General features: G+C 65.1%; 205 protein-coding genes, 3 tRNA genes and 1 pseudogene (1 of these 209 only partly in view). 94 read left to right on the top strand and 115 right to left on the bottom strand.

The genetic code is table 11. The annotated features are described in order from the left end of the window. Window positions 1-959 carry the 5' portion of an RICIN domain-containing protein gene (locus NKH51_RS05790; RefSeq protein ID WP_254764299.1) on the bottom strand. 751 nt of this gene lie to the left of the window's left edge, so only the first 959 of its 1,710 coding nucleotides appear in the window; its start codon is at window positions 957-959; the stop codon falls past the left edge of the window. Between the two features lie 202 nt (window positions 960-1,161). Between NKH51_RS05790 and NKH51_RS05785 the strand changes: the two genes are divergently transcribed. The 3 genes from NKH51_RS05785 to NKH51_RS05775 all read left to right on the top strand — a co-directional run bounded on the left by NKH51_RS05785 (window position 1,162) and on the right by NKH51_RS05775 (window position 4,441). Further along, entirely contained in the window at window positions 1,162-1,893 is a 732-nt protein-coding gene (locus NKH51_RS05785; RefSeq protein WP_254764298.1) for a GNAT family N-acetyltransferase, read from the top strand. A 43-nt stretch (window positions 1,894-1,936) separates the two neighbouring features. Next, the gene (locus NKH51_RS05780) at window positions 1,937-3,169 is read left to right on the top strand and encodes a DUF7344 domain-containing protein (RefSeq protein WP_254764297.1); all 1,233 of its coding nucleotides are present in this window, start codon (window positions 1,937-1,939) and stop codon (window positions 3,167-3,169) included. A 93-nt stretch (window positions 3,170-3,262) separates the two neighbouring features. Continuing rightward, complete coding sequence (locus NKH51_RS05775; RefSeq protein ID WP_254764296.1) at window positions 3,263-4,441, top strand: redox-regulated ATPase YchF; 1,179 nt, start codon at window positions 3,263-3,265, stop codon at window positions 4,439-4,441. Window positions 4,442-4,618: 177 nt separating this feature from the next. Here NKH51_RS05775 and NKH51_RS05770 read toward each other — a convergent pair whose 3' ends face one another. Further along, complete coding sequence (locus NKH51_RS05770) at window positions 4,619-4,957, bottom strand: zinc metalloprotease (protein WP_254764295.1); 339 nt, start codon at window positions 4,955-4,957, stop codon at window positions 4,619-4,621. Between the two features lie 384 nt (window positions 4,958-5,341). Between NKH51_RS05770 and NKH51_RS05765 the strand changes: the two genes are divergently transcribed. Both NKH51_RS05765 and NKH51_RS05760 read left to right on the top strand, forming a co-directional pair. After that, window positions 5,342-5,599 (top strand): amphi-Trp domain-containing protein, encoded by a 258-nt coding sequence (locus NKH51_RS05765; protein ID WP_254764294.1) that lies wholly within the window; start codon window positions 5,342-5,344, stop codon window positions 5,597-5,599. A gap of 130 nt (window positions 5,600-5,729) precedes the next feature. Beyond that, window positions 5,730-5,981 (top strand): hypothetical protein, encoded by a 252-nt coding sequence (locus NKH51_RS05760; protein WP_254764293.1) that lies wholly within the window; start codon window positions 5,730-5,732, stop codon window positions 5,979-5,981. 37 nt (window positions 5,982-6,018) lie between these two features. On the opposite strand, the gene NKH51_RS05755 is transcribed toward NKH51_RS05760, so the two are convergent. Then, a complete protein-coding gene (locus NKH51_RS05755) occupies window positions 6,019-6,879 on the bottom strand; it encodes a UbiA family prenyltransferase (protein ID WP_254764292.1) in 861 nt (286 codons plus the stop codon). A gap of 109 nt (window positions 6,880-6,988) precedes the next feature. Between NKH51_RS05755 and NKH51_RS05750 the strand changes: the two genes are divergently transcribed. Continuing rightward, entirely contained in the window at window positions 6,989-8,677 is a 1,689-nt protein-coding gene (locus tag NKH51_RS05750; RefSeq protein ID WP_254764291.1) for a thiamine pyrophosphate-binding protein, read from the top strand. 87 nt (window positions 8,678-8,764) lie between these two features. Next, window positions 8,765-10,624: a histidine kinase N-terminal 7TM domain-containing protein gene (locus tag NKH51_RS05745; RefSeq protein ID WP_254764290.1), complete on the top strand. Its 1,860-nt coding sequence runs from the start codon at window positions 8,765-8,767 to the stop codon at window positions 10,622-10,624. A gap of 5 nt (window positions 10,625-10,629) precedes the next feature. On the opposite strand, the gene NKH51_RS05740 is transcribed toward NKH51_RS05745, so the two are convergent. The 3 genes from NKH51_RS05740 to NKH51_RS05730 all read right to left on the bottom strand — a co-directional run bounded on the left by NKH51_RS05740 (window position 10,630) and on the right by NKH51_RS05730 (window position 14,757). Next, a complete protein-coding gene (locus tag NKH51_RS05740; RefSeq protein WP_254764289.1) occupies window positions 10,630-12,177 on the bottom strand; it encodes a TrkH family potassium uptake protein in 1,548 nt (515 codons plus the stop codon). A 187-nt stretch (window positions 12,178-12,364) separates the two neighbouring features. Continuing rightward, window positions 12,365-13,231: a hypothetical protein gene (locus NKH51_RS05735; RefSeq protein WP_254764288.1), complete on the bottom strand. Its 867-nt coding sequence runs from the start codon at window positions 13,229-13,231 to the stop codon at window positions 12,365-12,367. Between the two features lie 98 nt (window positions 13,232-13,329). Beyond that, entirely contained in the window at window positions 13,330-14,757 is a 1,428-nt protein-coding gene (locus NKH51_RS05730) for an FAD-binding oxidoreductase (protein ID WP_254764287.1), read from the bottom strand. Between the two features lie 123 nt (window positions 14,758-14,880). Between NKH51_RS05730 and NKH51_RS05725 the strand changes: the two genes are divergently transcribed. The 3 genes from NKH51_RS05725 to NKH51_RS05715 all read left to right on the top strand — a co-directional run bounded on the left by NKH51_RS05725 (window position 14,881) and on the right by NKH51_RS05715 (window position 16,854). Further along, window positions 14,881-15,180: a DUF8152 family protein gene (locus tag NKH51_RS05725; protein WP_254764286.1), complete on the top strand. Its 300-nt coding sequence runs from the start codon at window positions 14,881-14,883 to the stop codon at window positions 15,178-15,180. Window positions 15,181-15,333: 153 nt separating this feature from the next. After that, on the top strand, window positions 15,334-16,341 hold the full coding sequence (locus NKH51_RS05720; protein WP_254765122.1) for a TIGR04024 family LLM class F420-dependent oxidoreductase: 1,008 nt from the start codon (window positions 15,334-15,336) through the stop codon (window positions 16,339-16,341). A gap of 132 nt (window positions 16,342-16,473) precedes the next feature. Beyond that, window positions 16,474-16,854 carry a DUF7344 domain-containing protein gene (locus NKH51_RS05715; protein WP_254764285.1) on the top strand — a complete coding sequence of 127 codons (381 nt, stop codon included), beginning with the start codon at window positions 16,474-16,476 and terminating at the stop codon, window positions 16,852-16,854. A 47-nt stretch (window positions 16,855-16,901) separates the two neighbouring features. Here the strand turns inward: NKH51_RS05715 and NKH51_RS05710 are convergent, their stop codons facing one another. After that, the gene (locus NKH51_RS05710) at window positions 16,902-17,867 is read right to left on the bottom strand and encodes an NADPH:quinone reductase (RefSeq protein ID WP_254764284.1); all 966 of its coding nucleotides are present in this window, start codon (window positions 17,865-17,867) and stop codon (window positions 16,902-16,904) included. Window positions 17,868-18,088: 221 nt separating this feature from the next. On the opposite strand from NKH51_RS05710, the gene NKH51_RS05705 reads away from it, so the two are divergent. Both NKH51_RS05705 and NKH51_RS05700 read left to right on the top strand, forming a co-directional pair. Continuing rightward, window positions 18,089-20,257 (top strand): PAS domain-containing protein, encoded by a 2,169-nt coding sequence (locus NKH51_RS05705; RefSeq protein ID WP_254764283.1) that lies wholly within the window; start codon window positions 18,089-18,091, stop codon window positions 20,255-20,257. Between the two features lie 120 nt (window positions 20,258-20,377). After that, complete coding sequence (locus NKH51_RS05700) at window positions 20,378-20,944, top strand: type 1 glutamine amidotransferase domain-containing protein (protein WP_254764282.1); 567 nt, start codon at window positions 20,378-20,380, stop codon at window positions 20,942-20,944. 21 nt (window positions 20,945-20,965) lie between these two features. Here NKH51_RS05700 and NKH51_RS05695 read toward each other — a convergent pair whose 3' ends face one another. From NKH51_RS05695 to NKH51_RS05685, 3 genes are all read right to left on the bottom strand, one after another. Beyond that, a complete protein-coding gene (locus NKH51_RS05695; RefSeq protein WP_254764281.1) occupies window positions 20,966-22,087 on the bottom strand; it encodes a pyridoxal phosphate-dependent aminotransferase in 1,122 nt (373 codons plus the stop codon). Window positions 22,088-22,172: 85 nt separating this feature from the next. Then, window positions 22,173-23,753, bottom strand: a complete 1,581-nt coding sequence (locus NKH51_RS05690; protein ID WP_254764280.1) for an aldehyde dehydrogenase family protein — start codon at window positions 23,751-23,753, stop codon at window positions 22,173-22,175. A 379-nt stretch (window positions 23,754-24,132) separates the two neighbouring features. Then, the gene (locus tag NKH51_RS05685; protein ID WP_254764279.1) at window positions 24,133-24,942 is read right to left on the bottom strand and encodes an RIO1 family regulatory kinase/ATPase domain-containing protein; all 810 of its coding nucleotides are present in this window, start codon (window positions 24,940-24,942) and stop codon (window positions 24,133-24,135) included. Window positions 24,943-25,101: 159 nt separating this feature from the next. Between NKH51_RS05685 and NKH51_RS05680 the strand changes: the two genes are divergently transcribed. Together NKH51_RS05680 and NKH51_RS05675 are read left to right on the top strand one after the other, a co-directional pair. Beyond that, window positions 25,102-26,295, top strand: coding sequence for a DUF7544 domain-containing protein (locus tag NKH51_RS05680; protein WP_254764278.1), 1,194 nt, complete (start codon window positions 25,102-25,104; stop codon window positions 26,293-26,295). 62 nt (window positions 26,296-26,357) lie between these two features. Beyond that, complete coding sequence (locus NKH51_RS05675) at window positions 26,358-27,500, top strand: acyl-CoA dehydrogenase family protein (protein ID WP_254764277.1); 1,143 nt, start codon at window positions 26,358-26,360, stop codon at window positions 27,498-27,500. A gap of 99 nt (window positions 27,501-27,599) precedes the next feature. Here NKH51_RS05675 and NKH51_RS05670 read toward each other — a convergent pair whose 3' ends face one another. The 4 genes from NKH51_RS05670 to NKH51_RS05655 all read right to left on the bottom strand — a co-directional run bounded on the left by NKH51_RS05670 (window position 27,600) and on the right by NKH51_RS05655 (window position 31,004). Beyond that, the gene (locus NKH51_RS05670; protein WP_254764276.1) at window positions 27,600-28,373 is read right to left on the bottom strand and encodes a DUF6517 family protein; all 774 of its coding nucleotides are present in this window, start codon (window positions 28,371-28,373) and stop codon (window positions 27,600-27,602) included. A 124-nt stretch (window positions 28,374-28,497) separates the two neighbouring features. Beyond that, the gene (locus NKH51_RS05665) at window positions 28,498-29,754 is read right to left on the bottom strand and encodes a Glu/Leu/Phe/Val family dehydrogenase (RefSeq protein WP_254764275.1); all 1,257 of its coding nucleotides are present in this window, start codon (window positions 29,752-29,754) and stop codon (window positions 28,498-28,500) included. A 107-nt stretch (window positions 29,755-29,861) separates the two neighbouring features. After that, the gene (locus tag NKH51_RS05660) at window positions 29,862-30,722 is read right to left on the bottom strand and encodes an HpcH/HpaI aldolase/citrate lyase family protein (protein WP_254764274.1); all 861 of its coding nucleotides are present in this window, start codon (window positions 30,720-30,722) and stop codon (window positions 29,862-29,864) included. 48 nt (window positions 30,723-30,770) lie between these two features. Next, the gene (locus NKH51_RS05655) at window positions 30,771-31,004 is read right to left on the bottom strand and encodes a DUF8106 domain-containing protein (RefSeq protein WP_254764273.1); all 234 of its coding nucleotides are present in this window, start codon (window positions 31,002-31,004) and stop codon (window positions 30,771-30,773) included. A gap of 121 nt (window positions 31,005-31,125) precedes the next feature. Here NKH51_RS05655 and NKH51_RS05650 point away from each other — a divergent pair, with 121 nt between their 5' ends. Next, window positions 31,126-32,526: an NAD-dependent succinate-semialdehyde dehydrogenase gene (locus NKH51_RS05650; protein ID WP_254764272.1), complete on the top strand. Its 1,401-nt coding sequence runs from the start codon at window positions 31,126-31,128 to the stop codon at window positions 32,524-32,526. 66 nt (window positions 32,527-32,592) lie between these two features. Here NKH51_RS05650 and NKH51_RS05645 read toward each other — a convergent pair whose 3' ends face one another. Further along, window positions 32,593-32,985 (bottom strand): hypothetical protein, encoded by a 393-nt coding sequence (locus tag NKH51_RS05645; RefSeq protein WP_254764271.1) that lies wholly within the window; start codon window positions 32,983-32,985, stop codon window positions 32,593-32,595. A gap of 159 nt (window positions 32,986-33,144) precedes the next feature. On the opposite strand from NKH51_RS05645, the gene NKH51_RS05640 reads away from it, so the two are divergent. Genes NKH51_RS05640 through NKH51_RS05630 form a run of 3 tightly spaced genes read left to right on the top strand, consistent with a single transcriptional unit; the run spans window position 33,145 to window position 34,840 of the window. Then, window positions 33,145-33,666, top strand: coding sequence for a MaoC family dehydratase (locus NKH51_RS05640; RefSeq protein ID WP_254764270.1), 522 nt, complete (start codon window positions 33,145-33,147; stop codon window positions 33,664-33,666). Between the two features lie 6 nt (window positions 33,667-33,672). Continuing rightward, window positions 33,673-34,278, top strand: a complete 606-nt coding sequence (locus tag NKH51_RS05635; protein ID WP_254764269.1) for a PH domain-containing protein — start codon at window positions 33,673-33,675, stop codon at window positions 34,276-34,278. After that, entirely contained in the window at window positions 34,256-34,840 is a 585-nt protein-coding gene (locus NKH51_RS05630) for a PH domain-containing protein (protein ID WP_254764268.1), read from the top strand. The genes NKH51_RS05635 and NKH51_RS05630 overlap by 23 nt, the downstream gene beginning before the upstream one ends. 16 nt (window positions 34,841-34,856) lie before the next feature. Here the strand turns inward: NKH51_RS05630 and NKH51_RS05625 are convergent, their stop codons facing one another. From NKH51_RS05625 to NKH51_RS05615, 3 genes are all read right to left on the bottom strand, one after another. Next, complete coding sequence (locus NKH51_RS05625; RefSeq protein WP_254764267.1) at window positions 34,857-35,984, bottom strand: hypothetical protein; 1,128 nt, start codon at window positions 35,982-35,984, stop codon at window positions 34,857-34,859. A gap of 85 nt (window positions 35,985-36,069) precedes the next feature. After that, window positions 36,070-36,420: a DUF5658 family protein gene (locus NKH51_RS05620; RefSeq protein WP_254764266.1), complete on the bottom strand. Its 351-nt coding sequence runs from the start codon at window positions 36,418-36,420 to the stop codon at window positions 36,070-36,072. Between the two features lie 160 nt (window positions 36,421-36,580). After that, window positions 36,581-38,380, bottom strand: coding sequence for an acyl-CoA carboxylase subunit beta (locus NKH51_RS05615; protein WP_254764265.1), 1,800 nt, complete (start codon window positions 38,378-38,380; stop codon window positions 36,581-36,583). Window positions 38,381-38,924: 544 nt separating this feature from the next. Between NKH51_RS05615 and NKH51_RS05610 the strand changes: the two genes are divergently transcribed. Next, window positions 38,925-40,100 (top strand): hypothetical protein, encoded by a 1,176-nt coding sequence (locus NKH51_RS05610; RefSeq protein ID WP_254764264.1) that lies wholly within the window; start codon window positions 38,925-38,927, stop codon window positions 40,098-40,100. Window positions 40,101-40,157: 57 nt separating this feature from the next. Then, the gene (locus NKH51_RS05605; RefSeq protein ID WP_254764263.1) at window positions 40,158-40,394 is read left to right on the top strand and encodes a DUF8119 family protein; all 237 of its coding nucleotides are present in this window, start codon (window positions 40,158-40,160) and stop codon (window positions 40,392-40,394) included. Between the two features lie 48 nt (window positions 40,395-40,442). On the opposite strand, the gene NKH51_RS05600 is transcribed toward NKH51_RS05605, so the two are convergent. The 4 genes from NKH51_RS05600 to NKH51_RS05585 all read right to left on the bottom strand — a co-directional run bounded on the left by NKH51_RS05600 (window position 40,443) and on the right by NKH51_RS05585 (window position 43,526). After that, window positions 40,443-41,312, bottom strand: a complete 870-nt coding sequence (locus NKH51_RS05600; protein ID WP_254764262.1) for a class 1 fructose-bisphosphatase — start codon at window positions 41,310-41,312, stop codon at window positions 40,443-40,445. A 2-nt stretch (window positions 41,313-41,314) separates the two neighbouring features. Then, on the bottom strand, window positions 41,315-42,109 hold the full coding sequence (locus NKH51_RS05595) for a class I fructose-bisphosphate aldolase (protein WP_254764261.1): 795 nt from the start codon (window positions 42,107-42,109) through the stop codon (window positions 41,315-41,317). 141 nt (window positions 42,110-42,250) lie between these two features. Continuing rightward, window positions 42,251-43,000: a hypothetical protein gene (locus tag NKH51_RS05590; protein ID WP_254764260.1), complete on the bottom strand. Its 750-nt coding sequence runs from the start codon at window positions 42,998-43,000 to the stop codon at window positions 42,251-42,253. Between the two features lie 322 nt (window positions 43,001-43,322). Further along, window positions 43,323-43,526 carry a hypothetical protein gene (locus tag NKH51_RS05585; protein ID WP_254764259.1) on the bottom strand — a complete coding sequence of 68 codons (204 nt, stop codon included), beginning with the start codon at window positions 43,524-43,526 and terminating at the stop codon, window positions 43,323-43,325. Between the two features lie 596 nt (window positions 43,527-44,122). Here NKH51_RS05585 and NKH51_RS05580 point away from each other — a divergent pair. The 8 genes from NKH51_RS05580 to NKH51_RS05545 all read left to right on the top strand — a co-directional run bounded on the left by NKH51_RS05580 (window position 44,123) and on the right by NKH51_RS05545 (window position 73,901). Next, window positions 44,123-47,737, top strand: a complete 3,615-nt coding sequence (locus NKH51_RS05580) for a PKD domain-containing protein (protein ID WP_254764258.1) — start codon at window positions 44,123-44,125, stop codon at window positions 47,735-47,737. Next, on the top strand, window positions 47,737-51,168 hold the full coding sequence (locus tag NKH51_RS05575; protein ID WP_254764257.1) for a hypothetical protein: 3,432 nt from the start codon (window positions 47,737-47,739) through the stop codon (window positions 51,166-51,168). The genes NKH51_RS05580 and NKH51_RS05575 overlap by 1 nt, the downstream gene beginning before the upstream one ends. A 2-nt stretch (window positions 51,169-51,170) precedes the next feature. Continuing rightward, window positions 51,171-54,956, top strand: coding sequence for a DUF6603 domain-containing protein (locus NKH51_RS05570; protein WP_254764256.1), 3,786 nt, complete (start codon window positions 51,171-51,173; stop codon window positions 54,954-54,956). Next, a complete protein-coding gene (locus NKH51_RS05565; RefSeq protein WP_254764255.1) occupies window positions 54,953-58,753 on the top strand; it encodes a hypothetical protein in 3,801 nt (1,266 codons plus the stop codon). Before NKH51_RS05570 ends, NKH51_RS05565 begins: the two co-directional genes overlap by 4 nt. Continuing rightward, on the top strand, window positions 58,750-69,180 hold the full coding sequence (locus NKH51_RS05560; protein WP_254764254.1) for a hypothetical protein: 10,431 nt from the start codon (window positions 58,750-58,752) through the stop codon (window positions 69,178-69,180). The genes NKH51_RS05565 and NKH51_RS05560 overlap by 4 nt, the downstream gene beginning before the upstream one ends. After that, window positions 69,177-71,348: a lamin tail domain-containing protein gene (locus tag NKH51_RS05555; RefSeq protein ID WP_254764253.1), complete on the top strand. Its 2,172-nt coding sequence runs from the start codon at window positions 69,177-69,179 to the stop codon at window positions 71,346-71,348. Before NKH51_RS05560 ends, NKH51_RS05555 begins: the two co-directional genes overlap by 4 nt. 334 nt (window positions 71,349-71,682) lie before the next feature. Continuing rightward, window positions 71,683-72,537, top strand: a complete 855-nt coding sequence (locus NKH51_RS05550; RefSeq protein WP_254764252.1) for a 3-hydroxyacyl-CoA dehydrogenase family protein — start codon at window positions 71,683-71,685, stop codon at window positions 72,535-72,537. Between the two features lie 59 nt (window positions 72,538-72,596). After that, entirely contained in the window at window positions 72,597-73,901 is a 1,305-nt protein-coding gene (locus NKH51_RS05545; protein WP_254764251.1) for a hypothetical protein, read from the top strand. Window positions 73,902-73,927: 26 nt separating this feature from the next. Here NKH51_RS05545 and NKH51_RS05540 read toward each other — a convergent pair whose 3' ends face one another. The 3 genes from NKH51_RS05540 to NKH51_RS05530 all read right to left on the bottom strand — a co-directional run bounded on the left by NKH51_RS05540 (window position 73,928) and on the right by NKH51_RS05530 (window position 77,377). Further along, entirely contained in the window at window positions 73,928-74,350 is a 423-nt protein-coding gene (locus tag NKH51_RS05540) for a thiol-disulfide oxidoreductase DCC family protein (protein WP_254764250.1), read from the bottom strand. Between the two features lie 82 nt (window positions 74,351-74,432). Beyond that, complete coding sequence (locus NKH51_RS05535) at window positions 74,433-75,479, bottom strand: phytoene/squalene synthase family protein (protein WP_254764249.1); 1,047 nt, start codon at window positions 75,477-75,479, stop codon at window positions 74,433-74,435. Between the two features lie 140 nt (window positions 75,480-75,619). Then, window positions 75,620-77,377, bottom strand: a complete 1,758-nt coding sequence (locus tag NKH51_RS05530; RefSeq protein WP_254764248.1) for an alkaline phosphatase D family protein — start codon at window positions 77,375-77,377, stop codon at window positions 75,620-75,622. A gap of 194 nt (window positions 77,378-77,571) precedes the next feature. Between NKH51_RS05530 and NKH51_RS05525 the strand changes: the two genes are divergently transcribed. Then, window positions 77,572-78,717 carry an acyl-CoA dehydrogenase gene (locus NKH51_RS05525; protein WP_254764247.1) on the top strand — a complete coding sequence of 382 codons (1,146 nt, stop codon included), beginning with the start codon at window positions 77,572-77,574 and terminating at the stop codon, window positions 78,715-78,717. 30 nt (window positions 78,718-78,747) lie between these two features. Here the strand turns inward: NKH51_RS05525 and NKH51_RS05520 are convergent, their stop codons facing one another. Continuing rightward, window positions 78,748-79,032: a helix-turn-helix transcriptional regulator gene (locus NKH51_RS05520; protein WP_254764246.1), complete on the bottom strand. Its 285-nt coding sequence runs from the start codon at window positions 79,030-79,032 to the stop codon at window positions 78,748-78,750. Between the two features lie 61 nt (window positions 79,033-79,093). Then, entirely contained in the window at window positions 79,094-80,002 is a 909-nt protein-coding gene (locus NKH51_RS05515) for a DUF3267 domain-containing protein (RefSeq protein WP_254764245.1), read from the bottom strand. A gap of 138 nt (window positions 80,003-80,140) precedes the next feature. Between NKH51_RS05515 and NKH51_RS05510 the strand changes: the two genes are divergently transcribed. Beyond that, on the top strand, window positions 80,141-80,440 hold the full coding sequence (locus NKH51_RS05510; RefSeq protein ID WP_254764244.1) for a DUF7111 family protein: 300 nt from the start codon (window positions 80,141-80,143) through the stop codon (window positions 80,438-80,440). Between the two features lie 16 nt (window positions 80,441-80,456). On the opposite strand, the gene NKH51_RS05505 is transcribed toward NKH51_RS05510, so the two are convergent. Beyond that, window positions 80,457-80,789, bottom strand: a complete 333-nt coding sequence (locus NKH51_RS05505; RefSeq protein WP_254764243.1) for a DUF7410 domain-containing protein — start codon at window positions 80,787-80,789, stop codon at window positions 80,457-80,459. A 191-nt stretch (window positions 80,790-80,980) separates the two neighbouring features. On the opposite strand from NKH51_RS05505, the gene NKH51_RS05500 reads away from it, so the two are divergent. Continuing rightward, window positions 80,981-82,408 carry a heme o synthase gene (locus NKH51_RS05500; RefSeq protein WP_254764242.1) on the top strand — a complete coding sequence of 476 codons (1,428 nt, stop codon included), beginning with the start codon at window positions 80,981-80,983 and terminating at the stop codon, window positions 82,406-82,408. 95 nt (window positions 82,409-82,503) lie between these two features. On the opposite strand, the gene NKH51_RS05495 is transcribed toward NKH51_RS05500, so the two are convergent. After that, window positions 82,504-83,571 (bottom strand): M42 family metallopeptidase, encoded by a 1,068-nt coding sequence (locus NKH51_RS05495; RefSeq protein ID WP_254764241.1) that lies wholly within the window; start codon window positions 83,569-83,571, stop codon window positions 82,504-82,506. 170 nt (window positions 83,572-83,741) lie between these two features. Between NKH51_RS05495 and NKH51_RS05490 the strand changes: the two genes are divergently transcribed. The 3 genes from NKH51_RS05490 to NKH51_RS05480 all read left to right on the top strand — a co-directional run bounded on the left by NKH51_RS05490 (window position 83,742) and on the right by NKH51_RS05480 (window position 86,025). Continuing rightward, window positions 83,742-84,908 (top strand): thiolase C-terminal domain-containing protein, encoded by a 1,167-nt coding sequence (locus NKH51_RS05490; RefSeq protein ID WP_254764240.1) that lies wholly within the window; start codon window positions 83,742-83,744, stop codon window positions 84,906-84,908. After that, complete coding sequence (locus NKH51_RS05485) at window positions 84,908-85,300, top strand: Zn-ribbon domain-containing OB-fold protein (protein ID WP_254764239.1); 393 nt, start codon at window positions 84,908-84,910, stop codon at window positions 85,298-85,300. Before NKH51_RS05490 ends, NKH51_RS05485 begins: the two co-directional genes overlap by 1 nt. Window positions 85,301-85,368: 68 nt before the next feature. Continuing rightward, on the top strand, window positions 85,369-86,025 hold the full coding sequence (locus NKH51_RS05480; RefSeq protein WP_254764238.1) for a DUF502 domain-containing protein: 657 nt from the start codon (window positions 85,369-85,371) through the stop codon (window positions 86,023-86,025). A gap of 1 nt (window position 86,026) precedes the next feature. Here NKH51_RS05480 and NKH51_RS05475 read toward each other — a convergent pair whose 3' ends face one another. From NKH51_RS05475 to NKH51_RS05465, 3 genes are all read right to left on the bottom strand, one after another. Continuing rightward, the gene (locus tag NKH51_RS05475) at window positions 86,027-86,965 is read right to left on the bottom strand and encodes an alpha/beta fold hydrolase (RefSeq protein ID WP_254764237.1); all 939 of its coding nucleotides are present in this window, start codon (window positions 86,963-86,965) and stop codon (window positions 86,027-86,029) included. A gap of 75 nt (window positions 86,966-87,040) precedes the next feature. Next, a complete protein-coding gene (meaB, locus tag NKH51_RS05470; RefSeq protein WP_254764236.1) occupies window positions 87,041-88,141 on the bottom strand; it encodes a methylmalonyl Co-A mutase-associated GTPase MeaB in 1,101 nt (366 codons plus the stop codon). After that, window positions 88,138-88,554 carry a cobalamin B12-binding domain-containing protein gene (locus tag NKH51_RS05465; RefSeq protein ID WP_254764235.1) on the bottom strand — a complete coding sequence of 139 codons (417 nt, stop codon included), beginning with the start codon at window positions 88,552-88,554 and terminating at the stop codon, window positions 88,138-88,140. Before NKH51_RS05465 ends, meaB begins: the two co-directional genes overlap by 4 nt. A gap of 238 nt (window positions 88,555-88,792) precedes the next feature. Between NKH51_RS05465 and NKH51_RS05460 the strand changes: the two genes are divergently transcribed. Continuing rightward, on the top strand, window positions 88,793-89,467 hold the full coding sequence (locus tag NKH51_RS05460; protein WP_254764234.1) for an HD domain-containing protein: 675 nt from the start codon (window positions 88,793-88,795) through the stop codon (window positions 89,465-89,467). 155 nt (window positions 89,468-89,622) lie between these two features. Then, window positions 89,623-90,198 (top strand): DUF7332 family protein, encoded by a 576-nt coding sequence (locus tag NKH51_RS05455; RefSeq protein ID WP_254764233.1) that lies wholly within the window; start codon window positions 89,623-89,625, stop codon window positions 90,196-90,198. A gap of 22 nt (window positions 90,199-90,220) precedes the next feature. Here the strand turns inward: NKH51_RS05455 and NKH51_RS05450 are convergent, their stop codons facing one another. After that, the gene (locus tag NKH51_RS05450; protein WP_254764232.1) at window positions 90,221-90,901 is read right to left on the bottom strand and encodes a LysE family translocator; all 681 of its coding nucleotides are present in this window, start codon (window positions 90,899-90,901) and stop codon (window positions 90,221-90,223) included. 160 nt (window positions 90,902-91,061) lie between these two features. Here NKH51_RS05450 and NKH51_RS05445 point away from each other — a divergent pair, with 160 nt between their 5' ends. Beyond that, a complete protein-coding gene (locus NKH51_RS05445) occupies window positions 91,062-94,046 on the top strand; it encodes an Eco57I restriction-modification methylase domain-containing protein (RefSeq protein ID WP_254764231.1) in 2,985 nt (994 codons plus the stop codon). Between the two features lie 60 nt (window positions 94,047-94,106). Here the strand turns inward: NKH51_RS05445 and NKH51_RS05440 are convergent, their stop codons facing one another. Further along, window positions 94,107-94,268: a hypothetical protein gene (locus NKH51_RS05440; protein WP_254764230.1), complete on the bottom strand. Its 162-nt coding sequence runs from the start codon at window positions 94,266-94,268 to the stop codon at window positions 94,107-94,109. A 530-nt stretch (window positions 94,269-94,798) separates the two neighbouring features. Between NKH51_RS05440 and NKH51_RS05435 the strand changes: the two genes are divergently transcribed. Continuing rightward, window positions 94,799-95,416, top strand: a complete 618-nt coding sequence (locus tag NKH51_RS05435; RefSeq protein WP_254764229.1) for a TlpA family protein disulfide reductase — start codon at window positions 94,799-94,801, stop codon at window positions 95,414-95,416. Between the two features lie 16 nt (window positions 95,417-95,432). Here the strand turns inward: NKH51_RS05435 and NKH51_RS05430 are convergent, their stop codons facing one another. Next, window positions 95,433-96,056, bottom strand: coding sequence for a class I SAM-dependent methyltransferase (locus NKH51_RS05430; RefSeq protein ID WP_254764228.1), 624 nt, complete (start codon window positions 96,054-96,056; stop codon window positions 95,433-95,435). Between the two features lie 219 nt (window positions 96,057-96,275). Between NKH51_RS05430 and NKH51_RS05425 the strand changes: the two genes are divergently transcribed. Further along, complete coding sequence (locus NKH51_RS05425; RefSeq protein WP_254764227.1) at window positions 96,276-96,911, top strand: TlpA family protein disulfide reductase; 636 nt, start codon at window positions 96,276-96,278, stop codon at window positions 96,909-96,911. A 33-nt stretch (window positions 96,912-96,944) separates the two neighbouring features. On the opposite strand, the gene NKH51_RS05420 is transcribed toward NKH51_RS05425, so the two are convergent. Beyond that, entirely contained in the window at window positions 96,945-97,268 is a 324-nt protein-coding gene (locus NKH51_RS05420) for a DUF7344 domain-containing protein (RefSeq protein WP_254764226.1), read from the bottom strand. A 212-nt stretch (window positions 97,269-97,480) separates the two neighbouring features. Between NKH51_RS05420 and NKH51_RS05415 the strand changes: the two genes are divergently transcribed. Then, entirely contained in the window at window positions 97,481-98,149 is a 669-nt protein-coding gene (locus tag NKH51_RS05415; RefSeq protein WP_254764225.1) for a DUF6517 family protein, read from the top strand. A 134-nt stretch (window positions 98,150-98,283) separates the two neighbouring features. Here the strand turns inward: NKH51_RS05415 and NKH51_RS05410 are convergent, their stop codons facing one another. Together NKH51_RS05410 and NKH51_RS05405 are read right to left on the bottom strand one after the other, a co-directional pair. Continuing rightward, on the bottom strand, window positions 98,284-99,147 hold the full coding sequence (locus tag NKH51_RS05410) for a 2-oxoacid:ferredoxin oxidoreductase subunit beta (RefSeq protein ID WP_254764224.1): 864 nt from the start codon (window positions 99,145-99,147) through the stop codon (window positions 98,284-98,286). After that, complete coding sequence (locus NKH51_RS05405) at window positions 99,147-100,901, bottom strand: 2-oxoacid:acceptor oxidoreductase subunit alpha (protein ID WP_254764223.1); 1,755 nt, start codon at window positions 100,899-100,901, stop codon at window positions 99,147-99,149. The genes NKH51_RS05410 and NKH51_RS05405 overlap by 1 nt, the downstream gene beginning before the upstream one ends. 275 nt (window positions 100,902-101,176) lie before the next feature. On the opposite strand from NKH51_RS05405, the gene NKH51_RS05400 reads away from it, so the two are divergent. Continuing rightward, window positions 101,177-101,815 (top strand): FAD-dependent oxidoreductase, encoded by a 639-nt coding sequence (locus tag NKH51_RS05400; protein ID WP_254764222.1) that lies wholly within the window; start codon window positions 101,177-101,179, stop codon window positions 101,813-101,815. Window positions 101,816-102,173: 358 nt separating this feature from the next. After that, the gene (locus tag NKH51_RS05395) at window positions 102,174-103,079 is read left to right on the top strand and encodes a hypothetical protein (RefSeq protein WP_254764221.1); all 906 of its coding nucleotides are present in this window, start codon (window positions 102,174-102,176) and stop codon (window positions 103,077-103,079) included. Window positions 103,080-103,095: 16 nt separating this feature from the next. On the opposite strand, the gene mce is transcribed toward NKH51_RS05395, so the two are convergent. From mce to NKH51_RS05375, 4 genes are all read right to left on the bottom strand, one after another. Then, window positions 103,096-103,482 (bottom strand): methylmalonyl-CoA epimerase, encoded by a 387-nt coding sequence (gene mce / locus NKH51_RS05390; protein ID WP_254764220.1) that lies wholly within the window; start codon window positions 103,480-103,482, stop codon window positions 103,096-103,098. An 83-nt stretch (window positions 103,483-103,565) separates the two neighbouring features. After that, on the bottom strand, window positions 103,566-104,396 hold the full coding sequence (locus NKH51_RS05385) for an aldo/keto reductase (protein WP_254764219.1): 831 nt from the start codon (window positions 104,394-104,396) through the stop codon (window positions 103,566-103,568). 132 nt (window positions 104,397-104,528) lie between these two features. Further along, window positions 104,529-106,211 (bottom strand): acyl-CoA mutase large subunit family protein, encoded by a 1,683-nt coding sequence (locus tag NKH51_RS05380; protein ID WP_254764218.1) that lies wholly within the window; start codon window positions 106,209-106,211, stop codon window positions 104,529-104,531. 78 nt (window positions 106,212-106,289) lie between these two features. Continuing rightward, a complete protein-coding gene (locus NKH51_RS05375; protein ID WP_254764217.1) occupies window positions 106,290-106,637 on the bottom strand; it encodes a DUF7967 family protein in 348 nt (115 codons plus the stop codon). A 56-nt stretch (window positions 106,638-106,693) separates the two neighbouring features. Here NKH51_RS05375 and NKH51_RS05370 point away from each other — a divergent pair, with 56 nt between their 5' ends. Beyond that, window positions 106,694-106,939, top strand: coding sequence for a DUF8142 family protein (locus NKH51_RS05370; protein ID WP_254764216.1), 246 nt, complete (start codon window positions 106,694-106,696; stop codon window positions 106,937-106,939). Window positions 106,940-106,962: 23 nt separating this feature from the next. On the opposite strand, the gene NKH51_RS05365 is transcribed toward NKH51_RS05370, so the two are convergent. Next, on the bottom strand, window positions 106,963-107,547 hold the full coding sequence (locus tag NKH51_RS05365) for a GNAT family N-acetyltransferase (protein ID WP_254764215.1): 585 nt from the start codon (window positions 107,545-107,547) through the stop codon (window positions 106,963-106,965). Window positions 107,548-108,137: 590 nt separating this feature from the next. On the opposite strand from NKH51_RS05365, the gene NKH51_RS05360 reads away from it, so the two are divergent. Next, entirely contained in the window at window positions 108,138-108,860 is a 723-nt protein-coding gene (locus NKH51_RS05360; protein WP_254764214.1) for a DICT sensory domain-containing protein, read from the top strand. A gap of 39 nt (window positions 108,861-108,899) precedes the next feature. On the opposite strand, the gene NKH51_RS05355 is transcribed toward NKH51_RS05360, so the two are convergent. The 4 genes from NKH51_RS05355 to NKH51_RS05340 form a co-directional block, all read right to left on the bottom strand. Beyond that, window positions 108,900-109,856 (bottom strand): M48 family metallopeptidase, encoded by a 957-nt coding sequence (locus NKH51_RS05355; RefSeq protein ID WP_254764213.1) that lies wholly within the window; start codon window positions 109,854-109,856, stop codon window positions 108,900-108,902. A gap of 142 nt (window positions 109,857-109,998) precedes the next feature. Next, window positions 109,999-110,217, bottom strand: a complete 219-nt coding sequence (locus tag NKH51_RS05350) for a hypothetical protein (protein ID WP_254764212.1) — start codon at window positions 110,215-110,217, stop codon at window positions 109,999-110,001. 88 nt (window positions 110,218-110,305) lie between these two features. Continuing rightward, entirely contained in the window at window positions 110,306-111,232 is a 927-nt protein-coding gene (locus NKH51_RS05345; protein WP_254764211.1) for a DUF7983 family protein, read from the bottom strand. Between the two features lie 53 nt (window positions 111,233-111,285). Continuing rightward, on the bottom strand, window positions 111,286-111,936 hold the full coding sequence (locus NKH51_RS05340; RefSeq protein ID WP_254764210.1) for an HAD family hydrolase: 651 nt from the start codon (window positions 111,934-111,936) through the stop codon (window positions 111,286-111,288). A 109-nt stretch (window positions 111,937-112,045) separates the two neighbouring features. Here NKH51_RS05340 and NKH51_RS05335 point away from each other — a divergent pair, with 109 nt between their 5' ends. After that, window positions 112,046-113,725: an aldehyde ferredoxin oxidoreductase C-terminal domain-containing protein gene (locus NKH51_RS05335; RefSeq protein WP_254764209.1), complete on the top strand. Its 1,680-nt coding sequence runs from the start codon at window positions 112,046-112,048 to the stop codon at window positions 113,723-113,725. Between the two features lie 5 nt (window positions 113,726-113,730). Here NKH51_RS05335 and NKH51_RS05330 read toward each other — a convergent pair whose 3' ends face one another. The 7 genes from NKH51_RS05330 to NKH51_RS05300 form a co-directional block, all read right to left on the bottom strand. Further along, window positions 113,731-114,114 carry a MoaD/ThiS family protein gene (locus NKH51_RS05330; RefSeq protein WP_340674298.1) on the bottom strand — a complete coding sequence of 128 codons (384 nt, stop codon included), beginning with the start codon at window positions 114,112-114,114 and terminating at the stop codon, window positions 113,731-113,733. Continuing rightward, window positions 114,090-114,593 (bottom strand): YciE/YciF ferroxidase family protein, encoded by a 504-nt coding sequence (locus tag NKH51_RS05325; protein ID WP_254765120.1) that lies wholly within the window; start codon window positions 114,591-114,593, stop codon window positions 114,090-114,092. Before NKH51_RS05325 ends, NKH51_RS05330 begins: the two co-directional genes overlap by 25 nt. A gap of 155 nt (window positions 114,594-114,748) precedes the next feature. Beyond that, window positions 114,749-115,495: a hypothetical protein gene (locus NKH51_RS05320; RefSeq protein WP_254764208.1), complete on the bottom strand. Its 747-nt coding sequence runs from the start codon at window positions 115,493-115,495 to the stop codon at window positions 114,749-114,751. Window positions 115,496-115,605: 110 nt separating this feature from the next. Then, complete coding sequence (locus NKH51_RS05315) at window positions 115,606-116,199, bottom strand: DJ-1/PfpI family protein (RefSeq protein WP_254764207.1); 594 nt, start codon at window positions 116,197-116,199, stop codon at window positions 115,606-115,608. 171 nt (window positions 116,200-116,370) lie between these two features. Beyond that, window positions 116,371-117,540: a molecular chaperone DnaJ gene (dnaJ, locus tag NKH51_RS05310; RefSeq protein WP_254765119.1), complete on the bottom strand. Its 1,170-nt coding sequence runs from the start codon at window positions 117,538-117,540 to the stop codon at window positions 116,371-116,373. Between the two features lie 309 nt (window positions 117,541-117,849). Next, on the bottom strand, window positions 117,850-119,790 hold the full coding sequence (dnaK, locus tag NKH51_RS05305) for a molecular chaperone DnaK (RefSeq protein ID WP_254764206.1): 1,941 nt from the start codon (window positions 119,788-119,790) through the stop codon (window positions 117,850-117,852). A gap of 187 nt (window positions 119,791-119,977) precedes the next feature. Next, window positions 119,978-121,075, bottom strand: coding sequence for a nucleotide exchange factor GrpE (locus NKH51_RS05300; RefSeq protein WP_254764205.1), 1,098 nt, complete (start codon window positions 121,073-121,075; stop codon window positions 119,978-119,980). Window positions 121,076-121,278: 203 nt separating this feature from the next. On the opposite strand from NKH51_RS05300, the gene NKH51_RS05295 reads away from it, so the two are divergent. From NKH51_RS05295 to NKH51_RS05260, 8 genes are all read left to right on the top strand, one after another. Further along, window positions 121,279-122,256 carry a sulfurtransferase gene (locus NKH51_RS05295; protein WP_254764204.1) on the top strand — a complete coding sequence of 326 codons (978 nt, stop codon included), beginning with the start codon at window positions 121,279-121,281 and terminating at the stop codon, window positions 122,254-122,256. A 116-nt stretch (window positions 122,257-122,372) separates the two neighbouring features. Then, complete coding sequence (locus tag NKH51_RS05290; RefSeq protein ID WP_254764203.1) at window positions 122,373-123,911, top strand: DEAD/DEAH box helicase; 1,539 nt, start codon at window positions 122,373-122,375, stop codon at window positions 123,909-123,911. Between the two features lie 90 nt (window positions 123,912-124,001). Continuing rightward, the gene (locus NKH51_RS05285; RefSeq protein WP_254764202.1) at window positions 124,002-124,922 is read left to right on the top strand and encodes a hypothetical protein; all 921 of its coding nucleotides are present in this window, start codon (window positions 124,002-124,004) and stop codon (window positions 124,920-124,922) included. 174 nt (window positions 124,923-125,096) lie between these two features. Further along, on the top strand, window positions 125,097-126,629 hold the full coding sequence (locus tag NKH51_RS05280) for a DUF790 family protein (RefSeq protein ID WP_254764201.1): 1,533 nt from the start codon (window positions 125,097-125,099) through the stop codon (window positions 126,627-126,629). 45 nt (window positions 126,630-126,674) lie between these two features. Further along, the gene (locus NKH51_RS05275; protein ID WP_254764200.1) at window positions 126,675-127,646 is read left to right on the top strand and encodes a malate dehydrogenase; all 972 of its coding nucleotides are present in this window, start codon (window positions 126,675-126,677) and stop codon (window positions 127,644-127,646) included. 83 nt (window positions 127,647-127,729) lie between these two features. Continuing rightward, window positions 127,730-128,182, top strand: coding sequence for a response regulator (locus NKH51_RS05270; RefSeq protein WP_254764199.1), 453 nt, complete (start codon window positions 127,730-127,732; stop codon window positions 128,180-128,182). Window positions 128,183-128,299: 117 nt separating this feature from the next. Continuing rightward, window positions 128,300-128,977: a DUF4396 domain-containing protein gene (locus NKH51_RS05265; RefSeq protein WP_254764198.1), complete on the top strand. Its 678-nt coding sequence runs from the start codon at window positions 128,300-128,302 to the stop codon at window positions 128,975-128,977. A 73-nt stretch (window positions 128,978-129,050) separates the two neighbouring features. Further along, entirely contained in the window at window positions 129,051-129,389 is a 339-nt protein-coding gene (locus NKH51_RS05260) for a four-helix bundle copper-binding protein (RefSeq protein WP_254764197.1), read from the top strand. A gap of 63 nt (window positions 129,390-129,452) precedes the next feature. Here the strand turns inward: NKH51_RS05260 and NKH51_RS05255 are convergent, their stop codons facing one another. Then, a complete protein-coding gene (locus NKH51_RS05255; protein ID WP_254764196.1) occupies window positions 129,453-130,010 on the bottom strand; it encodes a DUF7122 family protein in 558 nt (185 codons plus the stop codon). Beyond that, window positions 130,007-130,918 carry an RsmB/NOP family class I SAM-dependent RNA methyltransferase gene (locus tag NKH51_RS05250; protein ID WP_254764195.1) on the bottom strand — a complete coding sequence of 304 codons (912 nt, stop codon included), beginning with the start codon at window positions 130,916-130,918 and terminating at the stop codon, window positions 130,007-130,009. Before NKH51_RS05250 ends, NKH51_RS05255 begins: the two co-directional genes overlap by 4 nt. A gap of 400 nt (window positions 130,919-131,318) precedes the next feature. Here NKH51_RS05250 and NKH51_RS05245 point away from each other — a divergent pair, with 400 nt between their 5' ends. Continuing rightward, window positions 131,319-132,062, top strand: coding sequence for a proteasome assembly chaperone family protein (locus NKH51_RS05245; RefSeq protein ID WP_254764194.1), 744 nt, complete (start codon window positions 131,319-131,321; stop codon window positions 132,060-132,062). A gap of 203 nt (window positions 132,063-132,265) precedes the next feature. Here the strand turns inward: NKH51_RS05245 and NKH51_RS05240 are convergent, their stop codons facing one another. Next, on the bottom strand, window positions 132,266-132,919 hold the full coding sequence (locus NKH51_RS05240; protein WP_254765118.1) for a ribonuclease HI family protein: 654 nt from the start codon (window positions 132,917-132,919) through the stop codon (window positions 132,266-132,268). Between the two features lie 305 nt (window positions 132,920-133,224). On the opposite strand from NKH51_RS05240, the gene NKH51_RS05235 reads away from it, so the two are divergent. The 4 genes from NKH51_RS05235 (at window position 133,225) to NKH51_RS05220 (ending at window position 136,777) form a co-directional block, all read left to right on the top strand. Beyond that, window positions 133,225-134,649, top strand: a complete 1,425-nt coding sequence (locus NKH51_RS05235) for an amidase (RefSeq protein ID WP_254764193.1) — start codon at window positions 133,225-133,227, stop codon at window positions 134,647-134,649. A gap of 125 nt (window positions 134,650-134,774) precedes the next feature. After that, window positions 134,775-135,617 carry an aldo/keto reductase gene (locus tag NKH51_RS05230; RefSeq protein ID WP_254764192.1) on the top strand — a complete coding sequence of 281 codons (843 nt, stop codon included), beginning with the start codon at window positions 134,775-134,777 and terminating at the stop codon, window positions 135,615-135,617. A 112-nt stretch (window positions 135,618-135,729) separates the two neighbouring features. After that, entirely contained in the window at window positions 135,730-136,500 is a 771-nt protein-coding gene (locus tag NKH51_RS05225; RefSeq protein ID WP_254764191.1) for a hypothetical protein, read from the top strand. Between the two features lie 82 nt (window positions 136,501-136,582). Beyond that, the gene (locus NKH51_RS05220) at window positions 136,583-136,777 is read left to right on the top strand and encodes a DUF7333 family protein (RefSeq protein ID WP_254764190.1); all 195 of its coding nucleotides are present in this window, start codon (window positions 136,583-136,585) and stop codon (window positions 136,775-136,777) included. A gap of 135 nt (window positions 136,778-136,912) precedes the next feature. On the opposite strand, the gene NKH51_RS05215 is transcribed toward NKH51_RS05220, so the two are convergent. Then, entirely contained in the window at window positions 136,913-137,884 is a 972-nt protein-coding gene (locus NKH51_RS05215) for a phosphoadenosine phosphosulfate reductase family protein (RefSeq protein WP_254764189.1), read from the bottom strand. A 64-nt stretch (window positions 137,885-137,948) separates the two neighbouring features. Here NKH51_RS05215 and NKH51_RS05210 point away from each other — a divergent pair, with 64 nt between their 5' ends. Beyond that, window positions 137,949-139,178, top strand: a complete 1,230-nt coding sequence (locus NKH51_RS05210; RefSeq protein WP_254764188.1) for a CARDB domain-containing protein — start codon at window positions 137,949-137,951, stop codon at window positions 139,176-139,178. Window positions 139,179-139,281: 103 nt separating this feature from the next. After that, window positions 139,282-140,022, top strand: a complete 741-nt coding sequence (locus NKH51_RS05205) for an SDR family NAD(P)-dependent oxidoreductase (RefSeq protein WP_254764187.1) — start codon at window positions 139,282-139,284, stop codon at window positions 140,020-140,022. A 39-nt stretch (window positions 140,023-140,061) separates the two neighbouring features. On the opposite strand, the gene NKH51_RS05200 is transcribed toward NKH51_RS05205, so the two are convergent. Together NKH51_RS05200 and NKH51_RS05195 are read right to left on the bottom strand one after the other, a co-directional pair. Next, window positions 140,062-140,385 carry a DUF7577 domain-containing protein gene (locus NKH51_RS05200; protein ID WP_254764186.1) on the bottom strand — a complete coding sequence of 108 codons (324 nt, stop codon included), beginning with the start codon at window positions 140,383-140,385 and terminating at the stop codon, window positions 140,062-140,064. Between the two features lie 146 nt (window positions 140,386-140,531). Further along, on the bottom strand, window positions 140,532-141,806 hold the full coding sequence (locus tag NKH51_RS05195; RefSeq protein ID WP_254764185.1) for a PQQ-dependent sugar dehydrogenase: 1,275 nt from the start codon (window positions 141,804-141,806) through the stop codon (window positions 140,532-140,534). 47 nt (window positions 141,807-141,853) lie between these two features. On the opposite strand from NKH51_RS05195, the gene NKH51_RS05190 reads away from it, so the two are divergent. Beyond that, entirely contained in the window at window positions 141,854-142,180 is a 327-nt protein-coding gene (locus tag NKH51_RS05190; RefSeq protein ID WP_254764184.1) for a hypothetical protein, read from the top strand. 18 nt (window positions 142,181-142,198) lie between these two features. Here NKH51_RS05190 and NKH51_RS05185 read toward each other — a convergent pair whose 3' ends face one another. The 5 genes from NKH51_RS05185 to NKH51_RS05165 all read right to left on the bottom strand — a co-directional run bounded on the left by NKH51_RS05185 (window position 142,199) and on the right by NKH51_RS05165 (window position 145,937). Beyond that, window positions 142,199-143,188, bottom strand: a complete 990-nt coding sequence (locus NKH51_RS05185) for a patatin-like phospholipase family protein (protein ID WP_254764183.1) — start codon at window positions 143,186-143,188, stop codon at window positions 142,199-142,201. Between the two features lie 112 nt (window positions 143,189-143,300). After that, a complete protein-coding gene (locus NKH51_RS05180) occupies window positions 143,301-143,885 on the bottom strand; it encodes a DUF7110 family protein (protein ID WP_254764182.1) in 585 nt (194 codons plus the stop codon). 153 nt (window positions 143,886-144,038) lie between these two features. Further along, window positions 144,039-144,383, bottom strand: coding sequence for a glutaredoxin family protein (locus NKH51_RS05175; protein WP_254764181.1), 345 nt, complete (start codon window positions 144,381-144,383; stop codon window positions 144,039-144,041). 124 nt (window positions 144,384-144,507) lie between these two features. Beyond that, on the bottom strand, window positions 144,508-145,305 hold the full coding sequence (locus tag NKH51_RS05170) for a M14 family metallopeptidase (RefSeq protein ID WP_254764180.1): 798 nt from the start codon (window positions 145,303-145,305) through the stop codon (window positions 144,508-144,510). A 137-nt stretch (window positions 145,306-145,442) separates the two neighbouring features. Further along, the gene (locus tag NKH51_RS05165; RefSeq protein WP_254764179.1) at window positions 145,443-145,937 is read right to left on the bottom strand and encodes a DUF309 domain-containing protein; all 495 of its coding nucleotides are present in this window, start codon (window positions 145,935-145,937) and stop codon (window positions 145,443-145,445) included. 159 nt (window positions 145,938-146,096) lie between these two features. Between NKH51_RS05165 and NKH51_RS18800 the strand changes: the two genes are divergently transcribed. Beyond that, on the top strand, window positions 146,097-146,225 hold the full coding sequence (locus NKH51_RS18800; RefSeq protein WP_256527506.1) for a hypothetical protein: 129 nt from the start codon (window positions 146,097-146,099) through the stop codon (window positions 146,223-146,225). A 165-nt stretch (window positions 146,226-146,390) separates the two neighbouring features. After that, window positions 146,391-146,473 (top strand) — tRNA-Leu (locus NKH51_RS05160). Window positions 146,474-146,619: 146 nt separating this feature from the next. On the opposite strand, the gene NKH51_RS05155 is transcribed toward NKH51_RS05160, so the two are convergent. Next, window positions 146,620-151,779 carry a S8 family serine peptidase gene (locus NKH51_RS05155; protein ID WP_254764178.1) on the bottom strand — a complete coding sequence of 1,720 codons (5,160 nt, stop codon included), beginning with the start codon at window positions 151,777-151,779 and terminating at the stop codon, window positions 146,620-146,622. A 173-nt stretch (window positions 151,780-151,952) separates the two neighbouring features. On the opposite strand from NKH51_RS05155, the gene NKH51_RS05150 reads away from it, so the two are divergent. The 6 genes from NKH51_RS05150 (at window position 151,953) to NKH51_RS18840 (ending at window position 156,720) form a co-directional block, all read left to right on the top strand. Then, on the top strand, window positions 151,953-152,756 hold the full coding sequence (locus NKH51_RS05150) for an inositol monophosphatase family protein (protein ID WP_254764177.1): 804 nt from the start codon (window positions 151,953-151,955) through the stop codon (window positions 152,754-152,756). Window positions 152,757-152,840: 84 nt separating this feature from the next. After that, window positions 152,841-153,968, top strand: coding sequence for a DUF63 family protein (locus NKH51_RS05145; protein ID WP_254764176.1), 1,128 nt, complete (start codon window positions 152,841-152,843; stop codon window positions 153,966-153,968). 85 nt (window positions 153,969-154,053) lie between these two features. Beyond that, complete coding sequence (locus tag NKH51_RS05140) at window positions 154,054-154,941, top strand: NOP5/NOP56 family protein (protein WP_254764175.1); 888 nt, start codon at window positions 154,054-154,056, stop codon at window positions 154,939-154,941. Then, a complete protein-coding gene (locus tag NKH51_RS05135; RefSeq protein ID WP_254764174.1) occupies window positions 154,934-155,566 on the top strand; it encodes a fibrillarin-like rRNA/tRNA 2'-O-methyltransferase in 633 nt (210 codons plus the stop codon). The genes NKH51_RS05140 and NKH51_RS05135 overlap by 8 nt, the downstream gene beginning before the upstream one ends. 129 nt (window positions 155,567-155,695) lie before the next feature. Then, window positions 155,696-156,076, top strand: a complete 381-nt coding sequence (locus tag NKH51_RS05130; RefSeq protein WP_254764173.1) for an outer membrane protein assembly factor BamB family protein — start codon at window positions 155,696-155,698, stop codon at window positions 156,074-156,076. Continuing rightward, a complete protein-coding gene (locus NKH51_RS18840; RefSeq protein ID WP_340674306.1) occupies window positions 156,022-156,720 on the top strand; it encodes an outer membrane protein assembly factor BamB family protein in 699 nt (232 codons plus the stop codon). Before NKH51_RS05130 ends, NKH51_RS18840 begins: the two co-directional genes overlap by 55 nt. Window positions 156,721-156,749: 29 nt before the next feature. Here NKH51_RS18840 and NKH51_RS05120 read toward each other — a convergent pair whose 3' ends face one another. After that, entirely contained in the window at window positions 156,750-157,733 is a 984-nt protein-coding gene (locus NKH51_RS05120; protein ID WP_254764171.1) for a S1C family serine protease, read from the bottom strand. A gap of 553 nt (window positions 157,734-158,286) precedes the next feature. Between NKH51_RS05120 and NKH51_RS05115 the strand changes: the two genes are divergently transcribed. The 3 genes from NKH51_RS05115 (at window position 158,287) to NKH51_RS05105 (ending at window position 161,849) form a co-directional block, all read left to right on the top strand. Next, on the top strand, window positions 158,287-159,879 hold the full coding sequence (locus NKH51_RS05115; RefSeq protein WP_254764170.1) for a fatty acid--CoA ligase: 1,593 nt from the start codon (window positions 158,287-158,289) through the stop codon (window positions 159,877-159,879). Window positions 159,880-159,985: 106 nt separating this feature from the next. Next, entirely contained in the window at window positions 159,986-161,068 is a 1,083-nt protein-coding gene (locus tag NKH51_RS05110) for a glutamate--cysteine ligase (RefSeq protein WP_254764169.1), read from the top strand. Between the two features lie 52 nt (window positions 161,069-161,120). Continuing rightward, a complete protein-coding gene (locus tag NKH51_RS05105; RefSeq protein ID WP_254764168.1) occupies window positions 161,121-161,849 on the top strand; it encodes a helix-turn-helix domain-containing protein in 729 nt (242 codons plus the stop codon). A 7-nt stretch (window positions 161,850-161,856) separates the two neighbouring features. Here NKH51_RS05105 and NKH51_RS05100 read toward each other — a convergent pair whose 3' ends face one another. Beyond that, the gene (locus NKH51_RS05100) at window positions 161,857-162,972 is read right to left on the bottom strand and encodes a M24 family metallopeptidase (RefSeq protein WP_254764167.1); all 1,116 of its coding nucleotides are present in this window, start codon (window positions 162,970-162,972) and stop codon (window positions 161,857-161,859) included. A gap of 306 nt (window positions 162,973-163,278) precedes the next feature. On the opposite strand from NKH51_RS05100, the gene NKH51_RS05095 reads away from it, so the two are divergent. Beyond that, a complete protein-coding gene (locus NKH51_RS05095) occupies window positions 163,279-164,157 on the top strand; it encodes a COX15/CtaA family protein (RefSeq protein WP_254764166.1) in 879 nt (292 codons plus the stop codon). A 27-nt stretch (window positions 164,158-164,184) separates the two neighbouring features. Here NKH51_RS05095 and NKH51_RS05090 read toward each other — a convergent pair whose 3' ends face one another. Further along, entirely contained in the window at window positions 164,185-164,676 is a 492-nt protein-coding gene (locus NKH51_RS05090) for a metal-dependent hydrolase (protein ID WP_254764165.1), read from the bottom strand. A gap of 212 nt (window positions 164,677-164,888) precedes the next feature. Here NKH51_RS05090 and NKH51_RS05085 point away from each other — a divergent pair, with 212 nt between their 5' ends. Beyond that, a complete protein-coding gene (locus tag NKH51_RS05085) occupies window positions 164,889-165,521 on the top strand; it encodes a uracil-DNA glycosylase family protein (RefSeq protein WP_425606692.1) in 633 nt (210 codons plus the stop codon). Here the strand turns inward: NKH51_RS05085 and NKH51_RS05080 are convergent. Continuing rightward, a complete protein-coding gene (locus NKH51_RS05080; RefSeq protein ID WP_254764163.1) occupies window positions 165,518-165,823 on the bottom strand; it encodes a cupin domain-containing protein in 306 nt (101 codons plus the stop codon). The two genes, NKH51_RS05085 and NKH51_RS05080, sit on opposite strands and share 4 nt — an antisense overlap. A 159-nt stretch (window positions 165,824-165,982) precedes the next feature. On the opposite strand from NKH51_RS05080, the pseudogene NKH51_RS05075 reads away from it, so the two are divergent. Both NKH51_RS05075 and NKH51_RS05070 read left to right on the top strand, forming a co-directional pair. After that, window positions 165,983-166,159 (top strand): annotated as a pseudogene (locus tag NKH51_RS05075) (aldehyde dehydrogenase family protein); the annotation flags it as partial. Between the two features lie 268 nt (window positions 166,160-166,427). Continuing rightward, the gene (locus tag NKH51_RS05070; protein WP_254764162.1) at window positions 166,428-167,576 is read left to right on the top strand and encodes a multicopper oxidase domain-containing protein; all 1,149 of its coding nucleotides are present in this window, start codon (window positions 166,428-166,430) and stop codon (window positions 167,574-167,576) included. A gap of 82 nt (window positions 167,577-167,658) precedes the next feature. Here the strand turns inward: NKH51_RS05070 and NKH51_RS05065 are convergent, their stop codons facing one another. Together NKH51_RS05065 and NKH51_RS05060 are read right to left on the bottom strand one after the other, a co-directional pair. Further along, a complete protein-coding gene (locus tag NKH51_RS05065; RefSeq protein ID WP_254764161.1) occupies window positions 167,659-167,925 on the bottom strand; it encodes a MarR family transcriptional regulator in 267 nt (88 codons plus the stop codon). Beyond that, the gene (locus NKH51_RS05060) at window positions 167,922-168,902 is read right to left on the bottom strand and encodes a transcription initiation factor IIB (RefSeq protein ID WP_254764160.1); all 981 of its coding nucleotides are present in this window, start codon (window positions 168,900-168,902) and stop codon (window positions 167,922-167,924) included. The genes NKH51_RS05065 and NKH51_RS05060 overlap by 4 nt, the downstream gene beginning before the upstream one ends. A 185-nt stretch (window positions 168,903-169,087) precedes the next feature. Between NKH51_RS05060 and NKH51_RS05055 the strand changes: the two genes are divergently transcribed. After that, window positions 169,088-169,516 (top strand): DUF5830 family protein, encoded by a 429-nt coding sequence (locus NKH51_RS05055; protein ID WP_254764159.1) that lies wholly within the window; start codon window positions 169,088-169,090, stop codon window positions 169,514-169,516. Here NKH51_RS05055 and NKH51_RS05050 read toward each other — a convergent pair. Further along, window positions 169,513-170,667: a DUF7115 domain-containing protein gene (locus tag NKH51_RS05050; RefSeq protein ID WP_254764158.1), complete on the bottom strand. Its 1,155-nt coding sequence runs from the start codon at window positions 170,665-170,667 to the stop codon at window positions 169,513-169,515. The two genes, NKH51_RS05055 and NKH51_RS05050, sit on opposite strands and share 4 nt — an antisense overlap. A 102-nt stretch (window positions 170,668-170,769) precedes the next feature. On the opposite strand from NKH51_RS05050, the gene NKH51_RS05045 reads away from it, so the two are divergent. Further along, window positions 170,770-170,923, top strand: a tRNA-Met gene (locus NKH51_RS05045). Between the two features lie 581 nt (window positions 170,924-171,504). Here the strand turns inward: NKH51_RS05045 and NKH51_RS05040 are convergent. From NKH51_RS05040 to NKH51_RS05025, 4 genes are all read right to left on the bottom strand, one after another. After that, window positions 171,505-171,738: a hypothetical protein gene (locus NKH51_RS05040; protein ID WP_254764157.1), complete on the bottom strand. Its 234-nt coding sequence runs from the start codon at window positions 171,736-171,738 to the stop codon at window positions 171,505-171,507. Window positions 171,739-171,780: 42 nt separating this feature from the next. Further along, window positions 171,781-172,155, bottom strand: coding sequence for a hypothetical protein (locus NKH51_RS05035; RefSeq protein WP_254764156.1), 375 nt, complete (start codon window positions 172,153-172,155; stop codon window positions 171,781-171,783). Between the two features lie 204 nt (window positions 172,156-172,359). Further along, window positions 172,360-172,881, bottom strand: coding sequence for a hypothetical protein (locus tag NKH51_RS05030; protein WP_254764155.1), 522 nt, complete (start codon window positions 172,879-172,881; stop codon window positions 172,360-172,362). A gap of 198 nt (window positions 172,882-173,079) precedes the next feature. Continuing rightward, window positions 173,080-173,661: a helix-turn-helix transcriptional regulator gene (locus NKH51_RS05025; protein WP_425606691.1), complete on the bottom strand. Its 582-nt coding sequence runs from the start codon at window positions 173,659-173,661 to the stop codon at window positions 173,080-173,082. Window positions 173,662-173,807: 146 nt separating this feature from the next. Here NKH51_RS05025 and NKH51_RS05020 point away from each other — a divergent pair, with 146 nt between their 5' ends. Together NKH51_RS05020 and NKH51_RS05015 are read left to right on the top strand one after the other, a co-directional pair. After that, window positions 173,808-174,527: a hypothetical protein gene (locus NKH51_RS05020; RefSeq protein WP_254764153.1), complete on the top strand. Its 720-nt coding sequence runs from the start codon at window positions 173,808-173,810 to the stop codon at window positions 174,525-174,527. A gap of 356 nt (window positions 174,528-174,883) precedes the next feature. Next, window positions 174,884-175,966 (top strand): sensor histidine kinase, encoded by a 1,083-nt coding sequence (locus NKH51_RS05015; RefSeq protein WP_254764152.1) that lies wholly within the window; start codon window positions 174,884-174,886, stop codon window positions 175,964-175,966. A gap of 166 nt (window positions 175,967-176,132) precedes the next feature. On the opposite strand, the gene NKH51_RS05010 is transcribed toward NKH51_RS05015, so the two are convergent. Together NKH51_RS05010 and NKH51_RS05005 are read right to left on the bottom strand one after the other, a co-directional pair. Next, window positions 176,133-176,438 carry a hypothetical protein gene (locus NKH51_RS05010; protein ID WP_254764151.1) on the bottom strand — a complete coding sequence of 102 codons (306 nt, stop codon included), beginning with the start codon at window positions 176,436-176,438 and terminating at the stop codon, window positions 176,133-176,135. A gap of 58 nt (window positions 176,439-176,496) precedes the next feature. Beyond that, window positions 176,497-176,871 (bottom strand): winged helix-turn-helix transcriptional regulator, encoded by a 375-nt coding sequence (locus NKH51_RS05005; protein WP_254764150.1) that lies wholly within the window; start codon window positions 176,869-176,871, stop codon window positions 176,497-176,499. A gap of 171 nt (window positions 176,872-177,042) precedes the next feature. Between NKH51_RS05005 and NKH51_RS05000 the strand changes: the two genes are divergently transcribed. Continuing rightward, window positions 177,043-178,089, top strand: coding sequence for an NAD(P)/FAD-dependent oxidoreductase (locus tag NKH51_RS05000; RefSeq protein WP_254764149.1), 1,047 nt, complete (start codon window positions 177,043-177,045; stop codon window positions 178,087-178,089). A gap of 81 nt (window positions 178,090-178,170) precedes the next feature. Here the strand turns inward: NKH51_RS05000 and NKH51_RS04995 are convergent, their stop codons facing one another. The 6 genes from NKH51_RS04995 to NKH51_RS04970 form a co-directional block, all read right to left on the bottom strand. Further along, window positions 178,171-178,596 carry a DUF8159 domain-containing protein gene (locus NKH51_RS04995; protein ID WP_254764148.1) on the bottom strand — a complete coding sequence of 142 codons (426 nt, stop codon included), beginning with the start codon at window positions 178,594-178,596 and terminating at the stop codon, window positions 178,171-178,173. A gap of 295 nt (window positions 178,597-178,891) precedes the next feature. Next, on the bottom strand, window positions 178,892-180,304 hold the full coding sequence (locus tag NKH51_RS04990; protein WP_254764147.1) for an FAD-dependent oxidoreductase: 1,413 nt from the start codon (window positions 180,302-180,304) through the stop codon (window positions 178,892-178,894). A gap of 104 nt (window positions 180,305-180,408) precedes the next feature. Further along, on the bottom strand, window positions 180,409-181,506 hold the full coding sequence (locus NKH51_RS04985; protein WP_254764146.1) for a glycosyltransferase: 1,098 nt from the start codon (window positions 181,504-181,506) through the stop codon (window positions 180,409-180,411). Then, window positions 181,507-182,490, bottom strand: a complete 984-nt coding sequence (locus NKH51_RS04980; RefSeq protein ID WP_254764145.1) for a glycosyltransferase family 4 protein — start codon at window positions 182,488-182,490, stop codon at window positions 181,507-181,509. Window positions 182,491-182,605: 115 nt separating this feature from the next. After that, entirely contained in the window at window positions 182,606-183,463 is an 858-nt protein-coding gene (locus NKH51_RS04975) for a hypothetical protein (protein WP_254764144.1), read from the bottom strand. Window positions 183,464-183,591: 128 nt separating this feature from the next. Then, window positions 183,592-185,187, bottom strand: a complete 1,596-nt coding sequence (locus tag NKH51_RS04970) for a sulfatase (protein ID WP_254764143.1) — start codon at window positions 185,185-185,187, stop codon at window positions 183,592-183,594. Between the two features lie 124 nt (window positions 185,188-185,311). On the opposite strand from NKH51_RS04970, the gene NKH51_RS04965 reads away from it, so the two are divergent. Further along, window positions 185,312-186,331 (top strand): lysylphosphatidylglycerol synthase transmembrane domain-containing protein, encoded by a 1,020-nt coding sequence (locus NKH51_RS04965; protein WP_254764142.1) that lies wholly within the window; start codon window positions 185,312-185,314, stop codon window positions 186,329-186,331. A 73-nt stretch (window positions 186,332-186,404) separates the two neighbouring features. Continuing rightward, window positions 186,405-186,893 (top strand): metal-dependent hydrolase, encoded by a 489-nt coding sequence (locus tag NKH51_RS04960; RefSeq protein WP_254764141.1) that lies wholly within the window; start codon window positions 186,405-186,407, stop codon window positions 186,891-186,893. 11 nt (window positions 186,894-186,904) lie between these two features. Here the strand turns inward: NKH51_RS04960 and NKH51_RS04955 are convergent, their stop codons facing one another. Then, window positions 186,905-187,357, bottom strand: a complete 453-nt coding sequence (locus NKH51_RS04955) for a metal-dependent hydrolase (protein ID WP_254764140.1) — start codon at window positions 187,355-187,357, stop codon at window positions 186,905-186,907. Between the two features lie 166 nt (window positions 187,358-187,523). Between NKH51_RS04955 and NKH51_RS04950 the strand changes: the two genes are divergently transcribed. Beyond that, entirely contained in the window at window positions 187,524-188,045 is a 522-nt protein-coding gene (locus NKH51_RS04950) for a DedA family protein (protein ID WP_254764139.1), read from the top strand. 48 nt (window positions 188,046-188,093) lie between these two features. Here NKH51_RS04950 and NKH51_RS04945 read toward each other — a convergent pair whose 3' ends face one another. From NKH51_RS04945 to NKH51_RS04920, 6 genes are all read right to left on the bottom strand, one after another. Continuing rightward, window positions 188,094-189,509: an aryl-sulfate sulfotransferase gene (locus tag NKH51_RS04945; RefSeq protein ID WP_254764138.1), complete on the bottom strand. Its 1,416-nt coding sequence runs from the start codon at window positions 189,507-189,509 to the stop codon at window positions 188,094-188,096. 132 nt (window positions 189,510-189,641) lie between these two features. Beyond that, on the bottom strand, window positions 189,642-190,523 hold the full coding sequence (locus NKH51_RS04940; RefSeq protein WP_254764137.1) for a universal stress protein: 882 nt from the start codon (window positions 190,521-190,523) through the stop codon (window positions 189,642-189,644). A 127-nt stretch (window positions 190,524-190,650) separates the two neighbouring features. Next, window positions 190,651-190,950 (bottom strand): HalOD1 output domain-containing protein, encoded by a 300-nt coding sequence (locus NKH51_RS04935; protein WP_254765117.1) that lies wholly within the window; start codon window positions 190,948-190,950, stop codon window positions 190,651-190,653. 110 nt (window positions 190,951-191,060) lie between these two features. Next, on the bottom strand, window positions 191,061-194,219 hold the full coding sequence (locus NKH51_RS04930; RefSeq protein WP_254764136.1) for a PAS domain S-box protein: 3,159 nt from the start codon (window positions 194,217-194,219) through the stop codon (window positions 191,061-191,063). A 131-nt stretch (window positions 194,220-194,350) separates the two neighbouring features. Beyond that, window positions 194,351-195,403 carry a DNA-methyltransferase gene (locus NKH51_RS04925; RefSeq protein ID WP_254764135.1) on the bottom strand — a complete coding sequence of 351 codons (1,053 nt, stop codon included), beginning with the start codon at window positions 195,401-195,403 and terminating at the stop codon, window positions 194,351-194,353. A gap of 139 nt (window positions 195,404-195,542) precedes the next feature. Further along, window positions 195,543-196,097: a hypothetical protein gene (locus NKH51_RS04920; RefSeq protein ID WP_254764134.1), complete on the bottom strand. Its 555-nt coding sequence runs from the start codon at window positions 196,095-196,097 to the stop codon at window positions 195,543-195,545. A gap of 439 nt (window positions 196,098-196,536) precedes the next feature. Between NKH51_RS04920 and NKH51_RS04915 the strand changes: the two genes are divergently transcribed. After that, window positions 196,537-197,181, top strand: coding sequence for a hypothetical protein (locus NKH51_RS04915; protein ID WP_254764133.1), 645 nt, complete (start codon window positions 196,537-196,539; stop codon window positions 197,179-197,181). Window positions 197,182-197,208: 27 nt separating this feature from the next. Here the strand turns inward: NKH51_RS04915 and NKH51_RS04910 are convergent, their stop codons facing one another. Further along, window positions 197,209-197,802: an NADPH-dependent FMN reductase gene (locus tag NKH51_RS04910; RefSeq protein ID WP_254764132.1), complete on the bottom strand. Its 594-nt coding sequence runs from the start codon at window positions 197,800-197,802 to the stop codon at window positions 197,209-197,211. A 129-nt stretch (window positions 197,803-197,931) separates the two neighbouring features. Between NKH51_RS04910 and NKH51_RS04905 the strand changes: the two genes are divergently transcribed. Next, on the top strand, window positions 197,932-198,921 hold the full coding sequence (locus NKH51_RS04905; protein ID WP_254764131.1) for a nucleoside recognition protein: 990 nt from the start codon (window positions 197,932-197,934) through the stop codon (window positions 198,919-198,921). A gap of 160 nt (window positions 198,922-199,081) precedes the next feature. On the opposite strand, the gene NKH51_RS04900 is transcribed toward NKH51_RS04905, so the two are convergent. Beyond that, a complete protein-coding gene (locus tag NKH51_RS04900) occupies window positions 199,082-199,477 on the bottom strand; it encodes an SPW repeat domain-containing protein (protein WP_254764130.1) in 396 nt (131 codons plus the stop codon). Window positions 199,478-199,691: 214 nt separating this feature from the next. Here NKH51_RS04900 and NKH51_RS04895 point away from each other — a divergent pair, with 214 nt between their 5' ends. The 3 genes from NKH51_RS04895 to NKH51_RS04885 all read left to right on the top strand — a co-directional run bounded on the left by NKH51_RS04895 (window position 199,692) and on the right by NKH51_RS04885 (window position 201,201). Beyond that, window positions 199,692-199,901, top strand: coding sequence for a hypothetical protein (locus NKH51_RS04895; RefSeq protein ID WP_254764129.1), 210 nt, complete (start codon window positions 199,692-199,694; stop codon window positions 199,899-199,901). Window positions 199,902-200,195: 294 nt separating this feature from the next. After that, a complete protein-coding gene (locus NKH51_RS04890) occupies window positions 200,196-200,891 on the top strand; it encodes a TMEM165/GDT1 family protein (protein WP_254764128.1) in 696 nt (231 codons plus the stop codon). Window positions 200,892-200,994: 103 nt separating this feature from the next. Next, a complete protein-coding gene (locus tag NKH51_RS04885) occupies window positions 200,995-201,201 on the top strand; it encodes a hypothetical protein (protein WP_254764127.1) in 207 nt (68 codons plus the stop codon). A gap of 411 nt (window positions 201,202-201,612) precedes the next feature. On the opposite strand, the gene NKH51_RS04880 is transcribed toward NKH51_RS04885, so the two are convergent. Next, the gene (locus tag NKH51_RS04880) at window positions 201,613-202,701 is read right to left on the bottom strand and encodes a tyrosine-type recombinase/integrase (RefSeq protein WP_254764126.1); all 1,089 of its coding nucleotides are present in this window, start codon (window positions 202,699-202,701) and stop codon (window positions 201,613-201,615) included. Between the two features lie 822 nt (window positions 202,702-203,523). On the opposite strand from NKH51_RS04880, the gene NKH51_RS04875 reads away from it, so the two are divergent. Both NKH51_RS04875 and NKH51_RS04870 read left to right on the top strand, forming a co-directional pair. Continuing rightward, window positions 203,524-204,549: a DUF7961 domain-containing protein gene (locus tag NKH51_RS04875; protein WP_254764125.1), complete on the top strand. Its 1,026-nt coding sequence runs from the start codon at window positions 203,524-203,526 to the stop codon at window positions 204,547-204,549. A 78-nt stretch (window positions 204,550-204,627) separates the two neighbouring features. Then, window positions 204,628-205,302 (top strand): hypothetical protein, encoded by a 675-nt coding sequence (locus tag NKH51_RS04870; RefSeq protein WP_254764124.1) that lies wholly within the window; start codon window positions 204,628-204,630, stop codon window positions 205,300-205,302. Between the two features lie 346 nt (window positions 205,303-205,648). On the opposite strand, the gene NKH51_RS04865 is transcribed toward NKH51_RS04870, so the two are convergent. The 11 genes from NKH51_RS04865 to NKH51_RS04815 form a co-directional block, all read right to left on the bottom strand. Then, a complete protein-coding gene (locus NKH51_RS04865) occupies window positions 205,649-206,569 on the bottom strand; it encodes a DUF7550 family protein (RefSeq protein ID WP_254764123.1) in 921 nt (306 codons plus the stop codon). A 137-nt stretch (window positions 206,570-206,706) separates the two neighbouring features. Beyond that, on the bottom strand, window positions 206,707-207,705 hold the full coding sequence (locus NKH51_RS04860; RefSeq protein ID WP_254764122.1) for a hypothetical protein: 999 nt from the start codon (window positions 207,703-207,705) through the stop codon (window positions 206,707-206,709). Continuing rightward, window positions 207,698-208,573, bottom strand: coding sequence for a DUF8125 domain-containing protein (locus NKH51_RS04855; RefSeq protein WP_254764121.1), 876 nt, complete (start codon window positions 208,571-208,573; stop codon window positions 207,698-207,700). The genes NKH51_RS04860 and NKH51_RS04855 overlap by 8 nt, the downstream gene beginning before the upstream one ends. Beyond that, window positions 208,570-209,133, bottom strand: coding sequence for a DUF8063 family protein (locus NKH51_RS04850; RefSeq protein ID WP_486633610.1), 564 nt, complete (start codon window positions 209,131-209,133; stop codon window positions 208,570-208,572). Before NKH51_RS04850 ends, NKH51_RS04855 begins: the two co-directional genes overlap by 4 nt. Window positions 209,134-209,140: 7 nt before the next feature. Next, a complete protein-coding gene (locus NKH51_RS04845) occupies window positions 209,141-210,661 on the bottom strand; it encodes an Env/VP5 family phage fusion protein (RefSeq protein ID WP_254764119.1) in 1,521 nt (506 codons plus the stop codon). Between the two features lie 79 nt (window positions 210,662-210,740). Further along, the gene (locus NKH51_RS04840; RefSeq protein WP_254764118.1) at window positions 210,741-211,250 is read right to left on the bottom strand and encodes a PGF-CTERM sorting domain-containing protein; all 510 of its coding nucleotides are present in this window, start codon (window positions 211,248-211,250) and stop codon (window positions 210,741-210,743) included. Window positions 211,251-211,255: 5 nt separating this feature from the next. Then, entirely contained in the window at window positions 211,256-211,618 is a 363-nt protein-coding gene (locus tag NKH51_RS04835) for a DUF8023 family protein (protein WP_254764117.1), read from the bottom strand. A 66-nt stretch (window positions 211,619-211,684) separates the two neighbouring features. Beyond that, complete coding sequence (locus tag NKH51_RS04830) at window positions 211,685-212,050, bottom strand: hypothetical protein (RefSeq protein WP_254764116.1); 366 nt, start codon at window positions 212,048-212,050, stop codon at window positions 211,685-211,687. Between the two features lie 781 nt (window positions 212,051-212,831). Beyond that, on the bottom strand, window positions 212,832-214,694 hold the full coding sequence (locus tag NKH51_RS04825) for a DUF8148 domain-containing protein (RefSeq protein WP_254764115.1): 1,863 nt from the start codon (window positions 214,692-214,694) through the stop codon (window positions 212,832-212,834). A 944-nt stretch (window positions 214,695-215,638) separates the two neighbouring features. Beyond that, a tRNA-Trp gene (locus NKH51_RS04820) sits at window positions 215,639-215,813 on the bottom strand. 57 nt (window positions 215,814-215,870) lie between these two features. Then, the gene (locus tag NKH51_RS04815) at window positions 215,871-216,779 is read right to left on the bottom strand and encodes a DUF5794 domain-containing protein (protein ID WP_254764114.1); all 909 of its coding nucleotides are present in this window, start codon (window positions 216,777-216,779) and stop codon (window positions 215,871-215,873) included. A gap of 518 nt (window positions 216,780-217,297) precedes the next feature. Here NKH51_RS04815 and guaB point away from each other — a divergent pair. Next, the gene (gene guaB / locus NKH51_RS04810; protein ID WP_254764113.1) at window positions 217,298-218,800 is read left to right on the top strand and encodes an IMP dehydrogenase; all 1,503 of its coding nucleotides are present in this window, start codon (window positions 217,298-217,300) and stop codon (window positions 218,798-218,800) included. 99 nt (window positions 218,801-218,899) lie between these two features. Here the strand turns inward: guaB and cmk are convergent, their stop codons facing one another. Together cmk and NKH51_RS04800 are read right to left on the bottom strand one after the other, a co-directional pair. Further along, window positions 218,900-219,511 carry a (d)CMP kinase gene (gene cmk / locus NKH51_RS04805; RefSeq protein ID WP_254764112.1) on the bottom strand — a complete coding sequence of 204 codons (612 nt, stop codon included), beginning with the start codon at window positions 219,509-219,511 and terminating at the stop codon, window positions 218,900-218,902. A 106-nt stretch (window positions 219,512-219,617) separates the two neighbouring features. Continuing rightward, window positions 219,618-220,094, bottom strand: a complete 477-nt coding sequence (locus NKH51_RS04800; protein WP_254764111.1) for a cupin domain-containing protein — start codon at window positions 220,092-220,094, stop codon at window positions 219,618-219,620. 107 nt (window positions 220,095-220,201) lie between these two features. Between NKH51_RS04800 and NKH51_RS04795 the strand changes: the two genes are divergently transcribed. After that, complete coding sequence (locus NKH51_RS04795; RefSeq protein ID WP_254764110.1) at window positions 220,202-220,633, top strand: hypothetical protein; 432 nt, start codon at window positions 220,202-220,204, stop codon at window positions 220,631-220,633. 26 nt (window positions 220,634-220,659) lie between these two features. Here NKH51_RS04795 and NKH51_RS04790 read toward each other — a convergent pair whose 3' ends face one another. From NKH51_RS04790 to NKH51_RS04765, 6 genes are all read right to left on the bottom strand, one after another. Beyond that, window positions 220,660-222,417: a YcaO-like family protein gene (locus NKH51_RS04790; RefSeq protein ID WP_254764109.1), complete on the bottom strand. Its 1,758-nt coding sequence runs from the start codon at window positions 222,415-222,417 to the stop codon at window positions 220,660-220,662. Window positions 222,418-222,500: 83 nt separating this feature from the next. Beyond that, a complete protein-coding gene (locus tag NKH51_RS04785) occupies window positions 222,501-223,940 on the bottom strand; it encodes an MATE family efflux transporter (protein ID WP_254764108.1) in 1,440 nt (479 codons plus the stop codon). Further along, window positions 223,937-224,569 carry a TetR/AcrR family transcriptional regulator gene (locus NKH51_RS04780; RefSeq protein ID WP_254764107.1) on the bottom strand — a complete coding sequence of 211 codons (633 nt, stop codon included), beginning with the start codon at window positions 224,567-224,569 and terminating at the stop codon, window positions 223,937-223,939. Before NKH51_RS04780 ends, NKH51_RS04785 begins: the two co-directional genes overlap by 4 nt. 116 nt (window positions 224,570-224,685) lie before the next feature. Further along, window positions 224,686-225,135 carry an RNA-binding protein gene (locus NKH51_RS04775; protein WP_254764106.1) on the bottom strand — a complete coding sequence of 150 codons (450 nt, stop codon included), beginning with the start codon at window positions 225,133-225,135 and terminating at the stop codon, window positions 224,686-224,688. An 81-nt stretch (window positions 225,136-225,216) separates the two neighbouring features. After that, complete coding sequence (locus NKH51_RS04770; protein ID WP_254764105.1) at window positions 225,217-225,408, bottom strand: DUF1918 domain-containing protein; 192 nt, start codon at window positions 225,406-225,408, stop codon at window positions 225,217-225,219. A 103-nt stretch (window positions 225,409-225,511) separates the two neighbouring features. Beyond that, window positions 225,512-226,201, bottom strand: coding sequence for a type 1 glutamine amidotransferase domain-containing protein (locus NKH51_RS04765; RefSeq protein ID WP_254764104.1), 690 nt, complete (start codon window positions 226,199-226,201; stop codon window positions 225,512-225,514). A gap of 151 nt (window positions 226,202-226,352) precedes the next feature. Here NKH51_RS04765 and NKH51_RS04760 point away from each other — a divergent pair, with 151 nt between their 5' ends. Further along, complete coding sequence (locus NKH51_RS04760; protein ID WP_254764103.1) at window positions 226,353-226,817, top strand: Hsp20/alpha crystallin family protein; 465 nt, start codon at window positions 226,353-226,355, stop codon at window positions 226,815-226,817. A 36-nt stretch (window positions 226,818-226,853) separates the two neighbouring features. On the opposite strand, the gene NKH51_RS04755 is transcribed toward NKH51_RS04760, so the two are convergent. Next, a complete protein-coding gene (locus NKH51_RS04755; protein WP_254764102.1) occupies window positions 226,854-227,852 on the bottom strand; it encodes a DHH family phosphoesterase in 999 nt (332 codons plus the stop codon). Window positions 227,853-227,973 lie beyond the last annotated feature (121 nt).

Here is a 227,973-nt window from a genome sequence, read left to right as displayed (position 1 = left end):
AGGCCGCTCGGCCACAGCGGCGGCGACCCCGTACTCGAGACCTCGGCGAACGACTGGCCGGAAAGCGCCGGATCGGCCGTCACGTTGTCACTGTGATAGGCCGTGGGCGTCCCCTCGAGAATCGGGTCGCCGGTGTCGGTCAGGCCGGTATAGACGTTACCGACGAAGCTCGTGGTGGCGGAGCTGTCGGCGTTGGCCGACTCGTCGAAGAAGTAGGTGAGGTTGTTGACGACGACCGTCTCGGTGTCGGCTTTGAGCCGCGGGAGACGACCGCGACACTTCGCCCAGACGTTGCCGGCCAGCGTCACGTTCGACGCGCCGTCGCCGATGAGCGAACCGTAGTTGTGGTCGGCCTCGTTACCGTAGGGGTTCCACAGCCCCTCGTAGATCAGCGAGTTGATGACCGTCGTGTTCTGCGTGTCGTAACCAACGGAGAGACACTCATCGACTCCCCACGAGGCCGTCACGTGGTCGACGACGTTGTTCTGCGTGCCGTCTTGCGTGTTGAACGCGTCGTTGCCCTGGATCGAGCCGTCGCCGGGGCCGATTCGCGATCGGATGTGCTGGACAACGCAGTCGTTGGCACTGATCTGAACGGCGCCCTTGATGAACGTGATCCCTGGCGAGGGTGCCGTCTGTCCGGCTACCCAGCACTTGTCCTCCGTAATCGCCAGATTCTCGTTTCCGAGGTCGATCGTGCCGCTGGTCTCGAAGACGACCAGGCGCGGACCGCTCGCTTGAAACGCGTTCGCGACCGCGCTCCGCGTCGGCTCCGTGACCCTGATCACCTGCACGTTCTCGCTTTCGAGCCACGAGGTGTCCGCGAACCCGTCGTCGAGTCCGTAGTGGGCGCCGCCGGATTGGGCCGCCACCGAGCCGAGGAACGAACTCGTCGATCCCGCGCCGATCATCGCCGATGCCGCTGCCGCTTTGAGATAGCTCCGCCGTGAGTGGTTCATGGAAATACACCAATCACAATGTCACAGAACTAAATATATATTTTTACAATATTAATTATACTCAGATATGATGTATATAATAAGCGGTCGTGAAACCTGCCGCTTCGGTAGCTCTCGCGACCCTGTGTAGCGGTCCGCTCGGGCCGCCTGCTACTCGAGCGGCCGGCCAAAGGTTAAGTAGTGGTTTGTGGTACCGCAATCCATGGCAACTACTGACACGCTCGAGTTCGGCCACGAGGACCGAAAGCAGATCTACGAGTACGTCGAGCGCCACGGGACCGCCGATCCGGACGAGACGCGCGAACGGCTCGGATTGGATCCCGGCGGCTTCCGCCACCACGTCGCGATCCTGAAGCGGGACGGCCGAATCGACGAAGCAGACGGAACGCTACGGGTAACGATCGACGCTGGGGCCGAAGAGGAGTACGTCTCCGAGGACCTCGAGTTCCACATCCGGCCGGCGCGCCAGGAAGACCTGACGGGGATCGTCGGCGCGATCCGGCAAGTCGCCGAGGAGAAGACCTACATCGAGGCCGAGAGCGTCGCCGACGAGATCGACCACGAGAACGCCCTGCTCCGGCACAACGAACTCGAGTCGCGGATGTTCTTCGTCGCGACCGTCGAGGACGACGTGGTCGGCTGGGTCCACCTCTACGCGCCGGAACTCGAGAAGCTCGGCCACACCGCCGAGCTCACCGTCGGCGTCTTGGAGGAGTACCGCGGCCACGGCGTCGGCTCACATCTCCTCTCGCGGGGCCTCGAGTGGGCCGGCTCGAACGGCTACGAGAAGGTCTACCAGAGCGTCCCCTCGACAAACGAGGAAGCCATCGCGTTCCTCGAGGCCCACGACTGGCAGACCGAGGCGGTCCGGGAAGACCACTACAAACTCAACGGCCGCTACGTCGACGAGGTGATGATGGCCGTCGAACTCTGAGTTGACAATTTGATTTATGTGACCGTCCCTGAAACGGGACGGTATGCGCTCTGCTACCCCCGCGTGGATCGAGTGGGAGGATTGGGGGGAATCGAGCGCCACGATCGTCGGTATGGGACTCGTGCTCGCGGTGACTGGTATCGTCCGAGCGCTCGGGACGCCGGCCTCGCAGCCGGTTGTCGCGTTCGAACTGTTCGTCTCGTTGCTCGTTCCGACCGGGCTGGCCACTGGCGGTTACTGGCTGGTCAGCCGAAACGCCTCCTCAGACGTGCGCTGGCGAGCCGTGACACAGGTGTCCGTTGGGATCGTCGTCGCCTGCGCGCTCGTCGTCTGGCTGACGGGGTACGTCACCCTCGAGGGCGGCACGATTCGCGATCCTCTGTCGCTGACGACGACGCTGGCTCCCGTCGGCGGTGCGGCCGGTTTCGTCACCGCCGTCCGGGAGGGATCGGATGTCGTTCCCATCGGATCGGTCGACGCGAACGGGGCGTCTCGAGCGGCCGATACAGAGTTGCCCGTCGCACTCGAGTCGTCCGACCCGATCGCGCGCTCGTCGACTGTCGCCGATACGGTAACTGAATCGACGATGGAACGACCGACGGCGGCCGCTGCCGCTTCTGTGGCCGCGATCGAAGCGACGCCGGACGACGTGCCGGCGCTGCCCGAGGGACCGGCCACAACCGCGGCGGCGGACTCCGGTGCGACGAGCGGGACGGAAACTACCGGACTGCCGATTGGATCGACCGCCGTCTGGAACGACTCCGATTCCGTGGGTCGGACGGCCCCTCCCGCGCGCCCACTGCAACCGTCCGACGGGGTCGGGACTGACGACCCCGTTCCCGACGCGTTCGAAGCGTCCGTCCGTGACGCGGTCTCGGATAGCGTCGACTCGCGCGACCCTCTCGACTCGCCGACGCCGAGACGAGACCCCGGCGTCGCTACCGTCGCAGCCGTTCCGTCGACGGCCGAGACGGTCCTCGACGTACTCCGGAACGAACGCGCTCGACTGGCACTCGCCGTGCTCTACCACGAGTGGAACGGCGACGCGCGCTCGGTCGACGACCTCGCTCGCGCCGTCTCGCGTCATACCGACGAGTCCGCCGACGCCGTCGCGGTCGGCCTGCGACACGCCACACTCCCCGAACTGCGCGAAATTCGGGCCGTCGACTGGGACCCGCATACCGATCGCGTCTCGGCGTCCGACCACGCGGTCTTCGAGGAGGGCGTCCGCGAGGCGTCGGTCGTCCTCGAGGCGTTCGAACCGGGTACCAGATAACGCCCGACGATACCCCGATCCGGGACTGCACCTCGTCGGAAACCGGGTTGCGGAATCGAAAGGTAGTTTTCCCGGACCCTGCTACGCTGAGCCATGCTTTCGATCGCACTTGCCGGGAAACCCAACGCCGGCAAGTCCACTTTTTACACCGCGGCGACGATGGCGGAGGTCGACGTCGCCAACTACCCGTTCACCACGATCGACGCCAACCGCGGGGTGAGCTACGTCCGGACCGAGTGTCCCTGCCTCGAGCGCGACGAGCGCTGTAACGCCGACGACTGCGAGGACGGCAAGCGCTACGTCCCGATCGAACTCATCGACGTGGCAGGACTGGTGCCGGGCGCCCACGAGGGGAAGGGACTGGGTAACCAGTTTCTGGACGAACTGACGAACGCGGACGTGATCGTCAGCGTGGTCGACGCCTCCGGCGGAACCAACGAGAAGGGCGAACCCGTCGATATCGGCGAACACGACCCGCTCGCGGACATCGACTTCATCGAAGAGGAGATGGACCTCTGGCTGGCCGGCATCGTCGAGCGCAACTGGGAGTCCGTCGAGCGAAAGTCCCGCTCGCCCGACTTCGACATCGACGACGCCCTCTCGGAGATGCTCTCGGGCTTTGGCGCCTCGCCGAAACAGATCGCGATCGTCCTTCGCGATCTGGACTACCCCGCCGACCCCATCCAGTGGGAGGACGAGCACCGCGAGGCGCTCGCCCGCGACGTTCGCCGGCGGACCAAACCGATCGTCGTCGCCGCGAACAAGATCGATATCGCGCCCGAGGAAAACGTCGAACGCCTCCTCGAACTCGACAAACCCGTGATCCCCACCACCGCGGAGGGCGAACTCGCGCTCCGCCGGGCGGCCGACAACGGCCTCGTCGACTACGATCCCGGCGACGAGACGATCGCCATCGGCGACGGCGTCAACGACGCCCAGCGAGACGCGCTCGAGGGACTCGCCGAGACCATGGCCGACTGGGGAGGGACCGGCGTGCAGGCGGCCCTCGATCACGCGGTCTACGACCTGCTCGACCACCTCACCGCCTACCCCGTCGAGGACGCCGCCAAGTGGTCCGACGGCAGCGGCAACGTGTTGCCCGACGCCTTCCTGCTCCCGCGGGGGTCGACGCCGGTCGATCTGGCCTACAGTGTCCACTCAGACATCGGTGACGGCTACCTCCACGCCGTCAACGCCAAGACGAACCGCGAGGTCGGCGAGGGCTACGAACTCGAGGAAGGCGACGTGATCAAGATCGTCAGCACGAACTGACCACCACGAACTGACCACCACGAACTCGAGTTTCACCCCGTCGTTCGTCCGACTTCCTACGTCGATCAGTGCAGGAAGTGTCTCGTCCGAACCGATCAGCGTCCGTCTACTCGGCGAGACAGTCGTTCCGCGAGGGTGTATCGCCAGCGACGCTCACATCAGACCGGTTCGCGCTCATCAGAACGAGGACATGATCTCGTCCGGTTCGTCGTCGTGAGTGAGGCCGAGGGTGTGTCCGAGTTCGTGTTTCAGTAGTTCCACGCTATCCCTCCGTATGAAACCCGTTTCGACGGTGACCGAAACGGTATCCGGAGCATCCCGTCTGACGATATCCGCACACCCGACGAGATGTGAATTCCGAGAGCGATCACACCGCTTTATTTCCGTCACCCACTCGACCCGTACGTCTGGGTCGGTCGCGTTCGGCTGCAGGTCGTATTCGATGGGGTAGCCGGCGTACACGTCGCTGTGTTCGCTCCAGTACTCGAGGGCGACAGCGACCTCTCCCGTCCGCATCTGGCCCGTCCCCGAGCCGTCTATGCCAACGACCAGGGTCCGCTTTCCGTATGGATTTACTGGGTCGGAAGACGTTTCGGTCTGGTCCGGTCCCAGATGCAGAGAACGGTGATGAACGGCACCGATGCTGAGGAGCGCGCCAGAGAGGAGCAGGACGGAGACAGCGACGACCAGATACCGGCCGCGATCGGAGTGCAACGGTCTCAAAGTCAGTAGTAACGTTCCAATTTTATTAGACATAAATACTTTATTTTTTGCTAATCTGTTCCGACTCTCTATAGATGGCGGATTTCGCGACCGGGACTTCTAGCGGTACGCTTCAGTCACTCGAGCCGACACCGTCAGGCAGGCAGCTTATGCCGCGGACTCGATGAAAGGCGATCTATGGTGGAGAAAACACTGTCCGAGGACGAGTTCACGCGAACCGAGGCCGCCGACCGGCTCCGCGAACTGGCCGACGAACTCGAGGGCGACGGCTCGTCGTCGGTTCGAACGGGGAACAAGACGGTCGATCTGCATCCGTCGGAAACCATCGCGTACGAAGTCGGCGTCCGCGAGCGGTCGTCGATCCTGCGCGGGGACCGCGAGACGGTGACGATCAAGCTGGACTGGAAGCCGCCGACCGGGGAAGAAACCGAGTAGGGACTCGCTCGAGGACCCGACCGAATCGACGATGCGAACGATTGAGGGGCGAAACAGTCCTGTTCACCGCAGTGTCTCGGCCGGTGGCGGGTGGAGATATCCTTTTCGCTCGTGGCGCCCTACGCGGCACATGATCCCACGTTCGCCGGCTAGTTCCGAATCGAAACGCGACCGGGCGCTCAGGGCGCAACTGGCCGCGATAAGTGAGCGCCTCGAGGCGACCGAGCGCCAACAGCAGCAACTGAAAAACACGATCACCGCACTCGGACGGGAGGTCGGCGTCTCGGTCGGCTGCCCGTGTGGCCGTTGCAACGAGAGTTACATGCTCATCAAACAGGGGAGTATGTACTGTCCGCGGTGTGGCCACCGCGGCGCAGTATAGCGATCGCTCGAGCCAGCGATTCGCGAGCCGCGTCGCCTCACACGAGGCCGGCGACCGGATCGAATCGCACCGCGGCCACGAGCACGGCGAGGAAGACGTACGAGCCGCGGATGAGGAGCATGGTCGCGAGTTCGGGGTCGGCCCGGCGCGCGACGAGCGCGACGGCGGCAAAAGCGAGGGCCGCGAGCAGCGACGTGACGGGAAAGACGCGGACGAGCGCGAACGCGACGACGGCGACCAGGGCGAGGGCCATCAGACCGTAGGCGACGCCGTAGGCGCGATCTGGACCGACGGCCACGGCGACGGTTCGTTTTTCGATCGACCGGTCGTACGCGTAGTCCTGCGCGTCGTCGATCACCTTGATACCAGAGAGGAGGATCAGAAAGACGAGCGCGAAGGCGATCGGGACCGCGGTGAGCGTCGCCGCCTGCACGTAGTAACCGCCGAGCACCGAGAGGGCGATCCCGAGCGGGTAGCCGGTCGTCGCCGTCACGGGATTCATGTCGAGTTGCGGCGCGTGGTGGTAGGCGATCAACCACGTCGGGAGGACCAGCGCGACCGCGGCCGGGCCGACGAGAACGGCGAGCGCGAGACAGCACACCGCGAACGTCGCCGTCGACAGCGCGAGCGCGACGCGACAGCCGATCGCGGTCAGCGGGTGATCGTCGTCCTCGCCGCGGACGTGGAAATCGACGTAGCCGTCCTTGACGTGGGCTGTGTAGACTGCCGCGAACATCGCGACGACGTGAATCACCGCGAGCTGCGGCTCGACGTTCCCGGCGAGGATCGCGCCGAACAGCGATGCAGCCAGCGGCGGCGTCATGAAGACGGGATGGACCTGCGACCAGAACGCTCGAGCCGTCGCGCCGACACCGGTCTCGTCTCTCGCGAGGGCCATATCCGAGCGACAACGAACTGATGTATAATACCCGGGCCAGCGTCACAGACGCTGGTTCCGGGATTCCGAAACACACAGTTTGATGGTCGGTGACGTGCCACGGGGGAGCATGACGGACAGCTACACTGGTGCGGATCTCTTCACTGATGCTCTGGAATCCTACGGCGTCGATTACGTCTTCGGTAATCCCGGAACGACCGAACTGCCGATCATGGACGCCATCGGGGAGAGCGACCTCGAGTACCGGCTCGCGCTCCACGAGGATATCGCGGTGGGGATGGCCGGCGGCTACGCCCAACGCCGGCGGTATCACTCCCATCACGACGACTCGGTCACCCCGGTCGGCGTGGCGAACCTCCACATCGCACCCGGCCTGGCCCACGGGCTGGGCAACCTTTACGCGGCCAAGATCGCCGGCGCGCCGCTGGTCGTGACCGCGGGCAACCACAGCACCGACTTCCGCCACGAGGAGCCGATCCTCTCGGGCCGGCTCGCGGAGATGGCCCGCGAGTTCTGCAAGTGGTCCGACGAGGTCCTCGACGTCTCGGCGCTGCCGACGATGCTCCGCCGGGCGTTCCGCGTCGCGATGACGCCCCCGACGGGGCCGGTCTTCCTCGGCTTGCCGCTGGACGTGACGATGGCTGAGACCGACGCCGAACCAGTGCGACTCGGCGCGATTCCCAACGCCGGGAGCGGCGATCCGGTGCAACTCGAGCGCGCCGCCGACCTGCTGGCCGAGGCCGAGAGCCCGGTGATGGTCGTCGGCGATCACATCGCCCGCTCGGGCGCGGACGCCGTCGCCGCGGCGGTCGACCTCGCGGAGGCAACGGGCGCTCGCGTTCACGGCGAGATCCTCTCCTGCGAGGTGGACTTCCCGACGGACCACGAGCAGTGGGTCTCCTATCTGCCGACGAACGAGGACTTGGCCTCGATGCTGATGGACACCGACACGCTGCTGTTTGTGGGCTGTTCGACGAACACGACGCTGACTCGCCACGAGGAGGCGCTGGTCGAGACCGACACGACCTGCATCCATATCAGCGACGACGCCTGGCAGGTCGGCAAGAACCAGCCCGCCGACGCGGCCGTCGTCGGCGACCCCGGCCTCGTGCTGCAGGGACTCTCCGAGCGCGTCCAAGAACGCCTCTCCGACGACGTGGTCGCCGACCGACTCGAGGAGGTCGCCGACGTGAAAGCGATGGTCGACGAGAAGATGGCCGGCTACGGCGAGAGCGACGGAAGCGATCCCGGCTCCTCGAAGGCCCAACTCGTCGACGCCATGGAGCGCGTCGCCGGCGACGCGGCCATCGTCGACGAGGGCGTCACCTCGAAGTACGCCATGTTGACCCGGTGGGACCTCGGCCCCGAACAGTACATGTCGAACAAGGGCGGCGGCCTCGGCTACGGGCTGCCGGCCGCGGTCGGTGCCGCCGTCGCCGAAGAGCAACGCGAGGAGCCCCGCGACGTGATCGGTTTCATCGGCGACGGCTCCTACCAGTACTACCCGCACTCGATCTACAGCGCCGCCCGCTACGATCTCGACCTGACGGTCGTCATCTCCGATAACCGCAACTACCGCATCCTGAAGGACAACACGCTCCACCTCATGGGCGGCGACGAGGAGGACTACGACTTCGTCGGCATGGACTTCGAGCCCGCGGTCGATCTCGTGAAAAACGCCGAGAGCCACGGCGCCCGTGCCGAACTCATCGAGACGCCCGACGAGATCGAGGGCGCGCTCGAGGACGCGCTCGCCAGCGAGGGGCCGGACGTGCTCGACGTGCTGGTCCACGACTGAGTGTTTTCATGCGGTTTCCGGCGTATCCGAAGGGTTCTCGGCCGGTAGACACTTGCGTCTCGTTGGTGCAGAAGGAGCTAGTCACGGATGGGTTGGGTCATCACTCCGTACAGCATCGTCCTCGCGCTTTCGCTCGTCGTCGCCGCCGGGACGGCCCTCTCGGCGTGGCGGACGCGCCCAGCCGCCGGTGCGACCGCCCTCACAGCGCTCATGGCGACCGTCGTCGTCTGGCTCGGGACCCACATCCTCGAGATCGAATCGACGACGCTGGCGTGGAAGCTGCGCTGGGCCGACGTGCAGTGGGCGTGTGCCGCGGTCATCCCGACGCTGTTTCTCGTCTTCGCGCTCGAATACACGGGCAAAGATCGGTGGCTCACTCGGCGTCGGGTCGGCCTGCTGGCGATAGAGCCGCTGATTATGATCGGCCTACTGACGATCAACGGCCGCACGCACGTGCTGTGGGGTCCGCCACACGAGAAGCCGATCGCTCTCGGCAGTTGGTGGACGTCGTCCGCGACGGTTGCGACCTCGGAGCCGAGCATCGGATTGTTCGCCCACCTCGGCTACGCGACGCTCTGTCTCGCGATCACTTCGGTGCTTGTCGTCGCCGTGATCGCGCGGAGCCAACGGCTCTACCGCTGGCAGGGCGTCGCCGTGTTCGTCGCGATCGCGGTCCCTTGGGCGACGGCCGTCCTCTCGGCCTCGTCGCTCGAGATCGTCGGGACGACGCCGATCGGGTTTACGATCACCGGCCTCGCGATCACGTTCGGCCTCTACCGGTATCGTCTCCTCGAGCTCACCCCGATCGCTCGCAGCGAGGTCGTCGCGAACCTCGAGGACGGGGTGCTCGTCATCGACGCCGACCGTCGAGTCGTCGACTGCAATCCGGTCGCACGGGAACTCTTCGCGAGCGACCGGCTCGTCGGCGAACCGGTCGATACCGTCGTCCCGATCGATGTCGACACGGTGATCGACGCACCGACCGATCGGAACGCCCGTGATGAGCGGTCCGACCCCGATACCGAGGACTGCATCGACCAGTTCTCCCTCGAAGACGGCACCGACCGCCGGCACTACGAGCTGTCGACCTCGCCGATCGACGACGGCCGCGGGCAGCCGATCGGTTGGACGGTCGTCGTCCACGATGTCACCGACCGCGTCCGACGAGCGCGCGAACTCGAGCGCAAGAACCGCAGGTTAGACGAGTTCGCGGATGTCGTCAGTCACGACCTCCGGAACCCGCTGTCGGTCTCGAAGGGCTATCTCGAGTTGCTCGAGGAGGAGTACGACCCCGAGTACGTCCGGACCGTCGCCGACTCTCACGAGCGCATGGAGCAACTGATCGACGACGTGTTAGCGCTCGCCCGACAGGGGCGGGCCGCCCTAGACCTGCGACCGGTATCGCTGGCCGACGTGGCGACTGAAGCCTGGTCGACGGTCGAGACGGATGACGCGACGCTTTCGATCGCCAGCGACGGGGTGTGCACCGCGGACCGGACCCAGCTTCGCCAGTTGCTCGAGAATCTCTTTCGAAACGCCGTCGATCACGGATCGACGAGCCCTGCATCGCAGGCTCGGCAGGACGCCGTCGACCACGGACGGGCGGAGCCGCGTTCAGACCGAGTCGACGCGGGCCACGGCGACGACCACACCCTGGTTGTGACCGTCGAAACGCTGGACGACGGGTTCGCGGTGACGGACTCGGGCACGGGGTTCGGAGCCGAGCCGGCGCGACTCTTCGAATCGGGGTACACGACCAGCGATCGCGGGACGGGCCTCGGGCTCTCGATCGTCGCCGATATCTGCGAGGCACACGGCTGGTCGGTGACGGCCGCCGAAGACGCTTGCGGCGGCGCACGCTTCGAGATCACGGGCGTCGACTTCCTCGAGGCGGCGACGAACGCGGCGGCTGGCGAATCGCTCTCTCGCGTCGGCGAAGAGGAGTGAACGCGCTACGACCGCCAGTACGCCGGCGTCAGGATGACCAGCACGGAGAGGATCTCGAGCCGGCCGATCCACATCAGGAAGACCATGTAGAGCTTCGCGGCGTTCGAAAAGGGCTCGTAGCTGTTCATCGGGCCGACGACGCCGACGCCCGGACCGACGTTGCCAAGCGTCGCGATCACCGCGCTCGCCGCCTCGATCGCCGACAGCGAGAGCCCCGGCGTGCGATGGGCGTCGACGAGGAGGAGCACGGTCGAGACGACGAACAGCGTCAGGAAGATCGCCACGAAGACGAAGATCCCGTGCGTCGTGTCCTCGTCGATGACGTCACCGGTCCCGCCCATACGGATCGGGCGCACCGCCTGGGGGTGGACGAGCCGAAAGAGTTCGCGCCCCATCGACTTCCGGATGACGTACCAGCGAACGATCTTGATCGAGCCGGCCGCCGACCCCGCCGAGCCGCCTAGGAACATCGCGAAAATCAGGATCACCTGGGTCGAATCACTCCACGTGTTGAAGTCCATACTCGCGTACCCGGTCGTCGTCACGATCGCGAGCGACTGGAAGAGCCCGTGACGCAGCGAGCGCTCGAGGCTGCCCGGAATCGGTGCGACGGCCTCGGGGTCGGTCGCGAGGCCGGCTCCGAGGAACAGCAGGGCCGAGAGCAGCGCGCCGACGGCGCCCATCGCGAGGAGGTACGCCCGGAACTCGGCGTTCTCGGTCAGTCGCTTCGGGCCGCCGCGCCAGGCGTACCAGTAGAGCGCGAAGTTCGTCCCGGCGACGATCATGAAGACCATGACCGCCCACTGGACGATCGGGCTGAAGGCCTCGACGCTGCGCCCCTCCGGGGAGAAGCCGCCGGTCGGCAGCGACGTGAGCGCGTGGGCGACGGCGTTGTAGAACGTCATCTCCGGAGCTAGACCGGCGAGGTGAAGGCCGTAGTAGACGACCACAGCGGCGAGCGTAAACCAGGCATAGATCAACCAGAGCGCGCGAGCCGTCTCCCGGATCCGCGGCGTCAACTTCTCGACCTGCAGGCCGGGCGATTCCTCCCGAATGATCTGCGTTCCGCCGACGGAGAGCTCCGAGAGGATCGCGACCATCAGGACGAGAATGCCCATCCCGCCCAGCCACTGGGTGAGCTGTCGCCACATCATGATCGACCGCGAGTGGGTCTCGACGGAGATATTGCCCATGACCGTCGCGCCGGTCGTCGTAAAGCCGCTCATGCTCTCGAAGAAGGCGTTGACTGGATCCGCGATCGTCCCGGTCCCGGCGAGGAGATAGGGGAGCATCCCAACCAGCGGGAGGACGAGCCACGTCAGCGAAACGAGCAGAAATGCCTCGCGGTGTTCGAGTTCGGGCTCGGCCTCGAGGCGCTCGAGACCCGCGCCGACCACGACGGCGACGACCAGGGTGGCGAGGAACGGAATCGGGCTCTCCCGGTAGTACAGCGCGACCACCGTCGGAAACAGTAGCGTCAACGAGAGATACTTCAGCACCGTACCGAGGAGGCTACAACTGGCTCGAACGTCGACGTAAATCCTGCTTTGCATGTCTCCCTCGATCGTCGGAGCGAGGTACTCACCCGCTCCCCGAACTGTTCCTATCTCAGATAGGTTTCGTGTTAAACACTGCGCTTGCTCCGACACTCCATCGGCTGCCTGACCGATATCGGGACACGCCAGCGGCCGGCCAAGCATCGGCGCTGCGGGGAGTAGCGACGGAGCGGCCTTGCGGGGATTACGAGAAGAACTGCCGGTAGTGTGCAGCCATCGCCGCTCGAGCCGTCCCCGAGAACTGCGGAACGTACGCCATGTTGAAGTACGACCACGATTCGTCGACCGGCTCTGCGGTCGCTCCGGGTTTCCCTCGCACCGTCGCGAATCGGTGCTCTCGGGGCGTGTTTCGACTCTCCCGGGCAGAGTATCCCGTCGCCATCGGCGTGATCCCGTGGCGGACGAACAGCCCGCTCGCCGCGGGGTGGTCCTGTGCGCCACAGCTATGGGCGCGCAGTCCGGGCGACGGGTCGTTGTGCGTCTCGTCGGCCGGATAGTGCGGAAAGTCCGCCCAGCCGAGCACCGCGTGGGCGCACTCGTGGGCGGCGAAGTTTCGTGTCAGACTGGGCGGCATCCCGACGCGCAGTCCGAGCAGGCCGCCGAGCCCGGTGTTGACGTAGCCGTACGCGCCCGATTTCCCCGCTCCGATCCCGTCGTCGCCGGCGTACGACCGCATCGCGCCCGCAGTCGTCGGACCGTCGACGATACACAGCGTCACGGTCTCGGGCGTCCGCTCGGCTCCGAGGGCGTCGTCGGCCTCGAGCGCGTCGAGGGTGTCCCGGTAGGACGGAACGATATCGAAGTCGGCGATCCTCGTCGGCTCGGGTCTCACCTCGGCCGAACCGGGGGTCGCGTCCGTCCACGTCTGGGCGAACAGTCGCGCGCCCTCCAGGACGGGCCCGATCGCGCCGTCAGTCGGCCCGACGGACGCGTGAGGGAGGACTTCGATCGTGAGGGTACCCCCACCGTCGCCGGCAGCGACGGAGCCGACCGTCGCGACGGCCCCGGCTGTAGCGGCGCAGGTCCCTGCGAGAAAGGCCCGCCGTTGCATGGGCAACGTGATTCGACGGGAGAGTGATAACGGTTGCGTACATACCGGATTCGGTATGTCTGTCGCCGGCCAAAGCGCGACCTCGAGAGGAGAGCCGGTTAGCGCTCCGAACCGTGCACTCGCCCGCCGTCGGCCGTCTCGGGGAAGATCTTCCCCGGGTTGAGAGTATCGGTCGGGTCAAGCGCCCGCTTGATCGTCCGCATCGCCTCGACCGCGCCGGCCCCGTGCTCGGGCTCGAGGTACTTCTGTTTCCCCTCGCCGATGCCGTGCTCGCCGGTGGCGGTGCCGCCCCGGTCGATCGCCAGTTCGACGATCTCCCGATAGAGGCGCTCGCCGCGCTCGAGTTGGTCGGGATCGCTCGGATCGACCATGACGCTGTAATGGAGGTTGCCGTCGCCGGCGTGGCCGAAACAAGGGACGAGGAGGTCGTGTTCGTCGGCCAGTCGCTTCGCCTCGCGGACGACTTCGGGGTAGGAACTGATCGGCACCGTCACGTCGCCGGGGTGGAGCGGCTGGAGGTCGGGGTCGTACGTCGAGACGGCGTAGGCCAGTTCCCGTCGAGCCTTCCAGAGCGCGTCCATCTCGGCGTCGTCGTCGCTCATCTCGAAGCGGACGACGCCGTGGTCCTCGAAGATCGCCCGACAGAGGTCTATCTCCTCCTCGACGCCGTGGTTCGCGTGGAACTCGAGGAAGACCATCGGTGCGTCCGGCAGGTCGCTGCCTAGATAGTCGTTTGCCATCGTCGCGCTCAGGCCGTCGACGAGTTCGATTCGTGCCACGGCGACGTCCGTCCGGACTGCGTCGAAGACGGCTTCGGCCGCGTCGTCTAACGTCTCGAAGATCGCCCGGCCGCCGCGGATCTGTTCAGGGCGGCCCGCGAGTTCCAGCGTGGCCTCGGTGACGACGGCCAGCGTCCCCTCGCTGCCTACGATGAGGTCGGTCAGGTTGTAGCCGCTCGAGGTCTTGATCGCCCGCGAGCCCGTCTCGATGACGGTGCCGTCGGCGAGCACCGCCTCGAGGCCGAGCACCCAGTCGGCGATTTCGCCGTAGCGGACCGTCTGCATCCCGCTCGCGTCGGTCGCGATCATCCCGCCGATCGTCGAGATGTCGCCCGACGACGGCAGCGGCGGGAAGAAGAGGCCGTCCGGCGCGACGTGCTCGTCGACGGCCGAGCCGATGATCCCCGGCCCCACGTCGATCTGGAAGTCGTCGGGTCGGTAGTCGACCACGTCGTCCATGCGCGTGAGGTCGAGACTGATTCCGCCGTGGGCCGGGACGGCGTTGCCCTCGAGGCCCGTCCCCGCGGCATACGGCGTCACGGGGACGCCGCGGTCGGTCGCCGCGGAAAGCACCGCCGAGACGTCGTCGGTGGTCTCGGGCCAGACGACCGCATCGGGCAGCACGCCGTCCTCGTCGTTCCGTTCCGAGCCGTAGTCGGTCGCGTGCGATTCTCGGCGGCCGTCCGCGAAGGAGAGCTGGTCGTCCGCGAGGTCGAGTTCCTCGAGGAACGAGCAGTCGTGTGTCATACGACCACGTTAGTCACAACCGGTATCAACGTTTCCCACCGGCTCGAGCGACGGAACCGGAGACCGCTGGCCGCCCCGATTCGAGGGCGAACAGTCAGGGCGTCTGCGGCCGTCCGTTCGACCGTGACGGATCCGTACGGGGACGACGAACCGGATTCGCTCGAGGCCCTGTCCCGCGCGCTCTACCGCCGGCTGGCGGCGACCGCCGAGCGCCCGATCGACCGGCGGACGAACCGCTGGCTGGGCGAGGCCGAAGCGGTAGCCGAAGACGTCGCGAGAAGCGACCTCGAGCCAGCGGTCGTCCGCGAGCGCGTCGAGACGGTCCGCTCGCTCCTCTCGGAAGCCGACACACCGGCCGACGACGACGCGCGCGAGCACCTCGAGGCCGCACGACGGCTCTGTGACGAGATTCTCTCGGACTGAACCGTCTCGATTTCGGTCTCAGCCGGCGCTCGAACGGTCATTGTCCGCGTCGTGACCGAACGGAAACGCTACAGTTTTATGTGATTGCGTACCGCGATGCATGGTGATGACACTGCGACGCGCGACTCGAGCGATGACGCGGAGGGACGAGCGATGAACGCCGAACTGGACCTGCTGCTTCGTCTTGGCGACTACGATCGGCCACAGGATGTCGGCGATCGGGCTGCGCAGGCGGAGGACCTGGGCTTCGACCGGATCACGGTCGGCGAGACGACCGGCTGGAACATCGTGCCGGCGCTGACGCTGGCCGCCGACCGCACCGAGGAACTCGGCATTTCGACCGACGTGATCTCGCCGTACGGACGGACGCCGGCGATGCTCGCTCAGACGGCGCTGTCGCTGCAGGCGGCCGCCGACGGCCGGTACCGATTCGGAATCGGGCCCAGTTCGCCCGCGATCACCGAGCGGTGGCACGGCATGGAGTTCGACCGCCCGCTGCGCCGGACCCGCGAAGTGATCGAGATCATGCGCGCGGTCTTCGAGGAAGGCAACCCCGCCTACGAGGGCGAGATCTTCGATATCCCTGGGCTGGGCTACGAGCGCGGCCCGACCGAGAATCCGCCGCCGATCGACCTCGGAACCCTCGGCCCCAAAGCCACCGAGATGGCCGGTCGCTTCGGCGACGGCTGGGCCCCGCAGATGTTCACCGCCGACGGCCTGCGCGACCGACTCGAGGACCTCGAGCGCGGTGCCAAACTGGCCGACAAGGAGCTCTCGGATCTGCGGGTGGCCCCGATCGTCCGCTGTATCGCGTCCGAGGACCGCGAGGCGGCCCGCGCGCGAGCACGAGGTTCGATCGCGTTCATGCTCGGCGCTTACGGCCCCTACTACGGGAACTCGGTCGCCGAACAGGGCTATCCCGACATCGTCGAGGAGATCCGGGCGGCCTGGGACGACCGCGACACCGACGCGATGGCCGCGGCCCTGCCCGACGAACTGCTCGACGAACTGGCACCCGCGGGCACCCCCGAGGAGGTCCGCGAGTGGCTCGAAGAGTACAGCGAAATCGACGGTGTCGACGCCGTTCGGATCGGCTTCGTCGACGGAATGAGCGAGGAAGACAAGCTGACGACGATGGAAGCGGTCGCCGACCTCGCGTAACGCGAGTCGCGAGATCGGCGGGCCGCGAAACGCGCGGAGGACCGCTTACGGCGGCGAATTTTCGGTGAACCGGGGTAGTGTTTCGATCGGACTCACACGCCGCATATATACCGTTCGGGCGCTATCGGTGGCATGATCCCGCTACTCGGGTCGCCCGACAGCTACACCGCGTTCGACGATTCGGACTCGGCAATAGACCTGTTAGCAGACCGTAGACGCCGCGAGCTGCTGCAGTACCTCGAGAGCGTCGGCGGCTCGGCCCTGCTCGCGGAGGCGGCCGTCGAAATCGCGACACGGGAGACGACCTCGGTGCCGAACGCGATCTCGGACCACGGAGACGTGTCGTCGCGGGACCGCCGCGCCGCACGGATCTCGCTGCATCACGCCCACGTGCCGAAACTGGCCGCAGCGGGCGCAGTCGAGTTCGAGTCCGAGACGGAGACGGTCCGGCTCACCGATCGGGGTCGAACACTACTCTCGCGCGCAAAGGCCGTCTGCGACGCGCCCCGGTAGCCCCGATTTGCCGGATTGCTCTCCCGCTGGAAGTCGGGTTTCCGCTGTTACGGTTCGACCACCAGTTTCCCGAGGAAGCTGTCTTCCATGACGGCGCGCTGGGCGGCGGCGGCTTCCTCGAGGTCGTACGTCCGCGCCACGTCGATGGAGAGCCCGCCGGCGTTCATGAGGTGGCCGACGCCGCGCAGCGGCACGCGCAGATCGGGCGTGTTGAACATGCTCATGAACTGGTAGGCGACATCCTTCGATCGAGCCGCGCCGTCGTTCGTAAAGCCCGGATCGGGGCTGTTCTCGCCGATGCCGACGACGCGTGCGCCCGTCGCCGCGACCTCGGCGTCGAACTGCAAGTAGTCGTCCAGCCGGTGGTCCAACACGGCGTCGACGCCGCCGTTCGAGGCCTCGAGCACGGCGTCGGCGAGATCGTCGCGATCGTAATCGAGGACCGTTTCGGCCCCGAAGTCGGACAGCGCGTCGTGGTACTCCTCGGACGCGGTGGTGATCACCCGCGCGCTGACGGCGGCCGCGATCTGGACGGCCGCGTGGCCGACGCCGCCGGAACCGCCGTGGATCAGGCAGTACTCTGCGGGCTCGAGGTCGGCGTGATCGATCAGCGCGCGCCAGGCCGTGACGGCCGCGACGCCCGCGGCACCCGCTTCGGTGATGTCGGCATCGCCAGGGAGGTGGACGACGCGGTCCGTGGGGACCGTCGCGTACTCGGCGTACGACCCCTGGAAGCCACCGTTGCCGATCCCGGTCCCGAAGACGCGGTCGCCCTCGTCGAACCCCTCGACGGCGTCGCCCGCTTCGGCGACGACGCCCGCGAAGTCGACGCCGGGGGAGAAGGGGACGTCGACCGGGGTATACGAGCCGTCCCGAAAGTAGGTGTCGACGGGGTTGACGCCCGCGGCGGCGATCTCGACCAGTAGCTCGTCCGCGTCGGGTTCGGGTCGGTCGATCTCGTCGACCTGCAGTACGTCCGCGTCACCGTGTTCGTGAAGGCGTACAGCGCGCATGACGGTCGAACGAACGTTCCGCCCCGGTATAACAGTGGTCGTCGCTCGAGTCCGTTCGACGGGACGGTGTGCAGAAACTCGGATCCCGGTTCGGTGGGGAAGCCACAGCCGACCGGGTCGGTGGGGAAAACTGCTACCACGGCGCCGAAGGTGTGACCGCACGAGTCGTCGGCCACGAGACTTAAACCAACGCGTTCGATTTGGTAGAACGAGACCAGAATGTGACCGACAGTAATTTCCCCGATGAACCCGGTCTGATACTGGATCGATTGTTCGAGAACCTTCCCGGCCTGGCCTACTGGTGTGAGCCCGAACCGCCATGGGAGAGGATGGTTCTGAAGGGACAGGTCGAAGTCCTCACCGGCTATTCAGCGGCCGCATTCACGCAGGGCGACGTGACGTATGGCAGCCTCGTCATCGACGGCGATCGGGACTCCCTCGAACGGAAAATCCGAGCGAGTGTCGATGCTCGCCGCCGATTTACCGAAACCTATCGCATCCGAACGCGTTCCGGCGATATCAAGCACGTCATGGAGCGCGGGACGCCGATCGTTACCGACGGAACCGTGCAGGCTCTCGAGGGAATCGCTGTCGACATCACGGAACGGAAGGCGTACGAACGGCGTCTGGAACGACAAAACGATCTCTTCGCGTACACCCAACAGATGGCCGCGGTCGGCGGCTGGGAGCTCGACCCCGATACGGGCGACCTACGATGGACCGATCAGGTCAATCGAATCCACGGTCTTCCCCTCGATGCCTCCCCGTCCATCGAAGCGGCGATCGACTTCTACCATCCCGAGGACCGACTCGTGATACGACGGGCAATTGACGCTGCGATTCGTGAGGGAACGTCTTTCGATCACGAACTCCGAATCGTCACCCAGCACGGCGAGCAGCGATGGGTTCGTGCAAAAGGCGTCCCGCAGCTAATGGACGGAGAGGTCGTCCGACTCCGAGGCGCCGTGCAGGACATCACTGACCGCCGAGAGCGAGAACAGTCGATTCGGGACGAGCAGGCGTTCACGAAGAGCGTCTTCGAAGCCCTGCCGGATTTGCTCTACGCCTTCGACACCGACGGGACGTTCACGCGGTGGAACGACCACTTCCGGCGCGCCACCGGCTACACCGACGAGGAGATCGCCGCGATGGAACCGCTCGAGTTCATCGCCGAACAGGACCGCGGCCGCGTTCGAGCGGACATCGAGAGAGTCTTCGATACGGGAGAGACGACCACGGTCGACGCCCACCTCAAAACGAAGGCCGGTGAGCTCGTTCCGTACGAGTTTACCGGTGCACCGATGGTGAACAAACGCGGGACACCGGCGGAGCTGATCGGTATCGGACGTGACGTGTCGCGCCGCATGGAACGACAGCGTCGGTTCGAGGCGGTGTTCAACAACACCTACCAGTTTACGGGGTTACTGGACACGGACGGGACCGTCATTGAAGCAAACGGCGCGGGGTTTTCGTTCGCTGATTCGGACTGGCAATCGATTATCGGGGCCAGACTCTGGGAGACGATCGAGTTCTCCGATGCTGCGGACCGAGAGGCGGTCCGAAGGGGGTTCGAACGGGCGAAATCGGGGAATTCGTACCGGGACGAACTCAGGGTTCAGGGTGCCGACGGAGAAGCCGTCATTGATTTCTCGATCCGGCCGATAACCGACGACGACGGAACGGTCGTCCTCCTAGTCTCCGAGGGGCGCGACATCACGGCGTTCAAAGACCGAGAGCGTCTCCTGCAGGTGCTCCACCGGCTGCTTCGTCACAATATCCGGAACGACCTCGCCGTAATACGAGGGTACGTCGACACGCTCAAAGAGACGGTCCCGAACGGGGAGCAGGCGGCGTATGCGGACCACATCGACGCCGCCGCCAGGAACCTGCTCACGACCAGCGAGAAGGCAAAGGAGATGGTGAACTTGATTCTCCACAGCCCCGGAGAGACGAACCGACTCGACGTGGGTGACCTCGTCGAAACTGTATCCGAACGGATTCGTGCGCGCTATCCGGAGGCATCGATCGACGTGTCGGTCGAAGCGCCAGCGGCCGCCGCGTGCACCGAGCGGATCGGGGTCGCCATCGAACAGCTGATCGAGAACGGTATCGAACACAATTCCGCGTCCGCTCCACACGTGGCGGTTCGTGTGGTCGAACGGGCCGAAGAGGTACGTATCGAAATCGCTGACAACGGACCGGGGATATCCGCCGACGAGTGGTCGATGGTGGACGAAGAGGTGCGAGACGAGCCGTCTCAGTTGCGCCACGGGAACGGAATCGGATTGTTGCTCGCGCGATGGACCGTCGACGAACTCGGTGGAACGCTCCAGTGTTCGACCGAAGACGGTATGGGGAGTGTCGTTACCATTCGCCTTCCGACCGCATAGTACACCCGAGGCAGACCGACGAGCGCATTCTTCGACGGGACGCTGGAAGAGGCTTCGACGCCCGGCACTGTTGCACGAGCAAGTCGAATCCTTGTCCGCACGCCGCCCGTCCCTCGTAGCGTGAACGAATCCAACAGCCAGCCGCTCGAGGGCGCGACGGTCGGCGTCTTCCTCGCACCCGAAGGGACCGAAGAGATCGAGTTCACCGAATCGAGAGACGCCGTCGCCGACGCCGGCGCGACGGTCGACGTGCTCGGTAGCGAGCCGGGCGAGGGCCGGACGGTCAACGACGACCTCGAGGAGAGCGAGTCCTACGCGGTGGACGAAACGTTCGACGAGGTCGCCGCGGACGACTACGACGCGCTGATCGTCCCGGGCGGCACCGTCGGCGCGGACACACTCCGGACCGACGAGGACGGCGTCGAACTGCTCGAAGCGCACCTCGCGGACGGCAAGCCGGCGGGCGTAATCTGTCACGGCCCGTGGACGCTGCTCGAAGCCGACGCCGTCGAGGGACGGACCCTGACCTCGTATCACAGCCTCGAGTCGGACCTCCGAAACGCGGGCGGCGAGTGGGTCGACGAGGAAGTCGTCACCGACGACGGACTGGTGACGAGCCGAAACCCGGACGATCTCGAGGCCTTTTGCGAGACGATCGTCGAGGAGTTCGCGGCACGGAGTGACTGATTCCGCCCAAAACGAGACCCGCTATCGAACGGCTCGAGTCGCGTCGTCGATGATCTCGAGCGCTTCTTTTAGCTCCTCGGTGCCGGTTGCGTACGAGAGTCGCGCGTAGCCCTCGCCGTTCGAGCCGAACGCGTCGCCGGGGACGACGACGACGCCGCGGTCGATCACTTCGTCGCACCAGCCCTCGGGGACCTTCGGCATCGCGTAGAAGGCTCCCTGGGGGGTGGGCACCTCGAGGCCGGCGTCCGTGAGCCCGTCGAGTACGAGATCCCGCCGTTCCTCGAAGGTCTCGACCATCTCCTGGACCGGCTCCTGCGGACCGGTCAGGGCGGCCTCGGCGGCGAACTGCGCGGGCGCGGAGGCACAAGCCTGCCCGTACTGGTGGACCCGGAGCATGCGCTCGATCCGGCGATTCGAGGCGACGACCCAGCCGAGCCGCCAGCCGGTCATCGAATAAGTCTTCGAGCAGGCGCTTATGACGACCACGTTGTCCGTCTCGGCGAACTCGAGCGGCGAGTGGTGTTCGCCCTCGAAGACGATGTGCTCGTACACCTCGTCGGAGAGACAGAGCACGTCGTGTTCGTCCGCGATGCGGGCGAACTCGCGCATATCGTCCTCGCTTTGAACCGCGCCCGTCGGGTTGGCGGGGCTGTTGACGACGAACGCCGCCGTCTCCTCCGTGATGGCGTCCTCGACCGTCGCGGGGTCGAGGGTGAGGTCCTCGCGCAGCGGAACGGGTTTGGGCCTCCCGTCGGCGATCCGGGTCAACGCGTCGTAGGAGACGAAGCCGGGATCCGGGAAGATCACTTCCTCGCCGGGGTCGACGTGGGCCTCGAGCGCGATGTGTAAGGCCTCGCTGCCGCCCGAGGTGGCGATCACGTCGGCGGGGTCGACCTCGAGGCCGTAGTCGCGGTCGTACTTCGCCGAGATCGCCTCCCGAAGCTGCGGCGTTCCCTTGTTGGAAGTGTAGGCGTCGACCTGGCCGGACTCGATGGCCTCGATCGCCCCGCGGCGGGCGTGGGCCGGCGTCGGGAAGTCGGGCTGGCCGAGCCCGAGGTTGATCGCGTCGTCGCCGGCGGCCTCGAACACCTTGCGGATGCCGCTGATCGACACCTGCTCGACTCGGTCTGCGAACTCGGTCATGGCTATACGGGTGGCGTCGACCCCGATAACTCTTGATGGTCCGGCGAGTCGCGCCGCGGTCGACGGCGGGGCCGCTCGAGCGTGGTCAGTCTTCGGAGGTCTTGATATCCGCCGAGAGGCCCTGTGCCATCTCGATCTCGTCGGCGTTGTTCATCGTCCAGGCGGTGCGCTCGGTGACGGCCTCGATGGCCTCGCGGGCGCTTGGATAGCCGTTGCCGGACTTTTTGACGCCGCCGAAGGGGAGCTGGACCTCCGCGCCGATACACGGGAGGTTCGCGTACGCGAGCCCTACCTCGGCGTGATCCCGGAAGTAGTTGAGCTGACGGTAGTCTTCCGAGATGATCGCCCCCGCCAGCCCGTAGGGGGTATCGTTGTGGATTTCGACCGCGTCCTCGACGTCGCCGGCGTACTCGAGCAACGCGACGTGCGGGCCGAAACACTCCTCGTTCAGACAGCGCAGGTCGGGCTCGTAGTCGATCTCGTAGACGAACGGGCCGACCCAGTGGCCGTTCGCGTAGCTGCCGCTACGCTCACCATCGGCGGCAGTAGCCGCCCCGTCCTCGTGCCCCTCGGGGATCTCCTGGTCCTCGAGTTCGAACCGGTCGACGAGCACGGTCGCACCCTCCTCGCGTGCGAGGTCGTTGTGCCGGCGGATCTTCTCGACGTGGTCGGCCTCGATCGCCGGGCCCATGAAGGTGTCTTCCTCGAGCGGATCGCCGACCGAAATATCCTCGGCGACGTCGACGAACCGGTCTTTGAACTCGTCGTAGACGTCTTCGTGGACGATCAGGCGCTCGCTCGAGACGCAGCGCTGGCCAGTCGTCTTGAAGCTCGACATGATCGCCGCGTGGACCGCGGTGTCCATGTCCGCTTTCTCGGTGACGACGATCCCGTTCTTGCCGCCCATCTCACAGGCCGCCAGCTTGCCGGGCTCGCCGCCGACCTTCCCCGCGATCTCGTGGCCGACCGCCGCGGAGCCGGTAAAGAGTACGGTGTCGACGCGTTCGTCGTCCGTGATCGCCTCGCCGGCGTCGCCGAAGCCCTGGATCATGTTGAAGACGCCCTCGGGAACGCCGGCGTCGTCCATCATCTCGGCGATGACGTGGCCACACCACGGCGTCTGCTCGGCGGGTTTCCAGACGACGGTGTTGCCCTCGACCAGTGCGATGGCCATGTGCCAGAACGGGATCGCGACCGGGAAGTTCCACGGCGTGATACAGCCGACCACGCCCCGCGGCTTGCGCCGCATATAGGAGTCCTTGCCCGCGACTTCGGAGGGGACCACGTCGCCGTGAGGATGGCGCGCGTTGCCCGCCGCCCACTCGACCATGTGCCAGGCCTCGGTCACGTCCGCCTTTCCTTCGGAGATCTCCTTCCCGCACTCCTTCGAGACGATCTCGCCGAGTTCCTCGTGGCGGTCCCGTAGCTCGTGGTAGATGTCCCAGAGGTACTCCGCGCGGTCGATGTACGACAGGTCGCGCCACTCCTCGAAGGCCTCCTCGGCGGCCTCGAGCGCCGCGTCCACGTCCGCCTCCGTCCCGCGTTCGAACGTCGCCAGCGTCTCTCCGGTCGCGGGGTTCTCGCTCTCGAACGTCTCGCCGCCCCCGTCCGTCCACTCGCCGCCGATGTAGTGACCGCGTACCTGTTCGGTGACTTGCTGGCTCATACTCGGAGGGAGGACGGGCGCGGTGAAAATCCTGCTGGTAGTTCACATGTGACGAATGAGTCGCGGGAACGGCGTCCGGAAACGGTCTCGATCGGCCCCTTTCGGACCGATCGGCCGAGACGCGATACTGACGGTCGGCCGCCGAGACTCGAGACCGTCGGTTATCCGCCGCGGCCCCCGGCACGTCCGTCGTGATCTCCGATTCGAGCCGAGGCCGGAGTCGGACTCGAGGATCGCCTGAATCGCACTCTCCGTCCTCGTTGGCGTCGACGTAGGTGGTCTCCGCTTCGGGCATCGTAACGGAGCCGATCGGCTCGCCGTTCGCGGTTTCGACCCGCTTGCCGACGTCGTCGGTGAGACGGCGACGGGCCGCCGATGCTCACCGCTCGTTCAGGTCGGCCGCTTTCTCGAGTTCGCTGCGCAGTGTCGTCGAGTCGAACTCGTGATCGGGCCGAAGCCGGACGAAATCGAGGAACCCCCGCGCCGAGAGCAGCGTGTCGCCGTCGTAGGCAGTCGCGGCCGCGTCGACGGCCTCGCGCGGGCCGATCCGTGGCTCGAGGAGCGCCAGCGCGCAGGCCAGGTCGTAGGCGGTCGTCTCGTCGACCCGGTCGTCGTGGACGCTGGTTGCGTCGATGAAGTAGAACTCGTCGTCACAGAGCAGGATGTTTTCGGCCCGCAGGTCGCCGTGAGCGAGGCCGTGGTCGTGCAGCGTCGCGAGCATCTCGAACAGCTCCGGGGCACGTTCCGCGACCACGTCGTCGGAGACGTCGTCGAGCGATTCGAAATCGGGGAGATACTCGAGGACGAGGACGCCGAGCCCGTTCACCTCGAAGGCATCGATGGGCCGGGGCGCGTTGACGCCGATCTCGCGCATCCGCTCGGTCGCCTCGTACTCGTGTTCGACCATCTCGCGGGGCGTGTCGAACCGGTCGAAAAAGCCCTCCGTGCCCGAGGAGAACGCGCCGACGTTCCGGCCGGTCGTCAGGACGGCGTGGACCAGCGCGTTCTGCCGGGAGACGACCTTGACGAACCACTGATCGTCGATAACGCAGGGCGTCGAGAGCCAGTTGTCTGCCTCGAGGAACTCCACGCGGACCGTCTCGCGGTCGTACCGTTCCGCCAGCGTGCGAGCGACGCGCTCGAGGCGGCTCCACTCGACGGTCCCGCGTGCGAGCCGGCGGATGTCCATATCTCGGTGTCACGGCCGGCCGCGTTAAATGCGTCTCGAAGTGACACCGGCAGAACGTGAGTGATCGGCGATGTATTTCTCCGAGTGATACACCGCGATCCGGGTATTTCAGAGGAAAATGCAGAACTACTATCACTGTCAACATGGTATCAGAGAGATATGTTCGCTATAGATGATCTCAGTGACGCGATCGACGTCACTCGGGAGTTTTTCACGCCAATCGATCGGGGACAGTGGCTTCGGCTCGCAGTCGTCGTGCTGTTCGTGAGCTCGTTCGGAGCCGGCGGACCGGCGTTCGGCGGCGGGGGCGGAAACGCCGGCGTGGTGACCGACGATCCGGTTCAAGACGATGCCCCGACGGGGATCGAGAGCGACGTGCCGACCTCGCAACTCCTGTTGTGGGGACTCATCGCACTCGGGATCTTCCTCGTGCTCTGGCTCGGCTACGAATTCCTCTCGGCCGTCATGACGTTCGTCTTCCTCGAGTCGCTTCGGTCGGGCGAGGTCCACATTAGACGCTACTTCGGGGCCAACACCGGCCGCGGCCTGTGGCTGTTTCTGTTCCGAATCGGACTCGGGCTGCTGGTGCTACTCCTCCTCGGCGTACCGATTCTGCTCATCGTCCTCCTGGCGACGGGCGGGCAGGGCGCGCTCACGGTCGGCTCCGTGCTGGCGTTCATCCCGTACGCGATCGTCGTCGGATTGCTCTACGGGATCTCGATGCAGTTCACCGCGGCGTTCGTCGCACCGATCATGCTGCTCGAGGACCGAGGCGTTCTCGACGCCTGGGGTCGGTTCTGGGCGACGTTCCGGTCGAACTGGACCGAGTACGTCGTCTATCTCCTGTTGGTCTGGATCCTGCAACTCGTGATCGCCTCCGCCGTCTGGATCGTCGCCGGAATTGCGGCGATCGTCCTCGCGATCCCGTTCGTCCTCGTCATCGCACTCCTCGTCATCGCGCTGGGCCCGCTCGGCGTCCTCCTCTCGATTCCTGTCGGGCTGCTCGGCGCAGTGTTCGGCCTGCTCTTGCTGGGCGCGGTCTGGGCCCCGATCGCGTCGTACTTCCAGTACTACGCGCTGTTGGTGCTCGGCGACACCGACGACGAACTGGACCTGATCCCCGACCAGCGTGTGGCGGCCCGCGAGGGCACGGCGGAGTGGCGCGACCGACCGGACGAAGACGACCCGACGACCCGGCCCGACGAGTTCGACGACGAGACCGGCTGGGACGAGGACCGCAGTCAGGACGATCCGGACGACGAACGCGACTGGGGTAGCTCGAGCGGCTGGGACGACGAAACCGACAACGGCGACGAAACCGACAACGGCGACGAAGACGGCAGCTGGCGGTAGTCCCGCGTTCGGAGACCGAGTTTCGGCAGTGGGCTTATCCCGAGTGCCACCGAGTATCACGTATGGCCGTCGATCTGCCCGACGAGTATCGGATGGTCCGGGAGACCGTCAGGGACTTCTGCGAGACGGAGATCGAGCCGATCGCCCAGGAGATCGAAGACGAGCACCGGTTCCCCGCGGAGATCTTCGATCAACTGGCCGAACTGGATATGATGGGCGTCCCGATCGCCGAGGAGTACGGCGGCCTCGGCGGCGATACGCTGATGTACGCGCTGGTCGCCGAGGAACTCGGGCGCGTTTCGGGCGCGATCGGGCTCTCCTACGTCGCACACACCTCGCTGGCGTCGAAACCGATCGAACTGTTCGGCACCGACGCCCAGAAGGAACGCTGGCTGCGCCCGCTCGCCGAGGGCGAGTACGTCGGCGGCTGGGCGCTGACCGAACCCGACAGCGGCTCCGACGCCTCCGACATGGACACTCGAGCCGAACGAGCGGGCGACGAGTGGGTCCTCAACGGGACCAAACAGTTCATCACGAACGCCTCCGAGGCGGGCTCGATCCTCGTCAAAGCGGTGACCGACCCCGATGCGGGCTATGACGGCATCTCGACGTTCATCGTCGACCCCCGCGAAGACGACGGTTTCGAGGTGACGACGGTCTGGGAGAAGATGGGGCTCAACGCCTCGCCGACCTGTGAGATCACGCTCGAGGACGTGCGCCTGCCGGAAGAGCGCCTGCTCGGCGACGAGGGCGACGGCTGGGAGCAGACGAAAAAGACCTTGGACGGCGGTCGGATCTCGATCGCCGCGCTCTCGACGGGGCTCGCACAGGGGGCCTACGAACACGCGAAAACCTACAGTAAGGAACGGGAACAGTTCGGCCAGCCGATCAGCGAGTTCGACGCGATCCGGGATACGGTCGTCGACATGTACCGCAAGACGGAGCGTGCACGATTGCTCACCCGGCAGGCCGCCCGGAAATACGATCGAGGCGAGCCCGTGACCAAGGAATCGGCGCTCGCGAAACTCGACGCGAGCGAAGCAGCCCGCGAGGTCGCCGAAGACGCCGTTCAGGTGCTCGGCGGCTACGGCTACACTACCGATTTCGCCCCGCAACGCTTCTATCGCGACGCGAAACTCATGGAGATCGGCGAAGGGACGAGCGAGATCCAACACCTCGTCATCGGTCGCGAACTCGGCCTCTGATCGGCTCTCGGTCGCACGCGGATCGGCTGCGAACCCGGCGTAGACCTGACACGGATCGGCCGCCGGCTCGAGTCGGAGATGCGTGCCAGCGCTCGCCGCTCAGCCGAGCACGCCGCCGTCGTCTCCGTCGCTCTGATTGCCGTCTTTGCTCTTCTCGTCCGTACTATTGGAATCACCGCTGTTCTCGTTACCTCCGTCTTCGGAGCTCGAGCCGCCGCTCGAGGCGCCCTCATCGACATCGGTCGTCACCGCCTCGGCGAGCGCAGCGACGTTGGGGTCTTCCTGGATCCGAAGCTCCTCGGGATAGACGCCGATCGTCACGAGCAGGTCGCCGTTGGCTTCGACGGCCTTGGTGACGTGGAGGTCGACCGAAACGCTCTGCCCGTCAAATTTCGCGTCGGCGGTGAACCGCGACTGCGTCGTCGTCTCCCCGAGGACCGAGAGTTCGTCGTCCTCGTCGTGCGAGATGTTCTCGATACCGTTGTAGTTGTTCGCGACGAGTTCGACGAGTTCCTTGGTCGACATCTCCTCGACGGGGTTGAACTGTTTGCCGAGGAGTGTGACCTTCGGCGTCGTCAGGACGTTGAACACGGCTCCGCGCCGGCTTCCCAGCGGGCCCATGTCGACGGACTTCTCGTGGGTCGTCATGTGGTTCGTGACCGAGACGGTCCCGGTAAGCCCGCCGCCGGGAACCTCTTTCTCGACGCCGATCTCCTCGACGGCGGTCTGTTCGTACCCCGTTTCCTCGCGAACACCGGCCTCGACCCCCGCAGGAACGGACTCGTGGTTGGCCATGCCGATCACTCCCAGACAGCCGGACAGGCCGGCGAGACCGGTGGTTCCGATCCCGGCCAGCATGCGTCGTCGATTCATCTCCCTGCAACTGATGGTTGAGTTGGTAAGTGTTTATTGGAACGACGACTGTGTATCAAAGCAGAACTAATAGGTCGACGAAGCCGGAACGGGCTACGGTTCGACCCGATAGCCGACCGGCCGGTCAGGGCCAGCTGCCGGCTTCTTCGAAGGCGTCGGCGACGCGCTGGATCGCGACGACGTAGGCAGCGGTGCGGGGATTCTCGAGGTCGTTCTCCTCGTAGGCCTCGACGAGGGCGTCGAAGGCGTCGACGATGACCGTCTCGAGTTCGTCGTTGACGCGCTCTTCGGACCAGTAGAAGCGCTGGCGGTTCTGGACCCACTCGAAGTACGAGACGGTGACACCGCCCGCGTTCGCGAGGATGTCCGGGACGATGAAGACGTCCTTCTCCTCGAGCACATCGTCGGCCGCGGGGGTCAGCGGCCCGTTTGCGGCCTCCACGACGACATCGGCGTTCACGTCTTTGGCAAGGTCCTCGTCGATCGCGTTCTCGAGTGCGGCGGGGATCAGCAGGTCGACGTCGAGGGTGAGCACCTCGTCGTTGGTGAGTTCCTCCTCGCTCTCGTCGTAGCCGACGACGCTGCCGGTCTCGTTTTTGTGCTGCTTGGCCCCGACCGGATCGAAGCCGTCGGGGTTGTGGATGCCGCCACTCGAGTCGCTGGCGGCGACGACGGTCGCGCCCATTTCGTCGATCAGTTTCGCGGCGATCCAGCCGGCGTTGCCGTACCCCTGGACGGCGACGGTCGCCCCCTGGAGGTCCTTATCGAGGTAGTCGAACGCCTCGCGCGCGGCGAGAACCGTCGAGCGGCCGGTGGCCTCGACGCGGCCCTCGCTGCCGCCCGAATCGAGCGCCTTGCCCGTGATGACGCCGGGCTCGGTCGTGTTCTCTAAGGTCTCGTAGGTGTCCTTGATCCAGTTCATCTCCCGCTGGCCCGTGTTCACGTCTGGCGCTGGCACGTCGCGGTCCGCGCCGATCATGGGGCGAATCTCCTTGGCGAACGAGCGGGTGAGGCGCTCGAGTTCCGCTTCGGAGTAGTCGTCGGGATCGACGACGATACCGCCTTTCCCTCCGCCGAGCGGGATGTCGACGATCGCGGTCTTGTAGGTCATCCAGCCCGACAGCGCCTTGACCTCGTCGCGGGATACCTGCGGGTGGTATCGAATGCCGCCCTTGTACGGCCCGCGGTCGCCGTTGAACTGCGAGCGGAAGGCCTTGAACCGCTCGAGGGTGCCGTCGTCGCGCTCGATCGTGAGATTCGTCTCGAGGACTCGCTCGGGGTGTTTGAGCCGCTCGATCACGTCGTCACCGACATCGAGGTAGGCCGCAGCGTCGTCGATCTGTGATTGCAGGCTCTCGAACGGATTGGCTTCCTCGCTCATAAGAGGAAGTTCCAGAGAGCGCGGGATAAGCGTAGCGAATATCTATCATGGAATGAGATAGGGGCACACATAGGATGGCGTAACGTCCTTTTATATTGACCGTTCAGTCACTTTTCGTCCGCGGCGGCCGCGGCCCGGTCTCTGATCCGCTCGGCTCGAGCGATCAGCGGCGCGTCGATCATCTCGCCGTCGACCGCGAAGACGCCCCGTCCCTCGGCGTCCGCTTCGCGCTTGGCCTCGAGGACGCGCTCGGCCCACTCTCGTTCAGCGGGCGCGGGCGTGAACGCCTCGTTGATCGGCCCGACCTGTGCAGGGTGGATCGCGAGTTTGCCGTCGTAGCCGAGCCCCACCGCGAAGTCGGCGTCCGCGCGGAGCGCGGCCTCGTCCTCGAAGTCTGAGACGATCGTGTCGATCGCCGCGCAGTCGGCGGCCGCCGCCGCGATCACGACGCGTTCCCGCGCATAGAGCACCTCCGTCCCTTCGGCCGTCCGGGTCGCACCGATATCCGCTGCCAGGTCCTCCGCGCCGAAGACCAGCGCGTCGGTGGCGGGAACCGCTGCGATCTCCGGCGCTGCGAGGATTCCGGCGGCGCTCTCGAGCAACGCGAAGATCGGCAGCGACGCGCCGCCGGCCTCGAGAGCCTCGGCGAGTCCCCGAACGTCGTCGGCCGAGCCGACCTTCGGGAGCATGAGACTCTCGAGCGCGTCAGGGACCCCGGTTTCGAGCAGGGCCTCGAGATCGTCCGCCCGAACGTCGTCGGCTGCGTTCACGCGAACGCAGACCTCGCAGTCGGGATCGAAGTCGGGGTCGGTCAGTATGTCGCGGACGGCTCTGCGGGCTTCGCCTTTGGACTGCGGGGCGACGGCGTCCTCGAGGTCGAAGATGATTACGTCCGCTCCCGCTTCGGGAGCTTTGTGGCACATCTCGGGCCGATCACCGGGTGTGAATAACGCGCTTCTTCGGACCATACCGTTCGCTCGTCCGTCCACGAATAAAGCCGTAGGGCTCGAACGCGATTAAGAAGGGGGTCGTTCGGAGTACGCCGCTTCGAGCGGATCGCACTTCGTCTCCGACCGTCGGTCGACGACCGTTTCACAGATGGGACAGACGAGCAATCGATCGCCCCGTTCCGTCGTCGTGTTCCAGTCGTCGGTCAGCCGGGCCTCGTGGCCACACTCGGGGCAGAAGAGGACGGCCTTTCGCCGCTCTGGGGGCGGCTGCGAATCGTCGTGGTACGTGTAGGTAGACATGATCATCAGTAGGGGCTCGAGGCGAATAGGGGTTGTGTGGGACGAACGATCGTGACGGACAGTGCGCGGCCTTTGGTTGGCAGCCCCGCGTACTAAGCCGCTCGTCGTGGTCGGTCACCGCGTGTCCATCGAGAGTACGAATCCGGCGACGGGAGACGTAATCGACCGCTTCGAGGAGACATCGAGCGAGGAGCGCGACGAGCGCATCGCACGGGCGGCCGAGACCTTCGAGGAGTGGTCCGAGACGCCGATCGAGACCCGTCAGCGATTGGTCGCGAGAGCGGGCGAGGTGCTCCGGGAGAACGCCGACGAGTACGCGGAACTGATGACCGAGGAGATGGGCAAGCCCATCGCACAAGCCCACAGCGAGGTCGAGAAGTGCGCCTGGCTCTGTGACTACTACGCGGAAACCGCCGCGGAACACCTACAAGACGAGGTGATCGCGAGCGACGAAGACGCGAAGACGGTCGTCGCCTACCAGCCGCTCGGGCCGGTCCTCGCAATCATGCCCTGGAACTTCCCGTTCTGGCAGGTGTTTCGGTTTGCCGTCCCCAACCTCGCGGCGGGCAACGTCGGCCTGCTGAAACACGCCTCGAACGTCCCCGGCTGCGCGCAGGCCATTCAGGATATCTTCGAGGAGGCCGGCTTCCCCGAAGGCGCGTTCACCACGCTGCTGATCGACTCGGGCGAGATCGAAGCGGTGATCGAAGACGACCGCATCGCGGGCGTCACCCTCACGGGCAGCGACGGCGCGGGCCGGGCGGTCGCCGAAACGGCCGGCAGCCAGCTGAAAAAGACAGTCCTCGAGCTGGGCGGGAGCGATCCCTTCGTCGTGCTCGAGGACGCGCCGATGGAGGAAACGGTCGAGACGGCGGTTCAGGCCCGCCTGATCAACAACGGCCAGTCCTGTATCGCGGCGAAACGATTTATCGTGGTCGACGAGGTCTACGACGAGTTCGTCGATCGGTTCGTCGAGGAGATGAACGAGCAGGTCGTCGGCGACCCGATGGACGAGGAAACCGACATCGGCCCGCAGGCCCGCGAAGACCTCATGGAGGACCTCCACGAGCAGGTCGAGGAAACCGTCGAGAAAGGCGGCGAGGTCGCACTCGGCGGCGAGCCGATGGACCGCGACGGCGCGTACTACCCGCCGACGGTACTGACCGACGTACCCGAAGGCGCGCCCGCGGACCGGGAGGAACTGTTCGGCCCCGTCGCGACCGTCTTCCGCGTGCCCGACGAGGCGGCCGCGATCGAGAAAGCCAACGACACCCGCTTCGGACTGGGGGCGAGCGTCTGGACCGCGGATCTCGAGCGCGGCGAGCGCGTCGCCCGCGAGTTCGAGTCCGGGCTGGCGTTCGTCAACGAACTCGTCAAGTCCGATCCCCGGCTGCCATTCGGCGGCGTGAAGGACTCGGGCTACGGCCGGGAACTCTCCGAACACGGGATCCGGGAGTTCGTCAACACGAAGACGATCTGGGTGCAACAAGACGCGGGCGACGAGACGGAGTCGGTCGAGTAACTCGAGGTAAATAGGACCGCGGAGACTATTCAAATCTAATCGAAGACGAGCGTGGAGATGGCGTCGCTATCCGTTACTTCGAAGTGTATCGCGGTAACTGGCGATCGTTTCGGTGACGAGATAGCTGCCGACCGCGAGCGCCATCACCGCGAACCCGACCGTCCTGAGTGGGACGGTCGCGAACGTCCCATCGCTGACGGCGACGAGCGCTCCCCCACCGGGTAGTCCACAGAGCATCGCCACGTACCGCCATTGTGCCTCGACCGGAATCATCCCATCGTCGCCCCGAAGCGCGAGATAGAGGTGTGCACCCCCGAAAACGATGCCGTTGAAGAGTATGGCGACCGCAATCGCGGCCGGTCCCGTACCGACTCCGATGTCGAAGAACGCGGCGACCAACAGGACGAGGACCGCGAGGGATACGGCACCGAGCTGGGCGAACAGTTCGCGAGAGACCATGGTATCCAACTCTCACAACTAACATCATAATGGTGTCTGTATGAAACGAATAGGTCCGTCGAGTCGCTGAAAACAGGTGCAGGGGATGTGGCGTAGCAAAAGACCGCTCGAGCGAGAGCGCCCGACGCGTTTTTATGGGCACTGTGTGACAGGACAGCCATGACGGGACTGTATTACGAGGAGTTCGCGGTCGGCGAAACGATCGAACACGAGCGCCGGCGGACGATCTCCGAGAGCGACAACCAACGGTTTTGTGACATGACGATGAATCAGCAGCCACTGCACCTCGACCACGAGTTTGCGGCCGATACCGAGTTCGGCCAGCGGCTGGTCAACGGCCTCTACACGATGAGTCTGGCCGTGGGGGTTTCGATCCCCGAAACCACCGACGGGACGATCGTCGCGAACCTCTCGTACGACGATGTCGAGCATCCGACACCGGTCTTCCACGGCGATACGATCCGCGCGCAGTCGACGGTCACCGACAAGCGCGAGACCAGCGACGGCGATCGCGGCGTTGTCACGATGCACGTCGAGGCGTTCAAGACGAACGACTGTCCCGTGAGCGACGCGAACGGGACCTCGTCGGACTCGTCCGAAGGCGCGGACGAACCGCTCGTCTGCGAATTCGACCGAACCGTCCTTTCGCTGAAACGCGAGCACGCTGCGGAGGCGGAGTGATCAACCATGAGTGCTGACCCAATCGACGCCGACGCGGACCTCGAGTGGCTGTCACTCGAAAACGGCGAGGAGATCCTCTGGGCCGGCGGTCCGGACCGACGCACGCTCATTCCGACGCTGGTCATCGGGATCCCGCTCTCGCTCGTCCTGATCGGGTTGGTCATCATCGCGAGCGAGTACCTCCGGGTTACGAACACCCACTACGTCGTGACGAACCGGGCGCTGTACAAGAAGACCGGCGTCCTCTCGCGGGACGTCAAACGGATCGAACACGAGAAGGTGCAAGACATCTCCTACAGCCAGAGCGCTCTGGGAACCCACTTCGGATATGGGAACGTCGAGGTCAGCACCGCCGGCGGCTCCGGCGTCGAGATGTCGTTCGGCGCGGTCCCCGATCCGAAGGGCGTCCAGCAGCGGATCAGCGAACGGATCGACCGCAAGCGCGGCGGCTCCGCAGAGGGCGAGTCGAGCGAGGACGTGCTCGCTGAGATCCTCACCGAGCTGCGGGGCATTCGCGCGGCACTCGAGGACGACGACACCGTTGGAGCGTACGCCGGAGACGGTACCGATGGCGGCTCCCCCTACGAGTATGACGAAGACCGATCGGACTGACTCGGCGGCCGTCGACCCGGGTCCGGAGTGGCTCCCGCTCGAGGACGACGAGGAGATCCGCTGGCAGGGCGGACCGCGGGTTCAGACCGTGCTGCCGTCGGCCGCCTTTGCCGTCGCCGGGACGATCGCACTGCTCGCCGCGGTGGGCCTCGAGTTCCTGCCGGCCGTCGCCGTCCTCGGCGTGCCACTCGCCGTCGCGCCGGCGTTGTGGCAGTACGCCCGCGTCTCGAAGACGGCGTTTGTCGTCACCGACGCGGTGGCAGCGACCCGCCACGGCGTGCTCGGGCGAACGGTCCGGACCGTTTCCCTCGAGCGGATTCAGAACACGACCGTCGAGCAGGACCCGATCGGGCGGTTCGTCGGCTACGGGACCGTCACGATCGAGACGGCCGGTGGCACCGAGATCGCGTTCTGGAACGTCGAAGAGCCCGCGGCGATTCGAGACCGGCTCGAGGCGGAACGCGAGCGCCTGTCAGGCGGCGAGGTGCCCGGTTCCCGCGAGCAGTGGACGGCCGTCCTCGAGGAGGTTCGAGCGTGGCGACACCTTCTCGAGCGGCGCTGATCCCGCCTGCGACCCGTTATCGAACCTCGATATCGCCGTTCATGAGCGGTGCGTGTGGCTCGCAGGCGTAGCTCGCCAGTTCGTCACTCGCGACGAACTCGAGGCGCTGCTCTCCCGCGGGATCGGTGGTGACCTCGGTCTCGAGCCCGTTGACGACATCGCCGTTCTCGTCTCTGAGCTGGAGGTTGTGCGCAGCGCCGTCACCCTCTGACCACCCGATCGTGTAGGATTCGCCCGATTCGAGGGCGAGCGGCGGATTCTCGAGGCCGGCGATCGGTTCCGGAGCGAGTCCGACCCAGGCGGGAATCTCTGCGGACAGATCGATCGCCGTCCCTGGCTCTAACTCGATGGCCGTGATGCCGGCGGGCTCGAGTTCGTCGGCCCACTCGGGACGGACGACGGTCGTTTCGCCGAGATCGTCGCAATCGAACTCGACGCTGAAATCGGAACTCCCGTCTGCGGTCTCCGCCTGTCGCAGCCGGACGCTTCGAATTCGACCCGTTCCGTCGACGAGAACTGTTCCTCCGGCGGTGAACTCATCGTCGAACTCGTTCTTGCCGTCGATCCCGGTCACGCTGATGCGGTGGACTCGCTCCGTTCCGATCGTCGCCGTCCCATCGTACTCGCCCTCGATGCGTCGAACCCAGTTCCCGATCGGCTCGAGCGCCGCTTCGATCACCGAGTCGGCGCTGCGTTGCGTGACGGAATCGAGGCCGGTCGTCGCACCGCGGTCGCCGTCGATGTAGACGGCACTGTCTCGCTCGCGCTCGCCTCGGCTGTCGTACTCGTAGGTAACCTTCTCGACGCGTTCGGCCTCCGGTTCGGCCCAGATATCGAGCGCTTCCTGTACCCACGCCGTTTCACTGCCGCCTCGGTACGTACGGGGGCGGTGCGCGGTATAGATGGCGGTAAACGATGTCTTCGTCACCGCGTCCCTGTGGGCTTCGAGCAGCGCCGCCGGATCGGTGAGACCGTCGGCAGTCAGCCCCGGTGGGAACGCGAGGGCTGGCGGTTCGGAATCGTCGTCACCGTCCGTTTCGGGGTCGTCGATGGAATCGCTGAGACAGCCGGCCAATCCGAGGGCACCGACCGAGCCAGCGTAGCGGAGCAATCGTCGTCTCGTCCCGTTTTGGTAACTCCTCATACATCTACCGACAGAAAATATGTTGATATATCTACTGGTATGCGGAGAGAGCGATGCTATCAGAACCAGCGAAATTGAGAGCGAATCAGAGGACCAGCGAGATCGTATAGAGGTTCAACAGTGCGGCGGCCAGCCACGGCACCGCGAGTCCGGCCGGGACGATGGGGCGGTAGGCCTGTTCGAGAAGGGGCCGACAGAGAAGCCCGACGCCGATCGCGAACGCCTTCAGGCCGAGCATTCCTGCCACACCGTAGCCCTCGATCGCCCCGCGAGCGGCCGGGTTCGACTCCGCCAGCCCTAACTCGAGACCGACGAACGTTGTCAGGACGTCGGCAATCAGGGCGACCCCGACGACTGCCCAGAGCAGTCGCTCGAGGTGGACGGGCGTCATATCGCCGGGCAGTCGACGGCGCAGGAACGCGCCCTCGGAACTCATAGCCTCCCCGCCGGAGTCGAACCGGATCGCCGTACCGCTGGGAGCAGGCGCTGGTTCCACCACCGCGTGTATTGTTATGGGAGTCGTAGGGACCGTTCCGCGGCCAGTAAGGTGTCGTAACCGCCCGAAACGGTCACTCGAGGCGACCGTCAGGAGGCGTCTATAGAACCGTGCCGTGTTTTTTGTCGGGCAGGTCTTTCTCGATGTCGGCGTAGAAGTCGAACCGAGCGGCCAGTTCCTCGCGCAGGGAACTCGGCGGGACGAGTTCGTCGATGACCACCTCGCTCGCCATTCGGTGGACGTCGATGTCCTCGCGGTAGGCCTCGCGGAGTTCGCGCTCGACGCGCTCTCGCTCCTCGGGGTCGTCGATCTCGGCGAGCTTGCGGGCGTAGACCGCGTTGATCGCCGCCTCCGGACCCATAATAGCGATCTCGCCTGACGGAAGGCCGATGACGCTCTCCGGATCGTAGGCCGGGCCGCCCATCGCGTAGATGCCTGCGCCGTAGGCTTTCCGGACGACGACGGTCTGTTTCGGCACCGTCGCTGAGGAAGTCGCGTAGATCAGCTTCTTGCCCTGTTCCAGGATACCGTCCTTCTCGACCTGCGAGCCGGCCATGAACCCTGGCGTGTCACAGAGGTAGAGTAGGGGGATGTTAAACGCATCAGATTTCCAGACGAATTCCGCGGCCTTCTCGGCCGCGTCGGGGAAGATCGCCCCGGCGCGGTGGGCCGGCTGGTTGGCGACGATGCCGACCGGCCGACCGTCGAGACGGGCGTAGGCGGTGAGTATCTCCGGCCCGTAGTCGGGTCGTAACTCGAAGTACGACCCCTCGTCGACGAGCCGATCGATGACATCGGTCATGTCGTAGCCCTTGTTTGGCTCCTGTGGAACGACCGCGTCGATACCGTCCGGCGACTTCGCGGGCGCGTTCGGCTCGCGTTTCGGCGGTTTCTCGTCGGCGTTGTCCGGGAGGTAAGTGATCAACTGAGCCACGAGTTCGCGGGCGTGTTCTTCGTCGCGAGCGACGAGGTCCGCCGAGCCGGATTCCCGCGCGTGGACCTGCGGGCCGCCGAGTTCCTGGAGGTCGATCTCTTCGCCGGTAACCATCTGTACCATCCGCGGCGAAGCGATTGCCATCGCGGACATTCCCTCGACCATGATCGTGAAGTCCGCGAAGACGGGCGTGTACGCCGCGCCGGCGATACAGGGGCCGTAAAGGACGCAGATCTGCGGAACGCGACCGGAGAGCATCGAGTGGTTGTAGTAGTACTTCCCGATGCCCTCGCGGTTCGCGAAGAAGCCGGTCTGCTGGTCGATCCGGCCGCCGGATGAGTCCATCAGATACAGCACGGGGTTGCCCGTCTTGAGCGCACGCTGTTGCATCCGCAGGAACTTCTCGACGCCTTTCGCGGCCATGCTCCCGCGCTTGACCGTGTAGTCGTTGGCCATGACGTGAACGTCCCGCCCCTCGAACGTCGCCGCGGCCGTGATCAGTCCGTCTGCCGGCAGGCGATCGTCGGTCTCCTCGTCGGCGTTCGCACCGCCCGGATGCCAGTCGTCGAACGCCGCGAAGGTGCCGTCCTCGAACTGGAGTTCGCTGTCCGGGCCGGAAAACCACAGCTCGAGCCGATCGCGAACGAACAGCTTCCCCTCCTCGGAGAGCTGGTCGCGGTACTTCTTCGGCCCACCCTCGAGGATGTCCGCGATTTCTTCTCGGAGCGCCCGTTCGCGGTCGGTCGGCTCGAGATCGGTCCGGTCGCCTCGATTCGCTGTCGTGCCGTCGGCTGTCGCGTCAGTGCCGGTCGATCGGTCAGGCGCGCTCTCGCGTTGGTGAGTCGCCGTCGGCCCGGTTTCGTCGCCGACGAACACTTCGACCGTGTCGCCGACGTAATCGGCGAGGGCGGCCGCGATCGCTGCGGCCTCCTCGTCGGCGGCACTCGCCGGGATACGTACTCGCATACTACCGTTTCTGTCGGGTGATCGGATACCGTTTTCCCCGGTTCGGGCTCTCTCGAGCGAAGCTCGGAGGGGGTCCTGGAGACACAGAGGGAAAGAGGAGAGATCGGCACGCGCCGGGTCGATCGTCACTGATCGTCGGAGCTCGCCGCGAGGGATGAGGAGGCCGGGGTTTCGCGGTCGCGGCGCGGGCCGATCGAGAGTGCGTTTTGCCCCCGTGGTCACCAACACGGAGACAGCTATCAGTGGACAGCCGCGGGCCACGAACGCTCGCGTTCAGTCGTGCAGCCTTTATACCGGGCTGGTATCAGGGAGTGGTCGTCACCGAAACGGGAGCGGCTGGTTCGTCCGGATACTCGGCCGCGGATCCCCGCTCGCGGACCGGGTCCGGCGTCGATAGCGGCTGGGTACCGATGCCCGGCGGCAACTGCAGGCAGAATCCCTTTGATCGATTTCGTCGTCCCATTCGACGGTAACCGATCCTGTGTCCGTGAACAGATGCGTTGGCGGAACGGGGAGACGAGCGGCCGAACACCGATATCGCAGCATGTCAGACGAGTCAGATATCGATCATCTCGTCCAGCGGCTCGCAACGCTTGGCGACCGGATCGAGACGGGGATGGATCGACGACAGTTTGTCAGAACGCTGGCCAGTGGCGGCTTCGCCATCGGCATGGCGCAGTGGCTCGGCGTCGACGACTTCCTCGCCGCCGACGACGGCACGGTCCCCATCGTCACCGCACTGGTCAGGGACGACCCCGACGACCCGTGGTCGATCCGCGAACGGACTCGAGACGTGCCTGCCGAGTGGTACGCCGCCGTAAAGAAGGCCTTCGAGGTCAACGAACGCCTCGCCCAGATCGCCTTCACCGGCTATCTCGGCAGCGCGGTCGTCCCCGGCGACTACGACAGCGGGACCGCAACCGTCTCCGTCGGCGTCTCGAGCGAGGGCCACTCCGTCGGCGAGATGCTCGCGGACGTTGCGTCTGGGATCGATATCGACGTCAAGACGATCATCGAGGTCGAGGACTTTCAGGACGATGCCGAGTCCGTGGAGCCGCGGTTCGCGGACGCCGTCACCGACGGCCGCGTCCCCAGCGGCGTCGCCTGCGAGACGCCGACGAGTCTGGCGACGCTCGCGCCCGCGCTGTACCACCCGGCCAGCGAACGGCGGTTCTTCGTGACGGCCGAACACGCCTTCGCGGAGGACCGCGACGTGACCGACGGGACGCTGATCCTCCCGAGAGACGACGATGACGCCGTCGAACTGGGAACCGTGACGAACTACCATCCCGTCTTGGACATCGCGGCGGTCGAGCCCAAGGGTTGGCTCGAGCCCGCAAGCCGGATCGACGCCCCATCGCGACCACGCGTTCGCGGCCAGTTCACCAGATTCGGCCTCGCCGACCTCGTCGCCCGAGACCGCGAACTCGAGAAAGTCGGTGCCCTGAGCGGCTACACGACCGGAAAGGTTCAGGGGATCGACGCGGTCACCTGCTTCACCGACGAGTTCTGTCGCCGCGGCCAGATCCGCTGGGGCGGCGAAATGGATCTCATCGACGGCGACAGCGGCTCCGTGAGCTACCACCGCGATCCGCAGGGCGAGGACGGCGAGGTCCTCATCGCCGGCTTCAACAACGCCCGTACCTGGTGGCCCGGACAGAGCTACGTCTGGGGCGTCGGCGCGTACCGACTGACCGAAGAACATGGCTACCACTTCTGACCGACGGCCGACCGACCGCACTGATCCCGCTCGACTATCGACCGGGGAGCGATCCACATGAGCAACGATTCCGCCCGCCGTTCGCGATCCGACGCCGAGTCCGACCGTAGCGTCTTCGCCGCCCTCACGAACGGCAGCCTCCGGCTCCTCGGCGACCTGCTCGTCGTCTCGCTGTGGGTCCTATTCCTGACGCTGCTCTTCCTCGAGACCGCCTGGCCGCAGTGGGCATTTTACGTCCTGCTGCTGGTCGGTGTCGGCGTCTACGTCAGCGTGACCGTAGACTGGCTGGACTGATGCGAGAAGGGAGAACGTCGATAGTCGATACCGGCGACGGGTCGTCGATTACTCGAGAGCCGCCTCGAGACGGTCGATCAGTTCGTCGTTCCCGACGTGGACCGGCGTCCGGTCGTGGAGGTCGTCGGGCTGGACGGACAGCAGCGATCGGTCGCCGTTCGATGAGCGGCCGCCGGCCCGTTCGACGACGTAGCCGATCGGATTGCCCTCGAACTGGAGCCTGAGCTTGCCCTCGGGGCGAGACTGGAGACCGGGGTAGCCGAACGTGCCGCCGTAGGTGAGCACCTGATTGACGTCGCCGATCAGCGCGCCGCCATAGCGGAGTTTGAGCTCGTCTTCGATCTCGCGGGCGTACTCGCGGAAGTCGTCTGGCCAGTCGGGGACGCGACCGCCGAAGCCGAAGACGACCGGCTCGTCAGGCAGGGTCACGTCGTCGTCGACGACGGTGCGCTCGCCGCCGGAGAGTTCGTACTCGGCGACGGTCTCCTCGGTAGCGATCATCATCGTCGTGATCGGTCCGTAGAGGACGTAGCCGGCGGCGACGAGCGCCTCGCCGCGAGCCGGCAAGGCGTCGTCGTAGACGCCGAAGATCGTCCCCATCGCGTTGTTGGACTTGAGGTTCGACGAGCCGTCGAGCGGGTCGACCGCAACGGCGTAGGCGTCCGAGGCGGCGGGGTCGTCGCCACAGTCGATCACGTCAGCGCGCTCCTCGCTCGCGTACTCGCCGACGCCGTCGATCTCGCCGAGCCGATCGGCGAGCAGGTCGTCGGCCCAAACGTCGGCCTCGGCCTGGGTCTCGCCGCTGGGATTCTCCTCGTCGACCGTTCCCCGACGACCGATCAGTCCCTGTCGGATCTCGGTCGCCGAGCGGCCGATCGTCGATACGACCTCCTCGACGACTGGGTCCGAAACCGTCATCCCTATTCGGTCGCCTCGAGCGCGGCGTCGGCCGTCGCCTCCTCGTAGATGACCTTCTCGAGGGCGTCTAAGAGCTGGGTCGGGTTCTCGCGCTGCCAGACGTTGCGGCCGACGGCCAGCCCCTTCGCGCCGGCGTCGATGACGGCCTCGACCTGCGAGAGGAACTCGTAGTCAGACGTTTTGGAGCCGCCGGACATGACGACCTTCATGTCGCCGGCGCACTTGACGGCGTGAGCCATGGCGTCCTTGCTACCGGGGTATTTGACCTTCGCGATGTCGGCACCAAGCTCGAGGGCGAGTCGGGTCGCATAAGAGATCGTGCCCGGCTTCGTGTCGTTTTTCAGGCCCTGTCCGCGCGGATACGACCACATGACCATGGGGAGATCGTACTCGCGGCCCTTCTCCTGGGCGTCGCGGAACTCCTCGACCATCTCGATCTCGTGGTTCGAGCCGCCGTAGACGGTAAATCCGAGAGCGTCGGCACCGATCTCGGCTGCGTAGTCGACCGAGCAGTTGACCGCCGAGTCGGGCTCGCCCATCCAGAGGTTCGAGGTCCCGTTGAGCTTCAACAGGAGGTTCACGTCGTCCTCGTAGCTGGGGTAGTAGCCCTCCGCAATCCCCTTCTGGACGGCCATCGCGGTGACGGCGTCGTGGGTCGCCGTCTCGAAGACCGTCGACGGATCGAGTTTCTCCGGAACCTCCTCGAAGTCGACCGGGCCGTGCTCGAGCCCGTGGTCCATCGCCAGAATCAGTGACTTGCCGTCGCGAACGATCGGAGAGTCGTCGATCGGAATCATCTGTTAGACGGTCCAACGGGTCGCTATAAATCTCTGATGGTCCGGATTATCGAAATTACGTACAAGTGTAGTAATCTCGTCGAGTGACCGATGAGCGCCGCGGCGTTCTGCCGGCGCTCGAGTGCGATTACGGGTTTCGTCTCACTCGAGCAGTTCGCGAGCGTTGTGTCGCCACATCCGGACGTGCAAGACGTTCAACTCGAGTAGGTCGGCGACGGTCATCGCGTCGATCGTCGCCAGCCGTTCGGCCGATTGCACCCCCGCGTCGGCCAGCGCGTCCGCGTCGTCGGGGCCGACGCCCGTCACTGCCGTCACCGGCGTCGGTTTCGGATACGGTCGTTCCGACGGCCGTTCGCGCGCGGTCGAGACCGGCTCGGTGTGTTCGTACTCGAAGGACTGCCAGTCTTCGTCCCCGCTGACCGCGATCCACTCGCGTTCGGCGTTGCCGAGGCCGCGCACCTCGCTCGAGCGTCGGTCGAGATCGCCGGAGGAGTCGAACGACCACGGCAGCGAGAACCGTCTGCGAAGGGTGTCAGCGGTGTCTTCGTCGAGACCTTCGTCTAGCAACAGCCGGTAGGAATACTCCTTTTCAGGGATGTCGTCTGGATCGATGTCCGCTCGCTCGAGCGCCGTTCGTTCCTCGGCGCGGAGTTCGTTCCGGTCGATCCGTGATCCGTTGCCATCGGATGGTGACTCGTCGGTCGATTCGGGGACGGTGTCTTCGTCGAACTCGAGTTCGACGTGTTCGGCGTCCTCGTCGACGGCGTCGATGTCGATATCGACCGGAATCCCGATTCCGAGATCGACGGGCCCCGTCGACTCGCCCCGTTCGCTCTCGGACTCGCTTCCCCCGCGCGTTCCCGGTTCGCTGAGAGCGTCGTTCTTGCTCACACGATTCACCAGTTACACGTAGCTCTCACTGTCGCTCCTTGAAGGTTACCCTTAGCTGATAAACAGGGGTCAGAGACGGATTGAACGGAGAGGCGTCGCGTTTTCTGTGTGTGTATGCCCGAAACCACGTATCGCAGTGGAATCTCGGCCAGTCAAACGTGGATGCGGTGGCGAAAGAAGCGCTATCGCGACTGTTGGTGATGTTGTGTACTCACCACCATCTGACTGGAATCTCGCTTCCGAATACGGTCTCTGCGATGGGAATTCTGGCTTTGTTGAAACCCTTAGCCGTTGATACAACTAGCCTGCTGAATACAGAGGATCACTCGGGTGTGCCTTCCGAATATCTGAGATACGAGTAGGCGCTGATCACCACGACCAATACGACGGTCGCAAGGGCAAGCACCCCCGTTACTGTATCGAATGCCATCAGGACGAAACTTCCGAGTACGAGCGTTAGAACGATCCAGAGAGCCAGAAGGGCGAGCAGGATATCGATCCGTCGCAATAGTCGCGGATCAACCATAGACAATCGTGACTGCCTGCCATAAAATAAGTTCGTGAAGATCCCAGCCGATAGATACGGCCGTGCTGTATACGCGCTGTATATTCAGCACGACCGCTGAAACATATCACTAGTTGATAGTTTCAACAGAGCCGGAATTCTGTATCAAACGTGCCCGCATGACCACGGTCGATTGGGTCACATGGCCGATCTCCAGTCGACGAATAACCCCGAATCCTGCAGCGCCACATGGAGACTCGCTTATTTGAGCGACGCCGACGAACTATGACAAACGTTTATATATTAGTAATGTGTTGGATCGGTCAATTTGATGTCGGTACTGGCGGTATCGGATCGAGAGCTATATGAGGCCGGCTAGTTGGATCAACCAAACTGCGGAATCCAACAGCAGGCGGAGCGGTTGGTCCGTGTCTCGAGTCGGGTTGCTCGGCGGACTTCTCATTGTGTGTGCTCTGTCCGTGGCGTTCGCTGGTGGCCCAGTGGGCGCTGACCCGGGACCCGGTTTCGACGACAACGTCCCATCGGTTAGCACAGCCCAGAGTGGTGTGGTAGCTGCGTGTTCGGTTTCGGATACCGAGATCGTCCAAGGGGAAGTCGTGGAGTTCGACGCAACCGATTCACAGAACGCGATACGGGTCGGCTACGACTTCGACGGTGATGAACGGATCGACGAGAACACGACTGACGGCGAAGCGCACATCGCGTCGACGCGCTACACCGACACCGGCGTGTACTATCCACTCGTCGTGGCCGAAGACGAGCAGGGGTCTGTAGACTGGACGGGCTGTGAGGCGATCAACGTCACCGAAAACGGAATTCCAACAGCAACGTTCGAGCACGATCCTGGGAGCCCGGAAACTGGCGAGCCAGTGACGTTCGATGCGAGTGCCTCGAGCGACCCAGATGGCGCGATCGTCGAGTACCGCTGGGACTTCGACGGCGATGGCACGGTCGACAATACGACGACGAACCCGACGATCACTCATACCTATTCGACCGACGGGACCCGGCTGGTGACGTTGACTGTGATCGACGACGCTGGGGCTCAGGCCAGTGCGGAGAACTACGTTGCTGCGTATCCACCCGGACCGACCGCAGTGTGTTCGGTTTCGCCGACGACGGCGAGAATCGGAGAACCGGTGACGATCGACGCCCGAAATTCGACGAACGCCGCATGGGTCGACTTCGACTACGAAGGCGACGGCACGTGGAATACCACCACCTACGAAGCGCCACACGTGGCGACGACCACGTACGACGAGGTGGGCGAGTACACGCCTCGCATTCGCGTCTGGGATCGGTATGAACGAGACGACGAGACCGCCTGTTCGGCTGTGACAGTCACGGACAACGCCGCGCCGACGGCTACGTTCGAGTACACGCCCGACAATCCCGGTATCGACGAGGAAGTGACGTTCGACGCGAGCGCCTCGAGCGATCCGGATGGCTCGATCGTCGAGTACCGCTGGGACATCGACGGCGACGGCACGGTCGACAATACGACGACGAATCCGACGGTCACGTACACCTACACGGATCCGGGGACGAAGACGGTCTCCGTGACGGTCGTGGACGACGACGGAACGACCGACGACGCGGAGCGATCGGTCTTCGTCTCCGCGCCTGGGCCGGTTGCAGTGTGTTCGGTCTCGCGGACATCGATCGCGCCCGGTGAGTCGGTGACGATCGACGCGTCGGCGTCGGAAAACGCTACCTGGGCCGACATCGACTATTACGGTGACGGGACGTGGAACGAACGGTTCTCCGAGCAGTTCGGTTTCGAAAAGCAATACGACGAGCCGGGCGAGTACGAGCCGCGCGTCCGCGTCTGGAACCAGATGGAAGCGTCCGACGAGACACCCTGCGGATCGATCATCGTCCAGGAGAACCAGCCGCCATCGGCATCGCTTGCGTCCGACCCCGCACAGCCGGACGCAGGTGACAGCGTGACCTTCGACGCGAGCGCCTCGAGCGATCCGGATGGCTCGATCGTCGAGTATCGATGGGACATCGATGGCGACGGCACGGTCGACAATACGACGACCGGGCCGGAACTGACCACCAGCTACGACGCCGCCGGCGGAGTGGTCGCGGTGGTGACGGTCGTTGACGACGACGGGGCAACGGCCAGCGCGAGCGCGGATGTGTCCGTCGCCACGCCGCCGCCGCTTGCGACCTGCACGCTGTCAGCCAGCACGGTCGGACCGAACGAGACGATCGTCGTCGATGCCGGCGGCTCCGACGCGGCGTTCGTCCGCTTCGATCTCGATGGTGACGGCGAGTACGACGTGACGGACGAGACCGACTTCCGCACCGAAATCAGCTACGAGGAGTCGGGAACGTATCAACCGCGCGTCCTTGCAGTCCGCGGCGATCGAACGGACGAGACCACCTGCGGGAACGTGACCATCGCCGGTAGCGGCCCGATCTCGGAGGTCCCCATCCTTCCAGTCGCCGGTGGAATCGGCGCACTCGGTATCGCTGGGCTGCTCTGGTGGCTGTGGCCCATCGGCGGAACGCCAGCGCCAGCACCGACACCGGGCGGTGGCGGCAGTGGTGGTGACGGCAGTTCGGGATCGCCGAAGCCGAAACCAAAACCGAAGCCGAAACCGACACCCCCGAAGACGCGAGCGTACGACGCTGGTGTCGTTACTGTCCCGTCGACATCCGGCCCCGTCTCGGTTACCGATGTCGGCTTCGAACCCGACTTGCTCGTGTTTTCGGCGACGAACGCTGCCCGCGAGGACGGTGCAACCGACCGTACGGCCGGCTGGACGACCGGCGTGGCCGTGCGGACGGCTGACGGATTCGACCAGCAGGCGGTCACCGTCGCCGATGACGCCGCAGCGATCGACGGGGCGACGTGCGCGACGACGACGGACGACGCGTTCGCGCTCGTGCGACACGACGACCGCCTGCCCGGTCGCGTGCGCGGACGGGTAATCGAGACGACTGACTCCGGATTCGACCTCGAGGTCGCAGTCCCGGCACGGGATCCGGCCGCTGCCGGCATCCGCGTCGTCTATCGCGCGTTCCGGTTCGACGACGACGTGTCCGCGTCCGTCGGCCACTTCCTGACGCCGACTGAACCGGGCATCCAGACGGTCGATCTCGGGATCGACGCCGACCACGTCATGCTGGCAGGGACGTCAGCTGTCGGCGACGCCGACCGGACGTTCACGACCGACCGTGCAGTCGGGCTCTCTGTCGGCACGGCGACCGGCCGAGACAACCCGACGCAGACCTGCTGGAGCGGCGCTGCGTGGCCCGGTCCCGAGGCGACTCTTGCCAGCGGTGGCTCACGTGACCACGCCCTCGAGATAGCCTACCTCGAGGGCGACCGACTCGCCGGCACGACGACGGCGGCTGCGGTCGGACTGGGCGAGCGCCTCCAGTTGCGCTACGACCGGGTCTACAGCGGCCCGAACAAGCTGGGGTCGGTCGCCCGTCACGTCGTCACCTACGTCGCACTCGAGACGGGCGACGAGATGACGCCGGTGACCGGTGCGGTCCGCCTCCCCGAACCCGGCGAGTCGATTTCGATCGGGTGTGGGTTCGAACCCGGACTCGTCGAGGTGGACGTTGCAGGCGCGACTGCCCTCGACGGCCCATCACCGACGAGCGCGGCGACGATGCCGTTTGGCTGGTCGACCGGCGCAGCCGTCGTGCGAGACGGGCAACTCGAGCAGTACGCGCTGCATGCTGCCATCGGCGGGAGAACACCGCTATCGGCTGCTGGTGCTGGCGGTGTGCGCGCCGCCACCGACGGTGGGATATCGACCGGCCGTACCGCGGTTGCCGCTGCGGAGACGGCCAGTCACAGTGCGTCCGTTCCTGCGGGCGAACTCGAGATTGGCAATGCGCGTGCCGACGGCACCGATGCACTCGGACAGGACGGCGTCGTCGGGGCGTGGCTGTCTCCTGACGACGGTGGCGCCGTCGCGGGTCGAGACGAACTGGCCGTCGCGATCACCGAGACGGGCTTCGACATCGACGTGGCGGGAGTTCGCGTTCACGACCACGACTCGAGCGGGGGGCCACGACCGTACGTCTGGTATCGAGCGTGGCCGGCCGCCGAATCGGCCGGAAACGAGGAGACGGAGACGAACGCGGAGACAGACATGAGCGAGCACGAAACAGACACTGACCCCAGAACGAACGCAGCGAGCGACCAAACGACCGCGGACGGCAGCCGTCGAGGTGACCGATAGTGGCCGCCGATGGGGAGAACTCCGCGTTCGGGCCGAAATACATCAGTCGAGTGCTGGCGATCCACGACGATTACGTCGACTTGCTCGATGAGTGGAACGAGTGGAGTGCTGACCATCGAGGTGAGATTCAAGTGTGGTCGACCACCCGGAATCTCCTCATCGAAGCGAAAGAGCAAGCGGAAAACGACGAAGATGGAGAACTCCCTGACGTCGGGGAGCTGTTGATGCACTTAAACGTGCTCACGGGACCGTTAGACGATCTTCCAAAAGACGAGCAGGACGACCTCTGGGCGACGGTGCTGGCCGCGGATATTGATCCCGAGAGCGACAACTTCGACGCGATTCGGGATCACTGGGTGTCGGGAACCGGCCTGATAGACGAGATGACCAAAAGCGACGCCGAGCGGGCACTGGACGATGCCTCGAGCGGCTCGGCTCAGGACGGTCCGAACTACGATGCACCGTTTATCCGGGTCACGAAAGCCATTGTGACCCGGCTGACGCTCCTCGAGTATCAGGCCCAGCAGCTTCGCCTCCACCTCCGGGAGAACGTCCCACTCGAGAAAGACGCGTCGCCCTACGTCACGTTCGACACGCTCTCGAAACGCGCACTCGCGAACACCGACGACGAGGGCGGGCTCGGTTTCAAGAAGTTATTCGAAGGGGAGGATATCTACGACGGCGACTGCCCGTTCTGGTCGGAGTACGGAAAACTGAGTTACCAGCAACAGCTCGCGGTACTGCAAGCGCTCACCGCCCGATTGAACGAGACGGATGTCGGTCGGCGGATTCTTTCCGAACTCGCCCTCGGCGAGTATCACGACGAGTTCAAAGCGGGGGATCTCTACCAACCCGCGCCGGCGGGCCGGAGCACTCTGATCAACCACCCGGCATCCGGAACGCATCCGTTACTCGATGGCGAGCAGAAAATGAAGGAGCTGTCCACGGAAACGGGTCGTGCGGCGATACTGGCCTGCTCGCTCGGACCGGGGCTCTCCATGGCGGCCGTCGACGAACAGACGAACGCAACCGCCCTCCGTCAGGAGATCGGGCGAATACTCGTCCCGTTTTGCTCGGAACCCGCTGACTCAGGTACCGATTCTGTTCCCAAGCGACTGCAAACCCAGCAGTCGGTGACCGAAGACGAGATCAAGACGTTCGTCAAAGATTTCACCACCAGAAAGTTAGGTGGCGTTGCGGGCGGCATCGTCGACAATTGGTTGCAGAAAGCGGGGCTCTCACAGCTCGACGCCGACAGCATCCCGGAGGAGAAGCTAAACGTCCTCATAGACGACGAGTTCCTCAGGCGGTTCGATTCGATGGACGACGCGATCGGGAAGATCGACGAAATGTTCGACGGTCCCAGCCTGCGGGATTCCCTCGCCGACGTTCCGGACAAATCGACCGTGATCGAGTCCGGCCAGAAACTCCAGCGGGCGGTGGCGGTATTCAACTCGTTCGTGAGCGTCTACTCGTTCGTCACCCTGTTTACGAAATCGGACGACTCCGATTCGTTCGAGCAGGTCATGCAGACGACCAAGGCAACGCTCAATCTCAAGAACATCGGCGAGTTGATCGGGCACCTCCGGAACACACCCCTCGAGGCATCCGACTTCGACATCGACACCGGCGGGAAATCCGGCGCAAACACCCTCCCGGAAGCGAGTGAAAAGGCTGCCAGAGCGAATCCGACCAAGTCGCTCCAAGAGCCGAACAAGCAGCTCATAACGCAGCTGCTGTCCGATTTCGAGTCGAAGATCAACCGGGCGAAAACCCTTCGAACGAATATTTTCAATGAGGTCGATAGCCTCGGAAAGTCGGATGAACTGACGTTTTACACACACCGGAAACAGTCGAGCGGGCTGGCGTTTTTCAAAAGCGAACAAGCACTCGAGAGGTTTCGCGTGCGGTTCTCCGCGTCCGGGTTGACGTACAAGAACGCAGACGAACTGCGACAGATGGTTAGTGAACTCGAGCGCGGTTCGAGACACCTCCAAGAGCTCATCGAGGAGACGAAGGCACAATTCGACGGTCTCGATTCCGCGACGAAACAGTCACTCACGCGGCACTGGATGGACGTGCAAGATGACGTGGTGAAACCGATCGAGGGGTTCAAAGACGACGTTCGAAAGCTTGCGAGCCTCGATGTCACTGATACGCTGACCGATGTCCGGAAGGCCAGACGGATCGCGGAGGCACGTATCTCGGCGGACGCCCGCAAGGCGGTGACGAAACAACTCGATGACACCGAACGGCACCTCGTTCGCGCTCGCGCTGAGGGGAAAGCCGTCCGAAAGTTCGTCAGAATGACGGCGCTCCAAGTGGCCGGGGCGCTGGCGGACGTCATCGACATCGCCCTGAGTTTCAAGTACGCTGGTGACAGCTACGCGAACAGAGATTACTCGGTCGCGGTCGGCCACGCACTCACTGGCCTCGGGACAGCGGGGATGCTGGCAGCGGCGCTGGCGTCGGGGCCGGCCGGCTGGATCTTCGCGGCCGGTGCCTTGCTCGTCATCGGCGGGATGGGGCTCGTCGCGTTTACCGCAGACGGCCCGCTGGAAAACTGGGTGAAATACTCGTATTACGGCGTGTTGCGTACGTCGAGTCCCGACTCCCCCGAGAACGTACACTGGGGGTACAACGCCGCGTACAATTCGGCACTTCACGGCCTCGGATCGATCGATGAGTACTGGTACCGCCAGATGGCGGGCTATTTCACGATGTCGAGTCCGTTCACCGTCTTGGGTGCCGGGTTACAGGAGGACGACAACGGGTTGCCCAAGTTGTCGGTGACGCTTACCAACGTCGACGAGATTGGCTATGGCTCTGTCTTTCTGATTCGGCTGCTAGCCGGCGACCCGAAGGCCGCAGAAGAGTCCGACGTGTCGGTCGACGAACTCTGGAGCTACCACCACCCGTTGACCGATGTCTTCACCAAGGATCGAGGGGTGGTCAAAACGTGGGAGGAGATCGGCGGCCCCTCGCAGTGGTCGAAAACCCAGGCGTCGATCGATACCGCTAGTAAAACCGTTCAGGAATCGAAGTTACACGAGTTTCTCATCCCAATCAAGAACGCGCGGGTGAAGATCCAGGAGAACCAGTACCAGGATATCGGCGAAGACGAAGCAGAGCGAAACAGCGTCACGATCGAGGCCGAACTCGTCGAGGACAAATCCGACGAACAGGGGTGGAGCCCGATCGAGAATCTGCTTGGAGTGGCCGAAGAGAAGTTTACTCGAGACGGCCAGTACGAGCTACAAAAGTACGTCGAGGTCGTCCACGTCCCGCCGGATCTCCACAAGGGGATCGCGGCGATGACGAACGATACCGTCGCGACGCCCACACAGGTCGCACAACTCGTGGCGGACAATCCGATCGCGCCACGCAAACGAAAGCAGCTATCGGTGAGCTACTCGCCGGGAGGGAACTGAGCATGGCTGATGATGAATCCCAATCGACTGATGGCGGTGCTGGCACGGAAGACGTACTGATTCGAGAACTGTCACGCGTCTTCGAGCCGGTCGAAGCCGCAGTCGAGGAGGGACCAGCCGGCATCATCTCCCTGTTGATCCAGGCCGACGTGCCACTCGAGGGGGTCACACAGGCTTACGAGACGATCGAGGAGGTGGTCAGCGACGTTGCATCTGTGTACCAGACCGTCCAGGAATCCATTCAGAACGAATCGCTTCCGTCGCCCGAGGAAATCAAAGACGTCTTCGACACGATTCAGGGGCTCGACGACATCGAACTCCCCGAGCTCGAGGATCTCGAGGATGTCGACGTTCCGGGACTCGGAACGAAACTACTCGATTACCTGTTTGTCAGGTATCTCCAGACCTATCAGCAATCCGGCTACCGGCTCCTTCGGATGGGGAACGTCATTGTCATCGAGGACGTCGAGTCCGACGGCGAAATCGGACAGTTCGTCCCACAAAACATTCCGAAGCTGGTACAGGATCCCGGCGCGGCTGTTGCCGCAGCGTTGCAGTGGGGGACGTCGGACTTTCGAGCGTCGCTTACGATGTCGTACCTCTACTGGCTCTTTCGGACGTTCGGGCTCTTTCCGCGGATCGAAGATCCGTTCACGAAAGAGCAAGCGGATCTGATCGCCGGCGAGGACTCGTCGGACAGTAATTCGTCCGGGCCGCTCGCGGAACGTGACCTCCCGAGCCAGCTGGCGGTTCCGGTGGTAGCCGGCCCCAACGGAGAGTACGGTTTCAAGGTCGTTCCCGTCCCGGAGACCCCCGACCACTATCCCGGCGTCGCGCTGGTCCCCTACACACCCTTCGACGCGTTCGAGGGCAGTACGGAACTGGATCTCGGCGACGACTGGACGTTCAGCTCGGAGTTCTCCGTCGAGCGGACCGACTGGGGGCTGGTGGTCAGACCGCCGAAGGAGGGCGACGGCACGGCGGTCGATTTCCGCCCGCTCGACCCCGATGCGGGTGACCTTCCTGCCGAGGTCCACGGCGAGGCATCGCTCACCTACGATGGCACGACCGAGGACGGGGAGTTTACCCCCTTGCTCGGGACCGCCGGGGGCTCGCGACTCGCACTGGGATCGATCGCAGGGAAGACCTCGTTCGACTATGACGACGACTTCTCGCTCGCGGTCGAACTCCCCGCCGAAGGCGAAATCGGCGTCAGTCCGTCGGACTTCGACGGGTTCCTCAAGAAAGTCCTCCCAAACGACGGGCTGTTCTACAACTTCGACGTCACCGTCGGCTGGTCGTCGACAGACGGCCTCTACTTCGAACGCGGCGGCACCCTCGAGGCGTCGATCCCACAGAGCGTCGATCTGGGACCAGTGTCGATGCGCGAGATCTACCTCGCGACGCTTCAGCCCGGCGGTGAAGACGAGGGTGGCAGCGACGACGCGTCGCTCTCGCTGGCCGGGGCCGCGACGGGCGAGATCGAACTCGGTCCGCTCGTGGGGACGATCAAGCGAATGGGCGTCTCGGCGGACGTTGCCTTCCCCGAAAATCAGGACGGGAACCTCGGGGTCGTCGATGTCGACCTCGGATTCAAACCGCCAGAGGGGATCGGACTGTCGATCGATGGCGGCGTCGTCACCGGCGGTGGCTACCTCGAGTTCGACTACGAGAACGACCGCTACGCCGGCGTCTTGCAGCTTCAGGCCGGGAGCCTCTCGATCAACGCGATCGGGTTGCTGACGACGCAGCTCCCCAACGGTCGGGACGGCTTTTCGCTGCTGATTCTCATCGCCGGCGAGTTCGACGCCGTCCAACTCGGCTTCGGCTTCACACTCGAGGGTGTCGGCGGCCTGCTCGGGATCAACCGCTCGGTGAAAGCGAAGCCGCTTGGAACGGCAGTGCGGAGCGGAAATCTGGACTCCGTGTTGTTCCCGACGAACCCGGTCGCCAACGCCCAGCGGATTATCTCCGATCTGCGCAGTATCTTCCCACCGACGGCCGGCAAACACGTGTTCGGTCCGATGGCGAAACTCGGCTGGGGGACGCCGACGCTCGTTTCGGCCGACTTGGGGCTCGTCCTCGAGTTGCCTACCGGAAAGTTCGTCCTGTTGGGGGCGTTGCACACGAACCTGCCGGACGAAGATCTGGCGCTCATCGCGTTGAATATGGGCGTCTCGGGGGTGCTCGACCCGCCGAACAAGCGGGCGTCGATCGACGCGAGCCTGTATGACTCGCGGGTGGTTCAGTGGACGATCTCCGGCGACATGGCGATGCGCTCTCGCTGGGGCGAGAATCCCCGGTTCGTCCTCGCTGTCGGTGGGTTCAACCCGCGGTTCGATCCGCCCGACGACTTCCCACAACTCGATCGGGTGAAAGCGAGTATGGGCGTCCCCGGCGGGAATCCGAAACTCGAGTTTGCGGGCTACTTCGCGCTGACCTCGAACACCGTGCAGGCCGGTGCCGGACTGCACTTTCTCGCCGAGGCGGGTCCCGCGAAAGTCGAGGGCAAATTCACGTTCGACGCGCTGATTCAGTTCGACCCCTTCAAGTTTATCGTCGATTTCCTCGCGAAACTCGCGGTGACGATCAAGGGCAAGGGACTGACGCTCAAACTCGACGGGACGCTCTCCGGGCCGTCGCCGTTCCGCGTGACGGGAACGCTCCACATCGAGATTCTCTGTTTCGATATTACGGTCGATATCAACGTCACCATCGGTTCCTCGAAAAACCGCGAGAAACTCCCACGGGCACGTCTTTTCCCGAAACTGCTGGCCGAACTCGAAACGCCCGGCAACTGGACGGCCCAGTTGCCAGCAGACGGCGACGCAATCGCGACGTTCCGCGAGACGGACGACGACGAGGACACGGTGCTCGCACACCCAACCGGGACTATCGGCGTCCGACAGACCGTCACACCGCTGGAGCGCGAAATCGAGAAGTTCGGCAACGCGAGTCCGACGGGGTACACGAAGTTCGCGATCGAAGCAGTCGGTGGCGACGTCGACCTTTCGGATGATCTCTTCGAGCAGTTCGCCCCGGCGCAGTACCTCGAGTTGACCGATTCACAGAAGATGGAGAGCCCAGCGTTCGAGTCCATGCGGGCGGGTCGTGAGATGCGCCATCCCGGACTCTATCCCGGCTATCGCAGCCGGGGGCAGCGAGCCGCCAACGTCGTCTCGACCGAACTCGGCTACGAGTGTACCGTCGTCGACCGACCGAGGGGAAACTGGGGAACGCCGCTGCAGGACCTGGGCAAGTTCCGGAGCCAGGGACTCGATCATCTGTCTGGTCTGTCGCCGGCGGTCGCCGACGCGCTTTCGAACGTCGGTGCCGTGGCGAACGGCGACCTTCGGACTGCGGGAACGAACCGATTCCGGCTGTCTGACGACGGCTTACGCCAACTCGTCTCCGAGACGGGCGGCCTCGCAAAAGAGTTCGCGACGGGCACCGCGTCGTCCCCCAGCGAGGACGAACTCTCGGAGTCGGTGTCCGTCTCGGAGCCGACGTACACCGTCGTTCGCGCCGACGACATGTCCGAGGCGGGCATCGTCGACGGCGAGGTGAACAAATCCGAAGCACAACGAGCGCTCACGAAACGCGTCGAAGACGACCCTGGCGCGGCGGGTGCGTTCCAAGTTGTCGAATCGTACAAGGCCCGAACTGCCAGTGTCGCTGCCGAGACTGCGGTCGCTGACGGCGGCGAAGACCTCGCGGATGAAGACACGCACAGGGATGTCGAGACTGCTCCCTGTGGCACCGACCGCGGTCCAGAGGTGTATCTATGAGTCAGAATACGGAAGTCACGTTCTACCCATCGGTCAGACAGGGGTACCGACCGGACGCAGCCTTTTCCGCAGACGCGACGAGCGTCTCGAATGCGGGAAAGACGTCCGTAACGCTCGATATCAGTGGTACGGGGGAGGCGGGGACAGACACTCGACAGGCGTCGATGGATCTCCGACTGTACGGGCCAGGAGATATCACGAACGTCGACCATCGTCAAATCGTCCGGACGGAGCCCGAACCCGACACGACGGAGTTTCCGCCCAACTACTTCCCGCTCGTCGAATTCGACCGCCCCGACCTGCCGTGGCTGTTCAGCCCGACGACGGCAGACGATGCGGGCCGCAATCGTCCGTGGCTCTGTCTGGTCTGCGTGCCGATCGACGACGGGTCGGTATCGTACAAACCAGCCGGAACCGGGCCGTGTCCGGTTCTTCAGGCACCAGCGACGATGCTGCCCGATCCCACGGAATCGTGGGCGTGGGCGCACGCACAGCTTCTCGGCGAAACCACCACCGAGAGCGCCGAACTCGAGAGTCGATCGACGAAGACGCTGTCGCGGCTCGTCTGTCCGATCAACCTCGCAGCAAACACGCGGTATCGGGCCTGTGTCGTGCCCACCTACGAGCCGGGTCGGCGCGCCGGACTCGGTCTCGACCCGTATCCAGACGGGCGGTCGTCGGTGTCGCTCGCGTGGGAGGGTGACGCGTCCATCCGGCTGCCAGTGTACTTCTCCTGGCAGTTTACGACCTCTGCTGCGGGTGACTTCGAGTCGCTGGCGCGCGAGCTCGAACCCCGACAGCTCGGTCCGAACGTCGGCTACCGAACGGTCGACGTGAGCAATCCCGGGCCGGAGGAGCTGAAACTGGCCTACGAGGAGTCGACCCAGACCGGAACCGTCGGCATGGGCGGGGCGCTTCGATCGGTCGGGGCCGAGCCGGACCCGTACGATGGCGCGATGGTGGATGCCCTCCGCGACCTGTTGAACAGTCCCGGCACCGTCCTCGAGGAAACCGACTTCGGTGCCCTCGGTCCGCCGCTGTACGGCCAGTGGCACGCCGGCATCCCGAACCTCGAGGCCGAACCCGAGCGTTACGATCCGGAGCGGTACTACTATCCGACGTGGTTCAACGAGTTGAACGTCGATCCACGCCATCGCCTCGCGGCGGGCTTTGGGACGCTCGTCGTCCAGGAGAATCAGGACGCGCTGATGAGCAGCGCGTGGGACCAGTTCGGCGACGTTCGTGAGGCAAATCGCCTGCTTCGACGAGCCAAACTTGCGAGCGCCGTCCTCGAACCGGTCCACGAGAAGCTGTCGTCGTACACGACGACGCGACTGCTCGGCATGACCGCGCCGGTCCGTGCGACGCTGTTCGACGAAGCCGAAGCACAAACGGTGTTCGGGACGCTCGCGAAGAGCGATGTCTCCGAGTCGGTCGCCTCCACGGCATTTCAGCGAACCCTGCGCTCGACCGGACCACTCGCCCGTCGGTCCGGGGTCTCGCTCGATCACGGAACGCTCGCATCGGCCGTCGAGTCGAACGCGTTGCCGACGCTCGGCAACGGTCTCGCGTTCGACTCGACGACCCCAACTACCAGCGCCGACGCCGATCTCGCTGGCTCACCGACGAGCGCAGGCGGGCAACCGTCGATGATCGAGGACGGGACAGCGCTCGACGAGGGGATGGGTGACGATTCGGCGGTTCCCGGCGCGTTCTCCCCGACCGACGCCGACGGACCGGCTGAAGGGGCACAGACACCGTTTTCGGCCAACGCCGTCGGAAATCGCCCGATGCAACCGCCGGCCCCTGGAACCGATCGCGTCCGGACTGCACTCTCGAGTCTCGAGTCACACTGTCTGTCCGCGGAAGCGGACGTGACTGCACTCGCGACTGCGGTCGGTCGTGACGACGCCGACGCCATCGACCGACTGCTCTCGCGGCCGCCGACGGTCGACGAGCGCGTCGTCGCTATCTCGGCGAACACGTTCGAGCCGCTCTCGCGAGCCCTCGCGAAGTTCGTCGCGACCGGCGAGCGCGGTGATGACGTCCCGCTCGAGGCGGCCGAGCGGCAACTGGCGATGCGTGACCTCCACCGCGAGAGTCGACGCGTAGAGCGCAACGTCGGCGAGGCGACGACGGCAGTTCGCTCGGGCACGTACGAGCCGCCGGCAGTCGAGCAGCGCCTCGAGCAGGCGACCGCGGCCATCGACGCGATGCTCGGTGTCGTTTCGCGCCTGCGGTCGACGGTAGAGCAGCCGTCGAGACTGCCAGCAGCGACGTCGACATCCATGCACGCCATGTCCGCGGACGCCGACGGGACGGCACTCGATATCGAGACGGCGACCGACATGCTCGTCGCGCCCGACGACCGGTCACTCGAGGCCGTCGACTTCGATTCGCTTCGGACCACGGTGATGGACGAACTCGAGCCCGTTCCAGCCCTCGCAGAACATCTCGGGTCGCGGTTGCGTCTTCCGCTGCTCGGTCGCGACGATCCGGTCGAGGAAGTGCTTGCTGCACCGCTGTTCGATCGGCCGCTATCCACACGACTCGCTGCCATGAATCAGGAGTGTTTCCTGCCAGGTGCGGGCCAGATCCCGAAGAACACGGTCGGCGTCCTCGAGACGAACCCCGAGTTTGTCGAGGCGTTCATGGTCGGTGCGAATCACGAGATGGCACGAGAACTCCGCTGGCGGAAGTATCCAACCGACCGGAAGGGGACGTACTTCCGGCGGTTCTGGGACCGGCGTGGCGATCCGGAGGCGAAGACGGCGTTCGAATCTGGCGAGACAGACGCCTACGACGACATCACGCAGATCCACACGTGGGACGAAAACGAACTGGGTGTGAACAGTCCGGAGGGGACTGGCGCGACCGTCGTGTTACTCGTAAAAGGCGAACTCCTCCGGCGCTATCCGAACACGGACGTGTTCGCGGCGAAAGCCGTCGCCGACGATCCCGAAGACGGGAGCGAGGCCGACCGCGTTCCCGCGCTTCCGAACACCCATGTCACCCGTGACGACGGGGACGAGGACGTGAAATTCCCGGTCTTCCGCGGTACGCTCGGCTCCGACATCACGTTCTTCGGATTCGACTTGACCGTCGAAGAGGCGCTGTACGCTCCCTACCACGAGACCGGCGAGAAAGCCGACGAAGGGCCCGACGACCACCCGGACGAGGGCTGGTTTTTCTGTCTCCAAGAGCCGCCCGCCGAAACGCGGTTCGGCCTCGACGTGGGCTCGAACGAGGATCGGGCGGTCCCAGCCGGCGTGACGCACGCGTCGTCCAGCGGTGGCCGAACGACCGAGACGGTCGCGCGAGCGACGGCAGAGCAAAACGACGATTTCGAACACGGCTGGGGTGCGCTCTCGTGGTGGCACCTCGTCTCGGACGGAACGAAACCCGCGACGGTGACGCATGTCGACGTCGACGGCTCGCCACCGGGTGCAGGCGACTGGGCGATCGAACCGGAGACGACGTGGGTGAACGGCCTCGACGCGACGAATCCCGGATCCCACGATGAGGACGTCTACGGAGCGAACGACGCGGCCAACTGGGGGAGAAATGCCGCTCACATGGCCCGAATCACCTGGCAGCGACCGGTTCGCGTGAGCATCCACGCCGACGACATGCTGCCCGAGGGCAGCCGCGCCGGCGGGACGACCGTCGTCGATCAACTGCAACCGGGCGTCGGTCCCGGCCTCGAGACGGCAGTCGAGGGGCTGGCGACGAGCGGCGGTGACGGCGAGCTGCCACGCGTTGATATCGACCCGGACAGCGAAGGGGTGAGCCGATGAGCGCTGATCCCTGGACCGAGGTCCGAGCGGCACGGACGGCTTACCACGAAGTCACCGAGCGCCACGCGGCTGCCCGATCGGTCCACGCCGCACTCTCGTCGCTGTCGGATCGCATCACGCGTGGCGCAGTCACGAGCGCGGATGTCGCGTCGGTCACCGACGCACTCGAGCGCTTTGGCGGCCCGGATGACGATCGCCGTCGCGCGCTTTCGTTCGTGACCGCGCCGGTACTCGAGGGTGACCGCGACGTAATCACGCGATTCCGCAGCGACCACGCGGTGAGCACCCCAGTCGACACGCTCGCCACGTCGCTGTCGTCGTACGTCGACGGTGGTGACTGGAGTGCGGTCACGGCTGCGATGGCTGCCGTCGTGGACCCGAACGGCGACGGTGCGAACTCGGCGAGTTCCGACGACGTGACGATGGCCACGAGGCTATTCGGTCTCGTCGTCGAGGCGGCCACGGCCTCCCGACAGGCACAGGTGGATCGACTGCAGGACGCACTCGCACGTGCGTACGACGAGAGTGGGGATACGGACCCGCTGTCGCGGCTGGACGAACAGCCCGTTGCCCTTCTGCCGGTTCGGCTCGAGACACGATTCGTGGATTCGGCGTTCGACACCGACGACGTGCCGGATCAGTTGCTGGTTCGAGTGTTCCCCGACCAGCTTCACATGAACTCCCACGAGCCGGAACTGACCGACGAGGAGGTCACGTGGGGGGAGAACTTCTGGGCGACGGTGTGGTATGCACGCCATCCAGATCCGTCAGCGGTCAACCTCGATCCCGACGGCCCGTACCTCACCGAGCGGCTGCCATCACAACGCCTGCGCGAACACGTCTCGAGCCTCGATCCGGCACTCGCTGGCGACGACAGCGACGAACCCCGGAAGTTCTCGCGCAACCACGCCCGCCGCTACGACGAACTCAAAGAGCGCGCCTGGCGCCAACTCGTCGAGCGATTCGGCCGCGAACGCGGCTCCTACATCGTCCACGCGCTGTCTCCGAAGGACGACGACCTCGCACAGGACCTCCTGACGAAGCCACCGACGGGCGTTCTGGGACTGTTCGACTCCCCAATCGCGACCGACGGAGGCGACGAGGGTGAGGAGGACACGGTCGACGGCGACTCGGCAGCGACCGACGACACAGTCGGTCCCGCGAGCACCGCCAGCGACACGACCGTCGATGCGTCGGCGCTCTCGGATGCCGCCGGCGTCGATTTCTCTCCGCTCGCAGAGGACGGAACCATCGATCTCTCGTCGTACGTCGACGAGGGCGTCCCAAACGAGGATGTCATCGACACGGGCGCCGTTGCGGAGGCGGTCTCCGGAACCACGCTCGACGAACGGACGGCACAGGAGGCACTCGAGGAAGCGGCCGGTATCGGCCGGTTCGGCCGGCAGCAGTTGCCGACTGCAGTACCCGAAGTCACGTTCCCCGACGTAGCGCGACGGCCGGAGTCTTGGACGAAACCGCCGACGGCAGAACTGTTACCCGACCGATTTGTCGTTGTCGCGTCGTGGGAAGACGACGCCGGTGAGGACCACCGAATCGCGATCGCGGGCGATCCAATTCGTGATCCGCTTCCGACGGGGCCGAGTCCCGAAGCCGTCGGCGAAGACCACGTCGAGGCCGACGAGGACACCCCTGCGCCGCCGGGAACGGAGTGGATGGTGGACTTTCGCGAGGCCGAACGCGTCGGGATGGGCCTTCGTCTCGATCTCGAGGCGCTGTCCGGGTTCGATCCGTCCCGCGGATTCGACCGGGTGACCGTCGTCGGTGCGAAGGCATCGATGGACGCAGCCGAGAGCGCAGCGGCGCTCGAAGAGCTCCTCGATGCCCACCACTATACGGATGGACTGGCCTTTCTCGAACAGGGGACACCGACGAACAACTTCGACGGCGCGTCGGGGTACACGCGGAGTGATGAGCCGGCAACGAGCGTAGACGTAGCGTGTGCGCCCGCACTTGTCGAGTCCGGCGATCGTAGCGACGGTGACTTACTGGCCCGTGCGCTGTCGATCGATCCCGACGACGGCGAGCGACACGTGTTTGCCAACGTCGAGGGTGCAGATCGGACAGAACAGCGCAACGCTCGCCACGCGAACTCGGCGCTTTGGCCGGCGACACTTGGATACTCCCTGACCCACATCTTCGTAGGGAACCGCTGGCTCGGAAACGAGAGCGTCCAGGGGACGCAGACAGAGCCCGTGGCGCCCGGCGAACGCGTTTCCGAACTCGACGAGCCGCTGCTGTGGCTCGACGCCTGTCGCCGCCACTTCGTGCGGTACGTACGTGGCCGCGGACCGTTTCCGACGCTTCGGGTCGGCAAACAGCCCTACGGCGTGCTCCCCGCGCGGGCGATCGAGACCGATCTCGACGTGACGATCGTCGAGCAGGACATCGTCGAGGGTATCGTCACCGGCGAGATGACGATCGCAGACGCCGAACTGCGCGGCACGCCACTCGAGTCGCTCGTCGGGAGCGGCGTCCGCCCCAAACACTTGCTGTCTGCCGGCGCGACACCGGACGACCTGCTCGAAGCCGGTGTGAAGCCCCGACAGCTCGTCGCCGACGGGGCGGCTCCGGCCGAGTTGCTCGAAGCCGGTGCGCCGCCGGACGCCTTCCTCAGTCGCGGCGTGTCACCGATCGATCGGACGAAACTCACTCACGATACCCTCGAGCAGGCGGGGGTGCTACCAGCAAGCCTCGAGCGAGCAGGGCTAACGCCCGCGACGCTCGCCAGCGGACGGGCCACCGAGGCCCAACTCGAGGAGGCAGGCATCACGCCCGCCGCAGTTGCCCAAGCGGCTCTGCCCACTGAACTCCGGGAAGCCGGTGTCAGCCCGCGGGCGGTCGCTGAGGCAGACGTGACGGCGAAGCAACTCCTCGACGGCGAGGTCTCCGCGAGCGACCTCGAGGCGATCGGCGTCACGACTGACGCACTCGCCGACGCGTTGCTTCCGGCGGAACTACAGCAGGCGGGGCTCACCGGCGAGTCGCTGTCCGAGGCCGGAGTTACGGTCGAGGCGCTGATGTCGGGTGAGGTGGACGCGGACGACCTCATCGCGGCCGGCCTCACGCCGGAGACGCTCGCGGAATCCGGGCTCCTCCCCGAGCAAATGGCGAAGGTGGCACACGTGGCGAGTGACTTGCTCGAGGCGGGCTTGAAACCCACCGCGTTGCTCACCGGTGACATCGACATCGAGACGCTTCGGATCGCGGGGGTCACACCGGACCTACTGGTCGAGGCGGGAATCGCACCGAAGAAACTCGTCGACGCGGGCATGGACGTCGTCGACGTCGCGCTCCACGCCGAGAGCCGATTCGAAGACCTCGTCGATGCGGGTGCAACGCCTGCCCAACTCGCGCGTGCGGGCGTCGCCGTCGCCGACGTGGCGGGGCTGAACGTGCCTGCAGACGAGTTGGTGCGAGCGGGCTACACCGCGCAGTCGCTGCTCCAGTTTGGCTTCAGCGCGATGGACGTGGCCCAAGGTGGCGTTCGACCGAGCGAACTCCGCGACCTCGGTGTGGCCGCGAGCGAACTCCATGGCGTCGGCAAGGCCGCGGGATCGTTGCGGACGGCAGGCTACACCGCAGGCGAACTGCTCGAGGCCGGATACGCAGCCGAGGAACTGGTAAACGGCGGCTTCTCGCCCGCCGAACTCTCGGCTGCGGGGCTCGATCCGGAGACAGTCCGAGATGTCGGCCGTTCGGTCGCCGACCTCGCGGCGGCGGGATACACCCCAGAGCAGTTACACGGCCTCGGCTACTCGCCCCAGCAGTTACTCGATGCGAGCTACGATGCGGCGGTCCTGCTCGAGGCGGGCTACACTGCCGGCGAACTGCTCGACGCCGGCGTCCCGCCGTCGCGGCTGGTCGAGTGTGGCGTCGATGTCGGTGCGCTTCGTGCCGCCGATGTCGGTCCCGAAACGCTCGCGACGGCCGGCGCCGACCCGACCGACCTCAAGGAAGCCGGCGTCAGTGCCGACCGACTGCTCGACGCCGGGCTCGACCCCGACACGCTCGCCGGAGCCGGCTTCTCGATGATCGAACTCGAGGTAGCAGGCGTCGACGTGGACGACCTCGCAGCGGACATCGTGACCGGCGACGCGACGGCTAACGATGTCGGCTCCGCCGTGCTCGAGGGACTGCGGTACGCCGCGCCGGTCCTCGAGGATCCGGAGCAAGCCGAGCGAGACCTCTATTCGTTCAGCTTCGATCCGGCGCTGCCGCGGGTGACAGCCAAGACGCCACCGCCGGGCATGCGGAGTGGTCCTGATTCTTCCGACGGCGACGACCGCGATAGCGACGGGACCGGCACGACAGACGGCGGGCTCGATGGGTTCGTCATCCAGCGCCCACAGGCGATCGACGACCGCCTCGACCACCGCATCGGACGATACCTCTCGGGATTCCGATCGCTGTGGTCGGCCGCCGCGGCCGACCTCCCGTTTGCAGGCGAGACGACCGAAGCGGAGCTGTTCGACGCGCTCTCGAGGGAAGGACTGTCGAGTGATTTCCGAACGACGAGCGTCTATTCAGCCGAGGACGAGCACACGGATGATGCGGTCGGGGTCGCCACGGATGCGTACTTTGGGGAGCAACACCGAACCGCCGTTGCCGACCTGCTCGCCGACCTCGGGCTGAGCGATCTCGATTCGCGGGCTGCACATCTCGTCCCGCTCACGCTCTCGATGGTGCACGATCGCCTCTTCCAACTCGGTGAGGATCCCTGGTTGCCCGTGCTGTACGAACACATCCGGGGCCAGAGCGGCACCGAGCCAGTCGAACGCCACGATCTCGTAGACACTGATCTCGGGCGGTTCGTCCGCGCGCTGCTCGACCTGCCCATCACCGATGTCGCCCACCTCGGTACAGTCGAAGACCCCGATCGGCTCCCGATCGATCCGACGGTCCTCGATGTCGAGCCGGAGACGTGGAGCGGCCTCGAGACGGACGAGCAGCGCCGGCGGATCGTCACCGGTATCGAGGATGCGGACGACGCGGTTCGATTTGTCGACACGCTGTTGGACGGCGAGGCAGTCTCCGGTGACGAAGCAGACACGGACGGGAAACGGAAGCTCATCCTTCTCGCTCGGCTACAGGCCGAACACGGTGACTCCGGTGCGCTTCGCTCGCTTGCGCGCGTGCTCTTCCAGTTCGGGCTCCAGCACGAGTATCTTCACGGCCGTCTCCGGCTTGGCCAAGCATATGGCGATCCGCCGATGGTCGGTCCCGAACCGGCCTACTACGGCTCGAGCGACGTGGGCCTCCTCGAGACGCTGCGCGAGCCGGTCCCCGACTCGCTGGTGGGTCACCCCAACGTGGACCCGACGGACACGTACGGCGACGCCCTGTCGGCAGCGGCCGCGAACTACCAGTCGACGACCTCGATCGATCCGCGTATCAGCGAGTACACGGACAGTCTGCGCTATCTCGGCGCGCTCGACCGGTCGAAACTCGCCGATGCGCTCTCGGAGACGCTCGACCTGACGAACCACCGTGTCGATGCCTGGTGGACCTCGCTTGCGACCAAGCGCCTGTTCGAACTCCGCGAGGCCCAGGGAAGTTACGACCCTGACGCCGCGACGGGCCACGACAGCTGGCTCGAGGGTGCAGGCGACGAGGGCGCTCGCGCGACCATCGATCCGGGGCTGTTATCGTCGATGTCGACACCGGAAGGATTCACGACCGCTGCCGTCGACGGGGAAACCGACGGCGGACGAGACGACGAGTCCGATTCGGACGACGATCCCAAGGTGGACGACAACTCCGAGACCACGGACGATACCACGACGACGCAGGACGGTTCGGGCGACGAGCCGACGTTTGCACCGACGTCGTTTACCTTCTCCGAGGACGGGATCGACGAGTCGGCGATGGATTCCGGTACAGATGCGATCGATTCCGACACGACCGGGCGCTCGAGGCCGACTGGGACGAGCGTCGACCGCGTCGGAACCGGCGGGCCGGCGTTCGACGCGAGCGACGTGCTCGACGACGCGACGACGGGCGGATCGGCCGCCCGTTCTCTCGACGAAGGGTCTGCTGTCGAACGACTCGGTGTCGATGCGGACGCACTCGCAGAGCACGTCCGTGCCGATCCCGGTATATACGTGGGCGCGTACGGCTTCGTCGAAGATCTCTCGGCGGATCCCGACACCGAGACGCCGGAGTACGTCCACGCACCCTCGCAGGCTCACGCGACCACGGCGGCGCTGCTTCGCAGCGGCTACCGCGCGGACGAGGACGCCGACGAGAGCCCTCTCGCGACCGATCTCTCGGCCGATCGGGTTCGCGACGCCATGCGGCTGATACGGGGCGTGCGTCGAGACCAGTCGCTTGGTGAACTGCTAGGCTACCGCTTCGAACGGCGGCTGCACGAAGTCACGACCGGTGACGACGACGCTCCGAACCTGATGCAGTACATCGGCGCGTTCCGTGCCGAGTTCCCCGCTCTCGTCGACAGGGTGAACCGATCCGACGAACGACAAACCGACGGGAAAGACGATGCTCGACGCGAACTGGCGACGTTCGATGTCGTAGATGGCTCTCGGCTGCTCGAGTCGTGGGACGAGTATCCGTTCGGACGCGACGAGTTCCCACAGCCGGAGTCCGACGCCTACAGCGCGCTCGATGAGGTCGTCTCTGAACTCGCAACCACGCTCGACGCAACGGGTGACCTCCTGACCGCAGAGAGCGTTCACCAGCTCGCACAGGGGAACTTCGAGCGCACCGGTGGCTCGTTGGATGCGCTGTCGAAAGGTGCCCCGATCCCGGACCCCGACGTGGTCGAGACGCCGCGTTCGACAACCGGCGTCACCCACCGCCAGTTCGTTGTACTATCGCCCGAGACGATCGCTGCCGACGCCCCGCCCCGATCGGCAGCCGAACCGACGCTTGCGGCATGGGTCGACGACCAGCTTCCGGACCTCGCGGCTGTCGAATGTCGCGTCGAGTACCGATGGCCGGCGACCGACGAAACCGCCGAGAGCGAGGAACGAGCGTCGCCGACAATGCGAGAGGCAACGACCACCCTCTCACTCGATGCCCTCACGCTCGGCCCGCTCGATGTCCTCGAGTTGTTCGGTGCGGAGGCCGACGAGGCCCGGACCGAACTCGAGTCTCGGCTCGCGTATCACGCGGTCCGGGATCGACCGACTGATCCCGCGGTGCCACTCGATGCGGACATCCACGTGGCGCTTCGCGAGACTGCGACCGATGGCGCGGTGGCCGCCGCAGAACTACTCGAACTCGCGCGAAGTCTCCGGACGCTCGTTCAGGATACTCGGCCGGCGACGGCGGCAGACCTCTCCCATCCCCACGAGACGGACGCGAACCGGGAGGGGTACGACGACACGACAGCGGCGGCGCTTGTGGGTCGCGCCGAGACGGCACAAGATGACCTGTACGACCTCCTCGCTGCCGTCGACGAGCGACTGACGCTTCTCGACCCCGAGCACACCCGTGGCGATGGGCTGGCTGGAGTTACCGATCCACGCGAGCCGGCGACGACCGACGGCAGCGGCATCGGTTCCGGACTCGAGGTGCCCGAAACCCCGATCCTGCCGGGACGTTCCATCGACGCGATCGACTCGGGACAGGTCGCCTCGCCGACGGTAACTGAGCAGGCTGACGCCCTCTACGAGGCCGCGACCGCGGTCGCCGACGAGGTTCCATTCGCCGCCTTCGAGTCGATCGCTGGCGCGCTTGACGGAACCAACCCGCGCCCCGACTTCGAGACGCTCCGAGATGCCATCCCGGCAGGGCCGACCGATCCCGACGCCGCTCGCGAGAGTTTGCTCGTCGGCAACGGGGCACAAGAACGCGTGTCGGGGACGCTTACCGAGACGATCGAGGTGCCGGACCCCGAAGACGAGACGACCGACGACGACACGACCGGCGGCGCACCGTCCGACTCGGACCCGCTGGCGGCGGCTTCCATCGAAACGCTCGCAACCGACATCTCCGCCGTCGCGCCGGAACAGTTCGAGATCGACGAGAACGACGCAACCGACGCCGGTGCCGAGAGCGAAAGCGGCGTGACGGCCGATGCCCTATCGACTGTCGACCCCGACGCGCTGACGAGCGAGCAGTTAGACGCCCTCCCACTCGACCGGGAGACGCTTCGGTCGGTCGTTGATGCGACCTCGAGTGCCGGTGACGACACTGAAGCAGGAGCCGAACCCGCCAGCGGACCGCAGGCCCGCGACTGGAGCGACGAAACCGTGGCGGTGCGGGCCGTCGGCACCGACGGCGACACCGCGTTCGTCGTCACCGCCACGACACAGGCCACCCAACGGGGCTCGTTCGAGGCCGAACTCGACTTCTCGGCCCTCGAGCCAGGGACGCCGTTCATGCTCGTCGCACTCGTCGACGAGACGATCTACTTCGCCGAACGTGGCCGGGTCATCGCTGACGCGACCGCGACGGTACCCGATCCACAACGGACGCTCCGCGAATCGTGTTCGACTGCGAAGGACCTCCTCTGGCTCGATAACTACGAAGATCTGTTGTCGGTCGATGGCGGTGCTGCCGGCACGCTCGAGGCGGCCCTCGAGACCGCCGACTGGAACGCGCTGACCACCGAACGCGATGCGATCGACATCGACGAGACCGCGGTCACTGCCGCGGAACGAGACGCTGTCGACACGCTGCTTGCCCTTGCCGACGCCAGTCCGTCAGCCGTTGCGTCGGCCGCCGAAGCGTCGCTAGCAGCGCTCCGGAAGCTCGGCCTCGCAACGCTGTTCGACGTGGCCGGCGGCGCGACGTCACCCGCCGATGCGTCGTTCCGATACGTCGATCGGGCCGATGCGTGGGCCTACCGAGCGCGCCTCGCCCGCGCGCTGTCGAACCCGGTCGCGTTCAACACCGACGTACCGGTCGAGGCGCTGGGCTACGTCCCCGAAAGCGCACTCGCAGTCGCCGACCGCTCCGACGCGACGGCGGTGGCGAACGCGGCGAACGCGCTCGTCACTGCGCCCGCATGGGTCATCCGGCGCCTCGATACGGTGGTCGATGCGCCCCACGAACTGCTCGCGGATCTCGAGACGTGGTTGTACGACCGCGACACGCTCGAGCGGAGTCCGTCGTCGCTTGCGACCCGGCTCCGGACGGTCGCCGACGGCTGTTCGACCATTCCGGGCCTCGAGACGGCGTTTGCCTCCCTCGGAACGCGTCCACGGGAGGCCCTGGCGACCGGGCTTCGTGGGCTCGCTGCAGCAATCGAGGCGAGCACGCCCGCAGTGCCTGATGTGGCTGCCGAGACCGCCACGTTCGATACGGCCCACGCCGACGCGACGACAGACCTCGTCGATACGCTCGCGACAGAACGCAATCGCGTGGCCGCACTCACGCTCGAGGCGGCTCCGCGCGCCGATTATGCCTTCCGAAAGGCGGTGCTCGAACGCCTGCGCGACCCGCTCGCTTCCCTCGCACAGTACGGCGTCTACGGGGCGACGCCCGCCGCTCCTGACGGCGGGCGACCCGACGACGAGGCGGCGCTCGTCGAGCAGGCGGGTGCTGCGTTCGTCCGGGCTCGTGATCGGCTCCGTGAAGCCAGTACACTGGATCCGCGACTCGAGGCTGCACTCTCGACCCGGCCGGTGCCCCAGCGCGTCGAAGATCAGACGGATCGGCTCCGTGCGCTGTTCGGCGAGGGCTTTACCGTCGTTCCGTCGTTCGTTCCCCAGCACGGCGCCGAGTTGACTGCGACGTTCGACTCCGACCTCGTCGGCGACGATCCGCTCGCGGCGGAGACATGGTTACAGCGAACCGCTCGCGTGCGCGAGCGCACCGCCCAGTTCCGCGAATCGCGCTCGTACGCCGAGACGCTCACCGGAACCCTCGCGCCGGATCTCGCCGTCGGACAGTTGCCCCACGTTCCCGGCGAGAAGTGGGTCGGCATCCCGGACGAAGTGCCCGAACCCGGCCGACTCTCGCTGCTCGCACAGTTCGGAGCCGACGACGACCCATCCGTCTTCGGCGGGCGCGTCGCCGGTCTCTTCGTCGACGAGTGGGTAGAGTCGGTCCCGGCCGAGACGGAGACCACTGGCGTCGCGCTCCGATACGACGATCCGGGCGCTCGCGCGCCACAATCGGTGTTGCTCGCGGTCCCGCCCGAAGACGGCGACTGGTCTATCGGCGCGCTCGCGTCCATCGTCGCCGAGACGTTCGAGTATGCCAAACTCCGATCGGTCGATCTCGGCGATGTCCCCGAGGCGTTGCACCTGCTTCCTGGCACCTATCTCCCCACCCACGATGGCGACCGACGCACGCCCTCCGTCGACCTCGGGATGCTCGAGTGGTACGACCGACGGCTGGTCGCCATGCCGATGTCGCCGACACAGTATCTGCAATCGGTCGAGACGCGATTCGACGGCGACTTCGATGCCGCGAACGACGGAGGTGCGTCCCAATGACTGACCGAACGACCTGGACGCGCCTCGAGCCTCGCCCACGCGCCGAGGACATGCGCGACGGCCTTCGTGCGGAAATTCGGGATCCGCTCTGGCTGCTCAGCCGCCAGTGGCAGGTCAAGGAGTTCGCCGGCGAGGACGCCGGGTCGCCGATCCGTGCCGACGTTACGGTCGCCGAGGACGCCCTCGAGCGCGTCGACCTCCGTGGCGGCGGTCGCAGCGAGGTCGGCCCGTTCGACTACCATGGCGGCCCGCTCGAGGCGCTCGTCGAGCGCGAGCGCGTTATGACCGACGACGACCCGACTGTCGAAGCGCGCGTCGAGGCCGGATCGCACTTTCTGCGGACGCTACGCGCACACGGCTACACGAACGGTAGCAACTCCTGGGTGGCAGCTGATTTCCCAGACTACCTGTTGTCGCCGACCGACGAACCGATGGAGACCGCTGATCGGCGCTTCGTCGAGCTGCTCACGGATCGGGCAATCGACGGCCGTGCGATCTACGACGCTCTCGCGAACGGCGAGTCGCCGCTCCCGGTCGGCGGCTCGCGGACGGCGGCGTTCGACGACGCCGTCGCGGACTACCAGGAGTGGTACGAATCGCTGTACGACGAACCCGACACTGACACCGGTTCCGCGTGGGACCCGACGCGGCTGGAATACCGCTTTGCCGTCTCGACCGGGACGGGTGATAACGAGACCGTCCTCGAGGCACCGGAGTATCAGGGCGGCAGCCTCGAGTGGTATGCGTTCTCCACAGCCGAGGACGACGAGGCGACGCTCGCCGCAACCGACTCCTCGACCGCGGCGGATGCGTTGCTCGATGCCAAAGATCGGGTACCGGCTGCGACAGCGTCGAAGACGACCGATCGGTTCGAAACGAACACGACTGTCGACGGGACGTCCGACGGCGCGAACCAACAGGCCGATCCAACGCAACCGTCCGAGACGGCGACCGAAGCGCCAGCCGGCGAAACCACGAGCGCCGTCCCGACGCAGGTGTCGTTCCCCGGCATGCCAGCTGCGCGCTGGTGGGAGTTCGAGGAAGGAGACGTCAACTTCGGCGAGTTGGCCGGCGACGGGGCGGCTCTCTCACGGCTCTTGCTGACGGAATTTGCCGCACAGTACGGCAACGACTGGTTCGAACTGTCACTCGAGACGCCGATCGGCACGCTCTCGCGCCTGACCGAGCTCACGGTGACCGACACCTTTGGCGTGACCGAGACGGCCGAAGCCGCGATCGACGACGACTGGAACCTATTCATGCACGACCTCGGCGACGGCGACGCCGGACTGTTCGTGCCGCCGACGCTCGCCGAGTCGGTGACGAGCGATCCCGTCGAACGCGTCGTCTTCGGTCGCGACGAAACCGCCAACGCGGTGTTTGCGATCGAGCGTCTCGTCGAGGGACCGGTCGGCCGCCCTGTCGACCGAACCGAGTTCCGCGTTCCGAAACTCGTCGTCGATGCCGTCGCTCCGGCAGCTACTGCCGACGAGGAGTTCGTCCGACTGGCGAATCCCGGCGAGGATCGCCTCGATCTCTCCGGGCTTCGGCTCGTCGCCGAAGGTGACGACGAAACAACGACGCTCATCTCGTTTGGCGATCACGCGATTCCCGCCGGCGGAACGCTTACCGTCTACACCGGGAACGCACCGACCGATGAGACGCCACCGGACGCCGATGCAACACTCGAGGCCGCGCTCTCTGATCCCGCCCTCGAGACGGCGGAGTCGATCGCCGTCTACGACGGTGACGACGTACTCGTTCGACAGCTCCGCTCGAGTCCAGCCGAGGAGATCGATGAGTACCGGCTCTCGACGGATGTCGCAGACTACTGGTATCCGTTCACGATGGCCCGGCTCGATGATGCGTATCGTCTCGAGCGGTCGGTCCTCCTCGACGCAAACACGCTTGGCGTGCCCGTCGAGCACCTGCCCTGGCCTCGCGGAGAGGTGCTCGACCCGCCGACTGACCTGCTCCCACCCGGAGAGACCAACCTCTTGCTCTACGAGACGGCGGTGCCCCGGAGCGGTCGCGAGGTCACTCGACACTACCAGTTTGCCCGGTGGACTGACGGGGCAGCGCACCTCTGGAGCACCCGTGAATCCGGTATCGGCAAGAGCGAACTCTCGAGTGGACTGGCCTTCGACGTGCTCGAAGACGGCGAGTGAACCGCAGACCGGCTGCGGGACCATCGTCAGTTGCTGTCGCCCACTTTGTGTCCGGACGAGTCCCCTTGGTCGCGGCGGACAGTCAACGCCAACCAGCGGTTAGCCATACAGACGGCCGGGAACGAATTAGCCGCTCGAGCACAACCGGTGGGCGCCTCCATCAGACAGCTTGGTGGCGTTTAGCTCGTGTCGGTCGGATTTGACGAGTATCGGTTCCGGCCTGGACTGCCGTTCTACGCCGTCGACCGGCACGCGGAGGTCACGATCAATGTCTTCGACTTCGCGATCGGTGAGCTACCACTAGGCTTACGCCGATCTTCGGTGTACATCACGTATGGTACGCGACCGAATCGACCGGATCGGCGTCGTCGGCGCGGGAACGATGGGCAGCGGCATCGCGCAGGTCGCGGCGACCGCCGGCTACGACGTGGTGATGCGTGACATCGAACGGGAGTTCGTCGAGAACGGGTTCGACACCATCGACGACAGCCTCGCGCGCCTCGCGAATCGAGACGGCCTCGCCGAGGAGCCCGGGACGATCCGCGACCGGATCGAAGGGACGACGCTCCTCGACGATTTGGCGGATTGCGACCTCGTCGTCGAGGCCGCACTCGAGGAACTCGAGATCAAACGCGAGGTCTTCGCGGACTTAGAGCGAGTCTGTGACGAGGATATCTTGCTCGCGACGAACACGAGCACGCTCTCGATCACCTCGATCGCGGCCGACCTCGAGCACCCCGAGCGCGTGATCGGGCTGCACTTCATGAACCCAGTCCCGATCATGGAGGGCGTCGAGGTCGTCGTCGGCGAGAAGACGACCGACGCGGCGACGGAACTGGCACACGATATCGCAGAGGACTTAGAGAAGACGACCTGGGAGGCAGACGACAAGCCCGGTTTCGTCACCAACCGCATCCTGATGCCCTGGATCAACGAGGGCATCCGCGCCTACGACGAAGGGGTCGCTACGAAGGAGGACATCGACGCGGGGATGGAACTCGGCACGAACGTGCCGATGGGGCCGCTGACGCTGGCCGACCACATCGGGCTCGACATCTGCCTGCACGCCTCCGAGACGCTCCACGAGGAGCTGGGCGACCGCTACAAGCCCGCCTACCTCCTCAAGCGGAAGGTCGAGGCTGGCGACCTCGGCAAGAAGACGGGAGAGGGGTTCTACGAGTACGAATAGCCGCCAGTCGTTTCAGTCCTCCATAATTTATTAGGCGCGGATATGCGTTCGCGAAGATAATGCGACTCGCCCGCCTCGCTGCCCTCGCCCTCTGTTGTAGCCTCGTCGCGCTCGCCGCCGTCACCGCCATCGCCGCGGCCCCTCCCCCGGCACCGGTCTGTGGCGTCTGCGGGTCCAGCGTCGAAACCGTCAACATCTCCGGTGCGGACGGCCCCGGCACGCTCGATATCTACGTCGACGAGACCGGCGACTCGCTGTGGCACGCACGCGTCCCCGTCAACGTCTCGGCCGCCGAACGGTACCGGACCAACGAGTCGGCCCTCGAGGCCGCGGTCGACCGCGCGTGGCCGCGCTATCACGTCGCCGACGGCGACGTTCGAACCGTCGAGACGACGCTCGAGAACGAGACCGTCGTCGTCAACTACACCGTCGACGATGTCGCACGGCAAGGTCTCGGCGAGTCGTGGCTCGTCGACTACTTTCACGAGAAAGGCCCGACGACGAATTACGATCAGCAGGCCTGCCGAGTAACGATTCACACGCCCGACGGGACGGTCGTCACGAACCGTCCGGCCGACGCCAGCGTCACGGGGAACGCCGCGACGTGGACGACCGGCGGCGCCGACTCGAGCGAGCGCGACTTCGACGAAGCGGTGTACGTCACCTACGGCGAGGACGGCCTTCTCGGCACTCTGCGCGGCCACGCGACGATCGCCCGGGAGGTCGGTCCGACGGCGCTCGAGCACGGCGTCCGCGGTGGAGTCGTCCCCGGGATGCTGCTCGGACTCGTCGCAATCGGAATGGGTCGGACCGACTGGGGCAGTGCCCAATTCGACGGTCCGACTCTCGAGCGACTGATCGTCGCCGTCGGCTCCGTCGGGGCGGTCGGCTTCCTCATCGCTGGCGCGGTCGCGAATCTTCCCGGTCTCGCACCGGGGGCTGTCGCGCTGGCCGCGCTCGGGGTCGGCTACGCGCTACTGGGAAGCACGGCGCGTCGGTTCGGCGATCGACTCGAGACGCGCGGACTGATCGGCCTATCGGCGGTCGCGACGCTCGCTGCCGCAGCGGTCTCCCTCATGCTCGCTGGCCCTCCCGTGTACGCGTTCCCGCTCTGTTTCGGACTGGCCACCGCACTCTGTCTGCCGATCGGCCACGCCGCCGAACGCGGGCGGGTGCCGATCGCACTCGTCGCCGTCGCCGCGCTCGCGCCGATCGCCGCGCTCACAGCCGTCGCTCCGCTCTCGGTATTCTGGTACGGTCCGGTACTGTACGGCCTCCTGTTGTTGCCGTGGGTCGCTGTCGTCGCTGTCTTCGGCTATCCGCTCGCGCTGCTCGGACGGACACTCGCGCTCGAGAACAGGTGACGGCGTAATCGCGCGCCCAGCGACCGCTACTCGAGAAACCGCGCGTTCACGTCCACGTCGGCGGGGGGCATCGCACACTGATCTTTCTTGCCGAACCAGCGGTAACGCCGGGCGGCGACGAAGTCGTACGCGCGGTCTCGGATCGCCCGCGGGAGGTACCGGAACGGGCCGAGCAGGCCGTAGACGCCGCCAAGCAGTTGCGCAATCCGGATGACCGCACCCGACTTCACGTAGTGGTCGTCGCCCTCGATCAGGACGATCGACTCGAGTTTGTCCGTCGGGAGGCCGTGGTCGGCGAGCAACTCTTTGCCGACTTCGGACTGGAGCGAAGCAAAGCGGAAGATACCGTCCGTATCCCGCGGGAGGAGAAACTGGACGAACCCGTTACAGAGGTTGCAAACGCCGTCGAAGAGGATGACCGGGTCGTCGCCCGAGATCGCGTCGCTCATCTGTTAGCCGACGGTTAGGACCGGCCGTAATTCAGCGTTCCGGTCGTTCGGACGCGCTGGGCCACCGTGGCCACGCGAGCGTTCACTGATGGAGCGGCTGGTTCGACATCTCCCGCCGGAGTTCGTCGAGCCGGGAGCGCGGGACGCCGTCCTCGAACTGCTGGAGGAGGGCGTACACTTCCGCGCGGGAGACCTTGACATCGCCCTCGCGGACGACATCTTCGGGGCGTTCGCGCAGTTCCCGGAGGGTGCCGACCGCGAGCAGGTAGGGGATCGCCCACGCGGAGAGCCGGTTGCCGTGGTGTTCGGGCACGACCTCGAGGTAGCGCTGGGCGTCGTCGAGATAGCTTTCCGCCCGGCCGGTGACTCGTCTGATGACGTTGGTGACGCCGCCGTGGTGGGCTTCGTCGGTGACGGACTCGATGTCGACGTCCTCCGCCGCGAGCCATTCGGCGGGGAGGTAGACGTTGTTCTCCTCGTGGTAGTCGTCCTCGACGTCTTTCGCGATGTTGACCAACTGGAGGAGCAGAGCGAACGACCGGGCGTTCTCCCGGAGCTCGTCGGCCCGATTCTGGGAGGTACCCCGGGCGACGAGACCGGTGATCAGCGTCCCGACGGTGCCGGCGGCGTACCAGCAGTACTCCTCGAGTTCCTCGATGGTCTGGAGGCGCAGCCCGCCTTCGGTGGCGTACCGGCTGGTGAACATCGCCATTCCGTCGACGAGTTCGCGGACGGGTTCGCGCATGATCTCGCGGGGCTCTTCGTCGAGCGACTCGAACGTGCGCAGGACGCGGGGCGTCTCGGCGACGACCGTCCAGTCTTCGTTTCGGTCCTCGGGGATCCAGGGCTCGACATCGTTCATGAACGCCTCGATGGATTCCGACGCGTCCGGGTCGAGCAGTCGGTCGTACGCCTCGAGCAATTCGGTCTGTTCGTCCGGCGGGATGTGTCCGGCGTCTTCGATCGTGTCAGCAATTCTACAGAGAAGGTAGCCGAGACAGATATGTCTCGCCATCGGCTCTTCGAGCCGATCGATCGTGATCGAAAAGGTCCGCGAAACGCCGTGAACCGCGTCGTAACACCACTCGAGGTCGGCGTCGGTGGGGGGTTCGGGCTGGCCCGTGGTCATCTACTCGAGTTAGTTTGGTGACCATCCGGGAAAAACGCCGCGGTCGCGGCGTGATCTTCCAACCGACGAGAGAGACACGTCAGTTACCGATCAGCACTGAGCGCCGGCGATTCGTGCGGAGCGACGCGGTCCCTCCGCGTCTATTGCGACCGATAGCACTCGGTTACGTCCTCGAGTTCGACCTCGCCCTCCGGCACGCGATAGGCGGCCACGACCCCCCGATCTGCGTCGGGGCTGTTCGTCGTCTTGTCGACGGCGTACCCGACGTACGTACACGCCTCGGCCGTGATTTCGACCACCGAATACCCCCAGTGGTGGCTGTCGAAGAACTCGATGTGGGGATTCATCGCCGGCACCAGCCACGACAGCAGCGGTTCGGTGAGCCGTCGGCGGCGGCCGCGAGTCAGGTGTAGCGCCTCCGCGACGTTGAGCGAGGTCACGGCGGGCGTCATAAACTCGACGCCGATCCGATCGCCCTGTGCGACGCCTTCTCCGCCCGTGACCCGGCCGGGATACGATGTCTGTGAGTAGGCCGCGACGTAACAGTGCATATCGCCCGTCAGCGTGACGAAGTTCTCGACATCGGCCGCCGCGATCGCCTCGGTGATCCGCATCCGTTCTCTCGTGTAGCCGTCCCAGCCGCCCTGGACGGGATACAACGAGAGCGGCCCGGAGCCGACGCGCAGCGGCACGGTCAGGACCTCGTCGGCCCACACCGTCCACGTCGCGTCCGAGCCCGTGATGGTATCGACGAGCCACTCGCGTTGCTCCTCGCCGAGCATCGTCCGCCCCGGCGGTTCGCGGTGGGGACCGACGTTGTCGGGCGTCGGGATCGCCTCGCGAGGGGGATCGCGGAACAGGCGTTCATCGGTCATCGCGAGCGTCACCAGATCGCCGAACTCGAGTTCGCGCCAGAGCTGAAACCGATCCTGAAGGGTCTCCCCGCTCGGGTCGTAGTGAACGCGAGCGGGCATGTACTCCCACCACGCGTGCATCGCGTCGGCGACGAGGTCTGTCATGAACGTGGAGTCGTTCCCTCGAGGGTGATCACCCGCCGGCGCATCCGTCCGCTTGTCCCAGTACAGATCGTTGACTATCTCGTGGTCGTCCCACCCGGCGATTAGCGTGTGCGCTTCCAGCGCCTCCTGCAGGAAGCGGTCGCTGCGGTACGTCCGATACAGGTATCGGTAGTCCTCGAGGTTCCAGACGCGGCCGTTTCCGCTCGGCAACTCTTTTTCGCGTCCGGGGTAGTCGTACGAGCCGAACCCCTTGAATTCGCCGTCGTCGGACTCGTAGATGAAGTCGCCGACGTGGATCATGAAGTCGATGTCCTCGTCGGCGACGTAGTGAAACGCGGGATAGTAGCCGTTGCAATAGTTCTGACAGGCGAGCACCGCGAACCGCACGGACTCGAGGGACGCGCCGGGCGCGGGCAGCGTCCGGCATCGCCCGCTCCGCGAGGCCGTCCCGCGGTAGTAGAACCGGTAGTGATACTCACAATCGGGCTCGAGGTGGCCGTCGAGATCGACTTTGACCGTGTAGTCGTGAGCGCGGATTCGCTCGGCGTCGGTGACCAAGCCTTCGTAGACGACATCGTCCAGGTCGGGGTCGTGGGCGACGCGCACGGCTAGGGGCTCGTCAGCGTCGAAAGCGGCGGGTGCGAGCCGCGTCCAAAGGATCACCCCCGTCGCGGTCGGCCCGCCGCTGGCGACCGACTGCGGAAACACATCGTCCGGATCAGCGTCGAGATCGTGCTCGAACCCGCCAGCGTCGGCTTCGGCGTCGAGATCGGTCGCGACCGAGAGATCGTGCGAGTCGAGTTCGGACAGGAGTTCGGCGTGGTCGTCCGCCCCCCGTCGCGGCTCGTCGCGCCCGTCCAGATCGATGTCGTCCGCCATATAGCCACCAGTAGGAGTACGGGATTGTAGCCGTATGGGTACGGGCCGCGGGCGGCCGCCACCCAGTCGGCGCGGCCGGGACGGATCGCAGGACACGGAGACGCGCCGGCCGATGGGTGCCACCCAGACCGCATCTCGAGGAACGATCGGCCGAAGCGAGAACAATAAAGGCACGAGATGCCGAAGCGTAGACCATGGACTTTGCACTCTCGGCCGAGCAGCAACAGATTCGGGACATGGTGTCGGAGTTCGTCGACGAGGAGGTCGTCCCCGTCGCCGACGAGATCGACCACGACGACGAGTTCCCCGCCGACCTCGTGAGCGAGATGGCCGAGCTGGGCCTGATGGGGATGCCGTTCCCCGAGGAGTACGGCGGTGCCGGGCTGGACTACCACTCTTACGCGATCGGCCTCGAGGAGATCTCCCGCGGCTCTGGGGGACTGGGGACGATCGTCGCCGCGCACACGTCGCTGGCGGGGAACATGCTCTACGAGTTCGGCGACGACGCCCAGAAGGAGGAGTTCCTGACGCCGTTGGCCGCCGGCGAGGACATCGGTGCGTTCGCGCTCTCGGAGGCGGGCGCGGGCAGCGACGTGCCGGCGATGGATACGGTCGCCGAGCGAGACGGCGACGAGTACGTCATCAACGGCGGGAAGCTCTGGATCTCGAACGGCTCCGTGGCCGATACGGTCACGCTCTTCGCGAAGACCGATCCCGACGCGGGCAACAAGGGTATCACCTCGTTCATCGTCCGGCCCGAGGAGGACGATGGTTTCATCGTCGAGGGAACGGAGGAGAAACTCGGCGACAAGGGCTGTCCGACCGCCGAACTCCGGTTCGACGACCTTCGGATCCCGGACTCGCGGCGGCTCGGCGAGGAGGGTGACGGCTTCGTCCACGCGTTGAAGACCCTGAACGGCGGCCGGATCACGATCGCCGCCCGCGGGGTCGGCATCGCTCGTGCGGCCTTCGAGGAGGCCCGCGACTACGCTAACGAGCGCGAACAGTTCGGCCAGCCCATCGGCGAGTTCCAGTCGATCAAGCACAAGCTGGCCGATATGGACACGAAGATCCAGGCCGCCCGGATGCTCATGCACAAGGCCGCCGACAAGAAGATCCGCGGCGAGAACTACATCAAGGACGCGTCCCAGGCCAAGCTCTATGCCTCCGAGGTGAGCCGCGAGGTCGCCAACGAGGGTATCCAGATCCACGGCGGCTACGGCTACACCAAAGACTTCGCCGCCCAGCGGTTCTACCGCGACGCCAAACTCAACGAGATCTACGAGGGCACCAGCGAAGTGCTGCGCAACACGATCGGTGATCAACTGCTCGACGAGTAGGCCGGATCGGCGGACTCTCCGCTTTTCGCGCTACTCCTCGAGACACTCCCGGACCCACTCGCCGTGGTCCCGCGTCCGTCGTTCTCCCGCATCAGTCAGCGCGTAGACGTCGTACAGTCCCTCGGTGCGTTTCTCGACAAAACCCGCCTCGACCAGCGCCGAGAGCGATCCGTAGAACGATTTGGGCTCGAGGCGCTCGTCGTAGTGAGCCTCGAGACGCGATTTCAGCCGCTGGCCGCGCAGTTCGCCGTCCTCGGCGGCGGCGAGCAGGAAACAACAGTCCCGTCGGCGGCCGCTCCGGAGCCACTTGCTCATGGGCCGTGGTGGGCGGGGCTCTCGCTCGAGCGTTACGGTTTCCAGCGCTGGTTGGCCCGGCTCACTCGTGCTCGAGTCGCCGGCGGACGGTCCCGATAGTCGTCCAGATGACCCCGCCGAGCGCAGCCAGCCCGAGCAACGGGCCGTCGCCGACCTCGAGGAGGGCGCTGCCGTCCGGCCGGCGGTCGTGTCGGACGAGCAGCCAGCCCGCGTCCGGGTCGCCCAGAACGACGTCGCCGGAGCCGAACGCGAGCGAGATCATGACGGCGAAGAGCGCGTACGTCGCGATGGCGACGAGGGTACCGACGCTACCGGTCACGAACCGCGAGACGAGCGCCGCGCCCGGGAGTCGGCCGCCGGTGTCGTCGCTCGAGCCGTATATTCCGAACCCTCGCTCGCCACCGTCAGGAAGCCCGCCGATCCGAACGTTCGCGGGGTACTGACAGAGGGCGGCGGCCATCCAGAGGTCGCCGATCGAGCCGGCCGCGTTCGCCGCCAGCGGCACGACCAGTAGCGGCGATGGAACGACCGCCATCGCGACGAGCCCGACGGCCGTGAGTCCAACGAACGGTGCGAGCAAGGCGACGAGCAGCTGGTTTCGGGTGTAGTCGGTTCCGCTCGTCTCGGCGTACGCGTACGGCACGACGAAGTGGGAGACCCCCACGCCGTACGACGGAGAGCCGCCGTAGCACGCCATGACCGCGCCGTGAAGTAGTTCGTGGGGGACCACCACGCAGGCGAGCAGGCCAAGCGAGACGAGCAGCCAGACGACGATCGTCGGCGGCGAGGAGGCGGCGATGACGATCGGCTCGAGGGGGACTCCGCGAATCCACGCGAGGACGCGGCCGAAGCAGTACGCGAAGCCGAAGAAGCCGACTGCGGAGACGACGAGCCACTGGACGGCGACCGATCGCGTGAGTCGAAACGTCGCGAGCGGCCGGCGGGCTCGAGCGAGGTCCGAACGGCTCACGGGCGGACCTCGCAGGCGACCGAAAAATCGGTGTCGATGTTCGCCGCCCGCGCGATGGTCACGGTCTGGCCGCGACAGTACCGGCGAACTCGACCCGGAACCGACAGCTTCCCGGTGGTCGACCCGCGAGTACCGATCATGACCGACGACCGGACCGCCGACGACAACGGCATCAGGGCGACCTACGAGGAGACCGAAACGGAGCGCGTCCTCGCCTTCGAGCGCGTGACCGGCGGCGAGGGCGCGACGCACGCGACGGCCGCGATCGCACAGAACCTCGAGGGGTACGCGATGCTGAAGGTGCGGCCGTCCGCGGACGGCGACGAACTCGAGCGCTACTACGGGTTCGACATGGCGCTCGATCACGTCGGCGAACTGCTGGGCGTCTCGCCGCACGAGCTGCCGGTGCCGGAGGCCGCGGCAGACATGGGCATGTGACGGCCGATTGCGACGCTCAGACGACGAACGCGGCGAGGATCAAGAGTCCGAAGTACAGCAGGACGAGAACCCCGAGCGCGTACAACCGAAACCGACGGATCTCTCCGTCTTCTTCGCGAACGGCGCGCTCGAACGCGGCGCGCTCACGATCAGAGAGACGCTCCGGGTGCTCGAGGCCGCGGTGGAGCGCCTCGTGGCGATCGCGCCGAAACGGGTGGTCGCAGTACGGACAGCGAGCCGTGGATTCGTCGGCGCGACCGTCGAACGCGGGTTCGCGGGTAGAAGCGGTCGCTACCGAAGGATCGCTGGAAGGGGACGTGCGGCCGCGACCGTGCGGTTCGCCAGGCACGGGGTCGACTACGACGAGCGACCCGATTGTTCTTTGGTCGGCTCTCGAGCGCTGCGCCACAGCCGAACTCGGTCGGGACGACGCCAACAGTCGCTGCCCGCGACTCGTCGTCGGGGCCGCGCAGTCCTGGAACACGGGAAGAAGCGGGAGCCATAAATACGCGGAGTCGAACGCTAGAGACGAGAATAGCCGTGGCAACTGAGTCCTTTCCCCGCCCGATCGGCACCCGCCGACGGTTCTCCGCACTGCTCGCAGCGACCGCACTGGGCGTCTATCTCCTATTGATCGTCGGCGCGACGACTTCGCTGACGAACGCCGCCGCGTCGTGTTCGACGTGGCCGACCTGCCACGCCCCGGTCGATCCGCTGAACCAGACCGAAATCGCGATCGCGTGGGCCCACCGGCTCGTCGCCGTCATCGTCGGCCTGCTCGTCGCCGCGACGGCCGTCGCGGCGATCTTCGGCGCTGTCTCGAGGCGCGTTCGCGCGGTACTCGCGGCCGCGGCCGTCCTCTACGTCGTCCAGATCGGCGTCGGGGCCGTCACCGCGACGACCGGGGCCAGCGCGATCGTGCCTGGGCTCCATCTCGCGCTCGGCCTGACGATCTTCACGGGGGTCGTCCTGGCACTCGCCTGGGACTTAGAGCTCGCGACCGGCAGCGACGACGACGCCATCGACTCGCCGGAACCGCTCGAGGAACTCGAGGGAGACGCCCCGTCCGCGGCGGAGCGGACACTCCCTTCGAGCCGGCTGACCCGCGCCAAACTGACCGCGTTCGCCTACTTCCAGATGATGAAACCGCGGCTGATGTGGCTGCTCTGTCTCGTCGCCGCCGCCGGCATGGCGCTCGCGGCTGGACCCGGCCTCGAGATCTACACCATCGTCGCGACGCTTTTCGGCGGCGTCCTCGCGATCGGCGCGAGCGGGACCTTCAACCACGTCCTCGAGCGCGACGTCGACCAGAAGATGTCCCGAACGGCAGATCGGCCGCTCGCGGTCGATCTGATTCCGGTCCGCAACGCGCTCGCTTTCGGCCTCGGGCTGACCGCGCTGTCGCTGGCCGCCTTCCTGACGATCAACCGGCTGGCGGCGGCGCTCGGACTGGCCGCGATCATGTTCTACAGCGTCGTCTACACCCTCCTCCTCAAGCCGAACACGGTCCAGAACACGGTCATCGGCGGCGCGGCGGGCGCGCTGCCGGCCCTGATCGGCTGGGCCGCGGTGACCAACGAGATCGGCTGGCCCGGCCTCGCGCTCGCCGGCGTCATCTTCCTCTGGACGCCAGCACACTTCTACAACCTCGCGCTGGCCTACAAGGACGACTACGCCCGCGGCGGCTTCCCCATGATGCCGGTCGTCCGCGGCGAGACCGTCACCCGGAAACACATCATCTACTACATCGCCGCGACGCTCGTGAGCACGATCGCGCTGGCCTGGATCACGGAACTCGGCACGCTGTACGCCGGGACCGTCGTGCTCTTCGGCGGGATCTTCCTCTGGGCCGCCGTGCGGCTCCACTTCGAACAGACCGAAGCCGCCGCGTTCCGCTCGTTCCACGCCTCGAACGCCTTCCTCGGCGCGGTGCTGGTCGCGATTCTCGTGGACGCGTTGGCGTTCTGAGTCCGCTACGGTCGCCCGCGTTTCGTTCAGTTCATCTATCGTAACTCGAGTTACGACGCAGCTTTGGACTCGCGAGAAATGGGGCCGTCGGCCGCTCAGAGCGTGTAGTCGTATTCGCCGTCTTCGGTCTCGAGGAAGGCCGCGAGCAGGTCGATCGTCGCCGCGACGTCGTCGACGTGGGCGGTCTCGGTCACGGTGTGGAGGTACCGCGTCGGGACCGAGATCGCGCCGACGGGTTTCGCACCGGCGGCCTGCTGGAAGCCCGCGGTGTCGGTGCCGCCCGACGGCAGGATCTCGAGTTGGTAGTCGATCTCCCGCTCCTCGGCGAGCGACTGAAGCCGGCCGTGGAGTTTGGGGTTCGTGATGACGCTCGAGTCCTTGAGCTTGATCGCGGTGCCGTCGCCGAGTTCGGTGACGTGCTTGCCGGCGTCGAAGCCGGGGATGTCGTTGGCGACGGTGACGTCGAGCGCGAGCGCGAGGTCGGGGTCGATGTCGACGCCGAGGGTGCGAGCGCCGCGGAGCCCGACCTCTTCCTGGACCGTCGCACAGAAGTGGATCGTTACGTCGGGCTCGGTGAGCCGACGGGCCGCCTCGAGCATGGCGAAGAGACAGATCCGGTCGTCTAGCGCCTTGCCGGTGATCGTCTCGCCGACGCGCTCGGTGGACTGGGCCATCGTGACGAGATCGCCGGGCGAAACGCGATCGTGCAGGTCTTCGTACGGAAGGCCGGGGTCGACGACCACGTCCTCGACTTTCGATTTCTTCTCGCGCTCGTCGTCGTCCATCGTGTGCGGCGGCGGCGAGCCGATGACGGCCGGCAGGTCCTCGTCTTCGGCGTGGATCGTCACTCGCTGGGCCTTGAGAACGCGGGCGTCCCAGCCGCCGAGCGCGTCGAGTTCGACGAAGCCGAAGCCGTCCTCGTCGCCGCGGACGTGTCTGACCATGAAGCCGATCTCGTCCATGTGGGCCGCGACGGCGACCGCATAGTCGCTGTCGCCCTCGAGCGTCCCGACGACGTTACCCATCGCGTCGGTGCGGACGCGATCGACGGTCGCCTCGAGTTCGCGGACGACGAGGTCGCGGACGCGGTCCTCGTAGCCGGGGACGCCACTCGTCTCCGTCAGTTCCGTCAGGAGTTCCAGATCGAACGGAACGGAAGTCATGACCGCATATGCGGCGTGGTACCACATAAGGCCGCGGAAACGGTCTGTACTCGGGACGGCCGGAGGTTAAATTCAGTTTGGACGTATCATCAACTGTGAGCTACCACTAGCGACGGGTATGTAACCGTAACCGCGGAGTATTAACGGATCCGTCCACTATGTCTGTGCATATGAGTAACGTACGTGTTGCAGGCACAGGGCTGACGCCGTTCGGAAACAGCCCCGAACGGACCGGCCGCGACCTCTTCGCCGAAGCGAGCATCGCCGCCTTCGAGGAGAGCGGCGTCCCCCGAGACGATGTCGAGGCCCTCCTTTACGGGAACTTCATGGGCGAACTCGCCGAACACCAGGGCCACCAGGGCCCGCTGATGGCCGAAGCAGCCGGCGTGCAGGCCCCCGCCACCCGCTACGAGTCCGCCTGCGCCTCGAGCGGCACGGCGGTCCGCGAGGCGGTCAAGCGAATCCGAACCGGCGAGAACGACGTGCTCCTCGTCGGCGGCGCAGAACGAATGACCAACCTCGGCACCGCGGGCGCGACGGAGGCGCTCGCGATCGCCGCGGACGACCTCTGGGAGGTCCGCGCCGGCGTGACCTTCCCCGGTGCGTACGCACTAATGGCTCAGGCGTACTTCGACGAGTTCGGCGGCGAGCGCGAGGACCTTGCCCACATCGCTGTCAAGAACCACGCCAACGCCCTGACTAACGACAAGGCACAGTACCAGAGCGCGATCGAGGTTGCCGACGTGCTCGAGGCCCCGCCGGTCTCCGACCCGCTCGGCCTCTACGATGCCTGTCCGATCTCCGACGGTGCGGCCGCCCTCGTTCTGACGAGCGAGGCGTACGCCGAGGAACACGACCTCGACGCGCCGGTCGCGATCACCGGCACCGGGCAGGGTGGCGACCGGATGGCGCTGCACGACCGCGAACACCTCGCGCGCTCGCCCGCGGCCCGCGAGGCCGGCGCGGAGGCCTACGCCGACGCCGGCGTCGACGCGAGCGATGTCGACCTCGCGGAGGTCCACGACTGCTTTACTATCGCCGAAGTGCTCGCGCTCGAGGCGCTGGACCTCGAGCCGATCGGCGAAGGGATCTCGGCGGCCCGCGACGGGCGGACGACCGCGGACGGCGAGACGCCGATCAACCTCTCGGGCGGCCTGAAGGCCAAGGGCCACCCGGTCGGCGCGACCGGCGCGTCCCAGATCGCCGAAGTCACCGATCTGCTGGCCGGCGAGCATCCCAACAGCGACCACGTCGCGGATGCGACGACCGGCGTCGCCCACAACGCGGGTGGCACGGTCGCGAGTGCGACCGTTCACGTCTTGGAGGTGATGGAGTGATGACTGACGCAGACAACGTCACTGATTCCGGCTTCGACGAGTGGCTCGCCGACGCCGAGGAGGACGCCGCCTACTTCCTCGAGTGCGACAATGGCCACGGCTCTCTCCCCCCGCGGCGGGTCTGTCCCGACTGCGGTTCGACCGACCTCGAGGAACTCGCCCTCCCCGAGGCCGGCGAGATCCAGACGTTCACCGTCACGCACGTCCCGACGCCGGCCTTCGAGGAGGACGCTCCCTACGCGACGGCCATCGCCGACTTCGGCCCCGTTCGGATCACGGGCCAGGTCGTCGGCGTCGATCCCGCGACAGTTGAGACTGGGCTCGAGGTCGAACTCGAGATATCGATCTCCGAGACGACCGGCGAGCGCGTGATCGGTTTCCGACCGGTCTGAGTCGAGTCGGTTGCGTTCGCTCGCCGAATCGGCAGTGAGTATTTTTACCTCCGAACGTACAACGAGATATGACTCTCTCGTCTCGCATCAAGAGCAGCTTCGTCGCGGGGTTGATCCTGGTCGCGCCGCTGGCCGTCACGCTGTACATTCTCAGATTTCTCGTCAACTGGTCGCTGCAGTTCGTCACGCCGGTCGTGCGCGCCGCCGGATTGGCGCAGTACACCCGAAACGTCGAGGTCGTCGCTCAGTTGTTGGCCGTCGTCATGATCGTCGCGGCCGTCGTCGTGCTCGGCTTTCTCGCCCAGCAGAGCGTCGGACGGCACCTGTTCGGTAACATCGGGCGGCTCGTCAACGTCGTGCCGCTGGTCAGCACGATCTACGGCAGCGTCCGGCAGGTCGCCGACTCGCTGGTCGAGCGCAAGACCGGCTACGAGAGCGTTGTCCTGGTCGAGTACCCCCGTGAGGGCGTCTACATGATCGGCCTCGTCACGGGCGAGAGTCCGCGGCCGGTCGAGGAAGTGGCCGGCCAGGACGTGTACAACGTCTTCCTGCCGAACAGCCCGAACCCGACCGCCGGCCGACTCGTGTTGCTGCCCGAAGACCAGGTCCACGAGATCGATATGAGCGTCCGCCGCGGGATGCGACTCGTCGTCACGACCGGGATGGGCGACGAACGCGAACCACAGGCGGTGTCGCCGCAGATGCTCGAGCACGTCGAGAACTGACTTACTCGCGGGTGCCCGCCCGCGGCAGTTCCGCGCTCAGGTACTCGACGAATTTGGCGGGGTGTTCGGCGTGGGGCAGTTGGGTCGCGTAGTCGATGACGACCAGATCGAGATCCGCTGCCTCCGCGAGGTCACGACCCTCCCGAAGCGGCACGAGATCGGCGTCGCGACCCCAGACGAGCGTCGTCGGCGTTTCCAGACTTGCCAGTTCCGTCGCGAGATCGAACTCGGGGTCGAGCGTGCCCGCGGCGAAGGAGGCGGGTGCGTAGCGCGATCCGGGCTGATGGGCGCTGTCCCAGGCGTACTGGACCTCGTCGGAATCGATGCGGTCGGCGTCGTAGTAACCGTCGCGGTCGTAGAAGTATCGGATCGCGGGCTTGCTCGCGAGCAGGTTGTACAGCGTGGTCCCGACGATCGGCGTCCGCAGGAGGGTCCGGACCCACGGTCGCGCGTCGGCGGTCTCCTCGGTCGGACAGATCAACACCAGCCGTTCGATATCGGTCTCGTCGGCGGCGTCGACGGCGAACGCGCCGGTCATTGAGGAGGCGACGACGATCGGCTCGTCGGTGATTTCGCCCACGAAATCCCGAATGAACTCGGCGTACAGCGAGGCCGAGTAGACCAGCGGCGGCCGCTCGGAGCGGGCAAAGCCGGGGAGGTCGACCGCATGAACGTGGTAGTTCTCTGCCAGTTGTTCGACGATCGGCGCGAACTCGTTGCTGCTCGCGCCCGCGTAAACCCCGTGGAGCAAGAGCATGTCGGGATCGTTCGGATCGCCGGCGACGGTGTAGCTCGTCTCGATCCCTCGCCAGCGGTAGGTCCGTTCGATGCCGGGGAGCGGGTTCTCGAGGTCGCCGGCACGTCGTTTCAGAAGACGGTTTCCGAGGACGGCCCCGCCGACGGTTCCGAGCGCTGCACCGAGGACTGTTCGGGCTTTCATGCGGAGTCATAGGACGGCAACGGCCTTAGACCTCGGGTTCGGGTTCAAAACGTGCTGCGACCGGCGAGGCGGTGGTCACTCCCGTCGGCGGCTCGCGTCCGCGCCGGTCTCGAGGTCCGCGAGACAGGCTTCGACGGGCTCGAGAACGTCGCTCGCGATCGAGTAGGGATCGGTCTCGCCCCGGCGGACGGCCTCGGCGAGGTCGTCGATCCCGCCGGCGGCGGCGAGTTCGTCCTCGAGCACGGCGTGGAGGTCTTCGCGCAGCAGGGTGCGGATCTCCTCGGCGTAGCGCGTGCGCACCTGCTCGGCGTGTTCGCCCGAGTCGACGAGGTAGTCCCGGTGGGCCGCGAGTTCGTCGATGAACTCGTCGACGCCGGTGCCGTGGATGGCGACGGTCTCGACGATCGGCGTCGACCAGCCCTCATCGGCCCCGCCGTCGTCGGCTGGTTCGCCGTCCCAGTCGTCGTGGGCGTCGATGACCTCCTGGCTGTGGTGGCCGCCGCCACCGGCGAGGCCGCTCTCGTCGCCGAGCTGGATCATGTCACGCAGCTCCTGGACGGTCCGGTCAGCGCCGTCGCGGTCGGCCTTGTTGACGACGAAGATGTCGGCGATCTCGAGGATGCCAGCTTTCAGCGTCTGGATGTCGTCGCCCGAGCCCGGCGGGACGAGGACGGCGACGCTGTCGGCGGTCCGGACGATGTCGATCTCGTTTTGCCCGGCGCCGACGGTCTCGATGATGATTTTGTCCTTGCCGAAGGCGTCCATGGCCTTGACCGCGTCCGCAGTCGCCGTCGAGAGCCCGCCGAGGGTGCCGCGGGCGCTCATCGAGCGGACGAAGACGTCCATGTCGCCGACGGTGGAAGCCATCCGGATCCGATCGCCCAGCACGGCCCCGCCGGTAAACGGCGAAGAGGGGTCGATCGCGATGATGCCGACAGTTTCGCCTCGGTCGCGGTAGGCCTCGGCGAGTTTGTCGACCAACGTGGACTTGCCCGCGCCCGGCGAGCCGGTGATGCCGATCACGTCGGCGTTGCCCGTGTGCGCGTAGAGTTCCGAGACCAGCTCGCGGTAGCCAGGCGATCGGTTCTCGATCTTCGAGATGACACGGGCGAGCGCGCGGTGTTGCCCCGCCAGCAGCTCCTCGAGCAGCGATTCGTCGGCGGCGTCCATGCTCATCGCTGGGGCGCGTTCTCGCGGACGAACTCGATGGTCTCCTCGACCGAGGTGCCGGGACCGAAGATGGCCGCGACACCCTCGTCTTTGAGCCCCTCGCGGTCCTCGTCGGGGATGACGCCCCCGGCGAGAACGAGCGTGTCGTCTTTCGCGCCGTACTCCTCGAGTCCGTCCATGATCTTCGGGACGAGCGTGTCGTGGGCACCGGAGAGGATGGAGATGCCGAGGACGTCGACGTCCTCCTGAACGGCGGCCTGGACGATTTCGTCCGGCGACTTGTGAAGCCCGGAGTAGATGACTTCGAAGCCGGCGTCACGGAACGCACGCGCGATGACGTGGGCTCCCCTGTCGTGACCGTCGAGGCCGACTTTGGCGACGAGACATCGGATCGATTCCGCTTCCTGTTCGCTGCTCATACTCACCCTTTCCCGAGCCGACTGTTTGACTTTAACGGAAGACCGTGGCAATCCCTGCTGAACGAGGGAATTTTGGCCCAGTCACCGAGTCGGCGGACGACGGCGGACCGTCGGCGATCGAAAACGTATCACCGAACAGTCAATTCTCACCGAAACCGTTCCGAACCAAAGGCTAAAGAACGAAACGACCGAACATTCCGGTAATGACTATCGTTCGTCTGCTGCGGAGGGATCTATCGTGGGCGTTGAAATAAAAGAGACCAGGGTGTCCGACGCCGAGTTCGAGGCGATGAAAGGCTTCGTCTTCGAGTACCTCTCGGCCAGCGTCGAGAAAGAAGAGGAAGGCGGCCGTATGCGCTGGTACCCCTGGCACTCCGCCGAGTACCGGCACAACCACATCCTCAACGTCGTCGACCTCTCGACGGAGATCGCCGAGAAAGAGGGCGCAGACGTCGACGTCACCCGTGTCGCCGCCCTCTTTCACGACGTCGCCAAACTCGAGACCGACCAAGAACTCCACGCCGAAGCCGGCGCGCGCGTCGCCCGCGAGTACCTCGAGTCCCGCGGCGAGTACCCCGAATCGTTCGTCCAACAGGTGTGTCGCGCCGTCGAACACCACTCGTATCAGGGTGATCTAACCGATCTCACCCTCGAGACGCAGTGTCTCATCGAGGCCGACCTCCTCGATAAGATCGGTGCCAACGGCACGGCGCTCATGTTGCTCCGGATGGGCTACGAGGCCCGCACGCACATGGACGCCGACGAGATGGTCGAGCGCGTTTTGGAGCGCGGTTACGACGCCGCTGCGCGCGTGCAAAGCGATACCGCCGAGAGCATCGCCCACCAGCGTCTGAAACGCGTCAAGTGGTTCAGTGAGTGGCTCGAGGACGAGATCGCCGCGCTGGGAGAGTAGTCGGCCGTTCGTCTCGCAGCCGTTGCGCGCGGCCATGACAACACGCCGAGAGAGGCCTCGACGGATCTCTCGATTGGCCACCGAGGAACGGTGCTCGAACCGTCGCCGTGAAACGGCCAGTGCGTTCATAGCAGTGTGGTCTCGAGACGGTGGTAATGGTACGCGCTCGTCGGACGAGAGTTCTCGCGGTCGCGCTGTGTTGTCTGATTCTTTTCGCACCGATCGCGACGGCGACCCAGCAGTCCGGTTCGCAGGCACAGAACGAAAGCAACACGAGTACCGCAAACGACGCGGCCGGACAGCGCGTCTCGACGTGTTTCACTGGGTCGGGGACGGAGTTCACGATCGGCGCCGAAGACGGCACGAATATCTGGATCCGAATGCACGCCGCGATGCTGACCGGCTCCGGCTGGTCGATCGGGGCCGAGCTCGTCGGCTCGACCAACGGGAATTCGATCATCGAGGTCGTTGCCGGAATCCAGTACGTCGGCGATGGCTTCCTCGATTTCCTCTCGGATCCCGTCGGATCGTTCGACCTCGTCCAGGGGTTCGGCTTCCAGCTACCGATGCTCGAGAACGTCGGGACGGGTATCGGCGAAACCGGCACCGACCGGTCCGGCGGTGAGACGGGCAATCAGTCCGCTGAGGGCAGTGAGAGTGCCGACGGCGACGAGAGCCAGAACGCGCAGTCGAGATCGGACGACAGTCCGTTCGAACTGCTCCGGTGTTGAGGCCAGTCGAGCGCTCCGCTTTTCAGACGATCCGGAGCGCCCCCATTGCCAGAAAGAGCAAGCCGAACCCGGCGAGGACGACCGCGCTCAGGAGGGCGACCGCGGGCGCGAAGGCGTCGACGCGACGCCCGGCCGCGGCCAGCGCCGCGGGATAGACCACGATCCAGCACGCGATGCCGGCGAAGAAGCCGACCAGTAGCGCGGGCGACCCGGTCTGGACGACGACCGCTCCCGAGAGCGCCTCGCCGACGGCCGGCGCATGTGAGAGCACGTCGAGCGTTCCCGGCTCGAGGAGGCCGACGCCGACGGTCAGCCAGAACCCGATCTGGTAGGGATTGGTCAGCGAGAGGACGAGCGTCTTCCGAAAGCCGGTGGTCGCGTCGCGGCCGCCGTCGGTAAACGACGTCGCGGTCTTAGCTTCCCGGAACGCGCCGACCGCGAAGTAGCACATGAGACAGCCGCCGGCCAGATAGAGCGCCGGTCGAACGGCGGGCGCACGGTCGATCACGGCGACGACGCCCGCCAGCGTGAGGGCGAAGAAGATTGCGTCCGCGAGCATGGCACCAAGACCGGCCCGGAAGCCGGCCGGCCAGCCGCGGACGACGCTCTCCTCGGCGATGATTGCGTTCATCGGTCCCGGCGGGGCCGCGAGAGCGAGTCCGAAGAGGACACCCGCCAGTATCGTCACGGTGAGTGCGGTCACGGGTCTCGGTCTCGAGTGAGCGAGCGGCGGCGAAAAGGGTAGCGACTTTGGCGCGATCGAGCGACGGCAGCCGGTCGATCGGCCGGACGACGCCATTTGCTCGGGCCAAACTCGTTCGACCAGTGGTTTCTTGCCGCGGCAATTCGACGGGTTCGGTAGCATGGACTCCGGCGCGGACCTCGAGGAGAACGCCCTCGCGGCGTGGCGGGCGCTCGGTCGCGGCCTCCTCGAGACGGCTGACCTCGAGTCGAGCGACGACGCCCTCGCGGCGCTCGAGGAGCGATCGACCGTCCTCCTCCTCCGATTGTTAGTCGTCCATATCGCCGAATCTCGCGGCCTCTCGTATCGATCGGGCGGCGACGCGGGCGCGGCGACGGAAAAAATCGACTCCCTCGCGGAGCTCCGAACCGAGATTCGCACGGAAGTCAACGCGGCCGACGGCGGATTCGCTGACGCGTACGACGAGCGCTCGACGACGCTGTGGCGGCGCCTCGAGGCGCTGTTCCGGCTGCTCGACGAGGGGTCGGAGCCCCGCGGCGTCCCGCCGTACGACGGGAAGCTGTTCGATGTGGCAAGCGGCGATCGGTCGGCCGCCGAGGCCATCGGAGACCGATATCTCGCCGAAGCGATCGGCCGGCTCTCGACGACCGAGACCGACGACGGTCGGGCCGCACCGCTCGATTTCGCGGCAGTCGAGACCCGAGACCTGGGGAGCGTCTACGAGACGCTGCTCGAGCACCGGTTTCGGATCGAATCGGGGGGCACACTCGCCGTCGTCGCCGATGACGAGCGAAAGACGACGGGGACCTACTACACGCCCGAGGAGGTAGTCGACGCCGTTGTCTCCGAGACGGTCGGGCCGCTGCTCGACGAGATCGAGGCCGATCTGGAGGCCGAGGGGCTCGAGCCGGGGAGCGACGCGTACCTGACAGCCTTCCACCGAGAGGTGACGGCGCTCCGGATTCTGGATCCGGCGATGGGGAGCGGGCGCTTCCTCGAGCGAGCGCTCGCGTTCATCGTCGGGCGGGTGACGGCCGCGGCGGCCGAAACCGGAGACGAGACGGTCCTCGATGAACCGCGGGTACGCCGCGATATCGCCGCGTCGTGTCTGTACGGCGTCGACCGGGACGAATTGGCTGTCGAACTCGCGACGGCGTCGCTGTGGCTCGAGACGCTGGCGGGGGACCGGCCGCCGATGGGCCTCGACGGGCATCTGAAGGCGGGCAACGCGCTGGTCGGCTCCGACGGGACGACCCGCCCGGACGAGCGCGCGGCGGGGAGCGACGCGACGCCGGCCGCGCGCCGGCTCGAGCTGGCGAACGTCCGGACGGCGCGCCGGTTCGGCCTGGAGCTCCCGGACGACGCTCTCGAGCGACTCGAGGGCGCGATCGGTGACGACGACGCGTGGGCCGAAATCCGTATTACCGACTGGTTTCGAGCCGCACAGACGATGAGCGTCGAGCGGGGGTTCTTCCACTGGGACCTCGAGTTCCCCGACGTCTTTCACGACGATCGGGGGCGACGGCGACCGGACGCGGGGTTCGACGCCGTGCTCGGCAACCCACCGTGGGTTGCGACCGCGGGCCGGGCCGACATCAGCGCGACGATGGATCGGTCGTTGCGGGCGTATCTCGAGGAGCGCTACACCGCGACGCGCCAGCAGTTCGACCTCTACGTCGCATTCTGCGAGCGGTTCGTCCGCCTGGCCGCCGACGGGCGTATCGGTATCGTCGTCCCCGACGCGATACTCGCGCGCGACCAGAACGTCCACCTCCGCCGCTATCTGCTCGAGCACACGGCTATCGCGACCCTGCTCCACCTCGGGACCGCGTTCGAGGGTGTCGAGAACGGCGCAGCGATCGTCGTCACCGGGGGCGACGAGGGGCCGACGAACTGCGCCGCCCTCGCGGACGCGACGGCCGTCGGGTCGGTCGAGTACGCCGAAATCCCCCAATCCGTCTTTCGGGATCAGGACGCCTGTCGGTTCCTCCTACACCTCGACGGGTCCGCGCGATCAATCCTCGCGAAGCTGGACGAGTTCCCGAGACTCGGCGAGCGCGTCGCCGTCTCTCGGGGCGAGGAGATCGGTAAACGCGCCGATTTCCTCGCCGAGACGAACGATTGCGGGGGCTTGCGACCGATCGTCCCCGGTTCGGCGGTCGTGGCCTACGGGTTCGACGACGCGGAGACGCGATACGTCTCGCCCGACGAGATCGAGAAAGCCCCCGAGATCTATCGGAGTCCGAAGCTCGTCTTCCGCCAGACGGCGTCGACGCCGATCGGCGCGCTCGATACGCGGGGTCGGGTCACGATCAAGTCGGCGTACAACGTCCGTGCGAACGACTCGGACGCCGATCTCCGCCGGCTTCTGGGCGTCCTCAACTCGTCGCTGCTCGAGTACTACCACGAGGTGAAACACGCGGCCTATCGCACCGTCTTCCCCCAGATCAATCAGGCGACGTTCGAATCGTATCCGATCGCCGTGCCGGAGACCGCGACGTTCGACGACCTCGTCGCCGAGCGGATCGAGTTGACCCGCGAGCGACGCGGGCTGACCACCGACCTCCGCGCGCAGCTCGGCCAGTATCGAGACGGCGCGTCCCTCGCCGAGAGCGGATCGTGCGAGACGGTAGCCCCGCCAAACTCGCCGCTCCGATCGACCGGTGACGAATTGGCGGGCCTCCGGCTCGGCCGTGCGGCCGTCGGTCGGGTCGGCCCCGATACCGTCCGCATCGACGCGACCGCTCGGTACAAACCGACCGACGGCGACCGCAAGACCGATCGATGGGGGTACGTCGAGACCGAGCCCGCGACGGCTCTCCGGCTCTCGGGACTCACGGAGACCGAGGCGAACCTGATCGAAGCCGTCGTCCCCGTCGCGGTCGAGGAAGGCGACGGCTTCGCGAACGTCCGCGAGACCGCGACGAAGACCATCTCGCCGCTCGACCGGCTTCGCGCCCTCAGGCTTCCCGTCGTCGACGACGTTCGCGCGGGGCTCGAGCGCTACCGCGAAGCGACGACCCGCGCCGAAGAACTCGAGCACCGAATCGACGCGATCGACCGGCGGATAGACGACCTCGTCTACGATCGCTACGGGCTGACCGCGGCGGAGATCGAGGCGGTCGAATCGACCCTCGAGGAATAATAGCTGTCCGTCGGCCGTCCCACGACCAGCCGGCGTGCCGATCCGTCGGTGCCCGTTCGCCTACGGCTCCTCGAGTGCGCCCGGTGCGATCGGACACCCACAGGGTGAGGCGATCCGCTCGGCGGGGCCGGTAGCGGTGACCAGCGACACCGGCCGGCCGCAGGTCGGACACGCGGGGAGTGCGGACGACACCTCGTCGTCCATCTCAGTGTTCTTTCGCATCGGAGCCTCCGTTCGTCGCGTGTAGCGAGCCGCGATTGGTTCCCGTCGTCGCTGGTCGGTACCGACGCGGACACCGCACAGTGGCGCTCCCTGCCGACTGCGGATACGTGGTCATGATCCGATCGAAGTGGCCGGGGTCCACACCGACTGACACCAGTCGAGTACTGGTTCCCGTCTCTGGAATCGGCGTCCGGTCTGATTACACTGGTGAGAATACTTATACCCATGTATTTTGATTCGGAACTATACTCTCGAAGTCCTCGAGCATCGTCGTGTCGACCGGATCGAAGGGGAACCCAAAGTGCGATGGAGAGAGCAGACACGTTCCGAGAGGAATCGGCAGAGCGTCCGAGATGCCACTCAGGCGTCGCGGACGACGTGTCAGACGCGTTAGGAGGTGCGACTATCCGTTTCGCGAACGAACTGTCCGGTATGACCGACACTCGAGGAAAGGCCAGAATGGAGACGACGGTCGGCCGTGGGCGCTGGCCACGTGACAGATCGATGTCGACGACCGAGCAGAGATATCGATGAACCGTCGCGAACTGCTCGCGTCGACGGGCGGGATGGTAGCGTTGGGCGGCTGTCTGGACAGTGATTCCGAGACCCAAGATCCGGGGACCGAGAGCCCGCCGTCGCCACCGTTCGAGATCGTCACGATCGACGCCCGCGGCAGCACGGCCGGGACCGTCCGCGTCCCCCAGCCCGAGCGGGTGCTCCTCTGTAACTTCACTCGGACGCAGTGTCCGACCAGTCGGGCGCACCTCTCGACGCTCGCCGAGGCGAAACGCAGACTCGAGGAGGCGGGGTACGCTATCGATGGCGACGAGGCCGACGCCCGATTCCTCTCGATCGTCGACGATACCAGCGGTCCGTACCCGTCCGACGACGAGTTGCGGATCTGGTTCGACGAGAACGGTGGGAACTGGCCGCTCGGTCACGATCGGGACGGCACCTGCTACGAGTTCTACGAGATTACCGGCTATCCGACGACGATGACCGTCGACCGAACCGGCGAGGTCCGCTGGCGCAACCAGTCCGGTACGTCTCCGGCCACGATCGTCACCGCCGTCGAACGCGCGCTCGCGGAGGGGACGGCCGGGGGTGGCGAAAACACGAGCGAGACGGTCGAGAATCTCACGTTCTGACGACACCCGCTGTCGGTCACCGCTTCGGGTACGACTGGGTACCGCCGCTCGAGCGCCGCGCGACCAGCGTCGCGACCGCGACGGCGCCCTCGTCGTCGGTACCGTCTGCGTCGTCGAGCGGACGGCGCCGCTCCTCGTAAGAGAGGACTGTCAGGTCCAGGCATGCGTGGAGTAGCTCGTTCGACCGATATCGGTAGCGGTCGCTCGACGGTCCCGCGACCGGATCGCTCGAGCGGAGGTGGTGTTCGTACATCAGGACGCCGTCCGGCGCGAGCGCCGCCTTGAGATCGGGCAGATACTCGAGGGCGGCGAAGTACCGGACGGTGACGAGGTCGTATCGCCGACGACCGGGATCGAAGTCGGCCAGATCGGCGCGGACCCAGTTCACGTCGACGCCCTGCCGGTCGGCTCGCTCCCGCGCCGTCTCGATCGCTTCGTCGGAGATATCCACGGCGTCGACATCGTAACCGCGCTCGGCGAGGAAGATCGCGTTGTCCCCCGTCCCGGTCGCAACATCGAGGGCGCGCCCGTCTGGGAGCGTGTCGACGCGCCGCTCGAGTTCTGGAATCGTCTCCACGGCACCATCGGCGCCGCTCCGGTCGCTGTACCGCTCGTTCCACCGCTCGCGGTCGTCGCTCACGTGCGGGCGGACGGTCGGCGGCCCCTTATTCGTACCCCGCCAACCCAACGGTCGGCACGGCCGATTCGACCTCGAGTTCCCCCGGCGTTCGACTCGCGAACCAGTGAACCATTTGTATCTAGCGCCCCTACTGTCCCGTATGGTTGGTCGTCAGCACGGACGGCGGAGACTCGAGGCCGGTCAGTCGGTCCGAGCGAGTCCCGACGGGGTGGGGCGGCGATGAGGCGCCGCGACCTGCTCGCCGGAGTCGGAAGCGTCGGCGTCTTTGGCGGCGCGGCCGGTATGGTCCTCGGCGGCGTCCCCTCGTTCGGCGACGACCCTGCGGCCGCGACCGGCGGCGAGGAATCGGAGTGGCCCTTGACAGTCGAGACGATCGACGCCCGCGGCAGCGAGGCCGGGACGCTCACCGTCCCGAACGACGGTGTGACGGTTGCCATGTTCTTCGTCACCGGCTGTGGCCAGTGTCAAGCGCACATGCCACACCTCGCCGAGGCGCGCTCGCGGCTCGTCGACAACTACGGCGATTCGGTGACTTTCCTCTCGTTGACCTTCCAGTCGTTTGGCACGATGCCACAAGAGGAACTCCGCTCGTGGTGGCGAGCTCACAGCGGCAACTGGTACGTCGGCTACGACGACAACTCCGATCTCGCGGCCCACTACAACGTCATCGGCTACCCAGTCACGATCGTCGTCGACAGCACCGGCGAGAAGCGGTGGGAAAAACTCGGCGTCGGCTCCGTCGACACTATGATCAAGACCGTCGAGGCCGTCCTCGAGTCCGATTCGGCGGGCGGGTCCGCAACCGACGGCGATACGAACGAGACGAGCGCCGACGCGAACGAGACGATGGTCTGATACCCGCGCGTTCCTCGCCGTCTCGTCCGTCGTTTAGGCCGGTTCCTCGAGCGTTTCCGCAACCGTCAAGAGCTCCTCGAACGCGGGCGGCTTGTCAGTGAGCCGGACCGTCGACGCGGTCGAATCGTACTCGACGAACGATGTCTGTTCGACCATCGGAAGATGCGTGTGCTTGAGACTGAGTTCGATCCGGTTACGGCGATCGGCCGAGATTTCGCCGTCGGTCTGTTCCATTCGGGCGACCGCGGCTGCGAGTTCGGCGACGCTGAGCGGGTCGTCACGGTCCTCGAGGCAGTACAGCGCGTAGCGGCGTCGTTGCTCGGCTAACAACTCCAGCACGCGACCGACGGATACCATACCGGCAACGTGGGAGCGAACGGCGGTAAATGGTGGGGTCAGTAGTGCGAGTCGGACAAAAGTGTCGGATCGGCAAACTGAGACCGTGACCTACCGACCCACTTTGCCGGAATTCGGGGCTCCTAAAGCGTCGCTCATCGGATTCGGTATAGCTGACAGTAGGATGAACGGAGCCACAACTAATATGATGGTTCTAACGAACCTCACCAGTAATGACCTACTCTCGTCGATCGGTACTCGCCGCGGGAGCGACCGGCTCGCTCGCGCTGACAGCCGGGTGCCTCGATTTCGTCCTCGGAAACGGACCGCTGGAATTCAACGCCGACCGAGTCGCTCCTACCGACGGGGCGCTCGAGGAGACCGGCTATCAGGAGAAGGAGGTCCGCGAGGAGAGTCTCGATCGGACGGTCGAACTCCCCGGCGGCGTCGAACGCGACGTCAGCGCCTCGATCTGGGCGTCGGTCTACACCAAGCAAGTCGAATACGCGGGCCAAAAGCGCGAGGGGGCGGCTTTCGCCGCCGTCTCGGTCCCCGGAATGGAAATCGCCGGTCGGTCGGTCAACCCGATCGACGACATGTCGAACAAGGAGTTACTCGAGCGGTTCATGAGTCAGGTCGAGACCGAGCAGGGCGCGATCGAAGACATCACCCACGAGGGCTCGTTCCAACTCGAGATCCTCGGTGACAGCCGGACGGTCGATACGTTCATCGGCGAGTCCGAACTCGAGGGACAGACGATCGAGATCGAGCTCAAGCTCACGTCGTTCGACCACGAGGGCGATCTGCCCGTTCTGATCGGCTTGTACCCGAAGATGCTCACTGAGGAGGCGGCGAACGCCGAGGTGCTGATGGAGTCCGTCGAGCATCCGGTCGAGGGCTGAGGTCGCGAGTTCGGTCGCAGTATCGCCGTTTTCGGATCAGGAGTCACGACGCGACGAGCGACTGGAGTCGACGGCGAAGGTGCCGTGGCTCGGTTGGTGACGGGGCAAAAGAACGGGAACGAACGGCCGAGTCGTCAGTAGAACTCGCGGACGAGGTCCATCGCGTCGTCGGGCGCGCCGTCCGGAATCTCGGACATGTCCTCGGTGACGCCGTGTTGCTCGTGGTAGGGCACGGAGTCTTCGTTCTGGTACATGACGCCCTGGTACTCCTTCTCGCTGTCCAGGATGACCTTCTTGGCGGCCTCGTAGTCGTTTGGATCGTGGTCTTCCTCCTGCAGGTCGACCAGGTTGTCGCGGAAGTAGTCGTAGGTGTCGACGTCGTTGAACGTGACACAGGGGCTGAAGACGTTGACGAAGCCGAAGCCGTCGTGTTCGATCGCTTCCTGGATAATCTCCTGATGGCGCAGCGCGTCCGAGGAGAACGACTGGGCGATGAACGAGGCACCGGAGGCCAGCGCCAGCGCGAGCGGGTTGACCGGCGGCTGCTTGGGCCCTTCGGGGGTCGTCGAGGTCTCGAAGTCCGATCGCGAGGTCGGCGAGGCCTGGCCCTTCGTCAGCCCGTAGATGCGGTTGTCCATGACGACGTAGGACATGTCGACGTTCCGGCGGACGGCGTGGACGAAGTGGCCGGCACCGATCGAGTAGCCGTCGCCGTCACCGCCGGCGACCATGACCTCGAGGTCGGGGCGGGCCATCTTGACGCCGGTGCCGACCGGGAGTGCACGGCCGTGGACCCCGTGGAGGGCGTAGCTGTGCATGTAGGTCCCGATCTTACCGGAACAGCCGATGCCGGCGACGACGAACGTGTTGTCGGGGTCGTTGCCGGTCTCTGCAAGGGCTTTCATCATGCCGTTCATGGTCCCGAAGTCGCCGCAGCCGGGACACCACGTGGGTTGCTTGTCGGATTTGAAGTCGGTGAATCGTACGTCGGAGCTCATTATGCTGGTACCTCCTCGGAGAGTCGCTCGGTGATCTGTGCTGCGAGTTCGTCGGCCTTGAATCGTACGCCGGTGTACTTGTTGATGCGCTTGACACGAGTCAGCACGTCGTGTTCGATTACGTCGGCGAACTGGCCGGTCGCGTTACACTCGACGACGATCGTGTCGTCGGCGGCCTCGATCTCCTCGGTCAGATCCGGCCGCGGGAAGATGTACGGCACCGAGATGACGCGGACGTCGATCCCGTCTTCCTCGAGGTACTCGAGGGCTTCGACGAGCGCGCCCTCGTTCGATCCCCACGAGATGACGAGGTTATCGGCGTCTTCGTCACCGAACTCGCGGTAGTCCCAGTCCTCGTCGTTCTGTGCGGTCTCGACCTTGCGGTATCGCTTGTCGACCTGCTGAACGCGTTCGTCTTCCTCCTCAGTACGCCGACCGAGTTCGTCGTGCTCGAGGCCGGTAGACATGTGGGCGCCGTCGGTCGTGCCGGGGATCGCGCGCGGGCTGACGCCGTCCTCGGTGACGGCGTGGGCGCGGAACCGACCCTGCGAATCGAGCCACTCGTCGACTTCGTCCTCGTCGACGAGTTTGCCGCGGTCGATCTCGACAGCGTCCATGTCGAACGTCTCGGGTTCGAACGTCTGTTCGGTGACCGACATCGCCAGATCGGAGACGAGGAAGACCGGCGTCTGGTACTTCTCCGCCAGATTGAACGCCTCGATGGTCTTCCAGAAGCACTCGTCGATCGACGTCGGGGTGATCATGAACCGCGGCACCTCGCCGTGGCCGCCGTACAACGCCATGTTGAGGTCGCCCTGTTCCTGTTTCGTCGGCATCCCCGTCGAGGGGCCCGACCGCTGCACGTCGGTGATGACCAGCGGCGTCTCGCTGGTCGCGACCAGCCCGAACGTCTCGGTCATCAGGTCGATTCCGGCGCCAGACGTGGCGGTCATAGACCGCGCACCGGACCGGGCGGCCCCGAGTGCCATGTTGATTGCCGACAACTCGTCTTCGGCCTGGACGACGTGGCCGCCGTAGTCCTCGATTCGGCCGGTCAGGTACTCCATGATCGACGTCGCGGGCGTGATGGGGTAGCCGGCGTAGAACCGACAGCCGGCGGCGATTGCACCCATACCGATCGCCTCGTTGCCGTTGAGCAGGACGTAATCGTTGTCGGTCACGTCGACGTTGTAGCCGAGATGCTCGAGGTCGTAGTGCTCCTCGACGTACTCTTGTCCGAGACGGGCCGCCTCCTTGTTGTTCTCGACGATCTTCGAGCCCTTGCCGCCGAAGCGCTTCTCGAGGGCTTCGTCCAAGTACTCGACATCGAAGCCGGTGATCTTACAGGCGGCACCGAGCGCCACGACGTTGCGCATGATCGCGCCGCCGGCGTCCTCGGCCAGCGATTTCAGGGGGACGTCGACCGCCGTCATCTCGTCGGGAATCTCGGCCTCCCAGGAGCGCTCGCCGTCGTAGATGATGGCGCTGCCCTCGTGGAGTTCGTCGAGATTCTCGTCGATGGTCCGCTGGGTCAGCGCGACCAGAATGTCGAGGCGGTCGACGACGCTCTGGACTCGGTCGACCGACGTTCGGATCTTGTAGGCTGTGTAGCCGCCGCGGATCCGCGACGCGAAGTCTTTCGACGTGAATACGTGCCGTCCGGCTCGGGAAAGTGCCTGAGCGAAGATTTTGCCCGTGGAGTCGATACCGTCGCCGGCCTCGCCTCCGATCGCCCAGTTGAGATCCTCAGCCATGTTATGCTGAGCCTTGCCCCCCATAAATGAAAAGGCTTCTGAAACCCCAACCGGACAACCGCAACAGTGGGTGATATGTTCGGTAGGGGAGGACAGTTCCAATTAATCGTTAAGAATAATACGGCGATCGGTTAACGAGGTGAAGAAACCAGAAACGTTGTGTGAGTGGTCACGTGTTGTCCGAACTCGTTCAGGACGGCTATCGGTAACTGAAGTCGGCGGCCCGTCGCGGCGGAACGGAACGCCTTTTCAACCCGCGTCCGAACCGGTTCGACATGGATGGGACGTCAGTCACCGTCGCATCGGTCACCGAAGTCGGTCCCGACACCGTCGCGCTCGAGCTCGAGACGCCCGCGGGGTTCGACGCCCTGCCGGGACAGTTCGTCTTGCTGCGCGCCGCGCCCGACGACGAGGAGCTCGCCCGCCACTACACGCTCTCCTCACCGTCGGTCGGTGAGACGTTCGAACTCACGGTCGGGATCGATCCCGACGGCGACCTCTCGCCGTGGCTCGCCGACCTCGAGGCCGGCGAGACCGTCCACGTCGAAGGGCCCTTCGGCCGAATCACCTACGACGGAGAGGGCGATGTCGTCGCGGTCGCCGGCGGCCCCGGCGTCGGCGCGGCGGTCGCCATCGCCGAAGCCGCCCACGAGGCGGGCCACGAAGCGACGGTGATCTACCGGGCCGCCGAGCCCGCACACACCGATCGGCTCGAGGCCCTCGAAGATGCCGGTGCGACGGTCGTCGTCCTCGAGGCGGGCGCGGACGACGAGCTGGCCGAGGCGGTCACGACCCACCGGGAAGCGGGGCAGCTGTACGCGTTCGGTTTCGACGACTTCGTCACGGCCGTCGCCGAGGCGATCGAGGCCGACGGCGGCGATCAGGACGACGCGCTGATCGAGAACTTCGGCTGATACACGGATATTCCAGTCGTTGCTAGCGCAGTTCTGCCAGTTGGGTTCCGTTTCGAAACTGATGCTCCGATTCGGTAGGTAGCCACGGATACTGTGCAGAGAACCAAACGAGAGTGCCGGTAAACAACGCGTCTTGCTATCGTGGACACAAGGAATTCCACACTCTCCCCAACCGATTCGCTCGCGCGGTATCGAGCAGACGGTTCGCCGACGATGAACCGTCGCACAGCACGCGCCACCGCATAGGCGAAAAGTCCGAGCGATGCGTCGCTCTCCGATCTCTCTCCGACAGTCACTCGAAACGATGGGTTAGCGCGGCTGACAAAGGTGTTTATGTCACATCGTCGTTGCATCCGGTATGCGACGGCGCACCTTACTCGGCGGTTCGGCCGGCGCGCTCTGTGGTCTGGCGGGTTGCGTCGGATCGGCGTTCGAAGGCCCGCGAGCGCGCCAAGACGACTCCTCGAGAGCCGACGATGCCGGCACCGAAGGCGGCGACGAGTCGCGACGGACGCTCGTCGTCGGTGACCTCGATTCGGTCCCGTTTCCGGCCGCCCATCCGCCCCACGAACTCGTCTTCCGAAACGAGAGCGGCGCGGAGCGAACGGTCTCGGTCGAGGTCACGGCCGACGAGGACGACGAACTACTCGCGCGGGCGTTCACCGTTCCCGCGGACGACGCGCTCGAGGTCGTCCTCGCCGAGCCGCGTTCGTATACGGTCACCGTGACGATCGACCGTCCCGGCGGCGAATCGAGCGCGGCTACCGCGATCGATCGCGAGCCGTTCGACTGTACGCGCTCGTCGACGACCGTGACGCTGGGCGAGCACGGAACCGGAACGAAGTCGGTCTCGGAATCGATCGCCTGCCCCGAACTCCGGATCGCAGGGGACTCGATCGAGACCGTAGCGCAAAGCTGTGCGAACGAACGCGACGGCGACAGTGCGACCGTCGACTTCGCGGCCGAGTCGGTGGTCGTGGCGGGGCAGCTCACGACGCCGACGCCGTGTTACGAGCCATCGATCGCCGAGGTAAGCTACGACGAACGCCGGGACGCGCTCGCGCTCGTCGTCGCCAGCGGCGAGCAGTCGGCCGCCGGCTGCGTCGACTGTCTCGGCGTCGTCGACTACGACGCTCGGCTCGAACTCGAGGGGCGCTATCCCGGTCACGTCGTCCTCTTTCACGAGTCACGCGGCGAGCGTCGGCGGATCGGGACGGCCGAGTACTCGCCGGCCGAGTCGGAAACGGAACGAGCGAACGGGTGAGCCGTCGGCCGGCCTCTCAGTGTTCGACCAGTTCGACCAGAATGCCACCAGTGTCTTTCGGATGCAAGAAGGCGACGGAGTGGCCCCACGCGCCCGGCCGCGGCTCCTCGTCGATCAGCGTCACGTCGTGGTCGCGGACCGTCTCGAGTGCGCCCTCGATGTCGTCGGTCGCGAGCGCGAGGTGGTGGATGCCCGCGCCACCGTCCTCGAGGTAGCGGGCGATCGTCCCGTCGTCGTCGAGGGGCTCGAGCAGTTCGAAGTAGCCGTCGCCGCAGTCGAGGAAGACGACGCGCATGCCGTCGAACTCCTCCTCGTGGGCGACCTCAAGGCCGAAGAGGTCGCCGTACAGTTCCGCGAGCGCCTGTGCGTCGTCGATCGCGATACCGGCGTGATCGAAGTGCATCGGGCTGTACTCCACGGACCGGCGGCGTTACTGTTGTGATTTTTCGTCGCGTTTTCGCCGCGACCGCGCTCCGCCACGGCGTGCTACAGGCCCAGACGGTCGGCCAGTCGGTCCGAGAGTCCGCCGTCGAGTTCGAACACCGCGCGCATCTCCTCGTCGGTGAGCTCGAAGTCGAAGATGTCGGCGTTCGCCTCGATGTGCTTCCGGCTCGAGGCCTTCGGGATCGGCGCGACATAGGGGTGCTGGAGGAGCCACCGCAGCGTCACCTGCGCGGCCGACTTGCCGTACCCCTCGCCGATCGTTTCGAGGCGGTCGTCGCCGACGACGCTCCCCTCTGCGAGCGGGCTGTACGCCGTCAGGAGGACATCGTGCTCGAGGCAGTACGCGACGAGGTCGTCGGGCTGATGATAGGGATGATACTTCACCTGGTTCGTGACGATCGGCGTCTCGGAGTGGTTCATCGCCGCCTCGAGCCCGCCGACGTCGAAGTTGCTGATTCCGACGTGCTCGACCAGTCCGTCGTGCTGGCAGTCGTTCATCGCGGCGATCGTCGCCTCAAGCGGTGCCCGGTCGCTCGGAGCGTGTAACAGGAGGAGGTCGACGGTCTGGAGTTCGAGGCGCTCGAGACTTCGCTGCGTCGACTCGCGCACGTCCGCGGGAGCGGCGTTGCTGGGATGGATCTTCGTGACGACGAAGACCTCCTCGCGGTCGACCTCGCTCTCGGTGATAGCTCGACCGACCGCGACCTCGTTGTCGTACATCTGGGCGGTGTCGACGTGGCGGTAGCCCACCGCCAGCGCGGTCTCGACGGCCCGCCGACAGTCGTCGCCGGTCATGCGCGCGGTACCGAGTCCGAGGGCCGGCACGTCGGCTCCCCGCGCGACGATCGTTCCGGTCGTGGAATCGGTGCTCATAGCCGAGCGTTCGTGACCGGCCGTAATCAAGACCGGCCCGGCGGACGAGGAACGATTGCAGTCCCTCGAGCGGATCGGGCTGCGAACCGGTGCTCGCCGGGAAAACGAAGGCACTCGAGCGGTGCTGGCCGATCAGACCGCGCTGCCGGGCTGGTACTCGCCGAACTCGTCGCGCATGACGTTACAGATCTCGCCGACCGTCGCGTAGGCTTTGACCGCGTCGATGATGTATGGCATCAGGTTCTGGTCGCTCTGGGCGGCGTCGCGCAGCGCCTCGAGAGCGGCGTCGACGGCCTCGGCGTCGCGCTCGTCGCGCGTCTCCTCGAGACTGTCGATCTGGCGCTGCTGGTCCTCCTCGGTGATCTCCTGAACGTCCATCTCGGGGTCCTCGTCGACCTCGAACTCGTTGACGCCGACGATGATGCGCTCTTTCTCCTCGATCTCCTTCTGGCGGTCGAACGCGGTGTCCTGAATCTGGCGCTGGACCCACTGCTGCTCGACGGCCTCTAACATCCCGCCGCGGTCTTCGACTTCGTCTAAGATCTCGTAGGCCTCCTCCTCGACCTGGTCGGTGAGGGATTCGACGTAGTAGCTGCCGGCCAGCGGGTCGATGGTGTCGGCCGCCCCGGACTCGTGGGCGAGGACCTGCTGGGTGCGCAAGGCGGTGCGGACCGATTCCTCGGTCGGCAGGGCCAGCGCCTCGTCCTTGCCGTTCGTGTGCAGTGACTGCGTGCCGCCGAGGACGGCCGCCAGCGCCTGATAGGCGACGCGAACGACGTTGTTTTCGATCTGCTGGGCGGTCAGCATCGAGCCGGCGGTCTGGGTGTGGAATTTGAGCTGTTTCGACTTGGGGTCGTCCGGGTCGAAGCGCTCGTCGATGATGTCGTGCCACATCCGACGGGCCGCGCGGAACTTGGCGACCTCCTCGAAGATGTTGTTGTGGCCGTTGAAGAAGAACGAAAGCTGTGGCGCGAACTCGTCGACGTCGAGGCCAGCGTCGATGGCCGTCTCGACGTACTCGATACCGTTCCCGAGCGTGAACGCGAGTTCCTGTGCGGCCGTCGAGCCGGCCTCGCGGATGTGATAGCCCGAGATCGAGATGGTGTTGAACTTCGGCGTCTCCTCGGCACAGAACTCGAAGATATCGGTGATGATCCGCATCGACGGCTCCGGCGGGTAGATGTACGTGTTGCGGGCGATGTACTCCTTGAGGAGGTCGTTCTGGATCGTCCCGCGTAGCTCCTCGCGGTCGACGCCCTGCTGGTCGCCCACCGCGATGTACATCGCCAGCAGCACCGATGCCGGCGCGTTGATCGTCATCGAGGTCGAGACCTCGTCTAGCGGAATGCCGTCGAAGACGGTCTCCATGTCATCGAGGGAGTCGATCGCGACGCCGGCCTTCCCGATCTCGCCTGCTGCCATCGCAGCGTCGGAGTCGTAGCCCATCTGCGTCGGCAGGTCGAACGCCATCGAGAGCCCCGTCTGGCCCTGATCGAGCAGGTAGTGGTAGCGCTCGTTGGTGTCCTCCGGCGTCGAGAACCCGGCGTACTGGCGCATCGTCCACAGCCGGCCGCGATACCCCGTCGAGTACACCCCGCGCGTGTACGGCGGTTCGCCCGGATTACCCAAATCCTCCTGATAGTCGATGTCGCCCACGTCGTCGGGCGTGTAGAGTCGATCGACCTCCTGGCCGCCCGTATCGGTCGTAAACGTTTCCTTGCGCTCGCCGAAGCGCTCGAGGACTGGTTCGACTTCCTCCTCGTGCCACTCCTCCTTGCTGGCACGAATCTCCTCGAGATCGTCGGGATCGAACATTATAGAAAGCGTGGACGGGGCGGGGCTTGAACCTTGTTGAACGCGGCGACAGTCCGCGCTCGCGGGAGCCACAGTCCGCTAGACGCTGTCGTCGCGGTCGTGACTGGCGGCCATCCGGGAGGCTTCGTCGGCGTAGCGCGCCCGCGTTTCCGGGTCGTCGACGGTCCCGACCTGATCGGGGGAGACGATCAGGCCGGCGCGAGTGGTCCGAGCGGGGCCCGAAAAACTCGTCAGCGCCCGCTCGCGGCGGTGGTATCGCTGACCGTCCTCGGTGGCGTAGACGAGGATGATGAGGTTCAGTTCGTCGTCGGAGTAGGTTCGCTCGACGAGCCAGACGGGGATTCCGTCGTCCTCGTCGCCGCTGGTCTGCGAGTCCGTCGTCGAGTCGGTGCCGTCGGCTGTCGAGTCGGATTTATCTGCGTTCATGACTATCGGTTCGCTCGACACGGTCGCTTATGTCTCGAGCCGTCGACGGTCCGTGTATGGCCACGGAGCCGTCGGTGCCGAGCGAGAGCGGAGAGGCGGGAGACCGCAGGCGGGCCACCCGCTACGTCGCGCCGCTGCTCGCGCTCGGACTGCTGAATCTGTTCTTCCTGTTGCGCTGGGGGCTGGACCCGCTGTGGGCGTTCGCCGTTCTGCCGCCGATGCTGTTTCTCTCCGGCATCGGCTGGACCGCGTTTCGCCACGGCTTCCACGACCGCCCGGCGGGTCCGGGCCGAACCCGGTGACCGAAGGGGTGCCGTCCGCGGCGTCATCGGCCGGTATCGTACTTGTACGTCGCCGATTCGGGATCGATTCCGAAATCCTCTGCGGACTCTTCCGTGTCGGCCTCGTCGCGGCCCTCGGGAGCGCGCTTGAACGCCTTGCGGAACCGCTCCGGCATCCCGAACTCGGCGACGTCGATCGACAACGGTACCGCGTCCGGGTCGGAGCCATCGCGCTTGGCCTCGAGTCGGTCCTGGAGGACATCGGGCAGATCGGCCTCCCCGATCTGCTGGAAGCCGAACCGCGCGAGATACGCGCCCTCGCCGGTCAGCGTGTAGACGGTGTCGAACCCCTCGTCGCCGGCGTACTCCACGAGCCGCTCGACGACGTGGGCCCCGACGCCCTGGCCGCGCCAGCCCTCGAGGACGCCGATGCTGGTCAGTTCGCAGACGTCCGCCGCGCCGCCGGGCTTGTGGACGCGGATACGGCCGAAGCCGGCCTTCTCGCCCGACTCTTCGTCGACTGCGACGACGTAGTCACGCGAGCGGAACGCCGTCTCGTCGAGACCCATCGATTCGATGTGGTCCAGCAACCAGACCTCCTCCCTGTTTTTCGCGTCCCGCACGTACATAGTCGGACGTAGGGCCCGTGCAGCCAAAAGCGTTTGTGCGTTGCCAGTAACTCGATGCAGTGTCCTCGAGTCGCCGCTTTTCCCGAACCGGTGCACGTGGTAGGGGGCCACCGGACTGATTCCTATTCCACCACTTATAACTCCGCTTTCACAAAGGAAGGAATTAATTGGCCACATTAGAGAGTGATTGACCACTATTTTGTGCATTCTAACTACACTCGATAACCTTTTGTAGTGTCGCGTCAATGGATGACATACCATGGCGGAATGCGAAACGTGCGGCGACGACGTAGCGCGGCTCTTCGAACACCGGATTCGGACCGAGAGCATGACCCATCGTCGAACGCGGCGCGTCTGTACGAGTTGCCATCCGTCCGTTCCCGGGTCTGCCCAGCCCGATCGATCGTCCGGGCGACTCGTCGCCGACGGCGGTTCGCACGCCACCTGTCCAGTCTGTTCGGGGACCACGGTCGCCGACGGCGACTCGGTCGTCTGCGTCGGCTGCGGCTGGACGGGCCTGCGATACCCGAGCACGGGACCCTAACAACGTAGCCCCAGTACCGAACCCACCGGCAGAGACATCACGAACGATGAAACTCGCCACCGAATCGCTGGGGAACCACGTCGAGCGAATCGAAACGAATCGGAAGACCCTCCGCATCTGTAACGCGTCCAACGGCACCGAAGTCGATCGCATCACGTCGTTTTTCGAACCGCACGACCTCGCGGTCGAAGTCGTCGACGCGGCCGGCCGACCGGCCGATATCGTCGATCTGCTCGCGGAGGGGCGACGACTCGCCTCGAGCCCGCTCGAGGTAGTGGGTCACTATGCACGGGCCTGGGAGAAGTCGATGGCGCTCGGCCTGCGGGCCGAACCGCCCGCCGTGGTGACCGAACTCCGGGACAACTTCTTCGAATCCTACGACAAGCAGCGAATGGTCATGGCCTCCCGTATCGTCGAGTTTCGGGCCTGGAACACCGGTTCGGGGGAGTTGCACGCGGGGTTCCAGCAGCTGTCGAAACTCGACCACCAGCCGGAGGTCTATCGGAACCTCGCGTCGTCGTCGGTCGACACCCACGTCTACGGCGAACCCGACCGGGAGCCGTTGCCGTCGCTGGAGCTGACGGTCCACGAGAGCGACGACGAGGAGGTCGCCCGCCACTGGTGGGTCGCCTACGACGGCGATGGCGACGACGACGAAAAGGTCGTGTTGCTGGCCCAGGAGCGAGGCCCGAACCAGTTCTACGGGTTCTGGACCGAACGTCCCGACGTCGTCGACGACGTTATCGACCGAATGGCCCACCTCGGCTGAGGAGCGCCGTCGCCTCGAGCGCGGGTCTGCGGCGACCGATCACCGCATCGGAGGCCGACGCTGCCCGCCGGAGTCACGCGCCCGGCGTACCAGCCGGTCGATCCGCTCGTCCGTCGCGGGATGCGTCGCGAGCAACCGGGAGAGCGGGTCCTCGTCTTCGGTGTGGACGTAGAGCGTGGCCAGCAACCCGCGGGACGGCTCCGCGGTGCGTTCGATCGTCCGGAGCGCGCGGGCGAGCGCGATCGGTTTCTCGGAGACGGCGGCGGCGCGGTCGTCAGCGGCGTACTCCCGGCGACGCGAGTGGGCGCGGACGACCAGCGTCACGAGCAGAAAAGCGACGGCCACCCCGCTCTCGATCAGAGTCAGGAGGCGGCCGAACGCGGTCCGCGACCACGAGGACGGCGTTCCGCGCATCCAGGCGAGCGCTCGAGCGGCCCCGGCGACCGACAGCAGCAGCGGCGCGAGCACCAGAAAGACGAGCCCGGCGACCGTCCGAAAGCCGCTGTAGGCGAGCGTCTGGACGAACGCATCGTGGCGCTCCAGATGAGCGAGTTCGTGCGCGACCAGCGCCTCGAGTTCGTCGAGCGACAGCAACCGGAACAGCGAGCGATCGAGGACGATCACGCCGTTTCGCGCGCTACCCAGCGCGAAGGCGTTGGGCGCGGGCAGCCGCGCGATCAGGACCGTCGGCGAGTCGACGCCCATCCGCGTCTCGAGGGCGTCGAGCCGGCGATAGAATCGGGGCGCGTGCGACCGCGGCAGTTCGACCGCCTCGAGGCTCGCGAGCAACTGTTTCGTCCCGAACCGGTAGCTCAGGACGCCGGCGAGGAGGGCGATGACGACGATCACCACCAGTGCGGTTCCCGGATCGGGCGCAGAACGCCGGAGAACCGAGAGGGCCCAGTAGCTGACGGCGGCCAGCCCGAGATACCATACCAGGAGGAGGCAGCCGACCACCGCCATCAGGAGGCGGGTTCCGTGACGACGAACGGACATCGTACTCGATTTCGGCTAGGGACGGCCGACTGAAACGGGTATCGAAGACGCCACGGGGCGTGGCGAGCGACGCTCCTCGGGGCCGAACCACCGATGAGGGGCGGGCACGCGAATACGAGTATCGTCGGCAAGCAGACGGGTTTCAGTCCGGTGACGAGTCCTGTGGCGTGTTATCTGACCAGTCCATCCTCGAGGCGGCCTGCTCGGCGAGCCACAGCAGCGATCCGAGGGCGACGCCGACGGCAGCCGCCGCGAACGCGGCACCCTGTGTCGCCCAGAGTCCCCAGAACGCGAGGCTCACGACGTACGTTACGGCGACGACGACTCCCAGCGCGACCCACGTGCGATCGACGGACACCATATCGGGACATCGTCACAGAGCCCCATTACGGACGGGGCTTCAACGGAAAGGGTGCGTCCGTGTTCGCGGCTCTGTCCCTTCGTGGGGTTCAGTCCGCCGACAAAGCCTCTTCGAGCCGGTCCTCGATGTCGTTCAGTTCGTCGCGCAGAGCCTCGCCTTCGGCCCCCTCGAGTTCGTCGATCCGGTCAGCGATCCCCTCGAGCCGGGAGTACTTCTCGTCCTCGTCGGTGCTGGTCTTCTGGACGTAGACGTCCTTGCTCACGTCGTAGACCTCGTCTTCCTCGAGGTCGGTCACCGCGAGGACCACGTCCAGTTTGTCCCGGTCGATCCCGGTGACCCACTCGCGGGGGATGCCGCGCTCGTCGAGGACGGCGAAGACAGTCTCCTCGTCTCCTGGCTGCCGGCGTTTGCGTGTCGTCCGCCGGACGGTGCCGTATCGGCCGTGAAGCCGCTGGTCCGGGCCGAGGCGCTCGAGCAGCGTGTCGCGAACCGAGCCCCGCATGCGGTTCGCGCCGTGTTGCACGTCCGACGCGAGGACGTAGAGATCGGTCGCGTCCGCGGTATCGAGCGACGAGGGGTCGTCAGCGTCGACGCGCTCGAGTTGCTCGGCGAGCAGGAGGGCGTCGTCGTGGACCCGCTCGGGCATCGAGCGGGCCTCGGCCGCGGAGACGAGAAACGGGCTCTCGCCGGCGACCGTGTCGGGATCGTGGCGGATCGCGTCGTCGTCGGCCGCGTACTCGTCCGTGAGCGTGACGACGGCAGCGTAGGGCTCGACGCCCGGCGGGAGTTCGTCGATCGGGACCGCTCCCTCGTCGAGTTGCTCGAGAAAGACGACGAACTGCTCGCGCCAGAGCGGCCGGCGCTCGCCGCTGTCGCCGAAGCGGACGACGATCCGATCGTCCGCGGTCCGCGCGATGCCAAACGGCCGATCGGAGACCGGCGTGACCAGTTCCGAGCCCGGCTCGAGTGAATCACACCGTCTCCGGAGCGTGGTCCAGGTGTCGACGGGTTCCATACGCGCGCTACACCGAGCGGAGCAAAAAACCGCTCCCCGAATTGCTCTGTCGGCTACGCGAGGAGCGGGGGAAGCTCCGACAGCGACTCGAGCCGGTAGGTCGGGTCGACATCGGCCGGCCCCGTGTCTTCGTCGCGGGCGAGCAGCGCCGAGTCGATGCTCGCGTTGTCGGCCGCTCGCACGTCGACGGCCCTGTCGCCGACGTACAGCGCATCCTCGGCCGCGAGGGCGTCCATCGCGGTTTCGATGTTCGTCGGATCGGGCTTGCGCCGGGCCAGTCCGTCGGGCGTCAGCGGACAGCCGTAGACGGTCTCGAACAGCGAGCGGAGCCCGAAGCGATCGAGCAGCGTGGAGACGACGGTCGGGTGGTTGTCGCTGACGATCCCGAGCGGGACCTCGAGCGAGCCAACGGCAGCCACGTCGTCGTAGGCCGAGCGCAGCCCGCACTCGACCTCCTCGAGTTGGGCCCGGACCATCTCTCGGGCGGCTTTCGCACAGAGCACGTCGGCCTCGACTTCGAGGCTTCGACACCGCTTCGCGATCGAGTCGAAGTCGCCGCGCAGGAACGCCTGGAGCGTCTCCGCCGTCGGCTCCGAGCGCGCGAGGGTTTCGTAGGTTCGAGCGATCGCGTCGGCGAGCCGCTGGGACGAGGGGGTTTCGACCACGACCCCATCGAAGTCGAACAGGACCGCGTCGTAGTGCATCATCCGTCCGTCGGGAGCGAAGAATAATAATTCTGTCTAGTTTCTGCAGCGCAGAATAACCGCGTGGTGGGAACCACAGCTAAGTTCCTTCGATAGGTATTGTATACCAATGCTTCACGCGGAGGGACCTCTGCTCACCGTCGACGTCGGCGATCGAGACGCAACCGAGACGACCATCGACGACGTACTCGAGGAGTACGTCGGCGGGCGAGCCGCGGCGACGGCGCTAGCACACGACCGCATCCCGTTCGACGCGGAGCCGTTCGGGCCGGAAAACCGGGCGTACCTCTCGACCGGGCCGCTACAACAGTCGCAGATGTCCTTTACCGGTCGGATGAACATGACCGGGCTGTCGCCGCTGACCGACGGGCTGGTCTCGACGAACGCCGGCGGCTACCTCTCGCGGAACTTCGTCGGGACGGGGATCAGCGTCCTCGAGGTCGTCGGCGCGAGCGACGAGTTGCTGGCCGTCCACGTCACGGACGACGGCGTCGAGTTCGAGGCGGTACCGGAACTCGAGGGGGCGACCGTCCCGGAAGTGTCCGACTACATGGACGACCAGCACGGGCTCGGTCCCGACAACTGTATCGCCATCGGCCCGGCGGGCGAGAACCGGGTCCGGTTCGCCTCGGTGATGACCTTCGACTCGCGGGCGTTCGGCCGTGGCGGGCTCGGGGCCGTCCTCGGCTCGAAGAACGTCAAGTGCGTCACCTTCGAGGGGGACGCGGCCCCGCCCGTCGAGATTCCGAACCCGCCCGAGATGGAGATCCACCGCGAGGCTGCCCAGTCCGACGACCGAATGCGCCGACAGGGGACGACCGGCGGCACCGAGTTCATCAACGACAACTTCTCGCTGCCGACCCGGTACTTCCGAGAGTACGGGTTCGAACACGCGGCGGACATCGGCGGCGACGCCGTCGAGGACAAGAAGTACAAGAAGGGCGCGTGCTCGGCTTGCGCGTACGCCTGCAAGCTGCCGACGCGGGACGAAGAGAGCGGCGTCGAAACCGAAGGGCCCGAGTTCGAGACCGTCTACGCTTTCGGCTCGAGCCAGGGCGTCGGCGACATCGTCGACGTGATGCGCGCCAACGAACTCTGCGACTCGCTGGGGATGGACACGATCTCGGCGGGCGTCACCGTCGCGGCCTACCTCGCGAGCGAGGACGAGTTCGGCAATGCGGAACTCGCCCAGGAGGTGACCGAGAAGATCGCCTACCGCGAGGGGATCGGCGAGACGCTCGCCGAAGGCGTCGACCGCGTCCACGACGACCTCGGCGTCGATAACTACACCGTCAAGGGAATGGAGTTCGCCGCCCACGACGGGCGCGTCCTCCACGGACAGGGGCTCTCCTACGCCGTCGCGAACCGCGGCGCGGACCACATGTACGCCGGGATGCTCTCCCTCGAGTACAGCGGCGAACTCGACCCCGAGGGCACGCTCGGCAAGGCCGAGACCCTCGTCCGCGAAGAGAATTCGGCCGCGTTCCGCGATACGGGAGTCGTCTGTGCGTTCGGCAGCGACTACGTGACCGACGAGCGCCTCGAGACGCTGTTCGACGCCGACCACGATGACTTGCTCGAGGTCGGCGCGAAGACGGTACGCCTCGAGCGCCACTTCAACAATCAGCGGGGTCTCGACCGAGACGAGGACGGTCTCCCGTACGAAATCCCCGACCTCGAGGAGGCGATCGCAGAGTACTACGCGGCGCGGGGCCTGAACGACGACGGAACCGTTCCCGAGACCGAGATCGAACCCGTCGCACCGCCGGCGCGGTCCGCCGACGATTAGGGTTTCTAGCCGCCGTATACGGAGGGCACGAGCCGAATCACGTTCTCCACCGACACGCTCGTCTCGAGGCCCTCCAGATGCGTGACGTGTTTCGTGTCCTTCGTGACGACAGTCTCAGCCGCGAGCCCGTCGCCGTCGTCGGCCAGCAACCGTCCCTCGAGCGCCGGATACGTGGCCTCGAGTTCGGTCAGCAACTCGCCGACGGTCTCGGCATCCGTCTCGTGGCGGACGGTCTTCTCGCCGACGGCGTCGCGAAACGGTCCGAAGAAGACGCACTCGAGTTGCACGGCGCGATCTTTGTCGTGCTGTCTCTTGTAGCCGACGGTCGGATCGATTCCGAATGGAGACCACAGCCCGATGCCGGTCACGACGGCGTCAGCCGATCCCACAGCGACTTCAGCTCCGACGCGGCCGCCAGCGTCTCGAGGTCCCGGAACGCGGACCGTTCTTCCTCGTAGTTTTCCTCGAGTCGCGCCTCGATCTCCGGATCGAGCCCGAGCTGGTCCGCGATCGTCACCAGCCCCTCGTAGGCGGTCATCTCGATCCGTTCGATCCTCATTCCGGCGTCGAGATAGACCATGTTGAGCAGGTCGGCGTCCTCGATCTCGGCCTCGAGCTCACGGCGGTCCTCCTCGAGGCCGTCGAGGACCGAGGCGTCGCGGGCTTCCGGCGGTCGGTCGAGCGCCGCGAAGATGTCCTCGAGGCGCTGGATCTGCGTCCGCGTCTCGTCGCGGTGCTCGGCGAAGCGCTGGCTCATTCGGTCGTTGGTCGTCCGCCGGGCCAGTTCGTCGAGCGTCTCGACGAGTTCCCGCTCGACGTAGTATTGCTGGGCGAGCCGATGGACGAACAGCTCGCGGAGGTCGTGCATCGCCATATGCGGGACCCATCGACCAGCCGCTTAGTCTACTCCCCCGAACACGCAGGTGCAAGTCGAACCACCTGCCACCGCTCGAGGGCGGTTGCTGCGGTAGCTCGACTATCCCGTCACCGTTACCTCGACTCGAGCGAACGAAGCCGCCGATTTCAGAGCGAGACCGCGTCGAGATCGATGCGGTTCGGCTCGGGCACCGACTCGGCGGCCGCGCTCGAGACGGCGTGGGTCCCGCGGTCGCCCTCGGTCGCGTCCTCGTCGCCCGACAGCACGGTCACGCCCCGCGCCAGCAGGGGCGCGATTACACCCGCAACGACGGTCCGCGGATCCGACAGCGGCGCGCGGACGACGACGCGGTCGTCCGCCTCGAGCCCCGTTTCTTCGACGACGCCGCGCGCGGCCTCGAGGACAGCTCCGTGGCTCACCGTCCGCTCGCCGTCGGTCAGAATTGCGGTCTCGGGATCGATCGCCAGCGGCGGGAACGAAGGGTTCTCGCTCCACAACCCAGCGTCGAAGTGGTGGACCTCCGGCGCGTCGGGCTTGTCGCCGTAGCCGACGCGCTGTGCGCCACGGGGCAGGTCGTAGCCCTCGAGCGCGTCGACGGGCGCGACGAGGGCTCGAAACTCGTCGTCGTCGGCGAGGTCCGTCGGCGGGTCGAAGCGGGTCGTCCCCTCGAGCAGCGTCGTCCCGAGGAAGGCGAGCAGGGCCAGCGGACCGTCGCCGACGACGCCGACGGTGACGCCCTCGCGGACGCCCGCGTGGCGCAGGAAGTTGCCGGCCTTCCAGGACGTGGTACACAGCCAGTGGTAGTCGTACTCCCGGCCCGTCGCGTCGACGAGCCCGATCCGTTCGTCGCGAAGTTCCCGGGTGAGCAGGTCGTCGACCGTCCCAGCGTTCATACCGGAGTGTGGGGCCGGGCCGGAAAAAGCGCGCCGACTCGCGGCTGCGGCCCGATCTTCCTCGCCCGCCATACGGCGGGTTTCGGGGCGGTATAGACGGATTTCGGCTCTCAGTCGTCGGCGGCCGCCGGCTCCGCGTGGTCGACATCAGTCCCGAGGACATCTAGAAACGAACTGAGCCACTCGGGGTGGTCCGGCCACGCCTGTCCGGTCACGAGGTTGCCATCGCGCGTGACGCCGTCTTCCCACTCGCCGCCCGCGATCGTCACGTCGGCCTCGAGCGCCGGGTAGCCGGTGCAGGTCCGGCCCTCGAGTACGTCCGCGGCCGCGAGGATCTGGACGCCGTGACACAGCGCCGCGACGGGTTTGTCCTCCTCGAAGAAGTGGCGGGTAACCTCGAGGACCTCGTCGTAGGTTCGGAGGTACTCGGGCGCGCGGCCGCCGGGGACGACGAGCGCGTCGTAGTCGGCCGGATCGACGGCGTCGAAGTCGTGGTTCACCTCGAACTGGTGGCCCGGCTTCTCCGTGTAGGTCTGGTCGCCCTCGAAGTCGTGGACGGCCGTCGGACAGGTGTCGCCGGCTTCCTTCTCGGGACAGACGGCGTGGACCTCGTGGCCGACCATCTGGAGCGCCTGGAACGGTACCATTACCTCGTAGTCCTCGACGTAGTCGCCCGCGAGGAGCAGGATCTGCTTTGCTGACATGGGTGGTCCCGTCCGACCGTTCGACAGCGCCGGCCATAACCTGTGTCACACGGTACCGTGACAGTCACGCTGATCGCACGGAGACGAGACGTGCTCGTGGGAACGGTCATCGCTGAGAACCGCCGCTCGCGGTCTCACAACCGACGTGAGGCGAGGACTGCGCCGGACCGCCTAGAACGCGCGTTTGATCTTCTCGAAGAAGCCGTCTTTCACTTCGATCTCGTCGCCGCCGGCCTCTGCGAAGGCCTCGAGCGCTTCGCGCTGGTCCTCGTTCAGACTCTCGGGCGTAACGACCTGCACCTGTACGTAGAGGTCGCCGTAGCCGCGCCCGCGAAGCCGAGGCATTCCCTTGCCCTCGAGACGGAAGGTTTCGCCGCTCTGGGTGCCGTCGGGGATCTCGAACTCGGCGGCGCCGTCGAGGGTCGGGACTTCGACGGTATCGCCGAAGGTCGCCTGCGGGAACGACACCGGGAGCCGGTAGTGCAGGTCGTCGCCCTCGCGCTCGAAGTCGTCGTGCTCGCGGACGGTCACGTCGATCAGCAGGTCGCCGTGGGGGCCGCCCTCCGGGCTGGGCGCACCCTCGCCTTCCATCCGCAGCGTCTGGCCGCCCTGGATACCGGCCGGGACCTCGACTGTGAGCGTCACCTCGTCGCGGACGTAGCCTTCGCCGCGACAGTCGTCGCAGGTCTCGGAATAGAGCGTCCCCTCACCCTCGCAGCGGGGACAGGTTGTCGTCTGCTGGACCCGACCCAGCGGCGTCTGCTGAACCTGCGTCACCTGCCCGCGGCCCTGACACTGCGGACAGGTCTCGGCGTCGGCCTCGGGCGGATGGCCCGCGCCCTCGCAGACGTCGCACTCCTCGGGACGATCGAGCGTGAACTGCTTTTCCGCCCCCTCGTAGGCCTCCTCGAGATCGATCTCGAGTTCGGTCCGCATGTCTCGGCCTTTTCGTGGCCGACGGCGGCCGCGGCCCCCGCCACCGCCGCCGAAGACCTGCTCGAAGAGATCGCCGAGGCCGCCACCGCCGCCCATGCCGCCACCGCCCATACCGCCGAACGGGCCGCCGCCCATGCCGCCGGCACCGCCCGCCTCGCCGGCGTCGAAGCCGTGCTTCTCGGCTTGCTCGTAGCGGTCGTGACCCATCTGGTCGTAGGCTTCCCGCTTCTCCTCGTCGGTCAGGACCTGCTTTGCCTTCTGGATCTTCTTGAACTTCTCCTCGGCGTCGGGGTCGTCGCTGACATCCGGGTGGTACTCCGTGGCCTTCGTCCGATACGCCTGTTTGATCTCCTCGGTAGACGCGTCGGGGCTCACGCCGAGAACGTCGTAGAAGTCCTCGCTCATTCGTTGTCTCACCGATAGTCGGTTGAGCCACTTGAAATGAACGTTCCGAACTTTTTCCGCCTCGGGTTCGCTCGCTTTCCTCACGGCTTCGCCGTTCGCACTGACGCGGTTCTCGCTCACTCCGTTCGCTCCGAACCGCGCACTGCTCGCTCACCACTCGGCGCAAAAACTTCGATGAAAAAGGCCGCTCGCTCACTTCGTTCGCTCGCGGATGCAGTGCTTGCGCCCTAATCCCTGGCCTTCACCCTTCCGCGTCACCTTCGTCGACAGCATCAGACGTGGTCTGACGGATCGAAATCGACTCCCGCGTTACTCGTCGTCTTCGTCCTCGTCGAAGCTGACATCCTCGAAGTCGGCGTCGACGTACTCCTCGTCGTCGCCGGCAGCGCCGGACTCGGGACCGGGGTTCGGGCCGCCGCCCATGCCCGCGCCGGCCGCTCCGCCAGCGCCCGCAGCGCCGCCGGCACCCGCAGCGCCGCCAGCGCCGCCGGCCGCACCGGCACCGGCTTCCTGATAGATCTGCTTGCCGATCTCCTGAAGCTCCTCGCTCAGGTCCTCGGTCGCGGCTTCGATGTCCTCCGCGTCGGCGTCATCGTCGTCGATCGTCTCCTCGAGATCCTCGATCGCGCCCTCGATGTCTGCCCGGAGGTCGTCGTCGACCTGCTCGTCGTTCTCCTCGAGGAGCGTCTCGGCGCGCTGGATCGTGGCCTCGGCAGTGTTGCGGGCCTCGATGCGCTGGCGCTTTTGCTGGTCTTCCTCGGCGTGTTTCTCGGCCTCGCGCTGCATCTTCTCGATCTCCGAGTCCGAGAGACCGGCGCCGCCCTCGATGGTGATCTCCTCGGTGGTGCCGCTGCCCTTGTCCTCGGCGGAGACGTTGACGATGCCGTTCTCGTCGATCGAGAAGGTGACTTCGATCTGCGGGGTTCCCGCGGGGGCCGGCGGGATGCCGGTCAGGTGGAACTCGCCGAGCAGTTCGTTCTCCTCGGCCAGTTCGCGTTCACCCTGGAAGACCCGGACCTGCACCGTGGTCTGGTTGTCCGCCGCGGTGGTGAAGATCTTCGATTCCTCGGTCGGGATCGTCGTGTTCTTCTCGATGAGCCGCTCGAAGAGGCCGCCTTTGACCTCGATACCCAGCGAGAGCGGCGTCACGTCGAGCAGGACGATATCGTCGACTTCGCCGCCGAGCACGCCGCCCTGGATCGCCGCGCCCAGCGCGACGGCCTCGTCGGGGTTGACGTTCTTCTGGGGCTCCTTGCCGGTCAGTTCCTCGACCTTCTCCGCGACCTGGGGCATCCGGGTCGAACCGCCGACCAGGAGCACCTCGTCGATGTCGTCCTTGTCGTAGCCCGCGTCCTCGAGCGCCTGCTCGGTCGGCTCGACGGTGCGGTCGATGAGATCCTGCGTGAGCGACTCGAACTTCGCGCGGGTCATCGACTCCTCTAAGTGGATCGGACCGTCGTCGGTCGCGGTGATGAAGGGCAGGTTGATCTCGGTTTCCTTGCGCGAGGAGAGTTCGATCTTGGCTTCCTCGGCGGCGTCTTTGAGCCGCTGGAGGGCCTGACGGTCCTCGCGAAGGTCGATGCCGTGTTCGTCCTCGAACTCGTCGGCGAGCCAGTCGATGATGGCCTCGTCCCAGTCGTCGCCGCCGAGGTCGTTGTCGCCGTTGGTCGCGACGACCTCGTAGACGCCGCCGCCCAGATCGAGGATGGAAACGTCGAACGTGCCGCCGCCGAGGTCGTAGACGAGCACGGTCTGGTCGGAATCGTCGTCGAGGCCGTAGGCCATCGACGCGGCGGTCGGCTCGTTGATGATGCGCTCGACCTCGAAGCCGGCGATCTCGCCGGCGTCTTTGGTCGCCTGGCGCTGTCGGTCGGAGAAGTACGCGGGGACCGTGATGACGGCCTTCTCGACTTCGTCGCCGAGGTAGTCCTCGGCGTCGCGCTTGATCTTCTGGAGGGTCATCGCCGAGATCTGTTCGGGCGTATAGTCTTCGCCTTCGATCTCGACGGTGTAGTCCTCCTCGCCGATGTGGCGCTTGATCGAGGAGATCGTCTTTTCGGGGTTCTGGATCGCCTGATTTTTCGCGGGTTTGCCGACGAGCCGTTCGTCGTCGTCGGTAAACGCGACGACGGAGGGAGTCGTCCGTTCACCTTCCGCATTGACGATGATCTCAGGATCGCCACCTTCCATCACCGCGAACGCGCTGTTCGTCGTTCCGAGGTCGATTCCGAGAATCTTGTTGCTCGCCATCGTGGGCGGGTATTGTGCGCACTTTGTTTTAAAGGTTACTAGGAACGAGCGAGACCCGAATAAAATGCCGTTCGGGCGGTCTACGACCCCGTATACGGCAGTTGGGAGTCAGTAAAAACAGGTTCGAATCGACCGTGTGTCGGTTGGCTCTCGCCGGAAAAGGAGGGTGATCAGTGATTTCGGTTTCTCACTCGTCGGCGTCGTCGCCTGCGACCTCGCCGCCGAGTTCGATCGCCTCGTCGTCGCTCTCTGCGCTATTCTCGGTCGCCGCCGGTTCGTCTCCGTCCGAGGGCGCATCGTCGGAGGTGGCACCCACAGATTCGCCTTCGTCGTCCGTCTCGGCACCGTCCGGGTCCTCGCCGTCACCCTCGAGTTCGCCGTTCGAGACGGTGACTTGCGCGTTCTGGATGACCTTATCGCCCATCTCGTAGCCGGGCGTGTAGACGTCGGCGACCGTTCCCTCCGGCTGGGCGCTGTCGACCTGCATCATGACCTCGTGGCGCTGGGGATCGGCCTCGGTCCCGGGTTCGGGGTCGATCTCGGAGACGTTCTCGTCCTCGAGGATGCGGTCGAACTCCCGAAGCGTCATCTCGACACCCTCCTGTAAGCTCTCGGCGTCGCCGCTTTGTTCCTCGAGGGCGCGCTTGAGGTTGTCGCGGACGCCGATGAGTCGCTCGACGAGGTCTTCGGTCGCGCGGTCTTTGATCTGCTGTTGGCGCTTTTTCGCCCGCTTCTTGTAGTTCTGGAAGTCGGCCTGTTTGCGCTTGAGCCGGCTTTTGAGGTCCTCGATTTCCTCGTCGCGCTCCGCTAGGGCCTGTTCGTACTCCTCTATGTCGTCCTGTAGTTCGCCGATGGTCTCGGCCTGTTCTTCGATGCGCTCTTCTAAGTCCTCGAGTTCTTCGCGCTGATGGGTGACCGTCCCGTTGAGGTCGCGGGCTTCCTCGACGATCGAGTTGACCTGATGGGCGAGTTCGTCGTCGTATTCGGTGACCTGATCGAGCAGTCGTTGGATGTCGTCGCTCGTTTCAGGTGCCGCGTCGGTCGCGTCGTCCGGTTCGCCACTGGGGGCTGGCTCGGCAGTGTCGCCGGCCCCTCCCTCGAGTTCGTCCGGGCTCAAGTCGTCCACGGTCGCAGACTCCGTTTCGCCCTCGTCTCCGTTGGGGGCCGGGTTCGGTTCCCCATCCGTCGACTCCACGGGATCCGCGTCGGTCGTTTCGTCGTCGTCGGGTTCCCCCTCGGAGGAAACACCGTGGGCGGACGCGTTCGTACCCTCGTCTTCGCTCATGTGCCAGTCAACGAACAGCGGTAATAAAAGGGTTGAGGTACCCGGTCCGAGATCGACGGCGGCGACGAAACCGGGGGAGGGGGCGGCTCCGTATCGAGAATGGGTCGCGTGCCGATTCGGACGAGACCGGCGCTACGCTCTTGGTTCCACAGTCCTGAGGGATACTGTACATGGACTCATCCGGCGGAGTCAGTCGACGAGCCGTGGTTCGGAGTATCGGTACAGTTGTCGGCGGACTCTCGGTTGCCGGCTGTCTCGGGACGGGAGGAGAAACGGAGACGAAACCGGAGCTATACACGACGCCAGCCGCGAGCGAGTTCGATGGGGTCGTCGACAGCAAGTGGCTCACCGACAACGTAGACGGCGTCGCACTGCTTGACGTTCGGGACGAAGGCGCATTTACCGACGGCCACATCGCCGGTGCGCGTCGGTTTCCCGACACCGCGTTGTTGGAAGAACACTACGAGGAGACGCCCGACGGCTACGAAGCGTCGCCCGGCGTGATCGCGACGGTCGTCGCGGAGGCCGGTATCACTCCCGACGACGACGTGGTCGTCTACGGCGAGGGATCGAATCTGTGGGAGACGTACGCGATCTACACGCTTCGCGCGATCGGCCACGAGGGAACCGTGGCGTTACTCGACGGCGGCTATCCGGTCTGGGCGGACGCCGGCGGCGAAACCGAAACGGGTACTCCCGAGTCGACGTCCGCCACCTACGAGCCCGACCTCGAGATGGACGTCGTCGCGACGCGCGAACGCGTCGCGGCCAACGTCCGCGAGGACGGCGCGGACGTACAACTCGTCGACAATCGGACGCCCGCGGAATACTACGGTACGCAACGAGACGGCGGTGGTAGCCGATACGGCCACATCACCGGCGCGATAAACATCGAGTACACGCAGAACCTCGTCGACGACGGCGCTCGGTTACGATCGCCAGCCGAGCTCGAAACGCTGTGGCTCGAGGACGCCGGTCTCGATCCGACGGTGGAAACGATATCGTACTGCTCGACCGCCGTCCGCGGATCGGTCGGCTGGTTCATCATGGAACAGCTCGGCTGGGACACCGTCCGGAACTACGAAGGAAGCTGGGCCGACTGGGGGACGCTCTCCGAAGCGGACGGCTACTACTACACGTCAGGGGAGGGAACGGGCACGGTGGTCGACACCTTCGCGTAACGCGCCGAGCGTGCGTTATCGTGGTCGTCCGACGTCGACAGGAAAGCGACGGCGACGGTGACGATGACGCCGACGAGCCCACACGGCGGTCCGACTCCGTCGGACCCCGATCGTATATGTGTGTCTCCCTCCGACTGTCTCCCGTGACGCGGCCACCGACCGACGAACCGGCGGCGATCGAACTCCGGTACGAAGACGGAACGATCCGAATCGACGGCCTCGAGGGGGCCGCCGTCTCGCCGTCGTCGCTTCGACAGCGGGTGCCAGACCTCGAGCCCGACCGGCGGACCGACGGGTGGCGCACTCCCGCCAATCGGTACGCCGACCTGCGCGCGACGCTGGCGGATACGGATACCGCGACCGCCGATCGCGTCCTCGATCTCGCGTCCGTCTCCGACCTCCGGTCTGCGTACGAACTTCGCGACTATCAGGAAACGGCGCTCGAGGCGTGGCTCGAGACCGACCGCTGGGCCGGCGTCGACGCGCCGGTGTTCGACCGGACGGCGCCCGCTCCCGAGTCGATCGGGCGAGCGCCCGCCGGCGTTCTCGAACTGCCGACCGGCAGCGGGAAGACCGTCATCGCGCTGAAGGCGATCGAACGCCTCGCCGTCCCGACGCTCGTCGTCGTCCCGACGATCGACCTGCTCGAGCAGTGGCAGCGGGAACTCGAGCGCGAATTCGGCAGTCCGATCGGTCGCTTCGGCGGCGGCGAGCAGCGCCTCGAGCCGCTCACCGTCTCGACGTACGACTCGGCGTATCTCAAAACCGATTCGGTGGGCGATCGGTTCGGGTTGGTCGTCTTCGACGAGGTCCATCACCTCGGCGGCGAGGGCTACCGCGAGATCGCGCGCCTGCTCGCCGCCCCCGCGCGATTGGGGCTGACCGCGACCTTCGAGCGCCCCGACGGCGCACACGAGGTCATCGAGGAGGTCGTCGGCCCGCTGGTCCACCGCGTCGACGTGGACGAACTCGCGGGCGACCACCTCGCGAACTACGACGTGAAGCGCCTCGAGGTCTCGCTCACCCCCGAGGAACGCGAGGAGTACGAGCGAACGCAGGAGACGTTCACGAACTATCTCGCGCGCTCGAACATCGACATGCGCAGCGGCTCGGACTACCAGGAACTCGTCAAGCGCTCGGGCTCCGATCCCGCGGCTCGCGAGGCGCTGCTCGCACGCCAGCGCGCACGCGAGATCATGCTCGGCAGCGAGGCCAAACTCGAGGCCCTCGCCGACGTGCTGGACGACCACCGCGGCGAGCGGACCATCGTCTTCACGGCCCACAACGACCTCGCGTACGATGTCAGCGAGCGGTTTCTGATCCCGGCGATCACCCACCAGACCGGAGCCGCGGAACGGCGGGAGATCTTAGAGCGGTTCCGCGAGGGGACCTACACGCGGATCGCGACCTCGAACGTACTCGACGAGGGGGTCGACGTTCCCGACGCTTCGGTCGCGGTCGTTCTCTCTGGCAGCGGCAGTGAACGCGAGTTCACGCAGCGGCTCGGACGGATTCTGCGGCCGAAAGGGGTCGATACCGAGTCGCCAGCCTCGAGCGAGGCAGCAACGGCCGCCGCTCGAGCGGGTCGGGCCGTTCTCTACGAGATCGTGAGCGCCGACACGTCCGAGGAGAACGTGGCCAACAGACGACGGTAGCGCCGCATCCCCCGGAGCGCGACCGTAGTTCGTCTTCTGACTGGTCAGACGGAAATACATAACTAGCGTGCGAACACAGCCGGAGATAGAATGGGGCTGAACTACGTCGCGGGGCTCGAGGTCCTCCTGCTGGCGGCCGTTCTCGGCGGACTCGTGGTCGGGACCGCGGCCCGGAGCGGGCTGGCGACGAATTTCGCTGTCGCGATGGAACGGGATGGGGTCGGGTGGGCCACCGTCGCTGGGATCTGTCTCGTCGGTGTCGGCGGCGTCGCCGTCGCGTCCGCGACCGGCACGTCACTGATCGGCGAGAGGGCGACGCTCGCATCGACCCTCGGGGTGGTCCTCTTTCTCGCGGGAACGGTTATGGCGGGTCGAGCGCTCGGCCGGTTGCCGCAGTATCGTCGCTTCTCGTCCGTCGACGCGACGGCCGTCCGCGACTGTGCGGTCGGCGACACGGTAGCGCTCGACGGAACGGTGGATTCCGACGGCGACCTCGTCGCACCGTGTACCGAGACGCCTTGCGTCGCGTACGACGCGCGGATCGAAACCGCGGCCCGCAATCTGGGCCACTCGACGACCGTTACCGTGATCGACGACCGACGGGCCGACTGCCAGCCGTTTGATCTGGCCGACGAGACAGGGATGCTCGTTGTCGATCCGACTGACGCGCGCATTCGCCTCCCCATCAGATCGCTCTCGGAACCGGACACGTCGACCGTGCTGCTGGGTCGCCTCCTCGAGGGCGTGACCGTCGATCCCGACGCCCCGAGCAGCCGGCGTGCCGAAGGGGTGCTCGAATCCGGCGATCCGGTCCGCGTGCTTGGCAGCGTGGTCGACGGCCATTCGATCGCAGGAAACCGATCGGGACTGGCGGTCGATGCGAGCGCGGTCGCCGTCGGCCCGACCGACGAGCGGTTGCTTCGACGGACGGTGTGGCGAGGCGGACCGCTCGGGATCGGCTTCGCGCTCGTCGGCGGGCTGCTCATGCTCTTCCCGTCCCTGGTCCTCTGACCCACTGACCGGCCAGACGTAGCCGTCGACGGTCCATCGCCACCGAGTTCCGACCGCTTGTCGTCGCCGTTCTCATCTATCTGACGACCGTTCCAGCGTGTAAACGAGAGCGAAGCGTACCGTTCTTCGCGTCGTCCGCACCGTTTTTGCCCACGCCGCACCGACTCGAGGTAGATGCTGACGAAGGACCTGCTGCGCGTCTCGCGGGCCGGCGGCGGCTACCACCCGCAGTTCGCCGGCCGCGAACACCGCCCGCTCGCGGCCCGCGTCATCGGCACGTATCAGGGCCACGTCGGCGAGTCGCGCGCGGCGCTCGAGGCGGCGCTGACCGACCTCGAGCGCGAGGCGGACGACTTCAAGCTCGCGCGCGGGCTCGCGGCGCTGCTTGAGCGGGAGGCGACCTTCGAAACCGACGCCGAAATCGAGCCCGAGCGGGCCCGGAGGGCAGCGTTCGAAGCCGCCGAGGCAATCAGCGTTGTCACTGAGGACGAACGTACGAAGGCGCTCATCAGAGCAAGCGAGTCCCTCGGCATGTCGGCGGACGCCCTCGAGACAGCACTCTACGCCGACCTCGAGGAGCGCCAGCTCCTGACGGCGATCGAGCCGCGTTGGGACCCCGATGGGCTCGTCGCGCAGTACAACCTCTCGCTGGCGCAGACGGCGCTGTTCGACGCGACGGAGGTCCGGGTGCGCTCGAGCGATCCGAAGGCGCTGATCTCGGCGATCAAGCGTCTGCGGCTGATGTACGAGATTCGGCGCCTCGAGGGCGAGTCCGCGGCCGGGGTCGACGGCCCGTCGGAACGCGAAGTGACCGTCACCGGCCCGACGCACCTCTTTCGCGCGACGCGGCGGTACGGCACGCGCTTCGCGCGACTCCTGCGGACGGTCGCGAGCGCCGAGTCGTGGCACCTCGAGGCGACGATCGACGATCGGGGCACCGACCGAACGCTCGAGCTTTCCGACGAGAATCCGATCCGAGTGCCCGACGCCGAGCCGGTCGCGGGCGTGTCGTTCGACAGCGGCGTCGAGGCCGACTTCGCCGGCCGTTTCGCGAGTTTGGACCTCGACTGGGACCTCGTTCGCGAGCCGGAGCCGCTCGCGACGGGGACGCGGGTGATGATCCCAGATTTCGCCTTCGACTACGAACACGGGGACTTCCGCGTCTACTTCGAGATCATGGGCTTTTGGACGCCCGAGTACGTCGAGAAGAAGCTCGCCCAGCTCGCCGACCTCGAGGACGTGGACATGCTGGTCGCCGTCGACGAGTCGCTGGGGGTCGGCGAGGAGATCGCCGCCCGCGACCACCGGGCGATTCCCTACTCGGGGACGGTTCGGGTCAAAGACGTGGCCGATGTCCTCCGGGAGTACGAGCGCCAACTGGTCGCCGAGAGCGCGGCCCGAATTCCCGAGGAGCTACGACCCGACGAAGATGCGATCACGCTCGAGTCGCTGGCCGAGCGCTACGGCGCGAGCGCGGACGCCCTCGCCGACAAATCGTTTCCCGACCACGAACGCGTCGGTCGGACGCTGATCCGGCCCGCAGTCCTCGAGGAACTGGGCGACGAAATCGAGGCAGGAATGGCCCTCGCCGACGCCGAGACCGCGTTCGAGGAGCACGGCATCGCCGACTCGAGCGCCGTCCTCTCCCGGCTCGGCTACCGCGTCGAGTGGGACGGGCTCGCCGGCGGGACGGTCGCGCAGCGCTAGGGACGACCCCCACCGCTTACGAGTTGGCAGACCGATAGCTCGTGTATGAACGTGCTCGTCGTCGGCGGCGGAGGGACGATCGGCAGCACCGTCGCGTACACGATCGCGGTAGCGCAGCCGGCAGCGACCGTCACGCTGGCTGACCCACACACCGAGGTCACGGAGGGCCACGCGATCGATCTCCGCCACTCGCAGTGTCACGTGGCCCACGCGGCGGGCCGCCCGTCGTTCGACACCGAACGGCCCGGAACCGTCACGACGATCGACCCGACCGCAGAGCCAGGGCTCGAGCCCGTCGCCGCTGCCGACGCCATCGTCGTCGCGGCGAGCGTCTCGCGACCCGCGGACAGTTTCCAGCGCGGCGGTCGACTGTCGATCCTCGAGGGGAACCTCGAGATCGCCGCCGAGGTGGGCGACTGGATCGGCGACGCGGAGCCGACGCCGACGGTCGTCGCCGCCAACCCGTCGGACAGAATCACGCACCGACTCTGGGAGGAGAGCGGCTGGCCGCGCCGGTGTTTCATCGGCTACTCGCTGTCCGAGACGGCGCGAATCGCCGACGAGCTGGCCCGGCGGTTCGACGTCTCGCCGGGCGAGATTTTCTGCCCCATTCTCGGCGAGCACGGCGAACACATGGTGCCGGCCTTCTCACGGGCGACGGTCGCCGGGGAGCCGGTCGACCTCGACCCGACCGAGCGCGAGGCGATCCTCGATTACGTCCGAGAGGTCCCCTACGACGTCATCGCCAAGCGCGGCGGAGACGAATCGTCGCGGTGGGTAACCAGCCGGGGAATCGCGGCGATCGTCTTCCGACTCGTCGGCGGCGGCACCGACGAGCCGGTCTGTCTGTCGACGCCGCTTTCCGGCGAGTACGGCCTCGAGGACACCAGTGTGAGCGTTCCCGTGGTGCTCGATTCGGGCGGCGTAGCCGAGATCGTCGACTGGGACCTCGCGCCCGCCGAGCAGGAGGGCCTCGAGCGCGCGGCGGCCGCCGTTCGGCGCTCCCTCGAGCGATAGACGCCGACGGTGGCAGTATGACCCAATGTCTGTAGTGACCAGCCTTATACAGTTACCAATCCTGTTCGAAGACGAACACAGCCGTGTCCGACCAGTCCACCAGCGAGCCGGTCGACATCCTGCTCGTCGAAGATAATCCCGGCGATGTCCGCCTGATACGAGAAGCGTTCGAATCGGCGGGGTTCGAGACGACCTTCCATACGAAGACTGACGGCGATGCCGCCCTCGAGTTTCTCCGGGAGCGGGCGACCGTCGAGTCTGGGCTGGACCTCGACTTCATGCTGCTGGACCTGAACCTGCCGGGAACGAGCGGCTTCGACGTGCTCGAGGCGATCAAGGACGATTCGCTTCTGGCGTCGCTCCCCGTGCTCGTGCTCACGAGTTCCGAGGCGACCGAGGACATCGTCAAGAGTTACGAACTCCGTGCGAACGCCTATCTCACGAAGCCGACCGACCCCGACGAGTTCGCCGAGATCAGCCGAGCCGTCGAATCGTTCTGGGTCGACGAGGCGACGCTGCCATCCCTGCCGTCGTGATCGGCGGTCCGTTCGGCCTGTTGCTGTCAGCGCCGTGATGAACGGTCGTGCATTCGAGACGCAACCACCGCTCGTGCAAGCCGAAACGCCGTCAGACTCGAGCGCCTGCTGCAGACCATGGCGATCCAGCAGACGCTACAGAACGTCCTCACGAACCCCACGTATCTCACGGCATGGGGAGTCGTCGTCGCCGCATCGCTGGCCGTCCTCGTGTGGGACCTTCGGCGGAACAATTCGGAACTGAAGAGCCTGATGCAGTTCGTCTGGGGATTTACAGTGCTGTACTCCGGTCCAATCGGCCTCGTCGGTTACTGGTGGTCGGGCCGGACGCAGATCGACCACGATTCGTTCTGGCGGAAGGGATTCCGGTCTGTCAGCCACTGCTACTCGGGCTGTGGGACAGGAGAAGTCCTCGGCATCTCCATCGCGGTCGGCTTACTGGCGTTCAAGACGACCGGCACCGTCGCTCTCACGTTCGCGCTAGCGTATCTGTTCGGCTACGCGCTGACGGTCGGGCCGCTGATGCAGGAGGGCGTCGGCCTGCGAGAAGCACTTCAGGACGCGTTTTATTCGGAAACGGCGAGCATCACCGTGATGGAAATCGTCGCCATCAGCACCGACATCTGGCTCGCCGGAGAGGCCGGAATGGGCGACGTGCTGTTCTGGACCGGCCTCGTCTGCTCGCTTTCGATCGGGCTGATCGCAGCGTATCCGGTCAACCTCCTGCTCATCCACGCCGGCGTCAAAGAAGGAATGATGAATCCCGCGAAGATGGGCACCGAGACGGGTGCCTGAGCCCGCCCGTCAGAACCGCCGCTGAAATCGAAGGCACAACGCCCTTTCACATTGCAACCGTGCGTTCTACGCGATGCCACTAGCAGCACTCGAACTGAACGACACCGAGCAGGAGTGTATCGACAACTGTTTCGAAGCCGTTCAGGCCTGCGAGTGGTGTGCAGACGAGTGTCTCGACGAGGACATGGATATGTCCCGGTGCATCCGCCTCTGTCGGGACGTGGCGGATCTCGCGAGCGAGCACGCCCGCTTCATGGCTCGAAACTCGAGCTACAGCACCGACCTCGCCGAAGCGACCGCCGATGCTGCCGAAGAGTGCGCCGACGAGTGTCGCCAACACGACCACGATCACTGTCAGACCTGCGCCGACGTGCTCGACGACTGCGTCGAAACGTGTCGCCAGATGATATAGACGGCCTCGCGCGTCGCCCTCGTTCTTTCGCGATCGACGTCGGTACCGGCCCCACAGTGGCCGTTAGACCTCGAGATCGCGCTGTCGGCCCTTCGGCACCATCGAGCGCAGTTCGCCGTGGACGTAGAGGCCGACGCCGAGCGATTCGCGCTCGCCGGCGATTTCGTGTGCCGCGATGAGGTATCCCCAGTCGCCGTCCCACCGCTCGATCTCCTGGTCCTCGCCGGCGACGAACCGGCGGGCCTCTTCACGCTCGAGGTCGATCACGCACTCGGTCGCGGCCCGGCCGAACCGCTGGGCGAAGTCCGTCGTGGGCTTCCAGTGTTCCTGTCGGGTGCGGAGACAGGTCATCCCGATCGCCTCGATCTCGATCGGCGTCGGGGCTTCACCGGCGTAGATCCAGATCTTGCCCGCGCCTTTCTCCCAGAAGGTGTAGTCGTCGAACGTCTCTGGCGGGATGGCGAACCGATCCGCGAAGTACTCGACCACGTCCTCACGCGTGGCCCGGCCCTCGACGGTCCGCTCGGCCGCGGTCGCGGGCAGCCGATCGAACCGCTGCCCGTCGTTCGTCTCCCGTTCGGAGTCGTCGTCCCCGGCGCTTCCGTCGGCCCCATCGCTCATTCGGCGGTCACCTCCAGTTTCGCGACGAAGAAACCGCCGGTATCGTTCTGATGGGGATAGATTCGGGCGGCGTGCTCGAGGCTCGAGTCGAATTCTTCGCCATCCCACGCAGTCAGTCCGGGAGCGTGCTCGAGCCCGATGTCGAAGTCGACGACGCGGCAATCCTCCTCGTCTAACGCGTGCTGGACGACGGCCTCGTTCTCCTCGGGCGCGAAGGTACACGTCGAGTAGACGACGGCCCCACCCTCGCGGGTGGCCTGGATCGCCCGCCGGATGATCCCCTTCTGGATTCCCGCGACGGAAGAGATGTGGCCCTCCGACCAGTTGTCCAGCGCGTCGGGGTTCTTCCGGATCGTCCCCTCGCAGGAACAGGGCGCGTCGACGAGCGTCCGGTCGAATTCGTCGAAACTGAACCGCTCGAGCGAGTAGTTACGCGCGTCCGCGTTGGTCACGGCGAGGCTGGTCGCGCCGAGGCGCTCGGCGTTGAACCGTAGCGCCGAGATGCGCCCGAGGTTGTTATCGTTCGCGACGACCGTCCCGCGGTCGTCCATCAGCGCCGCGAGCTGGGTCGCCTTCCCGCCGGGGGCCGCACAGCAGTCCCAGACCCGCTCGCCCGGCTCGGGGTCGAGGACGACCGGCGGCACCGCGGAGACCTCCTCCTGGCCGTGGGTAAAGCCGTGGAAGGAAGTCCACGTCGACCCCGGCGAGTCCGTCTCGAGGTCCAAGACGCGCGGGTTCCAGTCGGCCTGCTCGTAGCCGACGCCCTCCTCCTCGAGGGCCGCGAGCGTTCGCTCGACCGAGGCCTTGATCGTGTTCACGCGGACGGCGTTACCCAGCGGCCGCTCGCAGGCCGCCAGAAAGGCGTCGAAGTCGTCGACGATCGACCGATACCGCTCGAGTGGCTCCATCGACCGCGGATTCGGGCGGCCGGTGTTTGTGGGTTTCGAAGCGGGCGGCACCGGATCCGCATCGGGCATTGGTCCACAACCTCGAATTAGTAAAATCGAGATTAGTAAAATTGCGATTTAGATAATCGGGTCTATTATGCCGACCGAAACGCTATTGCGGGCATGGGACACCCACGGTTCGTCGACCGCGAGGGCGAACTCGAGTATCACTATTGCTGTTTCTGCCGGTCCGGATTCTCCGACGACTTGCGACGGGAGGCTGCAAATCGCGACGACGTTACACTCGTCACTCCTGACGAGATTGTCACGAAACTGTCATCGGACGAGTGACTCGGTTGGCATCTGACTCGTGTTACCACCTGCCCTCGAGTTTATGCGACCGACACCCCTCTGGTAACGTATGGCAGAAGTTCGCTTGCAGGGTCCGGAGGCAGAACTCGAGAATCCGACGCTCGTCGAGGGCTTTCCCGGCGTCGGCCTCGTCGGGAAGATCGCGACCGACCACCTGATCGACGAACTCGAGATGCGTTACTACGCCAGCGTCCACTGCGAGGGACTGGCGCGAATCGGCGTCTACCGCGGCGGCGACCGGACCGCGCGCCCGCCGGTGCGCCTCTACGTGAGCGAGGAACACGATCTGCTCGCGCTCCAGAGCGACGCCCCGATCGCGTCTGCGGCGGTCGAGCGCGTCGCCGACTGTCTGACCGGCTGGATCGTCGAGCAGGGTGCTACCCCGATCTATCTCAGCGGGCTTCCCGCCGAGCGAGACGACGAGCGGCCCGCCCTCTACGGCGTCGCGACCGGCGACGGCGGCGACCGACTCGAGGCCGCCGACATTCCGATCCCGACGGAGGACGGCGTCATCACCGGACCGACCGGAGCGCTCATCAACGCCGCCGCCCGCGAGGACTTCGACTCGCTCGCGCTCGTCGTCCAATGTGACCCGCAGTTCCCCGACCCCGAGGCCGCGAGCGTCCTCCTCGAGGACGGGATCGGCCCGCTCGCCGGTCTCGAGGTCGACGTGGGAGAACTCGTCGACCACGCCGAGGAGATCCGCGCGAAACGCGAGCGACTGGCCCATCAGATGCAGTCGATCGATCGCGACGAGAGTTCCCAGGCCCAGCCGTTGCGGATGTACCAGTAGCCGGTACTACGAGTGCCGGATTCAGAGCGCTGCGAGACTCGAGGTCGGTACCGGTGAACTCGCCAGTGGAGGGGCCGTCGTTGACGTTCCCAACCGCCGTTCTAGACACGTACTGAATACGGAGGGAGTAGATCAGCACGTGGTTTGTATCAGCACGTGAAGTCCCGGAGCTATCGGTTCGGAGTGTAACGCCATAGCTCCACCTATCCGGGCCCGAACGCCGCGATATCGGCGCCTACTGTCGCCAGCGCGTCGGCGGGGTTCGGATCGCTGTCGGCCAGATGCGTATACTCGTGTTCCGGGATGCTCGACAGCGCCGCCGTGACGGCCTCGCTGTACGTCTCGACGCCCGGCTCCGTGGGGTCGTCGCCGCCCCAGACGTCTCGGATGACCGTCATCGAATCGATTCGCACTTCCAGCCGGCGCGGCTCGTAGCGAGCCAACAGTTCCGAGAGCCCGAGCTGGAGGGCGACGTACTCGGCGGTGTTGTTCCCCGTTCTGGAGCCGACGGGGCGGCCGAGACGGGCGAGTTCGTCCCCCGTAGCGTCCGCGATGACGGCGCCCGCACCTGCGGGGCCGGGGTTGCCGCGTGAACTCCCGTCGACGTAGAGGACGAACGTGTCGCTCGACGGCTCGGGGATGGGCGGCCGGGAGAGTCCCGACGCCAGCAGGTCCTCGAGTGCGGGACGCAACTCGGCCGGGGTAGTCGCGGGGTCGAAGAGGCCGCCGTAGCCGGGGACTGCGTCGTCGATAGCGTCGGTAGCGGCCGCCACCTCGTAGCCCACGCCCGCGAGTACATCGTCGACGAGCGCGGCAGGCGACGAGAGCCGTTCGGCCGGGAGGGAGTCGTCGGTCACGCCGCTTCCCTCTTCGGGCTTCGGTTTCGAGCCTTCACGCCCTCGCTTTCGAACGCTCCCGTTGGCTGATCGCACCACATCGTATCGGTCCTCGGTGGTCGAGCGGGAAATCTCTTCAGATGGCACCGGTGACGGCCCGAATAAGGAAGTCGTCGACCGTCTACCAGTGGCGCGCTCCGCTTCGCACTGTCGCCGAACGCTCGAGGACACAACTCGAGCGTCGACCGACGACGAGCTACGATTCATGCCACGTTGTCTCGAAAATCAAGCTAACGTATATCACGACACCGGGTGGTCCTAGCGGTATGTCACGCGAGACGGACCTGACGCGACTCGCTGCGGCGGAACTCGCCGACCGAATTCGGACCGGGGACGTAACGGCAACCGAAGCCGTCGAAGCCCACCTCGAGCGGATCGACGATCTGGACGACGAGATCAACGCCTACGTGACGGTCTGTGCGGACCACGCGCGCGAAGCCGCCGCCGAGGCAGACCGGGCGCTCGAGGACGGCGACGACGTGGGGCCGCTCCACGGCGTCCCGCTGGCGCTGAAAGACCTCGGCTCGGAGAAGGAAGGGATCCGCCACACGTACGGCTCGGCGCTGTTTTCGGACCACGTCGCCGATCGGACGGCGGCGATCGTCGAGCGCCTCGAGAACGCCGGCGCGATCGTGATCGGGAAGACGAACACGCCGGAGCTGGGCCACAAAGGGACGACCGACAACGAGGTGATCGGCGCGACGGCGTCGCCGATCGACACCGATCTGAACGCGGGCGGCTCCTCCGGGGGGTCGGCGGCGGCCCTCGGCGCTCGTATGGCTCCGATCGCGACCGGCAGCGACGCGGGCGGCTCGCTGCGCATCCCGGCCGCGGCCTGCGGCGTCTACGGCTTCAAACCGACGTTCGGACTGGTTCCCGACGACGGCCGACCGAGCGCGTTCGGCCGGGAGCTCCAGCACACGACGAAGGGGCCGATGACCCGCACCGTAGAAGACGCCGCGCTCATGCTGTCGGTGATGGATGGCCCGCACTCGGCCGACCCCAACAGCGTTCCGATCGATATCGACTATCTGGACGCGCTCGAGCGGCCGATCGACGACTACCGGATCGCCTACAGCCCCGACCTCGACGTTTTCCCGGTCGCCGAGGAGGTGCGAGCAGTCGTCGACGACGCGGTCGAGGCGCTCGCCGACGCCGGCGCGACGGTCGAGGAGATCTCGCTCGACCACGGCTACTCGATGGCCGACCTGAGCGAGGCCGCGCTGCCGGCGTATACGAGTTCCGTTCTCGAGAGCGCGACGATCGTCGAGGAGGCCCATGGCGTCGACTTCTGGGAGCGGTCCGACGAGGTCTCCGACAGTCTGCTCGCGATGCTCCACATCGCCGACGAGCACGGCCCCGCGGACGTCGCCCGGTCCGGTATCGTCCGAACGGGCGTGTACGACGCCGTCGAAGACGTACTGGCCGACTACGACCTGCTCGCGGCACCGACGCTCTCGAGCGCCGACGTGGAGTTGCACGCCGACCTCGGCGCCGAGGCCTGGGAGTGGCCGATGACCTGGCCGTTCAACTGGACCGGCCACCCGGTCGCCTCCGCGCCCGCCGGGCTGACCGAGCGCGGCGGTCCCGTCGGCCTCCAGCTCATCGGCCGCCGATTCGCCGACGACGACATCCTCGCGGCGAGCGCGGCCCTCGAGCGCGAGCGTCCGTGGAATTACCTGTACGAGTGACGGCGAGCGCTAATGGGCGGCGGTAACGGGCCACACGAAACGACTGCCGGCGAAGTTCGCGCCCGTACCCCGAAGCGGTCTCCGCAACCCAAACCCCTTTTCGCGTTCTCCCCCACCGTTCGCACATGGCAACAGAAGACGCCGACGCGATCGCGCCGGGAACCTGCCCGACCGCCAACGGCATGCCGATGCTCGGACTCGGCACGTGGGAGAACGACGACGCCGAGCAGTGCGCCGAGAGCGTGCAAACGGCCCTCGAGACGGGCTACCGGCACATCGACACCGCCCAAGCCTACCGAAACGAGGACGCGGTCGGCGACGGCATCGCGGCCGCGGATGTCGACCGCGAGGAGGTTTTCCTCGCGACCAAGGTCTGGATCTCGAAGCTGGGACGCGACGACGTTCTCGAGTCCGCGCGCGACAGCCTCGACCGGCTCGGCGTCGACTATGTCGACCTGCTGTACGTCCACTGGCCGTCCGGCGAGTACGACCCCGAGGAGACGCTGTCGGCCCTCTCGGAACTGCACGAGGAGGGCCTGATCGAGAACGTCGGGGTCAGCAACTTCCTCCCCGAAAACCTCGAGGTCGCCGTCGACGTCTGCGACGCGCCGATCTTCGCGAATCAGGTCGAATTGCACCCGATGCTTCCCCAAGAGGAGATCCGTGAGGCCTGCGACAACTACGATATCGATGTCGTCGGCTACTCGCCGCTGGCCCGCGGGCAGGTGTTCAATCAGCCCGAGATTCAGGCGGTCGCAGAGAAACACGATGTTACGGAGGCGCAGGTCAGCCTCGCCTGGGCGCGCGAGAAGGGTGTGACGACGATTCCGAAGGCGACCGGCGCGGAGCACATCCGCGACAACTGGGAGTCGCTGACCGTGGAACTCGACCGGGAGGACATCAACAAGATCGACGCGATCGACGAGACGAGCCGCGAGGTCGACCCCGACTTCGCCCCCTGGAACTGACTTACTACCGGTGCTTGACGATCGAACCGCTCGTTTTTCGACTCACTGAACACCTGTCGGCCGCGAAGAAAAAGCAGGAAAGTTTACGGTACGCCGGCCGTTTGGCTCGCGTATGTCTACCCGCTCACAACGAGGTGGTGGTGGTGGGTTCGTCGGCGCGATCAGGGCCGACGTTCGGCGGTTACACGGTGCCTGGATGGAGATCGTCTTCCCCAGACAGCGCGGCCGCGGCCACTCCGTCATGGGCAAGTGGAAGCCCGAGACTCTCCCGCAGAAGATCGGCTATCACGGCTGGAGCGTCCTCGGACTCATCGGCTTGCTCGTCCTCTATCCGCTGACCGTTCTCGGACTTGCAACCCGCTTTTACGCGGCGAAACTCGACTCGACCCGAACCCGCCTCGGCATCGTCGGCGTGACGGGCATGGCGTTGCTCGGCTGGGGGCTGCTGACGATCGCCTGGGGCGCGATGTCGTACATGAATCAGGTCGACATCCCCGTCGAGGCGGTGCTGGCGGTCGCGGCGGCCAGCGGCGTCGCCACGGTCTCGACTGCACTCGCCGCGACGTGTACGAAGAAGGGCGGCCGGGCGGTGACGGTCGTCTTCGCCTACCCGTTCGCGATGACGGCGCTGTTCCTGCCGCCCGTCGTCGCGGCGCTCGTGACGCCGTCGCTCCATCCGTACGTCCTCGACCCCAGTTACGAGTTCGCGGCCTGGGCGCTCGACAACGTGCTCGTCGTCGGCGGGATCAACGACTACCTTCGGGGCAACTTCAGCCTCGAGGGGGCCGCTTACGCCGCGATGTGGCTCGGCATCGCGTTCCCGCTCGGTTGGTTCCTCGGGACCATCGTCGCGCTGGCGAATCTCGTTCGCCCGTCGGAGTAGCCCGATTGTTTTTTCGACCCGCGGTCGTGAACGGACTGCCGATTCCCGATACCATTAGGCGTCCGACGCCTAACTGTCGCGTATGGAATTCGACCTTCCCACGACCGCTGCCGCGTTCATCGCCGTGATCGCGATCGGCGTCGTCGGTCTGATCGCCGCACCGATGATGCAGACCGACACCGTACTGACGATGGTCGCACCGTCGATGATCGTGTTCGCGCTCATCATGTTCGGTCTCGGACTCAAACACGGCGAGTACCGCACGGTGGGCCGTTAACGAGGACTCGAACTCGGATACGGCATCGCGGCGCTTCTGGCTGGACGGCGCTCGATGAACGAGGAAGCCGTCGCTCTCGAGACAGTCGAACCAAGAAAATCGCTGATTAGCTATCGATCCTCGCCCGCGGACGGCCTACATGTAGCCCAGATCGCGCAGGCGCTCCATCAGGTCTTCCTTGTCCTGGGCGCGGCCCGCGCGCTCGGTCGTCCCCTCGAGGTCCTGCAGCCAGGCGGGTTCCTGGTCGCTCTTCTCGGTGCTGACCTCGCTGCCCAGCGAGCGGAAGCCGGCGAAGTACTTCGGCGAGATCGGCACGTCGTCCTGGTCAACGCCCTCGGGGAGGTCGTCGTCGCTCTCGGGGACGTAGCCCTCCTCGGGGAAGTTCTCGACGGTGTCCGGCACCACGAAGTTCCAGAAGGCCTCCCAGACGGCGGCCTCGTCGAACTGCAGGATGGGCTGGATGCGGTCGTGGGGCGGGTAGATGTCGGGGTCGTGACGCGGGGAGAAGAACGTCTCGTCGGCGCGGGCCTCCTGTTCGTCCCAGCGGACGCCGGAGATGACGCCATCGATGTCGTACTCCTCGAGTGCGTCGTTGAGCGCGACCGTCTTCAGCAGGTGGTTGCCGACGTAGGTGTCGAGCAGGAACGGGAACTCGTCTTCCTCGTACTCGAGGATGTCGCGGACGTGGTGCTGGTTGTGCTCGGAGAGCTCCGAGATGTCGATGTCGTCGCCGGGCTCGAGATCGTGTTCCTCGGCGTACGCGCCCACGTCCTCGTTGCGCGCGTAGATCACTTCGAGGTCCCACTCGTCGGCCCAGTGGTCGACGAAGTCGTGGATCTCGTCGAAGTGCTGGAAGTGGTCGATGAAGACCGCGGGCGGTACCTCGAGGTCGAAGCGGTCGGCGACCTCCTTGATGAAGTACAGCGTGAGCGTCGAGTCCTTGCCACCGGTCCACATCACGGCAGGGTTCTCGTACTCCTCGAGACCCTCGCGGGTGACCTCGATCGCTTTCTCGATTTTGTCCTGAATGTGCGGATAGTCTTCCGGATCTTCGCCGTCGCCGTCCTCGTAGTCGACGTCGATGTAGTCGGGGAAGTTCTCGGCCATCTCGTAATTAGATATAATTAGGAGGTGTAAATTCCTTGTGGCGGCGGAAAGGACTGTCGACAGTTTGGACGGCACGCGGGCCGGAAAGGCACGCCGGTCCTCCCGCCAAATCCGTGTGCCGGTCCGTGAGGCGGCCGACGGCGGCATCCCACTCCAATTCGTCGATCGAGCCGGTAGCCGACCAGTCAAAAGACCGAACGGTAATAGGAGCGGCGTTCGAACGGGGTACTCGATGAAACGACAAGCGATCGTCGGGGGTATCGTCGTCGCACTCCTGTTACTGGCAGGGTGCGCGGGGCAGGGCGGAGCAGCCGATGTCGGCGTGACGGTCTCCGACACGGGAGACAAGGTGTTTGCAGGGACCCAGTACAACGTCTCCGCGACCGTCGCAAACGACGGGGATATCGCTGCCAACGAGACGATCGAGCTCGTCGTCGACGGGGAGTCGGTCGCCACAGAGACGGTATCGCTCGAGCCGGGCGCGGCCCGGACGGTAACGCTGACGCACACCTTCGACCGCGGCGGCGAGTACGCGGTCGGCGTCGCCGACTGGGAATCGACCGTCACCGTCTTCGAGGACCCGCTCACAGACGCCGAAGCGGCGATGGCCGACATCGACTCGTACGGCACCGAAGAGCGGTGGACGATGGACCTCGATATCAGTGGAAACGTGTCGGGCGAGTTCAACGCGAACAGAACGGGCAGCCGTCGGTACGACCGCGTCGACGAGACGGCCCGGTTCGAGCGAACGGATCGAGTAGCGATTCTCGGTCACAACGTCACGACGCTCGAGGAGGTGTGGTACGCAGACGGCGTCAGATACAGCAGAGAGCGAGTGCGAGGGGAGAGCGGATACGAGTACGAAGCCAGCGAGACGTCGTTCAAGGACGTCGCCGTCGCGTACGACCTCGGGTTCGAAGCCTACGACGAGAGCGACGGCCGGAAGGCGGACGGCGAGGAGTGGGGTATTTCGGTCGTGAACCGGACCGAGCCGGAGATCAGAGGCGATACGATCGTATACACGGCCGATCTGAGCGGAGTGGTGACCCTCTATCAGGGGTTCGCGCCCGCGGGAGTGATGTCGTCCATCGACGGACTCTCCGTCGAGTTCGGCATCGATACGGAGACGCGTCGGCTCACGTACCAGACGACGACGATGACGGTCGACGGGTTGCGACTCGGGAACGGAGCCGTCGCCGACGGGACGGTGACCAGACACATCGAGTTCGTCGAGTACGGAGAGCCCGTCGAGATCAGCGTACCACAGACCGTTATCGACGAAACGGATCGATAGCGGACGACCGGCGACGACGAGAACGATCGGGTGTAATTCGCTAACGCGTTCGGGACTGCCGAGGAACGAACGTATTACTCGCTAGGTTTCGAACCCGTTGTGCATGACGAATCTAGACGACGAGACGATCATCGTGACCGGCGCGAGCAAAGGATTGGGCCGTTCGATGGCGCTCCACCTCTCGGCGCTCGGGGCGAACGTCGTCTTCACGGCCCGCAGTGAGGACGAACTCGAGATCGTGGCCGACGAGGCGGCGGGCGAGACGCTGGTCGCGCCGGCGGACGTGCGCGACGCCGACGCGGTCGACGCGGTCGTCGAGTCGACGCTCGAGCGGTTCGGGGCCGTCGACACGTTGATCAACAACGCCGGCGTCTCGGGGCTCAGCTTCGGCGAGGAACGGCGATTGCTCGTCGAGACGGACGAGGCGGAGTGGGACCGGATCATGGACGTCAACGTCAAGGGCGTCTATCTGTTCACGAAGCGTGTCCTCGAGGCGATGCTCGAGGGCGGTCAGGAGTCCGGGAACATCCTCAACGTCTCCTCCGGTCTCGGTCGGCACGCGGTCCCCGGCGCCGCGGCGTACATCACCTCGAAGTGGGGGCTCGAGGGCTTTACACAGGCCGTGGCGCTCGAGACCGAAGACGAAGGAATCAACGTCAACGCGATCGATCCCGGCGGTCGCGTCAACACGCGCATCTGGGGCCACCTGCCCGACGACGAGCGCGAAGAAATCCTGCAACCCGACGTGATGGACGACGCGGCCGCGTTGCTCGCAGCGCAGGGCGCGGACGGCGTCACCGGCGAGTCGATGACCGCGACAGAGTGGGAAGAGCGACTCGAGTAACACCGCGTTCGGCCCGAGCATCCTCGAGCGGCGATCGGACTACGACGAGAGCCGCTGCTGACAGCCGTGACAGTAGCTCACGCCGGGCCGATTTCGCGTCCCACACGCCCCACACCGGACGGTCGACGAGCCATCCGCCTCGGCACCCAATTCGGTCGCGAGCGCGGAGAGCACGTCGTCAGAGGCCGTGATCTCGCAGTCGCCGTCGTATCCTCGCGTGCGGGCCCACTCGTTGACGAGGTCGTCGTCGCGCAGGCGCTCGAGGCCCCGGACCAGTCCCAAGAAGCACAGCGTCGGGGCGATCATCACGAAGACCGCGACGAGGAGGCGGCCGACGAGCGCGGACGATCCCGGATCGTTCATGGCCGTTGTTAGCACCCGGCGAGCAAACGTCTATCGCCAGTCGGGACACTGAGCGCGTTCCGAATCTCTCGGCTGCCAGCCTAGCGCCGCTCCGCGACGGTCTCGAGGCGGGACTCGCGGCCCGCAGAGATCGACCGCCGATTCGTTCACCGGGCCGAAACGACGCGGAAGACGCCGCCACCGTCGCCACCGGCTCCGAGCGCGTACAGTTCCCCATCGCCGTCCCGGCCGAACGAAATCAGTCGTTCGGGAGTCGCACCGTCGGCGACCCGAACGGCCGTCGTGGACCACAGGTCGCCGTCGTCGGATCGGACGGCGGCGAACAGCCGCCCTCGCGGTACGAGGTCGCCGAAGACGTACGCGCCCTCGAGCCCCGGCAGTGCCGCGCCGCGATAGACGTAGCCACCGATGACCGAGACGCCGCTGACTGCCGCGTCGGCCGGCGGATGCGGGTACTCGATGATCGGATCGCGGAACCGTTCGCTGCCCCCGACAGCGTCGGGCGGCCGTTCCGGGCAGTCGTCGGCCTTGTAGCAGTGGGTCCCCTCTCTGACGTTCCAGCCGTAGTTCCCGCCTGCTTCGACGAGGTTCACCTCCTCGTAGTCGCTCTCGCCGACGTCCGCGACGAAGCAGTCCTCGCCGTCGAAGGACAGTCGCCAGGGGTTGCGAAAGCCCCACGCGTAGTACTCGTCGAGCCCCTCGCGGCCGACGAGCGGGTTGTCCTCCGGAACGGCGTACCGTCGGTCGGCCGACCGCTCGTCGACGTCGATGCGGAGGACGCTCCCCAGAAAATCCGTCGTCACGTCCTGACCACCTCCGCCACCGCCGCCCCCCGCGCCGATGCCGACGTAGAGGAATCCGTTCGGCCCGAACGCAAGTCCGCCACCGTTGTGAAAGTTCGCTGGCTGGGGGATCTCGAGGACGACGTGGTCGGAGTCGCCTTTCACCCGCCTCCCGTCCTCGGTCACCTCGAACGCCGCGAGGACGCCCGTGTGGTCGAACTCCCGCGGCGTACCGGACTGACGAGGTGCGCTGAAGTGGACGAACAGCCGCCGGTTCTCGCCGAAGTCGGGATGCAACGCCATGCCTAGCAATCCGCGCTCGCCACCGGAGAGCACCGTTTCGCGCAGATCAAGGAGGGGCTCGTCTCGGCGGCCGTCCTGTTCGTGGACCCACACGCGGCCGTCGCGCTCGGCGACGTACCGGCGGTTCGCGTCGGGTGCGAACTCGACGGCGACCGGGAACCGCAGGCCGTCGATAACCGGCTCGAGTCCGACCGTCTCCGGTACTTGGGCGAGCGCGTTCGATCGGTCGTCCGACTCCTGGCCGGCGGTACTCGACCGAGTCGCGAATCCGCCGACACCCGCGGTCGCGGCGGCCGCGACCGCGAGGAACCGCCGTCGGCTGTGAGTCGTCTGCATGGACGGTCGTACCCCCTCGAGTGGGAAATACGCCGATCCGATTCGGCGTGACTGTATCGAACGTCGATGGGTTCGCGCTGGTCCTCCTCCGGTTCGTGCCAGGCATCGAGACCGCACCCTACGTGCCGAACGCGTGGCTGCTCTGGGTGCTCCTCGCCGTCGCACCGCTGACTATCGCCGGGCTGGTCTTCCTCCGGGACTGGCGGGACGGCTTCTCGCACGCGCCTCGAGAATACCTCGCCGCTGGAACCCTCTGGTTCTATCTGACGTTCCAGACGGCGGTGTTCGTCGCAGCGTTCATCGAGGAGTTCATCGTTCGGAAACCCAGCGTCTACGTGACGACATCTCGAAGCGACGCTCCGTCCGACGATTGATCCCGTCGGGGCGAGACCTCACGCCTCTCGCTGCCGAAAAAACCGCTCGGCACGCCGCCGGCCGCGTTGCATCAGCAGATCGATAAACGCCGGGTCGCGGTCGACTTTCGACGACGCGCTCAAGTCGCTTCCGAGTTCGATGAACTCGACGGTGACCGGTTTGTACTCGTCCGGAAGGCTCCCGTCCTCGATCAGTTCGTTGATCGTCTCGATGAAGTCGACTTCCTGATACAGCGAGAGGTTGCCCGCCAGTTCGTTGCGCCGGTCGGCGATCTCCTCGACCGACTTCGGAACCTCCTCGCGATATCTGGGATTGATCTGGACGATCCAGATTTCGTCGGGTTTCTCCGCCGCGCGGTCCGGCACCGTCAGGAAGTCACGGATCGGCGGATTCTGCGAGAAAAGGCCGTCCCAGTACCAGTGGTTGCCGATCCCGACCGCCTCGAACAGCGTCGGAATCGCCGCGGACGCCAGGACCGCCTCCGCGGTGACCGACTCGTTGCGAAACGTGTCGAACTCGCCTTCGGTCACGTCCGCCGCCCCCAAAATCAGATCCACCGAGGTCTCGTCGGCGATCGCGGGAAACCGCTCGAATTCGATATGGGCCTCGAGGGCGTCGAGAAACCGCGTACGGCCGGCGTCGGTCGCCGGGTGCTCGTAGGGGCTAAACAGCGGTAACGGCCCGCCGCCTGCGGCAAAGCGTGCCAAGCCGACGAGCCAGGCGTTGGTGAACCGTTCGAACGGCGACCGCGCCGACAAATCCCGCCACACCGCGTCGAGCGTCGCGACGGCGTCGTCGGTACCACCCGCGGCCAACCCGTACCAGGCGGCTGTGGCGCAAACGGCCCCGCCGGACGTGCCGCTCAGCCCGACGAGTTCGTAGGAGTCCGCTTCACACTCCTGGAGGAGCCGCTCGAGCACGCCTGCGGTGAACGCGGTGTGACTGCCGCCGCCCTGACAGGCGATCGCAACACGAGTGGAATCGCCGGCATCGTCATCGGTCGCCATGGACGACCACGACGACGCCGCTCGAGATAGTGGTATGGAGATGTCACTCGTCGTGGAGAAATACGGCTATCGGCCTCGAGCGAGCGTCGAGCGCGGCGCCGCTGGCGGGCGGTCAGTCCGAGATGAACTTGTTGTCCCGCCAGTTGACACCGCCCTGTCCCGAGCCGCGGTCGCGGGGCCCCTCGACGACCTCGATGTCGGCGGGACGGGCCTCGCCGTCGACGATTCGAGTCGCCTCGAGGTCGCCGTCGCGCTCCGAGATCGCCGTCAGGGTCCCCTTCTCGGCGGCTTCGGCGATGCCACAGAGGACGAGGAACATCTGGTACTGCAACATCGAATTCTGGAGGACGGTCTCGCGGTCGCCTTTGAACGCGGCGAACTCGACGAGTTCGGACTCGATCTCCTCTTCTTCCTCTTCGTCCCAGCTGAACGATTTCTGTCGCCGCTCGTCTGGGTCCTCCTCGTAGACCCGGTTTTCGGTGACGCTGGCTTTGAGCTGAGCCGTCGGCGTGTACTTGCTGACGGATTGGTCCTCGGCGACGGCCTTCAGAATGAGCGTGTTGTTGCGTCGCGTGATCTCGACATCGTCGACCCCGTCAGGGAACGTCGCGTCGTCGATGTGGTCACGGAGATCTTCGAGAGGCAGTTCGAGCGTCGAGTGCAGCCGATATACGTGTCTGGATTCCTCTGTGGACATAGTGGGAAGGTGTGTACGGCGACAGTCGTGGTCTCCTAGTACGAGGGCGTGACTTATATGACCTGCTATTAAATCCGTGAAATATCAGGCCGAATGAGTATACGGCCGGCCGTGACCGCCGGGGGGCGACCGGGAAACGACAGCCGCGACCGATCAGGCCGCGTTGAGCGTCTCCGCGAGTTCGTCGCGCTCCTCGAGTTCCTCGAGCACGTCGGAGCCGCCCACGAACTCGCCGTCGACGAACGTCTGCGGAATCGTCTCCCAGCCGCTGTGTTCCGACAGCGCCTGTCGGAACTCGTCGAGCGAGTCGAGGACGTCGACGGTCTCGAACTCGTCGCGGTGGTGGTCGATCAGGCCGAGCGCCTTGCGGGAGTAGCCACACTGGGGCATGAGTTCCGTCCCCTTCATGAAGAGGACGACCTCGTTTTCCTCGAGCGCTTCGTCGACTTGCTCGTTGACCTCCTCCTGGTCGAGACCCTGATTCGGTGGGAATTCCATACTCGCGTGTACGGAAGTGACGGGGATATGCCTTGCGTCCTCGGAACTCGCGACGTCGAACTCGGTCACCGACGACGGACCCGCCAGTGAGCGATGAGTTCCAGCGAGCCAACTCGAGAACACACTAGTCGGCCGTCGCCGGCGTCTCGAGCACGTCGAGTTTCTCGGCGGTGTAGCCGAAGACGTCCTGATAGCCGTTCGGCGACATGAGGACCGGATAGAACGATTCCTCGGCGATCTGTTCGTCGCCGTCGGCCGCGGCGAACGGCGAGCCCGCCTCGACCTCGGTGAAGTTGTCGACGAACACCTCGTAGGTCTCGGCCTGGTCCTTTCGGATGACATCGGTGAGCCGATAGACCGGCAGTTCCCGCTGGACGGTATCGCCGGGGAGGACGCCGACCGCGGTGAGGAACGCCCGCGTCAGTCGGTCGGCGTTCTCCGCGGCCGTCTCCGAGCCCTGAAGCCCGCACTCGACTTCGACGGTATCGATCGCCGAGAAGAGCCGCCCCTCCGCGAAATTGCTCGTCTCGACCATCGCCGCGACGGGCAGTTGCGGAACGATCTCCCTGGCAGTCTCGTCGACGCCCTTGACGATAGCGAAGGGGTCGGCGTGGCTCTGCGTCGAGTGCATCGAGAAGGTCAGACAGCCCTCGAGCTCCGCCACGAGCTCGTGGGCAAGCTGGCCTTCATGGGTCGTCGCGTCCGGATCGCCGGGGAACGCACGGTTCAAGTCTTCGTCGACGTACCGCACCTGTCGCTCGAGCGCCGACTCGTTGGCGACGACGAGCTTGACGGGGCGTTCGACGGTCGGGCGTTCGTCAAGCAGCCGCTGGACGGCTCTGACGCCACAGGGTTCGTCCCCGTGAATACCCGCGACGACTGCGATCTCCGGCGTTCCCGACCCGAGCTGTGCGACTCTCATTACACGTTACTTCGGCTGAACGGCCAAAGGCGATTCGGTCTTTCACGAACGGCATACTGTGTTAGCCACCCACATATGGAACGGCGTGCAGGTAAACGGGTACCGATGAATGCCGACGGCGCGCCGTGACCGACCGATCACTCGAGCGAGGCTGCATACTCGCGGTCGGCCGGATCGGCAGTCGGTCGCTCATCGTCGAGGAGAATCCGCCAGCCGTCGATCCGGGTGGGCTCCTCGAGTGCGGCGGCGAGCGTCGTTCGGACATCGGCGACATCGACGCCGTAGTAATCCGGCGGAACGTTCTGCAGGTATTGAAGTGCAGTCTCGAAGAGGCTCCGCATGCCGGCGTCGTTCTCAAAATCCGCGTGCTTGTACGCGCCCGCGGCGACCTGCACCATCCCGTGGAGAAACGCGCTCTCCGTGGTCCCCCGTCCGTAGTTGTACCACTCCGCTTCGAAGCAGTCGTGGGAGTCGTGGTACTCGCCGGAATTGTAGAGCGCGACCCCGTGGATTACCGCCCGCCGAAGCGTGCCGTGTTCCCACCCGTTCGACTCGCCGCGTTCCGCGCACCAGCCGGTCGGGGACCCCGTAATCGGTGGACTCACGGTGTTGTCTCGCGTGTGGTCACCCATCGGTACCACGTAGGCAGCCCGGAATCATCTCTCTTGGGACGCCCCGGTCAACGTTTCGCGTCCGAGTAGCCGGTCCACGGACAGCGAGGTTGTCGCACGTGTCACCGAGAGAGCGTGTAAGCCCACCCTTTATTCGGATACGACTCCCTACGTTGTCGTATGACCCAGCCGTACGGCAGGTGTCGGCACTGCGGGGAACGCCTCTACGCACATATCGAGGGCGGCTACCAGTGTTTGAACTGCGACCGCCGGTTCTCCGAGCGAGCCCTCGAGACACAGGCGGCCTGACCGATCGGCCGACGAGTCTGTGACTCGAGAAGCGCGGGGCTCGAGCGATCGGTAGGCCCTCCATACCGACGACAATCGCCTGATACGGCGCCGTTCTCAGTCGATCCGCGGTCGAACGCGGATCGGTCGATTTAACCCGAGGGAAGCCCTCGACCAGCAATGCGTGCGAGGGTAGCCAAGCGGTCAACGGCGGCGGACTCAAGATCCGCTCGTGTAGACGTTCGTGGGTTCGATTCCCTCCCCTCGCATCGCAGTGAGGCGCATGCGCGCCGAACGAGATGCGGAAGATCAGCACGGAGCGATCTTCCCTCGCAACCTTCTGCCGACACCCACCACGTAGCGAGGCAGCCGTTATCGAGCATTGATCGCTCACACGAAATCATAGCCGCGACGGTTAGCGATCGGACCGCCGATACAGCCCGAAGCTGCCACGTCCCAGCAGAACGGCCGCGATGGCCGCGACGGAGGCGAGCCCGCCGAATCCGGGGACGGTCTCCGAGAGGGGGCCCGACGGCGAGGCCGCCGATTGGGTGGCCTCGGCCTCGTCGGTCACCGTCACGTCGCCGACCGTCGAGCCGTCGATCGTGACCGTCGCCGAGGACTCGAGGGTGGCCTCGAGCGAGATTGTGGCCCGCTCGCCGGCCGCCAGACCGACCCGTTCGGTCGCGATCGGGTCGCCGTCTGCGGCGATCGTGAACTCCCTGGTGCCGGCGACGTCACCGACGTTCTCGACCGTCGCCTCGATGCGAACCGGGTCGCCGGACCGAACCTCGCTCGGCTCGAGACTCGCGTCGATGACCTCGAACGCAGGCGTCGCGCCCTCGACGCCGATCGCCACCGACGGGAGGCCGGTGAGGGTGGCGGTGTAGGTCTCCGTCTCGGCGTCGTATCTCGTCCGAACCGGTTGCCACTCGCCGTCTCGGTACGCCGAGAGGACGACATCGTCGGGCGTCGTGCCCGCGGGCAGCGCTTCGTCGTCGACGGCGAACTCGAGGGTGAGCCAGCCGATCGTGTCGGCGATGCCGTCGTGGTCGAAGCTGGCGTAGGAGACGGCACCGTCACGGTGGCTCGCAGCGGTGCGGGTTCCGGGCCGAATCGTGAACTCGTAGTTCGTCCGGCTCGTCGCGGGGACGATCCGCACGCGCTCGAACGAAACGCCGTCAGCGCCGACGCCCGTCAGCATCGTTTCGGCCGGTAACCCTTCCCGCGAGCCGGTGACCTCGAGCAGCGCGTCGCCGTCGGCTGTCGTTGTCGACGTGAGCTGTATTACCTTGGTCGCGGATCCGCTACCGAAACCGCCACCGCCACCGATTCCTCCGCCCCCGCCGCCACCGCCCCCGCCGGATCGGGCGGCGAGTTCGAACGACGCCGTGGTCGCCCCGTCGACCGCGATCGTTCGGACGCATGTCTCGTCGGCGAATTCGGCGTTCTCGGGCGGCGTGACGGTGATCGTTACCGTTCCGTTGACCGATGCGCCGAGGCCATCGCCGTTGGGCCCCAGCCAGCGGCCCGACTCGTTGGTCGCCGTCGTCCGTGTGACGACCGCGTGCTCGGTCGCGCTGGTGTCGATCGGCGTTACCGCGACCGACGCGTTCGCGACGCCGCCGCCGCTTTCGTTCGTGACTTCGATCGCGAGCTCGTGACCCAGGTCGAGCTCGACGGCGACCGTCTCGTTGTCGCTGACCTCGCGGTTGAGGACCGTCTGATACGTCGGATACGTGCCCGCGTCCTCGAGGAAGACGCCGTGGGTGCTGACGTTCTCCTCGGTCGCAGCCTCGAACTCGCCGTTCTCGACCGGTCGCTCGTCGGTCCAGTTGCCGTGGGCCGGCGTGACGAAGACGGAGCCGTTGACGCCGCTCTCCGCGGTCGCAGCGAGCGTTTTCGGGCCAGCCGCGGGGCGACTGATCGTCCCGTTCACCCGCGCGACGCCACCGTCGATGACGAGGACGCCCGAGGAGACGGTTCGGGTCTCGCCGGCCAGATCCGTCAGCGTCGCGCCGATCCGCGCGAGGCCCTCGTCGCCGGGCGCGAACGTGTGGGTTGCGTTCCATCGCTCGCCGGAGACAGCGTCGTAGGACTCGAGCCACGTTCGTTCGGTGATGTACTGGTCCGCCCCGTCGTCGAACGCGATCGAGACGTTGATTTCGTCGCCGGTCGCCGCCCACCACGGTGCCGAGACGGTCGCCGAGGAAAAGGGATCGTCGTAGGCGACCGCGAGATCAGTCCGCACCTGTTCGCCCGCCGTCGGGGTCAGCGACGCGTTCGTCGTCGCGTTCTCGAGCGAGACGTTCAGCGTCGCCCCGTCGGGAACGGTGGAGGCGTTGACCTCGAGTACCCCGGTGCCCCCCGCGGCGGTCGGGACGCCGAACCGGCCGTCGGCGGTCGTCGTGTTCGCAAGGACGGTCCCGTTGTGCGTGACACGGACGGCGAGCCCGTCCCGCGCCGGCTCGCCGTTGACGGCGACCGTGCCGGCGTACCGCGCCGGCGGATCGCGCTCGAAGCGGACCGACGACGTGGTCACGGTCTCGTTCTCGAACGTCGCCGCGAGCGTCACGTCCTCGCCGTCGACGCCGTCGGCCGCGGTCACGTCGACGGCGAGTCCGTGCTCGACGGCGTCGCGGTCGACCGCGATTTCGTCGCCGGGCGCGATTTCGGTCCCGTTGACCGTGATGGTGAGGTTTGCGGGATCGGCCGTCGTCGCCCCCGCGAGGGCGATCGTCACGTTCCCCGTCTCGGGGACCGCGAACGTCGCCGTCTCTGCAGAGGCGTTGCTGACGCCGTAGGCGTCGAAGTCGTCGCTGACGTGGAACCGCCCCGCCCCGAGATAGGCGACGGCGTTGGACAGGACCGTCCGCCCGTCGTCGGTCAACCTCCCGGCCTGCGGCGTGACGCCCAGCAGGATCTGTTCGTCGGGGCGGTCGAACGACAGTACCTCGCCGTCCGCGAGCACGCCGTCGTCGGTCGCCGACGCGAGCGTCCGCGCTCCGGGCGCATCGAACCACGTCCGGTTCGTCGCGTTCTCGAGCAGCGTCACGGCGTCCCGTTCGCCGCCCACACCGGCGAAAATCGGATGGTTGCGGTCGAGCACGACCTCGACGGTTCCGTTCGAACTCGGCGTCTCGAGCCCGCCGACCTCGGACGTGTTCCGTGCGAGCCGAACCAATGCGTCGTCGCCGACGCCGTCGCCCAGATAGAGGACGCCGGTGTCGTTTGCCGTCGTCGCATTGACGAACGTCGCGGTCGGGTTCGACAGCGTGTCGTCGGTCGCGGGTAACTCGAGCGCGACGAAGACATCGTACGAGCCCGATTCGGCGGCCGACACGGCATCGGAGGTGTTGACGTGACTCGTTCGATAGGCGATCGGTAGCCGCGCCGTCAGGTTCGTCCGAAGTCGCTCCGCCGCATCGTCTCCGGACTGGGCGACGACGCCGACAGCGTAAATCTCCGGCACGACCCGCAACGACCCCGTCCGCATCGTCTGTGTCTCGTTGCTGCGGACGAACTCGTGGTCGAGCTCGAGCGTGCCGTTGACATCGTCCGCGAGGTACGTCGTGACGTCGAACGTCCCGTTCGTGACCGCCGGATCGAAGCTGACTGTCTCGTTCGCCCCGAACCGTTGCCCGCCGGCTTCGAACTCGAGCTCGCCGGCCGCGAGCGTCGCGTTCTCGGTCCGGGTGATCGTCAGGTTCTCGAGCCCCGTGACGTTGAACGTCGTCGTCACAGAGCTATTGGACTCGAGCGGTTCCGGCAGACCGCCGTCGACGACGGTAACGAAGTCCAGCGTCACGTCGTGCGTGACCGCGGTGCCCGAGGACAGCGAGAGCGTCTCGGTGTCGGGGTGGTGGCCGGTCGCGTCGACGGTAACGGTTCGATCGCCGGGGATGACCTGCAGTTCGTAGGCCCCGGTGGCGTTGGTCGTCGCGTTCCAGCGGCCGCCGTCGACCGAGACGGTCGCGTTCGCGACCGGTTCGCCCGCCCGATCGGTGACGGTCCCGGAGAGCGTGACCAGCGACGTGGCGTCGACCGCTGCCTTCACGTCGATGATCCCGTGTCCGTACCGGGTGTCCTGACCGGCCGGTTCGCCGTCGGGTTTCCAGGCGGTCTCCTCGAGCGCGGCCGTGACCTCGTCGGGTTGGAGATTCTCGTTGGCCGACAGCAACAACGCGATCGAGCCGGTGACGTGCGGGGCCGCCATACTGGTGCCGGACTTGGACTGGTAGCCGCCGCCGGGAACCGCGCTCTCGACCCACGAACCGGGCGCGGCGACGTTGGGAACCGTATACGAGTCCGGCCAGTCGGCCGGCGGCGAGGACCAGGCGTCGTCCGTGACGATGGTCTCTCCACTCGAGAAGGTGGCGATGTCGCCGGTCTCCGTCGCGGCTCCGATCGCGAAGGTATCGTAGACGTTACCGGGCGAGCCACTGGTTCCGTTACCGCCGTTTCCGGACGACGAGACGACGATCGTTCCCGACGACTGGGCGTTCCGAACCGGGTCGATGAACTGCTCCGCATAGGTCTGCGCGCCGAGGCTCATGCTCACCACGTCGGCGTCCCGGTCGATCGCCCACTGCATCCCTTCGATGATCTGGGAGTAGGTTCCGCTGCAGCCGGTCTCGCAGTCCGTGAGGACGGCACCGTGCAGCAGGTCGACGCCGGGCGCGACGCCGATGTGGGTCCCGCTCGCGTTACCGCCCGCGACCGTCGCGCTGACGTGAGTCCCGTGGTCGCCGAAATCCTGGGGCGTCGATCCGGACACTCTGCGCCCGTACTGGTCGAACTCCGCCCAGCCGCCCGGATACGTGGGGTCCGACGAGTTATTCGTGTACAGGTCGATATCGGGGTGGCTCGCGTCGACCCCGGTGTCGAGCACGGCGACTGTCGCGCCGCTGCCGTTCACGCCGTACTCGTCCCAGACGTCGGTCGCGTTGATCTGCTCGAGGCCGTAGGTCGCGCTCACGCCCGCCGTCGACGCGGTCGAGTCGGTCCCCGCCGTCGCGGCGCCCGTCGACGCGCTCGTGGCCGCCGCCCCGTCGAGTTCCACCTCGAAGTTCGCGTGCAGCGTCGAGACCTCTTCGAACCGGCCGAACGACTCGAGGTCGACGCGGCTCGTATCGACCTCGAGCAGGACGGCGTTGGTCAGCCAGAACCGGTTCTCGATCGCCACCCCGTCGGTCGATCGAGCGTAGGAGACGATCTCGCCTTGCGTGCGTTCGGCGTGGCGCTGCAGCCGGGTCGCGGCCTGTTCGGGCGGCTCCCGAGGCGACACGTTCGCCTCCGAGAGCCGGACGATGACGTCGACGGTCTCGCCGTCGGCGTCCGCCTCCAGTGCCGAGTCGATCGTGATGTCGCTGCCGCCGTCCGAACGCGCGGTTCCGCCGTCGGCGTCGGTGCCGGCGGTCGCGAGGCCGTCGACACTGCCGCCGGACTCCGCGACGGTCGCGGCCGCGGCGGCGCTCGAGAGCGGTGCCGCGACGAGACTGCAGACGACGAGGAAGAGTACGCCGAGAACAGACACGGAGCGCACTCGCCCGGTCTCGGGCGAACGAGGGAACATACAGCGAAGGTTGACAGTAATCCGATAAATACATTATGGCAGTCACGTCTTTCAGTTTTGTCGACCGGACGGATCACGAACCAACCGGTTTTGGTTAGCCGGCCTCGCCCGGTCGAATCCTTCGGCGAGCGTCGGCAGAGCCACTTTTCCGTTCGGGCCACCGAGAGTGGATGATGAGCGACGCTGACGCCGAGACAAGTCGGGCGACGGTCGCGTTGCGCGCGGCAAAAGCGGGCGCCGCCGTCGCGGCCGACTCGTTTCGAACGGAACTCGTGGTCGAGGAGAAGGGAACCAAGACGGACGTGGTGACGCAGGTCGACCGGGACGCCCAGGTGACCGTCATCGAGACGATCCGGGACGTGTACCCCGACGATCCGATCGTCGGCGAGGAGGAGGACGCGCTGAAGGAGGTCCCAGAAGCGGGGCCGGCCTGGATCGTCGACCCCATCGACGGAACGAACAACTACGTCGACGGCACCCGCGCGTTCGGGACCGCCGTCGCGGCCGTCGCAGACGGCGAGCCCGTCGGCGCCGCCACGGTCTGTCCGGCCCTCTCCGATACGTACCGCGTCGGTCCCGAGGGCGCCTTTCTGAACGACGAGCCGCTGGCGGTCAGCGACTGCGACGACCCCGAGGCCGCCACGGTCTGTCCGACCTTCTGGTGGGACTTCGACCAGCGCGACCAGTACGCCGCGGCCACCCGCGAGGTCGTCGAGCGGTTCGGCGACATGCGACGGTTCGGCTGCGCCCAACTCGAGTTGGCGATGGTCGCCACCGGCGCGCTCGAGGGAGCGATGACCAATATGGCGATCAATCCCTGGGACTCGGTCGCCGGTGTGGGGCTGATCCGCGAGGCCGGCGGCGTCGTGACCGACCTCGAGGGCGAGCGCTGGCGACACGACAGCACGGGGCTCGTGGCCTCGAACGGCGCGATTCACGACGAACTGCTCGCGGCGGCCCGCGCGATCGAGGACTGAGCCGCGGGGGATCGGGCGGCGAGTCGGACAGTCAATTGCGTTGAAACCGGAAACGGTAAGCGCTCCCCCCTACGGGATTCGGGTATGGACGACTTCATCGACCGGTACGGGGCCGAGCGCGTCTGGGCCGCGACCGTCGCGAGTCTCGCAGCCGTCGTGGTCCTCGGTGCCGTCCTCTTCCCCCAGCGCGTGTACGTCGACATCATCTGGCAGTACTTCTGGGGGCCAGTCGTCGCCGACGCCCACAGTTGGCCCTGCGTCGCCTGGGCCGACGGCGCCACGGTCCGGTGTAGCCAAGCGCCCCCCAACGCCGGCCCGACGGCCGAACCCGGCTACACGTTCGTCTCCTACGCCGGCTACATCCCCACCCTGATCTTGTTCCTGATCGGGGCCATCTTCGCCGTCCGCCGGCTCCAGATCGAGCGCTACCGCGTGGGCTTTTTCGCCCTCTTCCCCTTCATGCTCTTCGGCGGTGCGCTCCGGGTCGTCGAGGACGCCAACGCGGCCGCCTTCGCGGCGACCGGCGAGATGGCCATCCAGCTTCCCTGGTCGGGCTTCATCATCAGCCCGCTGATCTACTTTACCGTCTTCTTCATCGCGCTCGCGGCGGTCGCGAGCTCGGTCTGGCTCGAGCGCAACGACCACGTCTCGGGCTATGAGTACCCGCTGGTCGGGATCGGAACGGTCCTGCTGACGGTCTCGATCGGTTACCTCGCGTACACCGCGGCGACGGAGCCCTACGCCGAGTTCTACCCGTTGATCCCGCTGGTCATCCTCGTCGGCGCGACGCTGACGACGGCGATCACCTGGGTCGCGATCGAGCGCTTCGCGCCGGAACTGAACCGCGGCACCCGCTACATGGGACTCGTCGTCATCTGGGCGCACGCGGTCGACGGCGTCGCGAACGTCGTCGGCCTCGACTGGGCGACCACGCTCGGCCTGCCCGCCAACCTCGTCCCGAAACACCCGATCAACCGGGCGATCGCTCAGACGACGGCCGACGTGCTCCCCGCAGACATCGTCTCCGCGACCGGCTCGGCCTGGCCGTTCCTGTTCGTCAAGATCGCCGCCGCCGTCTTCATCATCTGGATCTTCGACGACACCGTCTTCGAGGAGAACCCCCGCTACGCCGTCCTCCTGATGATCACCGTCGTCGCCGTCGGCCTCGGTCCCGGCACCCGCGACATGCTGCGGGCGACGTTCGGCGTCTGACTCCGCTCTTTTCGGCTCGAGTTCGCGCGCGCCGGCCTCGGCTTCGAACGGGGGCTTTAATCACACCCGGCGGGAACGAGCGACCATGACTGACACGGACGGGTGGTTCGCGGACGGAGACCGCGACGATCCCGACGCGCTGGCGGCCGCGGTTCGCGAGGGCAGTGCCGGCGATCCCCGCGACTGGCCCGCCGTCGCCGTCGAGGCCGGGTTCGCGAGCGACGGAGACGATTACTACGAGGTCCTGAAAAAGGCGACGACGGCCGCGACTCGAGCGGCGGTGACCGATCGAGAGCGGGCCGACGATCGCCAACTGGTCCACGCGGTGCGGGCGATGGACGATTGCGCCCGAACGGCCAACGAACTCGCCGAGCGGCTGGCCGAGTGGGCCGGCACCGTCGATCCCGAGGCGGGGACCGGCGTCGAGTACGCCCGCGCGGTAGCCAGCGGCGAGGCCGGCGACGCGCTCGAGGAGCCAACCATCCGATCGCTCGCCGAGCGAGTCGCCGGTCTCGCGGACGAGACCGACGAGTTGCGGTCGTTCATCGAGCAGCAAACGCCCGCGGTCGCGCCGAACCTCTCGGCGCTGGCCGAGCCCGTCCTCGCGGCGCGGCTGATCTCGCTGACCGGCGGCCTCGAGGAACTGGCGAAGAAACCCAGCGGGACGATTCAGGTGCTGGGCGCGGAAGACGCCCTGTTCGCCCACCTGCGAGGGCACGCGCCGTCGCCGAAACACGGGATCATCTACACGCACGACGCGGTGCGGGGGACCCACCCCGAAAACCGGGGCTCCGCGGCGCGAGCGGTGGCCGGGAAGCTCGCCATCGCCGCGCGCGTGGACCATTATTCGGGCGAGCTAAAGCCCGAACTCGAGGCCGAACTCGCCGAGCGGATCGAGACGATTCAGGCCCGGAACGCGGATGGCAACGGCGGAGACGATACAGCGACCGACGGGGGTGCCGACGATGAGTGACCTCCCGGCGGGCGTCGAGCGCCGCGAGTTCGACGGCATCGAACGGCTCGCGACTCGAGGAGAGCCCGTCTACGGCGAACCCACCGACGGGGAGTGGCGCGCGTGGAACCCCAACCGATCGAAGCTGGGCGCGATGCTCGAGTTGGGAATGGAGACCGCCCTCGAAGGGGACGAGACCGTTCTCTATCTGGGGGCCGCCAGCGGAACGACGGTGAGCCACGTGGCCGATTTCGCCGGGCCGACCTACGCCGTCGAGTTCGCCGCGCGGCCGGCGCGCGATCTGCTCGAGGCCGCCGAGAGCCGCGACCGACTCTTTCCGCTGCTGAAAGACGCCCGGAAGCCCGAGAGCTACGCCCACGTCGTGGAGTCGGACGTGGACGTGATCGTCCAGGACGTGGCGACGCGCGGGCAGGCACGGGTGGCGCTCGAGAACCGGCGCTTTTTGGCCGAGGATGGGCGATTGCTGTTGGCCGTGAAAGCGCGGAGTGAAGACGTGACTCGAGATCCGGACGCGGTGTTCGAGGACGTTCGGGAGGAGTTAGAAGAGGGGTACGAGATTTTGGAAGGGGGGCGGCTCGAGAGCTATCACGCGGATCATCTCGGGATCGTAGCGCAGCCAGAGTAACGATTCAGCGATCCCACAATTCCTTATGGGGGCAGGATAGAGTATTGGGGAAGATCCCATAAGATCATGACTTTGTCGCGCCGTAAGTTGGTCTCAACGTGCTTTGCTTCTGTCGTCACCAGCGGGTGTATGAACGACGACGAATCGTTCGAATTCAATCCGAACGCTGAGCGGTTTCGATGGCGATACCGTACGGACGGCATAGTCCCGTCTTCGCCAGCACTGGATGCTGGTAAATTATACATCGGAAGTGCAGATGGGTATCTCCGGGCACTCAATGCACCAGACGGTACCCTTCAGTGGCGGTTCAACACCGGTGACTGGGTCGTGTCGGATCCTGTTGTCGTTGACGAAACAGTCTATTTCGGAAGCTGGGACACTAATCTCTATGCAGTTTCTATCGGCGGGACCGAAGAATGGCGGTTTCCAACGGATGACACCTTAGTTCCCCAACGATTTCGAACGGAACAGTATATATCGGCAGTTCAGATACCCGACTCTACGCCGTAGTCGCGACTGACGGAACGGAACGCTGGACGTTTCCGGCTCAGGACCGTGTCACAGCCAGACCCGTCTTTGACGAGGGAACGCTCTACGTTGGTGATTTTGCCAACAACTTCTACGCGATTGAGGCAGCTACTGGTAACGAAGTATGGACGTTCGAAGCCGACGACAGTAGTGTCTCTCATTCGTCGAACGAATCCATCTATCGATCGGCAACACTCGTCGGCGACCGTCTCTACTTCGGCTCGACGAACGGCTATCTCTACTGTCTCGATCGCAACGATGGAAGCCGCATCTGGTCACGGGCGACCGACTCGGACATCAAAAATGTCCCCGCTGTCTGGGACGACACCGTCTACTTCGCAAGTCGGTTGGGCAAGCTCTACGCACTGGATGCCGAAACTGGCGAAACTCATTGGACGAGCGAGAAACTGAACGATCCCCTTCTCTGTGATCCGACCCTCGTCGATGGAACTGTGTACATCGGTGATCGGTATGGCGTGTTGCACGCACTCGACGCCGAAAGTGGGGAGCAGTTGTGGGAATTTCATACGGACGATGCGATTCTGTCGAAACCGGTCGTCACCGACGACTCGATCTACTTCGGGAGCAACGACGGTTACATCTACGCCATCGAACGAACCATCTGATAGGACCGGTCAAACACATCGGGTCAGGGTTACCCGATCCACTGCTGCGTTTTCGCGGGGTCGGTAGCGCGGCGCGGACGTTCGGCCAGCACGACTTCCTCGGTCGTCCGCTCGCCGTCTCGAAGCACGTCGATCTCGATCGTCTGCCCCGGTTGCGTTTCCGTCAGCAGATAGCGCTGGAGTTCCTCGTGCGAATCGATTCCGAAATCGTCGATGCCGACGATCACGTCCCCGCCGACGGGAATCTCTCGGCCGCGAACTCGACGGGCTGTTCGACACCCGCGCAACGCGGCGCTCGACGGCCCAAGCGGAGCGTCCACGACGAGGACGCCCCGTGGGCTCGACAGATCGTTAGCCTCGGCGACGGTGGGTGAGACGTCGATCGTCCGAACCCGCAGGTACGGATGGCGGAACCGTCCGTGCTCGAGGAGTTCCGGAACGACTCGATCGACGACGGCGGCGGAAATCGCGAATCCGATGTTCTCGCCGGCTTTCGCCCGGTTGACGCCGACCACGTCCCGCTCGAGCGTGACGAGCGGCCCGCCGCTGTTGCCGGGGTTGATCGGCGCGTCGGTCTGGACCGTGTCCGGGATGGTGAAACCGCTTCCCGTCGGCGACGAGCGGTTCACGCCGCTGACGATCCCCGTCGTGATCGTTCCGTCCAGCCCCATCGGGTTCCCGAGCGCCGCGACCGGCTCGCCCGGGCTCGGGGCGCTCTCCGCGATCCGCAGGGGCACCGCGCCCGCCGGGAGATCGTCGACGCGGATCACCGCGAGGTCCGTGTGGGGATCTGTGCCGACGACTCGGCCGACGGTCCACGAGTCGTCGCTGAACCGGAGGTCGACCTCTTCGACGGTCCCGACGACGTGCTGGTTCGTGACCACGTGCTCGGCGTCGTAGACGAACCCCGACCCCGCCCCGCCCGGACGACGGTGGTCCGAGTCGACGTAGACCGAGACCACCGAGGGAATCGTTTCGCGATACAGCTGTTCGAACGTGGTAGGATCACTCATTCGGTGTCTCGGCCGACGGTGTGACAGGGTCACACCGCTGCATTTACTCGAGGGTAAGCGGCGTGATAGCATAAGGCAGTCGGTACAGACCGACAGCCGCCGATCGAAAACGCGGTGCGTCACCTGTCAGTCCACTCGAGCCCGTATCTCCGGCGGAGCGAGCGCTCGAGGGGACGACGAAGGAGCAAGGGGGCTCGAGACCCGTTCTGACGATAGAATCGTCGCGTGGCCGTCGCCACCAGGTCCGATACGAACTCACCATTCGCGGCCGTTCTGTCGCTATGACGTGAGAATCACGCAGTGCAGAAGATGACTCCACCGGAATCTACATAACTGTCTCCCTCCCTCCATCTATCGTATGGCACACTATGCCGAGGAGCGCTGCACCGACTGCAGTGGAAAGAAGATGAAACGCTCGGACGGCACCATCTGGTGCCCGAACTGCGCGCTCTTCAACCCGGAACAGAAGGCCACATAATACGTCCCGCGGCCGGCCCCGCGCTCCTTATACGCAATAACGAATATAAGGCCGTTCGTGGTACGCCGTCGTGGTATGTCAGCACACCCCACGATAGGTGACACCCTCGAGGGAACCGTCGAGCGCCACCCCGACCGCGACGCGATCGTCTACCCGCGCAAGGACCAGCGCTGGACCTTCGCGGAGTTCGACGAGCGCGTAAACCGGCTCGCGAACGCGTTGCTCGAGGCCGGCATCGAGAAAGGAGATCGGATCGCGACCGTCCTCTACAACGGCTCGGAGATCGCGCTCACCGTCTACGCCTGTGCGAAGATCGGGGCCGTCTTCACCCCGCTGAACTTCCGCCTGCCGGCCGGCGAACTCGAGTACATCATCAACGACGCCGACGCGGCGATGGTCCTCTTCGAAGCCGAGACGCGAGAGGCGGTCGAGGGGGCGCGCCCGAACTTAGAGACCATCTCGGAGTTCGTCTACATCGACGACGACCGCGACGCAGTCCCGGAGTACGCGACCGGCTTCTACGAATTGCTCGAGTCGGGCTCACCCGAGAAACCGGACGCGACCGTCGAAGAGGACGACGTGTACGCCTTCATGTACACGTCGGGAACCACCGGCCGGCCGAAGGGCGTCGTCCACGAGCACCGGAGCATGGTCGAGCACAACCTCCTGTGCATCGCGGAGGCGAACATGACGCGCGACGACGTGGGCCTCTCGATGATGCCGCTGTATCACTGCGCCGAACTTCACTGCAACCTCTTCCCGCGTGTCCACCGCGGCGCGGCCAGCGTCATCCACCACGAGTTCGAACCCGACGCCGCCCTCGAGGCGATCGAAGCGCACGAGGTCACGCTCGTCTTCGCGGCGCCGACCGCGTGGAACGCGCTCTCGATGACCGCCGCCGAGATGGACGCCGACGTCTCGTCGCTCAGACTCGGCCTCTACGGCGCGGCCCCGATGCCCGAACAGGTCCTCGAGAACTGCCGGGAGCACCTCTGTGACGACTACCTGCAGGCCTACGGCATGACCGAGATCGGCCCCGCGGGCGTCTTCCAGCCGCCGGAAGATCAACTCTCGAAGCAGGGCTCGGCCGGCCTCCCCGCGCTCAACCATCGGCTGCGGATCGTCGAACCCGACGCCGACCCCGACCGGGAGGTCGACGAGGGCGAGATCGGTGAGATCCTGATCTCGAGCCCGTGTACGATGCGCGAGTACTGGAACCGTCCGGAGGCGACCGCCGACTCTCTGCGCGAGGCCAACGGGACGACGTGGTACTACACCGGCGACCTGGGCTATCGGGACGAAGACGGCTACCTCTACGTCGTCGACCGCAAGGACGACATGATCGTCTCCGGCGGCGAGAACGTCTATCCGGCCGAGGTCGAGGACGTGCTGTTCGCCCACGACGCCGTCGCGGAGGCGGCCGTCGTCGGCGAACCCGACGAGGAGTGGGGCGAACGGATCGTCGCCTACGTCGTGGCCGCCGGCGTAGAGGCCGCTGACCTCGACGAGTTCGCCCTCGAGAGCGACCGGCTCGCCGACTTCAAGCGCCCGCGGACGTACTACTTCGTCGACGAACTCCCGAAGAATCCCAGCGGCAAGGTCCAGAAGTTCAAGCTCCGTGAGGACGAGGCGGCCGTCGAGCCCGAGGCCGAGACGGTCTCGGACTGACGCCTCCGACCAGCGGTCGAAGGGGTCGAACGGGACGGACGCGAAGTTCCGGTCGTCGCCACCGACTCCAAACCGTATTTACTGTCGGGGCCAGAAACACGGGACGATGGAACGCGGGTCGAGAGAATCGTTTACGCGCATGGGAACGCTGGGGATCGAAGAGGAGTGTTTCGTCGTCGACGAGGACGGGCGCCCCACCAGCGGGACCGACGAACTCGTCTACGAACACGACCCGCCCGAGATCCTCGAGGGGCGACTCGACCACGAACTGTTCAAGTTCGTCATCGAGACGCAGACGCCGCTGATCGAAGACCCCGCCGACGCCCGCGACTCGCTGCTCGCGATTCGGCAAGCGCTGGTCGACCACGCCGCGGCTCACGGCTTTCGGATCGCCGCCGCCGGCCTCCACCCACTCGCGAGGTGGCAGGAACTCGAACACGCCGAGAAACCGCGCTACCGGGCGCAACTCGACCGGATTCAGTACCCCCAGCACCGGAACACGACCGCGGGCGTCCACGTTCACGTCGGCGTCGACGACGCAGACAAGGCGGTCTGGATCGCCAACGAACTGCGGTGGTACGTCCCGGTCATGCTCGCGCTCTCTTCGAACTCGCCGTACTGGAACGGGTTCGACACCGGTCTCCAGTCCGCGCGCGCGAAGATCTTCGAAGCGCTGCCCAACACGGGGATGCCGACCCACTTCGAGGATTTCGAGGCGTTCGACCGGTTCGAGCGGCTGATGCTCGAGACCGACTCGATCAACGACCGCGGCGAACTGTGGTACGACGTGCGTCCCCACACCGCCCACGGGACCGTCGAGCTCCGCGCACCCGACGGACAGGCCGATCCCGGTGTCGTGCTGGCGTTCGTCGAGTACACCCACGCACTCGTCGAGTCCCTCGCCGAGGAGTACGAGGACGGCGCGAGCGGCCACGACCACCGGCGGGAACTCCTCGATGAGAACAAGTGGCGGGCCATCCGATACGGCCAGGACGCCGCCTTCATCGACCGCGATCTCGAGGGCACCGTCGAACTGGGCGAACTCGTCGACCGCGAGTGCGAGCGGCTCGGGATCGACGGCATCAAGGACGTCTACGAGCGCGAAAGCGGGGCCGACCGACAGCGTCGCCTGCTCGAGGACGAGGGGCCCGACGCGCTCTGTGAGTCGCTGTTTCTCCAGACGGAGTGAGCCCCGCAAAGGTTTAACTCCGCGCGAGGCCTCATCCTGTACGAGTAGACACATGAGTTCCGACGATACTGACGAGGGTCCGGTCGACGCTACGGACGACCGAGACGAATCGCTCGAGAGACCGGCCGACTTCGGGGACGCCGACGCGGACGACCTCGGCCGAAGCCCGGCCGTCGAGGAACTCGACCAGCGGATCGTCGATCTGCTCTCGTGGATCCTCGACACCGACACGCGCGCGAAGATCTACGTCTACCTGCTGGCGAATCCGGGAAGCACTTCCGAGGAGGTCGCAAAGGGGACCGGGCTCTATCCGAGCACCGTCCGCGAAGCCCTCGCGGAACTCCACGACGAGGAGCGCGTCACGCGCGAAAAGCGCGCCAGCGAGGGAGCCGGGAACAACCCCTACGAGTACACGGCGATCCAGCCCAGCGACCTCGTCGGCGGTGTCGTCGATCAGGTCCAGCGGGAGCTCAACACGATCTTCACGCTGGATCGCGTCCTCGACCGCGAGGGAGATCGGGAATCGCGAGCCGAACTCGAGGGCGAGGTCGAACCGGTTAAGATCACCGTCGACGACACCGCGCCGACGCTGAGCGGCGAAACGGACGCGGACGACGAACCGGAGACCGAGGCCGACGCCGAGGCAGACCCAGGCGTCGATGCCGACGCCGATGTCATCGAGTTCGAGGACGACATGCAGATCGACACCGTCGAGACGGAGGCGGACGAGACCGCGGACGACGCGAGCGACGACTCCGAGACGGGCACTACGGACGAATAAATCCGAGTTACGCCTCGGGCTCGAGGAGAGCGGGGCGCTCGAGTGTGCAGTCGTGGTCGACCGCATCGACGGTGACCGTCGGCCAGCGGTCGGTCGCCGTCAGCACCTCGACAGTATCGTCGGTGACCAGCGCGGTGTCTTCGCTTTTCGCGCCCTGTACTGTCGGGTTCCAGGCGTAGGCCATCGGCGCTTCGACCGAGGCGTCGTGGTCCGGCGTCGCGATCCACTCCCGGCCTGCGAAGCCGGCGGCCCCGCCCTGATGGTGGTACTCCCACTCGCCGTCGTAGCCGACCGCGGCGTAGGCGTCCTGAATGGCGGCGAAAACGTCGCCCGCGGTCCCGCTGGCCGAATCGCCGTCGGTCGCGGCGGCCGCCCGCGTCGCCGCCAGCGCGGTCGTCTCGACGCGGGCCGCGGCCTCGTGGCGCTCGGCGAGCCACTCGGGCGGGTCGAACGCGACGGTCCGGGTACAGCTCGCGTGGAGGCCGCCCCGTTCGGCGGTGACGGAGATCAGCGCGTAGTCGCCGAGTTCGGCCCGCGTCGGCGTGTAGTGGCGATACGCCTGTGCCCGCTCGGCACCGCCGACCAGGACGACCGGGGCTTCGATCTCTCGAGCCGAGAGCGCGACGCGCAGGGCCGACGCGACCTCGTGTTCCGTGTCTTCGGCCCGTATCTCCCGACAGACCGACTCGACGGCGGCCGCCGTCTCCCGGCCGAGCTCGCGGTACCGATCGCGGTCGCGCTCGGTCAGCGGCTGGCGCAGCGGCGTCGGATCGACGCGCTCGAGGCCGGGTACGTCGATATCCGCGGCCGCTCGCTCGTCGCCGACGCGCTCGGCGATAGCGTCGGCAAGCGACGACGCGTACCAGGGGAACCGCTCGACCTCGACCGCGCTCGCCTCGAGGTCAGGCAGTTCCTCGGCGACGATGCGGTCGGCCTCGATGTTGTCCGTCAGGAGGGTCACGTCGGTTCCGTCGTAGCCAACCGCAGCCACACCGGCATCGGTTTCGCGGTCGATGACGTTGCTCCCGCCGGTAAGCCAGGCAAACGAGTTCGGCCGGGCGAACCAGACCGACTCGAGGTCGTGGGACTCGAGGTGGGCCTCGAGTCGTGCGCGTTTGTCCATGTCGGGTGCTGGCGAGGGCGGTCCTTGAATCCGACGGACGGGGAGCTATCAATCCTCGTGACGGTTCGCTCGGTTCGGTTGTCGAGCAGGTCGGCGCGAGAAACCATCATTAAGCTGATGAGCTCCGGGGTGCGCCCAGAGAACGGACGGCGGTGCCGTCGTCTGAGATCGCCGTCGATCAGTCGAGGCGTCTCCCCTGGAACGTTGGAAACGAGGTCCGTTCGAAAAGTCGAGCCGCCGATTCCCGCGGGGTTGGACGACTCGGGCAACCTAAGTACGGCCCGTCCCAACTCCCGCTGAACGACCGTGTCGTACGACAATCACACGCCCGACTCGAGGTTTCGATCGCTGATCGGCCGATTCAGCTATCCGCACCTGCTGACCGCCACGCTCGCGCTGGTCGCGGCGACGATCCTGCTGGGCGTCGCGGCGAAGGCGACGGGCTCCGGGCTGGCCTGCGAGGCCAACTGGCCCCGGTGTGACGGCGGCCCGTTCAACCTGTTCCCGGCGAATCTCCCCAGCTTCTACGAGTGGTTCCACCGTTTCGTGTCGATGTTCGCCGGGTTCGCCATCGTCGGCTCCGCGCTGGCCGCCTGGCGGCTCCCCGACATCGACCGCCGCGTCACCGGCCTGGTCGTCCTCGGCATGTTCCTGACGCCGGTTCAGGTCGCGCTCGGTCGCCAGACGGTCAAGCAGTACACGATGGACATCCTCTCCTTGCACTTCTGGACGGCGGTTACCATCTTCACGCTGTTCCTGATCGCCACCGTCATCGTGTGGGCACCGCGGTTGACCGGCACTCACGTCACCGCTGCCCTCGCGCTCGGGATTGCAGCCTTGCCGGCACACCTCGTTCTCAGCCCCGCCGTCGACGCCGGGATCGCGACGTACTCGCCGACGATGCAACTGACGATGTACGCCGTCAGTCTCACGCTGCTCGGCACGGCCATCGTCGCCGCGATGGTGGGTCGTCGCCGCTTTACCGGCCGCACCGTGACCCCGCTGCTCGCCGCACCGCCGGTCGCGGTTTTCGTCCTCTTCTTCGGCCGACAGGCGGTGAATCCGACGCTCGAGGTGCCGTATCTGGCCGCCGTCGTCGCATTGCTCGCGACGTTCGTCGCCGGACTGGTGCTCACCCGCCGCGGAGAGTCGGCGGGCGGGGGCGCCGACGCGCTCTCGCCGTAAGCAGTCGAGAATCCGTTTGAAACCGTCTCAGCCGAGCGCGAGTACGAGCGAGATTCCTGCGAGCTCGGCACCGATCCCGAGACAGAACAGGCCGTAGTTCGCGACCGGATTCGCGGCGGTCGTCACCTCGAGGGAGTACCGACGGCGCGAGAGCGGCCAAAGCGGGCGGATCCCCATTGGCGTGAGCGCATCAGCGAGGAGGTGCGAGCCGATCGAGACGAGACCGACGAGAAACGCAAAGGAGACCACGCTGGCACCGACGAACGCCGACGCGTCGTCGACGAGAACGGCGGTCAGGGCGGCGAGACCGGCGCCGACGAGTAACGCGAACGCGATCGTGTGCGTCGGGCCGCGGTGGTCGATCAGGGGTAGCCGGTGATCGTAATCGGGCAGCGTCGACAGCGCCACGCAGACGAGGCCACCGACGATGGCGATGTCACCGTGGCCGCCTAGGGTCACGACGGTCCCCAGCGGCGCGTACGCGACCAGTGCACCGCCGTAGTGGCCCACCTGATACATACGTAACATAAAACGGACGACTGGTCTATAAACCCACCGTCATTCCGACAATCGCAATTGTCGATCGTCCCGAAAGTCGTCGGCACTGCCTGTTCCGGCTTGCAGTCGTCGAGCGAACGCGTCGATGCCCCTCGGGGGCGGCTGGTTACCTCGAGTGAGTCGATCCCCCACCGAACGCTGTCGTTTTGATTGCTCGACTCCTTACTGGTACCGTGGAAAACGTCACTGACAGAGCGAGCAACCCGTTCGGTATGCGACCGCCGTGGGATCGATCGGCCCCCGGCGACCGGGCGGCCGTCTTCGGCTACGGTGATGCAAACGCCGATTTTCACGTTATCGGCGACTACCCCGGCGTTCACGGCGGCGACTCCGTCGGCGTGCCGTTCACCGAAAGCGAAAGCGGGGTCGCGATGGGGGATCTCCTCCGCGAGATCGGCTTCGCGAGCGGCCCGCGGGCGGCCCCGCTCCTCGAGAACTGCTTTCTGAGCTACGTCCACATGTGTCGTCTACCGGACGGCGTCGCACCGACTGCGGCCGAGTACGCCGACCTCGAGCGCTTTTTCGACGCCGAACTCCGCGCGATCAACGCTCACGTGCTGTTGCCGGTCGGCGAGCGCGCGACGGATCACGTACTGCGGGAGTATACGACCCAGCGGCATCGGTTCGAACTGGACGTGGCGGTCCCGCACGCCGAGGAGATTCGGGGTCGCGGCTTTCTGGTCGTCCCGGCCAGAGACCCCGACGAGTGGGACGACGGCGACCGCGCCGCGATCGTCGACCGGCTCGAGGCGCTGCTGGCGAGCGACTACCGGCAGACGAAAGGAGTCGCGACGACGGTCGGCTAGAACTCCGTTTTCGGCGCGAACACGACCAGCGCCGTGCTGTTCTCGAGCGCGTGCGGCGAGATATCCTGATCGCCGTCGAACCGGACCACATCGCCGGGCTCGAGGTCGTACACCTCGTCGCCGAGCGTGAGTTCGAGCGCGCCGTCGACGAGGTGTAGGACGACGTTCGAGTCCGGATGACGGTGTTCGGGAACGCGCTCGTCGGTCGCGAGTCGGAGGCGCACCGTTCGGGGCGATCGGTCCTCGAAGACCTCTGCGTGCGGGGCCGACTCGAGGTCGTCCAGTGACGTGCGTTCGGGCATGGTCGATCCGTGACGGCCCGTCCACTTGAGCGTCCGGACGAATCGGTTCGGATCGATAGCCGAGACGGGGCGCTGCCGTTCCTCTGCGTTGGAACACCGAACTGGACGACGTAACGTAACACTCATCCAATACCTCGTATCCACTAAGCGTATCTCACCGAGCGCGGCCGACGCCTCGCTCGCGAGATCGACGCCGGCTGCGTCTACGTCGACCAGCTCGTCAAGTCCGACCCGCGCGTGCCCTTCGGCGGCGTGAAAGACTCGGGCTACGGCCGCGAACTCGCGCGCGAGGGCATGCTCGAGTTTGTCAACCGGAAGACCGTCTGGGTCGAGTGATGGACCGCTGGCCCATGGAGTGGGACGGGCCGGTTCTGAGAATCGAGGTGTCGAAACCGGCGCTCAAGGCGGGATCGATACGGCCCGTTCGAGAGCCTGTCGGTCGCGGCCAGAGGGAGATCCGGTAGCGAGTCGCCACCGGTGGGCCCGCTTCGGTCCGCCCGCCGCTGTCCTTTATATACCGCCGGAGAACATGTTCTCGTCCGTTCTCGCGTCTCAAGAACGCTCTCGCCCCGTTATACGCCGGCTCTTCTTAGGAGCAGTTGTTATGAGCGATCGTATCGGTGCACCCGGACTGGGGCTATCGCGACGCGAATTCGTTGCGGCGACCGGCGGCGTCGCGGCGCTGGCTGGCTGTCTCAGTCAGGGTTCATCAGACACGCAATCAGCGCAGCCCGCAGACGAACCCGAAACGAAATCTTCCGGCTCGGGTCTGCCGTGGACCAGTTCCCCGGAGGTCGTCAACGTCGACGAGCAGGGCGGCAGCGTGACGCTGTCGTCGGTAACGTCCCGCCACGCGGTCCACCCGCTCGATTCGATGGGCGGCCCGGTCGAACTCCCGCAGGTCTGGGCGTTCAAGGCCGACGACGGCCAACCCAGCGTGCCGGGGCCGATCCTGCGGACGACCGAAGGCAACGATATCGAAGTGACCCTCGACAACACGAACGCCGACATGCCCCACACGCTGCACTTCCACGGCGCGAAGAAGACGTGGGAGAACGACGGCGTCCCGACGACGACGGGCATCACGGTCAACCCCGGCGAGAAACACACCTACACCATCCCCGCGAACGTCCCTGGGACGCATCTCTATCACTGCCACTATCAGACGCATCGTCACATCGATATGGGGATGTACGGCATCTTCCGCGTCGATCCGAAGGGGTACGAGCCTGCCGACAAGGAGTACTTCTTCACCCTCAAAGACTGGGACTCCCGGCTCAATCGCAAGTTCGCTGGCGAGGACGTCGAATACAGTCCCCGGAACCGCAACCCCGACGTGTTCACGATCAACGGCAAGAGCCTCCCGCGGACGCTCCACCCCGAGGACGGCTCGCCGATCATCGTCGACCGCGGCGACACCGTCCGACTTCACATGGTCAACGCTGGCTACATGTCCCACCCGATGCACACGCACAACCACCGGTTCCGCCTCGTCGAGAAAGACGGCGGCCAGGTCCCCGAGGTCGCCCAGTACGAACAGGACGTTACCAACATCGCCCCCGCGGAGCGCCACACCGTCGAGTTCGAGGCCAACGCCGACCCCGGCATCTACCTCATGCACTGCCACAAGGTCGACCACGCCATGAACGGCAACGTCTACCCCGGCGGCATGGTCAACGGCATCGTCTACCGGGAGGCGATGAACACCGACGTGTTCGCAAACCTCATGCAGTACGCCGGCTACGAGGGCTAATTACGAGCCACAGTTCCAGAGACGCGATTCGAAGCAAAATCGGGCGGAAACCGCAGAACGAGGCCGTCTCCGTCGATCCGTTCTACGTCCAGCCTTCTCGTCTCGAGCGAACGTCCGAATTGCTCGTCACCCGCTTCTCCTCGGCGAGCCGTGCACAACCGGCGCCGGTGATTTCGTATCGCCGGCAGCCGATCGAGCGGATATCGCGTTCGTCCAAAAGCCGATCGCACGCATCGTCGACCGTGAGCGGATGTTCGTCGATGTCCGCGGCGAGGTCCACGACGTACAGCGGTCCCGAATCGGCGAGGGTCTCGAGAATCTCGCGCTCGAGGTCGGTCCGAGAAGTCATCGGGAACTGACCTCGTCGTACGCCTCGAGAAGCTCTCGATACCGATTACGGACCGTCACCGAACTGACGCCGGTCTCTTCGCCGACCGTCTCCTGTGTCAGCCGCTCGTTGGTCAGTCGCGCTGCGCCGTAGATCGCCGCCGCCGCCAGCCCCGCCGGGCTTCGACCGCTGTGGAGATAGCGGGCCTTCGCCGCCTCGAGGATCTCCCGGGCGAGCCGTTCGGCGTCGTCGCTGACCTCGAGCTCCGAGGCGTACTGCGGGAGGTAGTGAATCGGATCGGCGGGTTCGATCTCGAGTCCGAGTTCGCTCGAGAGGTATCGGTAGGCCCGCTGGACGGGCAGTTTCTCGACGCGGCTCACCGACGCGAACGCCACGAGCGTCCGCGGCGTACCGTGCTGGCGGGCAGCCGCGTACAGACACGCGGTCGTCATCGCCTCGATGGAGCGGCCGGGCAGCAAGTCCTCGTCGACGGCGCGGCGATACAACACGCCGGCCGTCTCGCGACACGGCTCGGGGAGGCCGAGCGCCGACGCCATGCGCTCGAGTTCGCCGAAGGCTTGTTTCAGATTCCGCTCCTTCGCGTTCTTCGAGGTGAACCGCTCGTTCCACGTCCGCAAGCGCCGGAGCTGATCGCGCTTTCGCGCCGAGATGCGGTTCCCGTACGCGTCTTCGTCGCCCCATCCGATCGTCGTACTGAGTCCCTTGTCGTGTCGGCGCGCCGTTATCGGTGCGCCGACCCGCCGACGATCCTCCGCATCGTCGTCGAACGTCCGCCACTCGGGGCCGTAGTCGATCTCGTCGGTATCGAGGACGAGCCCGCACTCCCGACACGTTCGCTCGCCGTGTTCCTCGTCGTGATCGATCCGACCCTCACACTCCGGACATACCGACCGCTGTCGCTCGGGCCCGAGTGAAGTCGCGTGCGCGTCGTTCCGGGTCGATCCCTCGTCAGCCGTATGCACGGTCGTCCGAGTCATGGTTGATAGTCGCCGGAGGTCGCTCCGGTTGCGTCCCGTTCTCGCTCGAACTACAGTAGACAATCAGTATCAACGACAGGCGGATTCCCAGCCCGTGAGAACCGTCGGCCGCGCTCTTGCTATCCGGACGGCGGCCGGTCCTCGGGCGGAAACGTTTATCCGCTCCGGGCCGACACCACGGAGCAATGGACCGCGACGGCGACCGATCCGGCAGCGACTCCGACGGCGATCGTGACCTCGAGGCGGACGTGCGAGCCGAAGACGACCGCGTCGAACTCGGCCTCGCGCTACTGGCCCGCCTCGAGCACGAGTCGCTGTCGCTTGCCGACGCCGTCGACCGGATCGAGACGGTCACGACCGATCCGACCGTGACGCGGACGATCTTAGATCAGGCGGAACTCCGGGGCATCATCGAGCGCGAGGACGGAATCGTCCGGCCGAAGAGCCGCCAGTACGTCCGCTTCGGCCAAGACGTAATCACGAAAGAAGGCGACTTCTCCTGTCAGCGCTGTGGCTCCGGGCTCTCGACGGGCTACTTCATCGATCTCGAAGCGGGGGAACTCGGCCCCTTTGGCTCCTCGTGTATCCGAAAAGTGACCGGCCGAGACGACTAACGGCCCTGCCGGAGTTCGTCGATCAACTGTTCGATCGTCGCACCCTGTTGCTCGATGATCTCGCTTTGACGCTCGACCGCCTCCTCGAGCGCGTCGATCCGCTCGAGCAGTTCGGGATCGGTCTCGGGTGCGGGCGCGGCCGCGCGCTGGCTCGACTCGGCAGCAGTGGCGACACCGTCTCCGGCGCTGCTCGAGGCCGCCGCATCGGCAGCGGCGTCCGCGAGGATCGATTCCGTCTCCGTCGATACCGAATCGGCCTCGTGGTCGTCCGCCACTGACGCCGACTGGGACGGTGGAGCGGCCGACCGGCCGTCGCTCTCGTCGGTCGGGGTCGATCCGGTCGTCGGCTCACCCGCACCGACATCGGCGAGGGGGTCCGCGGCCTCCGGCTCGTCCGCCGCGCTTGCCTCCTCGCGTCGCTCGCTGTCGTCGGGCTCCGGCGGGTCGGCATCGAGCGGATCGACGCCACCGCCGAAGTCGACCGATCCCTCGCTGGGTTCCGGCTCTTCGTCGCCGCCGAGGGCATCGTTGAGCTCCGCTAACGAGCCGACGCCGTGGTAGTCGAACAGCGCTCGCTGGAGTCGTTCGCGGAGGTCGTTGGCCTCCTCGTTGGGCGCTTTGATCCGCTGTGGACGGCCGTCGACGGTAAGGACGATCTGTGTCGCGACGCTGCCGTCCTCGAACGCGAGGTTGGTCACGTTGTCGAAGTGATACTCCTCGTAGTCGCCGTCCCAGACCGCTCCACCGATATGCTTGACGAGCCGATCGCTCGTGATGATCAGGGTCAGCTCGCTGAAGCGGTAGGTCTGGACCACCGTCTCGCCGGACTCGGTGATGCCGTTGCCGTTCAACACGCCGGCGAGGACGGGGTGGAGGACGGCGTCGGTCTTCCCCGCGGGAATCGTGAACTCTCGGGTGCCGTCGAGCGCGTACTCGAGGGAGAACTTGGTTTTGCGCCGGCCCTCCGAGAGGGTCAGGCGGTCGGCGTCGTGTGGATAGTCGTCAGCCGATTCGTCGCTCAGGAGGCCGTCGGCGCGGTAGACGATGGTCCGCGTTGGGGTGATGAAGAGCTCGTCGTCGCTGCCCAGAGAGACCCGCGCCGCGATCTCCTCGCCATCGAGAGTAGAGTGGACGATGCCGGGAACGCTCATGCAGCGCCTTTCGTATCACCGTGTGATAAATCCGTGGGTCCGCGTTACACGGGAATCTCGAATGAGAAGGTTAAAGAAACGGACCGCACTATCCGTAATCGAGCCCGGGTGGCTTAGCTGGACATAGCGCCGCACTCATAGGGTTCAGAGATTCGGTGCGGTTTCGCCTTGGAAGCCTCCGTGTCCCCTCGAGGACTCTGCCGAGCCTCGGACCTGGGACATGCGGAGATCGAGGGTTCGGAGCCCTCCCCGGGCACTCATCAAATTCGTTACATGACCACGTAAGAACCCCCTCTCAAGGGCGTGGGCTCTTCGATTCTGCACAGTCAGCACCTGTAGCGGATGAACCACATCTCGCAATAGAGACTTCAAACCGGGGTGTGGCGTCGTGAGTTCCGCGACCGACGGGTCCAGCCCGTTCTGCGGAACACTGGGCTGCCGTTCAGACGCCGACGTCGTCATCGACCACCCAGAACGCGGAGAGGTGTTCGCCTGCGACGACTGTAGCGAGGGATACGAGGTGGTCCGCCATGTCTGAGGCGGCGGATATTCACCCAGATGACGCTCTCGAGGTTGCACAGCGAGCCCTCGAGAAGGTCGACGACCTCGAGGACCGCGTCGCAGAACTCGAAGACTCGACTACCGAGACGATCGACTACGACGATCGCGACGCGGCCCTAATCGAACACCTCGAGCCAGCCAGCCGGTCAAGATCTCCCGACTCCACGATTTGTACCGTCGTCACACCGATATCCGGACCGACGATACGCTCAAGCAACGGGTTCGCAGTCTCGTTGCAGGCCCGGATTTCCGCATCGCCCGCGCTGGTGAGATCGTCTACGATCCCGATGGGGGTGAGCAGCGGTGACCGACGACTATGCCGATGCTCGTCACGCCGACGAATCCCTCGACGAGGATGTGGCCAACGACGTCGCCTTCCGGAAGCTCATCTATGGGCTCGCCGGCGACGAGATCGATCCGACCGAGTGCGGTCCTGTCGAGGCCGCCCAACGTGCTGTCGATCGCGTCGAGGGCCTCGAGGCAGTCGGCTGGCGAGGTTGTCCAGGACATCCGCAAGCGGACACAGCGCAACAGTGAGCGGGTGTGATGGTCTCAGGATTGACCATCGGCCACTCCACGGTACACACGGGCTTTAATGAGGATCGTTTGAGACGCTATTTCGACGGTATCGCGGAGGTCGGACGTGAAACGATATATTTTCTCGACAATACCGCGCATCTCGTGGAACACATCGAGGAGCCGCCAATATGGCAGATCGAAGTACTCGTGGCAACCTTGGATCACGGCGATCACCCAGTCAGCGTAGCCGCCGTCACCCTTCTTGACTGCCGGAGCCGGGTCGCTAGAGACAGCATGCTTCGCCAATGTTACGAGGCGTTCTGCGAACCGGGAAAGACAAGATGACACACTACTTGGTTCCGGTTTTTCTACGGTCGGTTTGCCGGAGCGAGTCGTTCTTTCTGGCATCTAAACAAGGCTCTCTTCAATACAGGGTGCATCGCTAGTTACCCCTGTACTTCGCATCTAATTCGTAGGTGACGAAAACCTATTGGTATTTTAACACAACGCACCTGCCCCACCAGAGCTCTCGAGAGAGCAGAGTGCGATGTGGACTATATCCTTAGATAGTAATTGTTGGGGAATAAAAATGGAAGGGAAGATAGCGAGGCGCTAGTTGGCTGCTAGATCAATGCGGTAGATCCCGTCAACCAGCGATTTGATAACATCGTCCGAGAAGTTGATTTGAAACGACTCCTCGGCGGTTAATCGCTGATCGTACTGCTGCTCAACGGTTACCTTATCCTCAGCAGGATTCAGTTGTATCGACTCGTCCACGGTTAGACGCGTCGGGTGTTCAGCCATCTCACGATCCTCCTGTGGGATGTGCATGGAGAACGATTCGTCTGCGGTTAGCTTCGTCCAATCTTCGACGACCGTCATGTTCTCCTGCGAGATGTGCGTGGAGAACGATTCGTCTGCGGTTAGCTTCGTCCGATCTTCGACGACCGTCATGTTCTCTTGCGAGATGTGCGTGGAGAACGATTCGTCTGCAGTAAGCCGTGTATCGTACGCGCTGTCCGATTGGTCGATATCCTGTGCCGTATCGGGACCCGCAGCATCAGCCGCAACGACGCCGCCAGTAACGACTGCCAGCATCGCCGCAACGGCGAGTACAAGTGCTTTGTAGTGCATGATTTTGGTTTGTGGGCGGCAAATCGCGACGGGAGGGCCGATATCTACGTGTTGGTCAGTGGGACCACGGCCATGACGTCCCGATTTGCCTCATTCGTACCTTGTCTGAAAGACCATATATTCATTAATTGTAATAGGTACGGAAGCCGTTTGCAATGCGTTTGGAAGCTATTCCCGCCGGTTTCTGGACGGGATCAGTCACTGCAAATGAATCGTATTCCCCATCCCACTCCGCTTTCGCTCCACGAGCCCCTGGTGTTCGAGTTTGTCAAGAGTGCGACTGACAGTTGCCTTCGAGAGATCAGTCTCCTCGACGAGGTCCCGTTGGGCCAACTCCCCGTCAGCCTCGATCAGTAATTCGTAGATGATCTCTTGGTTGTTTGAGAGTGCCTCGAGTGCTTTTTCCCACCGTTCTTCGTCTGATGTTGGACCAGTCGTATGCTTGGGTTGCTTTGCTTGGGTTGTGACGCCGCCATTAGTCTCGACAGGTGGGTGTGTCTGTGCTTGTGTTTGAGCCTGGTCCTGCCGAGTAAGCACGTGTGCTTGGTTATGCACGACGAGATACGTGCCACTGCTGCCACAGGCGAAAGCGGCGGCTGCGACGACGGCCACTTCACGGTAGGTAAAGTACTCGCCAACAGTCGTCGTCTGTGCGCCGTTTTCTCCAAGTGAGACCATTACCGGAGATGGAGTGATCATTTGGACGGCTAAAACGAGGATGGCAGCAAGAAACACGACCGCTGCCAGCAGATGGGTATGTTGGAGGGCTCGGAAATTCATGGGAGAATCATGCGCCACCGGGATTTTATGTCCACCGATCTACACGGCCGCATTTGGCCATGAAACTGCCGTGAAACGCGTTTCCAACTGGTTTCGAACGCATTTCACCCCAGTGTTGATGAGATCTTTCAGCTAAATGGAGTACCATGAACGAAGTCATCCGATCGCGTCTGCTCGTCCTCGTCGGGCTTACCGTGATTGGTGTCGGATTAGCAGGGATTGGAACCGCGTTCGGAATGACCGAACCCCTCTCAAACACTGGCACGTCAGCCGAATTTGTCGTGTCTGAGAACAACGTTACACTCACAACAGGTGACAAGTCTGAAACTATCGTGGACAATCTCTCCAACGTGAGTAAGATAACGATCGAAGAGACCAATTCCGGCCAATTCACAATCCATACGATAGAAAATCAACCCCTGACTGAGAATGAGCGCGAGCGGGCACGGACGATTGCGATGACCAATGAAACGGTGAACGAAGCACTCGACGGAATGGATACGTATAAACTCTCGGTCGAACCAATTCAGCAACTGAACTTCTCTTCTTCCAATACCCAGTCTTACGATGTCGCCATTGAAAGTAACGAGACGAACGGTGAGATGACCATCGTGAACACCACCGACGACCACGGCGACGGGTCAGTAACCATTGAGCGCAGTCCCAGTTACGTCGAAGATCGTGCTGTCGTGCGCGTTCGAAACCCTGACGAAGATTCGCCACACGATCTAAGATATACAGTCGATATTGACCTTGTGAATCGGACGGTCACGGATATCACCGATTGGAATGAAATCCGGCAGGGATCATCATTAACCAACGCAACTTACGAACTGAATACGACCGAAACTGCTAGCCATTCCTAATATTTGGACTTTTACGGGCTTGCGTATCTGGCCTGAGATACACAGAGGAATAAGTAATTAACAACTCGAGCGTATCGTCGTATTTCAGACGAACCCTTGTGGGGTTGAAGCACTCGAGGCCGCCGGAGGGACCGATGCCCGACTCGGGTATTGTTCCTCAAGGAGATCACGGACGGACTGAGTGGCACGTGTGAACCGCAGTGCCGGGATGAGGCGACGACTCCGGCTGTCTTCGCGGGAGGACGCCCGCTGGGGCGTCTCGATAGAAGCAGGAACTACCGAGAGATATTCCCCGCGAGTGGGCAACCGTTTCCGCTGTTCTCGCGTTTTTATAGCTATTCTTAGTGCTGATCTCCATGAAGGGGGATTCTGACACGGCGTTACCGGAAGCATTCGACGATTTAGATATCGGAATCACGCTACGTGATCCCAAGACGGGTGCGATTCTCGATGCGAACGCGCAAGTCGGGCGGTTGTACGGCTACTCTCGAGCAGAACTGCTCGAAATGAAAATCGAGGACTACACGCCGCCGTCGACGAAGTTTTCACAGGAAAAAGCGGTCGAGCGAATCCAAGCAGCCGCCGCTGGCGATTCCCAGGAGTTCGAATGGCAGATCGAGCGTGCGAGCGGTGAACTGATCTGGATTCGCGTCCGTCTCAACTCGACTACGATCGATGAGACCCCGTGCGTTATCAGTGAAATCCGAAACATAACGGAGTACAAATCCCGCGAGCGCCGGCTGCGCCTTCTCAATCGGGTTATCCGACACAACCTCCGCAACGAAACGAATCTCCTCATCGGATACGCTGACCGTCTGAAAGACGCCGTCGAAAAACAGTCACTCGAGGACGAAGCCGAGACGATCTCGGAGATCGCTGCGGAAATCGGGACGTTGAGTGATTCGGTCCATCAAATCGAAGAAATCGCGAAGCCGGATGCGACGCAGCGCACGCCGACGAACCTCGGGGACTTAGTCCGAGATGTTATCGAAGGGATCGAGGCGGAATACCCGGACGCAGCGTTGACAGTCGAGAGACGGTCCGACGTCCGGGTAAATGCCGACGAGGGGCTTCGCTACGCGATCGAACACGCGCTCGACAACGCGATCGTTCACGATGACAGACAGGTCGCAGCTATCGAGGTGGTCGTCACGAGACACGCGAATACCGGCCAAGCGGAAGTGAAGATCATCGACGGCGGTCCAACTATTCCAGACATCGAGATCGATGTTCTCGAAGAAGACGTCGAGGGGAGCACCACGTATCACGGTTCCGGCCTCGGTCTCTGGGTGATGCAGTGGTGTGTCGACTCGCTCGGAGGGGAACTCGTCTTCGAAGAGAACTCCCCCCGCGGAAACGTCGTCAGGTTCCTGCTACCGTCCGTCAGACCCGCTACCGCGGAGGAAAGGCCCGATCGGTCTTCCTCACGTGCGGAGTAGGTTCCGTTGTGTCAGCGCGACGGGACGACCCTCGGCTACTGCCTTGGCAGTTCGAATCGGGCTGTCACGCTCTCCGATAGCAACGACTCACCCGCTTTCGCGTCCCGATCGAGGCCGAGCCGGCTCGTGTCCACCGAACCGGCGGGACGCTCTCGAGAGAGAACGGTCAGGTCTCTGTAGCCGCCTCGTTCCACTCGGTAAAGCAGTCCGCGGGCTCGACATCGCGAATCGCGTCCATCCCCTCGCTCGGGATGTGTTTGAAACACCGTGGTTCGTCCTCCGTCACGGCGATCCACGCCGCTTCGTCACCGCAAACCGCACAGCGCGGAGCGCCGGCGATCCGGAGCGCGTACCACCAGCGAAGCCGCTCGAGCCGGCCCCGAATTGCACCGTCGAGGCGATTTCGCAGTCGCGACAGACGACCGTCGGTCGCGGTCGATCCCCCGGCATCGGTCCCCTGGTCGACAGTCATGACAGTTCGTTCGCACGGCGTGCGGATTACGCTTTGGCATCCGATTCCCCGAACGCCGTTAGGTGACCGAACTCTCCTCGTCCGAGGCGGCCGCGAGATGCTGTCGACCCCACTCGCGCATCGTCTCGATGACGGGCTCGAGCGATTCGCCGAGGTCGGTCAGCGAGTACTCGACGCGAACGGGTTTCTCGCTGACGATCTCCCGATCCACTAACTGCTTGTCCTCGAGATCGTCGAGCGCGTCGGAGAGGACCTTGCTCGAGATACCGTCGACTTCTTCCTCGAGGGCGGTGAACCCGAGCGGACCGTTCTCGAGTAGGCGGTGAATAATGACGGTGTGCCACTTCTTGCCGATCAGCGTCGCGGTGGAGGTGATCGGACACCACTCCTCACCGGAACACCAGACGTCCAGCCGCTGTGTCGGCTCGTCCATGGCCGTCCGTTCGGCCCGCACACGCTTAAATTACGTTCCGTAACCGGGTTACTGTCTGTAACTGAAACGCGACGCGCCCCGCCGGTCGATTCCGGGGCACTTACCGGATCGTAACCGGGTTACCGTCGTGTTAGCTGACACTTATGGCTGCGGAGACGTAACCGGGTTACGATGAGTAACCACGAGTCGACGAGCCGCGACGCTATCGATGACGACCGATACTACGAAGTCGCCGTCGTGGGCGGCGGCCCAGCCGGCCTCACGAGCGCACTGTACGCAACGCGTCTCGGACACGAGACCGCGGTATTCGACCGCGGCGGCGGTCGAGCCGCGATGATGCAGGAGACCCACAACGTCATCGGCGTCCCGGAGTCGGTGTCGGGCAACGACTTCCTCTCGACGGCCGTCGACCAGTTGCAGTCGTATGGGACCGACTACCGCCGGGAGTTCGTCACGGGTATCGAACGCGTCGACGACGCGTTCGCCCTCGAGACGACGAACGGGCCGGCCGCCGCGGAGCGCGTCGTTCTCGCGACCGGGTTCTCGGACGGCCGACCCGAGCCGCCGCTGCCCCGCACCGGACGCGGGCTCCACTACTGTCTGCACTGCGACGCCTACATGTTCGTCGACGAGCCCGTCTATGTGATGGGCCACGGAGAGAGCGCGGCCTACGTCGCGATGATCATGCTCAACTTCACCGACGATGTCGACCTGCTGCTCCGGGACGACGAGCCGACGTGGAGCGACGAGACGGCGGCGATGCTCGAGGGCCATCCCGTCGATATCGTCCGCGAAGACGTGACCGGCGTCCGAAACGGCGACGACGGCTGGCTCGAGGCTCTGGAGTTCGCCGACGGAGCCGTCCGCGAGTACCGGGGTGGTTTCGCGATGTACGGTAGCGCGTACAACAACGACCTCGCGGCCGGGCTCGGCGCGGAGCTGAACGACGACGGCACGGTCGCGGTCGACGATCACGGCCGGACGTCGGTGGACGGGCTGTACGCCGTCGGCGACCTGACGCCCGGCCACAACCAGGTCCCCGTCGCGATGGGGCAGGGCGCGAAGGCGGGGATCGCGATCCACAAGTCGCTCCGGGAGTTCCCGAAGTCGGTCGAGGAACTCGAGGCCGACGGCGCCGTCAGCCCGAAGGACGTTCCCGCGATAGCGCCCGGATTGCGGCGGCAGGCGAGCGAGCACTCCGCGGCGGAAGGCGATTGAACGGGGGCAGTAGAGCCGGGTGATGATCGAAGCCGGAGCGGCGGCCGGACGCCGTCTCGAACGACCGACTCGTGCCCGAAATCAGTGCTCGGAGTCCACGATTCGCGCGTAATACTCCGCTTCCGACCACTCGCCCTCGAGATAGGATCGGGCCCACTCGGGCTCGATAAAAACCATGAAGTCGACGCTGCCGTCGTCGAGGAGCGCAGTCGGCATCGCTCGACGGTCGAACCCCCGATCGGCGATATCGGCATAGCCGCTCCCGAGAATCGGAGCGTCGGCTTCCACGCCGCCGCTGTTCGCGTAGTCCAGTATGAACATTCCCGGTACCTCCCAGTCCGTGACCGAGAGGTCGTCGTCGACCGCGTCGACCATCTCCGCGGCGAGGTCTCTGTCAGCCTCGCTCACGTCGTTTCCGGTCTCCTCGTCCGGTTCGCCCTCGTTCTCGCCCGTCCCGCCCAGACAGCCCGCGACGGCCGCGGTGCCGAGGGCGGCTGCGGTACTCACGACAGTTCGCCTCGACACGCTGCGGGTCGGCTCGGAGATGCGTCGTCCCATTGAGTACGTCCTCGGTAGGTTCCCACGATAGATGTGAGTTACTGCATCGAAAGAGACGGTCGGTCGTGCGTCGATAACGCACGACCGGGATCAGGCCGGGTTCGGTTCGATTGGGGCGATAGGGCGGACCGCACCGCTCGCAGCGTCTCTCGCGGACGCGGGCCCGCCCGGCCTCGCGAACTGCCGCCAACGGATGGTCTCCCCGGTGGGCCGATCGGCGTCGACGGGTGGTGACGAGCGAAAATTAGAGCTCGTCCGAGAGGACCTTCGCGGCGACCAGCACCGGATCCCACGTGGTGTTAAACGGCGGCGCGTACGCGAGGTCGTAGTTCTCCACGTCCGAGACGGTCGCTCCCGCCTCGAGGGCCGCGACGATAGCGTGGCTTCGGTGCACCGCGCCCTCGCCGTACTCGCTGACCAGGCTCGCACCGAGGACGCGCCCGGAGTCGCGGTCGGCCGTCAGGGTGACGGTGACGGTCCCGTCTTCGGGGTAGTAGCCGGCCCGCGAGTTCGCCGTGATCGTCTTGCAGACCGGATCGAACCCGGCCTCGCGAGCCTCCTCGAGATCGATGAGTCCGGTTCGAGCGGCTTCGACATCGAAGGCCTTGACAGCTGCCGTACTGGCGATCTCGCCGCCTTCCGTCGGCGTCCCGGTGACCGTCTGGCCGACCGCGCGGCCGTGTCGGTTCGCGGTCAGCGCCAGCGGAACATACGCCGGTTCGCCCGTGACGACGTGGGTCGCTTCGGCGCAGTCGCCCGCCGCGTAGACATCCGGCGCGCTCGTCTCGCGGTAGGCGTCGGTCGCGATCGCACCGGTCTCGCCGAGGTCGATGCCGGCGTCCTCGGCGAGGTCCGTTCGGGGGCGAACGCCCGTCCCGAGGAGCACCAACTCGACCGCGACCTGCTCGTCTGCGGTGACGACGGCCTCGACGCGGTCGCCGCCCGACAGCGCCCGCACTTCCGCGTCGAGGAAGAGCGCGACGCCCTGTTCTCGGAGATGGGCGGCGACCTGCTCGCTCGTTTCCTCGCTGAAGCCGTCCAGTACACGATCGCCGCGCTGGAAGAGGTTCACTTCGAAGCCGTTCGCCGCCAGCGCTTCGGCCATCTCGACGCCGATGTAGCCGCCCCCGACGACCCCGACGGGTCCGGTACAGTCTTCGAGATACCGACAGGCCGGCCCACGATCCGGCTGCTGGAGATCCTCGTCGTCGCGCGCTCGTGCGACGTACTCTCGCAGTTCCTTCCCGTCGCTCATCGAGCCGAGCGTGAACACGCCGTCGCGGTTGGTGCCGTCGATCCGGGGGACAACCGACTCCGCGCCCGTTGCGAGCAGCAGGTGGCCGTACGGCTGGACGACGGTTCCGGAGTCGCCCTCGACAGTGACGGTCCGTGCGTCAGTATCGATATCGACGACCTCGTGGCCCGTCCGGAGGTCGATGTCGCGCTCCTCGCGGAACTCCTCGGGTGTCACCGAGACGAGTTCCTCGAGCGACTGGATCTCACCTTTGACGTAGTAAGGAAGACCGCACGCGCCGTAGGACACCCACTCGCCTTTCTCGAAGACGACCACCTCGCGGTCGGGGTCGTCGCGTTTGGCTTTGCTCGCTGCGGACATCCCTGCTGCATCGCCACCGACGACGACGAACGGATCGCTCATACCGGAGACCAACACGAGCGAGCCATAAAGTCTCTCACTGACTGTGCACGGTCGCTACCAGCGCGAGAACGGGCGTCGAACGTCCGCGACAACCTGGATCCGTTTCAACTGCGCTCTTCCTCAGAGATGCGCCACGGGCTGTCGGCCGCGACGGCTGCCTCTTCTCGCGAGAGCGGCACGTCGTGGTACAGCTGTTCTAAGTTGTCCATCGTGTACCCGACGGAGTAGCGCTCGACCGCCTCGCGGGTCTCGCGCTCCGTTGCCAGGCAGGTTTCGATGGCCTCGACCATCGACTCGAGATCGCCGTATGCGAACCGTTCGCCGTTGTCTGGACCGATCGTCCGATCGAACGGCGGCACGTCGGCTGCCGCGACGGGGGTCCCGCAGGCGTTCGCCTCGAGCGTCGAGAGCCCGAGGGTGTCGGCAGTCGAGGCGGTCAGGAAGGCGTCGATCGAAGAGTAAAAGACCGGCAAGTCCTCGCGCGGGAGGAACTCCCGAAGTTCGACGTTGTCGGGGGCGTGTCGCTCGAGACTGTCCCGGTAGGGCCCTTCGCCGACGACGACGAAGTCGTACTCGGGACACTCCTCGGCTGCTCGGAGGATCTCGCTGACGTTTTTCTCCATGCTGAGGCGACCGCTGTAGCCGACCACCGTCCGATCGGGGTACCAGTCTTCCTCGGTCGGCTGGAAGAAGTCCATGTCGATCCCGACGGGAAGCTGGACGTGGTCGACGTCGCGCTCGATCCGCTCGGTGGAGGCGGTGACGATATCGAAGCTCTCGAGGAACGCGTTCTCGAGCGGGACGTACAGCCTCGAGAGCCCGTTTGCGACCGACTCGAACTTGACGTTCTGGTGGAAGTACTCCTCGAGTGGAGTGTGGTGGGTGTAGATCGACGGGAGGCCGTGTTGCCGGGCGTAGTATCGCCCGAGCAGGCCGATCGGTGCGGGGCCGTGGCAGTGAACCACGTCGAGGTCGGGGAGTGTCGACGGCCGGCGGGTGAGCGGGATTCGGTAGCCGGCGTAAAACGGGTTCGGCAGCGACCGGACGGGAATCTCGCGGTCGCCGGGTTCGTAGTCACCGTCGGGATAGATGACGTACACCTCGTGGCCCATCCGTTCTAACTCCTCGCGCCAGAGCTTTATCGTATACGTTACGCCGTCTATCTCCGGGAAATAACTGTCCGTAAAGAATCCGATCTTCATTCAGGCCACCTCCTCGTACAGCGACTGATAGCGGTTCGCGACCGTCTCGAGCGAGAACTTCTCGCTGCGTTCGGCCGCGTTCGATCCGAGTCGATCTCTGAGATCGGCGTCTCTGAGCCGCTCCAACGCGGCTTCGAACCCGTCGACGCCCGCTTCCGCGACCTTCAGACTGTCCTCGCCGTCCTCGAGCCACGAGAACGTCTCGATGTCGCGGACTAACACCGGCTTGCCGGCGCTCATCGCTTCCAGCAGCGCGATCCCCTCGTTCTCCTCGTGGGTCGGGAAACAGAAGATGTCGCCGGCCGCGTACGCGCCGCGGATGTCGTCGACGAAGCCGGTGAACGTGCAGTTGGGGGGCGAGTTCTCGATCAGCGCCGTCGTCTCCCGCCCCTTCAACGAGAGGTCCAGCGGGCCGAACCACGCGAAGTCCAGGTCGGGCAGTCGCCTAGCCAGTTCGACGAACGTCTCCAGTCCCTTGCGCTTGATCACGTGACCGACGAGGAACACCGTCGGTGGGCTGAGATCGTAGCGCTCGCGGTACTCCTCTTCGAGCGCCTCGAACCCCTCGAGTTTCTCGCGGTCGACGCCGTTCGAGATGACCGTCGTCGGCGCGTCGGTGTAGGTCTCGATCAGCCGTCGGTTGTACTCCGAGGGACAGACCAGCGCGTCGGCCAGCCCGTAGGCGCGCTCGAGGTACGGCTTGAGTGGTTTCGCGAGGGCGTTCGTGAATCGGAAGCTGTCGCCGAAGTCCTCCGCGGTCACGTGCGTGTGCGCGATGACGGGTATTCCCCGGCGTCGCGCTCGCATCGCGTAGTACACCGACCGCGGCCCCATGAGGTTGCAGTGAAATACGTCGGCGTCGAGCGTCGGCTCGGTCGTATACGAGCAGTCCAGTCGATCCAGCATCTTCCGCTGGTGAACGACAGACTCTCGGATGCCGCCGGTGACGTGGTCCTCGAGTTCGAAGTAGTGGCTGATCTTCATACCGGACTCCCCCCGTGTCGTTACCGCCGAACCCGCCGCGTCGCCGAGCGTCGTCGGCAACCGTCGGTTCTCGTCACCGTTTCCGTTCCGTCCCCGTTCTCGATCGAACGCGGCGTTACTCGACTTCGAGCCACGGCACCTCCATGAGCGCCGGGATGTGGGTCTCGATGTGGTGTTCCCAGACGCCCTCTTCCCCGAAGGCTTCGCCGTGGTCTGCCGTGACGATCACTGTTCCGTCGAGCTCCGTCACGATGTCGGCGACGGACTCGAGGGCGATCCGGAGGTTCTCTTCGTAGAGGGCCATCGCCGCCTCGCGGGTGCCGTTCTTGACGAGATCCGCCGGGTCGAGTTCGAGCCAGAGGCCCGCCTTCTGGGCGAGTTCGCTGCCCTCGAGTTTGTTCTCGACTTTCGGCCGGATGGTGTCGCCGAGCGCGGAGAGCGCGCCGCCGTCGTCGCCGTCTTTCTCGGCTTCCTCCTGTTTCCGGATGCCCTTCTGGATCTGTTTGAGCTTCTGGCCCTTCCCGCGAGCGAGATAGGGCGCGTGGGGCTGCATGTAGTGGAGCACCGTTCGATCGGCCGCCTCGACGGCGTCCTGGTGCTCGTGGAACGCCTCCCCGAGACTGTCCGGCGGGACGGTGCCGAGGTCGTCGTCCCAGCCCGATTTCCAGACGTCGAAGACGTTGCTGATGTGGTCGGAGGCCGACCACTCGTAGTCACAACTGGCACCCCACTTGAGTTCGTTCAGGGGGATGCCCAGATCGTTGATGAAGGGATTGCTCGAGAAGTACGCGATGTCGTGTTCGTCGGTGAACGTTCGATAGGCCCACTCCGGCGTCGACGAACCGACGCTTCGGCGCTTCTCCAGCGTCCCGTCGAGGTACTCGTCGTATACCTCGCTGAACACGTCGTACCGACACGCATCCAGCACCAGGCAGTAGTCCCAGTCCGATTCGAGGAAGTGCTGGTCCTGCATTCGTTGTCGCCCCCTTTCGAGTCGACCTACGTATTCTTATTGGTTCCCGGAAAGTCAGTTCGACCGGCCTTATCACGTCGATACGAGGCGATACCGCCGGATTTCGGCGATCGGCTCTCGGGGGCGAACTACTCGAGATAGCCGAGTTCGCGGAGCCGGTCGCGGGTCTCCTCGTCGGCGTCGGACAGCGCATCCTCGGCGTCGGCGACGCGCTCGTCGGGATCGTCCCACGCGCCGCCGACGGCCTCCTCGAACCGGGCGAGCGCCCCTTCGGTCGCGGCGACGATCTCGTCGGCGGCCGGATCGACCGGTGACGCCTCGGCCGGGTCCTCGTCGAGCCGGTAGCCTTCATCGGGAATGCGATCCGCACGGACGTACTTCGCGTCGGTGCTGCGGGCCGCGCGCAGCCGCGAGTACGCGCGGTGATCGTCGGGAAGCACGATGCCGGCCTCGCTGGCCTTCTCCTCCAAGTGGTGGAGTTCGATGACCGGCTGGGCGTACTCGACGAACGCGTAATCGCCGTCGGCGGTGCCTGCCTCGCTGCCCTCGTTCCCGAGAACGGCCCGCTGGCCGGGATCGGCCTCGTTCACTCCGTCGAAGGCGCGATACTCGCTCGAGAGCAGCGACCGCGTTCGGTCGCGGTCGACGGCGCCATCGTCGCCGGCCGTCGTCCCCACGGCCGCGGGATCGACACCGGTGGCGTCCAACACCGTGTGATAGCAGTCGAGCAGTTCGACGAGGTCGTCGCGCCGGTCGGCCTCGAGGTCGGGGTGTTTGACCAGCAGCGGGACGTTGATGAGCTGGTCGTAGAGGGCGAACTCGTGGCCGTAGAGGTCGTGTTCGCCGTGGAGTTCGCCGTGGTCGGCCGCAACGACGACGGTGGTGTCCTCCCACTGGCCGGTCTCGCGCAGCCAATCGAACAGGCGGCCGAGTTCGGCGTCCATGTGGGCGATTTCGGCGTCGTACAGGCCGCGAATGTCGTCCCACTCCTCGTCGTCGATCTCTCGAGCGCCCGAATTGAACTCCTTGGAGTTCTGGCAGACTGAGTCGGGGTCGACGCCGGGGGCAAACTCCTCGCGGTACTCCTCGGGCGGGTAGTACGGCAGGTGGGCGTCCATCAGATTGATGAAGGCGAACCAGCCCTCGTCGCTGTCGCTGTCGTCGATGAACGATCTCGTGCGGTCGATAACCGAGGGCGTCTTCGAGTCGGCACCCTCGCCGCTGGCGAGTTTCGAGTGGGCCATCGCGCCAAGATGGACGAGTTTCGATGCCAGACTGTGGAGGTAGTCGTTGTCGTTGACCGCCTGCCACGCGCTGGCCAGCGGGCCGGAGAGCACGTCGCCCGGGAGCACCTCGAAGAACGAGTCCTGCGCGTCGAAGCCGTCGGTGAGCCCGGTGTAGGGCGTGATCCAGGCGTTCGAGGAGTAACACGCCGTATCGTAGCCGGCCGCCGACAGGGTCTCCGCGAGGGTCGTCTCGCCCTCGAGGTACGGGCTGCCCTGGTCGGCCCCGTGTTGACTGGGATAGCGGCCGGTAAACAGCGAAGCGTGCACCGGCAGCGTCCACGGCGCGGGGGCGACCGCCGACTCGAAGACGGTCGCCTCCTCGGCGAACCGCGAGAGTTCGGGCGTCGTCTCTCGCCCGTAGCCGTACGGGCCGAGATGGTCCTTTCGGACCGTGTCCAGAACGACGAAGAGGACGTTCGACTGACGGGTCGTGTCCATTACTGACGACACTCGGCTCCACGCCAATAAATCGATTGAACGGTGGCGAACCCGACGGAAGCGGCGATCGCTGCTTGCGAGCGTCGATCAGACGTTTCAAGTTTGCTGACGATCGATACCGATTATGGACGAGCGTAACCGGCGCGCATTTATCATCGGCGGTCTCGGGACGATCGCTGTCTTTGCCGTCCTGTTCTTCGCGGTCGGTGCCCGTCGCGTCGTCGACTCGCTGCTGTCGGCGGACCCGTCGTTGATCGGAGCGACGTTCGCCCTCGCACTCTGCTGGTTGGCCGCCTGGAGCCTGATGCTCCGAACCGTGCTCGCCGCTCTTGACGTTCACGTGCCGCTCGTCAAGTCGTTCTTCGTCTACGCCGGCGCCGTCTTCGCCAACAACGTCACGCCGTTCGGTCAGGCCGGCGGCGAACCCGTCGCGGCGCTGCTCATCTCGAAGGTCTCCGACGCCCGCTACGAGACCGGCCTCGTCGGCATCGCGAGCGTCGACGTCATCAACGTCGTCCCCTCGATCGCGCTCATCCTCGTCGGCGTCGCCTACTACGCGACGACCGCCGCCCTGGGCAGCCGCCTCGAGACGGCCGTCGGCTCCGCGGTCGCCCTGATCACCGCCATCGTCATCGTCATGATCCTCGTCTGGCGATATCACGACCGACTCGTCGAGCGGCTCCCCGCTATCGTCGCGCCCCGTCTCGGCCGGCTCGGCCTCGAGCGCTTCGAGTCCGACACGCTCGAGGCAGACCTTCGCGATCGGCTGGGTCGATTCTTCGAGAACATCGAGCGCGTGGCGACCGATCGGTGGCGGCTCGCCGCTGTCGTCGGGCTGTCACTCTGTGGGTGGCTCTTCCAGACGGCGGCGCTTACGGTCGCGTTCGCCGCGCTCGGCTACGATGTCGCGCCCTACGTCCTGCTGTTCGTGATACCGCTCGCCAACCTCGCGGGCGCGGCTCCCCTGCCCGGCGGACTCGGCGGGATCGAGGCCGCATTCGTCACGCTGCTCGTGCCGACGACCGGGATTCCGGCGTCGATCGTCACCGCAGCCGTCCTCATCTTCCGGGGCGCGATCTACTGGATGCCGGTGTTGATCGGCGGCATCTCGGTCTCGGCGTTCGGCGTTCGGGCGGTCCGATAAGCGTCTCGCGTCGGGACACCGTGCCGTCCGACAGCGTCATTCCTGCTGAACCCGGACGAGCAGGCAGCGACCGATGTATCAGGAAGGTCACTCCGGTTTCAACGCCCTGCTGTACGCCCCGTTTCTGCCGGTCGTCGCCGACACGGCGTCGCTCGAGCTGGCGCTGGTGGGAGCGCTGATCGCCATCGGCGTGGCCAACCTCCCCGATATCGATCAGCGACTGCCGTTGATCGACCACCGCGGTCCGACCCACACCGCTTGGTTCGCCGCGCTCGTCGGCGTGGCCGTCGGCGTCGGGACCGCCGCCGCGCTCCCCGAGTCGCCACAGGGGTTTCGATTCGGCTTCGCCGTTGGAACGTGTGGCATCCTCGCCCACCTCGCCGGCGACGTGGTGACGCCGATGGGGATCGCGCCGTTCGCGCCCGTCTGGCGGCGACACGTCACGCTCGGCTGGTTCAAATCCAAGAACGCGCGGATCAACCGCGCCGTGTTGCTCGCCGGCTCGAGCGCGCTGGCCGCGTCGGTGTGTCTGGCGCTCGTCGGCCCCGCAGCGGGCCTCTGAGGGACTCGCGCTCAGCCGTGGAACGGGCGTCCGGTCGCCCGCCACGCGATGAGTACGATCGCCGCCGTCCAGAGCACCACCGTCGCGGCCGGGCTATGTACCGGCAGGCCGGGGCTCCACGACGTCTCGAGCGGGAACAGCCAGTCGATCCCCTTCGGCGAGAGCGAGTCGATCGCGAGGTGCGAGCCGATCGCCAGCGCGACGGCGGCCGCGAGGTCACGATCGCGACCGACCGCGTAGACGCCGGCGACGACCGCCAGCGCGAACAGCGGCGTGTGCGTGAGCCCGCGGTGGACGAACGGCCATGCTAGGGTCGCGGGAAAGAGGAAGTCCGCATCCGGGAGGAGGCCGAAGACGAGCCCGAGGCGGGGATCAGCGTCGGTGAAGGCGTAGACCAGCGCGTACCCGACGACGGCGTGGGTCGCGAACGCGCCCGCGAGAAACAGGATTCGACCCGTCTCCATCGAACGACTGTTCGACCAACCGTCCGACATAGTTTGCGGTTCGATTCGAGCGAGGCGGTCCCCACCGTCGATCGACGACTCGCGACATCCGCCGCCTGCCGGTCGCGGCGTGGTTCCGCCCGCCGAACCAACACAAATTACAGGCAGGGCGGATTACGCTCGGGGCATGAGTCCGTTGCAACTCGAGGGGACGCCGCCCTGGCTCGAGTCGATGTTCACGTCGGAGGTCGCGTTGGCGGTGTTCTTCGGGATCTGTATCCTCGAGGGCGCAATGTTGTTGCGGTTCATGCCGAGCGAACTCGTCGTGCCGGCCGCGCTGGCGCTGATCGGCTCGACGATCTCTCAGGCGATCGCGATCGTCGCCCTCGCGGTCGTGGGGACGACGATCGGCCAGTTCTGTCTCTTCTGTGTCGTCCGTCGCGGGGGGCGAGAGTACGTCCTGCAGACGCGCTGGTTTCCGATCTCCGAGTCGCGTCTCGAGCGGTTCGACGGCTGGTTCGATCGGTGGGGAGCGATCGCCGTCCCGGTGAGTAACACGATGCTGTTCGTTCGCGGCCTGCTGACCGTCCCCGCGGGGCTGTCGGAGATGGACGGCCGGACGTTCGTCGCGCTGTCGGCCGCCGGCTCGCTGTCTTTCCAGTCGATACTGGCCGGGCTCTACCTGTTCGGTGGCCACCTGCTGGCGTGAGCGCCGAGCGGGACCAATACGTCGCGGCGAAAAGGGGTCTCGAGGCGATCAGTCGCCCTGCCGGTAGACGGGGAGGCGAAGCCTGACGCCGGCGTCGTGGAGCTGCCACCTGATCTCGGAGCCGGCCCACACCAGCCCGGCCAGCAAGGCGATGCCGACGGCGGCGAACTCCGAAGAGCCCATCCAGACCGGGCTCACGAAGAGGAGCCCGTTGTAGATTCGATGCGGAAGGATCGTCTCGACGAGGTCGCCGAGGAACTCGAGGGGTTCGAAGCCGAACAGCCCGTCGCTCCCGCCGCCACCGTCACCGCCGGTTTCGGCGGCCGTGCGCGACTCGAGGCCGAGGGAGGCCGCGCTCGATCCGTTAGTACTCTCGTCGCCGGTCTCGAGGCGCTCGGCCTCGTAGGGCAGCGACGATCCGACTTGCCAGACGATCGCGCCGGACTCGTTGACCTCCATGACGCGGTTGCCGTGCGTGTCGGCGATCAGCGTGTTGCCGTTCGGGAGTCGGTCGGCGTCGCGGGGCCACTGAATCCGGTCGTCCTCCCAGACCCAGGTCTGATTCCACTCGCCGTCCTCGCGCTGGAACTCTTTGATCTGAGCGTTCTCGGAGTCGGCGACGAGGATGGCGGGCCCGCCCTGACTTTCGGGGATGTAGTCGGGGTTGTGCTGTTCGTTCAGGGTGTCGTACTCGTTTTCGGACCCGAGCGTCCAGTCCTCGAGCAGCCCCTCCTGCTGGTCGAGGAAGACGACCTGGTCCTGATTCCGCAGACTGACCATGATTCGGCCCTCCATCTGCCCGTTCTCGATGTACTCGACATCGTTGATGTGTGCCCAGTCGCGGGGCCACTCGTGGCCGCCCTCGAGCGGGAAGTCGCTCTGGGCGTCCCAGAGCCAGTCGACGACCTCCGTCTCGGTGTCGACGATGAACACCTGATCGTGGACCATGTCGGCGACGACGAAGTGAGTCTCGTTGATTCGGTCCGCGTCGTGCCACTCGGCGGCGAGTTCGTTGGGATCGTAGCGCTTGTAGAGCACCTCGACCTCGCCGGTCGTGAGGTTGGCGCGCTCGATGACGTTACGGGTACACGGCGGCGAACCACAGTACGGCTTCTCGGTGTGGATCGTGTCCGTCGCGGCGTACTCGACGGTCAGGGGCTGACCCTCGACGGGGTCGACGTCGAAGTACTTCGTGCGCGTGTTGTTGTAGTAGATAACCTCGCCGTCGGGCGCGTACGCGGTGATCGTCCCCGCTCGCCCCGATTCGGTGACGACCGTGTGGTTCTCCGTCGGCGGCGCGTCGGGAACGTCCGCTTTCGACGCCGTCGAGAGGCCACCCGACGCCGCCGCGCTGGCGACGACGGCCGCCGAGAGGAGGATGAGAACGGCGAAGGCGGCCCGGAGCCGGTTTCGCGTGATCTCCGACCGGACGCGGTCGATCGACGGGAGCGACTCTGCGTTCACGGATCGATCACCATCGAGTACGTGCACACCGTCTGGGCAATCATCCTTTGTCGGTTCCGGATCGCGCTACTAGTACTTTTTCTAACGACATCACCGTCGATGAGACAATCAGGTTCGAGAACGCGTTTCGGTTCAGTCGTCTAGGTCGTCGGCACGCGTCGTCGTGAGGACGGGAACCGGCGCCGTTCGGATCACGCGCTCGGTAAAGCTGCCGAGCAGGTGTCGATCGAGTCCGGTGTGACCGTGCGTTCCCATCACGATGAGATCGATCCCCTCCGCGTCGGCGTAGGACGTGACCTCTCGCGGCATCGAGCCGGTCGCGAGCGTGGTCGTCACCTCCTCGATGCCGCCCTCTCTGGCGATACCCTCCGCCTCGTCTAAGACTCCCTGGACGTTCGCCTCGAGTTGGTCGGAGAGCTGTGCCGATCCGGCGTCGCCCACCTCGGGGAGTTCGTCGACGACGGAGAGGAGGTGCAATCGCGCGCCGTGGTGAGCGGCGAACCTCACGCCGAGTTCCAGCGCCGCCGTCGCGTGCTCGCTCCCGTCGGTCGGCACCAGGATATCGCCGTAGGGGAAGGTCGACGGCCCGTCGTCGGTCGGCCGAACCGTCAGCACCGGCACGTCGCTTCGGTTCACGACGTGGTCCGTGACGCTTCCGAGGACGTACTCGCCCAATCCGCGTCGGCCGTGAGCGCCCATCACGATCAGGTCGAACTCGTCGGTCGTGGCGTACTCGACGATTACTGAGCGCGGGTCCCCCTGCACCACGTCGGTGACGACCGACACGTTCCGTCGGTCGGCCAGTTCGGCAGCCTCCGAGACGATGTCGTCACCCTCTCGCTCGAGGACATCGACGACATCGCCGCCGAGTCGCGTGAGACTGGGCTCGTTCGTGTCGGCGACGTTGAGCAGGTGGACCGTCGCTCCCCCGTCGGCGGCGATGTCCAGTGCGTGTTCCAGCGCCGCCGTCGCGGGGTCGCTCCCGTCGATCGGAACGAGGATCCGAGTGAGCATGCCCCGGCGTTCGACGCCGAGGCGCTTACGTCTGTGGGATGATGCGATTCGAGACCGGTCACCGCGGCTCTCCCGAACGACGGTCTGGAAAAAGAACGGATCAGCAGAGCCGCGAGTCGCAGGGTGGTCAGGCTGATTCGACGCGAATCTCGCCGTCGGCGGTGATCGTCACGAGACAGTCGCTGTACTCGAACGTTATCGACCCGCTCGAGCGGAGCCCGTTGGGCCGCGGTTCGAACAGTCGCTCGAGTGCGTCGGCGTTGATCGAGTAATGGAGCGGTTCGAGTTCAGTTACATCCTGGTTACGGAACGTTGCGACGGCGTCCGCCACGGCAACGCTGAGCGGTTCGTCGTCGAGTCTATCATACTGCACGGAATAGTGATCCCCCATCGCGGTCGACGGTGATCGTGAACTCATCTCGGTCATGTGTTGTACGTACCCCCAGTACGTTCGGTGGGAAGTCATCCCACTCTTCATGAGTTGTTGCAAAGAGCCTGATCGTTAACTGTGTAACAGCCGATTCAGGTGGTGGTTAATCAGTTAACCCCGGCGGCGGCCGATCCCTCGAACAGCGCCGCGAACAGTTTCCGCTCTGCGGACCGAACGTGCTTGTGAAAGGCCGGGGAGGAAATCGCCAGCGAGTCGGCGACCTCCTCGCCGGTCGCCTGTCGCGGCCACTCGAAGAAGCCGCCGTGGTAGGCCGTCTGTACGACTTCGCGCTGGCGGTCAGTGAACGTCTCGAGTAACGCGTTGCGCGCGGGACCGCTGAGCGTCGAGCGATCGTCGGTCGCCTGCTCGCGCCGGGCGACCATCGATACCGACGGCCCGCTGCGATTGACGCCGGAGAGGACCTCGCGGATCTCGACCGCGTCGGGGACCTCGATGATCGCGCGGCCGTCCGATTCGTCGGCAACGAACTCCCGCAATCGCGCGCCGTGCGTATCGACGATCGACCCCAGAAACGCATCGCTCAGTCGAAGCTGGAGCAACGTCTCGCCCTCGTGCTCGGCGATCGTCGACAGGTCGCTAATCCCCTCGAGAATCGCGTGATCGACGGCCTCGGCCACGTCGTCAGCCGGCCCCTCGACGGCGGCGAAAACGAGTTGCGACCCGTCGGCCAGCATCGTCGCCCCCTCGTAGGTCACGGGTTCGCCGAGGTGGGCGGCGAGCCGACACAGCGTCGCGTCGGCCCCAACCTCGAGTTCCACCTCGGTCCGGTTGTCGCCCAGCAGCGCGTTCTTGCGCTTGACGGCGTCGATCGCGTAGGCGATCGTCTCGCCGAGTTCCGCCAGAGTCTCGCGGAGCGTCTCGTCGAACGCGTTGCGCTCGTCGCCGTAGATCGAGAGCACGCCGTAGAGGAATCCGTCGTAGACGAGCGGCACCGCGTACACCGACTGGAAGTTCCGCGACAGCGCCGTCCCGCGCCACTCGCCGTCGTGGACCGACTCCGCGACGTTCGCGACGGAGACTGGGGTCCGCGTCCGGGCCGCCTGCCCAGTCGGTTCGGCGGCCGACTCGTCGACGGTCGTCACCGTCACCGCGTCGAGGTAGCCGCGGTTGAGTCCGGCGTGGGACCGCGCCTGCAGTTGGTTGCCGCTCGGGTCGGGCTCGCCGATCCAGGCCATCGAACACGCCTCGAGCTCGGCGAGGCGTTCGGGAACACCGCGTTCGATCTCGGCGCGGGAGTCGGCCATGAGGAGAAGCTGTTCGATCTCCTGGCGCACCTCGTTGGCGTCGTTGACCCGCTCGAGGTGGCGGTTCTGTCGCTTGAGTTCGCGTTCGCGGTCGTGGAGGCGGCGAGTCCGGCCGATCCGATCGAGCGCCGCTTCCGCCGCCGTCGCGAACAGCTGTGCGAGTTCAACGGTGTCGGTGTCGTATCGGCTGACCTCGGTCGAGAGCGCGACGAGGACGCCGTGTTCGCCAAGCGGGACGTACAGTCCGCTTCGGGCGGCCGTCGCCTCGTCGTAGACGGCGTCTTCGGTCCTGATATCGTCGAAGACCGAGGCTTCTCCGGTGACGAACGTCTCCCAGGCGATGCTGTCGTTCGGTCCGAGCCGCGGCGGCGAGCCGAACCCCGACTCGATCGTCTGCGAGTACGCCGCCGGCTCGAGTTCGTTGTTCCGGTCGTCGAACCGGTAGACCACGCTGTCGAGGTCGAGGACGTCGGTCGCGACGTCGACGATGTACTCACAGGCGGCCTGCTTCGATTCGACGGCCAGCAGGTGGCTGCTCGCCTCGTGAAGAGCGTTGAGCGTCTCCTGATACTGGACCCGTTCGGTGATATCGCTGGCGACCCCGATCACGCGGTCGACCTCGCCGTCGTCGACGATCGGCCGGTACCAGGTCTCGAAAAATTGGTCGTCGACGCGACTCTGGGAGTGGATCTGCTCGCCGTCGAGTGCCGCCCTCGCGTTCGCACAGACCTCGGGGTAGCCCTCGAGGATATCGAAAAACGACGTTCCGACGGCCTCCGTGGAGTCGGCGTCGAGGTTCTTCAGGCCGCGTCCCTCGAGGAGCGTTACCGTTCCGTCCTCGTCGAGAACGAACAGGACGACGGGGACGTTCTCGACCAGCGTCTGTAACCGCTCCGTTCGCTCTGCCAGATCCTGATCGCGCTCGACGCGGTCGGTCACGTCCCGCCAGTAGACCGAGATTCCCGACGGCGAGGGGTAGATCCGGGCTTCGATCCACACGTCGTAGGACTCGAAGTACGCCTCGATCGTCTTCGGCTCCTGCTCGTCCATCGCCTCGAGGGCGCTCGCCTGGAACTGCGTCCCCTCCATCTCGGGGAAGAAGTCGAGGATCTTCCGTCCGAGTAGCTCCGATCGCTCGATATCGAGCAACTCGAGCGCACGGTCGTTGACGTACGTAAAGCGCCAGTCCCGATCGAGCGCGTAGAACGCGTCGGTCACCCGCTTGAACGATTCGGTCAACTCCTGTTCGATTCGGTGATACTCGGTGATATCACGAATAGAGGCGATGACGCCGTCGACGAGTCCGTCGTCGAGTCGGTTCGTCAGGGCGGCCTTGTGAACGTACCAGGAACCGTCCGCGTGCTGGCACTTGTACTCGACCGATCGGGTCGTCCCGATCCCCCCCGACTGGACGGCGTCGAACTCGTCGGTCACGGATCCCTCGTCGTCCGGGTGGACGTACTCGAGGATGTGCGAGCCGTACAGCTCGTCTCGATCGAACCCGCCGACGCGTTCGACCGCCGGGCTGACGTACGTGATGGTGCCGGTCTCGTCGATGACGACGAGCAGGTCCGAGGACTGTTCGATCAGCGTCTGATACCACTCCGCATCGCGATCGGTCGCCGACTGTGCCGACGCGAACCGAACCGTCTGCCGAAGCCGATGGGCCAGCAGCGGCGGCTCCCGAATGGTTGTCTTGGCGACCACATCGTCGGCCCCGTCGCTGCGGAGCCGGTCGATCGACTCGTCGGCCGCCGGATCGACGGCGTAGACGGTCGGACACGCCCCGTCGACGGCCGCGAGCACGTCCCGGTCGTCCGTCAGGACGCAGTCGGCTGCGTCCAGCCGCTCCGTCGTCACCTCGGCTGCGGTCGCCACGGATTCGAACACGGTCACCGATCTGTCGGTGAGCCCCGCCGTCGCCGTTCGGATCCACTCCGACGAGCCGACGGCGAGGACGGATACTGGAATCGCTTCGGACTCCTCGAGACCGCGAACCATACCTCTGCTGCGGTCGGCACAGGTAAAAAGGTCGCGTCGATTTCAGTTTCAGCGGTCGGAACTGGTCAGAGATACGATATCCCTCGAACGACCCCGAGCTCGAGCCGCGTCAGGCAGAGGTGAAGGGCGCATCACTCGGCGGAGAGGGGCGCGTGGTCGACCAGATAGCCGTCGTCGGTACGGTCGATCGACCGCACTTCGCGGAGCCGGATCCCCCGTTCCATCTTCGTTACGACCGGCGTCTCGTAGTGCTCGGCGTCGTACTCCAGGGACTTGCCCTCCGCCCGACGGCGGTCGACGAACGAGCGATGGCGCTCGAGGCGCGCGCGACCGACCGACCGCGACAGCGGAGGCACCTCGTCGATCTGCTCGTCGAAGAGCTCGAGCAGGGCGTCCTGAAGTTCGACGCCGACCGAGTGGCGGCCGGCGCACATGGCCGCGAGCGTGGTCGTCCCGGTCCCCCAGAACGGATCGAGGACGGTGTCGCCGTACGCCGAGTACATACAGATCAAGCGATAGGGAATCTCGAGGGGATAGGCCGCCGAGCGCTCCCGGAGTTCGTCGTCGACGATATCGATCGTCTGTAGCTCGCCCGTCACGTCGGTCCAGACGTCCGAGAACCAGCGGTTTCGCTCCTCCCAGAAGTAAGCCGCCTCGTACCGCCGGTCGGCTCGCGGCTCGAACGTGCGGCTCACTTCCCCCTTCCGAAAGATCAGGACGTACTCGTGCTCCAGCGTGACGTAGGCGTTCGGCGGGATCATTCCACTACCCATGAACTTGGCCGCGCTGTTGGCCGGCTTGCGCCAGAGCACGTCCGGCAACGGCTCGAACCCGCGCTCTTCGAACGCCTCGAGGATGCGGGCGTGATTCTGATAGACCCGAAAACTGCCGTCGACCGAGCGGGTCGCATCGCCCACGTTGACGCAGGCGATCCCGCCGTCGACTACCACCCGCTCGAGTTCGTCCCAGACGCGCTCGAGTTGGGCATGCATCGCCTCGAACGCGCCGCGACCGTTCCCGGACGCCAGCGCGTCGCCGATGGCGGGATCGAGTTCGGTGAAGAGGTCGTCCCACATCTCGATCATCGGATACGGCGGGGACGTGACGACGAGTTCGACGGAGCCGTCCGCTACCTCGGCGAGATCGCGAGCGTCGCCGACGAACACGCGGTGGGTCGTCTCCATTGAATGCACCTGTCGGCGTGGCTCCCTTAGCTCCTTCGTCAGCGCTACGCCGGGCGCTCGTCTCCGGGCTCCCCTCTGACAGCGGGTAGAACGGACGGTATCGACGACGTTGCTACGCAAAGCCCGCGCGAGCGGGCCCTTATTCCTCGGGCTCGTCGCCGAGTTCTTCGGGCTCGCCGTCCATCTCCCCGACGTCCTCGACATCTTCCTCTCCCATGTCGCCGAACTCCTCGTCGGTGTCGGCGCCCGTGGCCGGTTCGAACTCCTCGATCGGTTCCCACTCCTCCTCGTCGCTACTCGAGAGGCGACGCCGGAGGAAGACAGCGCCGGCGAGGACGCCCAGCGCGAGTAAGGCTCGCGGCAGTCGCGACCCGGAGTCCGTTTCGACATCGACCTCATCCGTCTCGGTGGCTTCCTGGGCCGTCTCGCGTACGTCCTCGATGATTTCCGGCTCCTCGATATCCTCGATCGATGTCTCCTGGAGTTCGGACTGTCGACCGGCGAGGAAGCCGACGGCCGCGCCGAGGCCGAACAGCGCTCCCGCAAGCGGAAGCCGGCCGCCAGAGCTGGCCTCCCCCGACTCTTCGACGGCTTCGAGAATCGATTCACGCATCGGGGAGTCCATGCCGCGTTCGACCGCTTCCTTGACGATAAGCTCCGACAGCGTCCTGTCCTGTTGTTCCATCTCGGGCATAATCCGCCACGACCACACCACCATACATAGTTCTATTCACCGTTTCTGAGAGGGGAAGCGACTCCACGGACGTTATTCCCGTCCTAACCGGCGAAAAGTCGGTTCAAACGAGATGTTTACCCGCGATCACCCGGACGGACGGGGCCGGCGCGGTGTGACACCCGACGGAACGAGGAGCACGGAGTGTCCCGAATCAATCGCCGTCTACTCGAGTCGCGATGGCTCGCTGCGACACCTGCGTTCGTGGATGCGAGAGAGGACGGACCGCGGGTCGGACCGACCGACGCCAGCGCTCGGTACTCGTCTCGACCGAGGGTAAGCAGCGGCGATACAAAGGGATGGTTTTCGCACTATAAAACCTCGGGGCAAGACGAGTGCCCCCTCGGCGAGACAGAATGCGTTCCATAACGAAAGGGATGCCACCGAAACGGGAACGGATATGAGCGTGCTCCGCCAGCCGGGTGTGCTCGGCCGAACGGCCCACCGTCGCGTCGTGGGCGTTACGGCCGCGCTATCAGCCGCGGTCGTCGAATCGGTCGCGGTCGGACTCTGGTTCGGCTTGATCGTCGGTTCGCCGTCGGCCTCGACCGCACTCGCCGGCCTCGGCCTGCTCTTTTGCGGATCGCTGCTCAGAGCGGGAGTCGTCGGTGCGACCGTCAGCACGCTCGGTGACCTGTTACAGCCGCGTCGCTTAGGCGTGGCACTCTTGCTCACCGCTAGCTGGATCGTCTGGCTGTTCGTGGCCCGACTGTTCGGCGGCGTCCTCGGCGTCGTCGTCGCAACCGCCGTCCTAGCGTGCGTGCTCACCGGGCAGTTCGTCCTCGAGCGACGCGTCTTTAGACAGCCGACCCACCACCGGATCGCGTTCACGCCGGTCGTGCCGGGGCTGTTGATGGCCGTCGGCGCGTCGTTTCTGCTCGTCGCGACGTGGTTCGTCGACTGGGGAGCTTCCTCGCCACCGCTGACGCTCGGACCGACGACGGTCGTCCTCCGGATCGAAGCCCTGCAGATCGCCGTCCTCGTCTTCGCCGTCTTCGTCTTCTGTGCTCATCAGCGCCGCTTCCAGCGGATCCTCGAGCCCTGACCCTCGCGACGGGCGACCGGCCGCCGGCTACCGCCCCTGCGCGCCGACGTTCTGACCGCTCTCGAAGGAGTCCGGATCCGGCTCGATGGCGGCGTACTGTACCGCCCGCCGGCCCAACGTGGCGACCCGCTTCTCGAGTTTTCGATCCGTGAACTCGCCGTCCTCGATGGCGGCGCTGGCGTTGGGAATCGCGGCTTCGTGAGGGATCACCCACGCGTTCAGCGCCCGACAGACCGACCGCATATGCTCGAGGGCGGTCACGGGGAAGGCCCCGCCCGCGACCGCGAGGAGACCCACGGTCTTGTCCTCGAACTCGTCGAACCCGCAGTAGTCGAGCGCGGTCTTCAGCGGCGAGGCGTACGAGCCGTGGTACATCGGCGAGCCGAGGAGGATCGTATCGGCCGCGCGCACGCGAGCCGCCAGTTCGTCGGCGTCGCCCGCGTCCGCACGATCCCGGTCCGCGTCGAAGATCGGCAACTCGTACTCTCGGAGGTCGAGCAACTCGGTGGTCGCTCCAGCCCGTTCGGCGGCCGTGAGCGCGCGCTGGAGTGCGGTCCGAGTGTGACTGCCGTCGCGAAGGCTGCCACAGAGTGCGGCGACGTGGACATCGCTGTCGCTCATGGTCGTTCGGATGGGCGGAAGCGCCAAAAGCTATCCGAACGGTTCGATCGGCGACAGGACGACAGCTGGGAGCCGGACCGCGCCGGCCGATCCGATGTACATTTCGCACAGGAATCCAAACCGGTTCGCGTGCAGTCGCTCGTCTCCGTCGTCCTCGAGGAAGCTCTGCCCCGCGTCGTGACGATATCGCTGTTGATCGGCGCGGGCGTCGGGCTCGCGAATCTGGCGGTGGAGTTCGGTCTCGTCACGGTCGTTGCCCGCGTCGGCCGCTATCTTACCGAGCCCGCGAACCTCCCGCCAGAGGTCGGAACCGCCGTTCTCACGAACGCGGTCTCGGTGACGGCCGGCTACGGCATGCTGGCGGAGTTCCGCGAGGACGGTCTGCTCGACGATCGGGCTACCCTCGTTGCCGTCGTCATCAACACGTTCTTCGGCTTCGTCCAGCACATTTTCACCTACTACGGCCCCGTCCTCGTCCCGATCCTGGGACTGCAGGTCGGGCTCATGTACGTCGGCGCGCGAGCCGGCATCTCACTGGCGATCACCGTCGTCGGCCTGCTTGCCGGTGCCGTCCTCCTGCGTGGCTACGAGTACGACCGGCGCGGCGTCGACCCGGACACGCCCGACGAGGAGTCGAGAACGACCCGTGAAAAGCTCCGCAGCGCCGCCGACAGCACGCTCGAGCGGTTGCGCTCGATCGTCCCTCGACTGACGGTCGTCTACACCGCGGTGTTCGTCGCGCTCGCCTACGCCGAGTGGATTCTCGACGCGTTCGCGGCGATCGGCATCGACGATCCGGGCGCGGTGCTGGCACCGGTGGCCGGCCTGCTGGGACTGCCGAGCGCGGCGGTGCCCGTGATCCTCGTCTCGCTGGTCGACCCGACGACGGGCGCGATCACCGTCGCCCCCCTGATCGGCGACGTGCTGACGCCGGACGAAGCGGTGATCACGCTGCTCGTGGGGAGTCTGGTCTCGCTGACGATCGGGACGGTCAAGCGATCGATCCCCTTCCAGTTCGGCATCTGGGGGGCGTCGTTCGGGGCGAAAGTGATCGCCGTCAACGTCTGTCTGAAAGCCGCGTTCATCCTCGTGGCGATCGGCGTCTTTTTCGCCGTCTGAACGCGCCGCGAGGACCGTCACCCCCGCCGTTCTCGGACGCGTCGGCCGAGCGGACTACTGTCGTGATCGATACGAGAACGGGCCGAAAGCGGACCGATCGATACGCATTCGCTACAGTGGTTCCGGCCCGTCGTGAAAGGGGACGACGACGGAAGGGTCGTTACGCGCTCGAGGGCGTCGTGCTACCCGATGCTCGGACGCTACCGTAGGCACTGACGATCGACAGGATCGCGATGATCGCCCCACCGAGACTGTTGATCCCGACCACCAGCGCGCGGTCGACGCCGAGAACGAACGGTGCCGCCGCGATCCAGACACCGAGCAACAGGAGAATCACCGCGAGAACGATGCTTGGCTCCTTCTCGCTGGTCCAGTAGGCGTGGAGCGCAGCGACGAACGCGACCGCGCCACCGGCGAGGACGTTCTGGAGCCCCATGAAGTCGGTAATTGTGAATATCGGCGCCGACACCATGATGAACGCCCCCAGCACGGCGGTGAGTCCGGCCGCCCGTTCGACCAGTACCGATGCATCGTCGGCGGATCGTGTCCCGCTCATACGTGAAGATTGCGGGCGCCAGATATTTGAGAGCATCGATAATGTTTCGAATCTGGTATATCTGTGAAACGTCGAGCGGGTCGAACGTGGTCCGAGAGCGGGCGTCGGAATCCGACGGAGACGGCCGAGTCGGAACCCAGCGGAACCGCCCGCCGACTCGAGTCAGGCCAATTCAGGCTGGCCCCTTATCCTACTCAGGTCCTACCGCCAGAGTATGGGAGAGTACACTGACCGCCTCATGATACTGCTCATCGCCGGCGGCGGCCTCGGAACCTTCATCGTCGCGTGGTTCGGCGGCTTCATCGTCGCCGGGACGGGGGGCTGGGTGGAGAACCTCGGCCTCGCCGTGCTCGTCCTGCTCTTCGTGGGCGTGCTCATCGGCATCTGGCACGAGCTCAACAGCATCGATGCGGAACAACAGTGAAGCGCGGATCGATCTCGCTTTCCGGCTCCGCGATCCAGTTTCCTCCACGGAGCGCCAGCGAGAACCGGACCGCCTGGTTTGCCACCGGTTGGTCGTATCCATCACGAGGGCCATCACCGGTTCGTCGACGTGTTCCGCAGGTAACCGAAACGCGCCTTCCGCCGATCGATCGCGGCCGCCGCTCGTCGACCGCCAACTGTTTCGCCCCACAACCACTATACGTTAGACGTATCTAAACCACTGTATGAGTAGTGTCGTGGACCGACGCGCGCTCGTCTCCGACGCCGCCGACGCATGACCGGCTGGGTCGAACTCCTGATTATCGCGTTTGTCCTCCAGCTCTCGGTGTTGCCCGGCGAAAAAGTCCAGTTCATCATCGCGGGGCTCTCGACCCGCTACAATCCGTGGATCGTGGTCGCCGCCGCGGGGAGTGCCTTCGCCGGCTGGACGACCCTCGAGATCCTCTTCGGCGCGGCGATCAAGGGCGTGCTCGCGCCCGTATATCTGGACGCGATCACGGCCGCGCTGTTCTTGCTCTTCGCCGCGTTGCTCGTCCGGTCGGCCCCCGATCGGAACGCGCGAGTCGTCGCAACCAACGGCGGCGTCCCGGCTGCCGAGTCGATCGATGTCTCGATCCGCGGCTACGATGTCCCGCCGTATCTCCGCGGGTTCGTCCCGATCTTCCTCCTGATGACCGCAGGGGAGTTCGGCGACAAGACCCAACTCGTCACCATCGGGCTCGCCGTCCAGTACGGCGCTCGCCCCGCCATCTGGGCCGGCGAGATGCTCGCGATCATCCCCGTGAGCATCGCGAACGCCCTCTTCTTCCACCACTTCTCCCACCGGTTCGACGCCCGGTTAGCTCATTTCGCCGGCGCAGGTCTCTTCCTGTTTTTCGGGCTCGATACGATCCTGCAGTTGGTGACCGGGTTCTCGGTCTGGGAGACGATCGTCGAGGGTATCTCGTCCGTGTTGCTGGCGTTTCTGTAAGGGCGACGGAGTCACGTTATCCGACCGGCGTAGCCGACCGCTGGTGGTCCAGTCGATGCGGAGTAACTGATACCTGCGTCGGGCGTCTACTAGAGGTGATTCAATGAGCACCTCCGACCGCCTGAGAGAGCGACTGCTCTCGGAACTCGAGGCCGAACGCCACACCCACAAGTCGCTCAGAGAGACCCTCGCGGAGAAATACGGATACGCTGACACAGAGATCAGCCGTGCGATCTCGACCCTCAACGACGAGGGCGAAATTCGCCACAGACAGGGCTTTTTCGAACGTGTCGAGAACGGCGGGAACTAGACTTCGGCGAGAAGCACTACTCCATCGCCGGATACAGCAACCGAGTGTGGCACTGCAGAGCGGAATCGGACAGACGACTCTACTCGTTCACCCTATCGATCGGTGAACCCCATTTCGCGGAGTTGTACACAGTTGGGGCACCACTCAGAGTCGTTCACTCGAGCGAACGTTCTTTCGCCACAGCGAGAACATCTCCCATCAGGATACCGGACCATACCCTACTGAGACAAGAATATCAGCATAGGTCTTTGGGTATCCGAGTCAGAGTCACGACGCTTTTCTCGATCCGAGTGGGGGGGGAATTCGACCACGGGACGACTACGCTGCTCGAGAGTTTGTGTGCGGCGAGAATATGGGGTCGGAGGGTGTTCGGACGTGCCGATTCCGCCTTTTCGCCCGAAGTAGACGCGCTCATGAATCCACCTCCACGTCGATGTCGGTCGGATCGCTATGCTCGCAGATGTCGATGCCATCGAAGTCGGTGATCCGTCGACGAAGATCCTCGTCGAGATCGGGCCGGTCGTAGTACCGGCGAATCACGTCCGGCGTCGTTGCTGCTCGATCGGCAACGTCCTGAATCGAACGACCGATGTTCAGTTGCCACGTAATGCTGCCGCGACGGGCCGGATGGGGTGACGTCGACGAAGGGCACTTGCTGGCTTCCGTTTGTGCAGTCCACCGGCAGTTGTGACGCTGCCGATTGTGCGGACACTCGCGCATCACGCACGGCAGCGTCGCCTGATAGATCCAGTTCGTGATGGTGCTTCTCGCCGGCCGACCCTGGCGGCTGGCGAAAAGGGGGCGACGGCCCGTCTCATCGTGTACGTCGACTCGTTCCCGCTCGACGAACTCGTGAAGGACCTCGTTCGGCTTCTCCGAGAGGACCACCTTCCGTTGATGGGAGTCACCACGCTTCAGCCGAGTTCCGCTTTCCGGGCGGTTGAGGAATTTCAGCGTCCGGGCATCAGGATCGTAGTCGCTGACATCGAGCGATCGGATGCACGAACGGCGACCTCCGGTGTGACTGATCACCTCCAGGAGCGCGTGCCGTCTCTTCGCGCGCCACTGCATGGAGTCGCGGTAGAACGTCAGGAACTCTCGAAGGGTCTTCGGGCGCAGGATATCGGAACTCGTCTGTTCGCTGTCTTCGAGTTGCAACGGCTCGATCGCCAGATGCGTTCCGATTCGCAGGTAGCCCTGCGACTCGAGCCACTTGAGCCAGCGCCGGGCCTGTTTCTGTTTACTCTGGACGGTTACGCGCGCGTAGTCCTGTTGAATCAGCCAGTCAGTGAACTGGCCGACTCGCCACATCTCGAGATCCGAGATCGTGTCAAGTTCCTCGTCCTCAGCGAACTTCTCGAAGGTGTCGAGCGATTTCCGATACGTCCGCGCCGTCTCTCCTTTCCAGTCCGGTCTGTTCCGGGTGATGAAGAGGTCGATCGCTTCGGGAATCTCGAGATCTGGGGCGTTCTGGTCGCCGTGGGCTCGAGGAGGCGTCACCGCGATCGACCTCCATCAAGATTGCACTCGGCGGAAGTCTCTGAACAGTCGATACTCTTACCGGGGTGAAGCGTGCAGTCGTGCATGGTCTCACTCTTGGGACCGCGGACGAGCTGCGCGCGCCGTTTGTTGGTCCAGGGGGCGCGCGCGGCTGTTGTCCGTCGGTGTTGATGTAATTCAGTGCCAGCTACACTTAGCCTTAACCGGGTCGTTTCCGATTTTCCGATAACCTTCCGAAACCGCCAAACGGGGCGTTTAAGCACCGTGTGCGTATTGTTTCTCATGCTTCCGTAGTCGGGTTTCGGAAGCTTCTCACGGACCGGTGTCCCAGCACCGGGCCGTTTCCGATACGGGCCTGTGACAGTCAGGACCGCGTATAGCTTCCGTAGGTAACCCTTCTCGTTGCAAAGCCGATAAAGGTAACCCTAATCGTTGCAACATGCATCAAATCGTATTACCCATAATACTCCTGATTATTTAGCCATCGGAAAACAACCAGTTCAGTGTGCAACCGAGCTGGTGGAGCGAGTACGATGGGCCAATCTTAGAAGTGCTATGTGAGAGCGGTAAGGCCCTACCACCACGCGTTATCCTGTTCAACTTAGAATACGAAGAACGGGCTTCGCCTCATCGATCTACAGTAAAGAGACGGCTGAATCGTCTCACGGAGTACGGGCTCACCGAGAAGGTAGACGACTCTGGATACTACGTCATAACCGACAAAGGCCGGTCGTGGCTCGAGGGAGATCTCGACGTGAGTGAGATTGAGGATAGATAGACTTTTTATTTATCTAACTAGATCCAGCAGTTATCTCCGATAGTATGTATCGATATACTCCGGACGAAATCGATCAGGAACGGGCACATCATCAAGCGCTGAAGCAGGTCACGGAAACGAACGCAGGCGACGTTGATGTGAAGCGAATCGGAAATCTGGGGGAAATGGCGTTCGAGCGATTCTGTCGAGAATTTATCCCGGTGGAGATGTGGGATTGGGAAAACGAGTACGCTATCCGAAGGTGTAACCCAGAGAGCTTCTCTGGTTACGACTTCGAGGTGTTCGGCTACGAAGTAGATGTGAAGACTTCGCGTGACGTCTCTGCATTTCTGCCAGAGCGAATGCTCGAGACGGACGACCAAGATGATATCATCGTGATGGCGTGGCATCGGGATAACGAAGATGCCCTGATTCTACTCGGCTGGGAGCGCGTGGAGACGCTGAAATCGAAGGCGGAAACGCAGGAGGAATATTCTGGCGACGAGCCGGACAAACTGGACCACCTCGCAGCTCGACCGATGAACGAACTGATCGAACTCGGGCCGAGCACTGCCCAAATGAAGCAGAACCCGAAGAATCCATTTACACCCGGCGATCGGGTCGTGAAGGTAGAAGAGGAGGACTCGGACACTGCCGTTGTGATTGAGCGACTGCCGCCAGAGAAGTTGAGCTACGAAGCGGTCAACGTAGCGTTCGTTCCGCAACTTGATGAGGGACCAGGGGATTGGAGAGATATCCACCCCGCTAAGCTCGCATCGTACTGCGACGATCAGAACATACGAACGTATCCGTACAAGTACTCGAATCTGGAGTTAGCGAAGAACCCCTTTGAGCCAGGAGATCGAGTCGTCAAGACAGAAGACGAAGACCCAAGCACTGGCCTTGTGACGGAGCGACTCGATCCAGAAGAGAGAGGATATGAAGCAGTCAACGTTGTTTTCGTTGAGCAACTTACTGAGAACGGTTCTGATTGGGAACAGACGCCCGTAAGAGAGTTAGCTGACTACTGCAGTGAGGAGAGTGTAAGAACATATCCATTCAAATACACTAATATCGAGTTCGCTGAGTAAGATTGCTTTAAATACTAGATTGAAGGGAACGATCTAGTGTCAGTAACCGATTTGGATCTGTGAAACCAAATATACTAAATGTCTGCTGCCTATAGTAGGCTGGAAATGAGTAGTCAGAATGAAAGTAAATCTGATGATGAATATGATCTTTTTGATGGTTTGAACTTGGCGGCGATGTTGGCAGGAATGGGTTTTATTGCTATGCTGGCTGCCGGCGGGATATATATTCAGGCTGAATCAAGCAAACCACCGTCACTACAGACGTACAAACCACTATTTGTATCTTACTTGATTGGTGTTTCTACAGGCCATTATTTAGCTAAACCATCTATATCGGAGAAACACAGTATTAGATCCGCATATCTAGGAGCATTTCTTATGCTATCCATGTACTGGGCATATCTCCAACAGATATCTATTCTAACTGCTGTTCTTATTATGTCTACTGTCACGCTAGTGTTGGGCCACCACTCTAATCTTGTTGACGAACACAAGCAGATCAGAAAACTCATCAAGCTTTTCGCCCAGGGGCTCTCACCTGTCGGCTTGACACTGGTCGTTGTATTTCAGTATGCCATTCCAACCTTGCCAGCTGAAGTTATGATCGGGGGACGAACTGTTGACCTGATCCCCCTATACGGACTTATAACGATAATGGTAGTGTTTGTGGCTCTAGCATTACTATATGTGATCATAAAATTCTATTTGGACGAACGTTTAGAAAGGGAAATAGAGGCATCCCGTAGCAGGTAGACCTCCGGAAATGTAATCCAATGCAACGCGAAGAAGAAGAAGAGAAGCGGCCTCAGCCCCCACAAGGAGGAGCTTCGGCCGCTTCTCTAGCTTGTAGTTTAGTGAATTGGTGACGATCGCGGACCCGACCATACTGGGGTGGTCGGTTGGTGGGTGGACTAATTCTCGAGGCAAGTACCGCGGTCTAAGATAGAATCTCTTATTCGCAAAGAGAGAACCAGAGGGGACCAATCCGTAGCATCAGCCAGATCTATGTAATGATGCTGACGGAATTCTCCAGATGGTTGCTGGCAGTGACGAGCATTCGTGGAGAAGGGATTGCTGGGACAAAGACTGCTGTTACTGTTTAAGTGGATACGAGAAGTGGTATACCAAATGATATCGTTATACCGATGAAGAATACTATCAGTCCATAAAGAACCTCCCGGCGGGAGTATTCGTCCATCGGGGCTGTAGTTCTTCTCACTTTTTCAGTTTTCCCGCCGGTCTTCACCACGTCTTCCTCTATATTTTGTTTTATCTCTATCACATGTTCCATTTCAGAAGGGTTATTTTCGACACGTGCACTACCGGCATGGGGTGTAACATTATCTTGCCAAGCACCTTGATCTTCTATTGGAGTTATATCTATCGAGACATCTTCATATCGCTGCACCAAATTAAGAACAGCATCAGTATGGCTACTTATTATGTCATCGTGTCCAAATAAGACCGTATATTGGCGATCAACGCCAAAATCACTATCAAGCTTTCTGATATTAGCTTCAGAAATGGCTGTTAGAAATTTTGTGAGTTCTGATTCCTTTATACTTTGGAGGGTTTCGACAAGTTCTGGTTCCATTAGTCCTGCATATTGGTTTATCGTTTTATCAAATTGGTTTCGCAAATTTGATATTTCGTTCTCTGATATCTGAAACCAATCTGGGTTAGGACCATCGCCAGCAGTGGGATAGCTTCTTTCAAAGTCGAGAAGTTGAACTTGTTTATCAAAATCACCGTTAAATAATTCCGCATAACTTGCCGGAGGTGATGAAGGGTATTCTTCCAACGCCACAATATACATCTCTGAGAGGAAGGATAGATGGCTGTTGAGACTCCCTTGGATTTGCCGAAGGGCAGCAGCCTGTATACGTTGTCGTCTATGTTCTTCTTGCTCTCGAAAACTCCTTTCAACAAGAAGAATCGTAATGTAGGATCCTAGTGTTGCTGTGGCTACCCCTGCAAAAATATCTTTCAATCCAGCATATTCCATATTATTCTCAACCATATAATAATAAGGTAGAAACGACGCGATAGATATTATGAGCGGATAAACATACGGTGGAGAGACTGCAACTCCGAATCGTTTCATGGACAAATCAACGTATGTATTTACGCCTACTTGAATTCAGAGTTTCAGAGACATCAATCCCCCCGAGGATCCTCAAGGACATCGAGAAGTTCCTGCCAATTCTTATCCTCCTGAAAGAGTCCTGGTTCGAGATTCCACGCCCATGGTGCTGAGTCACTTGGATCGTAACCGTCGTACTTCTCAAAATTCTGAACCAGATCTGGGAATAACGGTTCGGACGGCCGGTCGGCATCAGCTCCCCACTCCTGAAAGAATTCGGCTTCGGTCTTTTCGTCCTTCCAAAACGCAAGCGTAGTAAGGCGCTTCCCTTCCGGATGATAGTCCCGACCAGAATGAAAGATGTTACCGCAGGCATAGACGCCGATCTTCGCGAAGCGCTTCGCCAGCGGCGTCCACTGGTTCGCAACCTCGTAACTGTACGTGCGCGCGTCGAAGTGCGTCGACGACTCGTCGATGACGATGAACTTCGGCGTCGATCGATGGCGGAGACAGGTGACCGCGAGATCGTGAGCTGACGTACAGACCTTATCGGTTCGCTCCCACGAACGGGAGTTGGAGATCACCATGAGTTCGTCGGGGAACTCTTCAATCAGCTTGAACGCACGATCGGTCAACTCGACGAGTTTATACATGGTGTTCGTCTTTCCCGTTTCCGGGTTACCGGCTCCGGCCACGAACGCGGGCGCACCGTTGTTGTGGAGTTCCTCGAGGAGCCGCAGCGCGACGGTCATGTTCGAGCCGTCGAACTCCTGTTCGGTCACACCGACGAGGTAGCTCGCGAGCGAGGCATCACCAGTGTCAACCGCTCGAGACGCAGCGTCCGTGAGGAAGTTCGGATAGAGAACGTCGCCGAGATCGGTGTCAGCGAACGCAGTCGCGTCGAGATCGCCACGCTCAGAAACCACGTCGTCGACGAAGTTGAGAGACCGGCGATCGCGATCGCTCGCGACGATCCCGGCGTGGGACTTGATCCGATCGTCGCCCTCGAGGTCGCCTGTGATCTGTTCGCGAAGCTTCGCCAGCGTCAGGAGTTTTTCGTCGGTATCAGTCATCGTCAGCTGTCAGTGCGGGAAGTCCACCGCCGGACTGCCGCTCGTTCTGTTCACCGCTCGGTTCCCCCTGGTCGTCGAGATCGTCGACGTCCACGTCAGCCGCCTCGAGGACATCACCGAGTTCGTCCAAGTCGACATCTAACTTTTCGAGTGCGTCTGCGTCACCGCTGTACCGTCGCTCAAGGCCGAACTGGTCCAGGGCGTCGTTCACTGCGTGATCGAGACCGTCCCCTTCGTCGGGGAGCGATCCTTTCTCGAACGTCGAGACGACCGACGCAACGGCGTCTTTGGCCGCGATTCTGACGATCGACCACAGGTTGTTCTCGTAAGCGAACGCTCGCTGTGCGTCTTCCTCGAGCAGATTCCTGCACTCGTAGACTTTCTGGAGCGACGCGACGAGCTCGCGATCGGTCAGCGTACCGCGCCAGGTACCTTCGACGGTCATCGCTTCGAGATCGACGTTCGTTCCGGCGAAGAGGATCGGACCCCACTGTTCGAGTTCGCCGTCGGTGACCTCGAGATCGCTGAAGTCCTCGGCGGGGAAGCGGTAGATCGCCCCGTCCGTGATCCGTGCGTCTACGTCGACGAGCCAGATCGAGACGGGTTCCGGTACCCAGTTGGTCAGCCGATCGCCCACGATCGACGCGGGGAACAGACAGACGAGCAGCGCGAGTCCGAAGACTTTGAACTCTCGGCCAATGTCTGGCACCCATCCGAGCATCAACGCAGCGGCTGCGATCAGGCAGCCGAGTGCCATTAGCTTGAACCCGTTTTGGAACAGCCACTCGAGCACCATCGAACGCCGAGTTGGATCCGTCGTCGGAACCTGGCTGGGAGATCCGGGCGAAGATGTACTTTGACCGCTCATGCTACCCGCTCCGGCTCTCTCGCAATGCCAGTGAGTTGCTTGAGGATCTTCCAAGCAATGACGAACACAGCCGCCGTGAACGCGCCAGCAGCCGACAGACGAGCGTCGTTCGCCGTCCACGGGCCACCGATCAGCGGATCAGGGCCGTCAAGCACGACGTACGGGTTCCCGCTCGTCTCGAAGAAGTCCTCGGTGATGATGACGAGCTGGTCGCCGCCCTCGATCGAGACTTGCCGTGGCGAGTCTCCGTCGAGATCGATGGCTCGACTCTCGCCATTGCCCTGATCCGACTCACCAGTCTTCATCGGGGGGAATAGGTAAACAGTCGTGCTCGAGGTCGCGTTCAGCGTGACATGGTAGGTCCCGCCGTCGTACGACCACTCTTCGACGTACGCCTCACCGTCGATGTAGAGCCGACCGCTCTCTCCCGGGTCTTTTGATACGGTACCACCTGCAGTTTCGTTCGGACTCTCGTTCGCTGCCTGCGCTGCGACCATGCCGATCGGCGCGATCAGCGCGGCCGCTACCAGCAGGAGCGCGAAAGAAATTGTGCGAATCATGGTTTTGTTACCGGTTGTCGAGGAGCATCAGCCCGGCAGCAGCGGCTGCAAGCAGACCCACAGGGCCGAAGGTGCCAAAGCCACCGAACAACGGCCCGCCGCTACTACTTGATGAGCCATCAGGTTCACGAGCTTCGATCTCCTGCCGGAGTTCGATAAGGTCGGCCTGCAGCGCCAGCATCTCAGACGTGTTGGCCGTTTTGTAGACGTACTTGGTGGTTTGTGTCGACTGTAGGTTAGAGCCGTCCTTAGCCGTCATACTGGTAATGGTGAACGAGTTGGAGAAGTCGATCTTCTTCCCGTCCGTCGTCAGCATGAACACAGGGCCGTCGATAGCCGACGGGTCGTAGGTCGTCCCTGCCGACCACGTACTGTTTGGCGCGTTCCGCGCCATCACGATACCGGTGTACGACGAACCCTGATAGTCGACAGCCATCGTACCAGACGTGTTCAGATTCGGCATATCGTATCCCATCATGGCGAGTGCCGCTGTCGACCGCCAGAGACCTTCGGTCTCGTTAGGCGACCGGACACCGTACTCGAACATAGCGGTGTGCGACGAGATCACGTCAGATGCGTTGATCGTGCCGTTATCGAAGTCCGAATACGTCGTTTCCACGAAGTTTGAAGCCTCGGTCGAGAGGCCACTACTCATATCATTGATACGGTAGTGTTTCGGGGCGAACCGTGAGAAGTCGAGAATTTTGATCTGGTCAGACGTGTTATACGTGTCGTCAGGCACGTCAACCCTCATGCCGTAGATTGTCGCACCGAAATCGCCGTACCCACTGTAATAGATTCCGCCATCCGTAGGGTCTTTGAACTCGCCGGATGTGCTATCGAGATCGGTCGGCGTGATCAGCGTGTACGTGCCGTATTCCGCTTCGTAAGCATCACTGCCCCAACTCACGTTGAGGGCTTTCACGTCTACCGTGGTGCCGTTCGGGAGCGTGACAGACTCAGTGTCAATCCCGTTATAAACGGGCGTGCCACCGGAACCGGATGTCTCATCGAGAAACACGTAGCTCGCCGAGATCCCTTCTTCCATCGCCGCTTGGTCGCGCAGCGTCTTGGTTTGGACCAGCGTTTGGTTCCACTGTTCGTACAGGTTGACCGCCTTGATGGAATAGTAATCTCGAATCGCTTCACGAGCGTCGGCCTTAGCAGTCGCCTTTGTCGAGCCGTTCTCGTACGCCTCAGCAACGGCAGCCTCTTGCTTCATCCACGCAGTGCTCTCCGTGTCGTTCAGGTAGTTCTCGAACGGAGCCGCCCATGCGTCGAAGCCGGCAGCCTGTCCGGAGGCAGCTGTGTATATGTCTACCTTCGTTTGGTTTGCGTCAGACTCCTCCATCTCCTGAATCGTGTGTTCAACGTAGGCCGCACGTGAGCAGGAATCAGCGTTAACGAGCCCTGCCGTGATGAACATCACGAAGTCGTCGAGATTCGTACAGTTGCCGGTTTCAGCAGCCGCCGCCGGTTGCGCAGCACCAGTGAGCAGCGACATCACCAAAAGCAGCGCGATCGCCACGGAACCGAGTCGTTGCACTAGGGAGCGAGCGTGATCAGCGTCAGCCTGCGTACCGTTCTCTGGAGTTTTCGCAGGCATGTCAGTCCTCTCGGAGCATCAGCGCGGCCGCCGCGATGAGCAGCCCGGCACCGGCTAACTTCGCGCCCCCGCTAGAGCCGGCGAAGAAGCCGCTGCCCGAACTCCCCAGCGTCGAGATCGCCACATCGTCGAGGTCGGAGTCAGTACCTTCGACTGCGACCACGTACTCGGTGTTGACCTCGAGCGCACTCACGTCGGCCGTCGTGTAGTTGTGTGTGGTGGTGTTGCCAGGGTCCGATGTAACCGTCTCGGAGTGAACGACCGTCGCCGTCGACGAGTCGTTCTGATACTCCGTCGCGTTGTAGAACACGATATCCGCCGTCGTGTTCTGGGCGTCAGAGATTGAGCTGTTCCAGCTCAGATCAACGGCCACTGTGTCGTTCGAGTCGCCGAAGGTCGCCGTTTCGTTGGCGAGCTCCGCAGCGGCAGCGTTCCCAACGAGGGCGACCCCAACACCGACGATCGCGACCGTGAAGAGAACGGCCATCAGCAGTGCGAGTTTTCGAGCCACTGTGATCACCGCATGGCGACGCCGTAGCCACCGGCGACGATCAGGAACGCGAGAATCTGCGTCCACGTACTGGTATTGACCAGATCGGTGATGAACGAGATATGCTCGTAGCCCACGATCAGTACGGGGCTGGCAGCGATCATCGCCTGTTCCCACTCGTCGTAGTGTTCGAAACTCTTCGTCTCGCTCGACATGAACGCGACCGCGAAGATCGCGAGCGAGCCGAGCATGACGTGCGTCGTCTGGATGGTGTAGTCGAACCACGCGATAGTCAGCGTGGAGAACGCACCGAACTGGTAGAGACCGAAGATGCTGAAGAGCATTCCCAGTAACGCCGGGACCGCGCGTAGTTGCGAATAGTCGTTCATGATACCGCTCAGGCTTGCGTTTCGAGTTGCCATTGTGTTGATGAAAGGTCGCTGTTAGTCGGCGGACTATTCGCGGAACTGGAGCGTACGCTCAGTACCTTCGCGCTCGTTGCCGTCGTCGTCTTCCCAGGTGTACGTCCCAGTGCCCTCGAGGCGGAACTCGTGGCCCTCTTGGATGTCGTTCGCGTGAACGCGGTCCTCAAGCGTCCGGTTGAAATGAACGAGGCGGATGTCGCCCTCGTCGGAACCGTGAGTGCTTTTGTAGCGGACGCGCAGCTGGTCGAACTGACCGCTGTTCTCGGCGAGGTTCAGAATGATGCCCTGAATGACCTCTCCTTCGTCGGGGAGTTCCTGCCACTCCGCGTTGTCGTCGTCGTAGTTTCCGCCCGGTGCGTCTGCCGTCTGAAAGCCAGATGCGTTATCCGTTGCCATGGTCACTCATTCAGTCCATTATCGGGCAGCACCCTCTGAAACTGAACATTCAGCATTCAGATGCAGATGATAATAACTAGGACAGCGGTACGTCGCCGTTACGTCAGGCCATTAGGCGATCTAAGAATGACCAAATCATTCCAATCTATACATTCCATGGATGTAGGATTGTTACATTCTTTTCCACTGGTGTACTTATTTGAGTACCTGTCTCCTAGTTCTCCTATCACGCCTATCTTCCCACTCCTCTATCTGGTCTTGGGCAGCATCATGCGCAATTGTTCGAGAATGTACTAATGTTTGTAAGTTAGACAAAAATGAAGAAATTGTAGTGCCAATCAGTCCAATAAGTACCCCCCACGCGATCGGGTTCAGAACTACATCAATAGACAGAACTCCAGATATGATTAAGACCGATACGAGGTATGAAAACAAATTAACTAGTAGAGAGAGGTTCCCGGCTTGCCATAATATCTTCTTAGCAGTATATTCCCAGATCCGGTATATAACATGGATCACTTTATCCTTAGCAGAGTAGTTATCACTCTCATTCAGAGAATAAGGAAACATATCTGGATGCCATTCCCGAATTTTCTTAGTTACGGTCATAGTCCAAAATACCTCATGTACAGCTCTCTCTAAGGACATAACAGAATTTTAGCCTATATGGCAGTTGTTGGTTATTCTATAAAATATATTCGACTGTGGGCACTATACGGATATTTCATGACTGGGTAGGAACAAATGCTGAACAAAGCTGTTGCTCTGCATCAGCCAAACATTATCTCCATGCCTGAGCAGTCGGAGGAGGACGATCGCCAGTCGATGCGAGGACAACGGGTTCATTGGGGTCATGGACTGCGGTTTCAAGGGCGTCCGAGTTAACACGTTGGTCAGGGGACGCTGGAAGATCCCCGTAGTGATACGCGCCCAAATATTCGATTCGAGCGAGTGTCGTTGAACTCGTTGAGACTTCAGTCGCCTCGAGCTCACGCTCAGCGACGAGATCGCGAACGAGTCGGTAGAGGAGAGCATCAGCGCGGTCGCGATCGAGATCGGGATAGAGTGCATGGCTGTCGTCAAATCGTTCGGCGTGATGAAGAAGCGATGTACGAGTTACGTCAGCAACGCCGCGACGAATATCGGAGCGATCGGGGTCGAGTTCGATATCTCGCCGGATCGTTCTAGAGGGCGACCAGAACCGCCGTTGAGTACACCAGTAGAGAGCGAGCTTCCACCATGCCGACTTTCCGGGTGTCTCGATCGATCCTTGGAAGTCTGGATCATCGAGACTATCGAGATCGAGCAATAGCGCGTATGTTTCCGAGAGATACTTCCCAATATAGGACCCTGCGGTCTTCTGCATCGGATTTTCGTCGGAACCGTCGAAATCGATCTGACCTTCCTCCTGGTGGAATCGGACCCGATCGTCGATCCAGTCTTCAGAGTGGTCGTGATCACCGTAGCGATACCAACTCACGAAGCCTTCGTCAGTGTTGAACTCGGCCTCGAGGTCGTCGAGATCGTCACGGAACACAAGCGGATACGCATCGACGATCCGGCCCTGGCCCGTGCGCGTCTCAGTGTCCTTGTTCCACTGATGGGACAGTTCGGCTTTATCGCAGAGCCACGGCATTCCGTCAACATCGCGAACGGGGGGATCAAAATAGAGGACGTGAAGGTGTGGGTAACCCTTTGACGTAAATTCGAGCACCTTCACATATTCGAGCTTTTTACGTGGACGGCCGGTAACGTCATCGTCAGGTCCACGCCACGCACGGACATCCTTGCGGCGAGTATCCGCTTTTGTCGATGGATCAGTTTTGAGCCACTGATTCAGCGCGTGGAAGTTTTCGTTGATAGCCATAATAGCATCGTACAAGCTATCGAATTTTCGTGGGTCAGTGGTCAGTGTACAGAAAACAGCGGTGTCCGCATGTTCGGAACCCCATTCGAGGGAATCTTGAAGCATCGCGAACGTTCGGTCGACGCGTCCACGGTCAGAGAAACGGGTCGCCATCGGTTTGATCATACGGCGCTTTTCGTGGCCCGATCGATTTGCTAGATGAACATCGAATGCCAGGCGGTAGTCGCGAACGCGTTGGATGTAACGACGAAGAGAACGTGCAAGGGTGGATTTCTGAGCCTCAGAAAGAGTAAGAAGGTCGTTACGTCTCGATTTCAAGATATTCAGACAAAACTCACGGTCGTAAACCAGATCGTTCGATTCGGTAGCTGTTTCAGTTATGCCTGCTGAAATCAAGTCAAGCAGCCGGTGGGTTGGTGTGACCCACCGACCATGCTCGTTGTCTCGATCGAGCGCGTCGACACGGACCAAATCAGTCTCAGCCTCGAGATCGTTCACAAAGCGATTGAGAAACTGGTAGTCATCATCAGAGCCGTCGAGAGCTACCCAGTCAGAGCCGCCGTAGAACCGCTGGGCAGCTTCATCGTGCCGTTCGTAAGCGTCACCAGAGAGGTCATAAAGACCGCTATAGTCGTTCGGAGCGACACCTTTGAGGACGTAATGACAAAGCGCGGTCTGGGAAATCCCTTCAGGATGGCGGGCGAGGAACTTGAGAATTCGAACGCGGTCGCTGTTACGGTCGGTTAGCGCGTCAGGATCGCGCTGACCGTAGGCCATCAAACCGCAGTCCGCCAGGTGTTGTACTAATCCCGATGTGTTACAACCCTGGCTCGTGCCAGCCAGGGCTGCCATCTACTGAGCGTCAGAGACGGGGAGTATGGGATCAACGGGACAGATGTACAGGAGGTACTGCTCATCGAGGAGGCAGCGGCCGTGCCTGTGAAGATCACGACGACACTGAGAGCAAACCGCGTTCACTGCGAATCACCTTTCTCGTTAAGTTGCTCAAGATGTCCTCGTCGATGCTCCCACACAGGAACGAGAACAACCGTATCTGGCGTGTTTAGATACGGTTTCCCGTTGTCGGTTTCAGCAAATGGACCGAGCCAATCAGAGGGAACGATGTGATGAACGTCGTACTGATCACCGAACACGTCATGCGGATCAGCACCTGCTGCAATAGCGCAGAGCTGGTGGATGTAAACAGTGTCGTCGTTACCACCACGTCGACAGCGAACGTACCGATAGCCATTCGATGTCTCGATAATAGACGGCGGGCTGACCCTAGAATGATAGACAGAGGAAGAGTCACGTCTAACTTGACCGCCATCAGTCACGATCCGTTTAGTAGAACTCCCTCGCGCCGCTCCCTGGCCGGAACGAGGCTGGTCGCTCGCTGCGCTGCGCTCCCTGCATTCCGGGCTTTCCCTCACTGCGACGGACGCTCCTAAAGGTCGCGTTGCGTCGCGAGTTGCGGGTTCCGGGCATCTGCCCATCCGGCACTCGCGGCGCTCAGTCGATGCTGGTACCTGACCGCTACACGATTGTGACCGCCGGAGGGAGAGAGTGGTCAAGTGACTCCGATTCTCCTCGAGGGAGATCGCGAGAAGTTGAAGATCCGGATGAAGCCGATTCGGAGCGGTCACGCCGACCACCCCGCAAAAGAGAGTTTTCTACGAGACTTTAGTCTCAGAAGGGTTAAGGTATAATTAAGGTCAGAGTGGGGTCGGAGGGATTTGAACCCCCGATCTACTGATATCTCCGGTGCGCCTCGGAACTCCAGAGGGTCATCACACGGACACTGATCAGGTGCCCGATCAGTATATCAGTCTGGAGTGTCGTCCCGGGCGCGTTGCCTCTGGAGTCAGCCGCCATGCCTGGCTTGGCCACGACCCCTCGAGTCCCAGTTGGGGGATGCAGCCTAAAGTGGTTTCGATTCTGGACAGAACCGCACTACAGCCACGGGGCCCGGCCCGCCGTGTCCGTGCCGTCGTCGCTCGGATACGAACTCGAGTCGTCTTCGCCGTCCGGGCCCATCGGTTCGGTCGCGTCCGCCACGTCACCGCCGTCGGTCACCGCCCCCATCTGGGCGGCCGCGTCGTCGGCGTCGGCACCCGTACTCGAGTCGTCGCCCCCGCCGAGCGGGAGATCGATGGCGAACAGGGCGGCGACGACCAGTGCGGCGAGGGGGGCCTGTCCGAAGGCCATCCCGAGCAGGGAGAGGGGGAGCAGCCCGAGAGCGACCGCGCTGCCGAAGCGGAATCGGTCGATGTCCATGTACTCCCGGAGGTAGGGTCCGGTCAGCGCGACCGTCAGCGCGAAGGCGACCCCGACAGCCGCGGCCAGCGTCGCATGGGCGACGAGGACCGGATCGGTCATCACTCGGATCGTTAGCCCGGTGGGGTCGACGCTGGCGACCAGACCGAGCCCGATGACGACCACGGGGTTGGGGAGGTAGTCGCCGATGGTCGCACTGGCGGTTTTGGCCGCGATCGCCGCGATGACCAGCGCCGCGAAGCGCTCGAAGATGACGATGTCGAGAACGCTTTCGATCGTCGGGGCGAGGGCGGCCTCGAGCGCCGCCAGCAGGATCAGCGGCAGTCCGATGAGCATGACGACCGCGGCCTGTTCGCGGGGCGTGCCGTCCATATCGGCGAGAATGACGGCGACGGTTGCGCTGCCGCCGAAGATCAGCAGGCCGACCTGAATCGCGCCGAGCGGCTCGCCGAGGGCACCTGCGAGGATCAGGGCAGGGAAGACGCCGTCGACTAACGGGAGCATCATTACCAGCGCAAGCAGCCTGGCGTCACCACCGACGATGCGCTCCATGCGGAGCGCGACCGGGTGCTGTGACGTACTCATCGGTCAGGGCCGATGGCCGTGACCCGAGGCCTGTGGGCGATATGACGGGCGGTCCCGTACCGGCCGGTCCGCACACCGGACGATCGCGTTGTGGTTTGGGCCTCGCGCTGTGAGTTTCTGTGTAAAATTCCCGAACAGGGCGGCGACGGAGTCGGAACTCGTCCGGCCATCGGTTCGGGCGGCAGCTGCACTCACAGCGTACATACCCGAACGAACGGACGGCCGATCAATAAACATTGCGTGGGATGACGTTTCACGACTCGCCGAAAGTTCAGCAGAGACGGATAGAGACGTACAGAAATGCACAGATCTGTCCCGAATGTGGTCACCCGTCACGTCGCGTGCTGACCCCGACCGGTGTCGATCTGCCGGAAAACCGCGGGAGGAAGACGAGTCGACCCTAGCGGACGAGAGAGAACGCGCCAGAGAGCGGCGGATCGGCCGTTGACGGGCTCGACAACGGTTCACACCCGTATTCATCTCGCAACGTTTTTCCCCCGGGGGTCCGGACGGTTTACATGGCGAACGACGTTCCCGAGCACGAGCCCTATTCTTCGAAACTGCAGGTACCGGAAGCGCTAACGTTCGATGACGTTCTTCTGCGCCCGAAAGAGAGCCGCGTCGAACCCGACGACGCCGACCTCACGTCGAACGTCTCGAGAAACGTGGAGGTCTCGGTGCCGATCCTCTCGGCGGCGATGGACACCGTTACCGAGAGCGGCATGGCGATCGCGATGGCCCGCCACGGCGGGCTCGGCGTCCTCCACCGGAACATGAACATCGACGAGATGGTCGAGGAGATCGGTCGCGTCAAGAGCGCCGACGAACTGATCATCCCGCTGGACGAGGTCGTCACCGCCGACCCCGAGATGTCCGTCCGCGAGGTCGACGAGCTGATGGCCCGCCAGGGCGTCGGCGGCGCGCCCGTCGTCAACACGAACGGCGAAGTCCTGGGAATCATCTCGAGTACGGACATCCGCCCCCACCTCGAGGTCAACGAGGACGACCCGGTCACCGAGGCGATGACCGACGAGGTCATTACCGCCCACGAGGAGATCGACGCCCGCGACGCGTTCGACCTGATGTACGAGCACAAGATCGAACGGGTGCCGGTCGTCGACGACGAGAACCTCCTCGTGGGACTCGTCACGATGCAGGGCATCCTCCAGCGCCGCGAGTACAAGGAGGCCGTTCGCGACGAGGACGGCCGTCTTCGCTGTGGTGTCGCCGTCAGCCCCTTCGAGACAGACCGCGCCCTCGCCGCGGACGAGGCGGGCGCGGACGTGCTGTTCATCGACACCGCGCACGCGCACAACCTGAACGTCATCGACGGCGCTCGAGAGATCAAAGAGTCCGTCGACGCGGACGTCGTCGTCGGCAACATCGGCACCCGCGAAGCGGCCGCGGATCTTGTCGAGTTCGCGGACGGTCTGAAAGTCGGCATCGGTCCGGGCTCGATCTGCACGACGCGGGTGGTCTCCGGCGCAGGGATGCCCCAGATCACGGCCGTCGCACAGGTCGCAGACGTGGCCGCCGAACACGACGTGCCCGTGATCGCTGACGGCGGGATTCGGTACTCCGGCGACGCGATCAAGGCGGTCGCCGCCGGCGCGGACGCGGTCATGCTCGGCTCCTACTTCGCCGGTACCGACGAGGCACCGGGCCGCGTCGTCACGATGAACGGCAAGAAGTACAAGCAGTACCGCGGCATGGGGTCGGTCGGCGCGATGAAATCCGGCGACAGCGACCGCTACCTGAAGGACGAACCGGACGAGGAAGACGAGTACGTCCCCGAGGGTGTCGAGGCGGCGACGCCGTACAAGGGGTCGCTGCAGTCCGAGCTCCACCAGCTCGCGGGCGGGATGCAGTCGGGGATGGGCTACGTCGGTGCGGAAACGATCCCCGCGTTCAAAGAACGCGCGGAGTTCGTCCGCGTCTCCTCGGCCGGTCAGGCCGAGAGCCACGCCCACGACGTCGTCATCACCGACGAGGCGCCGAACTACTCGCCCGACAGCGAGTAACGCTGCCTGCGGTCGTCCGCCAGCGAGTCATCGCGTTCGCTCCCGCTTTTCGGTTGCAACCCCTCGAGTAACTCGACCCAGGTCCGTCTCGAGCCGTACTCAGGGCTCGAGCGTCGGCGTCGTGAACGCGCCCTCGTCGAGTTCGGGATCGTACTCCTCGATCGCGGCTTTGACGACGGTGAACACGCCTCGTTTGCTCCACCGCGCCGTGTTGATGTAGAGGTCGTAAAACGTCCGGTTGTCGATGTCGATCTGGTAATAAGACTGGTAGCGACCGGCTTCGCTGACCTCGCGGACGCGCATCTCGGCTTCGGTCTCGCCGCGGTCGTCGATCCGAGCGAGCCGGACGTCTTCCGGTGCGTCGAGCCAGATACGCAAGTCCGCGCGCTCGCCCGCCAACCAGCCCGCGAGCCGGGACTCGAGGATGAACGGCTTGTTGGCCATGCCCCATTTCTCGGCGATCTGCTGGAGCCGTTGGTCAAGCGCGCGGTCGATCTCGTCGGACTCGTCGGCTTTCGCGGTGAGCTGATTCAGGCTCATATCGCGGTCCTCGGCGAGTTCGCGGAAGATATCCCCGCCGGAGACGTACGGACAGCCCATGGCGTCGGCGAGGCGTTCGCACAGCGTCGTCGCCCCACAGCCCGGTGGGCCGGAGACGGTGATGAAAAGCGTGGTGTCGATCCCCTCGGTCGAACTGTCTTCTGTGCCCATACGTTTTCCCACTCGGTCCCCCGTGAAAAGGTTCCGGCTCGAATTCGAGGGACGTGAACGGAACGCATGTGGGAGCTGACCGCACGGATCGCGAGCGGACCCGGATTCAGGGGACGAACGAGTTGCCACACTCGGTACACGTCAGCCGAAAGTTCCCCTCGTCGGTGAACCCGAGACCGTGTCCGACCTCCGCTTCGCACTCCTGGCAGTAAGCCATTGACTCGATCTGGTCCCAGTCGTGTTTGGACTTGGGCGCGCCGAAGGCGAAGCCGACGACCTGCTCGTCGGAGTCGTTGTAGCCATGCTGGAAGTCACCCGGCGCAAATCGGATCACCTCGCCCTCGTCGACCGGGATTTCATCGTCTTCCGTCTCGAAAATCGCGGTCCCCTCCTGCACGTAGAAGACCTCCTCCTGGTCGTGGTGGGTGTGCAGTCCGCCCGAAAAGGACTCACCCGGCTCGAGTTCGAAGTAGTTCATCGCGAAGTCAGAAAAGCCGAGTTCGTCCGAGACCGGCCGCCTGACCGAGTGTACGTCCAATGGGTTGACTTCGATATCGACATCGTCGATCGCGACTTTCTCCATATGCCGGCGTTCGTCTCCCGACCCAAAAGTCTCGTGATTGAGGATATCTACCACGTGGCGACGCTCGAAGAGTAATGCCTACGGTCGTGCAACCCTGAGTCCCGAACGTGAACCGTCGTACGGCACTCCGATCCGCCGGGGTCGCAGCCACCGTGGGCCTCTCGGGCTGCGTCGAGACGCTGCAGGAGCACTACCAGGGGAGCTTTCGGGGCGTGGTACCGGTCGAAGTCTACAGCGACGCCGATCGCTACTACAACCTCCGGCTCGAGGCCTACGCCGCGGGGACGGACCGGCAGACCTACGAGGAGAGCTACACCGTCACGCCGGACCAGCAGGCGACATCCCCGCACCTCGAGGCGGCCGAGCAGCAATTCCGCGCGACGAAGCTCGGACAGGAGGGTGACACGCTTGCGGTCAAAGACGGGACGATCACGCCGAACACGAACCTCGTAGAGGTCCGGATCACGAACGACGGGCTGATTTTGAACATCGAGCAAGGCGAAAACGAGGAGACGGGTGCGACCGCCGGCTCCGAGTAGAACGATGCCGGGACCGGCGGGCCGGATCAGGGATACGGATGGAACGCCCGCTCGAGGCGCGACTCGAAGCCGAGGTCGGCCGGCACCGTCCGCGCCCGCTCGCCGAAGAACGGCTCGCCGGTAAACAGCGGCTGTGCGCCGGGAACGACAACGCGAATGGCCTCGAAGCCAACCTGTTCTACGTCGCGCGTCGTCACTCGTGCCGCGTACGGCGTCAGTCCCGCGTCGACCGTTCGCTCGCACAGCGCCTCGAGCCGGTCGACGCCCGTCGGAACGGGGTCCGGACCGACGCTGGCTGCGGGCACCGTTCGATCGGCGTCGACGAACTCGCGGGCGCGCTCGGGGAAGGCAGCGTAGTCGCCGATCGCGCCCCCCGCGTCGGCGGCCTCGTCGGGGCCGAGGCTCCGGAGTTCCGTCCAGTTCTGCAGGGCCTCCTCGAGCGCCGCTGTCGCCGCGGCCGCGGCGTCGAGGCCGGCGGCCGAGCCGAGCGCAAACGCGGGCCACGCGTCGTCGGTCGGCAAGACAGCCCCGCCGATCGCGTCCGGATCGCGGTGGACCGCGACGGCCACCACGGGCACGTCGATGTCCTGCGTGACGAGCAGCGGCGTCACCGACAGCCCCTCGCTTCGGGCGCGGCGCTCGAGCCGGTCGAACGCCTCAGTGTCGACGGAGAGCCCGAGCGGTTCGAACGTCGAGTACCACGCGAGCATCGTCGCGTCTCGCTCGATCGTCTCGGTCAGCCCCGAGACGAGGGCGTCGACGGTCGACGAGCCCAATCCCAGCCCGGTCGTGATCGCCGGGACCAGATCGTCACCAGGCTGAGGGAACTGGACCGCTGCGGCCGGCAGGTGCGCCCGCTCGCCGGACGCCAGATTCTCGCCCGGCACCCAGCGATGCTCGTCGCTCGCGTCGTAGGCGCGCGCATCGTCAGGCCGGACGAGGGCCGTCGGCGAGACGGGGTTCTCGAGGTCGTTCTCGCTCGCGTGGACGAACTCTTCCTCGCGGTAGACGCCGGCGCAGTAGCGCTCGAGGCCCTCGCCGACGGCTTTCATCAGCGCGGCGTTCCAGTCGTCGGCGACGCCGGCGGCCTGTCGCGGCGCGCTCGCGTCGCTGTAGGCAGTCGTGTCCGCTACCGTCGCAAGATAGTACGGCGCCGGGAAGGACTCGACCTCTGCGATGCTCGAGACCGGGCCGACCCGGTCGTCGATCGCCCGCTCCGCGTGCTCGACCGCCGCCTCGAGGGCGAGCGACTCGGCGTCGCGCTCGAGCGTCCGATCGCGACTCTCGTCGGCACACGTACAGCCGGGAACGGGCAAGAGCGGCCGTCGCGCGTGTGGCACCTCGCGAACCGTACCGATGATCGACTGCTCGTCACCCGAGAGGACGCGGACGCACTCCCGGCCGGCTATCGCGCCGGCGAGTCTGGCCGCGCTGCGGTCGGCCTTCGGAGTGTCCCCCTGCTCCTCGAGGTTCGACGCGACACGCGCGCGAAGACAGTCGAAACAGCCCGTTGCGGGCGCGAAGCCGGTCGCGGCCGCGTCGACGTTCGGAATCGGATAGCCGCCGACGCCGCCGATCTCGACGGCGATCCAGGGCGTTCCACCCTCGAGTGCGGCCTCGTTGGCTCGGTCGAACGCCGCTGACCCCGCGACGTCGCTGACTACCGCAAAGCGCGCGTCGGCGAGCGACTCAGGGTCGGCGTCGCGAACGTCGATATCGACGTCGTCGAGCGCGGCGACGACCGCCTCGCGCACTGGGTCGTCGGCCACGACGGATACTTGCATACCCCATTCCTCCGGGGCGGGGGGCAAAAACGCCCCGCTCGAGTCGCGAGCACCGCGACTCGAGCGGGGCGAAAGTCGACGAATCAGTCGTCGGTACTCGGTTCGATGTCGTCGCCGACCGGCGGACCGGCCGGTCCCTCGGTGACATCGACGTTCTGCCAGGTTCCTCTGCGATACCAGCCGTAGGCGAGGGCGGCACCGATGGCGTTCGAGACGGCGAAGGCGAGCCAGATGCCGCGGTACTCTAAGGCCGTCTGGGAGAGACCGTAGGCGGCGGGGAGTCGAACGAGGCCGTAGATGACGAGGACGATGGCGGCCGCGGTGAGCGTCTTCCCGGTTCCCCGGAAGCTGCCGTTGTAGGCTCGCATCACGCCGATGAAGCCAAAGGAGGGCGCGACGTACCGGAGAAACGTGACGCCGACTTCGATGACCGCGGGGTCGTCGGTGAACGCCGCGGTGATCGGCCGCGCGCCGACCCACGCCACGACGCCGAGCGCCCCGAGGACGACGAACATGGTGCGAGCGGCGAAGTCGGCGGCGGCCTTCGCGCGGTCCGGTTTGCCGGCACCCACGTTCTGACCGGTCATCGTCTCGACGCCGCGGGCGACCGCGATCGCCGGCAGAAAGATGACCGAGAACACGCGGGTCCCGATCCCGTAGGCGGCGACGACGTACGTCGGGAAGAAGCCGACGATCACTAACAGCAGGTTGATCGACAGCGCTCGTCCCATCCCTTCGATCGACGCCGGGAAGCCGATGGCGACGAGCTTCTTCGCGAACGCGAGGTCCGGTCGCATCTGTCCGAGACGGATGCGAACGCCCCTCGTCCCGCGGAACATGATCGCGAGGCCCACGACGATCGCCAGGGCGCGAGAGAAGACCGTCGCGATCGCCGCGCCCTCGATCCCAAGTCTGGGGAACGGCCCCCAGCCGAAGATCAGGAACGGGTCGAGGACGACGTTGAGGAGGACCGAGCCGAACATCACCAGCATCGGCGTGACCGTATCCCCGTAGCCTCTCATCAGCGCGATGAAGACGAAGAAGCCGAACATGAAGGGCATCCCGAGCGAGATGACCTGCATGTACTCGGTCGCAAGCGGTTGTACGTCCGCCGACGCGCCGAGGAGCCCGAGCAGTTGCTCGACCGAGACGTAGCCGACGAGGCCCAGGACCATCGCACCGAGCAGCGACAGCGCCACCGTCTGAGAGGCGGCGTACTCCGCCTCGCTCTCCTCGTCCGCCCCGATGTACTGGGCGACGAGAACGCTCCCGGCGGTCGACAGTCCCAGGCCGACTGAGATCAGTAGGAACACCATCGGGAACGCGAAGCTGATCGCCGCTAGCGCCTCCGTGCTGTACTGGCCGAGCCAGAACGTGTCGATGAGGTTGTAGGCCGTCTGCAGCAGGTTCGTCACGATGATCGGCAAAGAGAGATAGAACAGCGGCCGCGCGATGTCACCCGACGTGAGGTCGAACTCCTCGCGACCCTTGAACACCGCGGACAGTCGGTCCAAAAGGCTCATCTGCCGGCCTCCGTCCCCCCGTCCGAGCGGGTCGACGCCGAATCGCTCGAGCCGTCCCTCCGCAGCGTGTCGTCGATGTAGTCGTGGACGTAGCGCTTCGTCCGCTCTGGCGGGCGGTCGACCGCGGCTGCTCGCGTCTGCGCGCCCTGAAACAGCGTTACGAGGAAGTCGGCCGTCTCCTCGGGGTCGATACCCTCGCGAAACTCACCCGCCTCGAGCCCGTCCGCGACGAGACCGGCAATCCGATCCCGTAACGCGGCGTCGAACCCGCTCAACTGGTCTCGGTAGGCCTCGTTGTACGGCGATTGGGCCTTGATCTCGAGGATCGCCGTTCGGAACTCCTCGGCGGAGTCCTCGTCGGCCGGCGTCAACAGTTCCTCGAGGAACTCGTGGAGCTGCTCAGCCGGCGTCTCGCCCGGAATCGTCTCGGTTCGCTCCTCGAACTCGGCGAGTAAATACTCCAGAAACGACTCGAGGAGGTCCTGCTTGCCCTCAAAATGATAATGAAGCGTCCCCTTGCTCTTGTCCGATTCCGCCGCGATGTCCTGCATCGTCAGCTCCGCGTAGCCGTGTTTGCACAGCGCCTGATACGTGGCCTCCATCAGATCGTCGATGGTCTCGTCTGTCATGCAGGAAGGTCCTACGAGAACTTACTGACTGGTCAGTCAAAAGGGCTTCGTAACCGGGCGTTCTCGTTCTGTCGAGTCGGCGGCTACAGTGGAAGACAGCGTAGGGCCGACGGCGCTCAGTCCCGGTCGCGAAGGCGCTCGAGGACTTCCTCGGCGTTCTCGACCGCTCGTTCTTTCTTCGCCGGGTAGGCCTCGACCTTCCCGCGGAAGGTGATGCCATCGCCCAGTCGCACGTCGCCCGCGAAGGCAGCCTGCTTGTCGAGGCGCAAGAAGAGTTCGGTGTTCTCGGTGACCCGCTCGTCGAGTTCGTCGATCAGATCGTCGAAGGACTCGAGGTCGGCCAGCCGCGAGAGGACGTGGCGCACGTCGTCGGCGTTCTCGACGCGGGCCGAGAGGACGAGGATGCGGTCGCCGTAGTGGCCCTCGCTCTCGGCGCGCTCGATCTCGAACGGTTCGTCGTCGCCGTCCGGGAGGAAGGTCCGAAGCGCCTCCTCGACGCGCTTTTCGTCCTCGGTGGCGTAGCAGAACGTCCGTAAGTCGACGTAGTGAAGCGGTATCTGTGGCATCTGCGGGTCGGAAGTCGGTGTGCTAGGTCGGACCGGTGGTGACGGGGTCGGCTCGAGCGAGCGCGGCCGGTCCGAAGGGTGTTACTCTTCGTCTTCGTCGGCCGCCTCGAGGTCGTCCTCGGGGACGCCGGCCTCCTGACCGTCGTCGAAGCTGATCGTGTAGGTGACGTCGCCGAACATCGACTCCATCGTCTGGGTGACGGTGCCGGTCTCGCCGTCGAACTCGCTGTGCTCGTCGTTGAGGACCACGCGGTCGTCTTCCTCGAAGCTCATACCCGAAGATTCCCCGGCGGCGTGTAAAAAGGGACTGATTCGGCTGTCCGTTCCTCGAGAGCGGAGGGTCGACCTCGAGAGGCCGATCGGGGCTCGAAGCCGATCAGGCCTCGAGTTCGATACCCAGTTCCTCGAGCAGAGTTTCAGCCGCTGCGTGCGAGGAGCCGGGGCCACGAGCGGTGAGCAGGTCACCGTCGACGGTGACGCTGGTGTCGGCGTCGAGTTCTGCATCCCAGTTGCCGCCGGCGGCTTTCACCTCGTCTTCGACCCAGTAGGGCAGCTTGCGGCCGTCGGGCATCCGATCTTGCTCGTCGACGATTCCGTCCTCCCACTCGTTGGGGAAGCCGGTCACGTCGCGGCCGTTGACGATGAACGCGCCGTGGCTGTCGCGGGCGAAGCCGAGTATGCCGACGGCGTGGCAGACGACCAGCGCCTTCCCGTCGCCCTCGACGATCTCCCGCAGGAGTTCGCGGGCGTGTTTGTCCTGGTTGATGTCCCACTCGGTGCCGTGGCCGCCGGGGAAGACGACGGCGTCGTACCCCTCCGCGTCGGCCTGTGCGACCGGGATCGGATCGTTCAGTCGCTCGTCGTTCTCGGCGACCTCTTTGACGTGTTCGGCGGTCTCCTCGCCGACCTGTTCGGGATCGACCGATCGCTCGTCGACGACCGGCGGATCGCCCGAAGGCGTCGCAACCGTGATCTCGACATCCGCATCCGAGAGCGTCTCGAGCGGTTCGACGCACTCCTCTCCCCAGTAGCCTTCCTCGCTGACGACGAACAGTGCTTCGGTCATACCCCGGTCTACGGTCGGCAGCCTAAAAACGGCCAGCCCACCCCTCGGTTCTGCCGCAAGTCCGCGAGTGAACATATCGGATGTACCGACGGTCACCGCGCCCGAGAGTGGCTTTTTTCGCCGTCGACCGTCTAGCTACGTAGGTGATAACATGTCACGACGACCAGGACCGTTCGACGGCATCGACGAACTGCTCGACCGACTGAACCGCCAGATCGAGACGGCGGCCCAGTCGTGGGAAACGGGAATAGACAACCGGAGCCAGCTCGACCTCTCGATGGGCGGCTCGAAGACGAGCATCGACCTCGCCGACGAGGGCGACGAGTTCGTCGTCGCCGCCGACGTGCCGGGCTACGAGAGCGAGGACCTCGAGTTGCGCCTCACCGGGGAAACGCTAGCCATCTCGGGCAACCGCGAGCACACCGAGGAGGTCGGCGGCGAGGCGGAGAACTACATTCGGCGCGAGCGAAAGACGCAGTCGTTCAGCCGGCAGGTCCGGCTGCCGGATCCGGTCGACGCCGACGCGATCCGCGCCAGCGTCAACAACGGCGTGCTGACGGTTCGCCTGCCGAAACTCGAGCCAAGCGAGGAGTCCCGTTCGATCGAGATCGAGTGAGGGCATCGGGAGCCGGCTGCCCGTGCGTCGCCGGCGTCAGTCGTCGAGGTTCAGCGCGTCGAAAAACCGGTGAGAGAGCCGGCTCCCGACGAACGCGAGCAATTCCTCGGCGTCGCCGTCGTCGTCCGCGAACAGTCCGAGCTCGATCCGACCGCCGGCCATGTCGTGGTGGCCGCCCACTGGACCTAACCCGTCGAACGCCGATTCGAGCGTCTTCCCCATGTTGACCCGCGGGTCGATCGAGCGGCCGCTCAGACGGATCGAGTCACCGATGATACCGTACGCCAGGACGGTATCGACGCCCTCGAGATTGAGCAGGTAGTCCGCCGCCTGCGGCAGCGCGTCGGTCTCGCTGGTCTTGCCGACGCTCGCGACCAGCGCCGAGCCGCGACGCTCCCGGCTGGCGATCGCTCGCCCGATAGCGTCGAGCGTGCCCGGCGTGAACGCACTGCCGTACAGCTGTTCTAAAATCTCGAGATCCGCGTCGGGGTAGACCGACAGCGCGGCCTCGTACTCGCGGCGCGTAGGATCACGAACGAAGTCCAGTCGCTCGCGGTGGAGGGCAAAGAGTAGCGCCGAGGCGAGCCGGGTCGTGGGCTCGACCCCGAGATCGCGGAGGTACTCGACGAAGATGGTCGCCGTCGCGCCGTACTCGGTGCGCACGTCCTCGAAGGCCGCGCCGCTCGAGGCGCCGGGATGGTGGTCGACGACGATGTCGGGGGTGACGCTCGCCGGTGCCTCCGTGTTCGCGCCCGGCCTGGAGTGATCGACGAAGCTGATGCGGTCGTACTCGTCGATATCGGTTCCCGAGAGCGTCCGGAGATTGATGTCGAGCATGTTGACGAACGCGCGGTTCTGCTGGTGAGAGATCTCCCCGCCGTAGGCAATCGTCACGTCGTCGACGTCATGGTCGAGCGCGACGGCCTCGAGCGCGAGCGCGCTGGCGAGACAGTCCGGGTCCGGATTGTCGTGACAGACGATCGCCAGCGACTCGGTCGCCTCGAGGACGGACACGAGCTCGTCCGCGCGAGACATACCAGTCATACGCTGACGAGACGCTTGAATCCCGCGTCGCGTCTCAGTGAGGACAACGAATTCCGGCGACTGAGAGTCATGCGCGCTGAAACGAAAGCGGTCGATTCTCCCGCCGACCGGG

The sequence above is a fragment of the Natrinema marinum genome (assembly GCF_024296685.1).
GTDB classification, from domain to species: Archaea; Halobacteriota; Halobacteria; order Halobacteriales; family Natrialbaceae; genus Natrinema; species Natrinema marinum.
The sequence above is the reverse complement of the archived record's forward strand: the minus strand, read 5'-3'. Positions and strand labels throughout refer to the sequence as shown.

What these genes read in the sequence shown, in the direction of transcription:
- NKH51_RS05785 (WP_254764298.1), top strand. Translation starts at nt 1,162, where the DNA reads ATGGCAACTACTGACACGCTCGAGTTCGGCCACGAGGACCGAAAGCAG.
- NKH51_RS05780 (WP_254764297.1), top strand. Translation starts at nt 1,937, where the DNA reads ATGCGCTCTGCTACCCCCGCGTGGATCGAGTGGGAGGATTGGGGGGAA.
- NKH51_RS05775 (WP_254764296.1), top strand. Translation starts at nt 3,263, where the DNA reads ATGCTTTCGATCGCACTTGCCGGGAAACCCAACGCCGGCAAGTCCACT.
- NKH51_RS05770 (WP_254764295.1), bottom strand. Translation starts at nt 4,957, where the DNA reads ATGCGGACGGGAGAGGTCGCTGTCGCCCTCGAGTACTGGAGCGAACAC.
- NKH51_RS05765 (WP_254764294.1), top strand. Translation starts at nt 5,342, where the DNA reads ATGGTGGAGAAAACACTGTCCGAGGACGAGTTCACGCGAACCGAGGCC.
- NKH51_RS05760 (WP_254764293.1), top strand. Translation starts at nt 5,730, where the DNA reads ATGATCCCACGTTCGCCGGCTAGTTCCGAATCGAAACGCGACCGGGCG.
- NKH51_RS05755 (WP_254764292.1), bottom strand. Translation starts at nt 6,879, where the DNA reads ATGGCCCTCGCGAGAGACGAGACCGGTGTCGGCGCGACGGCTCGAGCG.
- NKH51_RS05750 (WP_254764291.1), top strand. Translation starts at nt 6,989, where the DNA reads ATGACGGACAGCTACACTGGTGCGGATCTCTTCACTGATGCTCTGGAA.
- NKH51_RS05745 (WP_254764290.1), top strand. Translation starts at nt 8,765, where the DNA reads ATGGGTTGGGTCATCACTCCGTACAGCATCGTCCTCGCGCTTTCGCTC.
- NKH51_RS05740 (WP_254764289.1), bottom strand. Translation starts at nt 12,177, where the DNA reads ATGCAAAGCAGGATTTACGTCGACGTTCGAGCCAGTTGTAGCCTCCTC.
- NKH51_RS05735 (WP_254764288.1), bottom strand. Translation starts at nt 13,231, where the DNA reads ATGCAACGGCGGGCCTTTCTCGCAGGGACCTGCGCCGCTACAGCCGGG.
- NKH51_RS05730 (WP_254764287.1), bottom strand. Translation starts at nt 14,757, where the DNA reads ATGACACACGACTGCTCGTTCCTCGAGGAACTCGACCTCGCGGACGAC.
- NKH51_RS05720 (WP_254765122.1), top strand. Translation starts at nt 15,334, where the DNA reads ATGAACGCCGAACTGGACCTGCTGCTTCGTCTTGGCGACTACGATCGG.
- NKH51_RS05715 (WP_254764285.1), top strand. Translation starts at nt 16,474, where the DNA reads ATGATCCCGCTACTCGGGTCGCCCGACAGCTACACCGCGTTCGACGAT.
- NKH51_RS05710 (WP_254764284.1), bottom strand. Translation starts at nt 17,867, where the DNA reads ATGCGCGCTGTACGCCTTCACGAACACGGTGACGCGGACGTACTGCAG.
- NKH51_RS05695 (WP_254764281.1), bottom strand. Translation starts at nt 22,087, where the DNA reads ATGACCGAGTTCGCAGACCGAGTCGAGCAGGTGTCGATCAGCGGCATC.
- NKH51_RS05690 (WP_254764280.1), bottom strand. Translation starts at nt 23,753, where the DNA reads ATGAGCCAGCAAGTCACCGAACAGGTACGCGGTCACTACATCGGCGGC.
- NKH51_RS05685 (WP_254764279.1), bottom strand. Translation starts at nt 24,942, where the DNA reads ATGGACATCCGCCGGCTCGCACGCGGGACCGTCGAGTGGAGCCGCCTC.
- NKH51_RS05680 (WP_254764278.1), top strand. Translation starts at nt 25,102, where the DNA reads ATGTTCGCTATAGATGATCTCAGTGACGCGATCGACGTCACTCGGGAG.
- NKH51_RS05675 (WP_254764277.1), top strand. Translation starts at nt 26,358, where the DNA reads ATGGCCGTCGATCTGCCCGACGAGTATCGGATGGTCCGGGAGACCGTC.
- NKH51_RS05670 (WP_254764276.1), bottom strand. Translation starts at nt 28,373, where the DNA reads ATGAATCGACGACGCATGCTGGCCGGGATCGGAACCACCGGTCTCGCC.
- NKH51_RS05665 (WP_254764275.1), bottom strand. Translation starts at nt 29,754, where the DNA reads ATGAGCGAGGAAGCCAATCCGTTCGAGAGCCTGCAATCACAGATCGAC.
- NKH51_RS05660 (WP_254764274.1), bottom strand. Translation starts at nt 30,722, where the DNA reads ATGGTCCGAAGAAGCGCGTTATTCACACCCGGTGATCGGCCCGAGATG.
- NKH51_RS05655 (WP_254764273.1), bottom strand. Translation starts at nt 31,004, where the DNA reads ATGTCTACCTACACGTACCACGACGATTCGCAGCCGCCCCCAGAGCGG.
- NKH51_RS05645 (WP_254764271.1), bottom strand. Translation starts at nt 32,985, where the DNA reads ATGGTCTCTCGCGAACTGTTCGCCCAGCTCGGTGCCGTATCCCTCGCG.
- NKH51_RS05640 (WP_254764270.1), top strand. Translation starts at nt 33,145, where the DNA reads ATGACGGGACTGTATTACGAGGAGTTCGCGGTCGGCGAAACGATCGAA.
- NKH51_RS05635 (WP_254764269.1), top strand. Translation starts at nt 33,673, where the DNA reads ATGAGTGCTGACCCAATCGACGCCGACGCGGACCTCGAGTGGCTGTCA.
- NKH51_RS05630 (WP_254764268.1), top strand. Translation starts at nt 34,256, where the DNA reads ATGACGAAGACCGATCGGACTGACTCGGCGGCCGTCGACCCGGGTCCG.
- NKH51_RS05625 (WP_254764267.1), bottom strand. Translation starts at nt 35,984, where the DNA reads ATGAGGAGTTACCAAAACGGGACGAGACGACGATTGCTCCGCTACGCT.
- NKH51_RS05620 (WP_254764266.1), bottom strand. Translation starts at nt 36,420, where the DNA reads ATGAGTTCCGAGGGCGCGTTCCTGCGCCGTCGACTGCCCGGCGATATG.
- NKH51_RS05615 (WP_254764265.1), bottom strand. Translation starts at nt 38,380, where the DNA reads ATGCGAGTACGTATCCCGGCGAGTGCCGCCGACGAGGAGGCCGCAGCG.
- NKH51_RS05610 (WP_254764264.1), top strand. Translation starts at nt 38,925, where the DNA reads ATGTCAGACGAGTCAGATATCGATCATCTCGTCCAGCGGCTCGCAACG.
- NKH51_RS05605 (WP_254764263.1), top strand. Translation starts at nt 40,158, where the DNA reads ATGAGCAACGATTCCGCCCGCCGTTCGCGATCCGACGCCGAGTCCGAC.
- NKH51_RS05600 (WP_254764262.1), bottom strand. Translation starts at nt 41,312, where the DNA reads ATGACGGTTTCGGACCCAGTCGTCGAGGAGGTCGTATCGACGATCGGC.
- NKH51_RS05595 (WP_254764261.1), bottom strand. Translation starts at nt 42,109, where the DNA reads ATGATTCCGATCGACGACTCTCCGATCGTTCGCGACGGCAAGTCACTG.
- NKH51_RS05585 (WP_254764259.1), bottom strand. Translation starts at nt 43,526, where the DNA reads ATGGTTGATCCGCGACTATTGCGACGGATCGATATCCTGCTCGCCCTT.
- NKH51_RS05570 (WP_254764256.1), top strand. Translation starts at nt 51,171, where the DNA reads ATGGCTGATGATGAATCCCAATCGACTGATGGCGGTGCTGGCACGGAA.
- NKH51_RS05565 (WP_254764255.1), top strand. Translation starts at nt 54,953, where the DNA reads ATGAGTCAGAATACGGAAGTCACGTTCTACCCATCGGTCAGACAGGGG.
- NKH51_RS05560 (WP_254764254.1), top strand. Translation starts at nt 58,750, where the DNA reads ATGAGCGCTGATCCCTGGACCGAGGTCCGAGCGGCACGGACGGCTTAC.
- NKH51_RS05555 (WP_254764253.1), top strand. Translation starts at nt 69,177, where the DNA reads ATGACTGACCGAACGACCTGGACGCGCCTCGAGCCTCGCCCACGCGCC.
- NKH51_RS05550 (WP_254764252.1), top strand. Translation starts at nt 71,683, where the DNA reads ATGGTACGCGACCGAATCGACCGGATCGGCGTCGTCGGCGCGGGAACG.
- NKH51_RS05545 (WP_254764251.1), top strand. Translation starts at nt 72,597, where the DNA reads ATGCGACTCGCCCGCCTCGCTGCCCTCGCCCTCTGTTGTAGCCTCGTC.
- NKH51_RS05540 (WP_254764250.1), bottom strand. Translation starts at nt 74,350, where the DNA reads ATGAGCGACGCGATCTCGGGCGACGACCCGGTCATCCTCTTCGACGGC.
- NKH51_RS05535 (WP_254764249.1), bottom strand. Translation starts at nt 75,479, where the DNA reads ATGACCACGGGCCAGCCCGAACCCCCCACCGACGCCGACCTCGAGTGG.
- NKH51_RS05530 (WP_254764248.1), bottom strand. Translation starts at nt 77,377, where the DNA reads ATGGCGGACGACATCGATCTGGACGGGCGCGACGAGCCGCGACGGGGG.
- NKH51_RS05525 (WP_254764247.1), top strand. Translation starts at nt 77,572, where the DNA reads ATGGACTTTGCACTCTCGGCCGAGCAGCAACAGATTCGGGACATGGTG.
- NKH51_RS05520 (WP_254764246.1), bottom strand. Translation starts at nt 79,032, where the DNA reads ATGAGCAAGTGGCTCCGGAGCGGCCGCCGACGGGACTGTTGTTTCCTG.
- NKH51_RS05510 (WP_254764244.1), top strand. Translation starts at nt 80,141, where the DNA reads ATGACCGACGACCGGACCGCCGACGACAACGGCATCAGGGCGACCTAC.
- NKH51_RS05495 (WP_254764241.1), bottom strand. Translation starts at nt 83,571, where the DNA reads ATGACTTCCGTTCCGTTCGATCTGGAACTCCTGACGGAACTGACGGAG.
- NKH51_RS05490 (WP_254764240.1), top strand. Translation starts at nt 83,742, where the DNA reads ATGAGTAACGTACGTGTTGCAGGCACAGGGCTGACGCCGTTCGGAAAC.
- NKH51_RS05485 (WP_254764239.1), top strand. Translation starts at nt 84,908, where the DNA reads ATGACTGACGCAGACAACGTCACTGATTCCGGCTTCGACGAGTGGCTC.
- NKH51_RS05480 (WP_254764238.1), top strand. Translation starts at nt 85,369, where the DNA reads ATGACTCTCTCGTCTCGCATCAAGAGCAGCTTCGTCGCGGGGTTGATC.
- NKH51_RS05475 (WP_254764237.1), bottom strand. Translation starts at nt 86,965, where the DNA reads ATGAAAGCCCGAACAGTCCTCGGTGCAGCGCTCGGAACCGTCGGCGGG.
- meaB (WP_254764236.1), bottom strand. Translation starts at nt 88,141, where the DNA reads ATGAGCATGGACGCCGCCGACGAATCGCTGCTCGAGGAGCTGCTGGCG.
- NKH51_RS05465 (WP_254764235.1), bottom strand. Translation starts at nt 88,554, where the DNA reads ATGAGCAGCGAACAGGAAGCGGAATCGATCCGATGTCTCGTCGCCAAA.
- NKH51_RS05455 (WP_254764233.1), top strand. Translation starts at nt 89,623, where the DNA reads ATGGTACGCGCTCGTCGGACGAGAGTTCTCGCGGTCGCGCTGTGTTGT.
- NKH51_RS05445 (WP_254764231.1), top strand. Translation starts at nt 91,062, where the DNA reads ATGGACTCCGGCGCGGACCTCGAGGAGAACGCCCTCGCGGCGTGGCGG.
- NKH51_RS05440 (WP_254764230.1), bottom strand. Translation starts at nt 94,268, where the DNA reads ATGCGAAAGAACACTGAGATGGACGACGAGGTGTCGTCCGCACTCCCC.
- NKH51_RS05435 (WP_254764229.1), top strand. Translation starts at nt 94,799, where the DNA reads ATGAACCGTCGCGAACTGCTCGCGTCGACGGGCGGGATGGTAGCGTTG.
- NKH51_RS05425 (WP_254764227.1), top strand. Translation starts at nt 96,276, where the DNA reads ATGAGGCGCCGCGACCTGCTCGCCGGAGTCGGAAGCGTCGGCGTCTTT.
- NKH51_RS05420 (WP_254764226.1), bottom strand. Translation starts at nt 97,268, where the DNA reads ATGGTATCCGTCGGTCGCGTGCTGGAGTTGTTAGCCGAGCAACGACGC.
- NKH51_RS05415 (WP_254764225.1), top strand. Translation starts at nt 97,481, where the DNA reads ATGACCTACTCTCGTCGATCGGTACTCGCCGCGGGAGCGACCGGCTCG.
- NKH51_RS05410 (WP_254764224.1), bottom strand. Translation starts at nt 99,147, where the DNA reads ATGAGCTCCGACGTACGATTCACCGACTTCAAATCCGACAAGCAACCC.
- NKH51_RS05405 (WP_254764223.1), bottom strand. Translation starts at nt 100,901, where the DNA reads ATGGCTGAGGATCTCAACTGGGCGATCGGAGGCGAGGCCGGCGACGGT.
- NKH51_RS05400 (WP_254764222.1), top strand. Translation starts at nt 101,177, where the DNA reads ATGGATGGGACGTCAGTCACCGTCGCATCGGTCACCGAAGTCGGTCCC.
- NKH51_RS05395 (WP_254764221.1), top strand. Translation starts at nt 102,174, where the DNA reads ATGCGACGGCGCACCTTACTCGGCGGTTCGGCCGGCGCGCTCTGTGGT.
- mce (WP_254764220.1), bottom strand. Translation starts at nt 103,482, where the DNA reads ATGCACTTCGATCACGCCGGTATCGCGATCGACGACGCACAGGCGCTC.
- NKH51_RS05385 (WP_254764219.1), bottom strand. Translation starts at nt 104,396, where the DNA reads ATGAGCACCGATTCCACGACCGGAACGATCGTCGCGCGGGGAGCCGAC.
- NKH51_RS05380 (WP_254764218.1), bottom strand. Translation starts at nt 106,211, where the DNA reads ATGTTCGATCCCGACGATCTCGAGGAGATTCGTGCCAGCAAGGAGGAG.
- NKH51_RS05375 (WP_254764217.1), bottom strand. Translation starts at nt 106,637, where the DNA reads ATGAACGCAGATAAATCCGACTCGACAGCCGACGGCACCGACTCGACG.
- NKH51_RS05370 (WP_254764216.1), top strand. Translation starts at nt 106,694, where the DNA reads ATGGCCACGGAGCCGTCGGTGCCGAGCGAGAGCGGAGAGGCGGGAGAC.
- NKH51_RS05365 (WP_254764215.1), bottom strand. Translation starts at nt 107,547, where the DNA reads ATGTACGTGCGGGACGCGAAAAACAGGGAGGAGGTCTGGTTGCTGGAC.
- NKH51_RS05360 (WP_254764214.1), top strand. Translation starts at nt 108,138, where the DNA reads ATGAAACTCGCCACCGAATCGCTGGGGAACCACGTCGAGCGAATCGAA.
- NKH51_RS05355 (WP_254764213.1), bottom strand. Translation starts at nt 109,856, where the DNA reads ATGTCCGTTCGTCGTCACGGAACCCGCCTCCTGATGGCGGTGGTCGGC.
- NKH51_RS05350 (WP_254764212.1), bottom strand. Translation starts at nt 110,217, where the DNA reads ATGGTGTCCGTCGATCGCACGTGGGTCGCGCTGGGAGTCGTCGTCGCC.
- NKH51_RS05345 (WP_254764211.1), bottom strand. Translation starts at nt 111,232, where the DNA reads ATGGAACCCGTCGACACCTGGACCACGCTCCGGAGACGGTGTGATTCA.
- NKH51_RS05340 (WP_254764210.1), bottom strand. Translation starts at nt 111,936, where the DNA reads ATGCACTACGACGCGGTCCTGTTCGACTTCGATGGGGTCGTGGTCGAA.
- NKH51_RS05335 (WP_254764209.1), top strand. Translation starts at nt 112,046, where the DNA reads ATGCTTCACGCGGAGGGACCTCTGCTCACCGTCGACGTCGGCGATCGA.
- NKH51_RS05325 (WP_254765120.1), bottom strand. Translation starts at nt 114,593, where the DNA reads ATGCACGACCTCCGCGAGCTGTTCGTCCATCGGCTCGCCCAGCAATAC.
- NKH51_RS05320 (WP_254764208.1), bottom strand. Translation starts at nt 115,495, where the DNA reads ATGAACGCTGGGACGGTCGACGACCTGCTCACCCGGGAACTTCGCGAC.
- NKH51_RS05315 (WP_254764207.1), bottom strand. Translation starts at nt 116,199, where the DNA reads ATGTCAGCAAAGCAGATCCTGCTCCTCGCGGGCGACTACGTCGAGGAC.
- dnaJ (WP_254765119.1), bottom strand. Translation starts at nt 117,540, where the DNA reads ATGAGCGAGGACTTCTACGACGTTCTCGGCGTGAGCCCCGACGCGTCT.
- dnaK (WP_254764206.1), bottom strand. Translation starts at nt 119,790, where the DNA reads ATGGCGAGCAACAAGATTCTCGGAATCGACCTCGGAACGACGAACAGC.
- NKH51_RS05300 (WP_254764205.1), bottom strand. Translation starts at nt 121,075, where the DNA reads ATGAGCGAAGACGAGGGTACGAACGCGTCCGCCCACGGTGTTTCCTCC.
- NKH51_RS05290 (WP_254764203.1), top strand. Translation starts at nt 122,373, where the DNA reads ATGTGTGTCTCCCTCCGACTGTCTCCCGTGACGCGGCCACCGACCGAC.
- NKH51_RS05285 (WP_254764202.1), top strand. Translation starts at nt 124,002, where the DNA reads ATGGGGCTGAACTACGTCGCGGGGCTCGAGGTCCTCCTGCTGGCGGCC.
- NKH51_RS05280 (WP_254764201.1), top strand. Translation starts at nt 125,097, where the DNA reads ATGCTGACGAAGGACCTGCTGCGCGTCTCGCGGGCCGGCGGCGGCTAC.
- NKH51_RS05275 (WP_254764200.1), top strand. Translation starts at nt 126,675, where the DNA reads ATGAACGTGCTCGTCGTCGGCGGCGGAGGGACGATCGGCAGCACCGTC.
- NKH51_RS05265 (WP_254764198.1), top strand. Translation starts at nt 128,300, where the DNA reads ATGGCGATCCAGCAGACGCTACAGAACGTCCTCACGAACCCCACGTAT.
- NKH51_RS05260 (WP_254764197.1), top strand. Translation starts at nt 129,051, where the DNA reads ATGCCACTAGCAGCACTCGAACTGAACGACACCGAGCAGGAGTGTATC.
- NKH51_RS05255 (WP_254764196.1), bottom strand. Translation starts at nt 130,010, where the DNA reads ATGAGCGATGGGGCCGACGGAAGCGCCGGGGACGACGACTCCGAACGG.
- NKH51_RS05250 (WP_254764195.1), bottom strand. Translation starts at nt 130,918, where the DNA reads ATGGAGCCACTCGAGCGGTATCGGTCGATCGTCGACGACTTCGACGCC.
- NKH51_RS05245 (WP_254764194.1), top strand. Translation starts at nt 131,319, where the DNA reads ATGGCAGAAGTTCGCTTGCAGGGTCCGGAGGCAGAACTCGAGAATCCG.
- NKH51_RS05235 (WP_254764193.1), top strand. Translation starts at nt 133,225, where the DNA reads ATGTCACGCGAGACGGACCTGACGCGACTCGCTGCGGCGGAACTCGCC.
- NKH51_RS05230 (WP_254764192.1), top strand. Translation starts at nt 134,775, where the DNA reads ATGGCAACAGAAGACGCCGACGCGATCGCGCCGGGAACCTGCCCGACC.
- NKH51_RS05225 (WP_254764191.1), top strand. Translation starts at nt 135,730, where the DNA reads ATGTCTACCCGCTCACAACGAGGTGGTGGTGGTGGGTTCGTCGGCGCG.
- NKH51_RS05220 (WP_254764190.1), top strand. Translation starts at nt 136,583, where the DNA reads ATGGAATTCGACCTTCCCACGACCGCTGCCGCGTTCATCGCCGTGATC.
- NKH51_RS05215 (WP_254764189.1), bottom strand. Translation starts at nt 137,884, where the DNA reads ATGGCCGAGAACTTCCCCGACTACATCGACGTCGACTACGAGGACGGC.
- NKH51_RS05205 (WP_254764187.1), top strand. Translation starts at nt 139,282, where the DNA reads ATGACGAATCTAGACGACGAGACGATCATCGTGACCGGCGCGAGCAAA.
- NKH51_RS05200 (WP_254764186.1), bottom strand. Translation starts at nt 140,385, where the DNA reads ATGAACGATCCGGGATCGTCCGCGCTCGTCGGCCGCCTCCTCGTCGCG.
- NKH51_RS05195 (WP_254764185.1), bottom strand. Translation starts at nt 141,806, where the DNA reads ATGCAGACGACTCACAGCCGACGGCGGTTCCTCGCGGTCGCGGCCGCC.
- NKH51_RS05185 (WP_254764183.1), bottom strand. Translation starts at nt 143,188, where the DNA reads ATGGCGACCGATGACGATGCCGGCGATTCCACTCGTGTTGCGATCGCC.
- NKH51_RS05180 (WP_254764182.1), bottom strand. Translation starts at nt 143,885, where the DNA reads ATGTCCACAGAGGAATCCAGACACGTATATCGGCTGCACTCGACGCTC.
- NKH51_RS05175 (WP_254764181.1), bottom strand. Translation starts at nt 144,383, where the DNA reads ATGGAATTCCCACCGAATCAGGGTCTCGACCAGGAGGAGGTCAACGAG.
- NKH51_RS05170 (WP_254764180.1), bottom strand. Translation starts at nt 145,305, where the DNA reads ATGAGAGTCGCACAGCTCGGGTCGGGAACGCCGGAGATCGCAGTCGTC.
- NKH51_RS05165 (WP_254764179.1), bottom strand. Translation starts at nt 145,937, where the DNA reads ATGGGTGACCACACGCGAGACAACACCGTGAGTCCACCGATTACGGGG.
- NKH51_RS18800 (WP_256527506.1), top strand. Translation starts at nt 146,097, where the DNA reads ATGACCCAGCCGTACGGCAGGTGTCGGCACTGCGGGGAACGCCTCTAC.
- NKH51_RS05155 (WP_254764178.1), bottom strand. Translation starts at nt 151,779, where the DNA reads ATGTTCCCTCGTTCGCCCGAGACCGGGCGAGTGCGCTCCGTGTCTGTT.
- NKH51_RS05150 (WP_254764177.1), top strand. Translation starts at nt 151,953, where the DNA reads ATGAGCGACGCTGACGCCGAGACAAGTCGGGCGACGGTCGCGTTGCGC.
- NKH51_RS05145 (WP_254764176.1), top strand. Translation starts at nt 152,841, where the DNA reads ATGGACGACTTCATCGACCGGTACGGGGCCGAGCGCGTCTGGGCCGCG.
- NKH51_RS05140 (WP_254764175.1), top strand. Translation starts at nt 154,054, where the DNA reads ATGACTGACACGGACGGGTGGTTCGCGGACGGAGACCGCGACGATCCC.
- NKH51_RS05135 (WP_254764174.1), top strand. Translation starts at nt 154,934, where the DNA reads ATGAGTGACCTCCCGGCGGGCGTCGAGCGCCGCGAGTTCGACGGCATC.
- NKH51_RS05130 (WP_254764173.1), top strand. Translation starts at nt 155,696, where the DNA reads ATGAACGACGACGAATCGTTCGAATTCAATCCGAACGCTGAGCGGTTT.
- NKH51_RS05120 (WP_254764171.1), bottom strand. Translation starts at nt 157,733, where the DNA reads ATGAGTGATCCTACCACGTTCGAACAGCTGTATCGCGAAACGATTCCC.
- NKH51_RS05115 (WP_254764170.1), top strand. Translation starts at nt 158,287, where the DNA reads ATGTCAGCACACCCCACGATAGGTGACACCCTCGAGGGAACCGTCGAG.
- NKH51_RS05110 (WP_254764169.1), top strand. Translation starts at nt 159,986, where the DNA reads ATGGAACGCGGGTCGAGAGAATCGTTTACGCGCATGGGAACGCTGGGG.
- NKH51_RS05105 (WP_254764168.1), top strand. Translation starts at nt 161,121, where the DNA reads ATGAGTTCCGACGATACTGACGAGGGTCCGGTCGACGCTACGGACGAC.
- NKH51_RS05100 (WP_254764167.1), bottom strand. Translation starts at nt 162,972, where the DNA reads ATGGACAAACGCGCACGACTCGAGGCCCACCTCGAGTCCCACGACCTC.
- NKH51_RS05090 (WP_254764165.1), bottom strand. Translation starts at nt 164,676, where the DNA reads ATGTATCAGGTGGGCCACTACGGCGGTGCACTGGTCGCGTACGCGCCG.
- NKH51_RS05080 (WP_254764163.1), bottom strand. Translation starts at nt 165,823, where the DNA reads ATGCCCGAACGCACGTCACTGGACGACCTCGAGTCGGCCCCGCACGCA.
- NKH51_RS05070 (WP_254764162.1), top strand. Translation starts at nt 166,428, where the DNA reads ATGAGCGATCGTATCGGTGCACCCGGACTGGGGCTATCGCGACGCGAA.
- NKH51_RS05065 (WP_254764161.1), bottom strand. Translation starts at nt 167,925, where the DNA reads ATGACTTCTCGGACCGACCTCGAGCGCGAGATTCTCGAGACCCTCGCC.
- NKH51_RS05060 (WP_254764160.1), bottom strand. Translation starts at nt 168,902, where the DNA reads ATGACTCGGACGACCGTGCATACGGCTGACGAGGGATCGACCCGGAAC.
- NKH51_RS05055 (WP_254764159.1), top strand. Translation starts at nt 169,088, where the DNA reads ATGGACCGCGACGGCGACCGATCCGGCAGCGACTCCGACGGCGATCGT.
- NKH51_RS05050 (WP_254764158.1), bottom strand. Translation starts at nt 170,667, where the DNA reads ATGAGCGTTCCCGGCATCGTCCACTCTACTCTCGATGGCGAGGAGATC.
- NKH51_RS05040 (WP_254764157.1), bottom strand. Translation starts at nt 171,738, where the DNA reads ATGTCCTGGACAACCTCGCCAGCCGACTGCCTCGAGGCCCTCGACGCG.
- NKH51_RS05035 (WP_254764156.1), bottom strand. Translation starts at nt 172,155, where the DNA reads ATGCCAGAAAGAACGACTCGCTCCGGCAAACCGACCGTAGAAAAACCG.
- NKH51_RS05030 (WP_254764155.1), bottom strand. Translation starts at nt 172,881, where the DNA reads ATGCACTACAAAGCACTTGTACTCGCCGTTGCGGCGATGCTGGCAGTC.
- NKH51_RS05025 (WP_425606691.1), bottom strand. Translation starts at nt 173,661, where the DNA reads ATGAATTTCCGAGCCCTCCAACATACCCATCTGCTGGCAGCGGTCGTG.
- NKH51_RS05020 (WP_254764153.1), top strand. Translation starts at nt 173,808, where the DNA reads ATGAACGAAGTCATCCGATCGCGTCTGCTCGTCCTCGTCGGGCTTACC.
- NKH51_RS05015 (WP_254764152.1), top strand. Translation starts at nt 174,884, where the DNA reads ATGAAGGGGGATTCTGACACGGCGTTACCGGAAGCATTCGACGATTTA.
- NKH51_RS05010 (WP_254764151.1), bottom strand. Translation starts at nt 176,438, where the DNA reads ATGACTGTCGACCAGGGGACCGATGCCGGGGGATCGACCGCGACCGAC.
- NKH51_RS05005 (WP_254764150.1), bottom strand. Translation starts at nt 176,871, where the DNA reads ATGGACGAGCCGACACAGCGGCTGGACGTCTGGTGTTCCGGTGAGGAG.
- NKH51_RS05000 (WP_254764149.1), top strand. Translation starts at nt 177,043, where the DNA reads ATGAGTAACCACGAGTCGACGAGCCGCGACGCTATCGATGACGACCGA.
- NKH51_RS04990 (WP_254764147.1), bottom strand. Translation starts at nt 180,304, where the DNA reads ATGAGCGATCCGTTCGTCGTCGTCGGTGGCGATGCAGCAGGGATGTCC.
- NKH51_RS04985 (WP_254764146.1), bottom strand. Translation starts at nt 181,506, where the DNA reads ATGAAGATCGGATTCTTTACGGACAGTTATTTCCCGGAGATAGACGGC.
- NKH51_RS04980 (WP_254764145.1), bottom strand. Translation starts at nt 182,490, where the DNA reads ATGAAGATCAGCCACTACTTCGAACTCGAGGACCACGTCACCGGCGGC.
- NKH51_RS04975 (WP_254764144.1), bottom strand. Translation starts at nt 183,463, where the DNA reads ATGCAGGACCAGCACTTCCTCGAATCGGACTGGGACTACTGCCTGGTG.
- NKH51_RS04970 (WP_254764143.1), bottom strand. Translation starts at nt 185,187, where the DNA reads ATGGACACGACCCGTCAGTCGAACGTCCTCTTCGTCGTTCTGGACACG.
- NKH51_RS04965 (WP_254764142.1), top strand. Translation starts at nt 185,312, where the DNA reads ATGGACGAGCGTAACCGGCGCGCATTTATCATCGGCGGTCTCGGGACG.
- NKH51_RS04960 (WP_254764141.1), top strand. Translation starts at nt 186,405, where the DNA reads ATGTATCAGGAAGGTCACTCCGGTTTCAACGCCCTGCTGTACGCCCCG.
- NKH51_RS04955 (WP_254764140.1), bottom strand. Translation starts at nt 187,357, where the DNA reads ATGGAGACGGGTCGAATCCTGTTTCTCGCGGGCGCGTTCGCGACCCAC.
- NKH51_RS04950 (WP_254764139.1), top strand. Translation starts at nt 187,524, where the DNA reads ATGAGTCCGTTGCAACTCGAGGGGACGCCGCCCTGGCTCGAGTCGATG.
- NKH51_RS04940 (WP_254764137.1), bottom strand. Translation starts at nt 190,523, where the DNA reads ATGCTCACTCGGATCCTCGTTCCGATCGACGGGAGCGACCCCGCGACG.
- NKH51_RS04935 (WP_254765117.1), bottom strand. Translation starts at nt 190,950, where the DNA reads ATGACCGAGATGAGTTCACGATCACCGTCGACCGCGATGGGGGATCAC.
- NKH51_RS04930 (WP_254764136.1), bottom strand. Translation starts at nt 194,219, where the DNA reads ATGGTTCGCGGTCTCGAGGAGTCCGAAGCGATTCCAGTATCCGTCCTC.
- NKH51_RS04925 (WP_254764135.1), bottom strand. Translation starts at nt 195,403, where the DNA reads ATGGAGACGACCCACCGCGTGTTCGTCGGCGACGCTCGCGATCTCGCC.
- NKH51_RS04920 (WP_254764134.1), bottom strand. Translation starts at nt 196,097, where the DNA reads ATGCCCGAGATGGAACAACAGGACAGGACGCTGTCGGAGCTTATCGTC.
- NKH51_RS04915 (WP_254764133.1), top strand. Translation starts at nt 196,537, where the DNA reads ATGAGCGTGCTCCGCCAGCCGGGTGTGCTCGGCCGAACGGCCCACCGT.
- NKH51_RS04910 (WP_254764132.1), bottom strand. Translation starts at nt 197,802, where the DNA reads ATGAGCGACAGCGATGTCCACGTCGCCGCACTCTGTGGCAGCCTTCGC.
- NKH51_RS04900 (WP_254764130.1), bottom strand. Translation starts at nt 199,477, where the DNA reads ATGAGCGGGACACGATCCGCCGACGATGCATCGGTACTGGTCGAACGG.
- NKH51_RS04895 (WP_254764129.1), top strand. Translation starts at nt 199,692, where the DNA reads ATGGGAGAGTACACTGACCGCCTCATGATACTGCTCATCGCCGGCGGC.
- NKH51_RS04890 (WP_254764128.1), top strand. Translation starts at nt 200,196, where the DNA reads ATGACCGGCTGGGTCGAACTCCTGATTATCGCGTTTGTCCTCCAGCTC.
- NKH51_RS04885 (WP_254764127.1), top strand. Translation starts at nt 200,995, where the DNA reads ATGAGCACCTCCGACCGCCTGAGAGAGCGACTGCTCTCGGAACTCGAG.
- NKH51_RS04875 (WP_254764125.1), top strand. Translation starts at nt 203,524, where the DNA reads ATGTATCGATATACTCCGGACGAAATCGATCAGGAACGGGCACATCAT.
- NKH51_RS04870 (WP_254764124.1), top strand. Translation starts at nt 204,628, where the DNA reads ATGTCTGCTGCCTATAGTAGGCTGGAAATGAGTAGTCAGAATGAAAGT.
- NKH51_RS04865 (WP_254764123.1), bottom strand. Translation starts at nt 206,569, where the DNA reads ATGGTTGAGAATAATATGGAATATGCTGGATTGAAAGATATTTTTGCA.
- NKH51_RS04860 (WP_254764122.1), bottom strand. Translation starts at nt 207,705, where the DNA reads ATGACTGATACCGACGAAAAACTCCTGACGCTGGCGAAGCTTCGCGAA.
- NKH51_RS04855 (WP_254764121.1), bottom strand. Translation starts at nt 208,573, where the DNA reads ATGAGCGGTCAAAGTACATCTTCGCCCGGATCTCCCAGCCAGGTTCCG.
- NKH51_RS04850 (WP_486633610.1), bottom strand. Translation starts at nt 209,133, where the DNA reads ATGATTCGCACAATTTCTTTCGCGCTCCTGCTGGTAGCGGCCGCGCTG.
- NKH51_RS04835 (WP_254764117.1), bottom strand. Translation starts at nt 211,618, where the DNA reads ATGAACGACTATTCGCAACTACGCGCGGTCCCGGCGTTACTGGGAATG.
- NKH51_RS04830 (WP_254764116.1), bottom strand. Translation starts at nt 212,050, where the DNA reads ATGGCAACGGATAACGCATCTGGCTTTCAGACGGCAGACGCACCGGGC.
- NKH51_RS04825 (WP_254764115.1), bottom strand. Translation starts at nt 214,694, where the DNA reads ATGGCCTACGGTCAGCGCGATCCTGACGCGCTAACCGACCGTAACAGC.
- NKH51_RS04815 (WP_254764114.1), bottom strand. Translation starts at nt 216,779, where the DNA reads ATGAGTACGTCACAGCACCCGGTCGCGCTCCGCATGGAGCGCATCGTC.
- guaB (WP_254764113.1), top strand. Translation starts at nt 217,298, where the DNA reads ATGGCGAACGACGTTCCCGAGCACGAGCCCTATTCTTCGAAACTGCAG.
- cmk (WP_254764112.1), bottom strand. Translation starts at nt 219,511, where the DNA reads ATGGGCACAGAAGACAGTTCGACCGAGGGGATCGACACCACGCTTTTC.
- NKH51_RS04800 (WP_254764111.1), bottom strand. Translation starts at nt 220,094, where the DNA reads ATGGAGAAAGTCGCGATCGACGATGTCGATATCGAAGTCAACCCATTG.
- NKH51_RS04790 (WP_254764109.1), bottom strand. Translation starts at nt 222,417, where the DNA reads ATGCAAGTATCCGTCGTGGCCGACGACCCAGTGCGCGAGGCGGTCGTC.
- NKH51_RS04785 (WP_254764108.1), bottom strand. Translation starts at nt 223,940, where the DNA reads ATGAGCCTTTTGGACCGACTGTCCGCGGTGTTCAAGGGTCGCGAGGAG.
- NKH51_RS04780 (WP_254764107.1), bottom strand. Translation starts at nt 224,569, where the DNA reads ATGACAGACGAGACCATCGACGATCTGATGGAGGCCACGTATCAGGCG.
- NKH51_RS04775 (WP_254764106.1), bottom strand. Translation starts at nt 225,135, where the DNA reads ATGCCACAGATACCGCTTCACTACGTCGACTTACGGACGTTCTGCTAC.
- NKH51_RS04770 (WP_254764105.1), bottom strand. Translation starts at nt 225,408, where the DNA reads ATGAGCTTCGAGGAAGACGACCGCGTGGTCCTCAACGACGAGCACAGC.
- NKH51_RS04765 (WP_254764104.1), bottom strand. Translation starts at nt 226,201, where the DNA reads ATGACCGAAGCACTGTTCGTCGTCAGCGAGGAAGGCTACTGGGGAGAG.
- NKH51_RS04760 (WP_254764103.1), top strand. Translation starts at nt 226,353, where the DNA reads ATGTCACGACGACCAGGACCGTTCGACGGCATCGACGAACTGCTCGAC.
- NKH51_RS04755 (WP_254764102.1), bottom strand. Translation starts at nt 227,852, where the DNA reads ATGTCTCGCGCGGACGAGCTCGTGTCCGTCCTCGAGGCGACCGAGTCG.